Genomic DNA, 230,686 nt, shown 5'->3' with positions numbered 1-230,686 from the left:
ACTGACGATCGCTTCCGCTTGAATGGCTTCAACTTTACGTTGTTCCATGTTGCTATCGACAATCGATTGCAAGTCATCAACAGTATATAAATAGGCATCATCGAGTTCGCCCACTTGGGACTCGATATCACGCGGCACCGCAATATCAACAAACAACATCGGTTGATTACGACGCGCTTTCAAGGCGCTTTCCACCATCCCCTTACCAATAATCGGCAATGGGCTTGCAGTCGAACTAATAACAATATCTGCGCGCGCAAGATGCTCTGGAATCTCAGGTAAACTGATCACTTCCGCGCCAAACTCTTCCGCTAAGGTCAATGCGCGTTCACGGGTACGGTTCGCAACAATAATTTTGGTGCAACCGTTGCCAGCTAGATGCTTCGCTACTAACTCAATCGTTTCACCAGCGCCGACCAAAAGAACGGTCGATTGCTGTAACGATTCAAAAATATGCTTAGCAAGCGTACACGCCGCATACGCAACTGAAACCGCGCTGCCGCCAATATCTGTCTCGGTACGCACGCGTTTTGCAACTGAAAAGGTTTTTTGGAACCATTTTTCCATCGCCGCATTAACCGCTTTATGTTCACGCGAGTCAGAAAAGGCTTGTTTGACTTGACCTAAAATCTGCGGTTCCCCCAGCACGAGAGAGTCTAATCCGCACGCAACACGCATCAAATGACGAATCGCGGCCTGCTCTTCATGAATATAAAGGCTGGGTTTTAGCTCTTCAGGAATCACTTGGTGGAACTGTGAAATCCAGTCAATCACCTTGTTTCTCGCCGAAGGTTTTACATCACAGTAAACCTCAGTACGGTTACAAGTTGATACAATAACGCTACCGTTAACAAGCTGATTTTCAGTCAGTTGCTGTAGTGCTTGCGGTAACTTTTCCGGCCCGAAAGCGACTTTTTCGCGCAGTTCTACAGAAGCCGTATTATGATTTATACCGATAGCAAGCAAAGACATGTACTGTGGGTTCTCTGAATCAAGTTATGATCGAACAAGGACGGAATTTTACTTGATGCCCCCCTTGAATAAAAGGGGATCGCGAATTTGTTTTTCCAGCTTGCTACCTAAAACCTCTCTTTGAGCCCAAAAAAACCGGATTACAGCCTGTTTAAAACAGCCAATTTATTGATCACTGCTGCATTGTCTTTTTTCATTTTGCGCGAACGCAAAGGAAGCAAGAGTTCATCATAAGAACAATGCTATAGTAATCATCCTTATATCGCTCATTTAGGATAAATGTACTGATGTTTCACCGATTATCTTCGCGATTACTTGCTATCATCGCGCTGCTAGCGACTCTTGCTGGCTGTAGTTCCATTCAAGATAGCCACACCAGTGTCGAGTGGCAGGCTCATCAACAAAGACTTGAATTAGTAAGTGATTACCAAGCGGTGGGTAAGCTTGGTTATATTTCACCAGAACAAAGAGAGTCGTTAAATTTTCAATGGCAACACGACGCCAAGAGCAATCAATTACGTTTGAGCACTTTCCTTGGTCAAACAGTATTGAATATGCAAAGTCGTCCAGGCTATGCCACTGTCGAAACCTATGACGACCAAAATTTAACCGATGTCAGCGCCGATCGTTTGATCACACGTCTGACTGGATTGACCATTCCTGTCGAACAACTCAATGATTGGCTATTAGGTAAGCCCACCAATGCCGATCATTACACGGTTAATGACACGCAAACACTGGCGTCATTAACCAAAACGATCCAAGGGCAAACATGGCAGCTCGAATATGTCAGCTATCAAGATGTTTCATTTTTGGGCTCAACGCTGCCTGTTCCGCATAAACTTAAACTCAAGCAAAACGACATCACGATTAATTTAGTGATTTCTAAGTGGACATTGAAGTAATGATTAGTGACACCACTCACTGGCCTTCACCAGCAAAATTAAATCTGTTTCTCTACATCACGGGTCGCCGTGCCAACGGTTACCATGATCTGCAAACCTTGTTTCAGTTTCTCGACCACGGTGATGAGCTCACGATTACCGCCAATAAAAGTGGCGAAATCACTCTGTCACCCGATATTCCAGGTGTCGCACTGCACGACAATTTAATTTGGCGTGCAGCAACCGCTTTGCAGCAATTTACCGGCTGCCAATATGGTGCTGACATTCAGTTACAAAAAATCCTACCGATGGGGGGCGGCATTGGCGGCGGTTCATCCAACGCGGCTACCGTATTGGTTGCGCTTAATCACCTGTGGCAAACCGGCTGTACTGACGAGCAACTGGCAGAGATCGGCCTAAAACTTGGTGCTGATGTGCCGGTGTTTGTTCGCGGGCACGCGGCCTTTGCTGAAGGTGTCGGTGAAGAAATTATTGCTGTCGAACCCGAAGAGAAATACTACTTAGTGGTTAGACCCGATGTGAGTATCGCCACCGTGGATATTTTTACTCACCCCGATCTGACGCGAGACACCGAAAAACGGCCATTATCTGAGCTGCTAGAGAACAATTACGAAAACGATTGCGAAAAAATTGTGAGAATGCTGTACCCAGAGGTTGATAAGCAACTTTCATGGCTGCTACAATACGCGCCGTCAAGATTGACCGGTACGGGATCGTGTGTTTTTGCTGAATTTATTCGTAAAAACGATGCACAACAGGTACTCGAGCAGCTCCCTGACACTGTCTCGGCCTTTGTAGCGAAAGGGAATAACGTTTCGCCACTCTACCAGACACTGGCTAACTACCGTTTAGCCCACAATCTATTTATTTAAATACTGGACGCAACCCCGAGGTTTCCACCGTGCCTGATATGAAGCTATTTGCTGGTAACGCTACACCTGTACTAGCCCAACGCATTGCTGATCGTCTATACATCTCTCTTGGTGACGCTACTGTTTCTCGTTTTTCTGATGGCGAAGTCGCTGTTCAAATCAACGAAAACGTACGTGGTAGTGATGTATTCATCATCCAATCTACCTGTGCACCAACCAACGACAACTTAATGGAACTTGTCGTTATGATTGATGCGATGCGCCGCGCTTCTGCTGGCCGTATTACAGCAGTTATCCCTTACTTTGGTTACGCTCGCCAAGACCGTCGTGTACGTTCTTCACGTGTGCCTATCACTGCAAAAGTTGTGGCTGACTTCCTTTCTAACGTTGGTGTTGACCGCGTTCTTACGATCGACCTACACGCTGAGCAAATCCAAGGCTTCTTCGATGTACCTGTAGATAACATCTTCGGTACACCGGTATTGCTTGAAGATATGCAAACTCGTGGTCTAGATAACCCAGTTGTGGTTTCTCCAGACCTAGGCGGTGTGGTACGTGCTCGCGCAACTGCTAAAGCACTTGGCGATATCGATATTGCTATCGTTGATAAACGTCGTCCACGTGCAAACGTATCAGAAGTAATGAACCTAATCGGTGATGTTGAAGGTCGCGACTGTGTGATCGTTGATGACATGATCGACACTGGTGGTACGCTATGTAAAGCAGCAGAAGCTTTGAAAGAGCGCGGTGCTAAGCGTGTATTCGCTTACGCAACTCACGCTGTTTTCTCTGGCAACGCCGCTGAAAACATCAAGAACTCTGTTCTAGACCAAGTGATCGTAACTGACTCAATCACACTGTCTAAAGAGATGGAAGCAACAGGCAAAGTAACCACTCTAAGCCTATCTCGCATGCTTGCTGAAGCGATTCGTCGTATTAGCAACGAAGAGTCAATCTCTGCAATGTTTAACTAATCTTTTTTAAGATTAATACGAATTTGAAAACACCCCTTTAAGGGGTGTTTTTTTATGGTTATTCCCAAAACAAATAACGTTGATTCACCTGTTGGGATAGTCAGCCACTTTTTGCGCAACGTATTGACACCTCGCCCCAGTTGGGATTTGTGTGCTATCATACTGCGCTTTTTGATATTCCAGAGAGATCCCAACCTTGACTCAACAGATCAAACTTCTTGTCGGACTGGCTAACCCTGGCCCTGAATACGCTAAGACTCGCCATAATGCGGGCGCTTGGGTAGTGGAAGAGTTAGCTCGCGTTCATAACGTCACGCTAAAGAATGAGCCAAAGTTCTTTGGTCTAACTGGACGCATCATGGTAAATGGTGAAGATCTTCGTCTTTTGATCCCCACCACTTTTATGAACTTGTCTGGTAAAGCCATTGCGCCACTAGCGAAGTTCTACCAAATTAAACCAGAAGAGATCATGGTCGCTCACGACGAGCTAGACTTACCTCCTGGTGTGGCTAAATTTAAAAAAGGCGGTGGTCACGGTGGTCATAATGGCCTGCGTGATACCATCAGCAAATTAGCCAACAATAAAGATTTTTATCGTCTACGGATCGGCATTGGCCATCCTGGACACAAAGATAAAGTGGCAGGTTATGTGTTAGGTAAAGCTCCCGCTAAAGAGCAAGAGCTCCTTGATGCAGCAGCAGACGAGTCTGTTCGTTGCCTCGACATCTTATTAAAAGATGGCCTAAGCAAAGCACAAAATCGCTTACACACGTTCAAAGCTGAATAAGGTTACAATCATGGGTTTTAAATGCGGCATCGTTGGTCTACCAAACGTTGGTAAATCAACTCTGTTCAATGCACTAACGAAAGCGGGTATCGAAGCAGCAAACTTCCCGTTCTGTACAATCGAGCCAAACACAGGTGTGGTACCAGTACCAGATCTACGTCTTGATGCGTTATCTAAAATTGTGAACCCACAGCGCGTACTGCCGACGACAATGGAATTCGTAGACATCGCAGGCCTAGTTGCGGGTGCATCAAAAGGTGAAGGCCTAGGAAACAAATTCCTAGCAAACATCCGTGAAACGGATGCGATTGGCCACGTTGTTCGTTGTTTTGAAAACGAAAACATTATCCACGTTGCAGGTAAAGTCTCTCCGATCGAAGATATCGAAGTGATCAACCTTGAGCTTGCTCTAGCTGACCTTGATTCTTGTGAGCGCGCGATTCAGCGTAACGCGAAGAAAGCAAAAGGCGGCGACAAAGACGCTAAGTTCGAAATCACTGTACTAGAAAAACTGCTACCAGTATTAACTGAAGGTGGTATGGCACGTACTGTTGAGCTTTCTAAAGAAGAGTTGTTGGCGGTTGATTACCTAAACTTCCTAACGCTAAAGCCAACCATGTACATTGCTAACGTGAATGAAGATGGTTTCGAAAACAACCCTTACCTAGACGCTGTATGCGAATACGCAGCTAAAGAGAACAACGTTGTTGTTGCTGTTTGTGCGGCGATTGAGTCAGAAATGGCTGAACTAGAAGACGAGGAGCGTGAAGAGTTCCTTGCTGATATGGGTATTGAAGAACCAGGTCTAAACCGCGTTATCCGCGCAGGTTACGAACTGCTTGAACTACACACTTACTTCACAGCTGGCGTAAAAGAAGTTCGTGCATGGACTATCCCTGTTGGCGCAACAGCACCAAAAGCAGCGGGTAAGATCCACACTGACTTCGAAAAAGGCTTTATCCGTGCTGAAGTCGTTGGTTACGACGACTTTATCCAATTCAACGGTGAAAGCGGCGCGAAAGACGCAGGCAAATGGCGTCTTGAAGGTAAAGAATACATCGTAAAAGATGGCGATGTGGTTCACTTCCGTTTTAACGTTTAATCATTTGCGCATTTTTTGCCCAAGTTATTGACTTTAAAAGCCAGCACGATTGCTGGCTTTTTTTATATCCCGATCAAAGCCGCCTTTTAATTTCAATAGCTGCCGTCAATTTTTTACCAGTTTTAGATCATTAACGCGCCTCTTTGTTTAAAAAGGAACCGAACGATTCATTTATCCAAATTTCTTCGAAAAAACTGTTGACGGTTCTCGCTCAGATACGCATAATGCGCCCCGTTCCCAACGAGACAACAACGAATCGAAAGGAGCGGAAAACATGGTAATGGCTACTTAGCTCAGCTGGTTAGAGCACATCACTCATAATGATGGGGTCACAGGTTCAAATCCCGTAGTAGCCACCATTCCTAATTGTTTTCGACTTTAAGTTTAAAGCAATCAGGAATAGATGCGGTCGTGGCGGAATTGGTAGACGCACCAGATTTAGGTTCTGGCGCCGTAAGGTGTGAGAGTTCAAGTCTCTCCGACCGCACCATTGTTTAAATAACTTCGTAGAAGTTATTGCTGTAGGTCTATCGCCAAGCGGTAAGGCACCGGCTTTTGATGCCGGCATTCCCTGGTTCGAATCCAGGTAGACCTGCCACTATTTAAGTGGAAACCTTTTGATAAAAAGGGTTGTCACCGAGAGAGAGAATAGTTTATATTGTTTCGCTCGAAAACAAGGCTACTTAGCTCAGCTGGTTAGAGCACATCACTCATAATGATGGGGTCACAGGTTCAAATCCCGTAGTAGCCACCATATTCAAACTGTTAGTTTAACCAATCAACTATCAGTTATGTAGATTCAAGATGCGGTCGTGGCGGAATTGGTAGACGCACCAGATTTAGGTTCTGGCGCCGCAAGGTGTGAGAGTTCAAGTCTCTCCGACCGCACCATCTTGACATAATCTACAAACGAATCACGCGGTCGTGGCGGAATTGGTAGACGCACCAGATTTAGGTTCTGGCGCCGTAAGGTGTGAGAGTTCAAGTCTCTCCGACCGCACCATGATTTAAATAACTTCACTGAAGTTATGCTGTAGGTCTATCGCCAAGCGGTAAGGCACCGGCTTTTGATGCCGGCATTCCCTGGTTCGAATCCAGGTAGACCTGCCACTATTTAAACATGTTGAGCAATCGACATGACAACGTTACTAAGATAACCAATGTCTTTTTAACTATAAAAGTTTGCTGCGGTCGTGGCGGAATTGGTAGACGCACCAGATTTAGGTTCTGGCGCCGTAAGGTGTGAGAGTTCAAGTCTCTCCGACCGCACCATCATTAATAGAACCCAGCTTTTGCTGGGTTTTGTTTTATCTGCAGCTCTCTATTCTCTACTACCCTGTTCAACGCTCATCAAGTGAATGCTCCTTTCGCACTGATAAAAAAAATCCAGCCCGAAGACTGGATTTAGAATCATTCATGAGAATTTGATCTACGATTAACCAAGCAAACTTAACGCTGAGTTTGGCGCTTGCTTCGCTTGAGCCAATACCGAACTTGATGCTTGACTAAGGATCTGTGATTTAGTCAATGCTGTCGTCTCTTTAGCAAAATCGGTATCTGCAATACGGCTCTTCGACGCATTCACATTTTCATTAATGTTATCAAGGTTACTGATCGCATGGTCGAAGCGGTTTTGGAAAGCACCCAATTCAGCACGATGGCTATCAACAAACTTCAATGCCGCATCGACAACGGCTACCGATTGCTGCGCGCCACCAACACTTGTCACATCGATCGTATCAACCGTTTGAGCTTTGGCTTCACCAATTTGTAGATCACTGGCTAGCGAGCCTGCAAATGACGCTGTGCCACTGACTTTATTGTTATCAGTAAAGAGTTGTAGTTGACCATCTTCATTCACTGATGCTTTGACCATATCGGTTTGGCCATTAATGTAGGTTGCCACTTCTTCGATATCATCACCTTCTTTAGCGACGATATTAATTAGCTTCTCTTCGCCGCTGTAACGGTCTGTCACGGTAATATCTAATGCAGCGCTATCAGCTTGCACAGTCCAATCTGCGCCTTTCTCTGTCGCGGCTACGTAGCTATTGCCACCCATCATGGTGTTATCACTGCGCATGTTCTGTAGCGACAGCATCACCGCTTCACCATTATCCGCACCAATCTGCATTGATTTGGTCGAGAAGGTACCATTAAGAAGCTTGTTACCACCAAATGAGGTCGTTTCGGCAATTCGGTTAATTCATCATTCAATGCAGTTACTTCCTCTTGAATCGCCACACGTTCTGAATCTGAATTTGAGCCGTTAGCAGACTGCAAAGAAAGATCACGCATACGCTGTAGAATGTTGGTGCTTTCATTCATCGCACCTTCTGCAGTTTGCGCAATTGAGATACCATCGTTCGCATTACGAACCGCAACGTCTAAACCACGACTTTGCACATTCAAACGGTTCGAAATCTGCATACCAGCGGCATCATCTTTGGCGCTGTTGATTCTTGAGCCTGAAGATAAACGCTCCATCGACTCTTGTTGAGCACTGGTTGCACTGTTTAAGTAACGCTGCGCTGTCATCGCAGATACGTTTGTATTTACATTCACCGCCATGGTGTCTCTCCTATTGATTTCCGCCGAGCGGATATTCCGTGCGGTTTCCGACGTCTCGGCAAACCAAGTAGTTCTCTCAAAGTAACCTTATTAGCGACGGGGAATTGGTTAACTTTAGAGCAATAGGCGAATTTGTTTTAAAAATAGACATTTATTGATAAATAATTGAGCTAGCTCTAAAAAAACAGGGTCATTATTCATCAAATCAAAATCACGGAGGCGATGTTTAAAACAGAAAAAGGACGATGATGCTAAGGCATGAGCCTGCACTGACAGTCGATAAATATCAGAGAAGAGGATAAGAAAAAAGAAAAGCCCCATCCTTTGAGAGAACCGGGGCTAGTGTGGTAGCCAATATGGAGATCGAGAGAAATGATCATTTATGGCCGCCGTGCATGAATATCATCACTCAGGGGTAGTTGTGAGAGAGAACCCCATCGTGAATCTGCTTCATGCTTGCCGTAAATCCCCTACTGTCCTACGTCTAGGTAATGCCAATAGGGAGACTTACTATTACTGCAATAGCGTGATTGCAGAGTTAGGCAATTGTTTTGCTTGAGCAAGGATTGAAGTCCCTGCTTGTTGCAGAATTTGTGCTTTAGTCATTGCTGTCGTTTCTTTCGCAAAATCAGTATCACGAATACGGCTATTTGACGCAGCAACGTTTTCTTGGATGTTAGCCAAGTTATTAATACTGTGGCTTAAGCGGTTTTGTTTTGCACCGAGATCAGCACGTTGTGAATCAACGTATTGCAGTGCTGAATCGACGATACCAACGGCATTTTGCGCGCCACCAACGGTTGTCACATCAATGCTCTGAACGGTTGCTGCCGTACCTGGACCACCCGCTAGACCTAGTTCACCAGCGAGTCCGCCACCAAACTCAACATTGCCTTCTAGATGACGATTTGGAACGAAAATCTGTAGCTGACCATTTTCATCAACAGAAGCATTTAGCTTTTGTGATTGACCATTAAGGTAAGTAGCAAGCTCTTCGATATCATCACCAGCGCGAGTATTGATGGCCAAGTCGACCAATTCACCCTCTTTGGTGGTGAATTTAATCGTTAGGTCGGCTTTATCTGCCGGGATACCCCACTCGCTATCTTTGCCAATAGTACCTGCAAACGTTTGACCACCCATACGAGCTTCATCAGCGCGAATACTGGTCAAGCCCATGATCATTGCTTCACCAGAGCTTGCGCCAATTTGGAATGCCGCTTCACCAAACTGGCCATTCAACAATTTACGACCACCAAACGACGTTGTCTCTGCGATACGGTTCAATTCATCTTGCAGAGCAACCACTTCTTCATTGATCGCTTCGCGTTCAGCAGATGAGTTAGTGCCGTTTGCAGACTGCAGTGATAAGTCACGAATACGTTGCAAGATACTGGTGGATTCATCCATCGCACCTTCTGCGGTTTGCGCAATCGAGATACCATCATTCGCATTACGCATCGCTACGTCGAGGCCGCGAGATTGCGCAGTCAATCTGTTTGAAATCTGTAGACCAGCTGCATCATCCTTAGCACTGTTGATTTTTTTACCTGATGATAGGCGTTCCATCGAGGTATTCAGATCATCAGTCGATTTTGTAAGATAACGCTGAGCGGTCATCGCCGAGACGTTAGTATTTACGTTAATGGTCATAATTTGCACTCCTAGTGAGTTCGCAATGTCTTGCGAAGCGGCCAGCTTAATCTCATTTGGAAGTACTGACCGTAAATTATTTGTTCAGTAAGGGGGAGCCTTACCTAAAAACCGTTTAGTGAAACTTTGAAATAGTTAATTCAATTAATATGCCAACTTTTGAAACTACAAGAAAAATAAAAATTATCATTTAAATACAATATCTTATGATGCCATTTTATTTTCTAACCATTTCTAATTGCCGTTTTTTTCATCCACGGTGATTACTTTGCCGCCTATTTGCCACCTATTTGCCACGGCGTTTTTTCGCTCGTGTAACACTCGGTGGAACTATATTTTGCTCTTATGGCATCGCACATAAGGCTTAGATATAGTTAAACAAAGTTAAATCTTTTGCTTTACCAAACGCTTGTTGAGACGCCTGAAGCGCTCGGGTATTTTCATTAAATTCGATGACAGCTGCTGCATAATCTAAGTCTTCAAAGTTGCTCTTAGATTTTGCTAACGTCATGCGAAAGTCTTCATGTTGCTCTTCTTGAATGTCGAGGGTGCTTAATCGCGCCCCTAAATCCGAACGAGCTTTATTCAAATGAATAAACGCCGCATGAAATTCCTGAGTCACTTGGTGTAACTCTGCGGTGTTTGAAGCATCCGACACCTCGCCCTCAGAAAAGTCGCGAGCGTTTTTAAACGTTTCAAACATTGAAAACGTCTTTTTCGGTTCAAGCTCAATCTTGTCACCTTTGGTGATTTGGCCTTTTACTTGAATCGATAAATCTTGGTATTGAATTGCCTGCGTTGGGTCAAACTCATCGGCTTTCACCACGCTACCATTTTGCTCTAACTGGTAACCGAACTTGCCATTTGGCATATCAACGAAGGTCACTTTGTAAGTCGCAGTATCTGCATCATTACGATTTATCGCTCGCTCAAGCAGCAACTCCGAACCTTCCGTCAATTGATAGTTAGGATCGTAATCACCGAAAGGATTATCGATCTGCATAAACAGCTTGTTACCTGGATCATTGACTGGCATTTCTTGGCTGTTCGAAATACGCATCTTGCGCTGGTAGTCATCACCGGCATACGTCACATTCCCGGCATTATCGCGGAAAAAAGCTTGTACTTTAGGCTTGGTACCCGAGAAAACGTAGTTACCCGACTCATCTTGGGTATTACCCAAAGTGAGAAGGTTATCAAACAGCTCTTCAATTTCGCGTTGCTTAGCGATGCGATCTTCTGGTGCCAACGCACCATTGATCATTTCCATCACTGTGCGCTTGCCTTCATCAATATATTGTTCAGCATTCGACACAATCACTTCTTGGTGTTCAAGACGGCTGCGGGTTAAAACAATTGAGTTAACGTATTGCTTTAATTCTTCCGATTGTTGGCCAATATTTTGGATATAGTGCGTCGCCAGTGGATCATCACTTGGCTGAATTAGTTTTTTGCCCGAAGCTAATTGCGCTTGATTATGGTGCACTAACCCTTCTTGGCGGCGCATGTCATTTTGCACGGATTGGTAGTTATGAAAGCTGGAAATTCTAGTTAACATTTATCACTCCTACCTAAGTGCCAAAATGGTATCAAACGTTTCATTCGCCGCTTGCATCACTCGTGAAGAGGCCATATAAGCTTGCTGAAACTTCATCATATTGGCAGCTTCTTCATCAAGGTTAACCCCAGAAACCGTGGCAACACGTGCTTGTGCGGACTCTTTCTCAACGCGTGAGATGTCGGTCAGTTTTGAAGCTGTTGATAGTTTTAAGCCCATATTGGTGTTCAGATCGTGATAAATATCGATCACGGTTGATTCACCATTATTCAAATGTTTATCAGTCTGCAAGTGCAACATTTTACGTAAATTGCCGTTGCCGCCTTCTGAAGGGACAAGGTTTGCCGTAAATTTATCATTCGGCAACGCACCATCGGTTAAGGTAAATTTGGTGCCAAGCACCTCAACGGCACCTTTCGGCGGGTATTCTTGAGGTTGCAAGAGCACAGTGCCCTCTTTGTCAGTAACGGCAAATTGCTTGCCGTCTGGCGAGACGATCACTTCAAATTCTTTTAAATCACCCGTTCTTTCGATCTCAAACTTTGCGCGGCCTTGAGCAAAGGTAGTCGATGCCTCGTAGCTTTGCGCTGCGATCTTTGAGACATCTTCAAGCGCGAGTTTAATCTCTCCTGCCCCCGAACGCGTTGGGCGAATCAACACCCGCTCGCCACTGGCAAGTTCTTGGTTGATTTGAATACGCAACCCATCAACATGGATCGAATTACCATCCATTTTGACTTGTTCACGCTGTCCATCAGGGCGAGTAATAAAATGGTCACTGCCATCATATTGCAATGAATACTCACCGGTTTTTAATGGCGTAATATTTTCAATGTGTACTTCAAGATCGGCTTTAGAATTTGACGAAGTGACAACACGAGACTTCACCGCGATAGCGGAGTTCACATCAGTGAACATCTCAGCGCCAATTTGACCTTTCAAATCCAAACCTTGTGTTTGTAAATGATTGACTGCATTAGAAAAACCAACTGCAAGCTTACCAATTTCATCCAGTAGAAACGGGACTTTATTGTCACGCATATCCAACATTGCACCGATTTTGCCATCAATGTCTTTACTGGAGATTGGTTTGATGCCTTTGCCTTCAATCATCGCCAAACGTTGTTGCTGGGCATCAGGAAAGCCATCGACAAGCGCTAGTGTACTTGCTTCTGTACCAGAAACGAGCATGTGTCCATTACCAATATGAACGTTAAAACCTTCACGATTCGCACGCGGGGTCACGGTGACTTTGGTATATTCAGACAACTCACCAATCAGTTTTTCATGTCGATCCATTAGATCGTTGTGCGGCCCTGGGTTGCGCATCATCAATCGGTTGATATCACGAATTTCCAAACCAAGTTGATTAACACGCTCAACCCCGAGTTCCAATTTTTTATTCGCAGTATCTTGCTGGCGGTGAATGTCGCGATCTAAATCATTCAGGTTCTGCGCAATAAACCAAGCTTTCTCTAGCACAACTTTACGTGAACCGACATCGTTTGGGCTGTCAGCGAGAGATTTAACCGCATCAAACCAGCCGTTCATATTCTCTGGTATTTTTTGCGAAGCGACTGATGAGAGTAAACCTGACAGAATTTGCAGATCTTCTTCGTTGTCATAGCGGGAGGCGTAGTTGGTGGTCGAGATATTCAACTCATTAACGGCAAACTGATCAAATGAGCGGCGAACATTTTCCACATGCACACCCATACCGTAAGTTTGGCCCCCAAACTGACGTGGATCATTGGTTCCTTGCAGCACAGACTGACGGCTATAGCCCTCTGTGTTGACATTGGAAATGTTATGCCCTGTGGTGTTGAGTTGTCTCTGAGCGGTGAGTACGCTTTGTGTACCTAAACCCAGTAGATCCGACGCCATATTGCCCCCGAAAACCTTATAAAATCAGCGTTAGCTGAGTAACTGATAAGATAAAAGCAATTAATGTGCCAATGAGAGAGGTGAGAAGAAAGAATCGAGAAACGAGAAACGAGAAACGAGAAACGAGAAACGAGAAACGAGAAACGAGAAAAGAATAAAAGATCATAGAATGCCGCAACAATGGGTAAGCGCCCTCTATTCTCTATTCTAAAAAAGTCACCCGAAGGTGACTGTTTTACATTTGATCGATTTTATCTTTAACCCTTAATACCTTCTCTGCGTATTGAGGATCCGTTGCGTAACCCGCTTGATGGATGCCACGAATAAACTGCTCTGAGTTGCCGCCATGACGAAGTGCGGTGGTATAACGCGGGTTTTCATTAAGGAAACGTACATAGTCATTAAAGCTTTGCTCATAATCAGAGTAAGAGCGGAATGCCGCTTTCTCTTGAACAGGCACACCCTGATGGTATTCGAGCGTTTGAGTCGCCACTTTCGCGCCATCCCAACTTCTATCCGCTTTAATGTTAAACAGGTTATTGCTGCTACCACGAGTGTTGGCAACCATTTTTTGCCCCCATCCCGTTTCTAATGCCGCTTGTGCTAACAGTAGCGACGAATCCACTCCCAACGCACGTGCGGCTTTTTCAGCGTAAGGCTTCATCGAAGCCACGAATGATTCTGGCGAGTCAAAGTTTGCCGCTTTGCCGACCACTTTGCTTGCCGGTTCGGCAGGTTGTGGCTCCCCATCACGTAATGATTGCGACTGGCGCGCACGATCTACTTTTTCCATAATATCGGCAAAGTCATCATGATTAGAGGCACTGTTGTTTTCGATCGAACCAGTACTCAATTGCGCGACAATCATATCCGCCAGGCCTAGCGAGCCTGATGAGCTTAATTCGCTCGCCATCTGCTCATCTTGCATTTGACGGTAAAACTGCTGGTTTTGGCTGTCTAACAAACCCGATTCAAAAGTCGCATTCGCATCACGCATCGATTTAAATAGCATGCTCGTAAAGATCGACTCAAACTGTTTTGCTGCGGCTGTCAGCGCTTCTTTCTCACTCGCTTCATCGCCCTTTACCGCTTGTTGACGTAGTTTATCTAGCCCAGCGATATCATGAATAAAGCCAATATCATTACCGTTATTAATCATAGTTAATCCCTTAAATGATGATCAATTGGCCTTCAATTGCTCCCGCTTGTTTCAGCGCTTGCAAGATAGCCATTAAATCTGAAGGCGCAGCACCAACTTCATTCACTGCTCTCACCAAATCATCTAACGTTAAGCCCGGCTCAAACTTAAACATTTTGCCCTGCTCTTCGCTCACTTCGATATCAGAATCTGGTACAACAACGGTGTCACCACCTCCAAATGGATTCGGCTGGCTAGCATTGAGGTTTTCTTTAATAGCCACTGTCATGCCACCATGAGTAACCGCCGCCGCTTTCAAACGCACATGCTTGCCAACCACGATGGTACCGGTACGTGAGTTTACGATGATTTTAGCGGAACCTTCTGCTGGATCGAATTCTAGGTTTTCAACAGCGGAAAGAAACGCCACTCGTTGACTCGTATCACGCGGTGCACGCACTTTTACTGAGGTTGCATCAACGGCTTGCGCCATTTGTGGGCCGAGGAAGTTATTCACTGCATCTGCCAAGCGCTGCGCAGTGGTAAAATCGGATTCGAGGAGGTTAAAAGTGATGTAATCGCCGCGGCTAAATGGACTTGGAATTTCACGTTCAACCATTGCACCGTTGGAGATCATACCGGCGGTTGGATTGTTACCAACAATTTTTGAACCATCAGCGCCAGAAGCGCTAAAGCCACTCACCACCAAGTTACCTTGGGCAACTGCGTACACTTGACCATCCAAACCTTTTAGCATGGTTTGCATCAGCGTGCCGCCACGCAGACTTTTCGCAGAACCAATTGAAGAGACCGTCACATCAATACTTTGTCCTTGCTTTGAAAAAGCAGGCAATTCAGCGGTAACTAATACAGCCGCGACATTCTTCGTTTTTGGTTTTGTGCCAGGCGGCAATTGAATGCCGAAATTTTGCAGCATCGCATTGAAACTTTGATCGGTAAACGGCGTTGATTCCCCCGTTCCCGGTAGACCGGTCACCAAACCATAACCCACCAATTGGTTACTACGCACACCTGCAACCTGCGCGACGTCTTTAATACGTGCAGCTTGAGCTGATGTAGCCATCAGTAACATTGAGGTGATAAGGAGGATAACTTTGTTCATTGCGATACCTGTAACTTAAGACGATGTCAAAACACCGCCTTCAAATCGAATTACAGGGATACATTGAAGAATCGTGCCAAGAATCCAGGTTCTTGCATATCTTGTTGAGTACCTGTACCAGAATAGCGGATGCGGGCGTTAGAAACGCGGGTTGAAGCAATCGTGTTGTCGTAGCTAATATCATCAGGACGAATCGTGCCACTAAGGCGGATATATTCATCTCCAGTGTTAAGCGTTAGCCATTTTTCACCACGAATCACAAGGTTACCGTTCGCTAGCACTTCAACGACTTCAACGGTGATCGAACCTGAAATGCTGTTGCTTTGGTTGGCAGCAGCACTGCCGGTAAATTTATTGTCGTTTTTCAGATTATACGAAAAGTTATAATCACCAACGTTAAGTTGCTTACCGCCCACTTCCAATGGGTCCATATTTGCCGCATTGTTTTTTGACAGATCCGCATCGGCACTTTTTGCCGCCTTGGTACTTTCATCCATCGTCACCGTAATAATGTCACCAATCCCACGAGGTTTAGAGTCGTTGTAGAGGCTAACACTGCCCGCTTTACTGCCGGTATTAAATAGTGAGCCAGTTTCTGCTGCATAGTGCTCTGGTTCATGTTTTGGGTGAATTGGCGCCCAAGCGGGATCACCGGCAACCGGATCATTGCGGCCACGCAGCGTATCGATGATACCTGAACTGTCGTCACCCGATTTATCACCCTCAACAGCGTCAACCGTGGTGGTTCCTTGCACAACATCAGGTGTTTCCACCGGTGGTTGCAACATAGTACAGCCCGACATCAACGCGATAGCAATCAGGGTTAAGATGCGATTCATACTCGTGACCTCTTAATGCTTTGGAATATTCTACTTACTGTCTATCAGTAGCGCGTTATAGCTGCTGATTCACGAAGCTCATCATCTTATCGACTGCTGAGATCACTTTTGAGTTCATCTCGTAGACACGCTGTGCTTCAATCATGTTGACCAATTCTTCCGTCACATTCACGTTTGACGTTTCCAGCATCGATTGACGCACCTTACCAAAGCCATCAAAGCCTGGAACCCCTTCTTGTGGGTCACCGCTGGCACCGGTTGGTAAGTAAAGGTTTTGTCCCACCGGCTCTAGGCCACCTGGGTTTATAAAATCGACGGTGGTGATCTGGCCAATCACTTGGTTATCTTGTTGCCCACGCAGACGAACGGAAACTTCACCATCGGTACCCACTGTAATACCAATCGCATCTTCTGGAATGGCAATTTCAGGTTCCAGTGCGTAACCGGCACCCGAGGTCACGACCACACCTTCATCGTTCACAGTGAATTGACCATTGCGGCTATAACCAATATTGCCATCAGGCATTAGGACTTGGAAAAAGCCATCGCCTTCAATCATCATGTCTAAGCTGTTAGTGGTGGTTTGCGCGTTACCGTTGGTGTGGACCTTTTGGGTTGCCACAACCTTTGAACCTGCCCCAAGCATTAAACCACTCGGCAGTTCAGTGTTCTGTGAAGACTGCCCGCCCGCTTGGTTGATATTTTGATAAAACAGATCCTCAAATACAGCACGGCTTTTTTTGTAACCGATGGTCGAGGCGTTCGCCAAGTTGTTTGAAATCGTAGAAATATTGGTTTGCTGAGCGTCTAAGCCAGTCTTACTTACCCATAGTGCCGGATGCATAGTAATCTCCTAAAAATTATTAGCTCGAACGAAGTAGCGTGTCAGAGGCTTTATCCATCTCTTCCGCTGTGCTCATCATTTTGACCTGCATTTCAAATTGACGTTGTAGGTCAATTAATGCCGTCATTTCACCCACCGCGTTGACGTTACTTCCTTCGATGGCACCTTTTAACAGTTTTACCCCCGCATCTGTTTCGTATGCGGCATTAGGATTTTTAGAACGGAATAAACCGTTTACATCTTTGAATAGTGATTGATTATCAATGCGAACCAATTTAACGCGGTCGACAACCTCCATCGCATCCGCTGGCGCGCCTTGAGGTAATACTGAGATCGTACCATCGTTACCAATTTCAACCTTGCTCACAGGGACTGGCAATGTGATCGGCGCTCCGCCTTCACCCAGAACCAAGTTACCGTTGCCGCTGATCAGTAGGCCATTGGTGTCGATTTGCAGATTACCGTTACGAGTTAAACCTTCTTTACCGGTTTTATCCATCACTGAAATCCAGCCATCACCTTGCACGGTAACATCGAGATCACGCCCAGTAGTAATAACACTGCCTTGTTGAAAGTTATGGCCCGGACGTTCTGTCATGCTAAATACACGCGTCGGTAACCCATCACCATACGCTTGCATTGAACGCGCTTGTGCTAAGTCCGCACGAAAACCGGTGGTGCCTACGTTGGCTAAGTTGTTCGCTCTGAGCTGCAATGCCTGCATATTTTGCTTGGCACCGCTCATGGCGAGAAACAGAGAACGATCCATAACTTGCTCCAAAAATCACTATTCAGAGCTAAATAAGCAATTGTTATGCCATAAAATATTTATGTTATTAATCAATTAGATGAGTGTGGTTGGTAAAATTTTTGACGTAAGCAAGAAAGGAAAAGAAGATTGAGGTGGCAACAATGGCAACCAGGCGTTGCCGCCAAGTTGCCATCCAGATAGAGTACGCTTGATTCTGCTTAAGAGAATTAACGAATTTGCAGGATGTTTTGTTGCAGCTGATTATGTACCTCTAGAGAACGCGAGTTCGCTTGGAAGTTACGCTGCGCGGAAATCAAATCGACCAATTCTTGCGTCATATCGATATTCGCTTGTTCAAGCGCACCGTTGTTGATGGTACCAAATGAACCTTTGTTCGATTCACCCCAGATTTTATCACCTGAGTATTGCGTTGAATCCCACTGCGTGCCGCCTTTCTTATCAAGACCTTGCTCATTCGCAACGCGAACCAGTGCCACACGACCCAAAGTGATGTTTTCACCATTTGAGTAAGTGCCTAACACACTGCCATTTTCATCAAAGTCAATCTTAGTTAGGAAGCCTGTTGTCGCGCCATCTTCATCAAATTTAGTCAATTCAAATGGAGCAGCAAATTGAGTGGCTGAATCTAAGCCAAACGATAGAGTTTGAGTAACATCCGCACCGTTCATATCAATTGGATTCGCACCAGCACCAATCGGTTCACTAACAATATTTTGGCCGTTGTTCAGGCTCGCTAAAGTACCATCGTTATTGAACTTCATTGTGTGACCAACATGACCTGTTGGTGTAGTTGCATCACCGCCAGTAATGTTGATTGGTTTTTCGCCCGCTTTATCCGTCACGGTGTAGTATGTCTGCCATGTATTTGGCTGAGTTTGATCTTTCAAGTAGTACGTTGTCATCTTGTAAGATTGGCCCATCGAGTCATAAATGGTCGAAGACGTTGAACGGTTATACGTTTCTGGATCGGAGTAATCAAACAAAGCAGGATCTTTTAGGTCACCATTAGCAGGTAAGTTCACACCTACCGCAATGTTGGCCGTTTGCTTTGGCTTACCAAACTCCGCTGGAATGTTAATTGGTGTTGGCTCGTAAGAGAGCACATCTCCAGTATCTTGATTTACTTGATAACCCAAGAGGTACTCTTCATTTGAAGTGACCATGTAGTTATCTTTGTTCAAGTGGAAAGCACCGTTACGAGTCAGCTCATTTTGCTGAGGGATCAAACGCTCTTTAGCCACCGAAAAGAAACCCGTACCAGACACGCGTAAATCCAATGGGTTGTTGGTGTAAACACTTGAACCTTCGTGGAATTGCTGTGCAACCTTATTTGCTTGTACACCTTGGCCTGCAGAGGTCTTAGAGTTAGTAAATAATGAGTTTGAATAAACATCACCGAATTCAGCACGTGATTCTTTAAAACCGAACGTGTTGGCGTTGGCAATGTTATTACTGGTGGTGTTCAGATCGAGCTGAGCGGCTGATAACCCGCTTAATGATACATATGACATTCCAAATTCTCCTATCTAGCTCGCGTTGTTACGCTTTGCCTACTTCAAGTACTTCAGCAAGTCGAACTGGTGACTCAAAGCCAGCCAGATTAAGCAGTACGTTGCCATCACCTTTACCCAGAAGAACGCTGTTGACGTTTGCGTATGTCGATACTTCAAACTCTTTGCTCTCTCCTTCTAACAAGCCCGATGCTTTCACATTGTACTTGCCAGCCGGCAATGGATTACCGTTTTCATCTTTTCCGTCCCACACAACGCGGTTATCGCCGGCCGGTTTCGCCCCCACTTCGAACGTGCGCACCAATTGGCCCATCTCGTTCTCAACGCGGACAAACATGTTGTCTACGCTTTGTGGCAGTTTCACCATTGCCGCCATAGATTTACCGTCTTGCTTTAAGCCTGCAGCACCTGGAACCAATACATCTCGGCCAACCAGAGTCGACGCCTGCAAAGCTTGGTTTGATGTCATTGACGCGTTCAATGTATCGAACTGATTGTTCATCTTGCCAATGCCATCAACGGTGGCAAATGAAGCCATTTGCGCAATCATCTGGTCGTTACCAACCGGCTTAAAAGGATCCTGTTGAGCAAGTTGCTTGGTGAGCAACGATAAGAAATCTTCTTGTTTAAGATCTTGCTTACCCGTTGTTCCTTCAGGCTTTTTTTGCTCTTGAAGCGCTTTAAGCTGGTCTACATAGGACAAGCCGCTTTGACCAACGTTATTAATACCGGCCATACGTTACCTCCTTATCCCTATTGACCCATCTGCAGCGTACGCAGCAGCATTTGTTTACTAGCATCTGCAACTTGAACATTGGTTTGATATGAACGAGAAGCAGAAATCATGTTGGCCATTTCCTCCATGACGTTGACATTAGGTTTGTAGATATAACCTTCGTCATTGGCAAGAGGATGATCTGGGTTGTACTCCGCATTCAGCGGTTTATCGCTTTCAACAATACCTAACACTTTCACTGGCACGTTATGGTCACGACCATATTGTGCTTTACTTAACTCCGCACCAAATACCGCATGACGCGCTTTATAGGTATCTTTTGCCGAGCTTGAGATACTGTCTGCGTTCGCCAAGTTGCTTGAGGTAGTATTTAGACGAACGGATTCAGCACTCATGGCAGAACCAGTCACATTGAATACGTTAAATAAGCTCATCTAATTATTCCCCTTTGATTGCTTTGGTTAAGTTCTTGAATTTGCTTCCTAAGAAGTCGAGTGATGCTTGGTGTCTGATTTGATTTTGCATAAACAAGTTACGCTCTAAATCCACATCCACCGTATTGCCATCACCGGTGTCAGGTTGTGTTGGCAGCCGATACTGCACTTCCCCTGTCACTCTGGTAGAGGCAGGAATATGCCGACCATCAGTGCGGCTAAGACCAATGCTTGCCTCTGATGTTGCCGCCTGCAACGCCTTATTAAAGTCCATGCCTTTTGCTTTGTAACCTGGCGTATTAGATTGTGCAATGTTGCTGGAAATCACTTCCGCATTGCGCTCGCGTACACCGACTGTGTGTTGATGAACGCCTAAAGCCTTGTCAAAAGAAATAGCCATGTTTGCCTCTATATTCAGAACTGACCGTTATTACTAGTAGATAAAGCAATATACGTACCAACTTTCAAAGTTGTCACGCCAACACTTTATCTCCATTTTTAATCAGCAATAACTACGCCAACTTTTTGGTCGTCATTAATTGATTGGTTACCGACTTGGAATGTCATCTTGAGTATAGCGGTACTTTATCGCCATAAAAAAACCCAGCAAATGCTGGGCTCTTTAATACAGACGTAACTTGAGTACGCTTACTTAAGTTTGTAAATAATACCAGGGTTGCAACGCACCATTTCAAAACGGTCAGTCAGGCCAGTTAACGACTCTGACGCCCCAAGTAGCAAGTAACCACCGGGGTTAAGGCTATTGGCCATTTGATTAAGCACTTTTGACTTCATGTCTGGTGAGAAGTAGATCAGCACGTTACGGCAAAAAATAATGTCGAATTTACCGAGCAATGCGTAGCTATCCATCAGATTTTGTGGGCGGAAGTTAACCAGACGTTTGGCGTTATCTTTGATTTTCATACGACCATCACCCACATCTTCAAAGAAGGTGCGGCGACGCTCTGGCGATAAACCTCGACCTAATGCCAAGTTGTCATACACGCCAGCACGACACATATCCAACATATTGGATGAGATGTCAGTGGCGGTAATCGATACATTTGGCAGCATACCCGGCTTACGCACTTGCGTTTCCAAAATGGTCATTGCCATTGAGTACGGCTCTTGGCCTGATGAACTTGCCGCCGACCAGATTTTGATCGGGCGCTTATTCGCCGCTACTTCCGGTAAAATTTTATCGGCGAGTACGGTGAATGGGTAGCTATCACGGAACCATAACGTTTCGTTGGTCGTCATCGCATCCACAGCGGCAATGCGCAGCTCACGATTACGCCCAGTAATTACATCGCGTAATAAATCAGAAAGCGACGCCAACTTAAACTTAGCTACTAGCGGACTCAAACGGCTTCGAACGAGGTATTGCTTACTTTCTCCAAGCACAATACCGCATTGGGATTCTAAAAAACGGCTGAAGTCACGATACTCTTGATCGCTTATTGTTATCGCTGTCATTCACTTCTCTTTAATTTGTAAGTGCAGTCTTCACTGCATTACCAAGCTCATCTGGGTTAAATTTGGCGATAAAGGCATTTGCACCAACTCGCTCAACCATCGCTTGGTTAAATACCCCACTCAATGAAGAGTGCAGTATGACATATAAATCTTTTAATTCTGCATGACGTCGAATTTCTGCGGTCAATGTATAACCATCCATCTCAGGCATTTCAATATCAGAAATCACCAACGATATTTGATCATAGATGCTACCTTGTGACGCCATTTCTAATAATTTTTCGTACGCTTCTTTGCCATCTTTGACTGACACAACTTCAAAACCAATTGAAGTAATGGCACGCTCAACCTGTTTACGAGCAACGGTTGAGTCATCTGCAATCAAGATACGGCGTACAACTTGTCTTTCCGCCTGCGCTTGGGCGATTTCTTGGCCGATATTGGCATCCATGGTTTCATCCACAGGCGCGATCTCTGCCAGAATTTTTTCAACATCGAGGATTTCAACCAGTTCATTATCGATGTTCGTCACCGCAGTTAGATAATGCGCTTTACCTGAACCTTGTGGCGGCGGCAAAATCGCTTCCCAGTGCATATTGATAATGCGCTCAACCGAGGTCACCAAGAATGCTTGAATGGTGCGGTTAAACTCGGCAATCACGACAAATGCTTTATCCACGTCCGTCGTTGGGCGACCACCAATGGCTAAACTTAAATCAATCACAGACACGGTATGACCACGAATATGCGCCACACCTTTAACGAGCGGGTGAAGATTAGGCATGATGGTAAGCTTAGGACATTGGAGAACTTCTTTAACCTTGAATACGTTGATGCCATAACGCTGACGACCCATTAGGCGAAACGTAAGTAGTTCTAATCGGTTTTGACCGACGAGTTGTGTACGCTGATTCACAGAATCAAGAATACCCGTCATAAGCTCATCTCCATCTCTCAAACTTTCATGTATAAAAAGTGGTAATCTAGAACAGGCTATGAAAACCAGAGAAAACGAATGATATATTTAACATCATCCCTTTCAACTATTTCCACACCCTCAATTCATGTTTTTTTAAATCGAATTATTACGTTTATCGGCGTGCTGTCGCTATTCTTTAGCTTTTCGTCGCACTCTGCAACGCCTGAGCAAATAACGCACATTCAAACGACTGCTGAACAATACATTATTGAGAATATAGAACAACCCGCAGGTGGCACTTTAGAAGCCAAAGCGGCGAATATTGATAGCCGAATCTTTGCCAGCGATTGCCCTACGGAACTCATTGCATCCTCACGTTCAACGAACTCAAATGCCAGTAACATTACCGTACTCGTTGAGTGTCTGGAGGATAATTGGAAAACCTATGTCTCTGTTCGAATGATACGCACAGGTCCGCAAGCGACACTTACGACATCACTCAATAAAGGCGAAATTATCTCGGCCCATGATGTTACCATCAACATGGTAGACTTGCAGCGGTTAAGGCGGCAAGGTTTTTCCACAATAAATGCTGTAATTGGAGCAAAAGTGAAGAAAAACTTACGCTCGGGTGAAATTATTGAACAAAATGATATTTGTGTTGTTTGTCGCAATGATATTGTCACTATAAAAGCCGTAAAATCTGGTATGACCATTACAACAAAAGGGGTCGCTTTATCAGATGGATCGCACGGTGAGCAGATAAGAGTGAAAAATAGTAAATCCAATCGTATAATTGATGCAAGAGTAAGCGATATTTCTGAAGTTACCGTGATATTTTAGGGACAATTCATCATGGTCAGCCTAGTTCAAAAAAGGATCATGAAATATTCCTAAAGGTCTGCACATTTCTGCCGATATGTTCAGTACAGGATTTTCTACACGTAAAAAGGCTTTCTAAATGGTAGGTATAGACAATATACGCTCTGGGCAAACACTGACGACATCAACACGCAGTGCCCCCCGTAGTAGCGATACGACTTCTTCATCAACCTCGACGTCAGCAGCAAAAACGTCTTCTACACCGCAGGATGCCGTGTCGTTGAGTTCTGCCGGCAAAGCTGTGGGTGAAATGCATAATCAGATGGTCAGCCAACCTAGCTTCGATCAAGCGAAAGTGGCGGCAATCAAAGAAGCCATTGCTAACGGCTCTTACTCTGTTGATCCGGAAAAGTTAGCGGACAATATGATCAAGTTCGAAAAAGAACTTGGGATGTAATTAGAGAATACTTATGGCTGCGTTGCAGAGCTTAGTTGAATTTCAGCTGAAAAACGCCGATGAACTTTCGGAACTATTGAAGAAAGAGCAAGGCGCGATTGCTCAACGCATCTCCAAAGATATTGAAGCACTCGCTAGACAAAAAAACACACTGATCATCCAGTTACAGCAAACGGATGAACGGATCGGTCGCCATCCAGACGTAGAAAGCCTGAAGACCGAACCTGAGTTGAGTCAGCTCGTCGATCAAATTCGTCAGCTGATCGCAGAATGTCAGCAAGTAAATGCTATAAACGGAGAAGCCTTGCAACGTGCTCAATTGAGTTTCCATAAGCTCAATAACTTAATGAAACAAAGCCAAGGCAAGATGGGCATGACCTATACCGCCGAAGGGCACACTCGTAATATTTCCACGTTAGGCACCAATCTAAAAGCTTAACTCCATCGTGAGTGGATTAACGGCAATAAAAAGCGGCAATTTAATTGCCGCTTTTTTTATTGCCATCAGATCAGAGAATAGAGAACTAAAAGAGAGTTTGTTGGCGTTTTTCCGGCACTTGCTGAACTTCGCCATAATCGCGCAGCTTATTCATTTTACGAATGTCTAGACGCAACTCGGTCACGTAAGTATCTCCTACCTTATAGCTACGCACGACTTCTGCACCACGAATAACCCCATCGACCGCACCCGAGGTAATTTCAGTGCCAAGACGTTGATCTTTAAGATCAGCACGACCACTGACTCGCATGCCATAAACTTGTTCTGCTAATTCACGATACGCATCGATCTTTGAAGCACGCATAGCGCGAACTTGCTTTTCTTCCGCATCACGACCTTTTTGTTCACCAATACTGGCATAACCGACAGCGGTTAGCCAATCATCTGGGCGCATCTGGCTCAAAGGCTGGCAACCCATCATGCTAAACGCAACCAACAGTAATAGTAACTTCTTCATGGGTGCTCCTATGGACGCAAGATAACGGTGTAAGGTTGACGAATGGTTGGGTCAGAACGGATCAATACACCATCTTGAGTACGAATGGTGTTTAAAGTATCCAAATCTCGACCAATTCGATCGGCAGGTAGGAAGCCTTGTGCTGAGGCGACAACCACACGAGACTGCATGCCAACGACGCGAGCATTGACTAATACACCGCCTTCTTGACGCAGCATGGTCCCCGTTAACACATATTCAATGTCTTGCTCTTTTGCCAAGTCTTTCCAGTCACGGCTAAAGGCAAAGTCACCTTGCGATGTCACTTGTATGCTACCCGTGGTCTTATAATCAACAACTTTGAAGCCACGGCGCTGAAATTGATAAATAAACCCTTCTGAAACACTATTGCCTAACCAGTTAGTCGCATCCATATTTTGCAGATCAACAAACGAAGTTATCGCGATAGGTGTGCGAGCAGAAACACTCGTGTTCGATTGCACTAACTCTTCAGTTAAACTCTCAACAAAAAAATCGAGGGTGTGGCGAGGGCTGTCCATCAACATAAACTGACTGCCCTGATAAGGTTCTTTACCATTATAAATAGGGGAGTAAGCGCAAGCAGTCAGAAAGACTACGGGCACTAAAGCTAACCATTTTTTCATTCTCTGATCTCCGATACATTTAGGCATTTATTCATCACTTTTCTCTCTCTATAAAAAAGTGGAACACTCTTTGCTTTTCTCTGCTTGTATACATAAAGAAATGCAATGCCAAAATCTGTTACGATTAACCAAGCAAAAACTGTACCTAATTGGTAAATAAAATATGAAAAAATTTGTTTTCGGCCTATTGGCTACGTTTTCACTGAGCTTAAGTTCAACGCTCGCACATGCCGCATGGTATGAAGTGACGGGGATGGCAACCGTTGTTTCATCAGAGGAAGCTGCGCGTTTACACGCTTTAGAAGACGCACTCTACAAAGCAGTCAGTTTTTCCGGCGCGGACATCGGCAGCATTTCAAACCTAACACCGTTGTTAGAAAGTGACCGAAAAGAATACCAGTTCACTAACCACGAAGTGCGTTATATCTTAGTTGAAGAGCAGAAAGTACGTAAAAATGTCATGCTGGTCAAAGCTCGCATCGATATATACCCATCGGCAACAGGTTGCCACGTAGACCAATACAAGAAGACATTTTTGGTCGGTAATATCGATTTAGCCTCTCCACAACAAGCAGTTATGGGGCAGGTTTATAGCCTCGGCGATGATTTTGCTCAAGTGATCAACCGCCAACTAGATGAAGAATCGAGCAGCTTTGTTTCAGTAGGCACCACCGATTTTGAGATCAACAAACGCAATCCTGAACGCCTAAAAATGATCGCAGAAGATACAGGGGCGCAATACATTATTGGCGGTGCAATAACCGATCTCACGGCAACCATTGACCAAAAATTGTTAAGAGACGATACCATCAATCGTCAATTCGCCATGGAACTGACTATTTTTGACGGAAAGACCGGCAGCGAAGTCTACACCCGAAATTACCGAGAGGTGGCATTGTGGCCATTCCCGAAAACCAGCCAAGTTGATACCCGCAGCGCCCGCTTTTGGGCCTCTACTTATGGCGAGATGATGTTACGAGTCAGCCGCAATGTGATGCTGGATCTGGAATCAGAGGTTTCGTGTAAGATCACTTTGCCTGAAATTGTTGCTAAATGGGGCAATACACTGACGATGGATCTTGGTCGAATTCATGGGGTAAGAGAAGGCGATAAACTGCAACTATGGCATACCGGTTCTTTTATCGATCAACGAGGTTTACCACGTAATAAGGTCACCGCAACTGACATCACACTCACCGTGGGCCGTGTCTACGAACATGAAGCGGAACTCAGTGTCGATCAACCTGAGTTAGCAAGTAGTATTCAAATTGGCGATGTTATGCACAAGCTCATCCCTTAACGACAATTTCTGATGGATCTATTCGTCTAATTGATTATCATCGATGCTCATTAGCTCCCGTGGCACAGCTGGATAGCGCAATCCCCTCCTAAGGGATAGGTCACAGGTTCGAATCCTGTCGGGAGCGCCATCTTAAAAACCCCATGCCTCTACGCGTGGGTTTTTCTTTATCGATTGGTCTAAAGCCCTCTCAAGCGACGACTAAACTGTCAGGTATTAATATCCGATACACCGCATAAATACTTCAGTTCATTCAACCTTCTACCATGTGCGATTTGTTACTTATTTAACCCTATTTTTATGTGAGCAAGACAGGTTCTTGAGCAATAATTTTTAGATGAGCTATCTTTATTGAGTATTCGCACTTTAAAATCTATTAACAATTGCTTACCCTTTCATTAATAACAAATATATCATTTAAAATTATGCCAAAGAGCAATTTAACAACTAATACCGGACATCGGTTTATTTCTAAAGCTAAGACTGCCTACAAAATTCATATTCACACGCCCGAAGACACCGTACTTCATCGCTCGGTCGGTTTTCTAAAAATTGGCGAAAAGAAAGGCCTGCAGAAGGCGATCAAGCTACGAAATGAACTCGGTAGTGAAATGTGGGGAAAATTTTGGCGTCGCTTACTAAAAGACCCTTACCTAATGACACGCTTACCACATTCATTGGAACCGAAAATCATCTTTAAACCTCGACCGACCAAAGAGAGTCCTGATGCGAAAGATGAGTGCTACATTGCCGCATGGCGGAATTATGATGACAATGGCAAGTTAATCTACAAAAGCGTTGTATGCTCGATCAACAAACATGGTCGACTCGGTGCTTACACCAAGACCAAGAAAGCACTATTGGAAGCCAATAAGATGAATTTAGAAATATTGGAGTTTATGGGCCGACTCAGCAGTATAGACCTCAAATGAGGTTGCTTTCTCTTTCCTTCTGTCACTAAAAAGCCTCGATTACTCGAGGCTTTCAATTCACGATCTAAACGTCAAGCGTTGGCGAATTACTGCTGAACTTGATACTCAAATTCAGGAACAGTAATTTCAACACGGCGGTTTTGTGCACGACCTTCACGAGTGCTGTTGTCAGCAATCGGGTTATTTTCACCCTCACCACTAACCGAAATACGGCTTGGTGCTACACCACGTTCGACCAATACATCAGCCACCGCGTGTGCGCGCTTCTCTGACAGCGATTGGTTATATTCTGCTGCGCCAGATGAATCAGTGTAACCAACCACATCTACTTTAGCTTGTGGGTAGGCCGCTAGCATCTTAACTAATTCATCAAGTTTACCTGCACTTTCTGGTTTCAATTCCGAGCTATTCAGTGCAAACGTTTCTGTGTCAAGTAGTGTTGTTTCAAAGGTTTTAGTCATCACAACTACCTCTACAACTTCCTCTTCGACAACCATTTCTTCTTCAACCACAACAGGGGCTGGCTCTTCACTACCACCAAAGCTGTAAGCTACGCCTAAAGTTACTGTATTGGCAAGCATTCGGCGATAATCGTTATTCATGTCCGTGAGAGCTTGATAGTCTAAGCGAATTGCACCATTTTCAAATGCATCAAACTCCAAACCTAAGCCTAGCAAGTAAGACATATCGCTTTTGCCGCCTATATCAACATATGCACCACCAGCTTTGCTGTAGAAATCAATACCATCCGTTAGAGGTGCTGTAAACTTAGGTGCTAATGTAAATGCATCAATACTGCCATCATTTAATCCCGCGGCAGTAAACTTACCTAAGTAATCATAGCCAGCTTCCAGTGAAATAAAGTCCCAAACCTGAAAACCACCAAAAACACCATAACTTATATCGTCAGAGTCACATGATTGACCTGAAAAACATTCATTATCTAGCCATGTTTTACCCGCTTTTAGACCGACATAAGGGTCAGAAAAAGCACTATTCGAGGCCATCAAAAGGGATGCTGATATTACCACTGCTAATTTTTTCATCATGAGAATTCCTTTAATCCATTATTCACTTGAGCAAGTCACGGCGCCTTAAACCAGCAGACACCGACTTGTTATGCCACTTCCGAAATTAAGTTACCTAAAGGTATGATTATTATCGGTAACGCTCGCACTATACCGAATCAACTTGAAGATGCAGGCTTGAGAACCTGAAAATTATCATTAATTCGAGATGCCAAAGAGCCTGCGATCTCTGGAAGTGTCACAGTAAAAAATTGGTCTATTGCCGCCTTGAAGTCCCGTTTACTTTTGAAGTAAACGTTGTTCCTCGACTTCTCATTCATTACTTTCCAAAGCCGCTCTATTGGGTTGAGGTTTGGGCTGTAAGGTGGAAGATAATGCAGCTCAATATTAAGGACAAATGCCGCATCTCTGACCAAGTCACTACGGTGATATCCCGCACCATCTAAGATGATATGAAGCTTATGAGCTAACGGATAACTCTCTCTTAACTTACAGAAAAAACGAACTATCGTTTCACTGTTAATGCTCTCATAATCATCAACAATAGTAGCTCCGATATCTGACAGGTTCAGTGCGCCAAGAATGTTCAATCGACAGCGATTTCCCGTTGTTTCAATCACTTTATCTTGACCAGTTCGTATCCAGCCATGAGATATTTTTGTTGATAGGGTTGGGTGAACAGCATCGATAAAGACTATCGATTCATCCTCGCCACAACTTGCCTTTAGCGCTTCGTAAGCATCAATGAAAGCTTGTTGTTTTGCTTCATCAAACTTATGTGGAACGCCTTTCGGTTGCTTGTAGCTAAAACCGTTATGGTGAAGCCATTTGTTCATACCAGAGACAGTGTAATCAAGTCCAAAAGTCTCTTTAACGTAGGCGACAATTTGATGAGTATGAGGATAGGTTTTCTCAGTCAAATGCTCGATTAGGTGCATGGTTTGAGTTGCAGAAAGCTTGCTTTGACTTCCGCCATTTTCAGGCTTAAGTTTTTCAGAAAGAACGTAGTCGCTAAGGTGACGTGCAACGGTGGATTCATGAATCCGAAGAGCTTGTGAAATCATAGTCTGATTCCAGCCTTCAGAAGCCAGCAAAACAGCCTTAATACGGTCGCAAACTCGACTATCACGTTCAATATCGTGCATTTGTTCGAGTTGCAGTTTCTGTTGAGGAGTCAGTGTAATTTTCATGGTTCGTAGCATGATCCTGATTCTAAAGAAAATCAAGCATCTTCAATGATCACAGGTATATAATGATTTTTTCAATATCTTAAAGGTAAAATAAGATACCGAAAATCAATAAACAATCATCGAATCGAACCTCGCTTTAAGCGATGAACTTAAGCTGAGTAAAGGACCGCACACATTTGCGCATTAAGTGATTCATAAAATAGCATTTTGATTGTTTGTGCAATTTCTCATCGGTGACACAAATAAAAGTAGAACAGGAAAGGTAGAAATTCCAATTAATTACGCGACGAAAAAAAACCGCAGCCCAATGGCTGCGGTCTTTAGCTATTTTTTAGCACTCATAATTATGCGTTTGCTTCACGCTCAGCAATAAACGCTAATGCCATCTTGATACGAGCAACACAACGCTCTTTACCAATCAGCTGCATTACTGCATCTACTGATGGTGATTGACCGCCGCCTGTCACCGCTACGCGTAGTGGCATACCGATTTTACCCATACCAATTTCTAAGTCAGCACATACGTCTGCGATCATTTTGTGTAAGTTTTCAGTTGTCCACTCTTCAATCGCTTCCACTTTCGCTAACGCAACTTCTAGAGGCTCTTTTGCCACACCACGTAGATGTTTCTTCGCCGCGCCCGCTTCAAACTCTGCGAAATCTTCGTAGAAGTAACGGATTTGCTCAGCCAATTCAACCAAGGTATTGCAACGCTCGCCTACTAGCTTAATCACTTCAGTAATCGCTGGGCCATTTTCAATGTTTAGCGCTTGCTGATCGAGATGCCATTGTAGATGCTTAGCTACGTACTCTGGCTCTGACGTTTTAATGTAGTGGTTGTTCAACCAAAGTAGCTTATCTGTATTAAACGCAGAAGCTGATTTAGAGATCGCGTTTAGGCTGAAGAACTCAATCATCTCTTCTTGAGAGAAGATTTCTTGGTCACCGTGAGACCAACCTAGACGCACTAGGTAGTTATTTAGAGCTTCTGGTAGGTAGCCCATATCACGGTATTGCATTACAGATACCGCACCGTGACGCTTAGACAGTTTTGCACCATCATCACCCAGGATCATTGCACAGTGAGCAAATGTTGGGACTGGAGCACCAAGCGCTTCGTAGATGTTGATTTGACGAGGCGTGTTATTGATATGGTCTTCACCACGGATTACATGAGTAATTTCCATATCCCAGTCATCAACCACAACACAGAAGTTGTACGTTGGCGAGCCATCTGTACGACGGATGATTAGGTCATCCATTTGGCTGTTGCTGATTTCGATGCGACCACGAATTTGGTCATCAAAAACAACGCTGCCTTCTTTCGGGTTACGGAAACGGATAACACATGGATCGCCATCTTTTGCCGCGTCGTTTGCTGCTTTAATTTTTGGATGGTTCGCATCGTAACGAGCCATCTCTTTGTTTGCTTCCTGCTCTGCACGAACTTCGTCTAGCAACTCTTTTGATGCGTAACATTTGTATGCTTTGTCTTGTGCAAGTAGCACATCAACCATTTCGTTGTAACGGTCAAAACGTTGAGTTTGGAAGTAAGGACCTTCATTCCACTCAAGACCTAGCCATTCCATACCTTCCATGATCGCATCAACAGCTTCTTGAGAGTTACGCTCAAGGTCCGTGTCTTCGATACGTAGAACGAATTCACCTTTGTTGTGTTTAGCATATAGCCAAGAATAGAGTGCTGTACGAGCACCACCTACGTGAAGGTAGCCTGTTGGGCTAGGAGCAAAACGAGTTTTAACCGTCATGTTAAATACCTTGATTGTCTAATTGACCGCACCGCAACAACCGATGCCAAAATTGGGCGTTATTTTATACTCAACTTCCTTTAGGTGCTAGGGTAAGTCGGTCTTTTTTAGTCGAATCCCTATAGAGGGAAGAATCATCACTCTTCCCACCATAACTAAATCACCCGATTAATCATTGAGGTGTTGAACAGCCCAAGCAAGAAATTGCTGCCTTTGGCTCGGCGTCATTTCAAAGAAAGCTGTTTCCATGACACGATTCAATTCCGTCGAATTGGTGCTGCTTTCTGATTGTTCTACTGTGGTGAATCGGTTGTTTGAGCCAGCACTGACCAACGCCGCTTTACCTTTCGTTTGGTTGTAACGCATCAGCATTGCATTGTAATCCTTTAACAATTCAAATGTTTGATCATGGATAACATCGACAATGTAAGGCCAGTCTTCACCATCACTGGTAACACTCACCAATGGATTTTCAGCAAATTTTTTCACCGCACGCTCGGTACGTATAGCAAATGGGGTGGTGAGATCTAAGGTTTGATCGCTCGCATGGAAGCGAATCACCATCGGTAACGAATTAAACTTGGTTTTGCCGCCATTACCGTCAACCATTGCCGTCACTCGAATGAGTAACTGATTGTCACCATTTGCTATTTTTAGATGACCTTTTCCCTTATTAGGTACTTTATTGATCGTTTGATTAACCGCCAACACTTCAACGCGATTATCAGTTTGGATTGTCACTTGCGCTTGTGTAAATGCGCTCATCATTACTGCGATAGATAGAATTAAGATTTTTTTCATTTTATTGACCAGCTCAAGCAAAAATCCCCCTCCTTGCAGACAAAGAGAGGGAGAAGATTAACGGACTAGATTTGATTTATAGACATGATGATTAGAAGGTCCATTCAGTACCAATGCGAACCATAAGATCATCGTAATCTTGACCAGTGTACGTTCCGCTACCAGTACGATAAGTGCCGCTGTGTTGAGCAATACGCAAGAAGGTATAAACTGAATTAAATGAGTAACCCACCTCACCCGTTAGAGTGGTGAAATCTAACGTATCATCTTTAATATCATTGGTATCACCTTCTTGATCTGCGTAGCCAAGACGGAAGTTCATATCACCCATGTAGTAGTTGGTTTGCAATGAGTAAGCGGTAATATCTCGCTCATGATAAGCGCCCAATTTGTTGTCCGCTTCAAAATCTGCAACTTTGTATGCACCTAAGATGTTCCAATTATCGGTTAAACGGAACTCGACACCCCCGAAGTAAGCTGATGTATCACCAATTAAATCGGTATCAAAATCGGTTTTATCGGCAGTTTCAAATGCCGCATGCAGCGTAATTCTTTCATGAGGTGTTACAGATACAGAACCACCAAAGAAATTAGAGTCTTTGTCTTTAAAGCTGCCATTGCCACCCGCTAAACTAAATTTGACCATATCACCTAACATAGGTGAGTCGTAACGCGCCATTTGGCTCTTACGGTCAAAGTTAAAGCGCTCACCTGCACGCCAACCACGGTCAAACGTTGTTCCCATATTTGAAGCCGAATAAGGCCAATCAACCAATTCGTAGAGCGGTGTTAACATACGGCCAAAGCGCACAGCCCCCCAATCCTCACCACGGAAGCCAACGAAAGTATCGCGATTACCCAATTTTGCGCCATCATCCAGAACCCAACCAGATTCAATTTGCATGAAGGCTTCAACATCATCCGTCATAACTTTTGCGGCACGAAAACCCACTCGCGATTCGTTTTCAAATACCATGCCCTCTTCCGTCACGGAATTTCCAGCATCATCAAATTTCTTTGCCCCATAATCCACTGCTGAGATAGAGACTACACCATACACTTCTACGTTAGCATCGTTTGGATCACCTAACATATACGCACTTGCAGACCCCGCGGCCATGGTGGTTGCTGCAATCGCTGCGCTTAAAAGTGTTGTTTTAAAGTGAGACATAAATAACCCCTATGTATATTTTTAGTCGTTTTCCTTGTTTCTCTCGTTGGTCATATTGACCATTTCGAGAGGCTCCATTTTTTGAACAGGGGCATGTTGGCAAACTTTTTTCTCGACAAAAAATTATCCCAATTGGAATCTGATCAAGTTCAAAATCAGGAAACAACAAAGAAAATAAAATCATTTAAATCAATAATTTAAACTCAAATATAAAAACAAGAAAACGTCATTTTTAGATGCGGAGTTCAAATTTTTTTCAAAAAACAGCCCCACTTGTTAACTCACTCGCAGCCTATTTTGAACAATTCACGTTGATTGATAGTTCCTGAATATGAACCTTGAGGTGACTCGCAAGATAAAACGTCAAAATAGATAGGCAGAAGGGAATCGGAGAGAAAAATGAATCGCAACTAAGCGCTTGACCTTGCCCTTGAGGAAAGGTTTATGCTTCGTCGTATCAACCGTTCGAGGATAAAGTGATGAACAGATTTGAAATCCCACTACAAGGGCTAAATTGTATGGGCTGTGCGCGTAAATTAGAACAACGCCTTAGCGAGCGCTTTGACGTATCGATTCAAACTCTTTCGCCGACCTTGATCGAACTTGAAACGACAGTCTCCTTAACGGACATCGTCGAGCAAATCGAAGATTTAGGTTACCAAGCTGAATTAAACAAACGTTTTTTGCTCAGTGGGTTAAGTTGTGGACGTTGTGTAACAAAGCTCACTCAACAATTACAAAACAACGCTGCGATTGCCCAAGCTTCAGTCAGTAAAGATAACGTATCACTGATGACAACTTTATCAGATCAAGCGATCATCGATATCGTCACCGAAGCAGGTTATCAAGCCCAGCCGATCTCCGAATCAATTACAGATGATGCAGATCAGCCCATTACAGCAGAAGATCAACCTAACCATCAACTCGATACGGAGCAAGCCTCTGCAACCGTGAAAACAACGAATAGCTCAACCGCAAGCGGGCATAAGTTCAATTTACTGATCAGCGGCATGACCTGCGCAAGCTGCGTGGCTTCTGTGGAGAATGCATTAACATCGGTTGAGGGTGTGGCTAAAGCGCAAGTCAACCTAGCAGAACAAAGTGCCTTGGTTTTTAGTGATCGCGCCGATCTCAATAGCGATTTACTGCTCAGTGCCGTTGCAAAGCTCGGTTATCAAGCACAGTTAATTGATGACCCAAAAACCCAGCAAGAAAAGCAAGCAGAACAGTTGCGCCAAGCCCAAGCACACCATAAAAGAAGCGCTTGGATGGGGCTTGCTATTGGTGGGCCATTGATGGCTTGGGGTGTATTTGGCGGCAACATGATGATTCGCAATCTTAACGACCAATTAATTTGGGGCGGCATTGGCCTTGTCTGCTTATGGCTTCTTGCAACCGCTGGACGCAGCTTTTTCAGCAATGCATGGTTAGCATTAACCCATCGTCGCGCCACCATGGATACCTTAGTCGCGTTGGGAACAGGCGCTGCATGGCTGTTTTCAACGGTCATCGTCTTTTTTCCTAACTGGTTCCCTGTCGCTTCTCGTCATGTTTACTTTGAAGCAAGTGCGATGATCATTGGCCTAATTTCACTGGGCCACTATATTGAAGCGAAAGCGAAAGCGCGTACCACTCAATCGTTACAAGCGCTGATCGATCTACAGCCTAAAAATGCCACACTGGTCACCGCGCAAGGAGATCAAGAAATTGCAGTAGAAGCAATCACACAGGGAATGCAACTGCGTATTAGACCGGGTGAAAAGATCCCGGTTGACGGCATCGTGTTAAGTGGCCACTCATATATTGATGAATCTATGCTGACTGGCGAGCCAATGCCCGTTGATAAGCAGGTCGACAGCCACGTCTCAGCGGGCACCTTAAATCAAGATGGAAGCATTGTGATTCAAGCCACCAGCGTGGGCAGTGACACCATGTTGGCACGCATCATTGATTTAGTTCGTCAAGCGCAAAGCAGTAAACCAGCCATCGCAAAATTAGCAGACCAAATCTCAGCGGTGTTTGTTCCCGTGGTGGTCGCGATCGCGATTGCTGCCGCATTAGTATGGTATGCCGTTGGGCCCGATCCAAAAGCCAGTTATATGTTAGTTGTAGCAACGACCGTACTGATTATTGCCTGTCCTTGTGCACTTGGCCTTGCCACACCACTTTCTGTAACTGTAGGGATTGGTAAAGCCGCTGAAATGGGCATCTTGATTCGAGATGCTGACGTACTGCAATCAGCAAGCAAGGTAGACTGCGTCGTGTTTGATAAAACGGGCACCTTAACCCAAGGAACGCCGAGCGTTGAGCAGATTTTCAGCCAACAGAGCCAACAAGCACAATGGCTACAAATAGCGGCAAGTTTAGAGCAATACTCAGAGCATCCATTAGCTAAAGCGATTGTCAATCAAGCAAAGCTTGAAAACATTGAGCTTAAAGAAGTGCATGACTTTCATAACTTACGCGGCAAAGGCGTGACTGGGCAACTCGACAATCAAGCGATTGCCGTTATTTCATTGCCACAAGCTCAGCAAACCGCCGTTGATTTATCGCACTTTGATGCAGCAATATCTGAATGTGAACAACGCGTTTGGACACCGGTGATCCTTACCGTTTCTAATATAGCTCAAGCGGTCATCGCGATTGCCGACCCGATCAAGCCGGAAGCATTCAGTGCCATCTCAGCACTTAAAGCAATGCAAATCGAACCCGTTATGCTAACTGGTGATAATCAAGCGGTCGCCAATGCAATTGCGAAACAACTAGGGATTAAGAGTGTCATTGCACAAGTTCTCCCTGATCAAAAAGCTCAGCAAGTGCAACAGCTCAAAGAGCAAGGGCACAAAGTGGCTATGGTCGGGGATGGAGTGAATGACGCGCCAGCCCTAGCGCTTGCCGATATTGGGATTGCGATGGGCAGCGGCAGTGATGTGGCGATAGAAAGTGCGCAAATGACGCTACTAAACTCCTCGCCGTTAGCGGTGGTCAATGCGATTGAACTATCCAAAGCAACGGTAAAAAATATGAAAGAAAATTTGTTTGGAGCGTTTATCTATAACTCTCTAGGCATTCCAATTGCTGCCGGTGTCTTATACCCAGCATTTGGCTTTTTACTTAGCCCTGTAGTGGCAGGTGCAGCAATGGCACTTTCTTCTATTACGGTGGTAAGTAACGCTAATCGACTACGACTATTTAAAACTACAAATCGTTCTTAGAGGCAACTATGACAATGAAAACACTTTCTTTAGCACTGCTGCTAGCATCTTCAGGTTCAGCATTCGCAGCGGATGTGATTAACCATAAATCACCTTACTGTGGTTGCTGCACAGAATGGACGAAACACATGCAAGATGCGGGTTTCACGGTTGAAGAGAAACTGCATGATGATATGAATGCGGTAAAACAACAACTAGGCTTGGCTCCAAAGTTGGCATCTTGCCATACTGCTGAAATTGGCGGTTACGTTTTTGAAGGCCACATCCCCGCTGACGACATTAAATCATTTCTGGCCAATCCACCAAAGAACGCAAAAGGCTTGGCAGTTCCAGGCATGCCGATGGGATCTCCAGGTATGGAATATGGCGATGAAAAAGATTCATACGCGGTATACGCCTATAACGAACGCGGCCAAGTGTTTGAGTACAACGTTTACCAAGGTAATCGTTAAACACATACCACAATGAAAAAGCCCAGCAATGCTGGGCTTTGTTCTATGATGAGCAGGATTCTATTTTTTTGTACTTAAAAACCGTAAGAGGCACCAAAAACAAAGGCATTATTGGTTGCGTCAGTACCGTTACCTTGATTGCGGTACTCAAAGTAAGGTTGAACACCTTGGCGAGTCCAGGTCGCTCGAAGCTCGTGATCCATCGAATTATCGGCATCACCATCATTACGAACGTAAACGTTATTGTAGCTTAATGTCAGTTCTGGATTCACGCTGTAGCCGATACGGTTATCAAAACGAAGTTGATCTTCGCCATCTTTTACATCGTGGTAGCGTGTGCGGTTACTGATCGCAATACCGTTATCGAAGTTATAACCAATTTTCACCAATGGACGATACTGTACCGTTTCACCGTTATTCAATAGATGGTGGTAACCAACGGCTACCCATAAGTTGTCGTTCACCGAGTAACTTTGCTCGATACCCAAAGTAATATATGGCGAATTGCCTAAGCCGTTATCTTGAAGCGCATCATCATCGTACTTACCCAATGAAATACCATCAAACTCCGTCAAAAGCGTGGTACCAGTATCAAAGGTATGGCCAGCTTCTAATGTTGAAGTCGCATTAGGTTGTGCATCTGAATGGAACTGCACGTTACCCGTTACATAAGAAGAACCTGCAAATGCAGTAGAGGCGAAAGCAAGCGAAAGTGCGCTAAGAGTAAGAATTTTTTTCATGATAATCTGCCTTAATAAATAAAAATTGCCGCGATTCTTTTTGGATGAGTGAACATCGTTATTGATCGCATAAAAGGAGCTTCATCCCTGGCTTGGCTCTATAGTGGCGAATTAATTTGGCAGATAAAAATGCAGAAAAGGTGAGTGAGATCTGACGCAACGTAAAAACATCGCATGATATTTAACACCAATATTTCATGCACTTACAAAACATAAAAACTTCTAAGTGAACGGTGAAACGATCCAAATCACAGTCAATATAGAAAAATAGCTGCTGAGTGCTATTGGTATCACACCGCTTTTAGCTTGATTGAGTTGTTTGTTAATTTTCCATAATAATAATCAGATCTCGATCACAGTTCATTCAGCAAGCAAATGGATATTACTCGCACTAACAACATATCCCTTACCTCTTTGTATCCACCCATCGTGAGAAAAATTTCATGATTCTATCTGAACAACAGGCATAAAAAAGCCACCTTGCGGTGGCTTCAATTTGCATTCACTAGAGCTATAAACACTTACTTTTCCACGAGAGCTCTCATCATCTCAATATGACCATCATCATCATTGAGGCATGGAATAAAGTTAAAATGTTCCCCACCATGCTGTTTAAAGAGTGCTTGGCACTCCTCTGAGATTTCCTCTAGCGTCTCTAAGCAATCCGCCGCAAAGGCTGGCGTCATGACATCAATCGATTTAATGCCCTTACTTGGCAACGTTTCGAGGGTTTTATCGGTGTAGGGTTGTAACCATTCTTCACGACCAAATCTAGATTGGTAAGTCATACCAATTTGCTCATCGCTTAATCCTAGCTCTTGCTGAAGTAGCTGCGTCGTCTGTTGACAATGAATTGGGTAAATATCGCCATTATCAGCAAAACGCTGAGGTATACCGTGGTATGAACAGAGCAAGTAATCGGCCTGTCCGTTCTTTTGCCATGAACGGCGCACACTATCCGCAAGGGCTTTAATGTAGAGTGGATGCTGATGATAATCACGCACTAAACGATAGCTTGGTATTACTGCCATCTGTTTGAAGGCTAATGTTAAGCCATCAGAAACAGCGGCCGTTGTCGTCGCTGAATACTGCGGATAAAGAGGCAATACAATGACCTCCTCCACGCCCTGCGTCATTAATGCTTGCACACCAGACAACAGACTTGGATTGCCGTAAGTCATGGCTAATTCGACCGGAATATCAAGTTGCGCAGCCAACTTTGCTGCTTGGCGCTGAGAATACACCATCAGCGGTGAGCCTTCATCCATCCAAACTGATTGATAGAGCTTAGTCACTTTGGGCGCACGAATAGGTAAAATCACCCCATACAGCAATGGACACCATAACCAGCGAGTCATATCCACAACTCGTTTATCATGCAAAAACTGGCTTAAGAAACGTTTTACCGCTGGCGCGGTCGGCTCGTCTGGCGTACCGAGGTTAACCAGTAACACACCCTGTTTGTTATTGTTATTCATGGCATCCTATCGACGGTAGAAAGAATTTAGATACGCACTCACGCTAAAAAGCGATCAAACTTATCGCGGGTTTAAGCTCTTAAAAAGCAAATAAAAAAGGCGACCACTAGGCCGCCTTTACTATAGCAATTTTTTCTCTTAGTGAGAATTAAGCCAGTGCTTTCTCGATATCTGCACTTACTTCTGCAACTTGCTTAGTACCATCAAATTTAAGGTACTTAGTGTTACCTAGTTCAGCTTCTTTACCGTAGTAAGAGATAAGCGGAGCGGTTTGCTCATGGTAAACACCTAGACGAGCACGTACGGTTTCTTCTTTGTCGTCATCACGAACAACAAGGTCTTCACCAGTCACGTCATCTTTGCCTTCTTCTTTAGGCGGGTTGTACACTACATGGTAAGTACGACCAGAAGGAAGGTGAGCACGACGACCAGCCATACGCTCAACGATCACACTATCAGCAACGTCGAATTCGATAACGTAATCTACCGCTACGCCCATTTCTTTTAGGCCATCAGCTTGAGGGATAGTGCGAGGGAAACCATCTAGAAGGAAACCTTTCTCACAATCGTCTTGAGCAATGCGCTCTTTGATAAGACCAAGGATGATTTCATCAGAAACTAGCTGACCAGCATCGATTACAGCTTTAGCTTGTTTGCCTAGTTCTGTACCTGCTTTGATAGCAGCACGCAGCATGTCACCAGTAGAGATTTGTGGAATACCGTATTTATCCATGATGAAGTTTGCTTGTGTGCCTTTACCTGCACCTGGAGCACCTAGAAGAATGATGCGCATGATTTATCCTCTTTAATATTAGAAATTTATACCGAAGCTCACAATCAGATGCCTCATTCACTCAAGCTTGATTGAGCAAACTAAAACAAGTGCGGACGGTAAGTTTCGGTATATACCCACTAAACGGAGTATTGTGTTTGGGCGAGCAAAATACACGCCTTAAGACTCACATTCAAGTTTCTGAGTCTACCATATTTTACAGGCAGCACGACTCTAATAAGACTAAAGAATGTTAAGCCACTATATCAGCTGACAACGTCAGCCTAATCGCTGCATGTTTTGCTATTTATCTCTGACGTTCAAACAAAAAGCCCGCAAGATGCGAGCTTTTTGTTTTTTAGCTAATATTAGCCCTTAGTCAAAAGGGTATTAATTGCACCTAAGAATTGCGATGGATCTTGCAATGAGCCACGTTCTGCCAGCATTGCTTGACCAAGTAGAACTTCAACCCAACGGCCAAAAGCTTGTTCATCGGCTTCATCCGCCATTTGCTTAACCAATGGATGTTCTGGGTTAATTTCGAAAATATATTTCACTTCTGGCACTGCTTGGCCTGCTGCTTCAAGCAACTTCGCCATTTGGGTACCCATTTCAAAATCATCCGTTACTACAACCGCTGGTGTTGTGGCGAGCTTAAAGGTAGTGCGCACTTCTTTAACGCGATCACCTAGATACTCTTTGGTGCGTTCCACAACCGATTTGAACTCTTCTTCCGCTGCTTTATGCTTCTCTTTTTCAGCTTCATCTTCAAACTTGCTCAGATCAAGCCCCGCTTTGGTGATTGACTGGAACTGCTTACCATCAAATTCAGTCAGGTAGTTCATCAACCACTCATCGATGCGATCGTACATCAAGATGACTTCAATGCCCTTGGCTTTAAACTGCTCTAAGTGCGGGCTATTTTTCGCCGCTGCGTAGCTATCTGCCGTTAGGTAGTAGATCTTATCTTGATCTTCTTTCATGCGCTCAATGTAAGACGCAAGACCAACAGTCTGCTCTTCTGAATCCACTTCAGTTGAGGCAAAACGCAATAGACCTGCCACTTTCTCTTTGTTGGCCATGTCTTCCGCCGGACCTTCTTTTAGCACTAGGCCAAATTCTTTCCAGAAAGAAAGGTACTTATCGTTGTCGTTATTGGCCATGCGCTCAAGCATAGTCAAGACACGTTTAGTACAAGCGTTACGCAATGATTGCGTCACTTTATTATCTTGTAGAATTTCACGCGATACGTTGAGTGGTAAATCATTTGAATCAATCAAACCACGAATGAAACGCAGGTAAGAAGGCATAAACTGCTCAGCATCATCCATAATGAAGACGCGCTGTACGTACAGTTTTAAACCTGATTTATGATCACGGTTGAACATATCCCAAGGGGCTTTCGCGGGGATGTATAACAGACTGGTGTAGTCGTTCTTACCTTCAACACGGTTGTGACTCCACACTAATGGATCAGCAAAATCGTGCGAAACGTGTTTATAAAACTCTTGGTATTCTTCGTCGCTGATGTCCGACTTATTACGAGTCCAAAGGGCTTGAGCTTTGTTAATTTGCTCCCACTTCTTCTCACCAGTTTCCTTACCTTCTTCATCACGTTCTTCAGTGTGGATCAGAACCGGAATACCAATGTGATCAGAATATTTGCCGATGACATCACGTAAACGCCATTCATTTAAAAACTCTTTACCATCTTCACGCATGTGCAGCACGATATCTGTACCGCGTGTTTCTTTATGGATATCTTCGATGGTGTAGTCGCCTTCACCTTCAGAATGCCACTGAACCGCCTGATCCGCGGATAGGCTTGCTGCGCGAGTGCGCACAGTTACGCTATCTGCGACAATAAATGCCGAGTAGAAGCCCACACCAAATTGACCAATCAGTTGAGAGTCTTTGCTCTGATCATCTGACAGTTTTGAGAAGAATTCCGCGGTGCCCGATTTAGCAATCGTGCCTAGATGTTCAATCACATCTTCACGGCTCATGCCGATACCGTTATCAGAAATGGTTAGGGTGTTGTTCTTTTCATCGAAAGAAAGTTTCACGCTAAGGTCCGCATCACCTTGATACAGATCGGCATTAGACAACGCTTGGAAACGAAGCTTATCTGACGCGTCTGACGCGTTAGAAATTAGCTCGCGTAGGAAAATCTCTTTATTTGAGTACAGAGAGTGGATCATTAAGTGAAGCAGCTGTTTTACTTCAGACTGAAAGCCACGAGTCTCTTTATTGTGTGTTGCAGTTTCGCTCATGTTTACTCCGTAACATCTATACTTATCAGGATCCTAGGCTGTTCTTACCAAGGATTATTTGATGATGATTGTTAATTAACATGAGGGTGACAAATGTAAATTCAAGGTCAAGAATTATAAATACGGTGTTTTTTTGATTTTAGTTTGTCTATCCTGCCTAACAAAATATTTGTAAATGGCGATCCATATTTATTAAGATTGTGATCCGTATCATTCATTGACACTAGTGATGTCTGAGACCTATCAAAACTGAAGGCCAACTGCATGAGTAATATAGGTACAAAGTTTAATCTGGCGAACAAGTTCACGTTCGATCCAAACACCAACTCACTGATAGAAAAAGACAATGATGTCGATATTATCCGTCTAGGTAGTAATGAAAGCAGGATCCTTCTTCTACTGGTGGAAAAGCCAAATTTAGTTGTAACCCGCAATGAGTTACACGACTTCGTGTGGCGTGAGCAAGGGTTTGAAGTTGATGACTCAAGCCTAACTCAAGCGATCTCAACACTACGAAAATTTCTAAAAGACTCGACTAAATCGCCTGAATTTGTCAAAACCGTGCCGAAACGCGGTTATCAACTGATCTGCTCTGTAGAACGAATGACACCATTAGTCAGTGGCGACACACCAATCATCGAACCTCAAGACAACGCAACTTATGAGGCCAATGAAGAGCAAGAGCCTGAGATTAATTTGACCGAAGAGATTGAGCGTGAAGTGGAATTACCGCCAACATCCTCACCTCAAATTGAGCCTCAAACAGCGGTAAAAACGACCTCCACTCTATTTAGTAAAGTGTTGATTGCTATTGCATTGTTACTGCCTTTACTTGCGTTAGTTATCGATAAACCAACCGATTCTCAATTTCGTCAAATCAATTCATTTGATGGCGTCGTTGTCAAAACCCCTATTAATCATCCTGACCTTTCTCATTGGTATTCGGCCATTGAGCAGTGTGTGGTTCGCTACAAACAATCCCACTTAAATGAAGCGGCGCCTGTCGAAGTGATCGCCACTGGTGGCCAAAATAATCAGTTGGTACTGAACTATATTCATCGACTTGATCATTCTGGAGAGAACATTACCGTACGTATTTTCTCTGACCAAAATGACCTTGACCATATCTGCCAATAAGGAATATTTATGAATCAGAAACTAGCGTTAGCCTTATTAGCAGTATCGGTACTTTTTAGTGGTTGGTTGTACTTAGATAGTGATTTTCAAGTAGAAAAGACCATTACCTCTAAAGAGTGGCAATCAAAAATGGTCACCGTGATCAGCGATAATCTGCAAGAAGAAACCGTCGGTCCGCTGCGTAAAGTCGACGTGGTCTCGAATGTAAAATACCTGCCAAACGGCACTTACATCCGCGTAGCGACGATTCGTTTGTTTGCCAATAGTGAACAGAGCGATAGCGTGATCAATATTTCTGAAACGGGTGATTGGGAAATCAGTGATAACTATCTACTAATTTCGCCTAAAGAGTTTAAAGATGTCTCTTCCGCGCAAAGTAAAGATTTCACTGATGTACAGCTACAACTGATTAAGCAGTTATTTAAAATGGACTCACAATTGAGCCGTCGCATTGATATCGTCAACGATAAAACCTTGCTTTTAACTAGCTTAAGTCATGGTTCTACGGTACTTTTCTCTAACTAGTTCTCACGACAATGACAAGGGAGCATGACGCTCCCTTTTTTATCATCATGGATTGGATTAATTCCGCTGGCCTGTTACTGGGCTCACTCACAGCCAACATACTCGCCGCCCTTTCCGGTGGGGGCGCAGGCTTGCTGCAATTCCCGTTATTACTGTTTTTTGGCCTACCGTTCTCTGTTGCACTGGCAACACATAAAGTCGCTAGTGTCGCTCTTGGCCTAGGCGCCGCCTTTACGCACCTAAAACAAAAATCGTTTTCTTTTGCTGAAGCTTGTTATCTCACGCTTGTTGGCAGTATTGGGGTGATCATTGGTGCCAATCTTATCCTGACGATTCCCGACTTTTGGGCGGAAAAAGCCCTTGGTGTGATGATCTTAGCTTTAGGCATCTATTCCTATTTCAAAAAGCAGCTAGGCCAAGAATCCCGACCCATTCATCGTCATTTCTTCGGTTGGTCACTCGGTGGGCTGGGCTTAATTTTTATCGGCATTATTAATGGCTCACTTACCGCAGGCTCCGGCCTATTGGTCACCCTATTTTTAGTACGCTGGTTTGGCTATAGCTACAAGCAAGCGGTGGCACTGACCATGATCTGTGTTGGTCTATTTTGGAATGGCATTGGCGGCATCGCGATTGTGCATGCTGGCGCTCAAATCTATTGGCCATGGTTACCGATTTTACTGGTTGGCTCGTTTGTCGGCGGCAGTATCGGTGCGTACCTTTCGACTCGCTTTAGTAATCGAATAATTAAAATCTGCTTTGAGATCCTCACCTTACTGGTGGGCATAAAACTACTTATTTAGGAAATGAAATGGAAAAAGCAAATATTGAGATTTTTTATTGCCGTCAGTGTAATTGGATGCTGCGCTCAACTTGGTTAAGCCAAGAGCTCTTACATACCTTTAGTGAAGAAATTGCTTCGATCTCTCTTCACCCCGATACTGGTGGCCGATTCGAAATCATTTGCAATGGCCAACTGATTTGGGAGCGCAAACGCGATGGTGGCTTTCCTGAAGCAAAAGTCCTAAAACAACGTGTGCGTGATGTGATTGATCCAGAGAGAGACTTAGGTCATTCCGATAGTAAATAGCATTCGTTGTAAATAACATTAGCTGTAAATAACATTACTAAACAATTACGATAATAAAATGGCTGCGATAAAGCTTAACTTTGCCGCCATCTCGCTTCGAAACAACGAAAAGGCACCATACGGTGCCTTTTGTTGTTTTCATCTGTTGATTACCACTCTGTGGTTAAAATCAACGCTTCAAAACTCAGCGCTGAGGGATCCCCTCATAATTTCCCCAAAGCACAACCATGTTTGAATAGATTTTGAGCAAGCAGGGTTGCAGCCGCGAGCAAGTCTTCCCTCGTTATTGTGTAGCCAGAATGCCGCAAAACTTCCATCCCTAAGCGCACTGTTGAGAGTACATTTCGATTTTTGACAGTGTTAGCTTGGAAGTGCTTATCCCAACCTTGTTTCTGACCATGAACTCCAGCAAGCCAAAATGTCAGTTGAAGCATTAGGGCGATTAGCAGCATGATATCAAAGCGCTCTGAGCTGCTAGTTCGGCTATGACGGAGGCCTAAACCGTAGGCTGGGCTTTTCAAGTCTCGGAAGGTTTCTTCAATTTGCATACGCTTCGAGTAGAGCCTAACAAGTTGCTTTGGTGTTCGGATTTCAACGGGCAAGTTAGTCGCTAAAACCCATGGTTCTTTTGTCGAAGCGGAGTAGATTTTAGGTGACGGATGATGACAATTAGTCCGTGTCGAACGCTGATTTTTTCGGCCTTTAGGACGTGATTTATACAGTGCAATTTGACATGAAATTGGGTTGCTCTTAGTCAACCTCTTATAGCCTAAAGTCTTTGAGCGACTTGAGGATATGCTATGTAAGTTGCTGATAGGTTGCCAGTTTTCCGCACCTAAATCTGCATATTGCACTTTCCCTCTGACTCGACTTAACCAGTACCAACCTAGCTTTTCAACGGATTTATACCATGGCACTTTAAAGCCAGCATCACTGACAATGAGCGGTGTAGTGTTACTCGGTAGAATGCTTGCAAGGTCGGCTAGAAATTGGTCATGAGCCTTCTTTGAACATTGCTCTGAAAGCGGAAAGGCTTTCTCATAAAGAGTAATAGAACGACCATGTAGTGCCACCGAAGCCCGCAATACCATAAGCCGTTTTTGCTCACGAATATCAGACCAGTCAACAAGAACAATGGGCATCGAATTACCTGAACAGATAAAGCTGGCATGCCAACGGTATACAGCGAGTCGCTCTTTGTGCAAGTGACGATTACCTAACAATCTGTCGATTCGTTTGATGTTATGTTTTGTTCTGGCTTTCGTTGGCAGGTTACGACCAAGTTCGGTAAGAGTGAGCGTTTTACATTCAAGTAATGCGTGGCAAGCCAGCGTTAAACTGTTGAGTCGTTTTAAGTGCAATTCAGGGCAGAATTGGTAAAGAGAGTCGTGTAAAATATCGAGTTCGCACATCTTGTTGTCTGGTTATTGATTTTTCTCAGAACCATTTGATCACATGACAAGATGTGCATCTACCTTAAATTTATGATTTTTATCAAAATCATTAGGGGATTCCTCAGAACTCAGCGTCTAATTGCGTCTCAACTAAAGTATCCCCGACAAAACTCTTCACCTTGATGGTGTTGTTTTCTAGTAAGCCGTAACTGGCAGCAAAGCCATCGCGTGGAAATGTGACAGAACCTGGATTGAAAATAAATTGCGCCCCTTTACGTTCGGCAACCGGAATATGAGTGTGACCATGTACTATCACATCCCCCTCTCGCAACGCTGGGCGTTTATCGCTGTTGTACAGATGGCCGTGGGTAACAAACAAACGTTTACCGGTTGGCAGCATCACCCAAGCAAAATCACTCATCATCGGGAATGACAGCAGCATTTGGTCAACTTCACTATCACAATTACCGCGTACTGCGATAATGCGGTCCGCATATTGGTTGAGTAATTCAGCCACTGCGGGTGGGTTATAACCTTCAGGAATCGGATTACGAGGGCCATGATTTAACACATCCCCCAGCAACACTAAATGATCGATACCAGAGCGTTCAAACTCTTGTAGTACTTGGGTTGTAGCAGGCAGACTGCCATGCAGATCTGAGGCAAAAAACAATTTCACGACATCAACTCCTCAAAATAATTGAGGCTATTCTACGTAATTGTCGATCAGTCGTCATCTCGTGCCATGCCATTTAGAACAATATTATTGTAGCTGACCATACCGATCACTTGACCATTTTCAATCACCGGTGCTCGGCTAATACCGAAACGTTCAAACAGACGTGCACAATATTTGACGTTCATCGTAGGATCCACTCCCAATGCGGGTTTGGTCATCACTTCATAAATATTAGTCCGTTCGCAGGAGCGATTTTTGGCTAACACTTTTTTAGCAATATCGTTCATCAAGACAATGCCATATTCATCATCTTGATGGCGTTTATTGACCACAAGGGCCTTAACTTGATTTTGCCGTGCTAAACGGATCCCCTCCTGCACTGTCGTTAAACCATCAATAATGACGTAGTTGCCCGTCATTACATCGCGTACACGAATGATTTCTTGGGTTGTCATAATTCATCCTCTACCACTTTGGTTAACTGCTCAACTTGATGGGCGACACCAACAGCATCTTCGATATCTATTTGGACAGCAATGCCCTGCCCCGATGCTTGATCAAACTCACCAACTTCACTGATGGTTTCTAATATTTGCCGAGCTAAATGCTCTTCAACCACAAACAGCAACACGTCTTTTTGCACCTCTAATGTCAGGCCAAAAAAGGTCCGTTTTTGGTTGAGTCCTTCGCCACGAGCGTTATTGATCACCGTCGCCCCTGTCGCGCCCGCTTGACGCGCAGCATCAAGCACTTGTTCGGTTTTACTGTCTTCAACAAAGGCTAAAAGCAACTTAAAGCGCATTTTCTTTATCCTCTTGTTTAGGTTTATTCAACCATTGGGTTATCTGTGCGTACCCCATTACTGAAATGATCGGAAATAAGCTGGCAAATGCAATCAAGCCAAAACCATCAATCATTGGATTGCGTCCCGGAACGGTAGAAGCAAGGCCAAGTCCAAGCGCAGCGACGAGTGGTACAGTCACTGTAGAGGTGGTCACACCGCCTGAGTCATAAGCTAATGGAATGATTAACTTGGGCGCGAAAAAAGTTTGAATGACGACCACGATATAGCCAAAGATGATGTAGTAATGAATCGGATCACCAACAACGATTCGATAGCTACCCAGCGAAATACCAATCGCGACGCCCAGCGCGACAGCAATACGCAAACCATTAACCCGAATGCTGCCACCCGAAACCTGATTGGCTTTGATCGCCACAGCGATCAATGATGGCTCCGCAATGGTGGTACTGAAGCCGATGCAAAACGCAAACAAATAGACCCAGTAATAATCAATCCAACTCAATGTCTCTCGGGCACTAATGCGAACTTGTTGCAGAAAATCAGGCGCGGTCAGTTGCGCTGCCATGGTCTCGCCCAAAGGAAAGAGCGCCAACTCAAGACCAAGCAAGAAAAGGGATAAACCAAAAATGACATAAAAAAAGCCTAATAACACTTTGATGGGGTTAACGATAGGTCGGCGCAACACCGCAAATTGAAAGCCAAATAGAATCGTGGCAATAGGAATAACATCACCAACGGTGTCAATAAAGGTATCCAGTAGCTGCATCATCATGCCACCACCATTCCAAAGACCATTACAAACATCATTGGCAGCAAAGAGGCAAATGCGATCAAGCCAAAGCCATCAATCATCGGATTTCTCCCTTTAATTGAAGAAGCCAAGCCCACGCCTAATGCTGTGACTAATGGTACGGTAATGGTCGAGGTGGTCACCCCTCCGGAGTCGTAAGCCACGCCAATAATACTTTCTGGTGCAAACGCGGTGAGAATCACCACACCGATATAACCACCAATAATCATGGTTTGGATTGGCCAGCCTTTGAGAATGCGTAATACGCCTAACACAATCGCGATCCCAACCGATAATGCGACCGTTAGCCGCAAGCCATTAGCGTAGTCCTCGCGACTCGCCTCATCATTGATGATCATACCGCCCTCTGCGGCCACTGCTGCCGCTTCATCGGCAATGGCGGTTAAGGCAGGCTCCGCAACCGTCGTACCAAAGCCCAAGCAGAAAGCAAAAATCAACAACCAGAATACACTGCCTTTGCGGGCAAAAGCTTGCGCCATGGTCTCGCCAATAGGAAAGAGCCCCATCTCAAGCCCAAAAATAAAAAACGTCAGGCCAAGAACCACCAGCAACAAGCCGAATAAGATCGAGAGAAGATTGGGCAGTGGTTCTTGTAGTACCACTAACTGAAAAAAAGCAATCACGATAATGATTGGCATAAGATCACGAAAGCTGCCCAACATGGCGCGCAGTAAAGCGCCTATTGCTTGCCTCACTTCCAGCATAATCTCACTCCATTGCTAACCCGTAGGCTATCTTGCCCATAACCTATCTTGCCAAAGCGCCTACTGATAGTATGTGACGGTTGCATCACCACTCATATTGGATGTAACAAAATGTGTATTCTGTGACTCCCTACACTTCCTGATTCGCCGTTGAAACGCGACAATTATCACGCACGCTCTGATCCGAGTGACGAGGTTATCGCTATAATTACTCCAAGTGAGGAGAACGTAATGAAGATATTGATCACTGGCGGTACTGGATTCGTCGGCAGAGAATTGTTGAAACACTTAACGACCCATGAGGTGGTTCTGCTATCGCGCAACCTAGATAAAGCGAAGCAAACTCTCAGTCATGCTGATTTAGGCAATATTACCTACCTCTCCCACTTGGATGATCTGCATGATTTAAATGATTTTGATGCCGTGATTAATCTCGCCGGAGAGCCCATCGCCGACAAGCGTTGGAACAAAAAACAGAAACAGGCCATCTGCCAAAGTCGCTGGCAACTCACCGAACAAATTGTCAGTCTTATTCATGCAAGCACCACTCCGCCTAAAGTCTTCATCAGCGGCTCAGCGGTCGGGTACTATGGCGATCAACAACAGCATCCATTCGATGAAAGCTTGCATGTTCAAAGCAAAGGCTTTCCTCATTATGTTTGTGCAAAATGGGAAGAGATAGCCAATCGCGCGCGCTCAGAAGAGACTCGAGTATGCATCTTGAGAACCGGTGTGGTTTTAGGTTGTGACGGCGGCGCCTTAAGCAAAATGTTATTGCCCTATAAGCTCGGCGTTGGTGGCCCAATTGGACGTGGCAAACAATACCTACCTTGGATTCACATGTTAGATATGGTACGCGGCATACTCTATTTACTCGAGACTGAACATGCCCATGGGGAATTTAACTTTTGTGCTCCTCACCCCGTCACCAACCGTCATTTCAGCCGTACTTTAGCTCGAACGCTAAAACGCCCTCACCTGTTGTTTACCCCTAAATGGGCACTGAAAATAATGATGGGAGAGAGCGCGGTGTTGCTCTTCGATAGCGTCCGAGCCAAGCCGAAAAAACTCACCGAATTAGGCTTTCGTTTTAGCTACTCCAGAATTGAACCTGCACTAAAAAATTTATTACAACATCACGACTAATCCTTTACTCTAGAGTGGCATATCGTCGCTTAAAGAGAAGGAATTCATGTCAAAAGCAGTACTGATCACCGGCTGTTCATCTGGAATTGGCTATGCCGCCGCCCATGCACTTCATCAACAGGGCTACCAAGTGATCGCATCTTGCCGCAAAGCTGAAGATGTAGAAAGACTGCAAGCGGAAGGTCTAACTTGCCTTCAATTAGACTTGAGCGATTCAGCCAGTATTGATCATGCAGTAACGCAAACATTGGCACTCACCAACGGTCAGCTTTACGGGTTATTCAATAATGGCGCATATGGGCAACCCGGCGCGCTGGAAGACTTACCGACCGACGCGCTGCGCGCACAATTTGAGAGTAACTTTTTTGGTTGGCATCAACTGGTTCAACACGTACTGCCAGTAATGCGTAAACAGGGCTATGGCCGTATCGTACAAAACAGTTCTGTACTTGGCTTTGCGGCAATGAAATACCGTGGTGCTTACAACGCCTCAAAATTCGCCCTTGAAGGTTGGAGTGACACCTTGCGCTTGGAGCTTGCCGATACCGAGATCAAAATTAGCTTGATTGAACCAGGCCCAATTGAAACCCGCTTTCGAGCCAATGCCTTAAAAGCCTTTCAGCAATGGATTGATATTGATGGCAGCGTTCATCAAACCGCCTATAAACAACAAATTCAACGACTCGAAAAGGAGGGCTCAAACAATGCTTTTGTACTGCCAGCTGAAGCTTGTATCCCCCCATTGATTGATGCCCTTGAAGCGCCACGGCCAAAGATCCGTTATCGAGTCACACGACCAACCAAGGTGTTTGCCATTCTAAAGCGCCTACTACCCAGTCGATGGTTAGATAAAATTTTGCAAAAAGCCGCTTAATGTCATCATTACGTCACAATAGAAGCGCATGATTCACTGGTAACGTAGAAATACCCCATATTAATAAGCGTTTCATTCGGTGCCTGCAGATGTCATTAAATAAATTAAATTGGCTATGTGTGAGTGCTGCGCTAACTCTGTTTATCTTATTTTAAACACCTTCGCTGCACGTGCTGCCAATAAAAATGCCACTGAATTCAGTGGCGTTTTTGTTTTAGAGACTTGATATATACACTTCCTGCCCATACTGTTAGTAGCAATAGGCTCTGCCTAAGTGAATCAATACTAGCGCCCCCAGTACTTATAATTGGCAAGGATAAAGCAAATGCAATCACCTTTTATCGTCGAACTCAATCAGCAGAATTTTATGCCGGTTCTCGAAAGCTCTCGACAAACCCCTCTGCTTATCCACTTTTGGGCCCCTATGAGCCAAGAAAGCAGTGACATCATTCCTCAACTGCAACAGCTCGCTCAAAACTACAATGGTGCGTTTACGCTTGCGCTGCTCAATTGTGAACAAGAACAAGGTATTGCTGCGCAATTTGGTGTTCAAACGTTACCCACTATCGCCTTATTTTCTGAAGGCCAACCCGTGGATGGCATGGGTGGCCCCCAACCGATTAGTGCCATCGAAGAGATGCTTAACCGACACTTACCAAGCCAAGATGCGCTAACAATGAACCGCGCTCTTCAACTGGTCGCTGCAGGCGAGCATACTCAAGCGCTGCCACTACTAAAGTCACTCCCAGAAGAATTATTAGTGAAAGGAGAAGTGAAACTTGCGCTGGCCGCTTGCTACCTTGAAACTCAAGATTTCACTCTTGCTGCAGAACAACTGCAACATATTCCTCTCGAATACCAAGATAACGATTACAAGAGCCTCATTGCTAAATTAGAACTGCATAATCAGGCGGCGAATAGCCCTGAGATCCAATCTCTTGAGAGCGCCTTTGCCCAAGATCAGGACAATGCCAAGTTAGCGCTGGATTTGGCATTGAACTATCACAACGTCAATCGTGATGAAGAAGCACTCGAGTTGATCTGGCGCTTCATCGTGAAAAATCTCAATGCTCTCGACGGCGAAATGAAAAAGACTTTTATGGATATACTCAGTGCATTAGGCCAAGGAAATCCACTGGCTGCACAATACCGCCGTCAGCTTTACTCTATCCTCTACTGATTACAGAGTAAAAATAGATTCATCTCATTGATAAGGCCGGGTATTCCGGCCTTTGTTTTATCAAAATTAGAGGCATAGCTCTCATTTCTAGATTTGTCGGCGCTGTTTTAATAAGCAACAATGGCCACAATCATGAAATAAGGAAAATCATAATGCCTATTGACTACTCTCTCATTACCACCGCTATTTTTGTTCTCGTTGTTATAGCCTTTGTTTACGCAGGTGTTAAAACCGTTCCTCAAGGTAACCACTGGACGGTAGAACGCTTTGGCCGTTATACCCACACACTCAAACCTGGCTTAAACTTCATCATTCCATTTATTGACAGCATCGGTCATAAGATCAATATGATGGAGCGCGTACTTGATATCCCGGCACAAGAAGTGATCTCTCGCGATAACGCCAATGTCACCATTGATGCGGTCTGTTTTGTGCAAGCCATTGATGCAGCAAAAGCCGCTTATGAAGTTAATGATCTCGTGCATGCGATTCGTAACCTGACTCTAACCAATATGCGTACCGTACTCGGCTCAATGGAGCTTGATGAGATGCTTAGCCAACGTGACCAGATTAACGTTAAACTATTGGCTATCGTTGATGAAGCGACTAACCCATGGGGCGTAAAAGTCACTCGTATCGAAATTAAAGATGTACAGCCACCTGCCGATCTAACCGCAGCGATGAATGCACAAATGAAAGCGGAACGTAATAAGCGTGCTGATATTCTTGAAGCTGAAGGGGTTCGCCAAGCGGAAATCCTCAAAGCAGAAGGTCATAAGCAATCTGATATCCTGAAAGCAGAAGGCGCTAAACAAGCGGCTATCCTTCAAGCAGAAGCGCGTGAACGTGCTGCAGAAGCCGAAGCAAGAGCGACCGAGATGGTTTCTAACGCGATTTCACAAGGCGATATGCAAGCAGTGAATTACTTTATAGCTCAGGGCTACACTGAAGCTCTAAAAGCGATTGGCCAAGCAGAGAATGGCAAGATCATCATGCTCCCACTCGAAGCGACGGGGTTGATGGGTTCAGTGGCCGGTATTGCTGAAATGTTTAAACAACAACCTGAAAAATAGCCGCTCATATTGGTATAACGTTATTAGATAGAGAAGTGCCGTGATTGAACTACTAGATACTTTTACCCACTGGCATTGGCTTGCTTTAGGTTTAGCCTTGTTGGCGGCGGAACTGCTCGGTGCAGCGGGTTACTTGTTATGGCTTGGTATATCTGCACTGTTAGTCGGCCTACTGCTTTCGTTATTGCCACTTAGTTGGCAACTGCAATGGGTTTCTTTTGGGGCCTTTGCACTGGTGACCACATGGCTGTGGTGGCGACGTCAGCTAAAACAAGATCAAGAAAGCGATGAATCGAGAACACTCAATCAAAAAGAGAAACAACTGATTGGTCAGGTGATCACGCTAGAAGATGCCATTCCAGCGGGCAAGTCGCGCATTCGCGTTGCTGATACAACTTGGTCTGCATATTGTGAACAATCATTACCAGCGGGAACGGTGGTAAAAGTAATAGAACTTGATGGTATCACGCTGATCATTCAAGCCAATTAATTCGTCATTAACCAATAAAAAGGGGCTCAAAGCCCCTTTTTATTTACAAAAGAACCAATAAAGAACCACTCTACTCATCTTTTAAAGCAAAAAACTAATTTCATAGCTAAATATCTAATCAATCATAAGTTTCAGTTATTTGTTGCAGAAAAATATCATTTTTTTTTGATCTTTATCGATCTTGTTTCATACTAAAACTATCTCAGAAATTTGAGATGACTCGCAAAAATAAAGGGGATTTATTATGAAAATTGTTATTGCTCTATTTTGTACTGCGCTATTTTCTTTAACTGCTTACGCCGGTAATGGCGAAGGGCGAGCTACCGCGATGGGACCTCGCGTGACATGTGAATTGCCAAACGGTAGCGTGGAATATATTCCAAGTGAATACTGTAAAGCTTATAAAGGTAAAATTCTTTACTGGAATTAAGCGCCAGCTATTATTTAGCACAAAGCCAGCGAATGCTGGCTTTGTCATTTAAATTTATTACTCTAGTTTACTATTGCTTATTTGCCCATTGAGCAAATTCTTTTTGCGAAGCTTCATCCAATCTTAAAAAATCGGCTTTCAGCATAATAATCGCTTGTTCCAGTGTCATATTTCCATCATTGGTAGCAATTTTTACCGACTTTCTAACTTGCTCTTCTTGATCGTAAATATAAGTCGATGCTGGGGCTTCACGCTTGTTGTAGTTTGCCAGTTCATTCTCGTAATCACGAACAAAATCAACCAAATTACCAAATAATACGTCTGTTGTTACTTCGACATTTTTACCGTTATTTTTTAGATAAAAAATCGGATTCTTTTTAAAATTATCAGCATCATGACCATCTTTTACATGAATGCTTGGCACTAAGTTCAAAGAAACATCTTGAGCGTCAAATAACATGATTATTGGCTTGGATTTAAATTTTTCTTGCTGGCCATCACGGCGAATCATAGTTGCCGAGCGAACGAGTAGTTGATTACGGCCATTTTCCAAAACCACATGGTCAACATGGCCAAAACCAGAACTGATATCATCAACGCCATTAACTGCTAACACTTCCACATCAGGTGAAAAGGTGACTTTAACGTCTGCCAATGCAGTACCGCCAAATAGAGCCAAAGAAAGAACGATCCACTTTTTCATAATAAATATTACCTGCTTATATAGAAGAAAAGGGTGGCAATCGCCACCCTTGATGTTAATCAACTAATTAATTAAATAATTAGAAGTAGTACTCAACACCGATACCGAACTTAGTAACGTCACCAGCTTGATCATCTCGGTCTGCAGTAACATCGTAAGCATTAACACCCATATCGTATGAACGAATGTCAGCGTAGATAACTGCTGATGGGTCTAGTTTGAATAGAACACGTGCAGTGATTGCAGTATCGCCAGTGTTCTTATCATTTACGTTACCACCAGTTGTGCTTAGGTCGCTCGTTGCTGCGTAGCCCAATTTGTATTGCCACTCAGCTGTATCGTATTGCGCCGTTACAGAGTAAGCACGTTGGTCTTGCTTAGACACACCAGTTAGAGCATTAGTTGCGCCAGCAACTGTGTAATCAGTTTCCATCTCTTTAATTGCTGCCGTTACATGGAAGCCGTTACCGAAGCTGTATTCAGCACCTAAGATGTAGAATGAACGCTGACCTTCTGATGTTGACTCAACAGGCGTAGTTGCAGTGTTCTTTACAGATACCGCTGCGTCACCTTCTGTTTGGTAGCCTGCGTGTAGCGTGAAGCCGTTAGTAGAGTAATGAGCGGCTACAGAATAACCCATGTTATCTACATCTTTATCACCTTTGAATGCAGATGCTGCGTAAGTGAAACCGTTGTAGTTTTTAGAATCCCAACGGAAAGTATCACCAGAACGGTCAACGTGTGCGCCCGCTGCAATATCAGTGTTCCAGTCAAATACGTTACCTAGACCTGGGTTAGTGTATGGCCAGTCAACGATATCGTATGCAGGCTGAGTTAGACGACCAAAACGGAATTTACCCGCGTCAAATTGGAAACCGATGAATGAATCACGGCCACCTAGTGTGCCTGTTGAACCGTCGTCACCAACGTTACCAGTTTCCATTTGCCAAATGATAGCAGGGCCGAAGTTTTTGAATTCTTGAGTACCACGAAGACCGATACGAGATTCGTTTTCAATGTCTAGACCGTGGTCTTTACCTTCTGCTACGTCAGCCATGTACCATACAGATACAGCTGCTTGACCGTAAAGATCAACGTTGTCAGTCAGGCTAGCTGCATTTACAGAACCCGCAGCTGCTACTGCTGCTACTGCTGCGCCTACTAGAGTGCGTTTAAAAAATTTGTCCATGGAAAAAACTCCTAAAAAATGGGATATAGCTGTTTTTTTGTTTCTTCTCCCTTAAGTTTGGCCGCCGAAGGAAGAAGATAATTCTTATAAAACCTAAATTACTGTTTAAAATAATTTTTGATTTTAAAGTTACTGCATACACCGTGTGTATCCATGTCCCCTAGACTAACTTCGCACCAAAAAACATCAATCAGAACTTAATTTCTTTATAAAAAAATATGAGCTAACACATACTTTTTCAAAAGTAGTGATCTCGATCTCACTCATTATTTGAACTTTACACCACCCGGCAAAATAACTTTAAAAACATAGAGTTACACCAAGCTATCACCGTAACAACTTGAAGTGTGTCGCACTACCCAAGGCTCTTTAGGTTGTGTTATTTTTTGTTTGATCATTGTCACGGTTCTTTATTTGAAGATTATTTCTCACAAATAAAGGATTAATTTTTTCCAAAAAAAAACGCTCTACCACTAGTGGTAGAGCGCTTTTTAGATAAATTTAGTTACATTAAGTTGATTAAATCTTGCTCAGTTTGTACCTCTATCCCCAACTCTTGTGCTTTGGCTAATTTAGAACCCGCGTTTTCACCAACAAATAAGATATCGGTTTTTTTCGATACGCTACCGGCCACTTTGGCACCTAAATTCTGCAATGCCGCTTTTGCATCGCTACGCGACAGTTGTGACAGTGATCCGGTTAGCACCACAGTTTTACCGGCTAACGGTTGCGGCACACTTTCATCACGCTCTTCAATAGCTGGCCAATCAATCCCCTGCTGCTGCAATTCAGTGATCACTTGCTGGTTCTTCTCTTGGGCGAAGAAAGCGGTCACATGACTTGCCACAATCACGCCAACATCTTGAACTTCGATCAACTGCTCATGTGTGGCAGCCATTACCGCGTCCAATGATTTAAAGTGCATGGCAAGGTTCGCAGCCGTCGCCTCGCCCACTTCACGAATACCGAGTGAGTATAAAAAGCGAGGTAATGTGGTTTGTTTCGATTTAACTAATGCATCAACGACATTCTGCGCCGATTTAGGCCCCATACGATCTAAAACCGTAATCACGCCTGCACTGAGCTTAAACAGATCAGCCGGAGTGGCAACCATCTCTTTATCGACCAGTTGTTCGATAACCTTTTCACCTAGGCCATCCACATCAAGCGCTTTGCGCGATACAAAGTGCTTAAGCGCCTCTTTACGCTGCGCCTGACAAACTAAACCGCCAGTACAGCGCGCGACTGCTTCACCTTCGACCCGCTCAACCGCTGAGTGACATACTGGGCATTGTGCAGGAAAGACAATTTCACGAGCAGAATCAGGGCGACGATCCAGCACCACTGACACCACCTGCGGGATCACATCGCCAGCACGACGGATAATCACGCTATCACCAATCTTCACCGCTAAACGAGCAATCTCATCGGCGTTATGTAACGTGGCATTACTCACGGTCACACCACCGACGAAAATAGGCTCTAGTTTCGCGACCGGCGTGATCGCGCCGGTGCGACCGACTTGAAACTCTACGTCATTTAGAATGGTGATTTCTTCTTGCGCCGGGAATTTATAAGCAATCGCCCAGCGTGGCGCTCGGGCAACAAAACCAAGACGCTCTTGCAAAGTCACATCATCAACTTTAATCACGACACCATCAATCTCATACGGCAGCGCATCACGGCGAGTCAAGATATCGTGATAATAGGCCTTTACGTCTTCTAAAGAATTAACCAGCTTGGTTTCTGGGCACATTGGCAGACCCCAGTTTTTCAATTGCAAAAAGCGTTGGTAATGACTCAATGACAATGGTTCGCCTTCCACCACACCGACACTGTAGGCATAAAAGCTCAGTGGACGGGTTGCAGTGATGCGTGAATCTAATTGACGTAAGCTGCCTGCCGCGGCGTTACGCGGGTTAACAAAAGGTTTTTCACCTTTTTTTAGAGCGTTTTGGTTTAACTTGTCAAAGCCAGCCTTAGGCATAAACACTTCGCCACGCACTTCAATACGATTAGGCCAACCTTCACCGCGTAGTTTTAATGGTATCGCGCTGATGGTACGAACGTTTTCCGTTACATTCTCTCCCGTCGTACCATCACCACGTGTGGCGGCTTGTACCAAAACACCATCAACGTAGAGCAAGCTTATTGCCAAGCCATCTAATTTAGGCTCGCAGCAAAACAAATCGAAACGCGCTGCGGGTAGGCGGTCAGCCATTCTTTTGTGAAAGCTTTCCAGTTCTGCATCATCAAAAGCGTTATCCAACGACAGCATGGGAATTTCATGCGCGACCGATTCGAATCCATCAAGCGGTTTGCCGCCAACACGCTGACTCGGCGAGTCAATCGTCACTAAATCTGGATGTTGCGCTTCAATATCGAGCAATTCTCGCATCAGACGATCATATTCTGCATCTGGGATCTCTGGGCTGTCTTCTACGTAGTAACGGACGGCATGGTAATGAAGCGTTTCGCGTAGTTGTTCGAGTTTTTGTTGGATTTCTGTCGACATAATTTACTCAATGTTCGAAAGGCAATAAAACGAATGGACGGAGTATGACCGCCCGATTTGAGATTCTCAAGTAATACCCAATAGCGATCATCATTTGGCGCGACAACTCAGAATGAAGATACCGGTAATAAAGAGATTAAAAACAAAAAGGCTCCTATCGAGGAGCCTTAACATTCAATTCAATACTTAGCCTTGCTGCGCGGCCTTAAATTTCTTAATTTGTGCTCGGTAAGCATCTAAACGATTGGGCGTCATTAGATTACGCGCATCATCCAGCACATTCGCGCCAAGGTCATCAGCAATTTGCTGTGCGGTTCTGAGCATCAACTTAAAGTTCTGATCAGCATCGCCAAAACACGGCAAGGTCATAAAGAAAGAGATACCTTTGGTGGTAAAGAGCGCGGGATCATCATGTTTTAACGTTCCCGGTTGCATCATATTCGCGACACTAAATAGCACTTTACCCGTACCCGACAAATCCGCATGGCGATGGAAAATATCCATTTCACCATACAGTAAGCCATTTTGCTGCATGCTATCAAATAGCTTAGTGCCTACAAATGCTTGCTCACCAGTACAGTGAACATTGAGAACAATGACATCCATTTCCGGCTCAGCATCAGGCTCACTAGGGCTGTCATCTTTGTCGCTTGTTTCTAACTGAACATCTTCAGGCTGTTTCGTCTCAGCCACATCTAATACTTTCTCTTCAAACGGAGCTGTTTTGACCTGTTCGCTATCGAGACGAGAAAAGGCAGAAGTTGGCTGGACACTCTCTTGCACCTCGTGCGATTTATCATGCAAAGGTTCAACCACCACTGTTTCAGCAACCGCAGACATAGAAGGCAAATCATCAGCAATAGAATAGGCAGGGGTTTGGTGTTCAGCACTGCTGACATCGATGTGGTCTAACTCAGTCTTCGCGTTGACACGCTGATCATCCGGCTCAAGGTAATCATTAACTAACGGATCAACCAAAGGATCGCTAACCAGCGGATCAATCTCGAGAGGTTCCATCGATAGATCAGGTTCCTTGCGCTCTTTACGAATAATGTCAAAGTCGTCTTCTGGAGCAAAGCCTCGTTCTGCACTGCGATCAGCGATGTCTTCGCTTCCCACTTCGAGCTTCCCTAATGGCTTGTCACCAAATTTAGACTTACCTTCTTTTTTACTCGTCCACAGACCGTGAAACAGCAACGCGGCAATGGCTAGCGCGCCCACCACGATAAGTACGAATCGCAATTCCTGCATTTTTTGCTCTCATTTGCTTAGCCAAAGCGTTATTGTTACCCAAGCTAAGTTTATTAAAACGGTTAACGACCAACTCTACCAAAACTCACTAGGGTTTTAGAACAAATTAATGTGAGAAGTTCCCTCAATGTTGTGATTTTGGACACGCTTCTTTCTTGTTATTATAGAAAGTGCTCATTTTCCACCCAAAACTGTCACTATACAAAAAATAACGATGCAAAAAGTAACTATGAATAACAACACCACACCTCGCTCCGGTTTCGGCTACTTCTTTTACGGCTTCGAGATTGCCCTAAGTGCAGAAATACGTCGCTTTGTCATCTTGCCTCTATTGGCCAATATTGTTTTGGTTGGTGGTGCTCTGTTTTATCTTTTTTCTCATCTTGATGCATGGATATCATCTTGGATGGGACAATTGCCCGAGTTCCTTTCATGGCTAAGCTATCTGCTTTGGCCGCTATTGGTTCTCACTATCTTAGCGACGTTTTCCTATTTTTTTAGCACGCTGGCTAATTTTATTGCCGCACCATTTAACGGTTTACTGGCAGAAAAAGTAGAGGAGCACCTTACTGGGCAAAAAATCAATGACGACGGTTTCCTGAGCGTGATAAAAGACACGCCAAGAGTCCTAGCGCGCGAATGGCGTAAATTGGTTTACGTATTACCAAAGGCGATTGGACTCTTTTTGCTGCTGCTTATCCCAGCATTAGGCCAAACCGTCGGGCCAATTCTTTGGTTTGTATTCACTGCTTGGATTCTGGCGATTCAATATTGTGACTATCCATTTGATAATCATAAAATCTGTTTTAACGACATGCGTTACAATTTGAAACAAAAACAAGGAAAGGCGTACGGTTTCGGCGTGCTAGTCAGCATTTTTACCACCATTCCTATTCTGAATTTGATTGTAATGCCTATTGCCGTCTGTGGCGCAACGGCGATGTGGGTGGCAGAGTTTAAAAAGTAATCGTCAGGGAGCTCACTGCTCCCTGCTATTTTCTTTGCGAGTACCTTCAAGTTAATAAGATATAACTTTTTAATCCTTCTCTAGAATTTTTTACTGTCCTAATCTCTATCACACAAAATAAACAAATAGGGTTGCGCGGTATCCTGACTTTTTCGGTATCCGAGCAAGACGCTAACTAATGAAGGACCATACCATGAGCAAGATTTATGAAGACAACTCACTAACTGTTGGTAACACTCCACTTGTACGTTTAAACAAAGTTAGCAAAGGTAATGTACTTGCTAAAATTGAAGCGCGTAACCCAAGCTTCAGCGTAAAGTGCCGTATCGGCGCCAACATGATTTGGGATGCAGAAAAGAAAGGCACACTTAAACCAGGTGTTGAACTGGTTGAGCCGACTAGTGGTAACACAGGTATCGCACTCGCTTTCGTTGCCGCCGCTCGTGGTTACAAGCTGACGCTCACCATGCCAGAATCAATGAGCCTTGAGCGTCGTAAACTGCTGAAAGCACTAGGGGCAAACCTAGAGCTGACTGAAGCGGCGAAAGGCATGAAAGGTGCGATTGCTAAAGCAGAAGAAATTGTTGCAAGCAACCCTGAAAAATACCTACTGCTACAGCAATTCAACAACCCAGCAAACCCAGAGATCCATGAAAAAACCACAGGACCTGAGATTTGGGATGCAACCGACGGTGAAGTCGATGTCATCGTAGCCGGTGTTGGTACTGGCGGTACGATTACGGGTACTAGCCGTTATATCAAGGGCGAGAAAGGCAAAGCAATCACCTCAGTGGCTGTCGAGCCAGCAGAATCGCCTGTGATTGCCCAAGTGCTTGCCGGTGACGATATTCAACCAGCACCACACAAAATCCAAGGTATCGGTGCAGGATTTATTCCAGGCAACCTTGATTTAGAGCTGCTAGACCGTGTTGAAGCCGTGACTTCAGATGAAGCGATAGAGATGGCTCAACGTCTAATGGAAGAAGAAGGCATCCTTGCTGGTATCTCTTCTGGTGCAGCGGTAGTTGCCGCCAACAGAATTGCGGAACTACCTGAATTTTCAGGAAAAACTATCGTCGTAATATTACCAAGTTCTGGTGAGCGTTACCTAAGTACCGCGCTATTTGCCGGCCTCTTTACTGAAAAAGAGAACCAACAGTAATACGTATCCAAATCAAATTTTCGTTTAAAAAAGCCCCATACAGGGGCTTTTTTGTTGATCCTCGCCACACCTTTGGTAATATCAGCCATGTTTTATTTTTGGCTTCAAAATAATATTGCCAAAACAGTATTTAAGCGGTAATGATCGGTATCCAATGTTTCAATCGTTACTGCAATATTTGTAACCTGTATCAGTTTCAACACAAAATGATGGCTCGTTTCATAGAAGCTGCTTTCATAAAGAGTTAAGCTAGTTCGGGTTAATAAACTATCTATAATATAATTAATTGGGGTATACAAAATGTACGAGAAGCAAGTTGAAATCACTGCAGAAAATGGTCTTCACACTCGTCCTGCTGCACAATTCGTAAAAGAAGCTAAAGCTTTTGATGCGGACATCACTGTGACTTCAAACGGTAAAAGCGCTAGCGCAAAAAGCCTTTTCAAACTACAAACTCTTGGCCTAGTAAAAGGCACTGTAGTTAAAATTTCTGCTGAAGGCCCACAAGCACAACAAGCTGTTGACCATCTAGTTGCCCTAATGGATCAACTACACTAATCCGGTCTCCTATTTTTGAAGCCATTTTGTGAAAACAAAATGGCTTTGTTGGAAATAGGGCAAAAGATAAGCTAAACATAATCGTTAGCGCATCCATATTTCTCCCGTTTAAAGTTGACCAATTTAAGGTAAGGCTATGATTTCAGGCATCCTAGCATCTCCTGGTATTGCTATTGGTAAAGCACTACTACTTCAAGAAGATGAAATTGTACTAAATACAAACTCGATCACAGACGATCAAGTAGAAGCAGAAGTTGCGCGTTTCTTTGACGCTCGCGACAAATCCTCAGCTCAGCTTGAAACCATCAAGCAAAAAGCACTTGAAACCTTTGGTGAAGAAAAAGAAGCGATCTTTGAAGGTCACATCATGCTTCTTGAAGACGAAGAGCTAGAAGAAGAAATCCTAGCACTAATCAAAAAAGACAAAATGTCTGCTGATAACGCGATCTACACCGTTATCGAAGAACAAGCATGTGCACTAGAGTCTCTAGACGACGAATACCTAAAAGAGCGCGCGACTGATATTCGCGATATCGGCTCTCGTTTCGTTAAAAATGCTCTAGGCATCAACATCGTATCGCTAAGCGATATCGATCAAGAAGTTATCCTAGTTGCTTACGACCTAACGCCATCAGAAACAGCACAAATCAACCTAGACTACGTATTAGGTTTCGCATGTGACATCGGCGGTCGTACTTCTCACACTTCAATCATGGCTCGTTCTCTTGAGCTTCCAGCGATCGTTGGTACTAACGACATCACGAAGAAAGTTAAGAATGGTGACATGCTAATTCTTGACGCGATGAACAACAAAATCGTTGTAAATCCTTCTGACGCTCAAATTGAAGAAGCAAAAGCCGTTAAAGCCGCTTTCATTGCTGAAAAAGAAGAACTAGCAAAACTTAAAGATCTACACGCTGAAACGACTGACGGTCACCGCGTTGAAGTTTGCGGTAACATCGGTACAGTTAAAGACTGTGACGGTATCATCCGTAACGGTGGTGAAGGTGTTGGTCTGTACCGTACTGAATTCCTATTTATGGATCGTACTGCACTTCCTACTGAAGAAGAACAGTACCAAGCTTACAAAGAAGTTGCAGAAGCAATGGAAGGTCAAGCGGTTATCATCCGTACTATGGACATCGGCGGCGACAAAGATCTTCCATACATGGATCTACCAAAAGAGATGAACCCGTTCCTAGGCTGGCGTGCAGTACGTATCAGCTTGGATCGTCGTGAAATCCTTCGTGACCAACTACGTGGTATCCTACGTGCATCAGCACACGGCACACTGCGTATCATGTTCCCAATGATCATCTCTGTTGAAGAAATTCGTGAGCTTAAAAAAGCGATCGAAGAGTACAAAGCAGAGCTTCGTGCAGAAGGCCTAGCGTTTGACGAAAACATCGAAATCGGTGTAATGGTTGAAACACCAGCAGCTGCAGCAATCGCACACCACCTAGCGAAGGAAGTGGCTTTCTTCTCTATCGGTACTAACGATTTAACTCAGTACACACTCGCGGTTGACCGTGGTAACGAGATGATTTCTCATCTTTACAACCCACTATCACCAGCAGTACTAACGGTTATCAAGCAAGTTATCGACGCGTCTCACGCGGAAGGTAAATGGACTGGTATGTGTGGTGAACTTGCAGGTGATGAGCGCGCAACACTACTTCTACTAGGTATGGGTCTAGATGAGTTCTCAATGAGCGGCATCTCTATCCCAGCAGTTAAGAAAGTGATCCGTAACTCTAACTTCGCAGAAGTTAAAGCAATGGCAGAAGAAGCGCTTTCTCTACCAACAGCAGCAGAAATTGAAGCTGTTGTAGAAAAATTCATTGCAGAAAAAAGCAAGTAATCTGCATAGCCAATCTAAAACTGAGGGTGAAAGTGGTCATGCCGTTAGCTGAAAAACACAGCTTACGGTGATGAATTCATCAAGTGATTACTTTCATTACCCCTTGCTAGGTTACCGAATAGACGGCTAAAAATGTTCGTCTATTCGATTAGATTGGTATACTATATTTCGAAAGAATAAAACTAAACGTTAGGAGCATGACACAATGGGTCTGTTTGATAAACTTAAGAAGCTAGTATCTGATGACAGCGCTGACGCTGGTGCAATCGAAATCATCGCACCTCTATCAGGCGAAATCGTAAACATCGAAGATGTGCCAGATGTAGTATTCGCAGAGAAAATCGTTGGTGACGGTATTGCTATCAAGCCTACTGGCGACAAGATGGTAGCTCCTGTAAACGGCACTATCGGTAAGATCTTCGAAACTAACCACGCATTCTCTATCGAATCAGACGACGGCGTTGAGCTATTCGTTCACTTCGGTATCGACACTGTTGAGCTTAAAGGCGAAGGCTTCAAGCGTATCGCTGAAGAAGGCCAAACAGTTAAAGCTGGCGACACAGTAATTGAATTCGACCTAGCTCTTCTAGAAGAGAAAGCGAAATCAACGCTAACTCCAGTTGTTATCTCTAACATGGACGAAATCAAAGAGCTGAACAAGCTTTCTGGTTCTGTAACTGTTGGTGAAACACCAGTACTACGTGTAACTAAGTAATTTCTACTTAGCTAAACGAAAAAACGCTGCCCTTGAGCAGCGTTTTTTGTATCTGGCATTTAAAACTATATATTGGATAGCCGCGCCTATTTTAAACCCAGCGCATACTTCAGCACTTGCTGCTTAATCGGCCCTGTCTTATCGGCCAACTTTAAGGCAGCATTACGCAATAACTTTAGTGGCGCAATGTCATTACTAAAAGTTTTGTAGAAAAAATCCATTCCCGACTGCATTAATAAATTATCGCCACGGCGATTGCGCTCGTAAGTCTTGAGTAAGTCAGCCGAAATAGACTGCCCTTCCAGCACTTTCAATAATGCCGCGACATCTTTAAAACCAAGGTTAACCCCTTGCCCTGCTAACGGGTTGATTGTATGGGCAGAATCCCCAACTAAAATACAGCGATTGTTTACGTATTGCTGCGCATGACGACGAGTTAATGGAAATGAACCATACTGCAGCACTTTAATGTGGCCAAGCTCCGCCGGGAAATACGCCATCACCTCTTCAGCAAGATGTTCATTACTCATCGCACCAAGCTGCTTGATACGCTTTGGTGAGTCATACCAAACCAACGACGCTTGCTGGCCGCACAGAGGTAAAAACGATCGTGGGCCCGATGGATTAAATTGCTGCCAAGTAATATCTTGCTGCTCATCTTCCGTTGCGACATTGATCAGCATACAGTGTTGACGATAATCCCATGCCGTCACACCAATACTGGCAAAGTCACGCACTTTTGAATTCGCACCGTCTGCGCCTACAACCCATTCAGCACATAACGTGCTACCTGAAGTTAAGGTGATTTGTACGTCATCCCCAAACTCCAAAGAGGCTAAAGAGTCCGGGCAAATAACCGTGAGGTTCGGATACTGGTCAAATTGATGCCATAAACCGAGTTGAATCACCCGATTTTCAACAATATAGCCCAGTTGTTCTAAACCTAACTCATCACTGTTAAAGCGAGTTCGACACTCGGGGTGTTCCCACGTTTCGAGACGACGATATGGGCAAACGCGCATTTGTTCTATCGTTTGCCATGCGCCCAAGTGTTGCAGAATATCAACCGAGTGATGGGAAATTGCCGACACACGAATGTCCATCGCCTGCTCATCAGTATAAACATCAGGCTGATGCCCTTCGATCAGAACCACTTGTCTGCCTTGCTTAGCAAAACCCAATGCGACAGCCGCACCAACCATGCCGCCACCAATCACTGCAATATCGAACTTGTTCATTTTCTGTGCGTCATCATCTTGATTTGTGAGTGAATTTTTATTGTACGGATTGATTACGAAAATGTAACTAAAAACCTCAACTCGACCAAGGGTAAAGCCCTTGTAAAATCAAGCATTGACTCATTTGGCGACAACACTAGTCAGGTGCTTTTTAAAGCAGTACAATACGCCGCTTACCGCCGTGACGGCGGCTATAATTTGAATGAACAGTGGTCAATAAAGACTGCCAGTTCAACGATTTTTAAGATTTAACACGAGCGAAAGTGAGATGAGTAAGAAACTGCTAATTAAAACTTGGGGTTGCCAGATGAACGAATACGATTCATCAAAAATGGCCGACCTGCTTAACGCTGCAAATGGCTATGAGCTAACAGAAGACCCTGATGAAGCAGATGTACTTCTACTTAACACCTGTTCGATCCGTGAAAAAGCGCAGGAAAAAGTGTTCCACCAGCTTGGTCGTTGGAAAACACTAAAAGATAAAAAAGCTGGTGTTGTGATTGGTGTCGGTGGCTGTGTTGCCACTCAAGAAGGCGACCACATTCGCCAACGTGCACCCTTTGTTGACGTAATTTTTGGTCCACAAACTCTGCACCGCCTGCCACAAATGATCCAGCAGTCGCAAACTAACGAAGCGCCTGTCATGGACATTTCATTCCCTGAGATTGAAAAATTCGACAATCTACCTGAGCCTCGTGCAGAAGGGGCAACAGCATTCGTTTCAATCATGGAAGGCTGTTCTAAATACTGTACTTACTGCGTAGTGCCATACACTCGCGGCGAAGAAGTAAGCCGCCCAATGGATGACGTTCTATACGAAATTGCGCAGCTTGCAGAGCAAGGCGTACGTGAAGTCAACCTTCTAGGCCAAAACGTAAACGCATACCGTGGCCCAATGCATGACGGCGAAATTTGTTCGTTTGCTGAATTGCTGCGTCTTGTTGCCTCAATCGATGGTATCGACCGCGTGCGCTTTACCACCAGCCACCCGCTTGAGTTTACTGATGACATCATTGCAGTCTACGAAGATACACCAGAACTAGTCAGCTTCTTGCACCTACCAGTGCAAAGCGGTAGCGACCGCGTATTGACGATGATGAAACGTCCGCACACGGCTATCGAATACAAATCGATTATTCGTAAACTACGTAAAGCGCGCCCTGACATCCAAATCAGTTCAGACTTTATCGTTGGCTTCCCTGGCGAGTCAGACAAAGACTTCCAAGACACCATGAAGCTAATTAAAGAAGTTGATTTTGATATGAGTTTCAGCTTTATCTTCTCTCCTCGCCCAGGTACACCGGCTGCAGATTACCCATGTGATCTTGCGGAAGAAGTGAAAAAAGAGCGTCTATACGAACTTCAGCAAACCATCAACGCACAAGCGATGCGCTACTCTCGCCTAATGCTAGGTACTGAGCAACGCGTACTGGTTGAAGGCCCATCGAAGAAAAACTTGATGGAACTTCGTGCTCGTACTGAAAATAACCGAGTTGTGAACTTCGAAGGTAATGCGGAGCTGATCGGTCAATTCGTTGATGTTAAAATCGTTGATGTCATGACTAACTCACTACGTGGTGAGCTAGTTCGCACAGAAAAAGACATGGATCTTCGTAATCTAATTTCGCCAACTCAAATGATGGCAAATACACGTCGCGAAGACGAGCTAGGTGTCGCCACCTTTACGCCATAGGTTGCTACATACCGCTCGAATTCGATACTGATTGGGTTCGATAAACCGGTATCAAGACCTAAGAGAGCTGATCGCTATCAGCTCTCTACCTATTGGCCACAATGAGAGGTAACTTTGAGCAATAAAATTGTCACGCTAGAGATCGATCTAGAACCTGCCGATAATCACCGTTTAGCCAGCCTTTGCGGACCATTCGATGACAACATCAAGCACTTAGAACGCCGTTTAGGTGTAGAAATTAGCTACCGAGGCAACTTCTTCACCATCGTGGGTAAACCTCACACCTCTGCTGCTGCGCTTGAAATCATTAAAACGCTTTACGTTAATACCGCCCCTGTTCGTGGCAATATTCCTGATATTGAACCAGAAGAGATCCACCTTGCGATTAAAGAAACCGGCATTCTTGAGCAAGACACTGAGTCCAATATCGACTATGGCAAAGAAGTTTTCATCAAAACCAAAAAAGGTGTGATCAAACCGCGCACCGCCAATCAAGCTCAATACTTGGTTAACATGGTCACCCATGACATTACTTTTGGTATTGGTCCTGCGGGAACAGGAAAAACCTATCTTGCAGTTGCCGCAGCCGTTGATGCGCTAGAGCGCCAAGAAGTGCGCCGTATTCTACTGACTCGCCCGGCGGTTGAAGCTGGTGAAAAACTGGGTTTCTTACCAGGTGATTTGAGCCAAAAAGTCGATCCTTATCTGCGCCCACTTTACGATGCGTTATTTGAAATGCTTGGCTTTGAAAAAGTCGAAAAGCTGATCGAACGTAACGTTATCGAAGTCGCGCCACTCGCTTATATGCGCGGTCGCACCTTAAATGATGCGTTTATCATTCTCGATGAAAGCCAAAACACCACCGTTGAACAAATGAAAATGTTCTTAACGCGTATTGGTTTTAACTCACGCGCAGTGATTACTGGTGACGTCACCCAAATCGACTTACCACGTGGTGCTCGCTCTGGTTTGCGCCATGCCATTGAAGTATTAAACGAAGTAGAAGAAATCAGTTTCAACTTCTTCCAAGCTGATGACGTCGTGCGCCATCCCGTGGTCGCTCGCATCGTTAACGCGTATGAGAAGTGGGAAACCCAAGATCAAAAAGCACGTAAAGAGATTGAACAACGTCGTCGCGAAGAGCGTGAAGAGAAGTTGTTAGAAGCACAAAAAGCGGAGCTATTAGCCCCTGCTACGGAGAATAAACAGTAATGGCGATCGAACTGGATCTGCAACTGGCGGTCGAAGATGAACAGGGCTTACCTTGTTTTGATGACATTCATCTTTGGTTAAGCAAAGCCATTTCATTATTTCAGCCTGATGCTGAAGTCACCGTACGCATTGTTGATGAGCAAGAGAGTCATCAGCTGAACTTAGAGTATCGTGGCAAAGATAAACCAACCAACGTACTCTCGTTCCCATTTGAAGTGCCAGAGGGCATGGAAATGAACTTGCTGGGTGATCTAATCATCTGTCGACAAGTTGTTGAACAAGAAGCAGTTGAACAAGATAAGCCTGCTTTGGCACATTGGGCTCATATGGTTGTACATGGCAGCTTGCATCTGCTAGGTTATGATCATATCGAAGACGATGAAGCTGAAGAGATGGAATCGCTCGAAACTGAGATTATGCAAACGATGGGTTACCAAGACCCGTACATTGCAGAAAAAGAGTAATTTAATTGCTCTAATGATGAAGGTTAAACGCGCTTAATCGCCCAGTTTGACTTTCCTACGTGTGCTATCACACATCTGATAGCGTTATGTAATTGAGACACAATGAACGAAGATAATTCGCCCTCATCTCTAGAAGGTAAGAAAGAAAAATCAGAAGGTCCGAGTAGAAAGTCCTTCTTTGTACGCCTAGGTCAACTATTCCAAGGTGATCTTAAAGATCGCCAAGAGCTTGTGGATGTTATCCGCGACTCAGAAGAAAATGACCTTATTGACCACGATACCCGCGACATGCTCGAAGGTGTTATGGAAATAGCCGAAATGCGAGTGCGTGATATTATGATCCCACGCTCGCAAATGGTCACAGTGGAGCGCACTGACGATCTTGACGCACTGGTTGCGTTGATCACCGATGCTCAACACTCTCGCTACCCTGTTATTAGCGAAGACAAAGACCATGTGGAAGGCATCCTACTCGCGAAGGACTTACTCAAATACCTAGGTTCTGACAGTGCAGAGTTCAACATTGAACAAGTGATTCGCCCTGCAGTTGTTGTTCCTGAAAGCAAACGTGTAGACCGACTGCTCAAAGAATTCCGCGAAGAGCGCTATCATATGGCGATCGTAGTCGATGAATTTGGTGGCGTATCCGGCCTAGTGACTATCGAAGACATCCTAGAAGAAATCGTTGGCGACATCGAAGACGAGTTCGACGATGAGGAAGAATTGGATATTCGTCAGCTAAGCAAACACACGTATGCTGTCAAAGCCCTCACCACTATTGAAGAGTTCAATGAAACCTTCGGCACTTCGTTCAGTGATGAAGAAGTCGATACCGTAGGTGGTTTGGTAATGACGACATTCGGTCATTTACCATCGCGAGGTGAAGTTGTAGAGATTGATCATTACAGCTTTAAAGTCACCGCAGCCGATAACCGTCGTGTTATTCAACTGCAAGTGACTGTGCCAGACGACGAGCCATCACCGCAACCTATTGAAGAGTAATCGACACTTCTTCTAAATAAGATAATAACGATGATTAGTAAGCTAGTTCATCGCCTCAAGCGGCCCGTAGGGGCCGCTTTTGTTGGCGCCTTAACAACATTTGCATTCACCCCCTACCAACTGTGGCCTTTAGCGATTCTGAGTGTCGTGGCACTGCTGTGGCTTCTCGATGGCCAAAGTACCAAAAAAGCCATCGTCATTGGTTTTGCTTGGGGTGTCGGCCAGTTTGCTACCGGCATCAGCTGGGTTCACGTCAGCATCGACAATTTTGGTGGCATGCCAAAAATTGCCAGTCTGTTTTTGATGTTCTTATTAGTCAGCTATCTGGCGATTTACCCTGCGCTCTTTGCGGGCCTGCTTAATCGTTTTGCCGCAAAAAGTGACCGTCTGCGCTTTTTACTTCTTGCTCCAGCACTGTGGCTCATTTGTGACTGGTTACGCGGTTGGGTAATGACTGGCTTTCCATGGTTGTGGCTTGGCTACAGCCAAATAGATTCCCCTCTCGCCAGCTTTGCTCCACTTGGTGGGGTTGAACTGATCACCTTGCTTATCGTCATCAGTGGCAGCGCTATCGCTTATACGCTGATCCATAAACAGTGGTCGATGCTGGTGATACCCGCGATCATCGTGGCGACCGGTTTTGGGTTACGTAATATTAACTGGGTTACACCCAACCCAGAGAGCACAACTAAATTTGCCCTTATTCAAGGTAACATCGAGCAAGCGCTAAAATGGCAACCAAGCCAACGCTGGCCGACCATCATGAAATATGTCGACCTAACCCGACAGAATTGGGATGCCGATATTATCATTTGGCCAGAAGCGGCTATTCCAGCATTCGAATTTGAGATCAGCTCGTTCTTATCCAATTTGGATAGCACCGCCAAAGCGAATCATAGTGCAGTAATCACCGGAGTGGTCAACCAAGACAGCAATCGTCAGTTCTACAACAGTATTCTGTCACTCGGTGAAACCAATTATGGTGACTACAGCTACGACCTAGAAAAGCGTTACCATAAACATCACCTACTGCCATTTGGTGAGTTTGTGCCATTTGAAGCTCTGCTTCGTCCGCTTGCGCCATTCTTTAATTTGCCGATGTCATCGTTTAGCCGCGGTGATTACGTGCAAAATAATATTGATGCCAACGGCAAGCAGTTAGCACCAGCGCTTTGCTACGAGATTATTTTTGGTGAGCAAGTGCGTGCCAATATTACTGATGACACCGACTTTATTCTGACCCTATCCAATGATGCATGGTTTGGTCGTTCCATTGGCCCACTGCAACATATGGAAATTGCCCGTATGCGTGCGCTTGAGTTTGGTAAGCCTGTGATTCGCTCAACCAATAATGGCGTCACAGCCGTCACCGACTACAAAGGGCAAATTACTGCGCAAATTCCACAATTCGAAACTGGCGTATTGCGCGCTAGCGTTGTCTCAACCAGCGGACAAACGCCATACCATGCGGTAGGCTCGTGGCCATTGTATTTATGGGTACTACTGTGTCTCGCGGTTGGTCTCTATCGCCGTCGTAAACACTAAAAAAACAGGGCTCATCAGAGCCCTGTTTTTTATATGAATTTATGGTTTTAGCGGCCGACGGGTGAAGGCTTTATGACCACATTGAATACAGGCAATGATCTCGGTGGGGTGATTATATTGAGTTTGGTGACCACACTTATCGCACACCAACGTCCCTAAACCAATGACGTCACCAGCTTGATATAGGCCTTGATGTTCTAAGTCAGCAAACAACTCGACCCACTCAACTTTGGTTCGGTCGGTAATTTCTAATAGCCCTTGCCAGATTGAATTGGTCACCATTTGGTAAAATGGACCACTTTTCGAGTGCTCATAGTTATCAGCAAACTCTTTTAAATCTGATTTCATATAAGCCGATATCAATGCCAACTCATCTTTGGTCATATCATTGGCCGCCTCGACATATTTACCTGATGTCTCGAGCACATGGTTGACTTCTTCCGGACTATGTTTGAGTGCTTCCACCACATCATCAAACATATCTTCATAACCGGATTTACGTTTAGGCATAGCTACTCCCCCTCAATATCATGTCGCGTTAACAAGGTTAGATTTTGTTTTTTGGCGACAAATGAGCAAATCCCTTACCACAAGTATAGTTTGCGACTTGGGAAGCGAAATCAGCCAACAATGCAGCAACTTCTGTGTAGAAGAGCCTTGGCTATTGTTGAACTCTACTCCTTTATGTATTCTATGACGATCTATTATTGTCTGTTCTAACTGAACTCACACTTTCCAAGATAACCGGATATCATCGATGCAAGAGCAATACAACCCGCAAGACATTGAACAGAAAGTTCAACAGCACTGGGATAACAACAAGACCTTTGTTGTAAGTGAAGACCCAAACAAAGAAAAATTCTACTGTTTGTCTATGTTCCCGTACCCAAGTGGTCGACTGCACATGGGTCACGTGCGTAACTATACGATCGGTGATGTGGTATCTCGTTTCCAACGTCTACAAGGCAAAAACGTCATGCAACCAATCGGTTGGGATGCGTTTGGTCTACCTGCAGAAAACGCAGCAGTAAAAAATAATACTGCACCTGCACCATGGACATACGAAAACATCGAATACATGAAAAACCAGCTTAAACTGCTTGGTTTTGGTTACGATTGGAATCGTGAATTCGCAACTTGTACGCCTGAGTACTACCGTTGGGAACAAGAATTCTTTACTAAGCTGTACGAAAAAGGCTTGGTTTACAAAAAAACCTCTTCAGTAAACTGGTGTCCAAACGACCAAACAGTGCTTGCGAACGAGCAGGTTGAGGACGGTTGCTGCTGGCGTTGTGATACGCCAGTTGAACAAAAGAAAATTCCACAGTGGTTCATTAAAATCACTGAATACGCACAAGAGCTGCTTGACGATCTAGACAACCTAGATGGCTGGCCTGACATGGTGAAAACCATGCAACGTAACTGGATTGGTCGCTCTGAAGGTGTTGAGCTTGCATTTGAAGTGCAAGGTGAAGCATCACCACTAGAAGTGTACACCACACGTCCTGACACGCTTATGGGCGTGACTTACGTCGGTATTGCGGCTGGTCACCCTCTTGCAGAGAAAGCGGCTGAGAACAACGCTGAGCTTGCAGCATTCGTTGACGAATGTAAGAACACCAAAGTAGCTGAAGCGGAACTGGCGACAATGGAGAAGAAAGGTATGGCGACTGGCCTTACTGCTATTCACCCATTGAACGGTCGTGAAGTGCCAATTTACGTAGCAAACTTCGTTCTTATGGATTACGGCACCGGCGCGGTAATGGCGGTTCCTGCTCACGATCAACGTGACTACGAATTTGCAACTAAATACGGCCTAGACATCATTCCAGTGATCAAGCCAGTTGATGGCACTGACGTGGATGTCTCTGAAGCCGCTTACACCGAAAAAGGTGTTTTGTTTGATTCAGGCGAATTCGACGGCCTAGAATTCCAAGCGGCATTCGATGCGATCGCTGCGAAACTAGAAGCAGAAGGTAAAGGCACTAAAACGGTTAACTTCCGTCTACGTGACTGGGGTGTATCTCGTCAACGTTACTGGGGTGCTCCAATCCCAATGGTAACCACTGAAGATGGTGAAGTTCACCCGGTTCCTGCTGACCAACTACCTGTTATCCTACCTGAAGATGTGGTGATGGATGGCGTAACTAGCCCGATCAAAGCAGACAAAGAGTGGGCGAAGACGACATTTAATGGCGAGCCAGCACTGCGTGAAACCGATACCTTCGATACCTTTATGGAATCATCTTGGTACTACGCGCGTTACTGTTCTCCACAAGCAGACGATATCCTAGATCCTGAAAAAGCAAACTACTGGCTACCAGTAGACCAGTACATTGGTGGTATCGAGCACGCTTGTATGCACCTATTGTACTCACGCTTCTTCCATAAATTGCTACGTGACGCAGGCTACGTAACGTCTGACGAACCGTTTAAGCAGCTACTATGTCAAGGCATGGTTCTGGCTGATGCTTTCTTCTACACCACCGAAAAAGGCGGTAAAGAGTGGATCGCACCAACAGATGTCACCATTGAACGTGATGGTAAAGGCCGTATCGAAAAAGCGGTTGATAACCAAGGTCGCAACGTTGAACACTCAGGCATGATCAAAATGTCTAAGTCAAAAAACAACGGTATTGACCCACAAGAAATGGTTGATAAATACGGTGCTGATACTGTACGCCTATTCATGATGTTTGCATCACCTGCAGATATGACACTTGAATGGCAAGAGTCTGGCGTTGAAGGCGCAAACCGTTTCCTAAAACGTGTTTGGAAGCTTGTGGCTAGCCACACAGCAAAAGGTGCCGCTGAAGCCGTTGACGTTGCAGCTCTATCTGGTGATCAGAAAGCACTACGTCGTGACGTGCACAAAACCATCGCGAAAGTATCGGATGATATCGGTCGTCGTCAAACATTCAACACTGCGATCGCAGCGATCATGGAATTGATGAACAAACTGGCGAAAGCACCACAAGAGTCAGTGCAAGATCGTGCGATTCTTGATGAAGCGCTGAAAGCAGTGGTTCGTATGCTTTACCCGATGACACCGCACATCTCTTACGAAATGTGGATTGCATTAGGCGAGTCTGACGTTGATTCAGCAACCTGGCCAACATTCGATGAGAAAGCGCTGGTTGAAGATGAAAAAACCATCGTGGTCATGATCAACGGCAAACTACGTGCAAAATTCAACGTTGCAGCAGATGCAACGGAAGAACAAGTACGTGAGCTTGGCTTAAATGACGAAAACGCAGTGAAGTTCCTTGATGGTTTAACCATTCGTAAAGTGATTTACGTTCCGGGTAAACTACTGAACATCGTTGCGAACTAATCCTCGTTACGAACACCAGCAAAAAATGGCGAACTTAGTCGCCATTTAAAGGTCTTTTAAACAGGGTAGTGCCACTACCCTGTTTATTTATCTCAAGCTACTTCCTGCCGTTTGCAGTGAGTGACTTTAGATAAATAACCAATAACAGAGAGCCGTACGTCAATGCGTCTATTTTCCCTATCCTCTATTAAGTTGACTAGTGTTGTACTAGCAGCCAGCCTTTTGACTGCTTGTGGTTTCCATCTCAGAGGCGATTATTCTATTCCTGAAGAGCTCGACACCATGTCGCTCACCAGTTATGACCAGTACAGTACTTTTACTCGTATGATGCGATCTCAACTACGCATGAGTGAAGTCACCCTAGTACCACCAGCGGCTAATATCCCTAATCTACACCTATTAGGGGAAAGTGTCGGTGAGCGTACGCTGTCGCTGTACCAAAACACCCGCGCGGCAGAAAAAGAACTGACATTCAATGCTTCCTACCGAGTGACCATTCCTGAAATCGGCTCGCGCCAATTTTCAACCAGCGTGACACGTAGTTACCTAGACAACCCTCTCACGGCACTAGCGAAATCGGTTGAGCGCGACATGATTGAAGATGAAATGCGTAAGCTTGCCGCGAGCCAAATCATTCGTCAAATGGCACGTCTAAAAGCCGATATCGAAGCGGGTACTATGATGACCGGCCAAGAAGTTGATGAGCAAAAAGCACAGCAACGCGCAGAGGAACAAGAGCTTTACCGCATTGACACCATTGAAAATGAAACGAACTCAATCGATCTTCAGGAACCTGAAATTCAGCAACCTGATCTTGAGCAATAGAGATTTCAATGCGTATTTTTGCTGACCGTTTAGCTGATCAACTCAGTAAACAGCTCCAACCGATTTATCTATTGTTCGGCAACGAGCCTCTGCTGCTGCAAGAGTCTCGCCAAGCGATTCAAAAAGCAGCGACACAGCAAGGCTTTGAAGAGCGGCATCGATTCACCATTGATGCCAGCTTTGATTGGTATCAAGTCTATGACTGCTGCCAAGCGATGAGCCTCTTCTCCGCCCGTCAACTGATAGAACTGGAACTGCCTGAGTCCGGCGTCAATGTCGCGATCGCCAAAGAGCTGCTTAATGTCGCTGAGATGCTGCACGCCGATGTCATTTTGGTCGTGGTCGGCTCTAAACTCACCAAAGCTCAAGAGAGCGCGAAGTGGTTCAAAACCCTAAGCGCTCAAGCTTGCTGGGTAAATTGCCTCAGCCCTGATCTACAACGCTTACCTCAATTTGTACAAACCCGCTGTCGTGCACTGGGTTTACAGCCAGATGCAGAAGCAGTACAGATGTTGGCGCAGTGGCACGAAGGCAACTTATTCGCACTCAGCCAAAGCTTAGAGAAGCTGCTTTTACTCTATCCTGATGGTCAACTGACCATGGTACGAGTCGAAGAGTCGCTTAGTCGTCACAATCACTTTACCGCTTTCCATTGGACCGATGCTCTACTGGCAGGTAAAGGCAATCGTGCACAACGAATTTTGCGCCAACTCGAAGCTGAAGGGACAGAAGTGGTCATTCTAGTCCGAACCATTCAACGTGAGTTAACACAATTACTGCAGATGCAGTTGCAAGCTCAAACCAGCAGCATCAATCAAGTTTTTGATAGTTACCGGATTTGGCAAACGAAACGCCCACTATACAGCGCCGCATTACAACGACTCAGCACTGCAAAACTACAGCAATTGATGCAACTTTTAGCGCGTATTGAAATACAAAGTAAGACTCAATATGAAGTCTCGAGTTGGCCAACATTGCACCAACTAAGTACCGAGATCTGCTTACCACAAGTGAAGCTATAAAAAGCGTGCTATAATCCGCCGCCTATTTTTGGCCAAACCATACTCATTTCATTGAGGAATTTATTTTGCAAAACGAACAACTGAACGCGTTTATTGCCGACAAAGCAGACGATATGAAAGCCGAAGGCATTTTAACTATTGATGTACAGGGCAAATCAAGCATTACCGATTTTATGATCATTTGCACCGGCACCTCTAAGCGTCATGTTGCCTCAATTGCAGAGCATGTTGCTCGTGAGTCAAAACTGGCTGGTATGGAACCGCTGGCGATCGACGGTGAAGATGAAGGCGAATGGGTTATCGTCGACATGGGCGATACGATTTTACACGTTATGCAACAAGAACAACGCGATATCTACCAACTTGAAAAACTGTGGGGCTAAGTGATGAAAATTCAATTAGTCGCGGTTGGCACCAAAATGCCTAAGTGGGTTGAAGAGGGCTTTCAAGAGTATCGCCGTCGCTTCCCACACGATATGCCACTAGAGTTAATTGAAATTACCGCAGGTAAGCGCGGTAAAAATGCCGATATCGCCCGAATTTTGCAAAAAGAAGGCGAAGCCATGCTGGCCGCAGTGCCAAAAGGCAACCGCATTGTCACGTTAGATATCCCAGGTAAAAAATGGGACACGCCTCAGCTTGCAGAGCAACTGGAAGCTTGGAAACTGGATGCACGCGATGTCTCCATCCTGATCGGTGGACCAGAAGGGCTTGCTCCCGCTTGTAAAGCTGCGGCAGAACAAAGCTGGTCGTTGTCTGCTTTAACATTACCGCACCCACTCGTTCGCATCGTCATGGCAGAAAGCCTTTACCGCGCGTGGAGCATTACCACTAACCACCCATATCACCGAGAATAAGCGTCGATGTTGAGGAAGCGTACCCGTATTCGGGATTACCAAGAAGAGGCACGGCTGTTTGGCAGCCGCGCTATTGTGGCTTTTATTGGTATTTTCGCCATGATGGGCGTCTTGGTTGCCAACCTGTACAACATTCAGGTTAATCAATATCAAGATTACAAAACGCGCTCAAACGACAACCGAATTAAGATCGTACCGATCGCGCCAAATCGCGGTCTTATTTACGATCGTAATGGTGTCTTATTGGCAGAAAACCGCCCTGTCTTTAGCCTGGAAATTACGCCAGAAAAAATCAAAGACATGGACGACACCATTGCACGTCTGCAACAAATCTTGGCCATTACGCCAGAACAAGTTGAGCGTTTTGAAAAAGAGCGCCGCCGTACGCGTCGCTTTAAATCAGTACCGATCCTCAATCAACTTAACGAAGAGCAGGTGGCCAAATTTTCGGTCAACCAACATAACTTCCCCGGTGTTACCGTTAACGCTAACCTTAAGCGTTATTACCCTTATGGTGAAGTACTCACTCACGTCATTGGCTATGTATCCCGTATCAACGATCGCGATATGCAGCGCTTAGTCCGTGAGGAAAAAGACGCTAACTACCAAGCAACTCGAGATATCGGTAAGCTTGGCATCGAGCGTTACTACGAAGATATGTTGCACGGTACCGCCGGTTATCAAGAAGTCGAAGTTAACAGCCGCGGCCGTATCATTCGTGTGCTGAAATATGTACCTCCTGTACCAGGAAAAGACATCGTGCTTAACTTGGACATCGACTTACAATCCTACATTCATGATTTACTGGCCGGTCGCCGCGGCAGTGCGGTCGTCCTCGATCCACACGATAATGGCGTACTGGCGATGGTCTCAAGCCCAAGCTATGATCCAAACTCGTTTGTACATGGTATTTCGGGTAAAGATTACCGTGCATTGTTGGATAACAAAGACCGTCCACTCGTTAACCGAGCGACATTGGGAATTTACCCTCCGGCTTCGACGATCAAACCAATGATGGCCGTCGCAGCGTTAGAGGAAGGTGTGATTACCCCTTACACCGTACGTAACGATCCGGGCTACTGGAAGATTCCAAATTCAAAAACTAAACCCTTCCGTGACTGGTTACGCTGGGGGCATGGCAAGGTCGATGTCGTGAAGTCGATAGAAGAATCAGTGGATACCTTCTACTACCAAGTTGCTTACGATATGGGGATTGACCGTATCTCACAGTGGATGATGATGTTCGGCTTTGGCGACTATACCGGTATAGATATTCACGAAGAGAGCAAAGCCAATATGCCGACTCGCGAATGGAAACTAGCGCGCCACCGTACCCCATGGTATCAAGGGGACACCATCCCCGTCGGCATCGGCCAAGGTTACTGGACTGCAACCCCAATGCAATTGGCGAAAGCGACCTCCGTTCTCGTTAACCGCGGGAAAGTGTTTGCACCACATCTACTGCGCGCTACGATTGAAAACGGGCAACCGTTCAATAATAACACCATGGCCGAAGTACTCACTTACCCGCCAATCAACGGCGTAAAAGAGAGCTACTGGGATATAGCTATTGAAGGCATGCGCCTCGTAAACAATGGCAAAAAAGGCACCGCGCGCCGTGCATTTGCAGGTACGAAATATGTCAGTGCGGGTAAATCAGGCACTGCGCAAGTCTTTGGCCTTGGCGAAGATGAAGAATATAACGCCGATGAACTTGCCGAGCACTTGCGTGACCACGCCCTATTTACCGGTTTTGCTCCGGTTGAAGATCCGAAAGTCGTCGTCTCAATCGTGCTTGAAAACGCAGGCGGAGGCTCGACCAACGGTGCGCCAGTAGCACGAAAAATATTTGATCATGAACTACTGAAAAAGGATGAGGTGGAGAAGTAATGGATTTTGACCCCGCGACAGGCCAAAACCGGTCGCTGTTTGAGCGCTTTCATATAGATTTACCCCTGTTATTGGGCATTTTACTTCTGATGGGCTTTGGCTTAGTCGTAATGTACAGTGCCAGCGGACAAAGCTTTGCGATGATGGATCGCCAAGCGATGCGAATGGGGTTAGCGCTTGGGGTTATGTTCTTTCTCGCTCAATTACCACCACGAACCTACGAAACGCTAGCGCCGTTGATGTTTTTTTGCGGCGTCGCGTTACTGCTCGGAGTGCTTTTTTTTGGTGAGTCATCAAAAGGTGCACAGCGCTGGCTAAATTTAGGCTTTGTTCGCTTTCAACCTTCCGAACTACTTAAACTGGCCGTGCCATTGATGGTGGCTCGCTTCATCGGTCGACGCACGCTACCACCCACGTTCCAAACGCTGGTGATGTCGTTAGTGATGGTATGTGTTCCTACAATACTCATCGCGAAACAACCCGATCTTGGCACCTCAATCCTGATTGCCGCTTCTGGGGTTTTTGTGATTTTTCTTGCAGGGATCAGTTGGAAAATCATTTTTAGCGCCGTGTGCGCCGTCAGTGCTTTCTTGCCTATACTGTGGTTTTTCTTGATGCGCGAGTATCAGAAGGTGCGAGTAAGGACACTGTTCAACCCTGAATCTGACCCTTTAGGCGCTGGCTACCATATTATCCAAAGTAAGATTGCAATTGGCTCTGGTGGTGTAATGGGTAAAGGTTGGTTACAAGGAACTCAGTCACAGCTTGAGTTTTTACCCGAGCGACATACCGACTTCATCTTTGCCGTTATTGCCGAAGAATGGGGGCTCGTCGGTATTCTTACCCTGTTGTTGTTATATCTGTTTATTATTGGGCGAGGTCTCTATCTCGCCAGCAAGGCTCAAACCGCTTTTGGTCGCATGATGGCCGGCAGTATTGTGTTAAGTTTTTTTGTTTACGTGTTTGTAAACATTGGTATGGTAAGTGGCATTTTGCCGGTAGTCGGTGTGCCCTTGCCTTTAATTAGCTATGGCGGTACCTCAATGGTGACGCTAATGGCCGGTTTTGGTATTTTGATGTCTATTCATACTCATAGAAAAGCGTTTTCGAAGGCAACCTAATGAAGTCACTCTATAAATTCGCAGCATTCGCACTTGTTAGTAGTGTTATGGTTGGTTGTTCCTCATCGCCTTCTGAACCGGAGCCTACTGCGACAACGCCACCGCTGTCTGAATCCGATCGCTATCAAGCAGAGCGTTACGATCTTGAACAGGACATCGCACCTGCTCAGCCAATGTCGGTAGAACATATTGAAGAAGTGGTTCCTCAATACGAGCCATACAGCTTAGGGGGTACGAAAGATTACACCGTTCGCGGCCAGCGCTATCACATCATTAAAGATCCCAAAGGCTTTAAAGAGAAAGGCCAGGCATCATGGTATGGCAAAAAATTCCATGGCCATTCAACCTCAATTGGTGAAGTTTATGACATGTACTCTATGAGCGCTGCTCATAAAGAGTTGCCATTGCCGAGCTATGTCAAAGTCACCAACACTGACAATGGCAAAAGCACTATCGTGCGTGTTAACGATCGTGGGCCATTTCATCCGGGTCGCATTATTGACTTGAGCTTTGCTGCCGCGACCAAACTCGATGTTATTCGTACTGGTACCGCCAACGTTGAAATTGAAGTGATTACGGTTGAAAAACCGCAATCAGAGCAACAGAAGTCGTTGCCGAAGTATCAGATTCAGGTCGCATCATCATCACATAAAGATCGTGTTGAAACTTTAGCGAAAGATCTAAGTCAAAAACTATCTGTGGGCAGCTTGGTAAACTCAGATAAAGAGATTCACCGTGTGATACTTGGCCCATTTGATGACTATAACCTGACGCAAAAAACGTTAGAGCAAGTTAAACTGCTGGGTTATTCCAGTGCCTTCGTTAAAAAATACTAGTTTCCTTCTCGTTCAGATCACTTCCTTGACTGGTCTGAACGAGGGTTTCTGTTAAGATATGGACAGTTCGAGATAAATCTGTAGTCAATATGAAAAAAACAACGTTAATTAAAACCGTTTTTGCGTCTTCTATTGCGCTTACGGCAAGCTTCGCCTCTTCTGTAATGGCCTCTCCTATTGTAGTGCCTGATGCACCTCAAATTGCAGCGAAAGGCTATGTGCTGATGGATTACCATTCAGGCAAAGTGCTGGCACAAAAAGAAATGAACACCAAGCTGTCACCAGCAAGCTTGACCAAGATGATGACCAGTTACGTTATCGGCCAAGAGCTCGCACGTGGCAATATTTCTGAAGATGACGATGTCACCATCAGTAAAAATGCTTGGGCAAAAAACTTCCCAGACTCTTCGAAAATGTTTATCGAAGTCGGTACCACGGTAAAAGTAAAAGACCTTAACCAAGGTATCATTGTTCAATCAGGCAACGATGCTTGTGTTGCGATGGCTGAGCACATTGCCGGTTCAGAAGATGCATTTGTTGATTTGATGAATGCCTGGGCAAGCACTCTAGGTATGAGCGATACGCACTTCGCTAACGTTCACGGCCTAGACAATGATGCGCTTTACTCAACGCCTTACGATATGGCGCTGTTAGGCTCAGCACTGATCCGTGATGTGCCTGAAGAGTACCGAATTTATTCACAGCAAAAATATACATACAACGGCATCACTCAGTACAACCGTAACGGTTTGCTGTGGGATAAAAGCATGAATGTGGATGGTATTAAGACCGGTCACACAAGCAACGCAGGTTACAGCCTAGTAAGCTCAGCAACGGAAGGTAAAATGCGCCTTGTTGCGGTTGTAATGGGCACCAAAAACGCTAATGCACGTAAATCAGAAAGCAAAAAACTATTGAGCTACGGTTTCCGCTTCTTTGAAACGGTTGCACCGCATAAAGCAGGTGAAACGTTTGTAGAAGAAAAAGTGTGGATGGGTGATAAAGACATGGTCGCTCTTGGCCTTGATCAAGATACCTATGTCACTCTTCCTCGTGGTCAAGCGAAAAATCTAAAAGCAAGCTTCGTACTTGAAAAAGAGCTAGAAGCCCCAATTAGTAAAGGTGATGTCGTTGGTACGCTATACTACCAACTAGATGGTGAAGATATCGCGCAATACCCTCTACTTGCACTTGAAGATGTGCATGAGGGTAGCCTATTCAGTCGCCTTTGGGATTACATCGTAATGCTGGTTAAAAGCTTATTCTAATCTCGGCCACTAATTAAATAGTTCAAGCCGCCTTTTGGCGGCTTTTGTTTTATTATCGCTGTATCGACAACCTTGAGATTCAAACCGATTGGCAGTAACATTCCGCGCTGCTTAGATCGACATTTCAACTTGGAGTTTCCAAAAATGCTGACTATTAACTCAGATGCAAAACTGAAAGACCTGCTTGAGTTTCCTTGTTCATTCACTTACAAGGTTATGGGCTACGCTAAGCCTGAATTACCAGAAAAAGTGCTCGAGGTTATTCAACGCCATGCTCCGGGTGACTACAGTCCTACCGTGAAACCAAGTTCAAAAGGTAACTATCACGCCGTGTCCGTTACTATCCAAGCGACTTCTATTGAACAAGTAGAGACGCTATACAAAGAACTTGGTGATATCGACATCGTTCGCATGGTTCTATAATTTTATTTTAAAAAATAAAATATTTTTGAAAGCAGCTTCGGCTGCTTTTTTGTTATATATCAGACGGATAAAAATCACCTTTAAATAGAAGGGTTAAAAAACTGTTATCAGCATATAGTCCCATGTCACGAAGCGGTTTATAATCCGGACACTTTATTGATTTATGATGGACTCAGGAATGCAAGAAACTCTGGTTGTGAAGCATCTTGGTAAACAAGATTACGAGCCGATTTGGCACGCAATGCATGCCTTTACCGATCAACGCAACGAGGAAACTCTCGATGAAGTTTGGTTTGTCGAGCACAATCCAGTTTTTACCCAAGGCCAAGCGGGCAAAACCGAGCATCTGCTCAATACAGGAGATATACCTGTGGTGCAAAGTGATCGCGGTGGCCAAGTAACTTACCATGGTCCCGGCCAAATGGTGGTCTACTTCCTGATAAACATACGTCGCAAGAAATTCGGCGTGCGAGATCTCGTTACTCACATTGAGAACCTCGTGATCAATACACTTAAAGCTTACAATATCGATTCAGCGGCTCGACCAGATGCACCTGGTGTGTATGTAGATAATAAAAAAATCTGCTCACTCGGCCTACGTATCCGCAAAGGATGCTCATTTCATGGTTTGGCACTTAACGTTAATATGGACATGTCGCCTTTTCTACGTATCAACCCATGTGGTTATGCGGGAATGGAAATGGTGCAAGTTAGCCAACTTGGTGGTCCTGATGATGTCAATGTCGTTGCCGAACAACTACTAAAAGAACTTGCGACTCTGTTAGATTATCAACAACTACAAGTCAGCACAGCAGTCCCAAACGAGAAGTAATAGAAGCATGAGTAAACCAATCCAAATGGAAAAAGGCGTTAAATACCGTGACGCTGATAAAATGGCATTAATTCCCGTGAAAAACATGCCTACTGAGCAGAGAGAAGTGCTACGCAAGCCTGATTGGATGAAGATCAAGCTACCTGCAGATAGCCAACGCATTCAAGACATCAAATCAGCAATGCGTAAGAACAACCTGCACTCTGTTTGTGAAGAGGCCTCATGCCCCAACCTCGCGGAATGCTTTAACCACGGTACAGCGACCTTTATGATCTTAGGTGCAATCTGTACTCGCCGCTGCCCATTCTGTGATGTTGGCCATGGCCGCCCTGTTGCACCAGAAGCTGACGAACCGAAAAAGCTGGCACAGACTATCGCGGACATGAAGCTAAAATACGTGGTGATCACCTCTGTTGACCGTGATGACCTACGTGATGGTGGCGCACAACACTTTGCCGATTGTAACCGTGAAATCCGCGCACTAAGCCCAAACATTAAAATTGAAACCTTGGTCCCTGACTTCCGTGGCCGTATGGATGTTGCACTCGAGTTGCTCAGTGAAAACACCCCAGATGTGTTTAACCACAACCTAGAAACCGCGCCACGCTTGTACCGCAAAGTTCGCCCTGGCGCCAACTACAAATGGTCACTACAGCTACTACAGAAGTTCAAAGAGCAACACCCGGAGATCCCAACTAAGTCAGGCGTCATGATGGGCCTAGGCGAAACCAAAGAAGAGATCGTCGAAGTATTGAAAGATCTGCGTGCTCATGGGGTAACCATGCTGACACTTGGCCAATACCTTGCGCCCAGCCGTCATCACCTACCCGTTGAGCGCTACGTGCCACCAGCCGAGTTTGATGAGTTGAAAGAAATTGCTTTGGAGCTTGGCTTTACACATGCAGCTTGTGGCCCATTTGTTCGCTCTTCTTACCATGCCGATCTTCAAGCGCAAGGCATCGAAGTGAGCTAATTAGCCCGCATATTGTCTCATTAAAAGCCAGTCTACTTATGACTGGCTTTTTATTTTGTACGTCTGTGTTTCCCATGCCAATCGCGTATATCCACCTGAAAAGCGGCCACTAATTCATTATTATTACGTTACTAGCTTGCACAAAATGATATGCACTTCTAGGCTTATTAAAGCGATACCACTCTGCTGGCCGCCGAGAGCGTCGCACCTAATAAAATGGGATATAGCTATGGAAAAATGCCTTTTGCTGGCCGTCAGTGCTAGCGTGATGCTTGCTGCCTGTTCAACTACCGAGCAGCAAGATAACTTTCAAGAAGCCTCTTTTGAACTGTGTAACACCGAAGTGGATATTTACTCGCTCAGTGATGATGGCCGGGTGAGAATTTTATGTTCTGATGGTTCAAAGTTCGCACTCAACACCGAAAACACACTCGATACCATGCGTGACATTAATATCGATTATTGTGGCGGCGAAGGGCTAGGAAAATTTAACGAAAGCACGCGCTATTACTCATTCAAATGCAAATCCGGCACATTACTGAGTATTGCCAAGTAAGTTCCGCCAAACCATTATCAGTACATCATTTTCCTATTTTCTTTAGACAAAAAAAGGAGCATTAAGCTCCTTTTCAAAATCATCTTGGCGACTTAACCATCTATCCAACAGCGAATTTCATCATTCCAAATACGAAAAAGGCTCCAGAAGGAGCCTTTCAAATCGCATTTTCATAGTAGATGAGCGACACAGTCACTCGTTCACTCTACGAAGAAAAATTAAGCGTAAACCGGTAGACGCTTACAAATTTCCAATACTTTCACTTTGGTGGCTTCAATCACAGACTCATCACCGATGTTGTCTAAGATGTCACACATCCAACCTGCCAATGCTTTTGAATCTTCTTCAGTAAAGCCACGGCGAGTGATTGATGGAGAACCAACACGGATACCAGACGTTACGAATGGGCTACGTGGGTCGTTTGGTACTGAGTTTTTGTTCACGGTGATATTGGCCGCACCTAGTGCTGCATCCGCTTCTTTACCTGTGATGTCTTTGTCGATCAGATCAACTAGGAACAAGTGGTTCTCTGTAGAACCAGACACGATGTTGTAGCCACGAGCAAGGAATTCAGCAACCATTGCTTTTGCGTTTGCAACAACGCGCGCTTGGTATTCTTTGAATTCTGGCTCTAGAGCTTCTTTGAACGCCACTGCTTTACCGGCAATAACGTGCATTAGAGGGCCACCCTGACCACCAGGGAATACCGCTGAGTTCAGCTTCTTATACAGATCTTCACCTTCGTTAGAAAGGATTAGACCGCCGCGTGGACCCGCTAGCGTTTTGTGCGTCGTTGTGGTTACTACGTGCGCATGCGGTACAGGGTTCGGGTAAACACCGGCAGCGATAAGACCCGCTACGTGCGCCATATCAACGAAGAAGTAAGCACCTACTTTGTCCGCGATTTCACGCATACGCGCCCAATCACACACTTGAGAGTAAGCAGAGAAACCACCAATGATCATCTTAGGTTTGTGTTCTACCGCTAATGCTTCCATTTCTTCGTAATCGATTTGACCTTTCTCATCGATGCCGTAAGGAATAATGTTGTAAAGCTTACCAGAGAAGTTTACTGGTGAACCGTGAGTTAGGTGACCGCCGTGCGCTAGGCTCATGCCTAGAACGGTATCGCCAGCGTTAAGCAGCGCCATGTAAACCGCGTTATTAGCTTGAGAACCCGAGTGTGGCTGTACGTTGGCATATTCGGCACCGAATAGTTCACAAGCACGTTCGATCGCAAGTGTTTCCACTTTATCCACATACTCACAACCACCGTAGTAGCGTTTACCTGGGTAACCTTCAGCGTACTTGTTAGTTAGCTGAGAGCCCTGTGCTTCCATTACTCGTGGGCTGGTGTAGTTTTCAGAAGCAATTAGTTCAATGTGCTCTTCCTGACGAAGAGTTTCTTCTTGGATAGCTGCGAACAAATCCGCATCGTAATCTGCGATGTTCATATCACGCTTAAGCATCTGTATCTCCTGACTCAGATTTAGACTGAAAGTTGCAAAAAACTGGCAAACGACCCCGACGCAAACGTTTTCGTCACCCTACTGGCGCGCATTTTACATAATTTGATCTAGGTCATAAAGAGAAAATTGCATTTTTCTCATGCAGTTTTTTCATACTGGTTTACAAGGTTTATCATGTTGAGGCCATCTTTGCCCAATAACTGTCAACACGACGATTTACACCTTGTAAAAAGACAATTACATAGGTTTACCTTAATTTTCGCTCTCAATCTACCGAAAACCTCATCTTTTCCTTACTATGCAGGCCATTCGTTCAAGGTTTAATTTTAAATTGATGGAAAAACATACACGTAAAGAAGATTGGATCGCCATATTGACCGGCACGTTTATCGTCGCACAAGGGGTCTTTTTCCTCCAATCAGCTCACCTTCTTACTGGTGGCACCACTGGCCTTGCATTGCTCGTTAGCCAAGTTGTTCCTTGGTCTTTCGGCACATTATACTTTTTAGCGAACTGCCCATTTTATCTTTTAGCTTGGAAACGTTTTGGCGCACGCTTCGCATTTAACAGCGCAATCTCAGGTGCGTTGGTGTCGATTTTAACCGATCACCTCGATTTGGTGATCAGTCTGGATAAAATCAGCCCTGCTTATTGTGCTTTAGCGGGTGGCGTTTTGATGGGACTGGGAATGCTGATTCTATTTCGTCATCGTTCTAGCCTTGGCGGCTTTAACGTGCTCTGTTTACTCATCCAAGATAAATTCGGTATTTCGGTCGGCAAAACTCAATTGGCGATTGATTGCGTTATTTTAATTACCTCATTTTTCTTTGTACCGCCGCAAACCTTACTCTATTCAGTATTTGGCGCGGTTGTACTTAATCTGGTGTTGGCGATGAACCATAAGCCAACTCGCTACGTAGTGAGCTATCGGTAAACTTCAAGATGATGTGTAATAGAAAGGTTTGGGGCATACCCCAAACCTTTTTGTTTACGACTTATTCGTTCACTTTCCACGGCACTAATTACTTATCGATGAGAAGAATTCGAGTCTCATAAGGGCGCAGCGACACCATTTGGTTTGTCACATTAAACAACGCATTTTGATAATTGGTTAATAAACACTGTGCAGCGGAAAGATCCAAATGCTCTGGTAATTGGCATATCGCCTCTTCAGCGTAAAAGTTACTAATTAAGATAAGCTGCTGCGTCTCACTCTCACGTAAATAGACATAACAGTGTTCATCTTGTGGCAGCAAATCATAGAACAAACCATGTGTGATCACAGGGTGTAGCTTGCGTAGTGCAATCAACTGCTGGTAAAAATAGAACACCGAGTTTTGATCATCTAAGGCGCTTTGCGCATTGATCTGCGTGTAGTTACTCGCCACTTCTAACCACGGTTCACCCTGAGTAAAGCCGGCATGACATGAATTGTCCCATTGCATTGGCGTGCGAGAATTATCACGAGACTTTTGCGCCAAGATGGTCATCATTTCATCATGATCTACCCCTTGCTGGTTGACCATAATATCGTACATATTAGTGCTTTCTACATCTCGATACTGCTCAATAGCAGTATAACCCGGATTGGTCATCCCTAACTCTTCACCTTGATAGATATACGGCGTACCTTGCATCATATGCAGTGTGGCAGCGAGCATCTTAGCTGATTCAACGCGGTACTTTTGGTCATCGCCTAAACGACTAACAATACGCGGCTGATCATGATTACACCAAAACAAAGCCCCCCACCCTTTGCCACTTAACCCGGTTTGCCAATGGTTAAAGATCTGCTTGAGCTGAATAAAATCAAACGAGGCATTAGACCATTTTTCACCGTTGGGATAATCGACTTTAAGATGGTGAAAATTAAACACCATCGACAGTTCTTTGCCATCGAGCGAAGAATATTGCTGACAGTGTTCGAGCGTCGTCGATGACATTTCACCGACGGTGACACAACCATATTTCTGGAATACAGCCTGACTGATCTCTTGCAAATACTCATGCACGCGTGGGCCATCGGTATAAAAACGACGGCCATCACCATGATCATCGTTAGGAAAGTCTTGCTGCTTTGAAATCAGATTAATCACATCTAAGCGAAAACCATCAACGCCTTTTTCCGCCCAAAAACTGATGATCTGTTTTACTTCTTCACGTACAACTTGGTTTTCCCAGTTTAGATCGGCTTGCTCTTTCGCGAATAAGTGTAGGTAGTATTGATCTGTCGCTTCATCGAATGCCCAAGCGCTACCACCAAATTTAGATTGCCAATTATTCGGCACATCGCCATTCACAGGATCTCGCCAGATGTAATAGTCTCTATATGGGCTTTTTTTATCACTTAGTGCCGATTGAAACCATTGGTGTGCGGTTGACGTATGATTAACCACGATATCCATGATGATACGAATACCACGCTGATGTGCTTGTTCCACAAGTACATCAAAATCTGCCATGGTGCCAAACTCTGGGTTAATCGCGTAATAGTCCGAAATATCATAACCATTATCGATCATCGGCGACTGATAAACGGGCGTTAACCAAATCGCATCAATGCCCAGCGTTTTTAGATAATCCAATTTAGAAATAATGCCACGAATATCACCAGTACCTTGCGCCGAAGAGTCACAAAAGCTTTTCGGATAAATTTGGTAAATGGTGGCCGTTTGCCACCAATCTTGCTGCTGTAGGAAGGTTGTCATAACTAATTTCACTTACCAGTTTGAGCCAAACTCCGACTCAAAAAAATCCACGGCATCGCATCCTTTGCCGTGGAGACAAATAAACTATGCGTTCGCCATTTCTAGCTCGCCTTTCGCTTGGGTACGCTTATAAAACAACAGCGTCAACAATGTCGGAACGACAATTGCCACCAGCATCGCAATGGCATAGACACCCCAGAACTGAGGCTGAATAGAAAGAATACCCGGCAAACCACCCACCCCAATGCCATTCGCCATGACACCTGACATACCACAGATTGCAGCGGCAGCGGCAGAGCCAATCATGGCACTGAGCATAGGGAACTTGTACTTGAGGTTGATACCGTACATCGCCGGCTCAGTGACGCCTAAGTAGGCTGAAATCGCTGCCGGTACTGAGATATCACGCTCGCCGTGTTTTTTACTAATGATGATAATACCGACCACCGCTGAAGCTTGTGCAATATTTGACAAAGCAATCAGTGGCCAAATTGGCGTACCACCTAAATCTTGCATCAATTGCAGATCAACTGCGTTGGTGGTGTGATGAATGCCGGTAATCACCAATGGCGCATACAAGAAGCCAAACACAATCGAACCAATCACAGCAAAATCGCCCATCATGGCAGCTTTAGCTGCGAAAGCTACACCATCACCTAACATACGACCAAACGGACCGATAATAGAATGCGCTAACACAACTGACACGATAATCGAAACAAACGGCACCACCACCAAGTACAGATAAGACGGCACTATGCGTTTAAGATTGGTTTCAATAAAGGCCAAAGCGACCCCCGCTAACATGGCCGGAATAACCTGAGCTTGATAACCAACTTTTTCAATCACAAATAAGCCAAAATCCCATACTTCTGGTGCTTGCTTACCGATCAAGTAGGCATTCATAAGTTGAGGTGATACCAAGGTTAAACCAAGCGTAATACCAAGAATTGGCGTACCACCGAGTTTCTTCACCGTAGACCAACACACGCCAACAGGTAGGAAGAAGAAGATCGCTTCACCAATCAGCCAAAGAAAACTATGCACCGTGGCCCAAAACTGGCTTATCTCGGTCAGCGTCTGACCATCAAACATCTTGATGTCGCCAATCACGTTGCGGAAGCCTAAAATCAGACCACCGGTAATAATCGCAGGTAGCAGCGGTACAAAGATTTCAGCTAAATGGGAAATACCGCGTTCAAGAATGTTCATGTTTTGTCGCGCGGCATTCTTCGCCTCATCTTTTGATGCTTCCGATTTACCCGACAACTCAATCAATATTTTATAGACCTCATCAACGTCGGTACCAATCACCACTTGAAATTGCCCTGCATTGGTAAAGCAACCTTTGACTAGGCTCAGGGCTTCTAGCCCCTGTTGGTCCGCTATCTCTGTATCATTGAGCACGAAACGAAGACGGGTTAGACAGTGGCTGACACTGGCGATGTTTTTCGATCCACCGACCAACGCTATCAGCCGTTCGACCTCTTTTTTGGCAATCTTGCTCATATCCTTTTCCACCCTTATTGGAGCCAATTCTTTACGATTGTCTTTATGGGAATGTTCCCATTGGTTGTTAATTATATTGGCAGAAGCGACCCAAAGATAAAATGGGAACAGTCCCATAAATTGAATGCGATCACAGTCTAATTTTAAATCACTTAAAATATAATGAGTTAGATTTGAATGGGTTTTTGAGTCAAGTGGGTCAGTGAACCTTCACCGTTTATATGAGAGATCAATAACTTAGCTGCCTTTATCCCAGCTTGCGCGTAACCGGGGTCGATACTAAAAACATTCGGGAATAAAAACGACAACAGCTCATTGCCACCAACACCAGTGACCACCACCTCCTCGCGGCCTAGCTCTTGTAGGCGTTTGATCACCCCAAGCGCAAGCGTATCACTGGCGCAGACTATCGCCTGAGTGTCCGCTTGTATTACTTTATCCACCAGTTGATAGGCACTCTCGTGATGCAGATCGCCAGTTTGATAGTTAGCACTCAATGCATGGTGTTCGCACCATTCCAAATAAGCATCTAAACGTAGCTTACCCGTAGTTCGGTCACTTGGGTTAACCCCAATGTACGCAATCCTATCAAGCGATTGCTGGCGCAAAAAGGCCAAGGCATGACAAATGACGCCATGGTTATCATAGTTAATCGACGATACCTGTTTGGTATCCATCGCAATCACCACCGCCCGACCTTGCCATTGTTCGAGTTGAGTAAGATCAAAGTCACTAAAGCCAAACACAATCACACCATCAACATTGCGACGTTTAAGTACGCTTAAGTGTTCGGTTGTTTTTTCACTATCAAGCTGGCTCTCCATGATCACCACGTCATAACCCGCTTGATAAAGTACTTGCAACATACTACCCACCGCTTTGTTTTCCGATGGCGAATCTAAACGAGAGATAATGACACCCACCACTCTCTGACTGCCGCCACGCATCGACTGGGCTGATTTAGAAGGGACATAACCAGAATCAGCTATCACCTGCTCCACTTTCACTCGAGTTTCTGGCTTCACTTTAGGATCGTTGGTCAACACGCGTGAAACGGTTGATTTACCAACACCAGACAAGCGGGCAATATCTAAAATAGTCAGTTTTTTGGTCATACAATGAGTTCAATGGCGGGAATAAGAAGATGGTTAGCTGAGGCTCATTCTATCACCTCAGCTAGGTGTTAGTATTAGTTGGTTTTACAATTTTGATAAACCTCTCGGCCATACTCTAAACGCGCATTATCGCCTCTGGTATAAAGCGTGACGGGCATAACTTCAGAGAGGGTATTTTCAGGCAATATATAGCGCGTACCAGAACCAGCCGGGGCTTGCACCAAAGCGTAATCAATATCGAGAACACGGACTAAAGCAGCTTGATCTTCAATTAAGTAGGTCACTGAAAATTGATGCTGGTTATCGCAATCATATTGATACTGATTAGGATCATTGCTTGATGTTTGGCTGTCACTGCCCGCACAGCCTGCTAATACCAGCACTGTCGTGGCAAGAATACCGAGTTTGACCATGTTTACCTCCTGTAAAAATAAAGGCCGCAATTGCAGCCTTTATATAATAGTCTATTTGTTTAGATAGTTAGGGACATTCACAATACTATCCAGTACTGCTGTTGCAAGCTTTTCTCCCTGTTCGGTGATCGGCTTACCAGTACGAACCAATAATTTTGTGCCGACACCAGCGGCTTCTGCTGCCATCATATCTTCTGCTTTATCACCCACCATGATTGAATTCGCCATATCGATCTTTAAAAAATCGCGGGCAGAAATAAACATACCTGGTTTTGGTTTACGGCAATCACAATCTTCTTTGTAGACCCCTACGCCATGCTCTGCATGGTGCGGGCAATAGTAAATGCCATCTAGCTCAACGCCATTATCGACAAAGTTCCAGTCCATCCATTGAGTGAGCGACTCAAAACGTTCTTCGCTGAACTTGCCGCGTGCGATACCGGATTGGTTGGTAACAAGCACAAGTAGGTAACCCATCTCTTTCAATTTTTTGGTTGCCTCAAAGACACCATCAATAAATTCAAAGTCATGTTCGTCATGTACATAGCCATGATCAACGTTAATCACACCGTCACGATCTAAAAAGACTGCTGGTTTAGCCACAATTTGCTTCTCTATCTACTTTATTTATTCAGAATTATTGCACGCTTTATTTCTTTCATCACGATCTAATTCCTGAACGTTTGCATGCAAACGTTCAAATAGACGTCTAGACGTAAAAATACCTATTGACACAAATTCAACAAACCCATAGCATCATCTGATAAATGAGATGTAGCTCAACATTATCTACTGTTCCTATTTCGAGCCAAAGCAGGGTTCTCAATGATTGAAATCAACCAAGTTAATAAGATTTTCTATCAAGGTAAGAAGGAAATTCCTGCCTTAATAGACATCAATCTGAATATCCCTCAGGGGACTATTTTTGGCGTGATTGGCGCGTCTGGTGCCGGTAAAAGTACACTGATCCGCTGCGTCAATATGCTCGAAGTTCCAACCAGCGGCCAAATTATTATTGATGGCGTCGAATTGACGGCATTAACTAAATCGCAGCTTAGCGAAGCGCGCCGTAACATCGGCATGATTTTCCAGCATTTTAATCTACTCTCTTCTCGTACTGTATTTGGCAATGTTGCCTTACCACTCGAGTTAGCAGGTAAAGACAAAAAGCACATTCAAACCAAAGTTTCTGAACTACTAAAATTAGTCGGTCTTGAAGACAAGCACGAAACATATCCTGCCAATCTTAGTGGTGGTCAAAAACAACGTGTAGCGATTGCTCGCGCGCTTGCTTCTGATCCGAAGGTTCTACTGTGTGATGAGGCAACCAGCGCACTTGATCCAGCGACGACACAATCAATATTAGAATTGTTACGCGAGATTAACCGCAAACTCAAAATCACCATTTTATTGATCACTCATGAAATGGATGTGGTGAAAAGTATCTGTCATGAAGTGGCGATCATCGGCGGTGGTGAGTTAGTCGAAAAAGGTACGGTTGGAGAGATCTTTGCTCATCCAAAAACCGAACTCGCGCACCAGTTTATTCGCTCAACGTTAGATCTCTCTATTCCGGAAGACTATCAAGTGCGTTTGCAACCGACTCGTGTAGAAGGCAGCTACCCGTTAGTACGTTTAGAGTTTACTGGCGCAACCGTGGATGCTCCGCTAATGAGCCAGATTGCCCGTAAATATAATATTGATGCCAACATCTTAAGCTCTGATCTGGATTATGCGGGTGGGGTTAAATTCGGCATGATGGTCGCTGAATTGTTTGGTAGTGAAGCAGACGATAATAACGCAATCGAATTCTTACGTGAGCATAATGTAAAAGTTGAGGTGCTTGGCTATGTCCTTTAATTCATTTTCACAATGGCTAAGCCTTAACGCAGATTTGTTATTAGGTGCAACATGGGAAACGCTCTATATGGTCGCGGTTTCTGGTGTGGTTGGCTTTGCAGTCGGTATTCCACTTGGTGTGATTCTGCATACCTCTAAAAAAGGCGGCTTACTGGAAAACACCAAGCTAAACAGCATTCTTGGCGCAGTAGTGAACGTGGGTCGTTCTGTTCCATTTCTGGTTTTAATGGTCGCCATTATTCCAGTGACCAAACTGTTAGTCGGTACGTTTATTGGCACGACCGCCGCGATCGTTCCACTTACTATTGGTGCGATTCCTTTTGTCGCTCGCTTGATTGAAGGTGCGCTTCTAGAAGTGCCAAATGGTCTCGTTGAGGCGGCGCAGTCAATGGGCGCAACACCACTGCAAATCATCAATAAAGTACTGCTACCTGAAGCGATGCCAACCATCGTCAACTCAGTCACGATTACCTTAGTGACCTTAGTCAGCTATTCAGCGATGGCAGGTACCGTGGGTGGTGGCGGCCTTGGTGATGTCGCTATTCGCTACGGTTTCCACCGTTACGATGTGCTGATCATGGCTGTGACTGTGGTAATGCTTATTGTGTTAGTTCAAATCATTCAATCTATCGGTGATGCCGTTGTTCGCCGTGTAGATCATAGATAAGAAGTTTTTATAAGGAGATTATGATGAAATTTAATGTTAAAGGTTTACTGGCCATTGCCGCTGCGGCATCTGCACTGCTTCTTTCTGGTTGTGGTGAAAAGGAAGTCGATACAAGCAAGATTAAAGTCGGCGTAATGGCGGGTGCTGAAGAGCAAGTTGCTGAGATTGCGGCTAAAGTTGCTAAAGAAAAATACGGTCTAGAAGTTGAGCTTGTCACGTTTACGGACTACGTAACACCAAACGCTGCACTAGACGATGGCTCTATCGACATCAACGCATTCCAACACAAACCATACCTAGATCAGCAAGTGGCTGACCGTGGCTACAAAATCGTGATTGCAGGCAATACGTTTGTTTACCCAATCGCTGGCTACTCTAAAGAAATCAAATCTGTTGATGAGATTCAAGATGGCGCTCGTATCGCAGTACCAAATGACCCAACTAACCTAGGTCGTTCACTGCTTCTTCTTGAGCAACAAGGTCTTATCACGCTGCGTGAAGGTGCGGGTCTACAAGCAACTGTACGTGATATCGTAGAAAACCCGAAAAACCTAACGATTGTTGAACTTGATGCTGCGCAACTACCGCGCTCACTTGATGATGTGGTTCTTTCTGTTATCAACAATACTTATGCAAGCTCTGTAAACCTAACTCCACAACGTGATGGCATCTTCGTAGAAGATAAAGAATCTCCATACGTTAACTTAATCGTTGCTCGTGAAGACAACGTTAACGCAGAAAATGTGCAGAACTTTGTTAAAGCTTACCAAACAGAAGAAGTCTACAACGGCGCTTCTGAGATCTTCCAAGGTGGTGTCGTAAAAGGCTGGTAATCCCTTCAGCTGAATGACACACTCATAAAAAAGCGGGCACTGTATGTGTCCGCTTTTTTTGTTTCCTCTCATGCGAAATACCACAGCACAAGCATACCAACAGAATCAATCGACTACTTTTGTACCGCTTTGAAGCGAGGGTTAGCTTTGCAAATTACGTATAAACGACCACGTCGCTTGACGATCTGGCAATCGGGATGACGACTCTTCGCACTTTTTAACGATTTTAAAACTTTCATTTTTGCTCCTTAAAGAGACCGAAACGACGATTGAAATTAGATACTCGTCCCTGTTTCTGTGCCACACGTTGTTTCCCGGTGTAGAACGGATGAGACTCTGATGAAACATCCAAGGTTAGATAGGGATAAGTCTTATCATCTTCCCACTCTATCGTGCGGGTTGTGCTGAGTGTTGACCCAACAATAAAATACTTATCGACACTGGTATCGTGAAACACCACTTTGCGATACTCCGGATGAATTCCCGCTTTCATTCTCTCCTCCCTTTCAATTAAATGATATGTTATAACATATCAAATGATAGTAATTACCAACAAAAGATCAAGCAAATTATTCGCCAATGTTTACCAGCAGTGCGAAGTGCACGATTGTGCTATCTTGTGCAGAAAATTAACGAAGAGATGACGCCGTGTACAACATCGAGCCGATTGGTTATATCCAGAGCCCGTATAAAGAAAAGTTTGCCGTTCCTAGGCAGCCACGCCTAGTGCCTGCTGCAAGCGCTCGAGTGAAACTGCAAGGCGAGGTAAATTGCGCTGAAGCCATCCGCGGCATTGAGCAGTTCAGCCACTTATGGCTACTCTTCTTGTTTGATCAAAACTTAGCGGCAGGTTGGAAACCAACCGTACGACCACCGCGTTTGGGCGGCAACGAGCGTGTTGGTGTATTGGCTTCACGAGCAACATTTCGCCCTAATGGTATTGGCATGTCAGCGGTGGAGTTGAAAGGTATTAGCCAAGAAGGAGATCAATTTTATTTGGATCTTGGTAGCGTTGATCTGGTCGACAACACCCCTATCATCGATATCAAACCTTATATTCCCTACTCCGATGCTATTATTGATGCTAGTGGTGGGTACGCAGAAAAAGAGCCAGAAAAGGCGATTGTGTGCTTTTTACCACAAGCAACCGAGAGTCTCTCCCGCTTGGCGAATGGTCAGCATATCCGCCAAGTCATCGAGCAAGTCTTGGCGCAAGATCCTCGACCTGCCTATAAAAAAGGTAAGCCGGACCATAAAGAGTACGCGGTAAATTTGTTCAATTTGAACGTTAAATTCACCGTAAACGATAACTTAGTGTCGGTTACCGTGATTGAACACTTTTGACAAAGCCGTTTGGCTGATATTATAGGCGGCTAACAAATTCCCTTTGTGGGATCGTCATACTCCAGACCATTCCGGCTGAGTATCTAACTTTACTAAACGGATAAATTGAATGCGTACCAGTAATTATCTTCTTTCTACTCTTAAGGAGACTCCAAACGACGCAGAAGTAGTGAGCCACCAGCTCATGCTACGTGCAGGTATGATCCGTCGTCTAGCTTCAGGTCTTTATACCTGGCTGCCAACTGGTCTACGTGTATTGCGTAAAGTCGAAAACATCGTTCGTCAAGAGATCGACAATGCAGGTGCAATCGAAACCTTGATGCCCGTTGTTCAGCCGTTTGAACTTTGGGAAGAGACAGGCCGCTCAGAAAAAATGGGCCCTGAACTACTTCGCTTTACTGACCGCCACGTTCGTCCGTTTGTTCTTAGCCCGACAGCTGAAGAAGTGATCACTAGCCTTGTGCGAAATGAAGTGAGCTCTTACAAACAGCTTCCGCTAAACCTGTACCAAATCCAAACCAAATTCCGTGACGAACGTCGTCCACGTTTCGGCGTAATGCGTGCTCGTGAATTCTGCATGATGGATGCGTACAGCTTCGACATCGATAAAGCGGGTCTAGAGAAATCTTACCAAGCGATGCACGACGCTTACTGTAAAGCATTCGATCGTATGGGTCTTGAGTACCGTCCAGTATTGGCAGACTCAGGTGCTATCGGTGGTAACGGTTCACAAGAATTCCACGTTCTAGCAGAAAGCGGGGAAGATTTGATCGCATTCTCAACGGAGTCTGATTACGCAGCAAACATCGAAAAAGCGGAAGCACTGGCACCGACTGGTGAATGTGCAGCGCCAACTCAAGAGATGACTCTGGTTGATACTCCAAACGCGAAAACCATTGCGGAATTGGTTGAGCAACACGGTCTAGCGATTGAGAAAACCGTTAAGACGCTTTTCGTTAAAGCTTCAGATGAAATCGATGCTCCAATCGTTGCGCTTATCATCCGTGGTGATCACGAACTAAACGAAATCAAAGCTGAAAACCTAACGGAAGTTGCCGCTCCTCTTGAAATGGCATCTGAAGAAGAGATGCGTGAACTTATCGGCGCTGGTGCTGGTTCACTTGGTCCTGTTGGTCTAGAGCTACCGTTTATCGTTGACCGCTCTGTTGCGGTAATGAGCGATTTCGGTGCTGGCGCAAACATCGACGGCAAACACTACTTCGGTATTAACTGGGGTCGTGACGTAGAACTAGGTCAAATTGCTGATCTACGTAACGTGGTTGAAGGCGACCTAAGCCCATGTGGTCAAGGTACACTAATGCTTAAGCGTGGTATCGAAGTAGGTCACATCTTCCAACTTGGTAATGTTTACTCTGAAGCAATGAACTGTAGTGTTCTTGATTCAAACGGTAAAAACTCAATCCTAGAGATGGGTTGTTACGGTATTGGTGTTTCACGTGTTGTTGCTTCTGCTATCGAACAGAACAACGATAAATACGGCATCATCTGGCCAGACGCTCTAGCACCGTTCCAAGTAGCTATCGTACCAATGAACATGCACAAATCTGAGCGTGTTAAAGAAGCGGCAGAGAAACTATACGCAGAGTTCACTGCAATGGGTGTCGAAGTTCTATTTGATGACCGTAAAGAGCGCCCAGGCGTGATGTTCTCAGATATGGAGCTGATCGGCATCCCTCACACTATCGTGATTGGCGATCGCAGCATGGATGAAGGTAACTTTGAATACAAGAACCGTCGTTCAGGTGAGAAAACCGCAGTAGCAATGGCTGACATTGTTGAGCACGTTAAAGCGCAATTTGCGTAATTTAACCCTAAGAACTGCAAAAGGCCGATGGAAACATCGGCCTTTTTTTTTACTGTAGAATAGAGAACGAGCTTCGCTCTATGGAACGCTTCGCTCCTAGATTCGAGAGGCGGCAGTGGTTCGTTCTGTGAAAGATTCCCGACTGCGCTCCTTCGTCGCTATCGGGAATGACGTTATCGAAGTTACGAGCTTGTGCTGTCATCCTCAAGAGCGAGGTACGAGCGAGTTGGGGATCTATTCTCGATTCTCGAGCAAAGCGTTCTCAAAAGCGAAGTCTACTCTCGTCAAACTAGTTTCCCGACTACGCTCCTTCGTCGCTATCGAGAATGACGTTATCGAAGTTCCGAGCTTGTGCTGTCATCCTCAAGAGCGAGGTACGAGCTTGTGCTGTCACCCTCAAGAGCGAGGTACGAGCGAGTTGGGGATCTATTCTCGATTCTCGAGCAAAGCGTTCTCAAAAGCGACGTCTACTCTCGTCAAACTAGATTCCCGACTACGCTCCTTCGTCGCTATCGAGAATGACGTTATCGAAGTTCCGAGCTTGTGCTGTCATCCTCAAGAGCGAGGTACGAGCGAGTTGGGGACCTATTCTCGATTCTCAAGCGAAGCGTTCTCAAAGCGAAGTCTACTCTCGTCAAACTAGATTCCCGACTGCGCTCCTTCGTCGCTATCGAGAATGACGTTATCGAAGTTCCGAGCTTGTGCTGTCATCCTCAAGAGCGAGGTACGAGCGAGTTGGGGATCTATTCTCTACTCTCGAAGCGAAGCGCTCTCAAGGACGAAGTCCGCTCTCTACTCTCGACGCGCAGCGTTCTCAATTCTTAAAAGAATCCAAAGGCTCTGTCGGCGCTTGACTAGCGACTTTCTTGGCCGCAAACGGCACATCCACCAGCGAACTTGCGTTGCCATCAATCAACTCACCAAAGTGAAATAAACCGAATTCACCCGGCTTCATACGGTGCCAAGCTTCGTTATCGGTCAATGGCTGCGTAGCGATTACCGAGACGACATCGTTAGGCGTCGTTTCTTCTTGGAAGTTGATGGTGACATCTTCATCAATCAAGGTCGCTTTACCAAATGGCGCTCGGCGCGTAATCCAATAGAGGTGATTGGTGCAGTAAGTCATGACGTATTCACCATCAGAAAGCAGCATATTAAACACGCCTTTTTCTTTTAGTGTGTCGCAGCACTGGGCAACAAAGCGAAACATGCCCATCATATCTTGTGGTGGCTCAGGGTAACGCAGTTCAAGCTGAGTCACTAGCCAGCAAAAGGCGAGTTCGCTGTCAGTTTGCCCTACCGGACGAAAGCGACCCAATGATAAATCTTGGTAATCGGTTAACTGGCCATTGTGAGCAAATGTCCAATAACGGCCCCAGAGTTCACGGGTAAATGGGTGGGTATTTTCCAGATTGACGCCACCACGATTCGCTTGACGAATATGGCTGATCACCGCACGACTTTTTATCGGATAGTTTTGCACTAACTCGGCAATCTTTGACTGGCAACTAGGGTTAGGATCTTTGAAAGTACGAAAGCCTTTGCCTTCATAAAAGGTGATCCCCCAGCCGTCGCGATGTGGGCCAGTATTACCACCACGCTGCATCAGACCGGTAAAACTAAAGCAAATGTCAGTGGGTACATTTGCGCTCATTCCGAGCAATTCACACATGGTTTAACTCACTCCCTAATTAAACACCCAATACCAAACTAACATATTGTTGGTATTGGGATAAACCGTGCATCGGAATGGGAATTACTTTTCCATTTCCTTTTCGATCAACTGAATCACAATATGAATGATCTTGATATGAATTTCTTGAATACGATCAGCATAACCAAAATGCGGCACGCGAATTTCAATATCAGCACAACCGGCCATTTTACCGCCATCTTTACCTGTCAAAGCGATGGTTTTCATGCCTTTATTTTTCGCCGCTTCAATCGCATTCAAAATGTTGACTGAATTGCCTGATGTGGACAGACCAAACAATACATCGCCTTTTGAACCGACTGCTTCAAGATAACGAGAGAAAACAAAATCGTAACCAAAATCGTTACTCACGCAAGACAGATGGCTAGGATCAGAAATCGCAATACCTGGATAACCTGGGCGATTTTCACGGTAACGACCCGTCAACTCTTCAGCAAAGTGCATCGCATCACAGTGAGAGCCACCGTTACCACAAGATAGCACTTTGCCACCTTGTTTAAATGAATCCGCAATCAGTTTTGCTGCTGCTTCAATTTGAGCAATATTATGATCATCACTTAGAAACTTGTTCAGCACTGCAGCTGCTTCAGTCAGCTCACTTTTAATCAAATCCTGGTACATAAGCATTCTCTTTTAATCAGTATTAGAGCGCTGTTATCACAGCCTCAGACTCTTCTGAGTTTACTTGAACCATTCGCACTGTCGAGAGTCAGCCACAAAGATTTCATCGAATCTTGACCTTTCGTGCTCACAAAACCGACATCAGCGCACATTTATAGAATCTTTACTCTACACGGATCACTTTTTGAACAATCTTGTGTTTTACATTTTATTAATATCTCTATTACAATTTAACTGGTTAGACCACTAAATCAATCCAGACAATTATCGCTATTCGCTGCCATCTCACGCTGGATAGGGATAAACATAAAGCGTCTGAAAAGGAACACATAATATGGATATCTTGCTCTCCACCCTTAGCTTTGCTGTTGTACTTGGTGCTTGCCTTTACCATCGTGCATCGCTGTTACTCTCACTAACCGTGTTGACTGCAACGATGCTGTTACTCTCAATCTCAGGTTATATTGGCTCAATCAGTTGGATGCTCTATTTCACTGCGGTGGTCATTCTGACCGTACCTAGAATGCGCCAAAAACTTATCAGCCAAAAAGCGTTGAGACTATTTCGCCAAGTGCTACCTGCGATGTCACAAACCGAAAAAGAAGCATTAGATGCGGGGACAGTATGGTGGGAAGCGGAACTATTTAAAGGCAAACCTGACTGGCAGAAACTGCATAATATTGCGCCGCCAAAACTCAGTGCAGAAGAGCAAGCATTCTTGGATGGTCCCGTAGAAGAAGTATGTGCCATGGTGAGTGATTATCACGTCACTCATGAACTAGCAGATCTGCCTCCACAGGTATGGCAATACCTCAAAGAACATAAATTCTTCGCCATGATCATCAAAAAAGAATATGGCGGGTTAGAGTTTTCAGCCTACGCTCAATCACTTGTGCTACAGAAACTGACCGGGGTTTCCAGTGTGCTCTCTTCTACCGTAGGGGTGCCTAATTCACTTGGCCCTGGTGAATTACTGCAACACTATGGCACTCTTGAGCAAAAAGAATACTACCTGCCTCGTCTTGCACAAGGCAAAGAGATCCCTTGTTTTGCTCTAACCAGTCCTGAAGCAGGCTCGGATGCTGGTGCAATCCCCGATTACGGTGTGGTTTGCTATGGTCAGTGGCAAGGTGAAAAAGTGCTCGGTATGCGCTTAACATGGAACAAACGCTATATTACGCTCGCACCGGTAGCGACCGTTCTCGGTCTCGCGTTTAAATTGCGCGATCCTGATGGACTCCTAGGAGAAAGCCAAGATCTTGGCATTACCTGCGCTCTGATCCCAACCCATTTAGCCGGAGTAGAGATTGGCAACCGTCACTCTCCACTCAATGTCCCATTCCAAAATGGCCCTACTCGTGCGAATGAACTATTTGTACCAATTGATTACATCATTGGTGGACAAAAAATGGCTGGTCAAGGCTGGCGCATGTTGGTTGAATGCCTATCGGTTGGCCGTGGTATTACGCTGCCTTCTAACTCAACTGGTGGCATTAAGACTGCCGCATTAGCAACAGGGGCTTATGCGCGTATTCGCCGCCAATTTAAACAACCGATTGGTCATATGGAAGGCGTCGAAGAACCTCTTGCACGCCTTGCCGGTAATGCTTATGTGATGGACGCGGCCAGCGCCCTCACCGTAGCCGGTATCGACTTAGGTGAAAAACCATCGGTGATCTCGGCGATTGTTAAATACCATTGTACCCATCGAGGCCAGCGCAGCATCATCGACGCGATGGATATCGTCGGCGGTAAAGGGATCTGTTTAGGCCCTTCCAACTTCCTTGCTCGTAGCTATCAAGGTGCGCCTATCGCCATCACCGTTGAAGGGGCGAACATTCTCACCCGCTCAATGATCATCTTTGGCCAAGGAGCCATTCGCTGTCACCCTTATGTACTCACAGAGATGGAGGCCGCTTACTCAGACCATCATGATGCGCTCAATCAGTTTGATGCTGCGCTGGCTGGGCATGTTAGCTTTAGCGCCAGTAATTTTGTCCGCAGCTTATGGTTAGGTATAACGGATGGTCATTTTTCTTCTGCTCCATACAAAGATGAAACTCAGCGCTATTATCAACAGCTCAATCGTTACAGTGCCAATATGGCGCTATTATCGGATATCTCAATGGCGGTACTTGGTGGCTCATTAAAACGTAAAGAACGCCTTTCAGCTCGCCTTGGCGATGTACTAAGTCAACTTTACTTAGCATCAGCGACATTAAAACGTTACGACTTGGAAGGACGAAACAAAGAAGATTTACCCCTGCTGTATTGGGGTATGCAAGATAGCTTGTATCAAGCCGAACAAGCCATCGATGGCCTACTGGCTAATTTTCCTAATCGAGTAATCGCTAAGCTCTTGAAATGGGTTGTAATGCCACTCGGTAAAGTTCGCTGTATGCCTAGTGACAAATTGGATAGCCAAGTCGCGCAGATTATTCAAACACCAAGTGCCACTCGCTCACGTTTAGGTCGCAATCAGTATTTAACGGCCAGTGAATTTAACCCTGCAGGCCGCATTGAGCAGGCGTTACATATCATCTTAGAAGCTGAGCCAATCTTTGATAAGGTATGCCAAGCGATCGGTAAACGTCGAGCGTTCTTAAAGCTGGATATGATTGCTGAGCAAGGCTTAGAATTGAAAGCGATAACAGAAGAAGAAGCTCAGTTACTGATCAAAGCTGAAGAGCAACGTCTCTACGTCATTAACGTCGATGATTTTGCTCCACAAGAATTGGCCACTAAGCCACAAAGCCCTGCGGCAATGGATGAAGTAGCGTAGAGCATTTTCCTATTCATCTTGTAGAGAACGATACAATAAAAAAGGGTTGCTTGGCAGCCCTTTCCTTTTGTTCTCTAAAAAGAGATTATTCAGATGCAATCTCGAATGCATTAGCCTTTCGTCGGTATTTCCAACTGCATTTCAGGAATCGCCGCTTTTTTCGCTTTCACTTTGCGCATAACTAACCAAACAATTAAGCCCAAAGTAATCATCACAATATTCCCTAACGCGATAATCATCAAACTTCGATTACGCTGTGATTCACGCTCTTGTTTAATACGGATTTCTTCTAAACGCTGAGCTTGTTTGATGCGCTCTTCTTCTTGCAAGCGACGAGTTTCTGCTAAATCAATGTCTTTCACTACACTGTAAGTTTGCTCAGATAGAGGGAACATCAACTCGCGATGTGAGCCAAGCTCAGTGGCAAACACTTTGCCATTCCAAGAATACTCACCAATCACGCCACTGTATGGGATATCAAGTTCAACCTTCATTGCCTCTTTATCTGCCGCAGAGTTTTCAACCGCGATTTCCTCACCCCGCGCATCCCTATGTTCAATATGAGCGGCCAGTGACCCCGGTTGAATCATGCCTTGTTCACCAGAAAAGATCACTTGGTGAGCTTGATTTTCCGTCCGAGACTGAATAAAGGAAAGTTCGATTGGGCTTGGGTAAACCAATACCTCTTGCTCTTGAGCCCGCAAGAAAACCCCATTGCCTGAGGTAATGCGCACCCGATATTTACCCGGAGCGGACGTAATCGGCAATGAAACCGTAAACACCCCATCACCCGGTTTTTCATCCAAACCTTGGCCGTCATCAGCAAAAACGCCGACCTCAATCGGCACAGGGCGCGCTTCCTTGATCAAGCTAGCTTCATTTTCAATGTACTTAGTAAAGGTGACTTTTAGCTCCACGCGATCCAAAAAGTCGCGCAGCACTAAGGGTTTATCATTGGATGTTAAGCGAGCCGTAAACTTCATCTCTTCGCCTTGAAATAGGCGCTCAGGTAATGCTTGCGCTGACAGTTTAAGATGGGAAATCAGTTTAATTTTATTTTTTGGCGTTACTTTACCAATCGCCTGCCAAGGACCTGGCATTGGGTTTTCGATCGACACGATATCCATCGCCGACTCTTGATACCAACTGACGTTATCGGGGCTACGATGAGAGTAGTATTTACGACCGTCAGGGCGCACCAGCACCACAGGTTGTGAGGATTCTGCGCGATAAATAACAAAAGTAATGTGTTCAATACTAGGATCAACCCGAAAACGGTTATCTAACAGCGTCATCGAACTTTCAGATGTTGCCGTTGCGGACGTTGAGGCGCTCTGAGCGGCAAAGCTCAATGAACAAATGCATAACCCTAACAAGGCAAACCAAATCCTCAACATCTTCTCTCCTATTGACGCCAGAGGCAGCTTCCGCTTTTCTCTACGATATCTAAACGACTATTATGGGCTTCTATCTCATCGGCAGTAGCGCGTAAAACCTTTAGTGCTTTTCGCTGACTAGAAGCTCGTTTTATTGACTCACCTCCCACTCCTTCACCATCTCCGCTGCCGGGATTGAATTGTAAAGTGGTTTGTCCGCCCGTCATTAATAAGTAAACGTCGGCTAGGATTTCCGCATCGAGCAATGCGCCGTGGAGGGTACGGTGCGAGTTATCGATGCCGTAGCGATCACACAAGATATCAAGGTTATTACGTTTACCAGGGAAGATTCTCTTCGCCATGGCAAGTGTATCGGTCACCTTACAATATTGCTCAGTATTGCCTATCGAGGCATCCAACTTCTCGAATTCATAATCCATAAAGCCGACGTCGAAGGGCGCATTATGCGCGACCAATTCTGCGCCTTGGATAAATTCTAAAAACTCGCGGTGCACATCACGGTATTCTGGTTTATCACGCAAAAATTCATCGGTGATACCGTGGATAGCCACCGCTTCGGCTTGAATTTCACGATCGGGCTTTATGTAGACGTGGAAATGACGACCCGTCAATTTGCGGTCAATGATTTCCACCGCACCGATTTCAACAATACGGTGGCCAAGGTAATGTGGGCCGCCATCTTGATTCATACCGGTGGTTTCGGTATCGAGAACCACGATGCGATGCTGATTTGAATTGTTACTGGTATTCATTGCAGGCTATATGTCAGACTATATGGATTATGTGCTAACACCTATAGTATCAAATCATGACGAAACAAGTGGAAATTTTCACTGATGGTTCTTGTTTAGGTAACCCAGGCCCAGGTGGCTATGGCGTTGTTCTCCGTTATAAGCAAGTGGAAAAAACACTCGCTGAAGGCTTCACCCTCACCACCAACAATCGCATGGAAATGCTGGCAACCATTGTGGCTCTAAAAGCCTTAAAGGAACCATGCCAAGTGATTCTGACTACGGATAGCCAATATGTACGCCAAGGCATCACGCAATGGATCCACAATTGGAAAAAACGCGACTGGAAAACCGCCGATAAAAAACCGGTGAAAAATGCTGATTTATGGAAGGCACTGGAGTTAGAAACCCAACGTCATGATGTCGACTGGCGCTGGGTAAAAGGCCACGCCGGTCATCGAGAAAACGAAATGTGTGACGAACTGGCCCGTACAGCCGCTGAAAATCCAACAAAAGTGGATCACGGCTATATCCCAAGCAACTAAATTACTTAGAACTGTTTAAGTAAGGACTGGGCAATTAGGCCTATACGCTTAGCCCCCATAAGCTTACGACTTAGTACAATTCGATTTAGACGAAACTTTGTAGTTGACGCCCACTGGCGTCAATTTTCGTTTCAGCTTCCAATGCGGTTTGATCGGCTTTAATGGATAAGTTCTTTTACGCGCGACAATAAAATACAAACTCCCCATAGGCGTAGCCCAGTCGCCAATACTGTTTTCCAGCCATGTCCAACAAGTGCGATGAGTCTGCATTGGAAATAAACCATACTGATCACAAGCCACCACTTGATAATTTAAGATCCCCAACCAGTCCTTAATTCGACTGGTGGTAAACATGCGCCCACTCCACGGTAAATTGTTTTTGCGCCAAGGCATGAAACTGGCAAGCCCAGTAAAACTGAGTGGGTTAAAGCCGGTTAAAATCAAATAACCATCATCAATCATCACTCGATCGACTTCTCGCAACATGCGATGAGGATCATTACAATAGTCGAGTTGATGGGCAAGAATCACCGTATCAAAGCTTTTTTCCAAAAAAGGCAAATCGTAACCATCTGCAATCACGTTATGCAAAGGATTGTGGATGTCGAGATTAACTTGATGTTGTATATTGCAGTTGCAGCTCGTAAGCTCGCAGCTTAAACCACCTAACTTGAGCATGTGGTAGCCAAAAAGCTTAGGGCACCACTCATCAAGCCGAGTTTGGATCGATTCGTTAACCCATTGGCCATTTTTTAATTGTGCCCAAGAATGGGGCTGTACAAGCTTTTTTTCACTGCGTGCTGGTTTCATAACGAGCTCACTTTGATAAATGGAGATAAAACCATGTTAGATATCAAAAGCATACCTGCCTTTAACGACAATTACATCTGGCTCATCCAAAATAGCGATCGTCGTTGCGCGGTTGTCGACCCAGGCGATGCGGCGCCCGTATTAGCCTACTTACAACAACATGAGTTAACTCTAGAAGCAATCTTAATTACCCACCACCACCATGATCACATTGGCGGCATTCCCGAGTTAGTTCGTCAATTCCCAACCATTGACGTGGTCGGCCCAGCCAATGAGCCAGTTCCAACCTTAACCCACCCTGTTGAAGCCGGCGATCAAATTCATCTTTTTGATGAAGTCTTTTTTGTACTCGGTCTGGAAGGTCACACTTTGGGCCATGTCGGTTATGTGGGCGATGGCAAACTTTTCTGTGGTGATACGCTATTCTCTGCCGGATGCGGGCGCGTTTTCGAAGGCACCATGGAGCAGATGCATCAATCACTGAGCAAACTGGCAGCACTGCCGGAAGAAACCGAAGTTTACTGCGCTCATGAATATACTTCGAGCAATCTTGCTTTCGCCATGGCGGTCGAACCCGACAACGCCCAATTGCAAAAATATCGTGAAGAAGTCAATCGTCTTAGAGCGCAAAATAAACCAACACTGCCAACCACCATCCGTCGTGAAAAATGGATTAATCCTTTTTTACGTGTTGATGAAGCCAGTGTCATAAAATCTGTGAGCAACCGAACGACACAAATGGATCCTGTGTCAATTTTTACGGCATTGCGTGAGTGGAAAAACGAATTTTAACGTTTTCCTGCTTGTCACTCTACTAATGAGACAAGTATTATCAGCAGCCGTTGAAAAGAAGGGCTGTAACATGCGATTTAAACACAGCTGGGTTCTGGCACTGGTATTAACCGGTTGTCAAATGACCCAGCCTACTACTCAAGATTCTGATGTAGAAACCACCTCAGATAAGACCTCTACTGCAACAGTAGTTCCTGCAACACCGGCCACTACGCCTGTAGAATCTCAAGTAGTTGCAACGCCGGTTGTGACACCACAGTCACAACAAGATGTGTGGAAACGTATCGCGATGCAGCTTGAGATGCCGATTCCCGATCATAAAACGGTCGATTATTATCGTACTTGGTATCTCAAACACCCAGGGCATCTAAAAACCGTTTCTCAACGCGCCCAGCCATTTCTTTATCTAATTACAGAAAAAATTGAGCAACGTGGTTTACCGTTAGAGCTCGCGCTATTACCTGTTGTAGAAAGCTCGTTTGATGCTTTTGCGTATTCACACGGCAGTGCGGCGGGTCTTTGGCAGTTTGTCCCTTCAACAGGCAAAATGTACGGCCTTGAACAAGACTTTTGGTATGACGGTCGCCGTGACGTCGATGCAGCAACGGATGCAGCCTTAGACTTTCTAACTGACCTAAACAAACGCTTTGACGGCAACTGGTCACATGCGATTGCTGCCTACAACAGTGGCGGTGGTCGTGTATCGAGCGCCATTCGTAAAAACACCAAAGCAGGTAAACCGATCGACTTCTTCTCTCTTTCTTTACCAAAAGAGACCAGCGCGTATGTACCTAAGCTGCTTGCCCTTGCGGACGTGATCGCCAATCAAGAGAAATACGGAATTGAAATCCCGCCGATTGCTAACAAACCTGTGGTCGAATTGGTGAAACCGAATGAACAGCTTGATCTCGCGATTGCTGCTAACTACGCCGACATTTCGGTCCGTGAGCTACAAAGCTTAAACCCAGCTTACAACCAATGGGCAACATCACCAGATGGCAATACGCAACTGTTGCTGCCTATCGCTTCAGTTGATAAATTTAACGCGCAATTGGCACAAAATCGCGGCAAAGGCATGAAGGTCGCTCGCTATAAAGTGCAATCAGGCGACACCATCAGCGTGCTAGCAACCAAGTACAACACCACCAGCCAAGTGATTCGTACTGCGAATAACATGACCAACAACAACATCCGTATTGGCCAACATCTGCTGATCCCAATTTCAACCAAAGATGACAAGGCTTACGCACTCAGTGCCAGCAATCGTCTAGCGAAAACCCAAGCGAAAGCTCGTGGTAAGTACAAATTGACTCATACTGTCGCCAAAGGCGATAGTTTGTGGAGTATCGCCAAAGCCAATAAGGTGTCACACACTTCACTGGCGAAATGGAATGGTATGGGCCCACGTGACACACTACGTATTGGCCAAGATTTGGTGATCTGGAAAAACAGCGCTGATGGTGCAGTGATCCGCACGGTCTTTTATCAAGTGCGTAGCGGTGATACGGTGAGTGGCATTGCAAATAAATTCAAAGTAAAAACGACCGATGTCGTGAAGTGGAATAGCCTTGAGAAGAAAAAGTACTTAAAGCCAGGTCAAAAACTGAAGCTGTATGTCGACGTGACTAAGGTGAGTGTATGACGCCATCAAGCAACCCTTTAAGCATGCTAGTTGATATTTTTCGTTCGCCTAGCGCCACTTTTATCGCCCTACATCAAAATGGTATATGGGGTTGGCAGCCTTTCATTGTTTTGCTGCTGACACCATTTTTATTCTGGGGCGCCTACTTTGACATCGTCAATTTTGCATGGCTTAAGCAAGCTTTGCTACCCCAATTAGAGCAAGTGAATCCAAGCCAAGTAGCTTTGCTAGATGCTAATACCTTGATGGCGAGTGAAATCATTGCCGAGGTTTTAGGTCGTATTACCAGTGTGACACTATTGGCCTTTTGGTTTCATTTTGCGACGAAGCCAAGCCAGCACCAACAGGGATACTGGAAATGGTTTGCAGCCAGCTGCGCGATTTTATTCCCGGCCGTACTGGGCGATTTGGCGAGCTATGTCAGCGCCTTACTCAAGCATGGCCAAGTGCTAAGTTATGCTGCCAATCTTAATAGCCTTAATGGTTTATTAAAACTGCCAATGACCAATGATTGGTTTTCATTTGCCAGTTCATTACCGCTGTTAATGCCATGGTATATCGCCCTCGGTTATGCCGCGGTCGGTACATGGACAGAATTCGAACGTGGCCAAGCCTTAGCGATTTCTGCCCTTCCTTGGGTGGTTGTTTACACTATTTGGGCGCTATTTCTACTAATTTTCTAATACGCTTTGCACTGACGGCAATAGACGAAAATAGACTTCAATCGGATTATGATCAGAGGCGTCAGAAATGGGCGCCTCTGCTTTTTCTAGCGTTAAGCCACGATAAAATAGATGATCAAGCGGTAAACCATTAATAAATTGCTTACGATGATCCAATTGATAATCCACTTCTTGCACTCCAACCTGTGCTAATACCTCTTTCATCACCGCTAAACGTTGTTCACTCCAGCTATTAAAGTCACCTGCCACAATAACAGGCCCTGTATGCGCCTTGAGAACGTTAGCCAACTTTTCAAGTTGATGATGATACTCTTGCGTACCATAAGTAAAGTTCACCGCATGGATATTAACCACCGCCAGCGTCTGCCCATTCGATAGTGCATAAGTGGCAAATAGCGCTGATTTCGGCAAGCGCAACCAAGGCTCCATCTCAGTATACCCACAAGCGCGTTTAGGCAATTGATGCGCCAAATTGAGCACACCTGCCGAAGTATCAAATGCTTTAAAGGCATCAACCAAATTTCCACTCCACTGCCCAGCATCGATCCAAGCGCGTAACTGTTCTGTCATGCTCGCTTCTTGCAACAGTAGCAATTGCTTATCTTGAGCAAGTCCCTCTAAAGCCTGTTGCCAGTTGGAACGATTTTGCTTATAGATGTTCCATACCAATAGGTTTAATTGACCATGGTGATCAAGTATTTGAGGGGCTGGGTTTTGATAACAAGCCAATTCGAGCTGCATGTCATTGGCCGAGACTGCCGGCGGCGTAATCGTCGTGACCTGTGCGGTGTCAGGTAAGGTAAAAACACTTCGATAGCCTGCGTAACCTGCAGCAGTGAGCACCAATGTAAATATGAGGAGAATTCTTTTTTTCATAATGCGGGATAATGCTCATCCAGCCAAAAGCTGATTGAATATCCTTATTGATTTAAAGCGTCGCCATCCAATATGGCCGGCTCAAAAAATAAAAGAGCCGTACGGCTCTTTTATTTGAATTAGATTGCGTCTTCGTCTTCTTCACCAGTACGAATACGAACAACACGTTCAACGCTAGTGATAAAGATTTTACCATCACCAATTTTTCCGGTTTGCGCCGTTTCAATAATGGTATCGACACACTGGTCCGCGACATCATCAGTCACGACGATTTCAAGCTTCACTTTAGGTAAAAAGTCGACCATATACTCTGCACCACGGTACAGCTCTGTATGACCTTTTTGACGGCCAAAGCCTTTTACTTCCGATACTGTCATGCCGGTAATACCAACTTCTGCGAGTGCTTCGCGCACATCATCCAGCTTAAAAGGCTTAATGATCGCCTCAATCTTTTTCATGTTCATCCCTTAAACTTACGTTATTTCAATCATTATCCCAAAAAGAGTCACGAATAAAAAGCCCAAGCCTTTAGCCTAACGTGCTTTCGCTCGCCAATCCAATTTATAACCTTTACCAGCAAAAGGTTTGCAATTAAATAGCCCTAGCACCGCAACCACCTCATCACCACATAATAGGATCGGTGTTCGACGTCTTAACCAGCTCGGCACGCCATACTCCTGAAATAATTTTTTCAGTTTACGGCTATGGCCACGACCAACCGGATGAGCAGTTAAACCTTCCGGATTGAAACTTATCGACAGTTGACTCACTTGCTGCTCGGTTAGTGCCAACTCTCCCATTGGAGAGGCTGATAACCGCAATTCTCCAACGCCATCAGGAAGTATCAGGCATTGATCAACATACAGTGGCGCCTGCCAATGGCTGATTTCTTCGGCAGGCAATACTTGATATAAACATTGCGCAAAACGACGTATCTGTATCTGACCTAAATTGAGAATAGGGTTGGCATCATCGGTCGCCAAAGCCACTTGCTGCCAAATTAAAGCCAGATGATCACGGCTTGGCATGCGCAATTGAGCCTCGGCAAACCACATGCGCAGTAACTGCATGCGTACCCGCTCACTTTTGCTTTCTAGAGTAGCAATAGAAAGGCTGCCATCACTAGCCAACGCGCTTTCAAATTGCTCTGTCAATAATTCGACTAGTAACGCTTCTTGTTCAGCACATAGCTCTGCACTGCGCTGCACCGCACTATGGATATGAGGCCAACGCTGCTTGAGTACGGGAGTAATTTGATGGCGAATAAAGTTACGGTCAAAACGCGTATCTTGATTGCTTTCATCTTCCACCCATTGCAACTGTAACTGCTGTGCAACTCGCTCTATCTCTGTACGTGGCACAGTAAGTAAAGGCCGTACGATTAAGCCATTTCGCCACGGCATCACTTGCGCCATCGCCGAGAGTCCTTTTGGACCACTCCCCCGCTTTAAGGCCAGTAAAAATGTTTCTAATTGATCATCGCTATGTTGACCGGTAATCAATATATCGCCTTGTTCAACATGCTGACTTAATGCTTGATAACGCACCTCGCGGGCACATTCCTCAAGGCTTTTCCCACTATGATCAAGCTGAACCTGCTCAACCACACATTTTATCCCTGCTTGCTGTGACCATTGCTGGCATTGCAGAGCCCATTGATCGGCATTTTCACTTAATCCATGGTGCACGTGCACCGCTATGCAGACAACACCATGCGTTTGTTGATAGCGGCTCAATAAAGCCAATAGTAAGCGGGAATCAACCCCACCGCTCAATGCTAAAACGATTTTGTTGGGCTGTTGCTGTTGCAGTGATTGAGAAAAAATGGCGTAAAGAGAGTCCATGGCCGCTCACAAGAGTGTCTTAAGTCATCGCTATTCTAGCGCAAAACAAAAAGGGTTGAGACCATGCCCAACCCTTTTCTTTGTTATTCAATGAATCAACAGTAACCGTAGTTCATTAAACGCTGGTAACGGCGAGCCATCAAAGATTCTTCGTCAAACTGTTCCAACTCAGCAAGTTGGCGCAATAGCGTTTCTTTTACATTTTCTGCCGTTTGTTTATGGTCGCTGTGCGCACCACCTAACGGCTCACTGATAATCTCATCGATTAGCTCTAGCTCTTTCAAACGTGGAGCGATAAGACCCATCGCTTCCGCCGCCTGAGGCGCTTTATCTGAATCGCGCCATAAGATAGAAGCACAGCCTTCTGGCGAAATCACTGAGTAGGTTGAGTACTGTAGCATATTGACATAGTCACCGACACCAATCGCCAATGCACCACCTGAACCGCCTTCACCGACTACGTTACAGATAACGGGAACGGTTAGACCAGCCATGACTTTTAGGTTGGTTGCGATCGCTTCTGATTGGCCACGCTCTTCAGCACCAAGACCTGGGTATGCGCCCGCGGTGTCGATAAAGGTGATGATCGGCATGTTAAAACGTTCTGCGGTTTGCATTAAGCGCAGTGCTTTGCGGTAGCCTTCCGGTTTTGGCATACCAAAATTACGTTTTACTTTCTCTTTGGTTTCACGACCTTTTTGATGACCAATGATCATCACTGGGCGGCCTTCTAAACGAGCAATACCACCAACAATCGCTTTATCATCAGCGTAAGCACGATCGCCTGCCAGTTCATCAAATTCAGTAAAGATATGCTCGATGTAGTCCAAGGTATACGGACGACGAGGGTGACGAGCAAGTTGAGCCGTTTCCCACGCACCTAAATCGCTGAAGATTTTCTTTTTAAGCTCTAAGCTCTTCTTCTCTAACTGCTCAATCTCTTTATTAAGATCTACACCAGCATCACCACCATGGCGAGAAACGTCACGCAGCGCTTCGATTTTAGCTTCAAGTTCTGCGATAGGCTTTTCAAATTCTAGAAAGTTTAGGCTCATCTATCGATCCTTTTATATTCGGCAATCAGTGCCGAATTTAGTTAAATTCGAGTTCTACTTGGTCAGGTCCAAGCAGCTGTTTTAAATCATCAAGTAGCGTGTCGCTTGGCGTTACGCGCCACTCAGTACCCAACGTTAAGCGCGCTCTAGCATCTGAACGTTGGTAGTATACATGGACAGGAATCGTTCCTGCACGATAAGGCTCTAAGATGGTATTAAAGCGCTCAAAAAATTGGTTATCGATTTGCGCTTCGCTAATCGAAACAGAAAGGCCACGTGCATATTTTTCACGGGCACTGCCAAGATCCATGACCTCGCGCGCGGTCATTTTAAGACCCCCGTTGAAATCATCAAAGCTGACCTGTCCGGAAACGACTAAAATTTTATCGCTTTCAAGTAATTCTGCATATCGTTCTAGCGCATCTGAGAACAACATCACTTCCATCCGGCCACTGCGATCATCGAGTGTCATCAAACCAATACGGTTTCCTCGCTTGGTGGTCATCACTCGCGCGGCAATCACCAAGCCCGCAATCGTAACCGATTGATCGCGTCTAGTCGGCGTTGCATCATTAAGTCGACAGCTAGTGTACTTGCCCAGTTCCTTGATGTAGGCATTAATTGGGTGACCGGTCAAATAAAGACCGAGTGTATCACGCTCACCTTCCAGCCATACTTTTTCAGGCCACGGCGGCACTTTAGTATATTTATGCTCAACTTCTTCAGGGGCTTCGGTGAGAACGCCAAACAGATCCGTCTGACCAAAAGACTCTGCTTGATGATGTTGACTCGCGGCCTTCACCGCATCATTCAATGAGGCCATCAAAGCGGCACGGTGTGGGCCTAATCGGTCCAATGCACCAGCATAGATCAATTTTTCTATCACGCGTTTATTGACCTTTTTCAAATCAATACGAGCGCAAAAATCAAACAAATCCTTAAAGTGACCATCTTGGTTACGCGACGCTAATATCGCTTCAATTGGACCTTCACCAACCCCTTTGATTGCACCGATACCGTAAACAATCGCGCCGTCTTCATCAACATTAAAGCGGTACAAACCGGAGTTAATGTCTGGCGGTAACACTTTCAGCTTCATGCGCAAGCATTCATCGACCAAGCCAACCACTTTTTCGGTGTTGTCCATATCGGCCGTCATTACAGCCGCCATAAATTCAGCTGGGTAATGGGTTTTTAACCATAATGTTTGGTAAGAAACCAGTGCGTAAGCGGCTGAGTGCGATTTGTTAAAACCGTAACCTGCGAACTTTTCTACTAAGTCGAAGATTTTCATCGCCAATTCGCCATCAACGCCGTTGGCTACCGCGCCTTCTTCGAAGGTAGCACGCTGCTTGGCCATCTCTTCCGGTTTTTTCTTACCCATCGCACGACGAAGCATGTCCGCGCCACCAAGGGTATAACCAGATAAGACCTGTGCGATCTGCATGACCTGTTCTTGATAAAGAATGATGCCGTACGTCGGCTCTAGGATCTCTTTTAGTGACTCATGTTGCCACTTTTCATCCGGGTAAGAGACCGCTTCTCGGCCATGCTTACGGTCGATAAAGTTATCTACCATGCCCGACTGTAGTGGGCCCGGACGGAATAGAGCCACCAATGCGATGATATCTTCAAAACAGTCTGGTTGCAGCCGCTTGATCAGCTCTTTCATACCACGAGATTCAAGCTGGAATACCGCCGTGGTTTCTGAGTTTTGCAGCAACCGGAACGAGGCTTCATCAACCAATGGGATAGACTCGATACGTACCGGGGCTTTCCCTTCACGTTCTAGCCTTGGATTAATCAGACGCAGTGCCCAGTCAATGATGGTCAGCGTACGCAGGCCCAAGAAGTCGAATTTTACCAGGCCTGCGGTTTCAACATCATTCTTATCAAATTGAGTAACAGGGAAGTGTCCTTCCGCATCGGCATAGATAGGCGCAAAATCGGTAATCGTGGTTGGCGAGATAACCACACCACCCGCATGTTTACCTGCGTTTCGTGTACAACCTTCCAGAATACGGCACTTATCAATCAGCTCTTTGACTTCTTCATCCGCAGCGTACAGCTCTGGTAATGCAGGCTCTGCGGCAAAGGCTTTTTCGAGTGTCATACCCGGATCTGGCGGCACAAGCTTAGAGATGCGGTCAACAAAACCAAATGGATGGCCTAAAACACGGCCAACATCGCGAATAACCGCTTTCGCCGCCATGGTACCAAAGGTGATGATCTGTGATACCGCATCACGTCCATACATTTCGGCTACGTGGTCAATCACTTGGTCACGCTTATCCATACAGAAATCGACGTCGAAATCGGGCATCGATACACGTTCTGGGTTTAGAAAACGTTCGAACAGCAGATCGTATTCAAGTGGATCCAAATCCGTGATCTTCAGCGCGTATGCCACCAACGAGCCAGCACCTGAACCACGACCCGGACCAACAGGAATCTCATTGTCTTTTGACCACTGGATAAACTCCATTACGATCAAGAAGTAACCAGGGAATCCCATCTGGTTGATTACGTCGAGTTCAATCTGCAGACGCTCATCATATTCTGGGCGACGAGCCAAACGGACTGCTTCATCAGGAAAGAGGAATTCTAAACGCTCTTCTAAGCCTTCACGAGACTTCATCACAAGAAAGTCTGTTTCTTCCATCCCTTCTGTTGGGAAAGCGGGTAGGAAGTACTCCCACAGCCTTACTGTCACATTACAACGCTTAGCAATCTCAACACTGTTCTCGAGTGCTTCAGGGATGTCCGCGAATAGCTCGCACATCTCTTCTTCACTACGTAGGTATTGCTGAGAGCTGTAATTCTTAGGACGACGAGGGTCCTCAAGGGTATAACCATCGTGGATAGCCACGCGGATTTCGTGCGCATCAAACAAATCTTCACGCAAGAACACCACTTCATTGGTGGCGACAACAGGTAAGTCAGCGCGCTCGGCCAACTCTAACGCAAAGTGAAGGTAGCTCTCTTCATCGGCACGACCCGTACGTGTCAATTCAAGGTAAAAGCGATCGGCAAAGTATTGCTGATAAAAACCCACGCACTGATTCACCAATGCTTGGTTGCCTTTTAATAGCGCTTTACCAATCTCGCCACTTTTACCGCCAGAGAGAATGATCAGCCCTTCAGCTAATTCCACTAACCACTCTCTATCGATAACGGGCTGGTGTTGAACGTGCCCACGCAAGTACGCTTTCGAGATCAACAGAGTTAAGTTTTTATAACCAGTATTATCGCTCGCAATAACGGTTAATTTAGTCAGTTCATCACCAAATTCCGGTGACTGCATGACAAAATCAGCACCAATGATGGGTTTGATACCACAGCCGTGCGCCGCACCATAAAACTTCACCAAACCACATAAGTTGGTAAAATCGGTTAATGCCATTGCAGGCATACCCATCTCGGCGACTTTCTTCACCAGCGGAGGCACTTTTGATAGGCCATCGATCATGGAGTAGTCACTGTGGACTCGAAGATGGATAAACTTTGGTTCTGACATTAATACTTTCCGGTGTTGACGCTTTATTCTTGGCTGTGGTTATTCTACGTGATTGTTACTCTATTCCGAGCGCTTTTTTCACTGGTTTGAAGCTTTTACGGTGTTGTTCAATCACGCCATGTTGCTCAATGGCATCAAAATGCGCTTTGGTTGGGTAGCCTTTATGCTTGGCAAAACCAAACTGTGGGTATTGTTTATCCAACTCTTCCATTTCTTGGTCACGTACCACTTTAGCCAAAATTGATGCTGCACTGATCTCTGCTACACGCAAATCACTGAGGGATCCCCTCATAATTTCCCCAAAGCACAACCATGTTTGAATAGATTTTGAGCAAGCAGGGTTGCAGCCGCGAGCAAGTCTTCCCTCGTTATTGTGTAGCCAGAATGCCGCAAAACTTCCATCCCTAAGCGCACTGTTGAGAGTACATTTCGATTTTTGACAGTGTTAGCTTGGAAGTGCTTATCCCAACCTTGTTTCTGACCATGAACTCCAGCAAGCCAAAATGTCAGTTGAAGCATTAGGGCGATTAGCAGCATGATATCAAAGCGCTCTGAGCTGCTAGTTCGGCTATGACGGAGGCCTAAACCGTAGGCTGGGCTTTTCAAGTCTCGGAAGGTTTCTTCAATTTGCATACGCTTCGAGTAGAGCCTAACAAGTTGCTTTGGTGTTCGGATTTCAACGGGCAAGTTAGTCGCTAAAACCCATGGTTCTTTTGTCGAAGCGGAGTAGATTTTAGGTGACGGATGATGACAATTAGTCCGTGTCGAACGCTGATTTTTTCGGCCTTTAGGACGTGATTTATACAGTGCAATTTGACATGAAATTGGGTTGCTCTTAGTCAACCTCTTATAGCCTAAAGTCTTTGAGCGACTTGAGGATATGCTATGTAAGTTGCTGATAGGTTGCCAGTTTTCCGCACCTAAATCTGCATATTGCACTTTCCCTCTGACTCGACTTAACCAGTACCAACCTAGCTTTTCAACGGATTTATACCATGGCACTTTAAAGCCAGCATCACTGACAATGAGCGGTGTAGTGTTACTCGGTAGAATGCTTGCAAGGTCGGCTAGAAATTGGTCATGAGCCTTCTTTGAACATTGCTCTGAAAGCGGAAAGGCTTTCTCATAAAGAGTAATAGAACGACCATGTAGTGCCACCGAAGCCCGCAATACCATAAGCCGTTTTTGCTCACGAATATCAGACCAGTCAACAAGAACAATGGGCATCGAATTACCTGAACAGATAAAGCTGGCATGCCAACGGTATACAGCGAGTCGCTCTTTGTGCAAGTGACGATTACCTAACAATCTGTCGATTCGTTTGATGTTATGTTTTGTTCTGGCTTTCGTTGGCAGGTTACGACCAAGTTCGGTAAGAGTGAGCGTTTTACATTCAAGTAATGCGTGGCAAGCCAGCGTTAAACTGTTGAGTCGTTTTAAGTGCAATTCAGGGCAGAATTGGTAAAGAGAGTCGTGTAAAATATCGAGTTCGCACATCTTGTTGTCTGGTTATTGATTTTTCTCAGAACCATTTGATCACATGACAAGATGTGCATCTACCTTAAATTTATGATTTTTATCAAAATCATTAGGGGATTCCTCAGCGCAAATCACCTTTAACCACCGCAATCGCATCCATTGACAACGCCGGGCAGCGGTTACCATCAATCAGCGCTAGATCTGGTTGCACCGATAAACCCGCTATGGCGCGCTGCATAGCCACTATGGTTGCTTGCAAAATATTCAGTTGGTCAATCTCTTCAGGAGAGCATCGACCAATTGCCCATGCTAATGCTTTTTCTTTGATTTCAGGAAGTAGCGCTAAGCGTTTTTTCTCACTCAATTTCTTTGAATCGTTGAGGCCTTCAATCGGATTGTTAGGATCAAGAATAACAGCGGCGGTCACGACATCCCCCACCAAAGGGCCACGCCCCACCTCATCCACACCAGCGATAAGCTGGTAGCCTTGTGGGTATTCAAATGGAGGCAATTCTTTTTTTTCTTTGCTTTTTACTGTTGTCATGCTTGTTTGCTCTTTCCAATTAAACTTAGTACCGCGTTGGCCGCTTGCGTATCGGCGTCCTTACGAATCCAATGGTGCATCTCGGTAAACTTTTCTACCATATCGTCACCGTGTTGCCCTAACAATTGCAGCACTTCTTGGCTCAAATTCTCCGGGGTACAATCTTGCTGAAGAAACTCTTTGACTAACGCTTGATCGGCCAAAATATTCGGTAAAGAAACATATTTCGTTTTCAACATACGACGCGCCAAAAAGGCGGTAAACGCATTCACTTTATAGCCTACAACCATTGGTCGCTTGATCAGCATACATTCTAGAGCAACGGTGCCTGAAGCCAACATCACCGCATCAGCTGCTGTGATCACATTCTTAGCGGTATCATCAACCAAGACAAACTCAAGCTCTGGGGCATATTCTCGCCAAGCCGCTTCAAACTGTTCACGACGCTTCTGATTAACCAATGCAACGACAAAGCCTAAATCTGGCTGCTGAGCATGTAAGCGTTTACAAGCTTGAATAAAAGGCTCAGCCAACATATTCAATTCGCTACCACGACTGCCCGGCAATACCGCCAGCCACGATTTATCTTGCGCAAGACCAAGGAGTTCTCGGGCGGGGGCTTTATCCGACTTGAGAGGAATCGCATCAGCTAAAGTATGACCAATAAACTCACAAGGCACATTAAACTTATCGTAAAACGCTTTTTCAAATGGGAGGAAAGCCAAAACCAAATTCGTAGCTTTTGCGATACCGAAAATACGCTTTTGACGCCAAGCCCAAACAGAAGGGCTGACATAGTGAACTGTTTTGATACCTGCATTTTTCAGATCAAGTTCAAGGCGAAGGTTAAAATCAGGCGCATCAATGCCAATAAACACATCGGGTGGATTTTGAGTGAAGTACTTTACCAGTTCTGCTTTAACTTTCAGCAAACGCGGCAAACGGCCTAAAACTTCGACTAGACCCATCACGGAAAGCTCTTCCATATCAAACAATGATTGGCAGCCCTGCTGCATCATCTTAGGTCCGCCAATGCCAACAAACTCAGCATCTGGGTAACGCAACTTAATCGCTTTAATAAAGCCTTCTCCCAGCGTATCCCCTGAGAGTTCTCCCGCAACGATACCGATTCGTAGTGGCCTTTCCATCTTTTTATCCCCTTACCTTAAAACGCAAAAAGATCGCAGTTTGGTGCTGCGATCTTTTTTCACTCAACCACTCTGAGACTTAGCGGATAATACCACGTTCTGTTGATTCGATTATCTTCAGCATTGGTTCCACCGCAGGCCACTCTTGGGCCATTTCAGCTAAAATTGGTTTTACTTCTTCCATTGTTTTACCGGAGCGGTAAATCTCTTTGTACGCTTTCTGCAGTGCGCGAATTTCCGGCTTTTCAAAACCGTTGCGCTTCAAACCGACTAGGTTTAGACCAAATGGAGATGCATGGTTACCTTGCGCCAATACGTACGGCAATACATCTTGTACCACCGCAGAACAACCACCAATATAAGCGTATGCGCCAATGGTGCAGAATGGGTGAATAGCTGATAGAGCCATAACGCCAGCATAATCGCCTACCGTTACATGACCACCTAAAATCGCATTGTTACCAATGTGAGTATGATTGCCAACAATGACATCGTGCGCTACGTGAGCGTTAACACACAGTAAGTTATCGTCGCCAATAACCGTGGTGGCTTTATCTTGCGTTGTACCACGGTGGATCTGTACCGCTTCACGAATCACGTTCCGGTCACCGATCACTACAGTGGTATCTTCGCCACCATATTTCTTGTCTTGGTTCTCTTCACCAATCACTGCGTGAGGAAAAATACGGTTCTCTTTACCAATTTTGGTGTGGCCTTTGATCACCACATGAGACATTACTTCAGTACCTTCACCAATTTCTACGTTAGCCGTAATGTAAGTGAAAGGTCCAACGGTAACGTTAGCACCGATTTTTGCACCTTCTTCAACAACCGCTGATGGGTGAATTTGAGCGCTTTCATGAATCATATTAAAACTCTCGACGTGCACATTTTAGGTCTGCAGAACACACGACGTCACCGTCTACTTTCGCAGCACATTTGAACGCAGCAATACCACGACGCTCTTTAACAAATTCCACTTCAATCACAAGTTGATCACCAGGCGTTACTGGCTTGCGGAATTTCGCGTTATCAACGCTGGCAAAATAGTAAAGCTCATTACCCGATGGCGCACCAAACGATTTAAACGCAAGTAGACCTGTTGCTTGAGCCATTGCTTCAAGAATTAATACACCTGGAAATACTGGGAGCTGAGGGAAATGACCGGTAAATTGCGGTTCGTTTACAGAGACGTTTTTGATCGCGGTCAGATACTTTTCTTCTTGGAAGTCGATAACACGATCAATCAATAAAAATGGGTAGCGATGCGGCAACAGTTGCTGAATCTCAGTGATGTCCATCGTTTTCTTCTCGGTAGTCAAAGTCATATTCCTAAATATTTTGCATGCTAAATGTGGTTTCTGCTTAACATTATACCCAACTAAAGCTGCGATGCTAAGCCACATCCTATGTTGTTAAGTATATAGCGAAAAAAGACCCGCAGTTGCGAGCCTTCTAATTACCCAAAACGAGTTAAGAATCCGCGTTTTCTTCTAGCTGTTTTTCAACCGCTTTCAGGCGCTTATTCATCTCATCAATTCGATGGACTCGAGTGGCTGTTCTGCGCCACTCTTTATTGGTTTGTAGTGGGATACCTGAAGAGTACATACCTTTCTCTTCAATACTGCGCATCACCATACCCATACCGGTAATCGTAACACCATCAGCAATTTCAATATGGCCATTAATGACACTGGCCCCGCCTATGATGCAGTATTTACCAATTTTTGTGCTTCCCGCGACAACCGTAGCTCCAGCCATCGCTGTGCCATAGCCAATTTCAACGTTGTGCGCGATTTGCATCTGGTTATCAATGATCACGTTATCCGCAATGATGGTATCGTCCAGTGCGCCACGGTCGATCGTGGTACAAGCACCAATCTCAACTCGGTTACCAATTCGCACGGTGCCAAGCTGAGGAATTTTAATCCACTCCCCTTTTTCATTGGCATAACCAAAACCATCACTACCGATGACCGTATTCGCTTGCACTAGGCAATCTGAACCGATCTCAACGTTATGATAGACACTTACATTAGACCATAGCTGAGTGCTATTGCCGATTTTTGCATTCTTACCGACAAAACACCCTGCACCGATAATAACGTTATCGCCCAGCGTAACGCCTTCTTCAATCACTGCATTAGCACCGATTGCAACATTCTCGCCAAGAGAAGCGGTAGGATCGATAACCGCCGACGGTGCAATGGCTGACGCCGCTTTTGGTGTTACATCGAGAGCTTGCGCCACTTTAGCAAAAGCGACGTAAGGGTCTGCCACGATAAGCGCATTACCTGAACAAAGCTCGCGCTGGGCTTCTTTCACCATAACAACCGTCGCTTGACACTCTGCTAAGTGTTTTGCGTACTTAGGATTAGACAGAAACGTCACATGACCTTGCTGCGCTTTATCCATTGGTGCAACCATGGTCACTGTCGCAGCAGCGTCACCATGGAGCTCTCCCCCTGTAATGGTTGCCAATTCGGCTAATGTTAATGTCTTCATAAAATCTTATTTTAGTGCTTTAATTACTTTTTCAGAGATGTTGTACTCTGGCTTAGCGAAACGTACCGCTTGCGCATCCAGTATTAAATCGTAGCCTTCTTTTGCGGCAACTTTATCAACGGCGTTTTGAATCAACTGAAACAGTTTTTGAGTTTCTTGCGCTTCACGTTGCTTTGATGATTGCTCAAGCGCTTGGCCTTTGATCTTGTATTTACTATCCAGCTGGCCGATTTCGATACGTAACTTTTCAATCTCTTCTTGTCCAAGTAACTCACCGTCACGCTTTAATTTTTCAATTTTAGTCTTCGCTTCTGCTTGAATTGCTTTTAACTCATCGGTCTTATCTTTAAATTCTTCCTGCATTTTCTGCAAAACAACTTCGCGCTGTGGCAGTGATTGAAAAACTTGTGCCGTATTGATGTAACCAATTTTTTGTGCGGCTTCTGCTGCAGTAGCAAAAAGAGAAGAGGTCATTACTACAAAGCCAAGACCAGCCGCTTTAATCATTTTATTCACTAGATTTTCCTTAATTAGAAAGTTCTGCCGATTGTGAAAGTGAAGAACTCTTCATCATCACCTTCATAAATTTCAATAGGTTTCGCTACCGAGAAGACCAACGGTCCCATCGGTGACATCCATTGTAACGCAACACCATAAGAAGCGCGGTAATTACCAGGATCAGAATAGTCGAAATATTTCTCATCGCCTATATCACCTCGGTAAACAAATTCAGTATCCCATACACTCGCCGCATCAACGAAAGCACTGGTGCGCACTTGACTACGTGCTTCATCTGATGCGAACGGGGTTGGGAAGATCAATTCAAGACTGGCCAAAGCTACCGCATTCCCCCCCACAGAATCATCTGTGGCAGTGACACAACCTTTGTTACCACAGCTGCCCGATAGATCGGTATAAACAGCTTTTGGGCCAGCACTGTTAGAGCCAAAACCACGTAGCGTGGTAAAACCACCCGCGTAGTAGTTTTCATAGAACGGGAATAGGTTGTCGTTACCATCCGTTTCTCCATAACCATTACCGTAGCCTAAACGACCACGCATTAGTAAGGTAAACTCATGCTTTTTAGTCAATGGGACGTATTGGCGCACGTCATACTGCACCTTAAAATACTGAGCATCCGAACCGGGTACAGTCATTTTACCAAACGCACTTTGATAATTACCCGCTGTCGGGAAGTAGCCACGGTTTAGGTTATTACGCGTCCAAGATAGGTTAATATCAAAATCATTGGTCAGAATATCACCATCTGCTTGGCCAATACTCTGTGCAAATAATTTTGCTTGATCATAACTCGGCACATTACCAATCTTGTTGTGCGTATAACCAATACCAAAGTCAATTCGATTGAGTTCGTCAACTGGGAAACCCCAAGTTAAACTGGTACCGTAACTTTCATTGGTATAGTCGACAATACCTGCCTCTTTAGCTTCAAAAGTGTTGTAGAACACTTTGCCGCCAAGACTAACACCGTCAAGGTTCCAATATGGGTCGCGATATTCTAAGGTTAAGTTTTTCTGATAATCATTCATCATGGCATTAATGCCGACACGATTACCGCTACCGGCAAAGTTATCTTGCTGTAAGCCCACTTGAAAACTCACACCAGACTCCGTACCGTAACCAACACCAAAGTTAATGCTACCTGAGTTGGCTTCTTTTACGCTATAAACTAGATCAACCTGATCTTCACTACCAGGCACTCGAACGGTTTGTACATCGACGGTTTCGAAGAAACCAAGGCGATTTAAGCGCGCTTTACTGGTTTCTAAAGCCTTGCCATTGAGCCAACTGCCTTCCATTTGACGCATTTCACGACGTAATACTTCATCTTTTGTCGAGTTGTTACCCACAAAACGAATATCACGCACATAAATACGCTGACCAGGTTCAACATTAACAATTAAAGAAACTTGTTTGGTCTCTTCATTGAATTCAGGAATAGTGCGCACTTGTGGGTAAGCGTAACCTGCTTCACCCAATGCCTTTTTTACACCATCTTCTAAGCCCGTGACCTGAGAGGCATTATAAACTTCACCAGCTTCAAACGGCACAAGGCTTTCAAATTCGGCTTCTTTACCGATCAGCTCACCACGAAATTTGACATCTTCAACACTGTATTGGTCACCTTCCTCGATATTGAGGGTGATATAAACCCCTTTCTTATCTGGTGAAATGGCAACTTGTGTCGACGTCACTTGAAACTTTAAGTAACCGCGATCGAGGTAGTACGAGCGTAGTGCCTCGATATCACCCGCCAAAACTTGCTTCTGATATTTATCATCGGAAAGGAAGTTCCACCATGAGACATTTTCATTGAGGTTAAAGCGACCACGCAAATCTTCATCGCTAAACACTTGGTTACCGATAAAGTTAATTTGTTTAATTTTTGCCGAAACACCTTCCGTGAAGACAAACTTCAAATCGGTTCGATTACGCGGCAAAGGCGTCACAACCGCTTTCACACTGGCATTATATTTACCAACGCTGTAATAAAAGTCTTCAAGACTCTTTTCTACATTCGATAACGTAGTACGATCTAACGCCTCACCAACACGAATACCGGATGCATCAAGGTTTTGCTGTAACTGCTCATCTTTAATCGCGCTGTTGCCAGAAAAAGAAACCGTTGAGATAGTCGGGCGCTCGATCACTTGCACGACCAGAACATCACCATCACGTGAAACTTTGACATCTTCAAAGTTGCCGGTTGAATAAAGTGCGCGAATAATACCAGCAACATCTTGATTACTGACTGTATCACCAATACGAATCGGCATTTTTAGCAGTGCTGCACCCAATGCAACACGCTGCAAGCCATCAACTTGGATATCTTGCACAACAAAATTTTCAGCGCCGTTCGCAGATACGCTCGTTGCTAGCAAAGTCGCCAACAGAATTTTTTTCATCGCCATACTTGTTTTAGTTATTCCTTACTACAACCTGCATCTACTTTATAAACGCGCAAAGTCGTTAAAAATTGCGACCGCCATAAGTGTAAATATGATCGCGCCTCCCAGACGATAGCCCATTTCCTGTACCTTTTCTGGTACTGGGCGTCGAATTACCGCCTCGATTGCGAAAAACAATAAATGTCCACCATCGAGCATCGGCAGTGGAACTAAATTTATAATGCCTAGATTGACACTGATTAACGCTAAGAAACCTAAAAAGTACACCAAGCCATAATCAGCAGTGGCTCCGGCTCCTTTTGCTATCGAAATCGGCCCACTGAGGTTATTTAACCCCACGTCACCAACAATCAGCTTCTTGAGCATACTAATGGTCAAGTCAATCACTTGATCGGTTTTATCAATCGCCTTACCGATAGATTCAAATACACCAAATTGCAGATCGAATCGATAGTTTTGCGGCCATTCTGCGACTTCAGGTGCGATTCCGGCAAAACCAATCCGCTCACCGTCTTTTAACTCTCGACTATCAGGGACAATCGTCAATGCAATTAACTCTCCCTGGCGCAGCACAGTAAGCTCAAGTGCCTGATTGGCATTCGAGCGAATCGCGTCAACCACCTGCTGCCAATTGGCAATCTGTTCACCATTTAGCGCGGTTAAGGTATCACCAACCTGCAGTCCTGCAACCGCTCCAGCTCCATCAGGAGAGATCGTTTGCAATTTCAGTGATATCTCTGGCGTATAAGGTTTAAAGCCTAGGGATGACATTGCCGATTCTTTTTCTGGATCAAACTGCCATTGCGAAATATCTAACGTCAATTGCTGCTCTAATCCGAGGTCATTGGCTGGCGCAACCGTCAAGGTTAGGCGTTCATCACCAATATGAGAAACCAACCCCATATTAACTGATTCCCAATCCGCGGTTTTGACGCCTGAAATCGTCTTTAGTTCCATTCCTGATTCTAAACCGCCTTGTGCAGCGATTGAATAAGGGGTCACTTGACCGATCACAGGCTTAACAGCTGGTACGCCAATAAGAAAAACCAGCCAATAGGCAAAAATAGCAAAGAGGAAATTAAACACCGGTCCTGCGGCAACAATCGCGGTGCGCTTCCATAGTGGTTTTAAATCAAAAGCAAATGACTTGGTGTCTTCAGTAAGTTCATCAACACGGCCATCGAGCATTTTTACGTAACCACCCAAAGGAATCATCGCGATGGTATATTCCGTGCCATCTTTACCGATTTTATTCCAAATCGATTTACCAAAACCGATCGAAAACCGTTCAACCTTTACGCCGCAACGACGAGCAACCCAAAAGTGACCAAACTCGTGCACTGTGACCAAAATGCCTAAGGCGACAATGAACGAGGCAAAGTTCCATAATATTCCGCTCATGCTTGATGCCTACCAATAAATTCCATCGCGAGTGCTCGCGCCATTCTATCGACCTCAAGAATGCTTTCCAAGCTATCGCAACTCAGTTGTGCATTCATCGCACATATTTTTGAGGTTACCCAGCTATTGACTGCTGCAATCTCAGTGAAGGGTAATTTTCGATTTAAAAACGCTTCAACTGCAATTTCATTCGCAGCATTTAGAGCGGTTGTCGCGTGTTGACCTTCGTAGCAAGCATCGATCGCGAGTTTTAAACATGGATAACGATTGTAGTCAGGCGCTAGAAAAGTGAGCTCACCGATTTGAGTGAAATCCAAGGGCTTAACACCCGCTTGAATACGCTCAGGATAAGATAAGGTTAAAGCAATCGGTGTGGCCATATCCGGTTCGCCCAATTGGGCAAGCGTTGAACCGTCACGATATTGCACCATCGAGTGAATCACTGATTGTGGATGGATAACGACTTTAAGTTGTTCACGACTGGCATTAAACAACCACTTAGCTTCTATGTACTCTAAGCCCTTGTTCATCATGGTTGCTGAATCGACTGATATTTTTGGCCCCATCGACCAGTTTGGATGAGCAATAGCTTGCTCTGGGGTAACATTTTTCAGTTCTGCTAGGTCGCTGTAACGAAATGGACCACCAGAGCCAGTCAGCAAGATGTTATGAATCCCATAATGATCCAAATCGCAATGACCTAGATTCGTTTGCACTTCATGAGGTAAGCATTGGAATATAGCATTGTGTTCACTATCAACGGGCAATAGCTCGGCGCCACTCTCTTTAACTGCATCAACAAAAAGCTGGCCAGACATAACCAAGGCTTCTTTGTTGGCTAGCAGCACTCGCTTACCCGCTTTGACTGCCGCCATCGTCGGCATCAAGCCCGCAGCGCCAACAATCGCAGCCATCACTGTGTCGATCTCGTCAAAAGAAGAGACCAAACACATCGCCTCCACTCCGGATAACACTTCCGTCTTAACATTGGTGGTTTGCAGCGTATTTCTCAACTCATTCGCCGCTCGCTCAGTTGCCATGACAGCATAACGAGGTTGCCACTTAAGACAAAGTTGAGCCATTTTCTCAACATTTTGTCCTGCAGCTAGCGCGACAATACGAAATTGATCAGGGTTGTTTTCGATAACTTTCAAAGTGCTAGCGCCAATAGAGCCAGTAGCACCTAGGATTGTTAATTTACGCATTACGAGAACCAGTCATTGATAGTGCGACCATGGGCCGCACCATACTTAAAATGAGAAATACAGAAGAGCAAAAACAGGAAATGCAGCCGTCAAGCTATCGATACGATCTAACACACCACCGTGGCCAGGAATAATATTACTGCTGTCTTTAATGCCTGACACACGTTTGAACATGCTTTCAACCAGATCGCCTAGCACGGAAATAACCACCGTGACTAACGTGATCAGTACAAACGCAGTGGTACTGCTAAATTCGATATCAAACCATTGCGCAGTGCCCCAACCGACCAACAAAGCCGTTAAGATACCGCCAACTAAGCCCTCAATGGTTTTATTTGGGCTGACATGAGGTGCCATCTTGCGTTTCCCCATGCTCTTACCAGCAAAATACGCACCACTATCTGCCGCCCACACAATGAAACAAACATACAGTACCAGTTTAGCACCATGGTATGGATCAACCGTGACTCCCTGCGCACGCAGCATAACTATGCTCCACAGAAAAGGCAGTAAGGTTAAAAGGCCAAACAGATGACGCAATAACTTGGAGTTTTGCCAGCAGGCAGCAGAACGAGGGTAAGTAATCGCTAAAACACTAGAAATAATCCACCAGGCACTGCCAATCGCTAGCAATGTATAGTGAGCACTAGTGAGAGAATTAAGAGAGAAGGCATCGGAAGGGATAAATACAAAGCTAGCAATCGTCACCGCAATACTTGGTATTAAAGCAAGTACGCGAGATTTTGCATCAACAAATTGTGTCCATTCCCAAAAACCGATCAAGGTCACCATAGCGATCAGTGCGATAAAAAGGGGCAAAGAAAGCTTAAAAATCGCAAGGATAACTAATGGAGCAAGAATAAGCGCGGTTATAATTCTTTGTTTCAAACTCTAGTCCTTAGTTGCATTCCATTAATGCTTTAACTTGTTCGCCAGTACAACCAAAACGACGTTCACGGTCAACAAACCAAGACACCGCCTCAATCAAACTGTCTTCATTAAATTCAGGCCAATAAATCGGAGTAAAGTACATCTCCGCATAAGCCAATTGCCAAAGCATGAAATTACTAATTCGACACTCACCACTGGTGCGAATTAAGAGATCCACTTCGGGTAAATCTGACATAGTAAGATGCGCAGTCATGACATCATCGTCAATCGCATCAATACTCATTTCCCCTGCCTGCACTTTCGCCGCGATTGATTTCGTCGCTTCCAGAATATCCCATTTACCACCATAGTTGGCTGCGATATTAATCACCATGCCATCATTACTCGCAGTAAGCGCTTCCGCCTGAGCGATTTTTTTCTGTAAGCGCTCGCTAAAGCGCGCAGTATCACCAATAACACGTAAGCGTAGATTATTTTTGTGCAGTTTTTTCACCTCTGTGGACAGCACAGTGATAAACAACTCCATTAACACACCGACTTCTTCTTCTGGACGACGCCAGTTTTCACTACTAAAAGCAAATAAAGTCACCGCTTTAATACCGAGGCGCGCGGCAGTAGAGATCGTTTTACGAACTGCTGTTACACCATTTTTATGGCCAAAAATACGCGGTTTTCCTTGAGCTTTCGCCCAGCGACCATTGCCATCCATAATGACAGCGATATGTTTAGGAAGTAAATCAGGTGAGAGTTGTGTGTTATGCATAGAGCTTATTGGATTGCGGGCAGGTGACAGAGGGTAGCATAAAAGAGCGCTATGCGGCGAGCATAGCGCTTTTTTTTGATGAATGTTTGAGAATTAAACTTCCATCAACTCTTTTTCTTTAGCAGCAAGTACTTCATCAACGTTTTTAACCGCGATGTCAGTTAACTTCTGGATCTCATCTTGACCTTTGTGGTCTTCATCTTCTGAGATTTCTTTCTCTTTAAGTAGCGCTTTAAGATCGCCATTTGCGTCACGACGAATGTTACGAACAGCAACACGTGCGCCTTCTGCTTCACCACGTACGATCTTAACAAGATCCTTACGACGCTCTTCTGTTAGCGCTGGAAGTGGAACACGGATAATCGTGCCCGCAGACATTGGGTTTAGACCAAGATCCGACATCATGATTGCTTTCTCAACTTTTTGAGTAAGCTCACGGTCAAATACGGTAATAGCGAGAGTACGTGCATCTTCTGCAACAACGTTTGCTACTTGGTTTAGAGGTGTTGGTGCGCCGTAGTACTCAACAGAGATACCAGATAGCAAGCTTGGATGAGCGCGGCCAGTACGGATTTTAGAAAGGTTGTTCTTTAGTGCTTCAACACTTTTTTCCATGCGCTCTTGCGCGTCTTTTTTGATTTCGTTAATCACGGTTTCACCTTAATGATTCTTCTTTCTCAAAGAGAGTCTAACGGGCTGAGTAAAGTTTAGTGCTAGTTGCTTTGCAAATAGCACTTTAAACTCTTCAAGTGAACTAAATTAAGCGTTTTCGCTAATTAGCGTACCTTCAGCTTCACCCATAACCACGCGACGTAGTGCGCCTGGCTTGTTCATGTTGAATACGCGGATTGGCATTTTGTGGTCGCGAGCAAGAGTAAATGCTGCTAAATCCATCACTTTAAGTTCTTTGTCAAGAATCTCTGCGTAAGACAATTTATCATACAGCTCTGCGTCTGGGTTTGCTACTGGGTCAGAAGTAAATACGCCATCAACCTTAGTTGCTTTTAGAACCACGTCAGCTTCGATTTCGATACCACGTAGACATGCAGCTGAGTCTGTCGTGAAGAACGGGTTACCAGTACCTGCAGAGAAGATCACTACGCGGCCTTGACGCAATTCACGAATCGCATCCGCCCAGTTGTAATCGTCACAAACGCCTTTAAGTGGGATTGCTGACATAACGCGAGCATTTACGTATGCACGATGCAGTGCATCACGTAGCGCCAAACCATTCATTACCGTTGCTAGCATGCCCATATGGTCACCAACAACACGGTTCATACCTGCTTCAGCAAGGCCCGCACCACGGAATAAGTTGCCACCGCCGATAACGACACCCACTTGAACACCCAGTTCAACTAACTCTTTTACTTCTTGAGCCATGCGGTCAAGAATCGTAGGATCAATACCAAAACCTTCGTTGCCTTGAAGTGCTTCGCCACTTAGTTTTAACAGAATACGTTGATATGCTGGTTTAGGGTTCGTTGTCATGGAGTTTACCTTCCAAAGGGAGTTATCAATTAACAGTCATGATTTAAAACTCAGAATCAAAAATTCCAAATCATCACGGTTCGTTGTTATCTCTTATTCGTAAAAAGACCGCAGCCATGGCTACGGTCTCAGAATTTTCGGGTAACTAAGGATTAACCTTTTTGTACCGCTGCTACTTCATCAGCAAAGCTCATTTCTGCAGCTTTCTCAATGCCTTCACCAACTTCTAGACGTACGAAGTTAGTTACAGAAGCGCCTTTTTCTTTCAGCATTTCGCCTACAGTTTTCTTAGGCTCCATGATGAATGCTTGACCAGTTAGAGAGATTTCGCCAGTGAATTTCTTCATACGGCCAACAACCATCTTCTCAGCGATCTCTTGAGGCTTGCCTTCGTTCATAGCGATTTCAACTTGAACTTCTTGCTCTTTAGCCACTACGTCTGCTGGTACGTCTTCTGGGTTTACGAACTCAGGACGAGAAGCAGCTACGTGCATTGCAACGTGCTTAAGAGTTTCAGCTTCGCCTTCACCAGCTACAACTACACCGATTTTCTCACCGTGACGGTAAGAAGCGATAGATGCGCCTTCAACGTATGCTACGCGACGGATGTTGATGTTTTCGCCGATTTTAGCAACTAGTGCTACACGTGCGTCTTCAAACTTAGCTTGTAGCTCTTCAACAGTAGCTTTAGAAGCTAGAGCTTCTGCTGCTACTTCTTGAGCGAATGCGTTGAAGCTAGCGTCTTTCGCAACGAAGTCAGTTTGGCAGTTAACTTCAAGAAGAGCAGCTACGCCGTTTGCTTCTTGAATGATGATTGCGCCTTCAGCAGCAACGTTACCAGCTTTTTTAGCTGCTTTCGCTGCGCCAGATTTACGCATGTTTTCAATTGCTAGTTCGATGTCAGCGTTTGCTTCTACAAGCGCTTTTTTACATTCCATCATGCCAGCGCCAGTGCGCTCGCGAAGTTCTTTAACTAGAGCAGCAGTTACAGTTGCCATTCTCTATTCCTCGTTGATTCGAAATAAGGTAAAAAACAGGGGCCTACATTGTCGGCCCCTGCTGATAACTATAACTTAGTCTGCGCAAGAAATGCACAAACCAAGTATGGCTCGGAGCCGATATTATTCAGCTTCTACGAAACCGTCTTTTTCAGCAACAACTGCAACGTCTTTGTTACGGCCTTCGTTTACAGAAGTCGCAACAGCGTCTAGGTACAGTTTAACAGCGCGGATTGCGTCGTCGTTACCTGGGATGATGTAGTCAACGCCGTCTGGGTTAGAGTTAGTATCTACCACAGCGTAAACTGGAATACCTAGGTTGTTAGCTTCTTTAATCGCAATGTGTTCGTGATCAGCATCGATAACGAAAAGCGCGTCAGGTAGACCGCCCATGTTTTTGATACCACCAAGAGATTTCTCTAGCTTCTCCATTTCGCGAGTACGCATTAGAGCTTCTTTCTTAGTTAGTTTATCAAAAGTACCGTCTTGAGCTTGAGCTTCTAGCTCTTTAAGACGTTTGATAGACTGACGAACAGTTTTGTAGTTTGTTAGCATACCGCCTAACCAGCGGTTGTTAACGTAGTACTGGTTGCTTGCGATTGCAGCTTCTTTAACAGCTTCAGATGCAGCGCGTTTAGTACCTACGAATAGAACTTTACCTTTCTTCTCGCCAACTTTAGCTAGTTCAGCTAGAGCTTCGTTGAACATTGGTACAGTTTTTTCTAGGTTGATGATGTGAACGCGGTTACGAGCACCAAAGATGAATGGCTTCATTTTTGGGTTCCAGTAACGAGTTTGGTGACCGAAGTGAACACCAGCTTTCAGCATATCGCGCATTGATACAGTTGCCATTTTAAAATCCTCTAATGGGGTTAGGCCTCCACATCCCCCATGAATCCGACCTCCAACATCTATTTGTTAAAGCACAAATAGTTTTACAGCTGAGGCACCCCGGAACATGTGTCGGAATGTGTGTGATTTAAAGATATAAGTTTATGGAACTCGTCAGCTTCGCTGCTAAAGTCACCCTCAACAAAGAGAACGGACGATGTTTCCGGCGCGCTTTATACCATATTTCACTACGTTTTGGCTAGTAAAAATTCCTTTTACTGCAATTGCAGCCCTTCTCTTTAACAGCGGATTTGGGTTTCGCTAAATAACACAAATACACATTCTCAGTTGTTCCTGTTAAAATAGCGTAATCCGCACATTTTTGTGCCGTTGAGTAAGTAGAGAAAAGCCAATGTCAATCAAGATCAAAACGGCTGAAGAAGTCGAACGTATGCGCATCGCAGGTAGCCTAGCTGCCGATATTCTAGAAATGATCGAACCTCATATTAAAGCTGGGGTAAACACCGACACGTTGAACCAAATCTGTCACGATTATGCTCTAGAAAAAGGCGCATATTCTGCCCCACTTGACTACCATGGTTTCCCGAAATCAATCTGTACTTCTATTAACCACATCGTGTGTCACGGCATTCCTGCGACGCAAGATGAAATGGGTAGCAATGGCCAAATGAAGCCAGCTGTACTTAAAAATGGCGACATCATTAACGTCGACATCACTGTGATCATTCCTGACGATGAAAACGCCGATCTCAGCGTGCGTCCGGAAGGTTACCACGGCGATACGTCTAAAATGTTCTTCGTTGGTGATGCGTCACCTGAAGACAAGCGTCTATGTATGGTCACTCAAGAAGCACTGTATGTCGGCATGAAGCAAGTAAAACCAGGTGCAACGGTGGGTGACATCGGTACTGCGATTGAAAAGCACATCAAAACCAACAACAAAAATAACCCACGTAATAAGTTCTCTATCGTGAAAGATTTTTGTGGCCACGGCATCGGTAATGAATTCCATGAAGAACCACAAGTGGTCCATTACAAAAACAACGATCGCCGCGTACTAAAAGAAGGCATGTGCTTCACCATTGAACCGATGATCAATGCGGGTAAATTTGGCTGTACCGTCGACGCGCAAGACGATTGGACTGTATACACCGGTGACGGCAAAAAATCAGCTCAATACGAGCACACCATAATGGTGACCAAAGATGGCTGTGAAGTCTTCACTCTACGCAGTGATGAAAGCATCCCTCGTTTGATGAAAAACGCATAATATCTTCCCTATCCCCGCTTTTGCGGGGATATTTTTTTGTCTTACCGAATTTGATAAAGTGCAATCAACAACTCAGCACGGAAGCCACTATGCCTTTTCAATCCCCGCTCACATTCAGTGACGAGCAAATTAATATTAGCGAGCTGAAAGCTCAATTAGAGCAGTTTGCTGACTATCAACGAAAAGAGTTCCTTAACCACCATCCAGTCAATGATCTAGTACTCGGTCGCGCCGAATATACCGATTTACTGCTCAACCGTTTGTGGCAACATTTTGGTTTTGCTCGCTTACCCAATATCAGTTTGGTGGCCGTGGGCGGTTATGGCCGAGGAGAACTTCACCCTCTTTCCGATATCGACATGCTGATCGTGTCGAAAAAAAACTTACCTGAGCATTTAGCCAGCAAGGTAAGTGAATTTATTACTTTGCTGTGGGACTTACGCCTAGAGATCGGTCACGCTGTCCGTACCATTGAGCAATGCGCTGAAATCGGTCGCGCCGATCTTACCGTCGCGACCAATCTACAAGAATCCCGCTTACTGTGTGGTTGTGAAGAGACTTTCCACCAGCTGAAAATGGTGATTCACTCAGAATCATTCTGGCCAAGCGAAACCTTCTACAAAGCCAAAGTTCAAGAACAAAAAAACCGTCATGCACGCTATCACGACACCACCTACAACCTTGAACCTGATATCAAGTCAACGCCTGGTGGTCTGCGAGATATCCATACTCTAAGCTGGGTTGCTAGACGCCACTTTGGCGCAACCTCCCTGCTCGAGATGAGCCGTTACGGCTTTCTAACCGATGCGGAATATCGTGAACTGGTCGAGTGTCAGGATTTTTTATGGCGAGTGCGCTTTGCGCTGCATATCGAACTACGTCGTTACGATAATCGCCTCACCTTTGCTCATCAGGCCCAAGTTGCCGAAAACCTCGGCTTTGTTGGCGAAGGCAATCGCGGCGTGGAAATGATGATGAAAGAGTTTTACCGCACACTACGCCGTGTGGCTGAACTTAATAAAATGCTGCTCAAACTGTTTGATCAAGCGATCCTAAATAACGGCACAGAAAGTCCACCGCAAATCATCACCGACGATTTCCAACGGCGCGGTAACTTAATCGAAGCTCGTAAACCTGCGCTGTTTCAAGCTCGCCCAGAAACCATCTTGGACATGTTTTTGCTCATCGCCAATGACTCAACTATTGAAGGCGTTGCACCGCCAACACTGCGCCAGCTACGAACGGCTCGTCGTCGCCTCAACAAATTTCTCCATACCATACCTGCGGCTCGAGAAAAGTTTTTGGAACTATGTCGCCACCCCAACGCGCTGCATAAAGCATTTAGCTTGATGCACAAATTAGGTGTATTAGCCGCCTATTTACCGCAGTGGAGCCAAATTGTTGGTCAAATGCAGTTTGACCTATTCCACGTATACACCGTGGATGAACACAGCATGCGCTTGCTCAAACATATCAATACTTTTAGTTATGCAAAAAACCACGGCAAACACCCTATTTGCTGCGAGGTATATCCGCGCATCCAAAAGAAAGAACTGCTGATCATTGCCGCTATTTTCCACGATATCGGTAAAGGACGTGGCGGAGACCACTCAGTGATTGGCGCCAAAGAAGCGTATGATTTCTGTATGGAACATGGCCTCTCAACGCCAGAAGCCAACTTAGTCTCTTGGCTAGTACGTCATCACTTACTGATGTCAGTTACCGCTCAACGTCGTGATATTTACGATCCAGAAGTGATCACCGAATTTGCCAAGCTAGTACGAGATGAAGAGTATCTCGAATACCTAGTCTGCCTAACCGTTGCCGACATCTGTGCGACTAACCCCGAGTTGTGGAACAGCTGGAAGCGCACCTTACTGGCGGAGCTCTTCTATTCCTCTCAACGAGCCCTAAGACGCGGCTTAGAAAACCCCGTTGATGTGCGCGAGCGTATCCGCCACAACCAACAGATGGCCTCAGCAGTGCTGCGCAAAGAGGGTTTTACTGCCAGAGAAATTGAAGTGTTATGGCAACGCTTTAAAGCTGATTACTTCCTGCGTCACACGCATAAACAAATTGCGTGGCATTGTAGCCACCTACTGCGTCACGATGATCCAAGCAAACCATTGGTGTTGATCAGCGAAAAGGCCACTCGCGGTGGCACCGAGGTCTTTGTTTACCATAAAGACCAGCACGCGCTGTTTGCCACCGTGGTTGCAGAACTGGACAGGCGTAACTTCAACGTCCATGACGCACAGGTCATGACCAGCAAAGACGGTTATGTACTCGATACTTTTATGGTTTTAGACCAGCATGGTGATGCGATTGAAGTTGGCCGCCATAAGGCCGTCATTAAACATTTAACTCACGTACTACAAGATGGCCGACCAACTAAGATCCGCACCCGACGCACGCCACGTAACTTGCAGCACTTTAAGGTAAAAACCAAAGTGGATTTTTTACCAAGTAAAAGTAAAAAACGCACCACGTTGGAGTTTGTCGCATTAGACACCCCTGGTTTATTGGCCACTGTTGGGGCAACATTTGCCGACCTCAATATTAATCTCCACGCTGCAAAAATCACCACGATTGGGGAGCGAGCCGAAGATTTGTTTATCATTACTGGCACTGAAGGCGGCAAGCTTAGTGAACAAGAAAAGAGCCTATTGCGCGAGGCTTTATGCGCTAACGTTGAGGAACTCGCACCAAACTGATCTTGACCACAAGTTGATAAAATAGCCACTAAGGCGGCTACCTCCAATCAGTATAGGCTGCTACATTAAATGGGTGAATACTCGACATCATTCTCGAAGTCATTGAAGAGTAAGCCACTTTCACCCTATTTTATGAGGTAGCCTATGTTTGCAAATCTTATCGGTTTAGGCATTCAAGATCCGCAGCAGATTGAGCGTTATTCTTTGCGTCAAGAAGCCCATAAAGACGTGTTAAAAATCTATTTCCGTAAACAAAAGGGAGAATTGTTCGCCAAAAGCGTTAAGTTCAAATACCCACGCCAGATCAAAAACGTTTTAGTTGATAGTGGTAGCCATAAATACAGAGAAGTCACCGAAATCAACCGCAACCTCACCTTGGTCATTGATGAGCTCAACAAGATCACCAAGCCGGTAAAATTGGCAGAGGTGGATGTAAAACAGAAAATCTTATCTGATTTACGCCATTTGGAAAAAGTCGTGTCGAGTAAGATCGCAGAGATAGAAGCGGATCTAGAAAAGTTGAAGTAGAGCGAGAATATTGACCTTTCAATAGCACGTTTACTTTGTCATTCCCTAGAGGCGGAGCCGAGTCGGGAATCTTGGCATTGTAATCTACCTACCAAAACAATTCGCAGGTAAAAACCAGATTCCCTATCACGTGCTAGCGCACGGTAGGGAATGACAAGATTGTAGTTTCACTGGCTTATTATTCTCGTCTCGAAGCACGGCACTTTAAGCCGTGCGTTCAATCAGAACTGTGATCAACAAGAACTACAGCCAACCCGCGTATTTACCGACTAAATACAACGCGACACCCGCCATTACGCCAGCAACGATATCATCAATCATAATACCCAAACCGCCGTGCACGCGCTTATCGAGCCAGCCGATTGGCCACGGTTTTACCATGTCAAAAAAGCGGAAGAGAATAAATCCAGTTAATAACCACTTCCAATCGGTTGGTGATAGTTGGAATAACGGCACAATCGCCATGGTGATCCAAAAACCAGCAAACTCATCCCACACTATCGAACCATGATCGTGGACGCCCATGTCATCAGAGGTCACTTGGCAAATTTTCACCCCAATCACACACGCCAACAGCACCGCAATGATATAAGCCGGTAACGGTAATTGAACCAACAACAAATAAAGTGGTATCGATGCCAATGTCCCCATAGTGCCCGGCACAATAGGAGATAAACCACTACCAAACCCAGTCGCTAAAAAATGCCATGGGTTTTTTAAAGAAATCAATGAAAGAGGATTGGCCATAATTACATCTTAATTATTATTGAAATGATCATACCCACTCAATTGCCATTCGAGTGGCTTGCCTTGTAAAGTCAATGACAGCCCTGCCTGTGCGACAATTTGGCCGATACAAGTGACTTTGGTATTGCTCTCTAACAGCATACTCTCTAATGCGTCGCGATGCTGCGGTGAAATAGTAAAACAAAGTTCGTATTCTTCGCCACTGGTGAGTGCGTATTGCAATGCTTGTTCACGATCACGTGTGAATGCCAATAACTCGGCAGAAATCGGCAGCTCATCAACCTGCAATTGCGCCCCAACACCCGAACGTTTAAGAATATGCGGCAGATCAGAAATCACCCCATCTGAGATATCAATCGCGGCACTCGCAACGCCTTGTAGCCTCTGCCCAAGCAAAACCCGCGGCGTAGATAAATAGTGGCGCTTTTCCAGCTCGGCAGCATAGGGAGCGTTGAGCGCGGTATTACCTAACAGTACATCGAGACCTGCTTTAGCATCTCCAAGGTTGCCTGAAACGTACACCCAATCACCCACTTTGGCGCCATCACGTCTGAGCGCTTTATCGGCCGCGACGAAACCTTGCACTGTCAACGTTAAGCTCAGTGGGCCTTTAGTAGTATCACCACCAATCAACTGAATACCGTATTCATTCGCGAGTGCAAAAAAACTGTCACAGAATGGCTTTAGCCACGCTTCATCGACCTCTGGCATAGTTAAAGCAAAAGAGACCCAAGCAGGACTTGCCCCCATTGCTGCGAGATCACTAATGTTCGACGCTAGGGCTTTATGCGCCACCCATGCAGGATTAGCAGAGGCGAGGAAATGAGTGCCAGCCACTAAGGTATCAGTGCTAATTGCAATCGCTTGATTGACAGGAGCTTGCACTAAAGCGCAATCATCTCCTGCCGCCAAAAGAACGTCTTCACGCTGAGCTTGGCGACCAACAAAATATTTGTCGATCAGATTAAATTCACCGGGCATAGAGAGGTGTCGTTTCTAACAGGCTATTTTTGAGGAATTCAGTATATAAAAAAAGGCCAGCAATTTGCTGACCTTTTTACTAATCTGGCGATTATTTCTTACGTACGTGCGGCGCGGCTTTATCAAGCACACCGTTAACGAATTTGTGGCTATCTTCTGCTGCGAATACTTTTGCAAGTTCAATCGCTTCATTGATAACAACTTTGTAAGGAACGTCTTCGCGACGAGTCATCTCGTACATAGCAAGACGAAGTAGCGCTAACTCCATCAAATCCAAATCTTGCATTGGACGAGATGTGTATGGGCGAATCTTACAATCTAGCTCTGTGTGACTTAGCACAACACCTGCTAACAGGTCACGGAAGTAGGCAACGTCTGTGTCTGGTGCAGTTAGCGCTGGTTCTGCGGCATGATGTTCTTCTTCATCATACTTACCACCAGATAAAAACTGCTCTTCAATTGTGGCAACATTTTCTTTAGTAATTTGCCAAGAGTAGATCGCTTGTAGAGCGAATCGACGTGCATTACGACGTGCGGCTGGTTTCACACTGGCCCCCATTAGGAATCGATTTCAGAAAGAACGTTAATCATCTCAAGTGCGCTCAGTGCAGCCTCTGCACCTTTATTACCAGCCTTGGTTCCTGCGCGCTCAATTGCTTGATCAATAGTATCAACAGTTAGAACACCGAATGCGACTGGAAGTGAAAACTCCAGAGACACTTGTGCCAAACCTTTGTTGCATTCACTACAAACATAGTCAAAGTGTGGCGTTCCGCCACGAATAACGGTACCTAAAGATACGATGGCATCGTACTTACCCGTTTTCGCTACACGTTGAGCAACTAACGGTAATTCCACTGCACCAGGGCAACGAACTACAGTAATGTTGTCTTCGCTAACTTGTCCATGACGCTTTAAAGTATCGATGGCACCAGACAATAGACTTTCGTTAATAAAACTGTTGAAACGAGAAATAACGATAGCAATTTTTGCGTTTGGCGCTGGGAAGCCACCCTCGATCACTTTCATAAGCTTTCCTTTAACTATGTTCATCAAGTGAGAATCGCCGGATTCTAGCACAAAACTGTGAGCAATATCTAATAGGTTTTTACATTCCTAAAACGAAAAAGCGAGACATACAATACATCTCGCTTAATCCGTTGGTTTACTGTTGTGAGTTACTCACAAATATACTCAACAACATTCAATCCAAAACCGCCAAGGGCATGGTAGCGCTTATTGCTTGAAGAAAGTAAACGCATGTCATGTATACCAAGGTCAGCAAGGATTTGTGAACCCACCCCCACACGGCGTGAAGTGCCTTGTTTCTTGGCTAACGTCGGTGCGCTACCATTGTCTTGCGCTTGAAACATTTTGACACGATGAATCAATAAATCACTTGGCTCTTCGTTACCCAAAATCACCAACACCCCACCTTCTTCGCCAATACGCTTCATCGCTTTATCAAGCGTCCAGCTGCGTTCGGCATTGCGGTCGCTGCGTAGCAAGTCGGTAAAAGTATCTTGCAGGTGAACACGAACCAGTGGTGAAGTATCCGCCGCACCTTGTTTGCACATTGCATAGTGTACTTGGTTGTCAATCGTGTCACGGTAAGTGACCAGGTTGAACTCGCCGAACTCGGTCGGGAGCTTACATTCTGCCACGCGTTCGATGGTCGTTTCGGTGTTGTTACGGTACTCAATCAAATCGGCAATAGTGCCTAGTTTGATGTCGTGTTTTTCCGCAAAGATTTCCAAATCAGGGCGACGCGCCATGGTGCCATCGTCATTTAAGATCTCAACGATAACCGAAGCCGGTTCTAGCCCTGCTAAACGCGCCAAATCACAACCCGCTTCCGTGTGACCTGCACGTGTTAATACACCACCTTCTTGCGCAGCTAGAGGGAAGATATGGCCAGGTTGTACCAAGTCTGCCGCTTTAGCATCTGTCGCGACTGCCGCTTGCACGGTGCGTGAGCGATCCGCTGCTGAAATCCCTGTGGTTACGCCTTCCGCCGCTTCAATTGAAACGGTGAAGTTAGTGGTGTATTGCGCGTTGTTGTCTTGCACCATTGGTGGTAAGCCAAGACGCTCACAACGGGATTTGGTCATGGTTAAACAAATCAAACCACGGCCGTAAGTTGCCATAAAGTTGATCGCCTCCGGAGTCACATGTTCCGCGGCCATGATCAAATCGCCTTCGTTTTCACGGTCTTCGTCATCCATTAAAATGACCATTTTGCCTAAACGAATGTCTTCAATAATTTCTTGTGGCGTACTAATTGGCATCTTTAGTTCCTATTTTGACTGCGCGTTATATTACCGCTTTGTGTTCGTTACAAGAGTGCTTCTCGCTCACGATTTAAGCAAATCCATTTTGCTGAAGAAATTCCATCGTGATACGTGATTCTGGTTGTGCTGCTTGCTGACTGGTCAGTAATCGTTCCATATAACGAGCCAACACGTCAACTTCAAGGTTAACCTTACGACCAACATGAAAATCAGCGATAGTCGTTTCTTCTCCAGTATGCGGAACGATCGTCAACTTAAAAGCATTCTTACGCAATGCATTAACGGTCAGGCTAATGCCATCAACGGTGATTGAGCCTTTTTCTGCGACGTACTTGTTGAGCTCTTCCGGCATGGCGACCCAAAACTCAATCGAACGACCAACTTGGTTACGCTCAACAATTTCACCGACACCATCCACATGACCAGAGACAATATGACCGCCAAAACGCGTGGTCGGTAACATCGCTTTTTCTAGGTTTACTTTGTCGCCGGCTTGGTAATGGGTAAAACCGGTTTTATTCAATGTTTCGAGCGACAAGTCAGCGGTGTAACTGTGGTCATTAAACGCCACAACGGTTAAGCAAACGCCATTCGTGGCAATGCTATCACCTAGTTTAACATCCGACATATCAAGCTTGTTACTGCTCACGGTAACACTGATATCTTCGCCTTTTGGCGTAATGGCAGTCAGAGTACCAACTGCTTCTACAATACCTGTAAACATAATTACTGTTCTTTATAGATTGGCTTAGCAAGGATGCGAATATCGCGTCCTACTTGCTTCAGCTCGGTAATATCAAGTTCGATCACTTGCGACATTTCTTGGAAACCCAATGCGCCGAATAAACCGCGACCATCGCTGCCCATGAGTTTAGGAGCCTGGTAAAGTACGACTTCGTCCACCAGCTGCTGCTGCATCAGTGAACGAGCAAGCGTCGCCCCCGCTTCAACCCAGATATGATTAATATTGTGCTGTTTAGCTAACATTTCAAATGTTGCGCGTAAATCTATTTGCTGATCGTCATTCAGCAAGCACTCAACATCGCCACCCGGTGCCACAATTAATCGATCTCCTGCGGTTTGAAATAACTTCAAATCCGCTGACAATTGATTTTGACGGTCAAGAATTACACGTACTGGTTGGCGCAACTCTTCTGCTGGGTAATGGGCTTGAATCGATAGGGGAAGATCATCCCAACGAACATTGAGCGAAGCGTTATCTTCAATCACGGTTTGGCTGGTTGAGAGAATTGCGCCAGATTGAGCTCGAAAGGCTTGTACATCTTGCCTCGCTTGCGCCGATGTAATCCATTGGCTCTGACCATTAGCCAATGCGGTTTGGCCATCGAGGCTGGCGGCCATTTTTAATTGAACAAACGGCATACCTGTTTGCATGCGTTTAATAAAGGCCGGGTTAAGCGCTTGAGCATCAGCTTCAAGTAAACCGACTTGCACCTCAATTCCCGCTTCGCGCAGCATGTTAATGCCACGGCCTGACACTTGCGGATTCGGATCTTGCATCGCGCAGATCACTTTAGCGACTTTGGCTTTAATCAAGCCTTCAGCGCACGGAGGCGTTCGTCCATAATGAGAACAAGGCTCTAATGTCACATAAGCGGTTGCACCTTCAGCCAATTTACCAGCCATGCGCAAAGCATGTACCTCGGCATGGGGTTCACCAGCACGATAGTGAAAACCTTCACCAACGATTTGATCATCACGAGTGATCACACAACCGACATTCGGGTTGGGCGCCGTCGTATAGATGCCACCTTGCGCCAATTTAATCGCTCGTGACATCATAAGGTAATCTTGCGGAGTAAATGTCGCCATCAGCCGATCCGTTTAATCTTCTAGCTTGGCAATTTCTTCGCCAAATTCACGAATATCTTCAAAACTACGGTAAACCGAAGCAAAACGAATATACGCTACTTTATCGAGTTCTTTGAGTTGTTCCATCACTAGGTTCCCAACCATATCGCTAGGGACTTCTCGCTCGCCAGTCGCGCGCAATTTGGATTTAATCATGCTGATAGCCAGCTCAACCGCGTCAGCACTCACCGGACGTTTTTCTAACGCACGCTGCAAACCACCGATCATTTTATCTTCATTAAACGGCTCACGGTTACCATTCGACTTGATCACTCGTGGCATAACTAACTCAGCGGTTTCAAACGTGGTAAAGCGTTCGCTACAAGCTAAGCATTGTCGACGACGACGTACTTGATGGCCATCAGCCACTAACCGAGAATCGATGACTTTTGTATCAGTCTCAGTGCAAAAAGGACAATGCATATCACCTCCATATCAATGCTCGTAGTGTAACGGAATTGATAACTTGAAGAAAAGAAAAAGGGGCGACAACGCCCCTTTTCACTATCTATATCGCATCGTACTCAAAATAATGACAGCGAGAGCTGCAATTTAGTGAGTACTCATTTATGACGCTAGCTTAGCTACGTACCAAGTAGTTGGCTTTACCCACCCACTTATAGCTAGTCAACTCTTCTAAGCCCATTGGACCACGCGCATGCAACTTCTGTGTCGATACCGCAACTTCAGCACCCAAGCCAAATTGCGCACCATCAGTAAAGCGTGTTGATGCGTTGACATAGACGGCGGCAGAACCAACAGAGTTGATGAAGCGCTCTGCGTTTTCCAGACTATTGGTCATAATTGCGTCTGAGTGACTCGCATTATGGACGCGCATGTGATCAACCGCTTCAGCAACATCAGCAACCACTTTTACGCCAAGCGTGTAGCTTAGCCATTCAGTATCAAAGTCTCCGTCAACCGCATCACGCATCTCTTGCGCATTGCCAAGCAGTGCTTTCGCTTTTGGTTCAACGACCAAGGTCACCTTGCCATTTAAACGCTCAGCCAACATTGGTAAAAACTCTCCCGCTACGTTCTTATGAACCAACAAGGTATCAAGCGAATTACAAGCAGAAGGACGTTGTACTTTTGAGTTTTCAACCACATTAAGTGATTTAGCCAGGTCAGCACTGTCATCAACAAAGATATGGCTGATGCCAAAGCCACCGATGATCACTGGAATGGTGCTGTTCTCTTTACACATTTTGTGTAAACCCGCGCCACCACGAGGAATAATCATATCCACGTAGTCATCCAACTTAAGCAGTTGTGACACCAACTCACGATCGGGTTTTTCAATGTACTGTACTGACGCTGCTGGTAGGCCAACTTTGTCCAATGCAGATTGAATCACCTTCACTAACTCCATATTAGAGAAGAAGGTTTCTTTGCCGCCGCGTAAAATACTGGCGTTACCGGTTTTCAAGCACAATGCTGCAATATCGATCGTGACATTAGGGCGCGCTTCGTAAATCACACCGACCACACCGAGTGGTACACGACGACGTGCCAATGACATGCCGTTTTCCAACACTTTGCTATCGATTTCGCTACCAACAGGGTCATTTAGGCTAATGACATTACGTACGTCATTAGCAATGCCCGTCAAACGCTCAGCATTGAGCAACAGGCGGTCAAGCAGAGCTTCAGTCAGGCCTGCTTGGCGGCCTAATTCGATATCTTTTTCATTTGCCGCAAGAATGTCAGCGGCACTCGCTTCAAGTTCATCAGCAATCAGAGCCAATGCTTGGTTTTTTTGCGCAGTCGATGCTGTCGCGAGTACAAAAGCCGCCTCCTTGGCCGCTTTACCCATATTGGTTAAATCCACGTTCGTTCCTTTCTAATGCTTTATTCTTGAATGACGACCATGTCGTCACGGTGTACGACTTCTGAACCATAGTCGTAACCCAATACTGAATGAATGTCTTTACTGTGCGTGCCGCGAATCTTCGCCATGTCTGCACTTGAGTAAGCTGAAATACCGCGAGCAATCAGTTTACCGGCTTGGTCGGTCACACGAACAACATCACCACGAGCAAATTCACCGCTCAACGACACGACACCTTTCGCCAATAAGCTACTGCCTTTGGCTAAAACGGCATTAACAGCGCCATCGTCAATCACCAGATCACCAGCTGCTGCTGGGCCAGCCAAAATCCAACGCTTACGGTTTTCCAACGCTTCTTCACATGGAAGGAATCGCGTACCTTGCGGATCGTCACCCAAAGAATCAAAAATGACATCTGGCGCACTGCCAGCAGCGATGATCACTTCAATGCCTGCTCGACGAGCGATATCGGCAGCTTGTAGCTTGGTCGCCATACCACCAGTACCAAGATTTGTACCACTACCTCCGGCAATTTTACGCAGGGTATCATCGATGGTTTTAACTTCTTTGATCAACTCAGCGTTCGGATCTTTGCGCGGATCAGCAGTAAAAAGACCTTTTTGGTCGGTGAGTAGCAATAACTTATCTGCACCACATAAAATACCGACGAGAGCCGAAAGGTTGTCGTTGTCGCCCACTTTTATTTCCGTGGTCGCTACAGCATCATTTTCATTAACGACAGGAATGATGTCATGCTCAACCAAGGCATTAATCGTATTACGCGCATTAAGAAAACGCTCACGGTCATCAAGGTCAGCGCGAGTTAACAGCATTTGACCGATTTTCATGCCATAAATGGCAAATAGCGCTTCCCAAGTTTGAATCAACTGGCTTTGACCAACAGCAGCAAGCAACTGTTTGCTTGCCATCGAGTTGGGCAGTGCGGGGTAACCAAGGTGCTCACGGCCAGCGGCAATTGCGCCAGACGATACAATAACCACTGAGTGGCCAATTTTTTTGAGCTCTGCACATTGACGTACCAACTCCACCATATGAGCACGGTTAAGTTGTAGCGTTCCGCCAGTCAATACACTGGTACCAAGTTTAACAACCACAGTTTGTGGTTGAGTCACTGTTCCGCATTGTTGATTCGTTGTCATGATCGATTGAATTATTAAAAAACAAGAGCTGTTGTTTTATCAATCAACGCCGCATTTAACAAGCAGAAAAGGCGCTAAAAGCGCCTTTTTATTGGTTACGTTTTGTTAAGCGCCCTTTTTAGACAAATTCCACTGATTTGTCGTGCAGGGAGATTGACATGCCAAACTCTTTTTCTAACAGTTCAGTCAGTTTTTGATGAAAGCTATTTTGAATGCGATTTACTTCCGCAATCGCATCTTTAGGGATTTTATGATCAATCCACTCGCCTTTTTTATCGTATTTCCCCACACGATAACGCGCAGCAAACTCTTGACCTTGCATCTCAAGCTCAAGCCACCATCCCCAAAATTCGCGCTCTTCCGGAGACTTCTTGTCATCTACGCAAACCGCTAAGCAATCAAATAAATAAAACCCTTCCCTACTTTGCGATTCCCTGAGGTAAGGCCCAATGGCTCTTAGACTCGTTAGCAAGCGAAAATGAGTCGGGATTTTTGTCACTTTTGACATATAGACTCTCCATTTTTCTATTTTAATTATCAGCAGGTTATTAACTTAACCTAACATTACTGTTAACTAAATTAGTAAAAAAGTCATCTCAACAACTCATCTTCTAACCATTTGATCGCTAAATCGAGGGATTGCTCATATCCTTGTGTAATAGTTTTGGAACTGATTTTCTTTGCTCTACCATAATCACTAAAAAGAGCAACTAACTGATTATCACTAAAAGGTGACACCGGATCCCCTTCCAGACTCATGGCTAAAATAGGCACTTTGGTTTTACGACTTGATAAGAAACCTTGCGTTTTTAATGACCACGCCATCATTTGCCCGGCAAGACTATGAATATCGACCACTTCTTTACCTAAACGAGTGGCGAGGAGATCCAAATACATTTTTGGCATTTTTTTCAACTTAGCAGGGGAAGAAAAGACATCGTGGATTGGAGCTCCTAGAGAGACACAAGCCTTGATTTTAAACTGCTCCATAAATGACAGCCTAATCAGTGCATTGCCCCCAAAGCGGAAACCAATCAGACCAACACGGAAATGATCAACCCATGGAATATTTGGCAATTCGTTGAGTACCGCTTGATGTAAGCAAGAAGAGTCTTCTGATAGCGACCAATGGCTAGAGTGACCAAGTGAAGGCATATCCACGGTCAGCATCGCAATATCTTTTGGTGCTAGATGATCACGGAATAAACGCCACATATCAGTTTGCAAACTATCCAATCCCGCACTCACAATCACCACAGGTTTAGGTTTATCTGTCGAGGCAAGGTGCAAGTGCGCTATGATTTTTTTACCCTTATACGGCACTTCAATACGCTTAATGATGTACTTGGTTTTTTCTGCCGCATCTTGATACGCTTTTGCCGATAAGGCCTGCGCTTGAATCGCGAGATTATCATTTTTTAAATGAGGGTAGCCGGCAATGCTGTAGCAAAGAGAAGCGTTAAACAACTCATCAGCGGCTTCTTCGCCTTGTTTTTCCCCGGCACGCTTTTGATGCAACATGCCCAGTTTCGTCCACTCAAAGGTCCAGTTACCCCCGTGATAGCCCATCACGGTATCGAGCCATTCTTCATGAGTACGCGAATGAGATGAGCCTGCTATTTTTGCCAGCACACTTTCCATTTCAATCGGGTCAACACCTTGCCATACCCACTGCAGACGACGAAGATTGCGATACCAACGCTGACCTGAATTTTCACGCATTTCATCGAGCAACGCACGATTGGTTGGCATATAACGAGTGAGCTCTGATGTCTCTTTCGCTTGCTTGTGATTAACAAATAACGTTTCGGAAAGATTTTGATTATCCAATTCAGACATGACGATACCTAACTAATGACTACCCCAACATACTATACTCAAGTTAACTCAAGATGCCATGTTGAATAGCACAACTGACATTTAACGACACCATAAACAAAAAATGACCCTAGACGGGTCATTTTAAAATAATTTTAAACGCTTACTTTTGCTTGCGATTAATTGGTTCCACAAATTGCACTGTGGTATCCCATGGCTGCTCAATCCATGTATCTTGAGCAATATCAACCACGTAATCATCAAGAAGAGTTGCACCTGATGGCTTAGCGCAAACAGCAATCAGTTTCGCTTTCGGGTACATTTCACGTAGTTTACGCGCTGTATCACCGCTATCCACTAGGTCTTCGACGATTAGGTAACCTTCGCCATCACCTTCTGGCGCTTTTAGCACGGTCATATCACGCTGGTGATCATGATCGTAGCTAGAGATACAAATGGTATCAACGTGACGAATACCAAGTTCACGCGCAAGAATAGCACCCGGTACTAGACCGCCACGGCTCACCGCCCAAATACCTTTCCACTGTTCAGCTGGCATCTGTTTTTCAGCAAGCTGACGACAGTAATTTTGCATGGCGTCCCAAGTGATAATGAATTTTTTGCTCATTGTAATAACCTAATAATTTTGAAGTTTGCATCCCCGTATTAGGCAAAATTAAACCGATGATGGTTTACAGTGCAAGTAGCAACAGGCAAATAGGGGAAAAGCGACGCAAACGATTATTCTACCGAAAGCGCTGGGCAATACCAATGGAGAATTCACCATTTCAAAAAAATAAACGCCATAGCAGCGCAAACCACTATGGCGATGTGAATTCCGTCACTGTTAGGCGGGTTTCTTAGCCCTATTCCCCTTCGCCACTGACAATTTAAATCAACGACGAATTAGGCAACAAGATACTTAATCGCAAATAATGCAGCCAATGCCCAAACACTGACAGAAACTTCACGGCCTTTACCACTCAGTAGCTTAATTGCCGCGTAAGAGATAAAGCCCAATGCGATACCTTCTGCAATAGAGTAAGTCAAAGGCATCAGTAAACACGTCACAACCACAGGTGCAGCTTCGGTTAGATCACGCCAATCAACGCTCACTAAGCCAGACATCATCAGAATCGCAACATAGAACAATGCGCCCGTTGTTGCGTAAGCTGGGATCATGCCCGCTAAAGGCGAGAAGAAAATCGCCAGTAGGAATAGCACACCAACCACAACCGCCGTTAATCCCGTACGGCCACCAGCAGCAACACCAGCGGTTGATTCAACAAATGACGTCGTACTTGAAGTACCCAATACCGCACCTACAGAGGTCGCAGTAGAGTCAGCCAATAATGCTTTATCTAAACGAGGTAGCTTGCCATCTTCTTTAATTAGGTTCGCTTTCGTTGCCACACCGACTAACGTACCCGCGGTATCGAATAGGTCTACGAATAGGAAAGCGAACACAACCGAAATCATACCCACTTCGAATACACCGGCGATATCCATTTGCATGAACGTTGGCGCAATACTTGGCGGGGTAGACATCACACCGCCCCATTGCACATCACCAAGCACAATACCGATTGCCGTGGTAATCAGAATCGCAATCATCACACCACCACGCACACCACGGTAAACCAAACCGATCGTTAAGAAGAAACCGAGTGCTGCTAGAGCCGGTTTCAAGCTTGCTAGATTGCCACCACTGACTAATGTTGCTGGGTTATCAACCACGATACCGGCATTTTGCAAACCGATGAAAGCCAGGAAAAGACCGATACCGGCTGAAATGCCCGTGCGAAGAGAAAGTGGGATTGAGTTGATGATCCATTCACGAACTTTAAAAATACTTAAAGCCATAAACAGCAAGCCAGACACAAATACCGCACCTAAAGCCACTTGCCATGTATGGCCCATACCTAGGACAACACCGTAGGTGAAGAAGGCGTTCAACCCCATACCCGGAGCAAGTGCGATTGGGTAGTTCGCCACAAAGCCCATAATAAAACAACCAATTGCCGCAGCCAGACAAGTCGCGACAAATACAGCGCCTTTATCCATTCCAGCATCAGCAAGCATCGCAGGGTTTACAAAAATGATGTAAGCCATAGTTAAAAAGGTAGTAATACCTGCAATGATTTCAGTTTTGACGCTCGTGTTATTTTCACTGAGCTTAAAAAGTTTCTCGAACATGGTTAAATCCCATCAAGATAAAAGGTAAACGTTTGCGTAATCGATTGGCTATGATTATAAAGTTATCAAATAGCAAATTCCAGATAGATTTAATGCTCTAATCAATATTTTTATTCTGCCGATCCCCAACACAACAGTTAAACCTACTAACAATAAAGATAAAATCCTTATTATTCATAAATTAAGCTACCATTTCATCATATTAATCAATCGGCTAAATTTCGAGCCATGTTGTAAACTTTCAACTGGTTTATTGTGTCATTCTGCATTTTAGAGCGGGTTTATATGCCAGTCATTGCGCTTTAATTGGCCAGCTTAGGAAAAGAGTGAGATGGTGTTTAAGAAATGTACGTATCGAGCAGATAAAAAAACGCCACTCAAATTGAGTGGCGGTTGAATCATGTCAGCTAAAAAAGAAAGCTGTAAATAAATTCCAATAATAGGGGTGAACAAAACTGTTCGATAACAAGCTAAAAACTAATAGCCAAAGCTTGTTGGGTATACAAAGTTACTCGTATAAACAGAGCTGTTTATCCAGAACATTGCACTTGGTAAACCTTTCATACTATCACCTTTTAAATCAATTAATTAAACAACAAATATTGATTTCTCGGTTCCTTGGAGGCGATAAATCGGACTCATCCTTTGAGCATTTTCTCTTCGCTTTCGAAGTTGGTTATAAATATACCCCAAAGAAAATAAATTACAAGCAAACTGGTGATAAAAGTCACAAAAACTTCATTTATTGATCTATATCACGATAATTCTGTAAGTTAATTACAGAAATAGCGATAAAAAGCGCTCAAATATCAAGCAACAATGAAAACGATTGCTCATCATGGACGCCCTGTGTTTGCTGCGATCTTGTACAGCAAGAAAATCACTTTTTTACCCCTACTCTCTACTTGAGGAGAGTGCTATGCTAGCTCGCACTAGTTAATGGGCAATTTGTAGTTTTTCATTCTACATTAGTCTACTTATTAACCAATTTGATATTGCCCTGTACCAAATAAGGAGTCATCCGTGTCTGAATTCCATTCTGAGATTAGCCACTTATCCCCTGCGCCACTTTGGCAGTTCTTCGATAAGATCTGTTCTATTGCGCATCCATCAAAACATGAAGAAGCTCTCGCTCAGTACATTGTGACTTGGGCACAGGAGCAAGGCTTCGATGTTCGCCGCGATCCAACTGGTAACGTTTTCATCAAAAAACCAGCAACTGCGGGGATGGAAAATAAGAAAGGCGTCGTTCTACAAGCGCATATCGATATGGTACCGCAGAAGAATGAAGACACTCAGCATGACTTCACTACTGATGCTATTCAGCCATACATCGATGGCGAGTGGGTCACGGCGAAAGGCACGACCCTAGGCGCTGATAATGGTATTGGTATGGCATCTTGTCTCGCTGTCTTAGCGTCAACAGATATCAAACATGGTCCGATCGAAGTTCTATTAACCATTGATGAAGAAGCGGGCATGACGGGCGCATTCGGCCTAGAAGCCGGTTGGTTAGAAGGCGATATTCTACTCAATACCGACTCAGAGCAAGAAGGCGAAGTTTACATGGGCTGTGCTGGTGGTATTGATGGCGAGGTCACTTTGCCACTTACTCGTGAAGCTATTCCAGCAGGTTACATTACTCGTCAACTGGTCTTGAAAGGCTTAAAAGGCGGTCACTCAGGTTGTGATATCCACACTGGTCGTGGCAACGCGAACAAACTGCTTGGTCGCTTCCTTGCTGGCCACGCTCAAGAACTTGACTTACGTCTGATCGAATTCCGTGGTGGCAGCCTACGTAATGCCATCCCTCGCGAAGCATTTGTGACAGTCGCCCTACCAGCAGAGAACGAAGCAAAACTAGCGGAAACATTTGAGTTTTACACCAACCTACTTCGTACTGAACTGGGCCGTGTAGAAACAGATATCGCAAGTTTTAACCAAGCAGTGAACAGCGAAGCACAAGCATTTACACTAAGCGATCAACAACGCTTTATTGCTACTCTGAACGCACTACCAAATGGTGTTATTCGTATGAGTGACGACATTGCAGGTGTGGTAGAAACGTCACTTAACGTAGGTGTTATCGTGACAGAAGAGGACAAAATCACCGTACTTTGTCTTATCCGTTCTTTGATCGACTCAGGTCGCCAACAAGTAGAGAGCACGCTAAAATCAGTCGCCGAGCTAGCTGGTGCGAACGTGGCATTCAGCGGCGCATACCCTGGTTGGAAACCGGATTCAGACTCAGAGATCATGGCGGTATTCCGTGATCTTTATGACAGTATCTATGGCCATAAGCCAAATATTATGGTGATTCACGCCGGACTTGAATGTGGTCTATTTAAAGAACCATACCCAGAAATGGATATGCTTTCTTTCGGTCCAACCATCAAGTTCCCGCACTCTCCAGATGAAAAAGTGGAGATCAGCACAGTGGCGCTGTTCTGGGAACAAATGGTCGCTCTACTCGAAAATATTCCTGACAAAGCATAAGCAACTCGGTGAAGCATTAGTAGAAGTTATCCGAAAAGCCAGCTTGGATTAGCTGGCTTTTTTAGTGATGACGATAAAAAAGATTTATCGTCATCACTAATTATTTTCGTTAGTCACGGATATATCAGGTTGTTACAGTCCCCGTCCTTGAAGCGTCTTTGGGCAAACCATCTTGCCTTCTTCAAGCACCATAACACCGTGTTGTTATGTTGGGAGCGCTCCTTCCTGGGGTGTCTTATTTCTCTCATATACTAATCTGTATTAGGTAGTCGTGTATTTCGTTGTGCACTGAAATATTCATTTGCAGTCATAACCTTTTACTGCCTATTTTTATTGGCACTGCTAATAGGAATTTCCCCCTATTGGTTGATGATGAACCAACACATTTTTGTATATCAACGAACTGAATAATTGTGATGAAGAAAGAAAAACTGCTCGTAGGCTGGTGTGAAACACTATCCCTACCATGTCTTGGTATTGATAAAATTAACGCTAAAATTGATACCGGCGCCAGAACCTCTTGCTTACACGCGTTCAAAGTAGAGAGCTTTTACAAGGAAGAGACACAATGGGTACGCTTTTGGCTGCACCCTATTCAACACAACACGGAAGTAGAAGTCGTTTGCGAAGCGAAAGTTATCGATGAACGCGTTGTTCGTGACTCTGGTGGTCATGAAGAAAAACGCTATGTGATTCAAGTCGAAATGAGCCTCGGCGGTCAAACTTGGCCAATTGAAATCACATTAAACAACCGCGAAAACATGGCTTTTCGTATGTTATTAGGTCGTACTGCAATGCATCACCGCATTCAAGTTGACCCAGTAGAGTCATTTTTAATCCCGTTTGAGGAAAACAAATAATGAAAATTGGTATTCTGTCACGCAACGCGAATCTTTACTCGACTCGTCGCCTAATCGAAGCGTGTGAAGTTCGAGGCCATGAAGTGAAAGTAGTTGATGCTCTTCGCTGTTACATGAATATCAATTCAGATAAACCAGAAATTCACTTTAAAGGTGAAGAGCTTTCTGGTGTCGATGCTATTATTCCTCGCATCGGTGCATCTGTGACTTTTTACGGTACTGCAGTGCTACGCCAATTTGAAATGATGGGTGTTTACCCAATCAACGAATCGGTAGCGATTACGCGTTCTCGTGACAAATTGCGTTCAATGCAACTGCTGTCTCGTAAAGGTATCGGTATGCCTATCACTGGTTTTGCAAGCAAGCCAGATGATGTAAAAGATTTGCTGGAAATGGTTGGCGGTGCGCCAGTTGTTATCAAGCTTCTTGAGGGCACTCAAGGTATTGGTGTTGTGCTAGCAGAAACGCGTAAAGCGGCAGAAAGCGTTGTTGAAGCTTTCATGGGCTTAAAAGCCAACATCATGGTACAAGAATTCATTAAAGAAGCTGGCGGTGCTGACATCCGCTGTTTCGTTCTGGGTGATAAAGTGATTGCCGCGATGAAACGTCAAGGTGCAGAAGGTGAGTTCCGCTCTAACCTACACCGTGGTGGCAGCGCTTCGCTTATCAAAATCACACCAGAAGAGCGCCGCACTGCGGTTGCTGCTGCGAAAATAATGGGTCTAAATGTGGCTGGGGTTGATCTACTTCGTTCTGACCGCGGTCCATTAGTCATGGAAGTAAACTCATCTCCAGGTCTTGAGGGTATTGAGGCCGCTACCGGTAAGGACATCGCTGGAATGATTGTCGAATTTATTGAGAAAAACGCGGCAAGCAAAAGGACTAAAACTCGTGGCAAAGGCTAAAAAGAATCGTGCTTTTGAATTTCTCGGTGAAACAGTTGCACCGGGAGAACGTAAGGTAATCGAGTTAGAAGCTGCCAAGCTTTACACTCACTCACCTTTATCGATTCCAGTCGAAATTATCAATGGTAAATTGGCAGGTCCAACATTGATGGTTAACGCTGCTATCCATGGCGATGAACTGAATGGCGTAGAAATCGTTCGTCAGTTAATCAACACCATTGATGTGAACAAACTGAAAGGTACCCTCATTGCGGTGCCTATCGTGAACGTATTTGGTTTTATCCATAAGTCTCGCTACTTGCCTGACCGTCGTGATTTAAACCGATGCTTCCCGGGTAGTGAAAAAGGCTCGCTTGCTTCACGCATGGCGCATACCTTTTTCTCACAAGTGGCAAAACGCTGTGACTACATCTTAGATTTGCATACTGGTGCGATTCATCGTACAAACTTGCCTCAAATCCGTGCGGATTTGAGCAACCCAGAAACACTAAGAATTGCTCAAGCGTTTGCAACACCTGTAACGGTGGATGCCCCTCTGCGTGATGGTTCACTTCGCAGTGAAGCAGAGCGTCTGGGTATTCCTGTACTGACTTACGAAGCGGGTGAAGCATTGCGCTTTGAACCTATTTGTATCAGTGCTGGTTTTATTGGCGTACAGCGTGTGATGCAAGCTATTGGTATGCTGCGTGCAAGCCGTAAAAAGCTGCCAAATACCGTGATTGCAAAATCAACCAGTTGGTTGCGCGCAGAAAGCGATGGCATTCTACGTACCCTAGTAACACTAGGCGAAAAAGTAGATAAAGGTCAGGTTTTGGCGTACATCAGCGCACCGCTTGGACACAGTGAAATTGAGCTAACGGCGCGCAAAGGCGGTATCGTTATTGGCCAACAAACACTGCCACTCGTGAATGAAGGCGACGCTATTTTCCACCTAGCTTACTTCGAAGAAGATGACGATGAAGTGGAGCAAGTGGTTGAAGACTTTATTGAAGAGATCATCGATGCGGATCTAGAACCGCTCACGACTGGTCAAATCAATACACATAATTAATGTGATATCGCCAAATAAAAAAGCCCGCAATGCGGGTAATGCCGATCAGTTAAGAAATTTGTGAGATCATTTGACCGATCCTCAAAAGGCTTCAAAATCCGATATTAGGAAACTAATATCGGATTTTTTATGTCTTTAGAAAGCCAACTTGCCAATACTTTTCGGTCGTGTAATACCTTCCACCACTTTGATAAATACTCTGACATTCTTAGTCCAGAGCTTATCCAGCAAGGTTTTGAGCAAGCTGGTGTCGCAACCGTTAGAAGAAGACGGTTACCTTTAGAAGCCGTACTTTGGTCCGTTGTTGGAATGAGTCTCTTTCGTCAACAATCTGTTTGGGATATTGCTAACCAACTCGATATTGTCCTGCCAGACAAACGACGTTTTGTTGCACCAAGTGCTGTTGTTCAAGCGAGACAGAGATTAGGCGAAGAAGGTGTAAAGCAAGTCTTTAAGAAGATGGCTGCGCACAGCTATCAGTCGTCTAACTTCGAAACTTGGTGTGGACTAAACCTTCTATCCGTCGATGGTGTCGTTTGGAGAACGACAGATACACCCGAAAATCATCAAGAGTTTAAAGCGCAGTGCAATCAATCATCTGAGAATATTTACCCTAAGATCCGTATGGTTTGCTTGATGGAGCTTACAAGTCATCAGCTAATCGATAGTGCATTCTCTGACTATCGCACCAGCGAAATGCGTCTCGCAGAAGAGCTTATTGAACAAACGCCAGATCAATCACTGACTATTTTTGACAAAGGATATTACTCTTTAGGACTGCTTAATCGCTGGAACAAAGTCGGTCAAGAAAGGCATTGGATGCTCCCTGTGAGAAAAGACTTTCAGTATGACGTTGTCCATAAATACAGCCAGAGTGATGCTATCGTTGCTATAAAAACATCACCTCAGGCAAGGAAGAAATTCAGTGACCTGCCTGAAATAATAGAAGCAAGGTTGGTATCGAAAGTCATCAAAGGTAAGGAGTATCAGGTTCTTACCTCAATGCGTGATGGGTTGCGCTTTCCTGGAGAAGACATTGTAGAGCTCTATCGCTATCGCTGGGAAATCGAATTAGGCTATAGAGAAATGAAGCAAACCTTGCTTGATAGTGAATATACATTGCGAAGTAAGCGCCCAGATATGGTTAGACAGGAGCTCTGGGGGATTTTGTTAGCCTATAACCTTATAAGGCAGGTTATGACAAAGGCAGCGAGTAATTTAGATAGCGTTTGGCCGAACCAATTAAGCTTTACGAGTAGTGCCATGGCTGTGACTCAATACTTTGCAGCTTTACCTTTAACGAGTCCAGGGAAACTCCCTAAACACTATGAAGTGCTACTACAGCAAATATCCATGTTTATCCTACCACCCCGAAGAGACGATAGAAATTATCCTCGTTGGGTGAAACTGAAACCCAAGAAATATGCGACAAATAGAAAAAATGCCAGTCAGCTTAACTGACTGGCATTACCCGCAATGCGGGCTTTTTTGTATCGTTTATTTATGGCTAATTAGCCGAATGAAGCCCAAATAACCGTAGCCACTAACAGCGGGCAAACAAACTTCACGTACGCAGGCCATAACTTACCAAATAGCCCTTGGCTGAACTCAGGACAACCTTGTTCTAGTTCTTTGATCTTAGCGTTGCGATTCCAAACCCAACCACCAAATACACAGAATAGTAGTGCAGCCGTTGGTTGTAAGTACTGAGTCGCCACCGTAGCGACTAAGCCAAACATCGCACCAAAGTTATAGACGATCACCACGCTAAATAGTGCAATGATGCCACCAAGAACCCAACTGGTTGGCCCACGTTTGGTGTTAAAACGCTCTCCCACCAACGAAACCGGACACTCCAGCATCGAGATTGATGAGGTCAATGCTGCAATCGTCAGTAGTAAAAAGAACGCAATCGAGAAGATTTGTCCTAGTAACCCAAGGCTATCGAACATCAAAGGTAAGACAGTAAAGACCAAGGTATCCGAACTCAGCAGAGAACCATCCTCAGCATAGATTTGAACACCTTTTTGCATCGCAACAAACATCGCCGGCATCACGACTAGGCCAGCAATAAAGGCCACGGCAGTATCGACTAAGGTCACGTTCATTGCCATCTTAGGCAAGTTCTCTTTCTTACTTAAATAAGAACCGTAGATCAACATTGAACAGCCACCGATAGTCAGCGAGAAGAAGCCTTGTCCCATCGCCGCTAGAATCAATTTTCGGTCAAATACTTTCTCAAAATCAGGGACTAAATAGTGCTTCAAACCTTCCATTGCGCCGTTTTGCGTCATGATGTAGACAAACAGAAGACCAAATAGGACAAACAGTGCCGGCATCAGGCGTGTTGACCACTTCTCAATACCTTGTTTTACGCCACCTTGCACAATCAGGATTGTCAGAACATAAAAAACGAGAGTACCAAAAAGGTTACGTTCTACACTGAATCCTTTAAACCAAGCCGTTGCCGCTTGCAGGCCTAAAATGTCGGTAATCGCCCCCAACATGAAACAGATCAACCAACCACCAACAATGCTATAAAAGGCTAAAACAGCACTTGGCACGCTCAAACCTATCCAACCGACTAAACCACCGAAAGTCTTACCTAGCGGCTTATCGGTTAGTGAACGCATGCTATCTACAGGGTTCGCTTGCCCATAGCGACCAATCGCCATTTCAACCACCAGCATAGGGAAAGCAACCACAAGGATCATTACCAGGTAAACCAGCAGAAATGCGCCACCGCCATTACTGGCAGCCTGTGTCGGGAAGCCCCAAATATTACCAAGCCCCACAGCTGCGCCAGCGGCAGCAAGGACAAAGCCAAGACGAGAGCCAAAATGCTCACGATCAGAAGAATGTTGTTGTGTCATACCACCCACACAATATCAATGAACTAGTAAGCTAGTACATTATAGTTAAAACCAACAATGCACAAGCGCTATTAGGTAATTATTTCGATATACCCGACAGTTTTCCGATGATCTCACTACCTCATTTTTACTCGAAGTAATAAAAAAGGAGCCGTATTGGCTCCTTCAATAAAATAGAGGTTATTGTTAAATACTAAAGACTTGGTAGTCTTTAAGCTGTGGAATCTTCTTCAGAACGTCTTGTTCTTGCTCTGCCATTTGGTCAAGAGACTCACAGAACTCTTGTGCTTTCTGTTGTGATTCTTCAGCATGTTCTGCCATACGCTTTTCAACTTTTGCTTTCAGCGCATACATACTTTCCGACAATTCAGTTAAGTTTAAACCGCCATCTTGCTGCATCTTCTCTGATAACACTCCCATCGCATCAGACAAAAATTCACTGGTGAAGATCTCTTTTGCTTTAGCAAAGTCATCCGCCCAAGATTGCGTCATCTCATCAAAGCTTTGCGCAGGGAGAATTAAATCACCATCCTTGTAATAACGCGCTTCGACGTCGGCATAAAATTCTTTGACTGCCGTTTTTACATCATCAAAAGCACCCGGAGCTTCAAGGCTAGTTGCAACATCATCAATTAAATCATTCGCCAAGGCGATACCATCATCAGCCAACTGTTTTGCGCGTGGCAGATAATCATTCATTTGTTGGCGGTACTTATCGATCGCCGCTTGCTGCTCAGCATCAAGTTGGATCTTCTTACCATGAATAAAGAGGTTGTTGTCACCATCGACGACTGCTTTTTCACCATCACTATGGGCAATTTCGAGTTTTTCGCCATCCAATGTCACCTGATTTTGTATATCAATGCGGCACTGCGCAGCTTGGCTGCTCGCACTAAAGCTAGCAACGCTAAGAAATATAAGTGAAAGGCTGATGATGTGTGTTTTCATGATGTCGCTCAATCGTTATCCAAATCTATTATTACTATAACATTAATGCACGGAAGGCATGTTAGCTGACTGTCACGACTTGATAGGTCTTCGCTTTGTCGCCAATCTTAACCACCACCTCATCGCCTTCAAACTTGCCTTTCAGCGCTTTACCAAGTGGTGATAGCACCGTGAGCAAATACACAGACTGTTGCTGGGATTCAACCTCTAATCCACCAGCACAGGGAGCGATAAAGAAGTGCTTACTCACTTCCTGTTCATCTTCAACTTCTACATACGCGCCAACAGCAATGGCGCTATCGACGAAACTGCGCAGCGTAAGATTGCGCATTAAACTCAGCTCACGTTCACACTCTTGAACTCGCATTGCTTGCCCATGGGCAAGATAAGCGGCCTCAAGCGCTAAAGTATCATATTTATGTTCTGATACCGTTTGGTCATCTGTCGCAGCATCAATCGCGGTTTGAGTTGATGAGTGAGCGATAACTAACTTTTCTTGGAGCGCGGCGACGATATCGGCGACTAATTGCTGTTTATGCATGATGGTGTAAGTGGAAACGACAAGGAGATGATAACAAGGCAATAGAGTAGCACACTCGATGCCATTCCAAGAGTGCATAGGTAGACAAACACGGAAAGTACGCCGACTAAAAGAAGCTTAATTGTTTGCTTTGATCTTCCGGTTTAAGCATCACGCTTAACCCCAGTAAACGTATTTCCCGACCATTTTGCCGCTTCAACACGTCGGTTAATAATTGACGAAAATCGTCTAATTCTAATTGTGGATGAATGTGCTCGATGGTAGTTTGCTGAAAATCGGCAAACTTAACCTTAATTCCTTGTTTGATAATCGATTTATCTGGACTGGCTTTAAGCAGACGAACTTCCAGTTCAGGATACAGCTTCTGCTCGATCACTTGCCAGCACTGTTCATAACTCACAATGTTGTGAGTAAATGTACGCTCAACACCGACCGACTTTCGCTCACGCTCAGTCACCACTTCCCGTTCATCAATGCCGTGGCTACGTTTCCACAAAGATTCACCTTGTCGGCCAAAGCGGCGCAATAACTCACGATAATCGCTATTTTTAATATCCTCGCACAGAAAAAAACCTGCTTGATGTAACTTCTCGAGGCTCACTTTCCCCACTCCGGGAATTTTCTCCAATGGCAATTTATCAACCACAGCTTGCACTTGCTCCGGTGGAATAACACATTGTCCATTGGGTTTATTAATATCAGACGCCACTTTAGCGAGAAACTTGATCGGTGCGATACCGGCTGAGGCGGTGAGATGTAATTCGTTTTCTATATCACGACGAATCGCTTGCGCAATCAAGGTCGCAGAGCCTCGACATAACGTCGAATCTGTCACATCGAGATAGGCTTCATCGAGGGAAAGAGGCTCAATTAAGGCGGTGTAGCGTTCGAATATAGCGCGTATTTGGGTCGAGACCTGCTTATAAACGTCCATACGACCACGAACCACTAGCAGATCGGGACAAAGCTGCAACGCTCTTGCCGTTGGCATTGCGCTACGAACACCAAACTTACGAGCTTGGTAATTACAGGTGCTGATCACACCACGTTGCTTTTCACTACCCCCAACAGCTAGGGGACGATCACGATAACTCGGATTATCACGCATTTCGACAGCGGCAAAAAAACAATCCATATCCACATGAATGATTTTTCTTACTCGTTCCGCAGCCATACCCATCACACCACACTGTTTAAAGATACAGTATAAATAATAAATAGACGGAAGAAAAATCTAATTGGCAGCGCATTCTGTGCACTTACTTATAGAGCTATGCTTGCTAACACTTTATGATATCTATTAACAAATTAGATAGTATGGATACTGTGTGAACAACCAAGTCTTAGTCGTTGAAGACAGCCTCACCTTTCGCAATTACCTGGAACAACTCCTCAGCCAGGCTGGTTATCGAGTTTTGACAGCAGAAAACATTAGCCAAGCGCGGGCGATCCTTGATACCAACCCCGATCTTCTTTGTGCAGTGCTCGATTATTGCCTACCGGATGGGGAAGATGGTGAAGTTATCGAGTTAGCACTCACTCACCAACATAAGGTTATTGTGCTAACTGCGCTATTTAACCCTGAGCTTCGCGAGCACATGTTGGCAAAAGGGGTGGTCGATTATCTGCTTAAAGACAGTACCGCTTCAGTCTCATATATTTTGCCCTTGATCCAACGTTTAGAGCGTAATCAACAGCATAAGTGTTTGGTTGTTGACGATTCGGCCACCGTGCGTAATCACGTGGTACAGTTGCTTGAGCATCAATATATTACCACCCGCCAAGCAGAAAATGGCGTTGAAGCAATCAAAGCACTGCAAAATGATGCCGAGATTACGTTTGTCATTAGCGATCATGATATGCCGGAAAAAGATGGCATCACCATGATCCGTGAGATTCGCCAACAGAGTGACCGTACCCGACTACCGATTCTCGGCTTATCAGGCAGCGAAGATCCCACCTTAACGGCCCAATTTCTAAAAGCGGGCGCCAACGACTTCCTCAACAAACCTTTTAACCCCGAAGAGTTTTATTGCCGCGTGCATCAAATACTCAATATGCAAGAGGCCACCCAAGAGCTCTATCGCATGGCGAATCAAGATGCTTTGACTGGGCTTTGGAATCGTCGCTATCTATTTAACCAAGCGTGCAATGGTTGCGAGGCTCGTAATATCGCGATGCTTGATATCGATTTCTTTAAAGCAGTCAATGATACCTACGGACACGATGGTGGCGACGCCGTATTGGTGACCGTAGCTAAAATTTTGCAGCTCTACTTCCCCGACGATGTCATCGCTCGATTTGGTGGTGAAGAGTTTTGTATTCAAGCTTGTGGCTCTTTCGACCACTTTACTTCGCGATTGGAAAAACTGCGCCAGCGAATTGCCAACACCAGCATTCCCTATCAAGACACCTCGATAACTGTCACCATCAGCATTGGCGTTGCGACCATGCAAGAGAGCCTCGATGCGCAAATTAAATTGGCCGACGATCGCCTCTATGCTGCCAAAGATCAGGGCCGTAACCTAGTCATTGCGCAGTAAGGTTGTTGCGCAGTGAAATTTACCCTAGAGAACAAAAAAACCGGCTGAATGCCGGTTTTTTTATTTAAAGCCATATTAGGCAATGCGATCTTTTTCCCATGCAGCGAGCTTTTCAGCACGAGCAGCAGCGCGAGCCTCACGCTTCTTACGCGCATCACAAGGCTCTGGGCAATTACACACTTTCTCAATGCCGACGGCACCAAGGCCACCACAACTGCCTTTTACCACTTTCTTTTGGAAGATATAGCCCACTGCCATCGCAGCGATGACCGCCATAAACACACCAAAAGTAATTAGAAATGTACTCATAATCAGATGCTCACTTAGCTAATTATTGATTAATGAATGGCTTATACGCTTCTGAAGCCAATTCTTTGAAACCATCATCGGTCTTCACAATCATGAACACCGGAATATTATTTTCGTTAGCGATTTGCATACCACGCTCTTCACCGAGCACCATTAGACCGGTTGCAAGGCCATCTGCCGTCATTGATGACGCATCAAGCACGGTCACTGATACCACTTTATGGCGGATTGGGTAGCCCGTTTTTGGATCGATAATATGAGAATATCGAATGCCATTACTCTCGAAATAATTACGGTAGTCACCACTGGTCGCTATCGCCATATCGCCCGGCTCAATAATCTCTTGGATTGAGCGCTCACCCACACTTGGTTTTTCAATTGCGATACGCCAGCCAATGCCTTCACGGTTGACACCTTTTAAACGCATCTCACCGCCAACTTCCACCATGTAGTTAGCGATGCCTTGTGACTGTAAGTAATTCGCTACCACATCGACACCCCATCCTTTAGCGATGGTTGAAAGGTCGACATACAGGTTAGGGATATCCTTCGATAACTTATTGCCGTCCATCGATAGATGTTCAATTCCAGTATAGGCTTTGCGAGCAGCCAATTCTTCATCGCTTGGAACAACATCAGGACGCGCTTCAGGACCAAAACCCCATAGATTCACTAGTGGCCCAACCGTGACATCCAATGCCCCTAACGTTAGACCGTTCAAGCGCATCGCTTCTTTCACAACTGTCGCGGTTTGCGGCGAGACTTCGAAAGGTTGATTAGTTTGATGCTGATTAAAGCGACTTAGTTCAGAGTCTTTACGGTAAGTCGACATCTGGTCATTGACTTCTTCAAGTAAGCGATCAATTTCAGTCTGTAGAACGTCTGGTGTCGGTAAACCTTCTTGTTCAATGTACTTAATATTATAAGTTGTCCCCATAGTAGGACCGCTTAAATGAACTTGTTCTACCGATTTTTCACAGCCAGCTAGAACCAATAGAGAAGCAAAGACAACAAGCCACTTTTTCACTCGTTTACTCCTGGTGTTGTTTAGAAAACATAGGGTAGCTGTTGATATTCATCAGCTATCTTATATTCACTAATTTTGAAAAAAGAATGGCTAGCTCAAGAGCCAGCCATGTATCTATTTGTCGTGAAACTAAAATCAAGCAATTGATTTGATAGCAAAAAAGCTAATCATCCTTCCCTAGTTACCTAGTTCTCTATGTGACTAGGGCGGATTTATCAAGCTGATGGTGCTAGCGCTTCAATTACGTAGAAATTAGCCACCGAAGTCATCTAGAAGGATGTTTTCATCTTCTACACCTAGATCTTTCAGCATGCCGATAACAGCCGCGTTCATCATAGGTGGACCACACATGTAGTATTCACAATCTTCTGGCGCTTCGTGATCACGTAGGTAGTTCTCGTAAAGAACGTTGTGAATGAAGCCTGTGTAACCATCCCAGTTATCTTCTGGCATAGGATCAGACAGTGCACAGTGCCATACGAAGTTTTCATTCTCTGCCGCTAGGCCATCGAAATCTTCCACGTAGAACATTTCACGCTTAGAACGTGCACCATACCAGTAAGACATCTTACGCTTCGATTTAAGGCGAAGAAGTTGGTCAAAGATATGAGAACGCATTGGCGCCATACCTGCACCACCACCGATGAAGACCATTTCATTATCGGTATCTTTAGCGAAGAACTCACCAAATGGACCTGAAATAGTACACTTATCACCCGCCTTTAGAGACCAAATGTAAGACGACATCACACCTGGTGGCACGTCTGGGTTATTTGGCGGCGGAGTTGCGATACGCACGTTAAGCTTAATGATGCCTTTCTCTTCTGGGTATGAAGCCATAGAGTAAGCACGGATTGAATGCTCTTTAACGATTGATTCGTAACGGAACAAGTTAAACTTATCCCAGTCACCACGATACTCTTCTGGAATATCGTAATCTGCGTATTTCACGTGGTGTGGTTCAGCTTCGATCTGAATGTAGCCACCTGCTCGGAATGGAACTTCTTCCCCTTCAGGGATTGCCAGTGCCAATTCTTTGATGAAAGTCGCTTCGTTGTTATTCGAGATAACAGTACATTCCCACTTCTTAACACCAAAAATTTCTTCTGGAAGTTCAATTTCCATATCAGATTTAACCGCTACCTGACAAGCTAGACGCTCACCTTCACGTGCTTCACCTTTAGAAATATGATCCAGTTCAGTTGGTAGAATATCACCACCACCTGCTTTCACTTTTACGCGACACTGACCACAAGAGCCACCGCCACCACACGCTGAAGATACGAAGATGCCTTTAGCAGCCATCGCACCAAGCAACTTGTCACCTGGAGAAGTCACAAAACTCTTCTCTGGGTCACCATTAACTGAAATAGTAACGTCACCTGTAGGCACTAGCTTAGATTTAGCGAATAGGATCACTAAAACCAAAGCAAGTAGAATAATGGTAAACATCGCTACGCCAAGAATAATGCTTTGCATTTTTTATTCCTTACTTATGGGTGCTTACCCTACAGTTGAACACCGGAGAAAGACATAAAGCCTAACGCCATCAAACCAACAGTGATAAAGGTAATACCAAGACCACGTAAACCTGGAGGCACGTCTGAGTATTTCATCTTCTCACGGATACCAGCAAGAGCAACAATCGCTAACATCCAACCCACACCTGAGCCGAAACCGTATACTACTGATTCCGCAAAGTTATAGTCACGTTGCACCATGAACGATACACCACCGAAGATCGCACAGTTAACTGTGATCAACGGAAGGAAGATACCAAGTGCGTTGTACAAAGGTGGGAAGAATCGATCGAGGATCATTTCTAGAATTTGTACTAGTGCCGCAATAACACCGATAAAGGTAATGAAGTTAAGGAAGCTTAAGTCCACACCTGAAACCAGCGCGTTCTCTTTCAATACATAGGTGTATACCAAGTTATTCATTGGTACCGCGATGGTCAAAACGACCACAACAGCAACACCTAGGCCAAAAGAGGTCTTAACCTTCTTCGATACGGCAAGGAAAGTACACATACCCAAGAAGAAAGACAAAGCCATGTTTTCGAGGAAAATCGATTTAACTAACAGGCTAATGTAATGTTCGATCATGCCCTTACTCCTTCGCTTCTACTTGTGCTGGTTTCAGAATACGGATAGCCCAAATCATGAAACCAATTAGGAAGAATGCAGATGGTGCTAGTAGCATTAGACCGTTAGGCTGATACCAACCACCATTACTCACTAGTGGTAGCACTTCCAAACCAAATAGCTTGCCTGAACCTAGTAGCTCACGGAAAAACGCAACCGTGATAAGCACGAAACCGTAACCAAGACCATTACCGATACCATCAATGAAAGATGGTAGTGGCGCTGATTTCATTGCAAACGCTTCAGCACGACCCATAACGATACAGTTAGTGATGATTAAGCTTACAAATACTGATAGCTGTTTAGAAATATCGTAAAGGTACGCTTTCAAAACTTGGTCTACCACGATTACCAAAGATGCGATGATCGCCATCTGTACGATGATACGAACACTGTTTGGCATGTGGTTACGAATAAGCGAAACGAATAAGTTTGAGAAAGCAGTTACAAAAATAACCGCTACTGTCATTACAAATGCCGTTTCTAATTTGGTGGTTACTGCAAGAGCCGAACAAACACCAAGAACTTGTAACGCGATTGGGTTGTTGTCCAATACTGGCGCTAAAAGGCTCTTTTTCATTTCTTTTGCATTAGCCATTAGTTCAGACCTCCATTAGCAACTTTGGTAAGGAACGGACCGAAGCCATCTTGACCCAACCAGAAGTCGAACGTATGTTGAACACCATTTGCTGTTAGCGTCGCACCAGAAAGACCGTCAATCGCATGCTCTGAACCTTCAGGAGCTTGGCCTTTAACAATCTTAATTGCTGGGTTGTGGTCTGCATCAAACAGTTTCTTACCAACAAACAGTGCACGCCATGCTGGGTTTTCAACTTCACCACCAAGTCCCGGAGTTTCCGCTTGGTCGTAGTAAGTAACACCTGCAATCGTGTTGCCATCAGTTTCAACGGCGACAAACGCGTACATCATTGACCATAGACCGGTACCATGAACTGGAATGATAACTTTAGAGATACCATTCTCGCCTTTCACTAGATAAACAATACCTACGTCAGCACGACGAAGGATCTTTGCTTTATCTTGCTCAGCCGTTAGCTTCACAGATTCCGCTGGGTTTTTAGCCGCTTTACGTTGATCGTAATTCGCTGCTGTAGAGCCATCTTTTGCTGTCTCTACGAAATCACCCGTTTTAAAATCTACAAGGCGTGGTTCGATATTATTTTGGAATTCAGTTTTAATATCTGCGTTTGCAGTATTAATACCCGCTACTTCCAAAATTTTTGTCTGCTTATCAAGAACCGCATTTTCTTGCTGTTTTGAACGCAGGCCAACCGCCGCTGTTGATACGATGATTGAGCACACTAAGCTCAATGCGATAACAACAAACAGCGTCTTTTTAATGCTATCGTTATTACTTGCCATAGCGTGCTAGTCTCCGCTTAATGTTCTTCTCAATAACCATGTGGTCGAATAGAGGTGCAAACAAGTTCGCGAATAGAATCGCCAGCATCATACCTTCTGGATACGCTGGGTTTGCTACACGAATCATTACACACATCGCACCGATCAAGATGCCGTACCACCATTTACCACGGTTGGTAAATGAAGCCGATACAGGATCGGTTGCCATGAAGAACATACCAAACGCAAAACCACCTAGAACTAGGTGCCAATGTGCTGGCATTGCAAACATAGGGTTAGTGTCAGAACCGATGATGTTAAATAGCGTCGCTACAACGATCATACCCACCATCGTACCTGCGATAATGCGCCAAGAGGCGATTCGCATGTAAACGATCATGGCCGCACCGATCATAAGCGCTAGCGTTGATACTTCACCAATTGAACCAGGGATATTACCGATGAACGCGTCCATCCAAGTAATCGGGTTACCCGTTACTGTATTGATTAGAGCGCCAGAGCCACCGTGAGCCCATTGGCTCAGAGCCGTTGCACCAGAGAAACCGTCAGCCGCGGTCCAAACTGCATCACCAGAAATTTGTGCTGGGTATGCAAAGAACAAGAATGCACGGCCTGCTAATGCAGGGTTCAAGAAGTTACGACCTGTACCACCAAAGATTTCTTTCGCAACCACAACACCGAAGGTAATACCTAGTGCTGCTTGCCATAGAGGTAGAGTTGGTGGAACGATAAGTGCAAACAAGATAGAAGTAACAAAGAAACCTTCGTTAACTTCGTGCTTACGCACCATACAGAAAAGCACTTCCCAGAAACCACCGACAAGGAACACTGTCGCGTAGATTGGTAGGAAGTAGGTCGCGCCAAGTAGCATCTTACTGCCAACACCCGCTTCTGCACTCATGGTGCCGCCAAGCATTTCGGTTAGCCAGTAGTGCCAGTTACCTGCGATGATGTCAGCAAGTTCTTGGCCAGCATATTGGAAGTTAAGTGCTGCGATAGCTTGGCCACCCGCGTTGTACATACCCCAGAACATTGCTGGGAATACCGCGAACCAAACCATGATCATAATACGTTTTAAATCAACGCTATCACGAACGTGCGAGCTTTTTTGAGTCACTAGACCCGGAGTGTAGAAAAGGGTCGCTGCAGCTTCGTAAAGCGCAAACCACTTCTCATGTTTGCCACCCGGCTCAAAATGATGCTCGATATCCTCAAGGAATTTTTTAAGCATGGATTACCCTTCCTTTACAATGGTATCTAGGCATTCACGAAGCAGTTGACCGTATTCGTATTTACCTGGACATACAAAGGTACACAATGCTAAATCTTCTTCGTCCAGCTCAAGTGCACCCAACGCTTGCGCGCTGTCCGTATCACCTGCACATAGATCGCGAAGTAGCAATGTTGGTTCCATATCAAGCGGCATTACGCGTTCGTAGTTGCCAATTGGAACCATTGCACGGTCACTACCGTTCGTCGTCGTTGTCATGTTAAACAACTGACCTTTGAAGATATGACCAAGGAAAGATTTGGTTACTGAGAATTTGTTTTTGCCTGGGACAGCCCAACCAAACAACTCTTTCTCACGACCTTCACGCAAAACAGACACTTGCTGATGGTAACGACCAAGGTAAGCATGAGGACCAGCCGCTTGAGTACCGTTAAGTACTGAACCAGAAATCACGCGAACTTCGCCAGGCATTAGCTCGTTGTCAGTTAACTCGTCAAGGCTTGCACCTACAACGGTACGAATAAGACGTGGTTTGTTCACGACAGGGCCTGCCAATGAAACAACACGTTCTACATTCAATTCACCGGTTAGGAACAATTGACCGAAAGCAATAACGTCTTGATAGTTGATGCTCCACGCCACGTTCTCTGCATTTACCGGATATAGGAAATGCATGTGAGTGCCGGCAAGACCAGCAGGGTGAGGGCCATCAAAAACGTGCTCTTCGACATTTGACTGTGAACAACGAGGTAAACTTGAGCCAGATTTACAAACGTAAACCTTACCTTCAGTTAGGGCTGAGAGAATTTCAAGACCAGCGATAAATGCTTCTTGTTGTTCATTAATGATCAACTCAGGCTGTGCTGCGAGTGGATTAGTATCCATTGCAGTAACAAAGATAGCCTTAGTAGAAGATTCGATTGCTGGGACCTTGCTAAACGGACGAGTACGTAAAGCTGTCCAAAGACCTGATTCAACTAGTTGAGATTTGATCACTTGACGATCCAAACCTTTTAGTTGAGCAGCTTCAAACTTATCGAAAGTAACTTGCTCTTCACCTGCCACTTCAATCACTACAGATTGAAGGACACGTTTAGCGCCACGGTTAACTTCGATCACTTTACCGCTTGCTGGTGAAGTAAACTTCACGCCTGGGTTCTTCTTGTCTTCAAAAAGAACTTGCGCTTTTTTCACTTCATCGCCTACGCGGACATGCATGGTAGGACGCATGCCAACGTACTCTTCGCCAAGCAAGGCGACTTTTTTGATGGCTTTGCCATCACTAATCACCTGGGCAGGAGTTCCCGCGATAGGAAGATCCAGACCCTTCTTTATTGTAATCATACGCACTTGCACTACTTTTATCGGGAAAAAGATTCTTTAAATTGCGTAACTTTTAGACACGACATCAGTGTCCGGTTTCGGCGTTTATTTTCGCCAAAATCGCAACATCCTAGTAATAATTTCTTCACATATAATACGTGAGATTTATCAGGTGCGATAGTCTATCATCATTTCCGAATCTGATGCCATGACCAATCAGAGGTATAGCAGTAATAAATGCTAGGAATTGAGTTTAAAAGGCCAAAGAATAATCATAATTTTGACCCATCGCACATCGATATATTGTTGTCAGCATAAATATTATTATTGATAGTTAACATAATGAAACGATTATTTTTATTTTGTTTCATTCTGACTTATGTTTCCACAATGTTAATAAGGATAATGATTAATCTAAAAAAGCAGCCCACGGCTGCCTCATAAATTACTTGTCGCCACCTAAGCACATTGGGCTATCTGGTGCACGCTGCAAATCAAGCCATTCGCTCGGCGTATAAGTATGAATCGCTAAGGCATGAATATGATTCGCCAGCTCATCGGCTAAGGTTTGATTAATGATACGGTGCCTTGCGATCAAGCGCAGCCCTTCAAATTGTTCACTGACGACGATCACCTTAAAGTGGCTTTCAGAGCCGGGCGCAACATTATGCATGTAGCTTTCATTAATGACATCAAGGTGTTTCGGTGAGAGTTGTTGGTGGAGTTTGGTTTGGATGACTTCTTCTAACATAGTGCTTCACCACTTCCTATTAACAGTATGACTAATTATTATCACTGCATCATAGTCATATGATACGTAAATCAAAAGGTTTTAGTTTTCACTTTGCTCGTCATCTGCGACAATTTCTTTTAATCAAAAAACACAAAGCGTTCCATTTATGAAAACTGATCTTTCTCTTTATGATCGTACATTAACTCTCTTTCGTTATCCAAAACGTAATAACGAAACATTACAGGCATGGGACGCTGGTGATGAATACCTAATTCAACATATCGAAGAGATGGCGCTCTCTGCCGGGCAAAAAATTGTCGTGCTCAATGACAGTTTTGGCGCGCTCAGTTGTTGGTTAGCAGATAAACATCATGTCACCATGCTAAGTGACTCTTTTATCGCACAGCAAGCCACACGTAATAATCTGGCCGACAATCACTGTAATCCAGTCGTGCTAGCGTCCAGCCTTGAAAGCATCCCTACGGATGTTGATTTGGTGATCATGCAAATCCCACGCAACAATCGCTACTTAACTTGGCAACTCGCACAATTGCGTAAAACCTTATCAAGTCATATCCCCGTGATTGCCGTCAATAAAGCCAAAGAGATCCACTCTTCGACCTTAAAATTGTTTGAGAAATACCTTGGTGAGACAAAAACGTCACTCGCGTGGAAAAAACACCGCTTAGTGTTCAGTTTTGCTAATAGTCCCCAACCTATCGACGTTGAGCCGTTTACGACTTGGGCGGTTGATGAACACAATATTACGCTGAAAAATCTCGCCAATGTGTATTCCGGCGAGAGCTTGGATCAAGGCGCGCGTTTCATGCTGCAAAATTTACCCGCAGATGACACCTATAAGCATGCGATTGATTTAGGCTGTGGCAACGGTATTTTGTCGATTAAATTGGCACAACTGAACCCAAGCCTTGAGATTACCTGTATCGATGAGAGCTTTATGGCGGTCGCATCTGCTGAGCAAAATCTACTCGATAACGTTGGCCAATCTGAGCGTTTCCACTGCATGGCGAACAACTGCTTAGATGGTATCAAAGCCGCTGGTTATGACCTTGTAGTCTGTAACCCACCGTTCCACCAGCAACAAGCCGTGACCGACCATATCGCTTGGCAGATGTTCTGTGATGCACAGCATGTTCTCAGCACTGGTGGGCAATTATTAGTTATCGGTAACCGTCACCTCGGATACGATGTGAAGTTAAAACGACTGTTTGGTAAGTCCAACGTCTCTGTCGTTGCAGTAAATAAGAAATTTGTGATTTTACAAGCGACTAAGTAGTCCACTATTATCGCTCAAGATTTTAGCTTCTGTGCAAAAAAATAGAAAAGGAAATGACAATGAGAAAACTGGTTCTCGCCGCGTCTATGGCATTACTACTCACCGCTTGTTCTGCCCCTCAACAAGAGCAACTTAACTTTGCCCCTCGTGCAGAATTGAGTAATAGCAACATTGTTAATGGCAGTACATTCTCACTAACCAGTAAAGATGTACGCTCAGCACAGTATGTCGCGCTTGTTGACAGTGGCCGTTCAAATATTGAACCACTTCATTCAAAACAGAATGTACGTATCACCTTAGAAAATGCCCTATTAGAACAGTTTCAATCTCAAGGTTTCCGCACTTCAGTCAACAGTGACAACTCTATCGTACTGCAAGTACAAGAGATGCTGGTGTCTGTGAAGCATTCTGTGATGGAAAATGAGATGGACGCGAAACTCGTTATCGAACTGACCGCTGAAACACCAAAAGGAAAACTGGTTAAACTCTACACCGCAACGGCAAACCGTAATGGTGCATTGAGCGCTTCTAACGAAGAAATTGAACTGGTATTAAACGATGTTGCTAACCTAGCACTACGTGAAATTGCCAATGACCGTGAACTGCAAAGCTACATGCAGGAGCGTTTCTAATGTGGAAATACGCCCTGGCGTGTTTTGCGCTGGTTTCAAACCTTGCTTTTGCAGGGCCTAAAGTTGAAATGGAAACCAATCTAGGTTCAATCGTCATCGAGCTGAATAGCCAGCAGGCACCAGTTTCTGTTGCGAATTTCCTTAAGTATGTAAAAGATGGCAGCTATGTTGGTACACAATTTCACCGTGTCATTCCAGGCTTTATGGCTCAGGGCGGTGGCTTTGATACTGATATGAATCGTGCTGACACTTATGCACCAATTAAGAATGAAGCAAACAATGGTTTACCAAACAATGTAGCAACGATTGCCATGGCTCGTACTAACGATCCTAATTCTGCTACTCGTCAATTCTTCATTAACTTAGCGGATAATGATTTCCTTAATGCCAGCTCTCGCCCACCCGGCTACGCTGTTTTTGGTGAAGTCGTCCAAGGCTTTGATGTTGTACAAGAAATGGCAAGAAAACCAACACACTCTGTTGGTCGTTACCGCGATGTTCCTGTAGAAGCGATCGTGATAAAAAAAGTCACGGTTCTCGACTAATACAGTTAGGCTCTCACTCTCAATGAGAGCCTTTTCTTTTCTCTCTTCGTTTCTAATATGAATCACGCTTTTTCAAGGATTCGTTATGGCTAACGCTTCAATGTCATGGTCAGACACCGTTCGTAGTTACCTAGATAAACGCCTACTTTGGGTATTTATGCTCGGCTGTTCGAGCGGTTTTCCATGGGTACTGATCGGCTCTAATATGTCGGGCTGGTTAAAAGATTCGGGCCTAACGCGTACCGCTATCGGCTATTTTGGTAGTGTATTTGCGGTTTATGCAATTAACTTCCTTTGGGCTCCCTTAGTGGATCGCGTCAAACTGCCATTGCTGCGCTCTCTAGGACAACGACGCAGTTGGATATTCTTATGCCAAAGTGTCGTGCTCATCTGTACGCTGATGATTGCTGGTGTTGACCCTGCAAAAAACTTAATGCTGACCTCAATGTTGGCACTCTGCATTGCTATCGCATCCTCAACCCAAGATATCGCCATTGATGCTTATCGCATTGATACCTTTCCTAAATCCCAGTCAGAGAAGTTACCTCAAGCCTCCGCGATGGCGGTTATTGGTTGGTGGACAGGTTATTCACTACCGGGTTACTTAGCTTTTATCAACGCAGATAGCATCGGCTGGAATGGTGTTTTCTACGGTATGGCGGTGATTGTCGGCTTATTGATGCTATTTACCTTGTTGGTTGGAGAGCCTGTGACCAAACGCGATGCGCTGCAAGCCAAGGCCGAAGCTCGTCATAACAAGGTCGTTGGCAATCCAGTAGTAGCTTGGCTTACAGTGACAGTTCTTGAGCCGTTTATCGATTTCTTTAAACGTAATGGCTTTCGTGTTGCTCTGACACTGCTATTATTTGTCTTTCTATTTAAGATTGGCGAGGCGTTTCTTGGTCGCATGTCGATTGCCTTTTACAAGGACATCGGTTTCAGCAATGAGCAAATTGGCTACTATTCCAAACTGATTGGTTGGGGCTTAACCATGCTATTCACCTTGATTGGCAGTATGGTCAACGTGAAGTTTGGTATTGTACGAGGCTTAATGATTGGTGGTATTGCAATGGCAGCCAGTAATCTAATGTTTGCATGGATAGCAAAAGTAGGACCAAGTGAGTCACTCTTTCTTGCCACCTTGGTAGTCGATAACTTTACCTCGGCGTTCTCGACCGTTGCCTTTGTCTCCTTCTTAACCGTGGTGACAGGACAAGCCTTTTCAGCAACTCAATATGCGCTATTAGCCTCGTTAGGCAACTTTGGCCGCACCACTTTAGCCTCTTTTAGTGGTGAACTGGTCGATTATCTCAATGATTGGTCGATGTTCTTTATCATTACCGCGTTAATGGTGATCCCTAGCCTTATCATGCTGTATACCATGCGTGACTACTTTAACGACATGTTAGATAAAGCGCGCTTACGTGACCAAGAAGATATTGATTCAACACAGCAGAAATAGAAAAAGGGTCGCATCAGCGACCCTTTTATTTCACAGACAACATCGAGATTCGCTTATTCTCTATGGATACAAACCTTTGCCAAAGCGATTAAAAATACGCGCAACACCTTGAGTAAACAGCATCGGTTCCGTTAAGAAGGTTAAACACAGACAGTCTTCACCTTCCTTGGTAAAAGGACTGTGTTTGATACTTGAATCTTTAAGTAAGTAGTCACCCGCGTAATACTCGCCTTCTTCATCGCTGAAAGAGCCATGCAGTACCAGCGTTGATTCAAAACCTTTGTGCGTGTGTTGCGGTATATTCACGCCAGCGGTGATGTAGAGTAAATTAACTCTAGCGCCTTCCATTAAATTGATTGGCGCGCTAAACACTTTGCCACCGTAACTCTTCCACTCACCAATATCATCACTAAAACGACTGAGCGTAAGTGGCAGGGAGAATTGGCGTCCATTAACCTCAACAATTCTTGGTTTACGAGCGATGCGTATTGGTTCATCACAAGGCTCAAGGGCGACAATGCGGTCAAATATCACGCTCATATCAAAGGATTCCTCAACCTGCATCGTCTCGAGTTCAAGGCCCGCTTGTTCTTCAATCTTTGCAACATGTTGCTGACACTGTGGGCAAGATTCAATATGGGTGGCTAAAGCGAAGCCATCGACCGATGTTAACTCGCCATGCACATAAGCTTGTAACATCTCATATTTGGGGTGATAACTCATAACTGCTCCGCCTCTATGGTGTTTCTTAATTTCTCAACTGCTAATCTCAAGCGGGATTTCACCGTCCCCAAAGGTATATCAAACATGTCTGCCACTTGCTGGTGAGGTCGATCTTCGAGATACACGGCTTGCACGACTTTTCTTTGTGCTTCGGGCAATAAATCTAAGAATTTGAGAACCTGTTTTTTCAACATCTCATGTTCCGGAGAATAATGTTCTATCAGATCTGGCGGGATAAAATCGGTTGGCCAAATGTCATCAGCGAGAACGTGAGCATCACGGCCTTTTTGCTTGCGTAATAAATCGAAGCATAAATTCCTTGCGATGGTATAGACCCATGTCGACAAAGAGCTTTTACTACCATCGAACAATGCCGCTTTCTGCCATACCGTTGCGAGCGCCTCCTGCACTAACTCGATGGCCACTTGTTCGTTTCCCATGTGTTTAAAGGCGAACTGCTTGAGGCGAGGTGAAAAGTGATAAAACACCAAAGCATAGGCGTGCTTGTCCCGTTGCTTTATCTTGTCCATGCACGCGGTCCAATCAGCCCGCGTGTAGGTGTTGGTGTCAGGTAAACTCATTCCAACTTCCTTGAGGTGTTTAATTTAAACTGTATACGTCGCCATTTAAAAAGCGATCACTCTTTATCAATCGTCACCGATAAATAATCCATCGCCTGCTGACAATCATTTTGATCGGTTAAAAAATCAAAATGGTGCAGTTCAACCGGTATTAACTCGAGCCAACGCTGAGTCACCCAAGATGCGTCGTCAAAGTAACACTGCGGATACAAAGCGCTTATTTGAGGAAAGCGTGTGTAAACTCGCTTCAGTTGTTGAGCAAGATACTGCTTATCATCACTGAGATGTTGAATTTCCCAGCTGGGTAACCACTCCACCTGAGCAAACCGCAAGCCATCAAAATCGACACGAATCCGCCCTAATGCGAATCGCTTCAGACCAACTACTGTAATTCCGAGCAACCCGTCATCAAGCGTTTCAAAATCCACTATCTTTACTAGGCAGCCCGTGTGGGAGAGCGTACCACGAGGGTTTTCTTCACTGCGTTCGAACAGACAAATCCCAAAGGTACCATCATGCTTACTGGCTTCAGCGACCAATCGCTTGTACCTCGGTTCAAATATTCTTAAACGCATTTTACCTTCGGGTAGAACCACAGTTCCGAGAGGAAAAAGCATAACTTCGGTCATCAATAAATCCTAAAAGAACCCTTTGAATGAGTTATACGCAAAGGAAACTCAATTCGATCATTTACCTTTACTGTTGGTTAATCGATGCACAACAAATTTTACGCAAGCGCTTGCGTAAACGATACCTCATACAATTTAGTTGCAACTTAATGAAACTAAGTTTGTTTGTAATTACTTTGTCAATAAACGTGATCAAGATCGCCTGTTTTATAAATTTTTACATCAAATAGCACTTTTTTTTAAGATGTAGATCGCTATTATTCCCACCAACAAGTGAAAGCAGATTAGATTGTGCAACCACTTCCACATAAAGAATTAACAATACATTTTTCCTAAGAGACTTCTTTTATGCATAAAAAACTATTAACTCTTGGCGTTGTGGCTGCAGTTTCTAGCCAAGCCTTTGCTGCTGATTACTCTGATGACATTCATAAAAATGATGGCAAGTTCATTAATTTCAACTTAATGCACACCATAAATGAAAAACCAGGGAATACGGATCACACCTATTTAGAGATGGAATTTGGTGGACGTTCAGGCATGTTCGATCTGTATGGTTATGTAGATGTATTTAATCTAAATGACGATGACAGCAGTGATAAAGCTGGTAACGACCGTTTATTCGCTAAATTTGCCCCACGCCTTTCTTTGGACGCTCTGACAGGTAGTGACCTATCTTTTGGTCCAGTCCAAGAGCTTTACATTGCCAATTACACCGTTATTGATGGCGGAGCAAAGTATTCAATTAAAACCGATAAGCTAGATAACAATGGTCAGCCTATTTACGCTGAAAAAAATCCAGGCTACCAATCAATGATCGGTTTAGGTTCTGACGTAATGGTGCCATGGTTTGGCAAAATGCAATTCAACCTTTACGCAAACTATGACATCAAGCAAAAAGACTGGAACGGCTATCAATTTTCAACCAACTGGTTCAAACCTTTCTTCTTCTTCGAAAATGGTTCATTTATTACTTACCAAGGCTACCTAGATTACCAATTTGGTATGAAAGACGAGTACAGCACTTCAAGTACTGGTGGCTCTATGTTCAATGGTATCTACTGGCACAACAACCAATTCGCAGTTGGCTATGGCCTAAAACTCTACGACAATGTTTATGGCATTAAAGATAGCGATGCATTTGAGTCATCAGGTGTTGGCCACTATTTTGCTGTTACTTACAAATTCTAATTCTGCTCAAACAGACACGAAAGGCACCCTCGGGTGCCTTTTTTATTTGCTTTCCTTGAGGAGGCCATTATCCTTTTGCCATTAATCTAAATCGGTCCTTCTCATGAATTTTGCCATTGTTGGCCCTGGGGCAATTGGCTCTCTTTGGGCGAGCTACCTAACCCAAGCAGGGCATCACGTTTGCCTGTGGAGTCGCAGTGACTCTTCGCATATTTCAATCCAACGTGATGAATATGAAGCCATTCAATTGATCAATAACGATCCCGCGCAGCTTGCGCAGGCCGATGTCGTTCTTATCACGCTAAAAGCGCCACAAGTTAACAATGTACTAGCGTCTATTGCCGCTCACATTCATCCCGATGCAATCCTATTATTAATGCACAATGGCATGGGTACAGCGCAAGTAACTCAGCAGCGTTTTCCACATAACCCTCTATTGCTTGCCACTACAACACATGGTGCGTACCGCCCTTCCAACCATCAAGTGCACCATACTGGCCAAGGTCAAACCTTGCTGGGTGCTGCCAATGCACGTGGGACGCAATGTGAGTTTTTGGTTGAAGTACTTAATCACGCCCTTCCACAAGTGCTGTGGCATCGTAAGATTGAACAAGCACTATGGAATAAGTTAGCGATTAATTGCGCCATAAACCCATTAACCGCTTTACATCAAGTTCGTAATGGCGAATTGGCACAAGCTAAATACCGTCAGCAATTGGATCAAATTTCCACTGAAGTCGCTCAAGTGATGTTGGCTGAAGGTTTAGACGTCGATAGTGACGCATTACGCCAAAGCATCAATCATGTCATCAATGCAACGGCGAATAACTACTCCTCAATGCAGCAAGACATTGCTCATCGGAGACAAAGCGAGATAGACTTTATCACCGGTCACCTGATTCAAACCGCGCAAATACATGCGATTGATGTTTCTCTCAATGAACAGTTGTACCATGCCATCAAACAGATAGAGCAGAATTGGTAATCCTATGAGTAAAAAAGTACTAGTCCCAATCGCCACTGGCAGTGAAGAAATGGAAGCCATCACCATTATCGATATTATGGTGCGCGCAGGTTACGAAGTCGTGGTGGCAAGTGCAGATTTTTGTGGTCAATTGACGATGAAAGCCTCGCGCGGCGTCACGCTAACCGCTGATTGTCGCTTGGTTGATATTGCGGATGACGAATTTGACGCGGTGATCCTGCCTGGTGGCGTGGGCGGTAGCGAAGTGTTTCGTGATAGTACCGTACTGGTTGAAATCATCCGTCAGCAAATGTACGAAGGTAAGTTGGTCGCAGCCATCTGTGCCGCTCCAGCCTTAGTATTGGCTCATCACCAGCTCTATCCGCAAGCCTTAATGACTTGTCATCCAAGTTTTCAAAGCCATATCGCTGCAAAAAATTGGCGCGTAAAACGTGTCACCTATGACGTCACACATAATCTGTTAACCAGCCAAGGCCCTGGTAGTGCTTTGGAATTTGCGATGGAAATCGTCATTCAACTTTCCGGTAAAGCGCACGCCTGGTCAATCGCCGAACCGATGGTGACCATGCCTGTACTGCATTACCATGAACTGGGTGAAAACTAATGTTGGATATCAAGGCAATTAGAGCGCAGTTTCCCGCGCTCGCTCAGAAGGTGAACCAACAACCATTGGTTTATCTAGACAGTGCTGCAACGACACAAAAACCACAAGTGGTGATCGATGCAATCAGTCGCTACTACAGTCATCAAAATGCCAATGTTCATCGTGGTAGCCACAGTTTAACCGCTCAAGCCACCAGCCAATTTGAAGCGGCCCGCCATTGTGTCGCCAACTTCATTCATGCGGCAAGCGAAAAAGAGATCATCTGGACTCGCGGAGCCACGGAAGCACTCAATCTAATCGCTCAAACTTACGCGCGTAATACTCTCCAAGCGGGAGATGAAATTCTAATTGGTGAAATGGAGCATCACGCCAATATCGTGCCATGGCAGATTGTGGCTGAGCAAACCGGCGCAACCGTAGTGAAATTAGCGATGAACGAACGGTGTCAACTGGATATTGATACTTTTGAGCGCGCATTGAGCAGTAAAACAAAGATTGTGGCACTCGCGCATACCACGAATGTTACCGGTACTCGCCAACCTATCGAGTCGATGATTGAGCTTGCTCATCAACATGGTGCCGTTGTGGTTATTGATGCCGCTCAGGGCATTGTCCATGAAGAGATCAATGTACAATCTTTAGATGCTGACTTCGTGGTCTTCTCCGGTCACAAAATTTTTGCTCCTGCTGGCATTGGCGTGTTGTATGGTAAATTAGCACTGCTCGAAGCGATGCCTCCTTGGCATGGCGGCGGTAAGATGGTTGAGAAGGTCTCATTTTCCGGCACGACCTACAGTCAACTTCCAGGTAAATTTGAAGCCGGCACCCCAAACGTTGCAGGAGCCATCGCGCTTGCAACCGCGATAGAATGGTACGGCCAATTTAGTCGAGAAGAGGTGGAGCAGCACATTCATGCATTAGTCGATAAGGTCTACCAGCGACTTTGCCAACATGCCGATGTTCGCGTGATTGGTTACCAAAGCAATGCGTCGGTGTTGTCTTTTGTTGTTGATGGCGTGCATCATCAAGACGTTGCGACACTGCTCGATCAACAAGGCATTGCAGTTCGTGCAGGCCATCACTGTGCGCATCCATTAATGGATGCTCTGGGCATTGCGGGGACGGTGCGAATCTCTTTTGCCATCTACAATGACCAAGATGATGCAGAGCGAGTTATCACCGCGATAGAGAAAGCACTCGATATGCTCTAGCACTCATTTTTAAATGATTCTGACTAATTTTCAGATAAAAAAAGAGCCTCTGTTGAGGCTCTTGTTCTTTTAACTCTTGCTGATTGAGATTAGCGTGGGCAAATCTCTGACTCAGGAAAGAAGAACGCAATTTCACGCGCAGCAGATTCAGGGCTATCTGAACCATGTACTGAGTTATGACGCATGCTCAATGCGTAATCAGCACGAATAGTGCCACATGCCGCTTCTTCAGGGTTGGTTTTACCCATCAACTCGCGGTAACGAGTGATCGCTTCTTCACCTTCCAGCACTTGAACCATTACCGGGCCCGAGGTCATGAATGCTTTCAAATCATTGAAAAATTCTTTGCCTTCATGCTCTGCATAAAAGCCACTCGCTTGTTCGTCATTAAGATGAACCATCTTTGCTGCAACAATGCTTAAACCTGCTTTTTCAAAGCGATTGTAAATTTCACCAATCAAGTTACGCTTTACCGCGTCAGGCTTTACTATGGAAAACGTTCTTTCTAGAGCCATATGATTTCCTTCTACTTCTCTTCTAATTTTCATTACGCAGTCTAAACGCTGCTCATATTGATCGTGTGTTTATTGAACCAAAATGCGAGCCAAAGAGCGCACACCCACACCGGTTGCACCCGCGCCCCATTTGTCTGACGGAGCTTTACGGTAAGTCGCCGCACAATCAAAATGCAACCAACCTTTTTTGTAATCCTCAACAAAGTAAGAGAGGAATGCTGCTGCCGTACTCGCACCTGGAGAGTAATCACCACTACAGATGTTGGATAGGTCGGCAAAGTTTGAAGGCAACATTGAACGGTGGAACTCTGCAAGAGGTAAAGGCCACAATCCTTCTTGCTCTTCGCGTGCACAAGTCAGCGCTTGATGAGAAAGTGCTTCATCAAAACTCATTAGCGCATGATAGTCGTTACCTAGTGCATTTTTCGCTGCGCCAGTTAAGGTTGCACAGTCGATAATCAGCTCAGGGTTTTGCTCACTGGCATAAATCAAACCATCAGCCAGCACCAAACGGCCTTCGGCATCAGTATTCATGATTTCAACGGTCTTACCATTCTTATAAGTGATGATATCGCCGAGTTTAAGTGCGCGACCTGAAATCATATTTTCCGCGCAGCATAGGATCAGTTTTACACGCTTGTTAAGACCACGCATGATCGCAAGACCTAGACCACCCGTAATCGTACCTGCACCACCCATGTCCGATTTCATTGCCGTCATAAAGTTTGACGGCTTTAGGCTGTAACCACCAGAGTCAAAAGTGATGCCTTTACCGACGAGACACGCATAAACGGGCGCGTTTTCATCTCCAGTCGGGTTGTAATCAAGTTGCAGCATTGCAGATGTGCGCTCAGAACCGCGTCCAACCGCATAAATGCCTTCCCATCCTTCAGTAAGTAAATCCTTATCTTTAACGATACGAACCGTTACTGTGCCTTCTGGCGCAACAGATTTAATAAACTCAGCAGCCATGGTAGCGAGTTGACGAGGCGCGACTTCTTCAGCGGATTTATTGATGATATCGCAAGTAAAAGCGGTCGCTTGAATGCGAGCTTCTAACTCTGCTTGGTGCGCCTCTTCCAGAGGCTGCCAAGTGACATTGGTGTTTTTCTTTGGTTCACGAAAACCTTGGAAAAAGGCCCAAATGGTTTCTACATCCCAACCTTGACCATCGAGCGCAGTATCAGTGATACCTTGTGAGACAATTTTACGTGCCGCTCTTTGAATTGCATCAAGATCATAGCCTTCAGCAAGATGAACCGTTGCGCCTTGCTCAGTGAAAGAAACAAGTGCTTTGTTACCCCAATGTGCCGCAGCTTCAGTTTGGCTTAAATATACCGACATCTGTGTAGACATGGTTTCTCCTTGTCTTAATTATGGCGTTGACTACGCCTTTTGCTCTATACCGAAATCCCCTCGCCTTTGCATAATAAGGCAGACTTTGGTATCGAGTTCGATGTTAGCATTATGTCACGCAAAAATGTCATTTGGATAAAAAAACGGGCCATAAGGCCCGTTTTTTTTTATACTTTTTGACGGTGCGTAACATCACGCTTTAATCCGCTTCATCCATCCAGCATAAAATGACCGCTTCAAGAATTTTTTCATTCGAATGATTTGGCTCATCATCAAAATCATCCAACTCTAAAATCCACTGATGCAAGTCGGTAAAACGCACTGTTTTAGGATCAGTCTCTGGAAACTTATCACAAAGCTCAATCGCGATATCACGTGAATCGGTCCATTTCATTCGTCATCTTCCTTAAAGTCAGTATAGTTAACACTCACCTGAGCCTTGTTTATCACAATGTTGTTCAACAACATCGATACATGGGCTCAGCGAATTGATTAATGATCTTCTGATGCGTGGTTCAAAGTATAACGTGGAATTTCTACCACAAGATCTTCTTGTGCAACACGCGCTTGGCAACCAAGACGAGATTCAGGCTCTAAACCCCATGCTTTATCCAGCATGTCATCTTCGAGCTCATCACTTTCTTCTAGTGAATCAAAACCTTCGCGAACAATAACGTGGCAAGTAGTACACGCACATGATTTTTCACACGCGTGCTCGATACCAATACCATTTTTCAGTGCCACATCCAAAACTGTCTCGCCCGCTTGAGCTTCTAATACAGCGCCTTCAGGACACAAGTCTTCATGAGGTAATACGATAATTTTAGGCATAACTTCTACTCTTAAATATCATCGACAGACTGACCAGATAACGCAGCTCGAATCGATTTATCCATACGACGAGATGCAAACTCTTGGCTTGCTTTATCTGTCGCCTTAATTCCTAACTCAATCGCATCGGCATCATCGCCGTTGCGCAGTTCAATAAGGGTTTCAATCACTTTTAGCAGCGCTTGTTCTTCTTCACTTGAAAGTAACTCAGCACCGTCCGCTTGCATCGCTGCAATCAAACCTTCAATAACACGATCCGCTTCAACACGTTGCTCAGCAAGCGCGCGAGCTTGCATGTCTTCTTTGGCATAGGTCATTGAATCACGAAGCATATCAGCAACTTCATTATCACTTAGGCCGTAAGAAGGCTTCACTTGAATCTCAGATTGTACGCCGGTGCTCTTTTCCATCGCGGTAACAGACAATAAACCATCCGCATCGACTTGGTAAGTGACACGAATATGCGCAGCACCCGCCGCCATTGGTGGAATGCCTTTTAACGAGAAACGCGCTAATGAACGACAGTCATCGACCATTTCACGCTCACCCTGCACGGTATGTACCGTCATCGCAGTTTGACCATCTTTGAAGGTGGTGAATTCTTGTGCACGAGCAACTGGAATGGTGGTGTTACGCGGAATGATTTTTTCCACTAGTCCGCCCATGGTTTCGATACCGAGCGAAAGTGGAATAACATCAAGTAACAACATTTCAGAGTCAGGTTTATTACCAACTAGGATATCCGCTTGAATGCCCGCACCGATCGCAACCACTTCGTCTGGGTTGATACTGGTTAACGGGGTACGGCCAAAGAACTCACCGACCATTTCACGAACTAACAAAGTGCGTGTAGAACCGCCAACCATAACCACTTGGTTCACGTCTTCTAGATCCACTTCTGCATCTTTCAATGCACGTCGGCACGACATTAAGGTCTTTTTCACTAAAGGACGAATAAGATCTTCAAACTCTTCACGAGTCACGGTGCCTTGCCAGCCGAGAACATCTACATCAGCGACATCTTGGGTAGAAAACGACTGTTTCACTTTCTGCGCAGCGTTAAGCAATGTGCGGTTTTGTTCAGCAGATAACGAAATTTCTAAACCCATCTTGGCCAATAAACACTCAGCCAAAAGATGGTCAAAGTCATCACCGCCCAGAGCAGAGTCACCGCCCGTCGCTAATACTTCAAATACACCTTTCGATAAACGTAAAATCGAGATATCGAAAGTACCACCACCAAGGTCATAAACTGCAATCACACCTTCTTGGCCAGAATCGAGACCGTATGCAATTGCGGCAGCCGTTGGCTCATTAAGCAGACGCAGTACATGTAAACCGGCCAATTTAGCCGCATCTTTGGTACCTGCGCGCTGTGCATCATCGAAATAGGCTGGAACGGTAATCACGACACCCGCTAACTCTCCACCCAATGTGGTTTCCGCTCGCACTTTCAAAGCGCTTAAAATATCCGCTGAAACCTCAATCGGGTTCTTGTTACCACCCGCGGTTTGTAAAATAGGCAAGCCATTATCACTGGCAGTCAGCTGATAAGGTAAAGAAGGGTAACGCTGATTGATATCTGTCAGTGAACGACCAATCAGGCGTTTGACTGAAATAACAGTGTTGGCAGCATCTTGTTCAGAATGTGCAAGCGCCTCGTGGCCAACCAAAACCGCATCATTAGTGTAATGAACGACAGAAGGCAGAATACGACGACCTTGATCATCTTCTAATGTCGCAGCATCACCGCTACGAACCGTCGAAACCAATGAATTGGTAGTGCCAAGATCAATACCGGCCGCCAATTTATGTTCATGGGGTGCCGAGCTCTGACCCGGTTCTGCAATTTGAAGTAACGCCATTGTTAGTCCTTGCTCTGAGATTAACCGAGTAGTCTTTCTTCCACTAACTCGATTTCATGTTTTAATTTGGCAATAAATTTAAGCTTACGTACGCGATCAGCAGCGAGAGTCCATTGAGCCTCGTTGAGCTCTTTTTCTATCTCGATCAGCTGCTGTTTATACGTTTTAGTCACCTTTTCATCAAACTCAAACAATGCAGCTTCAGGATCCGCTCCACTTGGGATCTCTTCCAACTCTTCACGCAATTCCATTTGTTCCATTAAAAACATTGGATCTTGTAAAGTTTGTTGTTCTCCCTGAAGTTCAATACCGTTTTGGGCAATGAGATATTCAGCACGCGAGAGCGGCTTTTTCAGGATTTGATAAGCATCGTTGATTTGTGCTGCTTTCTGTACCGCCATTAAGCGATCGCGTTCAGAAGCAGTTGCAAAATTGTCAGGATGAAAACGTTTTTGCAGTTCACGGAACTGAGAAGAAAGAAGGCCACCATCCAGACTGAACTGAGTTGGTAGCCCAAATAATTCGAAGTGATTCATTTAAATCTAGCCCTTGGCAATCTCTCCTACTTTCACAAGTAGGAGATCAATCATTAAACGTTGAAGCTTTCACCGCAGCCACATTCACTTTTCGCATTCGGGTTATTGAACTCGAAACCTTCGTTCAATCCCTGCTTTACGTAATCAAGCTCTGTGCCATCAAGATAAGCAAGGCTCTTTTGATCAATGATTACCTTAACGCCTTTGTGCTCAAAGACTTCATCTTCTTCATTTAACTCGTCGACAAACTCAAGTACATAAGCCATACCCGAACAACCTGTCGTTTTTACACCGAGACGCAAACCCACGCCTTTCCCACGATTTTCTAGGAAAGCGCCTACACGGCTAGCGGCTGCATCTGTTAATGTAATGGCCATACTGCACCTTGATTGTTTCTATTACCAATAAAATGGGAGGCTTGCTCCCATCATGACAAAGTCGAGTTTACTGATGTTTTTTCTTATAGTCAGCAACTGCTGCTTTAATTGCGTCTTCCGCTAGGATTGAACAGTGAACTTTCACTGGTGGAAGTTCTAGCTCTTCTGCAATTTCAGAGTTTTTGATTGCTGCCGCTTCGTCGATTGATTTGCCTTTAACCCACTCAGTCACCAGTGAGCTTGACGCAATCGCGCTACCACAACCATAAGTTTTGAACTTCGCGTCTTCAATAATACCTTCCGGCGTTACTTTGATTTGAAGCTTCATAACATCACCACACGCAGGAGCACCAACCATGCCGCTACCTACCGATGGATCTTCTTTATCAAAAGAACCAACGTTACGTGGGTTCTCATAATGATCAATTACTTTTTCGCTGTACGCCATAATATCTACCTCGAATCCTCTACATCTATATCAATTGGGATGCTAACTGATTAGTGGTGCGCCCACTCAACCGTGTTTAAGTCGATCCCTTCCTTGTACATATCCCATAGAGGAGACATGTCGCGTAGCTTATTCACCGCTACACGGATTTGTTCAATTGCATAGTCCACTTCTTCTTCCGTCGTAAAACGACCAAATGAGAATCGAACTGAACTGTGTGCCAACTCATCGTTTAAACCTAGAGCACGCAGAACATATGATGGTTCAAGACTGGCTGATGTACATGCACTGCCTGAAGAAACGGCTAGATCTTTCAGTGACATCAGTAGCGACTCACCTTCAACAAAAGCAAAGCTGATGTTTAAGTTGTGCGGTACACGTTGATCAAAGTCACCATTAACCGTTACGGCTTCAAGATCCTTCACACCATTAAATAAACGATTACGAAGGGCCAATGCATGATCGTAATCTTTTTGTAGCTCTTCTTTCGCAATACGGAAAGCTTCACCCATGCCAACGATTTGGTGTGTTGCTAGCGTGCCTGAACGGAATCCACGTTCATGGCCACCACCGTGCATTTGAGCTTCAAGGCGAATACGTGGCTTACGACGTACATACAGTGCGCCGATGCCTTTCGGGCCATAAACTTTGTGTGCAGATAAGGAGATAAGATCTACTTTCATCTCTTGCACATCAATCGCAACTTTACCTGCAGACTGTGCAGCATCAACATGGAAGATAATTTTACGTTCACGACATAGTTCGCCAATCGCTGCAATATCTTGGATTACGCCGATTTCGTTGTTTACATGCATGATAGAAACCAAGACGGTATCTTCGCGCATCGCCGCTTGAAGTTTGTTTAGGTCGACAAGACCATTAGCTTCCGGCGCCAGGTATGTCACTTCAAAGCCTTCACGCTCAAGTTGGCGACAAGGATCCAGTACCGCTTTGTGTTCGGTTTTGCAGGTAATGACGTGCTTACCTTTCTTCTCGTAAAAATGCGCAGCGCCTTTGATAGCTAAGTTATCAGACTCAGTTGCGCCAGAAGTAAATACGATTTCACGAGGGTCTGCGTTTAGCAGCTCAGCGATTTGTTCGCGAGCGTTATCGACTGCCTCTTCGGCTTGCCAACCGTAACGGTGTGAACGTGACGCAGGATTACCAAACGTACCATCCATCGTCATGCACTGAACCATCTTTTCAGCAACTCGTGGGTCAACTGGACAAGTTGCTGAATAATCGAGATAAATCGGCAGTTTCATTCTTTACTCCAATGTAAACTTACTGACCGCCTATGAGCGGACATTGATTCCCATAGCCGCACTCAAAGAGTCGCGATTGGTTAAGCTATGGTTTACCGCAAGATCTAAGTCTTGTCGGTCAGAAATTTCGAGGACTTCGTTGTCTCTCATCAACTCACCTAGGGTGATGTTGTTAAGAAAGTCACTAATGCGGGAACTCAGGTCGCGCCACAATGTGTGTGTAAGGCAACGAGTACCACCTTGGCAGTCGCCTTTGCCGTTGCACTTAGTTGCGTCTACTGACTCATCTACTGCCGCAATTACCGTACCAATTGCAATATTCTGTGCATCTTCACCAAGGCGGTAACCACCACCAGGGCCGCGTACACTAGCAACCAAACCTGCTTTACGTAGCTTAGAAAACAATTGCTCTAAGTAAGATAGAGAAATGCCTTGTCGTTCGGAAATATCAGCAAGCGGTACAGGGTTTTGCTGAGAGTGTAGTGCCACATCTAGCATAGCCGTAACTGCGTATCTTCCTTTAGATGTAAGTCTCATATAACACCATATCCACATTGTTCATGTGGTAACAATTTTTCCATACCTGACTAAAATGGTCAAGTATTTATTTGACCATTTTAGTCAGGTATTACCGAAAGATAGGTGTTAGGCCGAGATCAACGTTGGGTTGATTTTTCAACCGCCGTTAATATTCCGCGTAAGATATTAATCTCTTGCTGCTCTGGACGAGCTCGACTAAACAAACGACGCAGTTTATTCATCACTTTGTTCGGCTGGTCTTCAGATATAAATTGGGTATCAATCATCACTTTTTCAAGATGCTGATAAAGCATTTCTAGTTCTTTATGACGAGGATAATCTGGAACCTCGGCTTCAGGGTAGCCAAGCTTCTCTTGTTCTAGATGCGCAACACGAATTTCATAGCTAATGGTTTGAACCGCCATCGCCAAGTTTAATGAACTGTATTCAGGGTTGGCAGGGATGCAGACGTGATAATGACAGGTCTGTAGTTCATCGTTAGTTAAACCGGTACGCTCACGGCCAAAAACAATTGCAACATTTGCCTCACGGCCTTCTTGGACGCATTTTTCACCGCACTCACGCGGCTCAAGCATTGGCCAATCAAGCGTACGTGAACGAGCACTCGATCCTACCACCAAGGCACAATCAGAGACAGCCTCTTCCAATGTTGCAAAAACTTGAGCATTAAGAGCAATATCACTTGCGCCAGCAGCCAGTGCTACAGCTTGATCATCGACCTCACATTGTGGATCAACCAAAACCATATTCGTTAAGCCCATCACTTTCATTGCTCGCGCTGCAGAGCCAATGTTTCCGGAGTGAGAAGTGCCAACTAAGACCACTTTGACGTTGTTAAGCATGACCGATTACCTATCGCATTATAAAGCTGCGAGATATTATCACATTGAAGAGGAAAAGGGGTGTCGTGATTCAATTGGGCCGATCAATAGTGCGAAAATTAACCACTTCCCTTTCCGGTTTATTCTGTTATACTTCCGGCCGTTTTTCTGTTCTTTAACATCCGTTGGGAAATTTAGTATGCATCCAATGCTTAATATCGCTATTCGTGCTGCACGAAAAGCTGGCAACCACATTGCCAAATCACTTGAAAATGCTGAGAAGATTGAATCTACTCTAAAAGGCACGAACGACTTTGTTACTAACGTAGACAAAGAAGCAGAAGCACTGATCATCGATACCATTAAAGCGTCTTACCCAGACCACTGTATCGTTGCTGAAGAAAATGGCCTGATTGACGGTCGCGATAAAGAAGTACAATGGATCATCGACCCACTGGATGGCACGTCTAACTTCGTTAAAGGTCTACCACACTTCTCTGTTTCTATCGCTGTACGCATTAAAGGCCGTACAGAAGTAGCTTGTGTGTACGATCCAATGCTTAACGAACTATTTACTGCTCAACGTGGTTCTGGCGCTCAGCTAAACAATGCACGTATCCGCGTTAAACAAGTAAAAGATCTACAAGGTACTATCCTTGCTACTGGTTTCCCATTCAAACAAAAACAGCACTCTGAGTCTTACTTTAAGATCATGTCTGCTCTATTTGTTGATTGTGCAGATTTCCGTCGCACTGGTTCTGCAGCTCTAGACCTATGTTACCTAGCGGCAAACCGCGTTGATGGTTACTTTGAACTAGGCCTAAAACCTTGGGATATGGCAGCGGGTGAGCTTATCGCTCGTGAAGCTGGCGCAATCGTAACTGACTTTGCTGGCGGTACTGACTACATGACATCTGGCAACATCGTTGCTTCAAGTGCTCGTGGCGTTAAAGGCATTCTTAAGCACATCCGTGAAAACGGTAATGCTGCAATGCTAAAATAATCGCTATCATCACAGCTGATTATAAAAAGGCCCCGCTCTCTGAGCGGGGCCTTTTTTGTTTGCTTGTCCCGTCCTGAAATGAGTTTACACATTAAGGACGAATTATGATAGCCAAGCGGTGATGATGGCTAGCTAGAGCATGCGAATAGGTATGTTGATTGTGATTAACTGATTCGAGTAAAACGAAATGTCTGCAGCTTTTGTTCACTGCCTTCAATATAAGCATAGCTATCAATTAACCACACCTGATTACCGACAAAACTCAATTCAAGACGCACATCCGAACTAGGAATATCATTGTAAATTACATCATCTATATTGGTTGGATAAAAAGAAATTCGATTACTATTCGAGATCGCTTCACCAACAAAATTGACCGAGACGTTTTTTACTCTGTTATCAATCTGCAGTTGATGGCCGGTCGTTGGTTGATAGCTAAACGAAGCGTTAAGATTAAGCCCTTCTTCATTGATGATACTTACATTCGCATTTGACAGTGATGCCAATTTCCCTTCAGCACTAATTTTTTGGTGTTCAATCGTCACAATATGATTTTGAATATTGACGTTCCACTCACCGACAAAGTTTTCTAATTGCTGCCAATTTTTCGGACTAGCGGCAGTTTTATCCCCCCCTAACGCAGTGATGGCATCATTACGACTATCATGACGAATATTATCTCGATTACTCTGCAAATCTTGGCTTGAACCTGCCACACCGCCAGCAACCCCTCCAGCAATCGCACCTTTAACCGCAAGATCGGGTTCGCCAGTTAATGCTCCCATAGTTAAGCCTAATAATGCCCCACCAACAGCTCCTTGCTTAGTTGCTGCATTGGCATCATCTTCGCCGGGTGTGACACAGCCAGCTAGTAAAGGGACTGAGATAAGGGATGTTAAAACTAGCTTAGTGTTGAATTTCATAAGACACCTCATTTCTTAAACTAGCTGTATGGTAAACAACCAATGTCAGTAGAGCTTCAGTGAATGTCAGGGCAATTTTAGACTGGAAAGGAGAAATGTTACGGATTGTTGCGGGTGAAGAGCAAGAGTGTGTAGAGTTGAGAGTCGAGAAGCGCTCGTTTGGAATATAGAATTAAAAGTACAGGTTTGAGATCGCTTCTTCAAAGTGAAGCATCGGAGAGGCTGAGCGTCATCGTATATCGAAACGAGATACTCCCAAGCACACTACAAAATACAGACGTAAAAAAAACCAGCATTTCTGCTGAGGCTTAGTATATGGCAGGAGTGGAGAGATTCGAAAGATTCGCCCCAACACGCGCTATTTCGTATTAGGGGAATCCGCTGCTCTACCAAGTAGCGACAAACTCCAAAATCCAGATGTAAAAAAGCCCCAGCATTTCTGCTGAGGCTTAGTATATGGCAGGGGTGGAGAGATTCGAAAGCTTCGCCCCAACACGCGCTATTTCGTATTAGGGGAATCCGCTGCTCAGCCAAGTAGCGACAAACTCCAAAATCCAGATGTAAAAAAGCCCCAGCATTTCTGCTGAGGCTTTGTATATGGCAGGGATGGATAGATTCAAAAGCTTCGCCCCAACACGCGCTATTTCGTATTAGGGGAATCCGCTGCTCTGCCAAGTAGCGACAAACTCCAAAATCCAGATGTAAAAAAGCCCCAGCATTTCTGCTGAGGCTTAGTATATGGCAGGGGTGGAGAGATTCGAACTCCCAACACGCGGATTTGGAATCCGCTGCTCTGCCAATTGGAGCTACACCCCTGTTGTTCGTGTTTAAAGAGACGACTCTCAAATAAGTGGCGGAGTGGACGGGACTCGAACCCGCGACCCCCGGCGTGACAGGCCGGTATTCTAACCAACTGAACTACCACTCCGCAGTGGCAAACTTACCGTAGTAAGCGTCCATTTTGTTTCTAGATGGTCTATCTAAAAACGAAATTTAAAGCCTGGCGATGTCCTACTCTCACATGGGGAGACCCCACACTACCATCGGCGCTATTGCGTTTCACTTCTGAGTTCGGCATGGAGTCAGGTGGGTCCGCAACGCTATGGTCGCCAAGCAAATTCTTTCTCTCTATTTCTAGAGAATAATCTGGAAAGCTGTCTTTGAAGTTCTATTACACATTCAATCGTTCTTGCATTGAGTCCTACAAAACCCCTTGGGTGTTGTATGGTTAAGCCTCACGGGCAATTAGTACAGGTTAGCTCAACGCCTCACAGCGCTTACACACCCTGCCTATCAACGTTCTAGTCTCGAACAACCCTTTAGGGCACTTAAAGTGCCAGGGAAAACTCATCTCAAGGCTCGCTTCCCGCTTAGATGCTTTCAGCGGTTATCGATTCCGAACTTAGCTACCGGGCAATGCCATTGGCATGACAACCCGAACACCAGAGGTTCGTCCACTCCGGTCCTCTCGTACTAGGAGCAGCCCCTTTCAATTTTCCAACGCCCACGGCAGATAGGGACCGAACTGTCTCACGACGTTCTAAACCCAGCTCGCGTACCACTTTAAATGGCGAACAGCCATACCCTTGGGACCGACTTCAGCCCCAGGATGTGATGAGCCGACATCGAGGTGCCAAACACCGCCGTCGATATGAACTCTTGGGCGGTATCAGCCTGTTATCCCCGGAGTACCTTTTATCCGTTGAGCGATGGCCCTTCCATACAGAACCACCGGATCACTATGACCTACTTTCGTACCTGCTCGAACCGTCATTCTCGCAGTTAAGCGGGCTTATGCCATTGCACTAACCACACGATGTCCAACCGTGTTTAGCCCACCTTCGTGCTCCTCCGTTACTCTTTGGGAGGAGACCGCCCCAGTCAAACTACCCACCAGGCACTGTCCGTAATCCCGATAAGGGACCAACGTTAGAACATCAAGCATACAAGGGTGGTATTTCAAGATTGCCTCCACACATACTGGCGTACGTGCTTCAAAGGCTCCCACCTATCCTACACATGTAGGGTCAATGTTCAGTGCCAAGCTGTAGTAAAGGTTCACGGGGTCTTTCCGTCTAGCCGCGGGTACACTGCATCTTCACAGCGATTTCAATTTCACTGAGTCTCGGGTGGAGACAGCGTGGCCATCATTACGCCATTCGTGCAGGTCGGAACTTACCCGACAAGGAATTTCGCTACCTTAGGACCGTTATAGTTACGGCCGCCGTTTACCGGGGCTTCGATCAAGAGCTTCGACCGAAGTCTAACCCCATCAATTAACCTTCCGGCACCGGGCAGGCGTCACACCGTATACGTCATCTTACGATTTTGCACAGTGCTGTGTTTTTAATAAACAGTTGCAGCCACCTGGTATCTGCGACTCCCAATAGCTCCATCCGCAAGGGACTTCACCGTCGAGAGCGTACCTTCTCCCGAAGTTACGGTACCATTTTGCCTAGTTCCTTCACCCGAGTTCTCTCAAGCGCCTTGGTATTCTCTACCCGACCACCTGTGTCGGTTTGGGGTACGATTTCTTATAATCTGAAGCTTAGAGGCTTTTCCTGGAAGCATGGCATCAATGACTTCACTACCGTAGTAGCTCGACATCGTATCTCAGCGTTAATAGCGGTCCGGATTTACCTAAACCACCCGCCTACGTACTTGAACCTGGACAACCGTCGCCAGGCCCACCTAGCCTTCTCCGTCCCCCCATCGCAATTATAAGAAGTACGGGAATATTAACCCGTTTCCCATCGACTACGCCTTTCGGCCTCGCCTTAGGGGTCGACTTACCCTGCCCCGATTAACGTTGGACAGGAACCCTTGGTCTTCCGGCGAGGAGGTTTTTCACCCCCTTTATCGTTACTCATGTCAGCATTCGCACTTCTGATACGTCCAGCATGCCTTACAGCACACCTTCAACCGCTTACAGAACGCTCCCCTACCCAATGAAGTAAACTTCATTGCCGCAGCTTCGGTTTATTACTTAGCCCCGTTACATCTTCCGCGCAGGCCGACTCGACTAGTGAGCTATTACGCTTTCTTTAAATGATGGCTGCTTCTAAGCCAACATCCTAGCTGTCTAAGCCTTCCCACATCGTTTCCCACTTAGTAATAATTTGGGACCTTAGCTGGCGGTCTGGGTTGTTTCCCTCTCCACGACGGACGTTAGCACCCGCCGTGTGTCTCCCGGATAGTACTTACTGGTATTCGGAGTTTGCAAAGGGTTGGTAAGTCGGGATGACCCCCTAGCCTTAACAGTGCTCTACCCCCAGTAGTATTCGTCCGAGGCGCTACCTAAATAGCTTTCGGGGAGAACCAGCTATCTCCAGGTTTGATTGGCCTTTCACCCCTAGCCACAAGTCATCCGCTAATTTTTCAACATTAGTCGGTTCGGTCCTCCAATTGATGTTACTCAATCTTCAACCTGCCCATGGCTAGATCACCTGGTTTCGGGTCTAATTCTAGCAACTATACGCCCAGTTAAGACTCGGTTTCCCTACGGCTCCCCTAGATGGTTAACCTTGCTACTAAAATTAAGTCGCTGACCCATTATACAAAAGGTACGCAGTCACGGGACGCAATGCCCGCTCCTACTGCTTGTACGTACACGGTTTCAGGTTCTATTTCACTCCCCTCACAGGGGTTCTTTTCGCCTTTCCCTCACGGTACTGGTTCACTATCGGTCAGTCAGTAGTATTTAGCCTTGGAGGATGGTCCCCCCATATTCAGACAGGATAACACGTGTCCCGCCCTACTCGTTTTCACTTAATATGCGTTGCCGGTTACGGGGCTATCACCCTGTATCGCACAACTTTCCAGAAGTTTCACCTGACGCATAAAACGCTTAAGGGCTAATCCAATTTCGCTCGCCGCTACTTTCGGAATCTCGGTTGATTTCTTTTCCTCGGGGTACTTAGATGTTTCAGTTCCCCCGGTTCGCCTCATTAACCTATGTATTCAGTTAATGATACGTGCTTATGCACGTGGGTTTCCCCATTCAGAAATCCCAGACTCAAATGGTTGTTACTACCTAATCTGGGCTTATCGCAAGTTACTACGTCTTTCATCGCCTCTGACTGCCAAGGCATCCACCGTGTACGCTTAGTCACTTAACCATACAACCCGAAGGAGTTTCGTTAAACAACCAAGTTGTCTCTCTATTTTATGAGTGAGAGACGTTCGATTTTGCCGAACTCAATTTCGAATAATCATCATAAATGATGATATTGCCAAGAACACTTGAATGTGCTCGTTTACTTTCATTTTTAAAAAATGAAAACAAACAGTTGGTGTTTACCATAAAGGTAAACATTGAGAACTTTTTTTGATAACAACAATGTTGTTATCAGTCAGCTTTCCAAATTGTTAAAGAGCTAGATTTATCTTTCTACTTAAAGGAAGAAAACCATTTTTAAAAACACTCAACTTTCTGTTTGAAAGTAAATGCACTTAAAAATGGTGGAGCTATGCGGGATCGAACCGCAGACCTCTTCGCTGCCAGCGAAGCGCTCTCCCAGCTGAGCTATAGCCCCATATCCTTATGAGGAGATGGTATCCCGTAGGGGAGTCGAACCCCTGTTACCGCCGTGAAAGGGCGGTGTCCTAGGCCTCTAGACGAACGGGACACTAGTTAAACACCTCAAAAGTGTTTCTATCTCTTAAACTTTATAAACCATCAATCTGTGTGGACACTCATCGTGAGTAATCATCGTATAAGGAGGTGATCCAGCGCCAGGTTCCCCTAGCGCTACCTTGTTACGACTTCACCCCAGTCATGAACCACAAAGTGGTGAGCGTCCTCCCCGAAAGGTTAAACTACCCACTTCTTTTGCAGCCCACTCCCATGGTGTGACGGGCGGTGTGTACAAGGCCCGGGAACGTATTCACCGTGGCATTCTGATCCACGATTACTAGCGATTCCGACTTCATGGAGTCGAGTTGCAGACTCCAATCCGGACTACGACGCACTTTTTGGGATTCGCTCACCATCGCTGGTTGGCAGCCCTCTGTATGCGCCATTGTAGCACGTGTGTAGCCCTACTCGTAAGGGCCATGATGACTTGACGTCGTCCCCACCTTCCTCCGGTTTATCACCGGCAGTCTCCCTGGAGTTCCCGACATTACTCGCTGGCAAACAAGGATAAGGGTTGCGCTCGTTGCGGGACTTAACCCAACATTTCACAACACGAGCTGACGACAGCCATGCAGCACCTGTCTCAGAGTTCCCGAAGGCACACCTGCGTCTCCGCTGGCTTCTCTGGATGTCAAGAGTAGGTAAGGTTCTTCGCGTTGCATCGAATTAAACCACATGCTCCACCGCTTGTGCGGGCCCCCGTCAATTCATTTGAGTTTTAATCTTGCGACCGTACTCCCCAGGCGGTCTACTTAACGCGTTAGCTCCGAAAGCCACGGCTCAAGGCCACAACCTCCAAGTAGACATCGTTTACGGCGTGGACTACCAGGGTATCTAATCCTGTTTGCTCCCCACGCTTTCGCATCTGAGTGTCAGTATCTGTCCAGGGGGCCGCCTTCGCCACCGGTATTCCTTCAGATCTCTACGCATTTCACCGCTACACCTGAAATTCTACCCCCCTCTACAGTACTCTAGTCTGCCAGTTTCAAATGCAATTCCGAGGTTGAGCCCCGGGCTTTCACATCTGACTTAACAAACCACCTGCATGCGCTTTACGCCCAGTAATTCCGATTAACGCTCGCACCCTCCGTATTACCGCGGCTGCTGGCACGGAGTTAGCCGGTGCTTCTTCTGTCGCTAACGTCAAATCCATACGCTATTAACGTATGAACCTTCCTCACGACTGAAAGTGCTTTACAACCCGAAGGCCTTCTTCACACACGCGGCATGGCTGCATCAGGCTTGCGCCCATTGTGCAATATTCCCCACTGCTGCCTCCCGTAGGAGTCTGGACCGTGTCTCAGTTCCAGTGTGGCTGATCATCCTCTCAGACCAGCTAGGGATCGTCGCCTTGGTGAGCCATTACCTCACCAACTAGCTAATCCCACCTGGGCTAATCTTGACGCGAGAGGTCCGAAGATCCCCCTCTTTGGCCCGTAGGCATTATGCGGTATTAGCCATCGTTTCCAATGGTTATCCCCCACATCAAGGCATATTCCCAGGCATTACTCACCCGTCCGCCGCTCGTCAGCAAAGAAAGCAAGCTTTCTTTCTGTTACCGCTCGACTTGCATGTGTTAGGCCTGCCGCCAGCGTTCAATCTGAGCCATGATCAAACTCTTCAATTTAAGATTTTGTCGACTCAATGAATACTGACTTCAAAACTACTAAAAGTAATTTTAAAGCTATTATCGTTCCAACAGAACGATAATGAATTGACTGTGCCAAGACTAAGTAAAACTTAATCTCGATTGGTCACTCAGTTCATTGAACCCAATTTGTTTCCGAAGAAACTGTTTTCACCGAAGCGAAAACTTATTGGATTATCATCAACGAGTGCCCACACAGATTGATAGGTTTATATTGTTAAAGAGCTTTACTTCAAGTCTTTCTCTCGAAGTGGACGGTCATTTTAGCGAGATAACCTTTGGTGTCAAACACTTTTTGGTTATTTCTCTGAAAGTTATCTGAGTAACTTTCTCCGCCTTTGTCGCCCGCTATACAGCGTGGTTTCCCGTGGCAACGGAGGCGAATTATAGGTAGTTCTAACTCGAACACAACCCTTTTTTTTACCCAGCCAAACCGTTTGCACACTTTTCACACAAAGCACTCAAATAAGCGGCAAAAAGGGGCATTTCGCCCCTTTCTTTATTCACATTTCGTAGTGTCTTTATTGATGAGCAATAATTTGATCATTATTAACCAGCAATTTGACGGTTTTTTCTGGAATAATTCTTCCCGATAAAATTGCTTTTGCTAATGGGTTTTCAACACTCTGTTGAATTGCTCGTTTCAAAGGGCGAGCCCCATAAACAGGGTCAAAGCCAACTTGAGCTATCAAATCGAGCGCTTTTTCAGAAACTTCCATATGATAGCCACGCTCTTCCATACGCTTTGCCAGACGTAATAGCTGGATTGCGGCAATCGACTTAATATGCTCTTGGCCAAGAGGGTGGAAAACGACACTTTCATCTACACGGTTTAAAAATTCCGGCCTGAAATGTTTATTCACCACTTCCATCACTTCATTCTTAATACCTTGGTAGTCGAGCGTATTGAAGTTTTCTTGAATACGCGCTGATCCCAAGTTAGACGTCATGATGACGACGGTATTTCGGAAATCCACCGTACGACCTTGCCCATCGGTGAGTCGTCCATCATCAAGCACTTGCAGTAAGATGTTAAAAACATCAGGGTGCGCCTTTTCTACTTCATCCAACAAAATAACTGAATAGGGCTTACGACGTACCGCTTCGGTTAAATAGCCACCTTCTTCATATCCAACATAACCCGGAGGGGCTCCCACTAAGCGAGCAACCGAATGTTTCTCCATAAACTCTGACATGTCGATACGTACCATGGCATCTTCACTGTCAAACATGAACGTTGCTAAGGTCTTACATAATTCTGTCTTACCGACCCCTGTTGGGCCCAAGAATAAGAAAGAGCCAATAGGTTTGTTAGGATCAGATAGCCCCGCTCGGCTGCGACGAATCGCGTTAGAAACAACTTCCACCGCTTCTTTTTGTCCTATCACGCGTTTGTGCAGTACTTGCTCCATGCGTAATAGCTTTTCTTTTTCGGCCTCCAGCATTTTAGCCACTGGAATGCCAGTTTGCTTTGATAGTACATCTGCAATTTCAACATCAGTAACCTTATTACGCAATAAGGTCATCTCTTGCATTTCGGCTTGTGTGGCGAGATCCAGTTGTTTCTCTAGCTCAGGGATACGACCATATTGCAGTTCAGACATACGGCTCAAGTCACCTGCTCGTCGAGCAAACTCCATATCCATACGAGCTTGCTCAAGTTCAGATTTGATATGCTGGGTGCCTGATAGCGCAGCCTTTTCTGCATTCCAAACTTCATCAAGTTCAGCAAAGTCGCGTTCTTTTTCCAACAATTCATTATTGAGCATTTCTAAGCGCTTTTCGCTCGCTTCATCATGCTCATTAATAAGTGCTTGTTGCTCAATTTTAAGTTGAATGATTTTTCGCTCTAGCTTGTCGAGGGATTCAGGCTTGGAATCTATCTGCATGCGAATACTCGACGCCGCCTCATCTATCAAATCAATGGCTTTATCTGGCAACTGGCGATCGGAAACATAACGATGAGATAGGCTGGCTGCCGCGACAATCGCAGGATCGGTAATTTCAACGTGATGATGCAGTTCGTAACGTTCTTTCAAACCACGCAAAATCGCGACGGTATCTTCGACACTCGGTTCATCGACAATCACTTTTTGAAAACGACGCTCAAGTGCCGGATCTTTTTCCATATATTTGCGGTATTCATCTAGCGTAGTGGCGCCCACGCAATGCAACTCACCTCGCGCTAAGGCAGGTTTTAGCATATTACCGGCATCCATCGAACCTTCACCTTTACCCGCACCGACCATGGTATGAATTTCATCAATAAAAAGAATGATGTTACCCTCTTCTTTAGACAACTCATTCAATACCGATTTTAAACGTTCTTCAAATTCACCACGATATTTCGCTCCCGCAACCAAAGCCCCCATGTCGAGAGACAGTACTCGGCGACCTCTTAGGCCCTCTGGCACTTCATTATTGATAATGCGTTGAGCCAAACCTTCAACAATCGCCGTTTTGCCTACTCCCGGTTCACCAATGATCACTGGGTTATTTTTGGTGCGACGTTGCAAGACTTGGATGGTGCGGCGGATCTCGTCATCACGACCAATAACAGGATCAAGTTTGCCCTGCTCTGCTCGCTCGGTTAAATCAACGGTGAACTTTTCCAATGCTTGGCGTAGTTCTTCGGCATTTGGGTCATTGACCTTTTGGCCACCTCTGACCTTATCGATCGCTTCACCCAAATTCTGCTCGGTTAAACCGCTTTCTTTTAATAAAGCGCCAAGAGGGCCACGATCTTCTAAAGCGGCCAATAAGAATATTTCTGATGAGATATAGGTGTCTTGGCGCTTTTGCGCCACTTTGTCACACAGGTTAAACAGCGTCCCCATACCACCCGACAGTTGTACGTCACCACCTATGCCGCTCACTTTTGGTAGACGGTCGAGCATTTCACTCAGTTTCGAACGCAGTTGAGTGACATCGATATTTAACATCGTCAACAATGGACGAATTGGACTGCCATTTTGGTCCATCAGTGCCACCATTAGGTGCACTGGCTCTATATACTGGTGGTCGCGGCCTAACGCCAAAGACTGCGCATCAGAAATAGCGATTTGAAACTTGCTAGTAAATCTGTCGAGACGCATATCAACCTTCCTAAACTCTATCGAAATAATCTAATAATCAATATGAAAGATGGCTACGCTCGCGGAGATTTTCAAGGGGATAAAAACGAAAAAGGCTGACACGAGGTCAGCCTTTGAAATAAACATCAGATCTAGTCGCTACTCAATCCAGATGAAACTGGCTAAACGCCCAGTCACACCATCGCGGCGATATGAGTAAAAATGCTCAGGATCAGAGTAAGTACAGAGTCCACAGGCAAACACTTGCGTTACGCCTAAGGCGTTTAAACGTTGAGTGGCAAGGCGTTCCATATTGGCCCACCATTTGCCAACCTGCCCAGTTGGAATGAAAGCATCGATCGCTTGGGGATTCACATCACAAAATGCTTGTAATACGTCTTCGCCAACTTCAAATGCACTCGCCCCAATCGCAGGACCAAGCCAAGCGATCATATTACCGTCTATGGCATCACGCCCAAACGTAGCCACTGCATTTTCAACAATGCCATCAGCGAGACCACGCCAACCAGCATGCACTGCCGCCACTTGAGAACCTTGAGTATTCGTCAACAGTACAGGTAAGCAATCGGCTGTCATAGCAGAAAGAACGATACCTGGTTGTGATGTTACAAGTCCATCAGCCTCGAGTGTATTCTCGGTTGGTTGGTTAACCTGTATCACTGCTGTTGAGTGGGTCTGGTTCAACCAAACTGGCGCAGAAGGCATTTTTGCCATCTGAGCCAATTGTTGGCGGTTGCGGAATACCGTATCGAGATCATCCCCAACGTGGCTACCAAGGTTTAACCCTTGATATACCCCAGTTGAAAAGCCCTCTAATCGTGTTGAAGCTATTGCCTTAACATTTTTAGGTGCGTTCCAGTTAGGAATAATCAGCGACATATTAGTACTCTTCTTCTAAACCGTGCTCTTGTGCATCTTGACGTAGAGCTTCAGTCAGAATCACCATGTCTTCTGGCACTGGCGCATGGAACTCAAGTTCTTCACCCGTTACTGGGTGTTCAAACTTCAGCATCACAGCATGCAATGCTTGACGATCAAACTGGCGGATCATCTCCGTCAATTCTTGGCTCGCTCCCGATGGAATGCGAGCGCGACCGCCGTAAGCGGTATCACCAAGTAGCGGATACTGTAGGTATGACATGTGGACACGAATTTGGTGAGTACGACCCGTTTCTAGACGCAGACGAATACGCGTATGTTCGCGGAAGTGCTCCGCAACACGGTAGTGAGTTGCTGCCGGCTTACCCATTGGGCTTACCGCCATCAACGTACGTTTGGTTGAGTGACGGCCAATTGGCTGTTCAATCTTACCGCCCGCCGTCATACGGCCAATCGCAATGGCTTCATACTCACGCGTAATGTTACGTTTTTGCAGCGCACGCACTAAACGAGTTTGTGCTGGCACTGTTTTCGCCACAACCATAAGGCCAGTGGTGTCTTTGTCCAAACGGTGAACAATCCCCGCACGTGGTACTTCCGCGATATCAGGATAATGATGAAGCAGTGCATTTAACACTGTACCATCAGGGGTTCCTGCACCTGGGTGTACTACAAAACCGCGAGGTTTGTTCATTACGATAATGTCGTCATCTTCGTAGACGATATCCAAAGGAATATCTTGCGCTTCCCAGCGCTCTTCATCTTCAAGTTCCGCTTGCAGGATGATGACTTCACCGCCCATCACTCGAGTACGTGGTTTAGTAATTACTTGACCATCCACTTGTACTTTACCCGCTAAAAGCCATTCTTTTAGACGAGAACGAGAGAAGTCGGCAAAAATTTCGGCGATAGCTTGATCAAGTCGTTGACCTAATTGGCTATCTTTTACTGTATTAGTTAATTCAATCTGCTGAGCCATATCGAACTTTTTCAAAAACTGTGAGACTAATTGTCTACAGTGTGGAAGAATATTGATCCATTGTATCTGCTACCGGCATAAAAGTAACGGAAGCGACAAAATTATTTACTTCAAGGAATAGAATCCTGACATGAAACAGCATACTTTATCTGGATTATTGGCATTAACATTACTCGTAGGCTGTACGAGCAGCGAAGAGATTGTTCCAGATGTTCCGCCATCAGAGCTCTACTCTGAAGCGCAGGTATTATTGCAAGATGGTAGCTGGATGACTGCCATCGAGAAACTCGAAGCTTTGGACTCTCGCTACCCTTTTGGTGCTTATTCAGAGCAGGTACAGCTTGACCTTATCTATGCCTACTATAAAAACGACGATCTAGCTTTAGGCCTAGCAACAATCGAGCGTTTTATTCGTTTGAATCCAACACACGAAAAGCTCGATTGGGTATTGTACATGCGTGGTCTTACACACATGGCGCAAGACCGCAACTTCATGCATGACATGTTCAATATCGATCGTAGTGACCGAGATCCTGAACCAGTAAAAGCGGCATTTGCCGATTTCAAAAAGTTATTAGACCGCTACCCAGCAAGCCCATACGCTGAAGATGCACAAAAACGTATGTTCTCATTGAAAAATCGCCTTGCTGAGTATGATTTAGCCACTGCCGATTTCTATCTACGTCGTGAAGCTTGGATTGCTGCAATTAATCGCTGCAAAGAGCTACAAAAAACGTATCCAAATACTGAAGCTGCGCGAAAATCATTAGACATTCAACTCGCCGCTTATGAAGAGCTAGGTCTTGAAGAAGCCGCCAGCCGCACGCGTGAGTTAATCAGTCTTAATCCTTTATAAAGAATTAGAAGTAAAAAGCCGCTTAGTAACCCTAAGCGGCTTTTTTGTATCTGTGAATCGGTTTGATACCCTCTAAATACTTGTTTAGATGGCATTCGCGTCTACCTTTAAGAGAACGATGTTTAAAGGTGAACGAATGATCCGAGCTCTAATAATGGTACTCTTGTTAGCTGTGCTTCCCTTACAAGTACAGGCCTTATCTCTTGAGCCGCTGACCAAAGATCCACACACCGGAGATCTAGCGGCATTGGAAAAAAAAGGCGTCATTCGCGTATTAGTCTCAGCGGATCTTGGTTTCTATTATATAGAAGCAGGACAACCCAAAGGGATCTTAGCCGAATTGCTTTATCATTTTGAAAAACAGCTCAAACAGCGTTCTTCCTATTTAAATCTACAGGTCATTCCTGTGAACCGTGACGAACTGATTCCTTCACTAGAAAAAGGTTACGGTGATCTCGTGGTGGCCAACCTAACCATCACAGATAAACGTAAACAGGAAATCGAGTTTAGTCGTCCAGTATTGAACGATGTGCAGGAATGGCTAATTACTTCAAAACAAACACCGCAGTATTACCAACTCTCGCAATTAAGCGGCAAGGATATCTGGGTCAGGCCTAGTTCCAGCTACTATGAGAGCTTACAAACGCTGAATCAGCGTTTACATCAACTCGGTAAGCCTCTAGTGGAGATTCATTTCCTCGATGAAACGCTACAAGATATTGAAATTATAGAGTTGGTTAATCAAGGCCATATCAGAGCAACGGTATTAGACAGCCATAAAAGTGAACTTTGGCTCAAAGTGATGGATAACATTCACGCGCACAAAAAAGTGCCTTTGCGTCGCAGTGGTAAAATTGCGTGGGCACTGCGTAAAAATAGCCCACAACTCAAAAAACTGGTCGACAACTATTTAGATGAATATCGCTCTGGTACCTTACTTGGCAATGTAATTTACGGAAAGTACCTCGATAACACTCGTTGGCTAAAAAAGATCCTCGACCCTAAACACATTAGCCACCTCGAGTCACTTTCCAAACTGTTTGATCACTACTCCAACCAATATGATTTTGATCCGCTGATGATTTCAGCCCAAAGCTATCAAGAATCCGGACTCGATCAGAGTAAGGTTTCTCATCAAGGCGCGGTTGGCATAATGCAAGTGTTGCCCAGCACCGCCAGCGATCCCAACGTCAATATCCCCAATATTTATAAACTCGAAAATAACATTCACGCCGGTGTGAAATATATGCGCTTTCTGAAAGATCGTTACTTTAACGATGAGGCCATTACTCCAGATAACCAGGTCTATTTCTCTCTTGCTGCCTACAATGCAGGCCCAGGAAACATTCGTAAAATGCGTCGTCTCGCCAAACAACATGGCTATGATCCGAATGTGTGGTTTAAAAACGTAGAGATAATCGCGCGTAGAAATATCGGACGAGAGCCGGTGCATTATGTTTCTAACATTAATCGCTATTTCATCATCTATAAACAATTAGCATCATTGAAGAAAAATCGCGATGAGGGGAATAGTGAGCAACTTAACCCACTCTTATTTCCTATCGAGATGGGTTCGCCATAATCACATTTGATGACAAGTGAAGGATGAGACTAATTGATAGGCTGAACGTCGTCGACATGGAAAATTTCGTGTTGAAGATCACAAATAATTGCTGAACAAGGAATGAGCAGAAGGTTTGTTTAGGCCGTACTTGTTCACTAAAAAGCGAATGATTTTTAGCAAGGTACTTCTACCAATCTATAGCGTTTTTTGACTTTCTCAAGCACTTTCGTTCAAACGACTAAGGACAATTTGAGTTAGATCACAATTGACTTTAACTGGAAAAAACCCTCCCCGAAAGGTGATGTAGATCACGTTCTTTTAAACCTAAATCGTTAATCTGGAGTTAACCCATGAGGGATGACACAGAGGAAAACATTTATGAAAGTAAACATCACTGGTAAAAATATCGACATCACCTCTGCTATCCGCGATCACATTGAGAGCAAATTTAAAAAGCTAGAGAAATGGCAAGTAGACATCATCGGTTGCCAAGCTAGCTTCAGTGAAGAACCAAATAAACAGAAAAAGTTTGAAGCTGTTATTACCGTACCAAAAGGTAAGTTGGTTGCTTCAGCGATTCATGAAGATTTATACGCTGCCGTGAATGAGGTAGAACAAAAACTAGAACGCCAGCTGAATAAACTGCGCCACAAGCCAGAAGCACGTCGAACTGACAAGCCAGAGCTTGAAGAAGAAGTAGAATAAGTTAACGAATCGAGAGAGATAGCGCCGAAAGGCGCTATTTTTTTGCTTGACGCTGAAAACTCGGTTGCTTATTGTGGAGTGGACTCCATAAAGAGACTCATTTATGCCGCTGACTGATCTGTTCTTTTTTGACTTGTTTTTTCTCCATTAACCTTGGAGGCAGACTCGTTTTCGAAAGATAAGTCAAAAACGAATAGAAAGCCTCCCAAGTGGGAGGCTTTTTTATGTAAGGAAATTAGGATGACTGAACAACAATACTCGCTCGATGAAATTCGAACTCGACTCAATGAGCTAGACGACAACCTACTGAAATTATTGTCTGAACGCCGCCAAATGAGTATTGAAGTGGCGAAAAGTAAAGTTCAGACGTCAAAACCAGTGCGTGACGCTGAACGTGAACAGCAGTTATTGGTTAAGCTGATCAATAATGGCCAAGACAAATACAACCTTGATGCGCAGTATATTACTAAGCTCTTCCACACTATTATCGAAGATTCGGTGTTACTGCAGCAATCTTATCTACAGAACCTAGCCAATCCAGAGATCAGCCGTAAACCGCTTGCCCGCGTCGCTTTCTTGGGTGCAAAAGGCTCTTATTCACACTTGGCAAGTCGTGAATTTTTCAGCCGTAAAAATACCGAACTGATTGAGCTTAATTGTGAAGGTTTCAAAGAAGTGGCGAATACGGTCGAGTCTGGTCATGCCGATTACGGGGTACTACCAATTGAAAATACCAGCTCAGGTTCAATCAACGAAGTCTACGACCTACTACAACATACGACACTTTATATTGTTGGTGAGCTGACCTTACCTATTGAACATTGCTTAGTCGCCACCAGCGATATTCGCTTAGAAAACCTCACCACCTTGTATTCACATCCGCAGCCGCACCAACAATGTAGTGAGTTTCTCAGCCACCTCAAAGGGATTGAGTTAAAAACCTGTGCCAGTACCGCTGATGCAATGCAGAAAGTCCGTCAGCTCAACCGTGACGATGTTGCAGCGATTGGCAATGCATCATCAGGTAAAATTTACGGTTTACAGCCAATCAAAGGCAATATCGCCAACCAAACCGAAAACCATACTCGTTTTATCGTTGTCGCGCGCAAACCGGTTGAAGTGTCACCGCAGATTCCGGCGAAGACCACATTGATCATGTCCACGTCACAAGAGGCAGGTTCACTGGTTGCGACGCTACTGGTATTGCAACGCTATGGCATCAACATGACCAAGTTAGAATCTCGTCCTATCATGGGTAACCCTTGGGAAGAGATGTTTTATGTCGATGTTGAAGCTCATTTAGACTCAGAATGCGTGCAAGATGCCATAGTTGAACTGACCAAAATTACCAAACACTTAAAAGTGCTTGGTTGTTACCCAAGTGAGAATATTAAGCCAACTCAGGTAAAATTAAGTTAAATAAAGTCTTACAGTTCAAAAAAAAACCAATAAGTGGCTGACACACCTTGTAAATATTACTAGCATCCTTGACCTGTTTTGAGCTTGCTGCTGTGTGTCGGTCACTGACTCTTATCAAAGCTCGGCGTTATCCAAACTACAAGGATCAGGTAACCCGCAATGCGTTTGACAAGAATACTACTACTCACTATTTCCTCTATTAGTGCTCATCCCGCGATATCTGCGCAGAATCAGTTAAATCTTTTCATGTGGGAAGATACCCTCTCTCCTGCCGTTATTGAGCAATGGCAAAAAGATACCGAAACCACTCTCCAATTGACCCATTTCGATAGTGATGACGAACGTAACGTCTTAATGAGTCGCAGTGAACAACTTCCTTTTGACATTGTCGTTCTTGATAACGTCTCGGCACAAGTTTATGGCCAATTAGGCCGACTAGAGAACCTCTCTGAACTTGATAATCGAAAGCATCAAAGTACTCAATGGCAACAAGCGTGTGGCGATTATGCGATACCCTACTTTTGGGGCTCAGTAGGCATTGTTTACCGCAAAGATAAAGTCCCGAAACCGCCTAAAACATGGCAAGAGTTTGTTCACCCACCACCGGAATTAGCCGGGCATATTGGGATGATCAACGATACGATTGATACTTTTCTGCCCGTTTTGAATAGTCTTGGCATTGCCCCTGATACTGAAGATGTTCAGCTGTTACAGCAAAGCTTTGCCGACATCATGGTCTTTAGCGCCAAAGTGCTAACCTACGAATATGTTCTCAGCTATGTACGCAGTAATCCCAATGCCGATAAGCTCCATATGGCACTCGCGTACAGTGGGGACGAACATTCGCTTAATCGATATCAAGATGAAATAGAATGGGGCTTTATTGTGCCTCAGGGCCCCCCTTATATTTGGGTGGATTGCTTAGCGATTAATCAAGCATCTAAAAATAAACAACTCGCCATCTCATTTTTAGAGTACCTTTCAGATCCCACTATTGCTGCAAAAAATGCAATCGACGTCAAAGCTGCAACCACCAATCGAAGTGCGCTGAAACTACTGCCGCAATGGTATTTAAATGATGCATCATTGGCAGTCCAAGGAACATTACCTCAGCAAGGACAAATTGATAGCCCACTCTCTGCCGCCAATATTAGTCTTAGAGCGAAGGTTATTAATCGCATATTGAAACATCATGAAACTCAACACTAGAGTCTTATTGTTGGTTGCCCCGGTAGTGTTGCTTAGCGCTGCCATTTCAAGCTATGGCATTTATCACAATCAAAAAGACGCATTGATCAAACGAGAAACCAGCTATTTGCAACTCACTATGGAGAAGCTGGCTGGTCACTTTAGGCAATCTTTCGCTCTCATCAATAGCTATTCACAAACGATAACCAAAAGTGAAATGGTCCGTCGCTACTTGCATCAGCAAGATAACCCTTTCAAAGAGATGGAGTTATTGACCAATATGCAGCGTATCATCTCTACCTTGCATTCCATTTCACAAGATACGATCGGGGTGGCCATTCTTGATAGTCAACGCAACACACAATTTTTTGTCGACAATCAAACCGATCCATTTAAGCAAATAGACGACAAAGCTCTACAATATGTCAAAGACACATATCGCTTGTCCGGCGCTCAGACCCACGTAGGATTTAGCAAGAACGACCAAGGGCAAAGTCTTCTTATCAGCTACAACGTACTTGATCCTCGCACCATGGAAGTCCCTCTTAGCTACAACAAAGAAGAAGTGTACTTTTTGGTGGTCTACTTAACTTTAAGTCAGTTTGATCAACTCAAACACATCATCGAATTCGACAACGATAGCTCACTGTTTTTTTCCGACCTGCCGGTCAATAAAAGTGGTTTAACCCAGTCAGTTGAATTGAAATCGACGTTATTCGCGACCCTCGACCCGGCGCAATATTTACTGGGTGATAAACTCAAAGCGATTGAAAATAAATTGCTGATTTCCTATGTCGCATCCTCAATTGCCACCGTACTGATCCTATTGCTATTACTCTATCGTCATGTCACTCGTCCAATTGCTGAGTTAGAAAAGCAATTGCTGGATGTTGAGTTACGTAAACGACATAACATTGAAAAACGCGATCATCATAATGATGAGCTCGGTCGGTTATCCAAGCGCTTCTACAACATGTATCAAGAGCTGCACAGCAGCTATCAAAAAACCAAAGCATTAGCCGAAAACGACCATCTAACCGGACTGGCCAACCGCTATCAATTTCAAACCTTTATTGAAACAAAGCTGAGCGACAATATTCGCCACCACTACGCGTGGATTTTGTATATTGACCTCGATAACTTCAAATACGTTAACGATAAATACGGCCATAACATCGGCGATAATCTCTTAATAAATTTCGCCCAACACGTTAAAAAAGTCTGCCGAGATTGGCAAAATAAACACGCGATTGATTGCTTAGCCTCACGCTTGTCAGGGGATGAGTTTGCTATTTTTATTGCTTCATCTCAGCAAGATGTCTACGCAGAATCACTTGCTGAAGCCATTCTAGAACCATTGTTAGTCAGTGGACGTTCGCCGCTAGGTAACTTCCCGATCACTGCCAGCATTGGTATTGCCGCCTACCCTAGCGATGGAGACAACTTTGCCAGCCTGCTTTCTAATGCCGATACGGCAATGTATCAAGCCAAACGAGCCGGCAAAAACCAACTGTCGTATTATTCCAAAGCGCTCGATAAGTCCGTTCGCCGCCGAACACAAATAGAAAGAGCACTGCGCAGCGGTGAATTTAACAAAGAATTCTCACTGCAATATCAGCCCTACTACAATCGAACGGGTGATAGGATCATGGGGGTTGAAGCGCTGCTGCGCTGGCACTCGCCAAAACTTGGTAAGGTCAATCCGGCAGAATTTATCCCAATATCGGAGCAAACGGGGATCTTTGGCCTTATCGACCGCTGGGTGATTGAGCAAGCATTCGCGGACTTTGTTGAAATTCAATCAATGTTTGAGCATGACATTCAACTCTCGATAAACCTATCATCGGCAGAACTCGACTCTCATCAATTGGCTCGTTATATCGAAGCGATGGCGCGTCACTATGATGTGCATCCGCCACTGGTTGATTTTGAAATAACCGAAACCTTTGCTACGGACTCACAAAGCTACTCTTTGTTACATGAGCTTTCGACCATGGGCTTTAAATTAGCGATCGATGACTTCGGTTCTGGCTATACATCTATCACCCAACTTGTAGAATACCCAGTACAAAAAATTAAACTGGATCGCGAATTCTTAGCAACCTTGATCAAAACCGATAATAAGAAAGTGGTGAAGCCATTAGTTGAACTGTGTCATTCTCAGTCGATGATCGTGACTGCCGAAGGCATTGAGTCGCAAGATATGCATCAATGGTTGGCAGATAATAACTGTGACTACATGCAAGGCTACTACCTTTCCTCCCCTGTCGACCTAGATCAGTTAAAAGAGCTCGTCGCCACACAAAAGGCTAAGGTACATGACCACCCAGACCGTTATCGTCGCTTCGCTTAATCCGGCAAAAATTAACGCAGTCGAAAGCGCTTTTACAGCCGTATTCCCACAGCAATCTTTCCAATTTATTGGGGTTAGCGTTCCCAGTGATGTCGCCGAACAGCCGATCAGTAACCAAGAAACGTATCAAGGGGCGCGAAATCGTGTCACCAATGCCAAACGGGCACAATGCCATGGTGATTTTTACGTCGGCCTAGAGGCCGGAATTGAAGGCGCGGTCACCTTTGCTTGGATGGTGATTGAATCCGATACACGACGCGGCGAATCTCGCTCAGCCAGCATGATGCTGCCTCCTGCAGTCGCGACACGTCTTTCTCCTGAGGTTGAACTCGGCAGTGTGATGGATGAGGTCTTTGGCACCACCAATATCAAACAAAAAGGTGGCGCGATTGGTGTGCTTACCCAGCATCAACTAACACGCAGTTCAGTTTATCATCAAGCATTGATCATGGCTTTGATCCCTTTTACCAATCCTCAGCACTATCCTACTAACGTATAATCTGGTTATAAGCGAAGTAATAAAAAAGGTGCCCTAGGCACCTTTTCGTTAATCAATCTCAATTTAAAGCGACGAGCCTTTCAGCAAATCGGCGATAGCCTGCTTTTCTTCACTACTTTTCGATTTAAGTTCATTAGAACCACGAGTAATGGTCGCCACACCAACACCAAGTAATTGGCTGATTTGACGTTGGGAAAGATCACCTTTAAGCAGTTCGCGGAAAATGTTCACTCTCGCCACTAGAGCTTCTCTTTCATCTGGGGTCAACAACATGGTCAATAACATTTCATGTTGACCGGTATCGCTACTGTGCTTCACCAAATCTAAGATTTGTTGCCACTCTTTATACTCGGGTTGTAATGACATGATTTGCCGCTCGCTTAATACTTAGTATTCAATTCATTCTCATGGAGGAAGACGCCATCTTGCTTTAGCAGGCCTCGGTAGTATGTTTCAAACATCAAGATGTTTTGTACATAACCTCGAGTCTCATTGAACGGGATCGCTTCTATAAATGCATAAGCATCTAATTTTTCTTGTGTTCGTCCGCGCCACGTTTTCACTCTTCCAGGCCCTGCATTATACGCAGCAAAAGCGAAAATTCGATTGTTATCGTACTTCTCAAGCAGGCTCTGCAGGTAGCGACTGCCAATTTCAATATTTTTGCCAACCTTGTATAAATCATCCACGCCGGCATAGCCTAAATCATATTTCCGCGCGGTGTATTTCGCTGTCGCAGGCATAATTTGCATCACCCCGCGAGCACCCACGGGTGATTTCGCTTCAATGTCCATGGCACTTTCTTGACGAGCAAGTGACATCAACGTCACCGGATCAACGCTGTGTTTTTCACCATAAAAATCAAACCACCAGCGATGTGCCAATGGGAAGCGTAAGGCTAAATTACCCCACATTTTGGCTTGAATCGTCGCGGTAACCGTCAAATGATGCCAACGCTTTTGTGCCGCATAAGCGGCAAGCATCTGCTTTTGCTCTGGCGTCGCGCGGTTGAGTAAATGGCGCCACTCACTTTTCGCAGCTGCTATTTTATCGCGCGCAATCAACTCTCCAATTCGTTCTAAACTGGCATTAAAAGGCTTAACCAGCGAGCGCTGTAAAGCCAGACTCGTCTGTGGGTACACCACTGCGCGGTTAAGTTGCTCTGCCGCCGCAACACTATAGAAGTTACGTTCACCCAATATCGCCTCTAAACGGCGCTCACCTTGCGCCTTGGCGCCTGTCGCCATTTCAGATCGGCCCAACCAGTATTGCCAGCGTAAATTATTCGCTTGCTCCTCAGGCAGTGTGGCAATCCAATCCGCAATGCCAGACCAATCGGCCTCTTGAATCGCTAAGCGAATACGACGCTCTTTAAGTTTGATACTACTTGAGCTCGCAATCTGTTGATCACGCCACGAAATAAGCTCCGCAGAATCGGTGCTATTCACTAAGCGCAGAGCGATATAATCTGCCAATTTCTGCGCTTGCGGCGGCGTCAATTTTTGCCCATCAACCACTGTCGCCCAGGCTTGCTGCGCTTGCTCTACATTTTTACGAGCGAGTTTTTGTAGCGCCATTTCACTTTGCTTGCGATAAAAAGTATTGGCGGGCTGTTTTTTGGCAAATGCGGCAACATTTTCAGGTTGATTAAACAAAGCAATCATTTGCTGCGCTTGTTGTTGTGACTGTTTTGATTGCACTTCTTTCGCCAGGTATTTTAATAACCCACCATTGCGCGCATCAAAGGCCAACAACATGCGATTCAATATTTGCTCATCACTACGCAGGCCTGCTTTTTGCCAAGCTTTAAACAACGGATCACACGCATCAGAAATACTGCGTCCATGTAACCATAGATCTTCCGCACCTTTAAAGGCTAAAGCCTGATTACCCGTTTGATATTGGGCATTATAGTAATGACATTGATATTGCTCACCGCGTGGCAGATCAGCTTGAAACTCAAGTAATGTCTGCCACTGCTGTTTACGTGCAAGCATATCAATATAAGGCGCTCGAATGCGGCTCGAAAATGGAAAGCTCTTATGTTGCTCAATAAACCGTTCAACCTGTTGTGGTGACTGCTCATCCAACGTGGCTAACAAGGTGCGATAATCCACATAAGGAGTTAGTGGGTACTGAGCGATCTTTGACCGCATTGCTTGGTATTGGTCGACCTGCTTATTATCGAGCAACTGCTGTGCTTGATCGTAAAGTGCGCGCTGTTCTTCTAAATAAGAAGGGCTAGCGGCGAGCCCATTTACGCTGTATAGCATCGTTGATACGGCGATCAACGATGAAGGAAGGCGATACAACGTTTTAATAAATTTGGTTGTCATGTCTTCTCGTCCTGATGAGAAACGATATATTGAAATGCTATTAGGACTATTCTACTAAGTTCTGTAAAGCATATAGGTGTAAACAAAAATTATTTCACCTAAGTGTGACACATTTAATGAATCGTACATCAATATTAGGTAAATCCTACTGACACTTCATTTCCTGAAGCCAATGAAGATCATAGGTAACAAACCTAGATTGGTTGGTGTAAAATAGCCGTTTATGTGTAAAGCAATTTAGGAACGATCGGCAATGGCTGAATACGTATATACCATGTCGCGGGTGAGCAAGATTGTGCCACCGAAGCGTCAAATTCTAAAAGACATTTCTCTAAGCTTCTTCCCTGGTGCAAAAATTGGTGTTCTTGGCCTAAACGGTGCAGGTAAATCAACCTTGCTACGCATCATGGCCGGTATCGATACCGATATCGATGGTGAAGCTCGCCCTCAACCAGGTCTCAACGTAGGCTACTTGCCGCAAGAACCCGTTCTTGATGAATCAAAAACGGTACGCGAAATCGTTGAAGAAGCGGTTGGTGATGTTGCTGGTGCACTGACTCGTCTTGATGCGGTATACGCGGCTTACGCTGAACCAGATGCTGACTTCGATGCACTTGCAAAAGAGCAAGGTGAGCTAGAAGCACTGATTCAAGCAAAAGATGGTCACAATCTAGAGAACGCTCTTGAGCGTGCAGCGAACGCACTACGCCTGCCTGAATGGGATGCAAAAATTGCGAACCTCTCTGGTGGTGAGCGTCGCCGTGTTGCAATTTGTCGCCTGCTACTAGAAAAGCCAGACATGTTGCTGCTTGACGAACCAACCAACCACTTGGATGCGGAATCAGTTGCTTGGCTTGAACGCTTCCTTGTTGATTACACCGGTACTGTTGTGGCAATCACGCACGACCGTTACTTCCTAGATAACGCAGCTGGCTGGATTCTAGAACTTGACCGTGGTGAAGGTATTCCATGGCAAGGTAACTACACCTCATGGCTAGAGCAGAAAGATGCACGTCTACAACAAGAGTCATCTCAAGAAAGCGCTCGTCAAAAAACCATCGAGAAAGAACTGGAATGGGTACGTAAGAACCCTAAAGGTCGCCAAGCGAAGTCTAAAGCGCGTATGGCTCGCTTTGAAGAGCTACAAAACAGCGATCACCAGAAACGTAATGAAACCAACGAATTGTTCATCCCGCCAGGTGAACGTTTAGGTGATAAGGTTCTTGAAGTAAACAACCTGACTAAGTCATTTGATGGCCGTGTACTGATTGACGACCTATCATTCAGCATGCCGAAAGGAGCTATCGTTGGTATCGTCGGTGCCAACGGTGCGGGTAAATCCACCCTATTCAAGATGCTAAGTGGCACAGAGCAACCAGATTCAGGTTCAATTGAACTGGGTGAGACGGTAAAACTGGCCTCTGTTGATCAGTTCCGTGACAGCATGGACGACAAGAAGACCGTTTTCCAAGAAATCTCAGAAGGCGCTGATATTCTTAAGATCAACAACTTCGAAATTCCTGCGCGAGCTTACTGTTCTCGCTTTAACTTCAAAGGTTCAGACCAACAGAAGATCATCGGCGAATTGTCTGGTGGTGAGCGTAACCGTGTCCACCTAGCAAAACTGCTTAAAGCGGGTGGTAACGTATTACTACTCGATGAACCAACCAACGATCTAGACGTTGAGACACTGCGTGCACTTGAAGAAGCACTGCTTGAGTTCCCAGGTTGTGCCATGGTTATCTCGCACGACCGTTGGTTCCTTGACCGTATTGCGACCCATATTCTTGACTACCGTGATGAAGGCCAAGTTAACTTCTATGAAGGTAACTACTCTGAGTACATGGATTGGTTGAAGAAAACCTTGGGCCCTGAAGCCGCTGAACCTCATCGCATCAAATACAAGCGTATCTCTAAGTAATCACTTTTTGAGCGCGTTCATGACGTTAGCTGATTAAGTATGACCTATTGGTCCGGCAGAGAAGCCGCTTGAATTTTGTTCAAAGGCCGCTATCATAGCGGCCTTTATTGTATACGGTTAAAATGCCGTTTCATCAAAATCGAGCCTGATCACTAAGTTTGGATATTTCCACCGAGCTAGAATATTTAATCTGTTAAGCTATAAAAAACAGATCAAGAGAGCTCAGCATGATAGAACGTCGTCGATTTTCACGCATCGTATACCAAGCCCTAGCGGTTGTGACTCAAGGCCACACTCGAGTAGAGTCGAATGTAAAAGACCTATCACTCCATGGATTGTTACTGGCTTGTCCAGATCACACATCGTTAGATCCATTAACCCCGATCTCTATACAGTTTCAGTTGACCGATAGTGATATCACTATCCAACTACAAGGAAAGATTGTTGGCGTTGTTCAAGATCTCATTCGTGTCACGATTGAGCATATTGATATTGAAAGCATTGGCCATATTAAACGCATGGTTGAACTGAATGTGGGAGATGATGAATTACTTCATCGTGAAATAGAGCACTTATCCGATTTAGGTGAGTACTCCTAACAAAGTTGTATGTCGAATAAAATAATTATTAGCATCCCTACAAGTAAAGAGGTACAACACTTCTCTATCGGTAGAAAATCTCTAATCGCTTCCTTAGTGGCTATATTTGCCGTAATGGGGGGCGTCACAGGTTACATCTCTCACAAACAAGAACATATCGAGGCATTGTCGCTACAGTTGCAGCAAAGCCAAGCTGAAAACGCAACATTAGATCAGCTCTATGCGGAACAAGTTGATGCCTCTCACTCCCTCTCCCAAGAGTTAGAAGAGAAACGTAGCCAGCTGCATATGCTAGGCAAACGCGTCTACGATGTAGAGTCGGTACTGGGTTTAGCACGAGAAGAAGAACTCGATGAAGCCAATATCGAAGATCGCTTAGATGCTGCTGCGGTTGATTCCGCCGTACGCGCGACCATGTTTCGTATGATCCCTAATGAGTCACCTCTCGATTACCAACGCATTTCGTCATCCTATGGTCGCCGTACCAACCCTATTTCAGGTAAACGCCATACCCATACCGGTATCGATTTAACTTGTAAGATGGGCACGCCAATCATCGCCCCTGCCGATGGCGTCATCGAGACAGTAAGACCAAGCAACAAAGGTTATGGCAACTACCTTACCTTGCGTCACTCATTTGGTTTTATGACCTCTTATGCCCACCTAAAAAACTTCAACGTCAAAAGTGGTCAGTTTGTCTCGAAAGGGGATGTGATTGCCAACTGCGGCAACTCCGGCAACTCAACCGGCCCACACTTGCATTATGAAACCCGCTTTTTAGGCCGCTCAATCAACCCGAAGAACACCATGGATTGGACACCGGATAACTTTAACTCCCTGTTTGAAAAAGAGAAAAGCATTAAATGGGCACCATTGGTTAAATTAATTGATGATAATGTGCGCTTGCAAGTTAACCTGACCAACAATCCACCAAATGATCTTGCCGTTGAAACCGTCAGTAATTTAACTGGCGATGTAGCAAGCAGCAAATAATTAAAAAAAGCAGCCATCGGCTGCTTTTTTTAATTGGGTTTAACCACGATGAATTGAGTCATTGGCTTGCTTAAGCAAGTTCTGACTTTCATGCATAAACTGCTGTGAATAATCACCAAACCAATCGCTGACCTTATCAAAACTTTCAATAAAGGCTTGTTTATCGCCCCCTTCTAAAATCTCGACGGCTTCACCAAAGCTGCGGTGAAAACGTTTGATCATCTCGATATTCTGCTCAGAAGAAAAAATAATGTCACCGTAGAGGTTTGGATCTTGAGCAAAGAGACGCCCAACCATCGCCAACTCTAAACGATAAATCGGTGAGCTAAGTTGTAACAGCTTATCAATATTAGGGTTTTCACGACTTAAATGTCGGCCATAAGCAAACGAAGTGAAATGGCGCAGCGCTTGAATCAGCGTCATACCGTGGTCATGTTCACTCGCCTCTATTTGACACAAGCTTGCCCCCCAAATAGAGAACTGCTTGAGTAGCCATTGGTAGTGCTCTTCTCCTCGACCATCACAATAAACGATGACCTGCTTCGCTAGGCTTGGAACATCAGGGCCAAACATTGGGTGCAAGCCAACCACTGGACCTCGATGAACATTAAGCATTGCTTGCAGTGGCTTGGTTTTAATGGAGGTGAGATCGCACAAAATGCAATCTTCTGGCAATGTCGATAATTTCTCAATCACACCTTCAGTAAGGTGAATAGGGACCGTGACCACCACCAAACCGGCACCATCAAGGATCTCCTCAGCGCGATGCCAATCTTGACTACCAAGGACTTTGACTTGGTAACCAGAAAGCGTAAACATACGGCCAAACAGACCACCTAATTGACCTTTACCACCGACAATCACCACCGAACGTAACTCTGGGTTTAAACATTTAAAACCTGAGTCCTTTTCACTCGCGTAAGATTCACGCATGGTGCGGCGCAAAATATCTTCGATCAGTTGCGGTGGTACACCGATCTTATCCGCTTCTGCACGTCGAGAAGCTAACATCGCCGCTTCGCGATCCGGCGCGTAAATCGGTAAACCATGCTCGCTTTTTACTTCACCGACTTTTTCTACCAGCGCCAAGCGCTCTGCCAGTAAGTTTAATATTTGCTTGTCGACTGCATCTATCTGATCGCGCAGTGCATTTAACTGTTCAGCCATGAATGTCCCTATCTAGCTCAATTAACCTTTTAAGCGGTCTTGTAAAAATGGCACCAACTCACTGTGGGCATGTTTTAATAGTGCCTCAGTTGCTGACCAATTGATACATGCATCGGTAATTGAAACGCCATACTCCATCTCATTCAATGGCAAATCTGAAGACTGACTGCCCTCATTGATGTGGCTTTCAATCATCACACCAATAATCGATTGATTACCTTCGCGAATTTGGTGAATCACATCCTCAGCGACTAACGGCTGACGGCGGTAATCTTTACGTGAATTTGCATGGCTACAATCGACCATCAATGACGCATCCAAACCCATTTTTGCCATATCTTGCTCACACTCTGTGACAGAGACTGAGTCGTAATTGGTTTGTTTACCACCACGTAAAATAACATGGCCGTTTGGGTTACCTTGCGTGGTCAAAAGTGCGACTTGCCCTTCACGGTTAATCCCCATAAAACGGTGACTTGAAGAAGCGGCTTGCATGGCATTAATTGCAGTAGAAAGGCTACCATCTGTACCATTTTTAAAACCAATCGGCATCGAAAGACCACTGGCCATTTCACGGTGCGTTTGCGACTCGGTAGTGCGAGCACCAATCGCCGCCCAACTAAAGGTATCGGATAAGTATTGCGGGCTAATAGGATCAAGCGCTTCGGTCGCTAGCGGGATTTCCATTTCAGCGAGTTCGACCAATAGTTCACGGCCAATATGCAGTCCATGTTCAATATCAAAACTGCCGTCCAAATGAGGATCATTGATTAACCCCTTCCAACCAACGGTTGTACGTGGTTTTTCAAAGTAAACGCGCATAACAATATACAGTTGATCACTCAACTCTTCAGAGAGTGCTTTGAGGCGACGAGCATAATCCTTTGCTGCTTCAATATCGTGAATAGAACACGGGCCGCATACCACCAATAAACGGTGATCTTTTTTATGAATAATGTCGGCAACCGTTTGACGTGATTGTTGAATAAAACGACGGGCATTATCACTTAAAGGTAACTTTGCTTTCAGCGCCTCTGGGGTAATCAGCACTTGCTCGTCACTAATATTAACGTTACTCAATTCACTTTTTTGCATAACCACTACCTGTATATTAAAATTTACACTCTTGCAATCCATTTGCTCAAGATTTAACTCTACATCTAAACTAACAGGATAAGACTAAATTTCAACCGTAAACAATAAAAAACACCATTGTAAAACCAAGTTTACAGTCATTCTTTTCGCTATCCAAGAGGTCTTTTATCGCTTGGCCTGTATTCTCTATTGCCGTTCTTGATTAAAATATTGAACTATTGGAATGGAATACAGGCTTGACGATATGGATCTCATCCTATCATTATTACAACAGATGTGTGTCTACTTAGTGCTGGCTTATATGCTCAGTAAAACCCCCATCTTTTTGCCACTACTGAATATATCTCACCGTTTTAGCCACAAGCTCACTATCTACATTGTTTTTTCGTTGTTCTGTATCCTCGGTACCTATTTCGGTTTACAAATCAATGATGCTATCGCCAATACTCGCGCGATTGGTGCCGTAATGGGCGGATTGTTTGGTGGGCCAGTAGTGGGCTTTTTTGTCGGTCTAACCGGTGGATTACATCGTTACTCTCTCGGTGGTTTTACCGATCTTGCCTGCGCGATTTCCACCACCGCCGAAGGTTTGATTGGCGGCTTACTGCATACTTATTTATTACGGCGCGGCAAAAGTACCTTGCTGTTTAGCCCCAGCATTGTATTTGCGATTACTCTTTTTGCTGAACTGGTACAGATGGCGATTTTGCTTCTGGTCGCAAAACCGTTTGATCAGGCTTACGTCTTGGTTTCTGCCATTGCAGCACCGATGATCATCGCCAATTCAATCGGTGCTGCGCTGTTCATGAGTATTCTACAAGATAGAAAAACCATCTTTGAAGAGTATTCCGCCAGCTTCTCTCGTCGTGCGTTGAATATTGCCGAACGTTCTGTCGGTATTCTTGCCTCTGGCTTTAATAGCGCCAATGCGGAAAAGATTGCACGCGTAGTTTACGAAGAAACCAAGGTTGGTGCTGTCTCTATCACCGACACCAGCAAAATTCTCGCCTTTGTTGGTATTGGTGACGATCATCATCGACCTGAAACCCCTATCTCCTCACAAAGCACTTTGGATGCCATTGAACAAAACGACATTATTTATCTCGATGGCAAAGAAAGGCATTATCAATGCTCGCTCTCAGCGGAGTGTAAATTAGGCTCCGCATTAATCATCCCGCTACGAGCGGGAGATAAAGTGATTGGCACCATCAAACTCTACGAACCAAAGCGTAAGCTGTTTTCCACTATCAACATGGCGATGGCTGAAGGAATCGCGCAATTACTCTCTAGCCAAATTCTCTATGGTGATTATCAGCAAAAGCAATCCCTGCTCGCCCAAGCCGAAATCAAATTATTGCACGCGCAAGTGAATCCACATTTTTTGTTTAATGCTCTTAATACCATCAGTGCCGTGGTGCGTAGAGATCCCTCCAAAGCGCGTGAACTGATTCAGCACCTGTCGCAATTTTTTCGTAGTAACTTAAAGCAGAATATTGAGGTGGTAACACTGAAAGATGAGTTGGCCCATGTGAATGCTTATTTAACGATTGAAAAAGCGCGCTTTACCGACCGTTTAGAAGTGGACATTGATATCGACTCAAGCTTGCTACAACGTAAATTACCGACCTTTACTCTGCAGCCATTAGTAGAAAACGCCATCAAACACGGTATTTCCAATTTGCTTGAAGGTGGAGTAATTCGAATTTACAGCCAACCAGAAGCACAAGGTCAACGCATTATCGTCGAAGACAATGCGGGTAGTTACCTCACGCCACAAAGTGAACATGCAGGTTTAGGTATGCAAATTGTCGCCAAACGACTGACCAATAAATTTGGCCAGATCAGCGACCTAAAAATTGATGTGAAAGCGAACCAATACACGCGAATGAGCTTTCTCATTCCTAATGATGATTGTTAAGGATTAACCATGCTATCTGCACTTGTGATAGATGATGAATTATTTGCTCGCGAAGAGCTTACGGAACTGTTAGAAGAAACGGGACAAATCGAGGTTATCGGCCAAGCTAGCAATGCCATTGAAGGACTAAAAAAAATCAATCAGCTCAAACCCGACGTGGTGTTTCTCGACATTCAAATGCCACAAATTACCGGCATTGAGTTGTTAGGCATGCTTGACCCTGACACCATGCCATATGTGGTCTTCGTGACGGCTTATGATGAATTTGCTGTACAAGCGTTTGAAGACAATGCTTTCGACTACCTGCTCAAACCCGTTGATACGCAAAGATTGGCGAAAACCGTACAACGACTCATCAAGTCCGGACAGTTCATGTCTGGCCCACAAAATCTACAACCAGTCAGTGCCATTGCGCCACAAAGCCTTGATCAAGTCCCTTGTATTGGCCTGAACCGCATCATGATTATCCCCACCCATGAGATTGAGTTTGCCTACAGTGATATCAGTGGCGTGCACGTACAAACTCCACAGCAGTCAGCCACTAGCCAGTTAACGCTTAAAATACTGGAAGAAAAAACGCCTTTAGTGCGCTGCCACCGCCAGTATTTAGTGAACGTTAAAGCAATCAAAGAAATCAAACTGCTGGAAAATGGCTTAGCCGAAATCTTAACTCATAGCCAGCAGCCCATTCCTGTTAGCCGCCGTTACTTAAAGCCACTCAAAGAGCGTTTGGGCTTTCAGTAAACAGCATTTGGATCATGATGAGTAAAAAGATCATCATGATCCAAATGCTCTAATGCTTCTCCATCTATCGCGTCTGTTGCGATCAAAAAGAGCCACATAATGTGGCTCTTTCACTCTGGGTTTATCCCTTATTCACCCTCAAGCATGCGCTTCATCGCTTCTGAGGCTTGACGCCACTTCTCACTACTTTGCAGTTCACTCAAAGAAAAGTTCTTTTTCTTCATTAGACCCAATGCTTGTGGGGTTTCCATGATCGGTAAGTTATCGAGTACTTCAATCTGTTGGTCGCGATTGTTACATAGCAGTAGCATGTCACAACCCGCCACCAGCGCTTGATGGGAGCGTTCCGCCGGGCCACCCATGATAGCAGCGCCTTCCATATTGAGGTCGTCAGAGAAGATAATGCCTTTAAAACCCAGCTGCTCGCGCAGTACTTGTTTAAGCCAAAATGACGAACCGCTGGCAGGCTGATCATCATAATGCGAGTAAATAACATGGGCCGGCATCATCGCATCGAGCGTGCCCGCTTCAATTTGGGCTTTAAAGATCGCCATATCCTTTGCAAGAATGGTATCACGCTCATCATAAGGCGTTTCCAAATGCGAGTCGGCCAACACGCCGCCATGACCAGGGAAATGCTTACCGGTCGTAGCCATACCAACCGCCTTCATACCGCGCATAAACGCACTGCTGTAGCGTAAGATGCTATCAACATCATCGCCAAAAGCGCGGTCGCCAATCGCTCGGCAATCGTGGCCTTTGTCCAGTACTGGCGCAAAACTCAAATCGATATCATGCGCTATCAGTTCCGCCGCCATTAACCAGCCACCTAACTCAGCTAATTGCTCGCCTTGAGCTTGCTCACCAAACAATTTTGCCGCCGGGATGCGGGAAAAACCTTCACGGAATCGTTGAACGCGCCCGCCTTCTTGATCAACACCAATCAGAATTGGGCGTTTTGCCGCTTTACGGATGGCGGTATTGAGTGCCAACAACTGTTGATTATCGTGATAATTACGCGAAAACAGAATCACGCCCCCAACGGTTGGGTGCTGTAAAATCTCTTTATCTTCGGCAGTTAACTCATACCCTGCTACATCCAGCCATAACGGACCCATAATTTCTCCTGATTGCGGTCGATTTTCGCTATGGTTTCGAGGTTATTCTGATTGTTCTCGGTTTACAATGGATATGTCACCCTATTGGTAAAAATTGGATATGAATACAAAACAACGCTTTATTGGTGTGATGTCAGGCACCAGCATGGACGGTATCGACACCGCACTGGTCGAAATCGAAGGCAACCAAATTCAGCTATTGGCGGCGCATGATTTTCCGATGCCCGAGTCGCTCAAGCAGCGTCTGTTGAATATTTGTATCGGCCAACCGACCAGCTTGGCAGAAATTGGCGAACTGGATCATTTACTCGGCCATCTCTTCGCTGACGCCGTCAATGCGCTATTAGCAAGTGCAAACTGCAGTGCCGAAAGTATTACTGCTATCGGTAATCATGGCCAAACGGTCTACCATAGGCCAGAAGGTGATGCGCCTTTTACTATGCAGCTTGGTGATGCCAATATCATTGCCGCTAAAACAGGTATTGATACTGTCGCCGATTTCCGCCGTAAAGATATGGCGCTCGGCGGCCAAGGTGCTCCGCTGGTGCCAGCCTTTCATCAGTGCTTATTTGAATCCACGAATTCGAGTGTGGTTGTGTTAAACATTGGTGGGATTGCCAATATCTCGGTACTGCGCCCTAATCAAAAAGTGATTGGCTACGATACGGGCCCAGGCAACATGCTAATGGACGCGTGGATACAAAAACATCGCGGGGATAAATACGATAATGATGCTTTATTTGCCCTGCAAGGTGTCATCAATCAGCCATTACTAGATGATCTACTCAATGAAGATTATTTTGCGCGCCAAGCGCCAAAAAGTACCGGCCGTGAACTGTTTAATCTACCGTGGTTAGAGAAAAAACTCACTACACACACCTTATCGACACAAGATGTACAGCGCACCTTATGTGAGTACACCGCGGTGACGATTGCTAACGATGTGTCGCGCTATACGCACGGTGAACAGCCTGAGTTATTAGTCTGTGGCGGCGGTGTACGCAATCCTCTACTGATGCAGCGCTTAATTGAATTGTTGCCTAACTGGCGCGTCGCTTCCACCGAAGATAAAGGGGTCGATAGTGACAATATGGAAGCGATGGCTTTTGCATGGTTAGCACAACGACGTATGTATAACTTACCAAGTAATTTGCCTGAAGTGACTGGAGCAAGCCAGTTAGCTTCATTAGGTGTGCTTTACTATGCCGATAAGTAAAGCGGCTAGATTACCTAGGCAAAAAAACTAAACCGCTAAAATAATAAAGGCTTGGATAACCAAGCCTTTTCATTGCTGTCATGGCGTGATAGCAACGCATATGTCATTGGCTTAATAGCTATTTTGCTGATCGTTCCAGCCTCGTTGCCATTCCATACGAAATTTCTGAGCATCTTCAGTGCCTTCACAAACACCTTCATAATATTGGCCAGACAGACCAATTTGGTAAGCAAAATTGGGATTACAATACTCTTCTACACCCGTTAAATAACCTTGGTTATAATCCGCTTGGTTTGCTTCGCCCAATTTGGCTAAATCTGAGAATGAACGCTCGGTGTTACCGCTCACACCATCTTGATAACCCACTTGATACCAATCACCTGCTTTAGCCAACTGCTCCACTGAACTGGCACAGCCAGCCAGAATGGTAAGTAGTGCCACTGCCATTAGCTTTCTCATTGTTTTTCCTTATTGTTCTTTCCTTGCTCTAGTGTAACCACTAATCACTATCGATGACCACTGATGGTGATTAATGAGCAATAATAAAACCACTTAATACCAACCAGAACCACTTAAATCCCCATATGACCACTCAAGGTAAAAGCGGATGTTTCTCGCCTAAGCCTTGTTTATTATCGACCATGAATCCAATACCCAAGGGACAGAATTTATGTTGTGGTTTTTATCCTGTGTCGCTGCATTGATCGGCGGCTACTTTATTTATGGCGCTTTCGTTGAGAAAGTATTTGGTATCAATGAACAGCGCAAAACCCCAGCGCATACCAAAACCGACGGCGTAGACTATGTACCAATGTCGACTCCTAAGGTCTATCTGGTTCAGTTACTTAACATCGCAGGCGTAGGTCCAATCTTTGGTCCAATCATGGGCGCACTCTACGGCCCAGCTGCAATGCTATGGATTGTGATCGGTTGTATTTTCGCAGGTGCCGTACACGACTATTTCTCTGGCATGCTTTCTATTCGCAACGGTGGTGCTTCTGTTCCAACCATCACAGGTCGTTACCTAGGCAATGGCGCCAAACATTTTATGAACATTTTTGCCATTGTTTTGCTGCTTCTTGTCGGTGTGGTTTTTGTATCAGCGCCTGCTGGCATGATCACCAACCTTATCAATGAACAGACCAGCTTGAATGTCAGCATGACCACCATGGTTGTGATCATTTTTGCCTACTACATTCTGGCAACGATTGTTCCGGTTGATAAAATTATTGGTCGTTTTTACCCGCTCTTTGGCGCCCTGCTGATCTTTATGTCGATTGGCTTAATCAGCGCTGTAGCATTCTCAAGTGAACATCATATTTTGGGTGGCTTTGAAGTGACGGACATGTTCACTAACCTCAACCCAAATGACATGCCAATTTGGCCAGCCTTGTTCATCACCATTGCTTGTGGTGCAATTTCTGGCTTCCACGCCACTCAGTCACCACTGATGGCGCGTTGTATGGAAAATGAAAAAAATGGTCGCTTTGTTTTCTACGGAGCGATGATTGGCGAAGGTATCATCGCTCTAATCTGGTGTGCGGTTGCGCTTTCTTTCTTCGGCTCTCTAGAGTCTCTGCAAGAAGCCGTCGCAAATGGTGGCCCGGGCAATGTCGTTTACAGCGCTTCATTTGGCTTACTGGGTGTGTTTGGCGGTATCATTGCCTTCCTAGGCGTGGTCATTTTACCTATCACATCTGGCGACACGGCATTTCGTTCAAGCCGTTTGATCCTAGCTGAATACTTCAACATGGAACAAAAAACACTGCGTAACCGCCTATTGATGGCTGTGCCTCTGTTTGTTGTCGGTGGCGTGTTGACTCAAGTCGACTTCGGCATCATCTGGCGCTACTTCGGTTTTGCTAACCAAACCACAGCCGTCATGATGCTATGGACAGCGTCAGCTTACCTACTGCGTTACAACAAGCTACATTGGATCACCACCATTCCAGCCGTATTTATGACTGCGGTGTGTGCCACCTTTATCTTGAACAACAGCACGCTAGGCTTTGGCCTACCAATGCAAATCTCTACTATCTCTGGTGTGATATTTGCCCTAGCAGCAATGGTTTATGTGATTAAGATTTCGAAAGGAAAAGGCGATAAAGACCTAGCTGACGAAGACTCAACGACCACTGCAGAAACAAAAACGGCGTAAGTTACCGATCTAGAAAATTAACAACGTTTGGCTTATCAATACAAAAGGCTCCCTCGGGAGCCTTTTGTTTATATCTATTTCACTGAGCGACTAATCAACTAATTTGATTTGCAGCTCTTTAGGCACTTCAAAGAACATGTTCTCTTCGCGGCCAGACACTTCTTCAACCGAGCGCGTGCCAACCAATTCTTTGATACGTTCCAGAATTTTGTTCACTAGCTCTTCTGGCGCTGAAGCGCCTGCGGTAACTCCGACTTTGTGTTTACCATCAAACCAAGCACTATCGATATCTTCAGGACAATCGGTTAAGTAACCCGGTGTGCCGAGTTTTTCCGCCAGCTCTTTTAATCGCGTTGAGTTTGATGAGTTTTTCGAACCAACTACAATCACTACATCAACATCACCGGCCATTTCACGCACTGCGTCTTGACGGTTTTGCGTCGCATAGCAAATGTCATCTTTGCGCGGGCCTTGAATCTCAGGAAATACTCGGCGTAGTTCCGTAATGACATCGGCCGTTTCATCCACTGATAAGGTGGTTTGACTGACATAGTGCAGCTCAGTTGGGTCTTTAACTAAGCTTAATAATCTTTCGACATCTTGCGGTTTTTCAACCAAGTACATGCCACCTTCAAAGCTAGAGTACTGTCCCATCGTACCTTCAACTTCAGGGTGACCGGCATGACCAATCAGTACCACTTCCATATGTTTACGGCTAGCACGTGCAACTTCCATATGGACTTTTGTCACCAATGGGCAAGTCGCATCAAAGACGGTTAATGCGCGCTCTTTTGCTTCCTGACGAACGGCTTGTGATACGCCATGAGCTGAAAAAATGACGATGTTGTCATCTGGCACTTCGCTAAGTTCTTCAACAAAGATCGCGCCACGCTGTTTTAAGCCTTCCACCACAAAGCGATTATGTACCACTTCATGACGTACATAAATTGGCGGCTGGTAAAGTTCTAAAGCGCGTTCAACGATACTAATCGCGCGATCAACACCCGCACAAAAACCACGTGGGTTGGCTAATAGGATTTTCATTTCATTGCTCATGGAATTGTTATCTTCTTGGGGCGTTATTCTACTGACAAAATTTCGAC

At 45.1% G+C, this 230,686-nt stretch carries 211 protein-coding genes, 13 tRNA genes, 3 rRNA genes, 4 pseudogenes and 1 other annotated feature (2 of these 232 cut by a window edge); of the genes and pseudogenes, 97 read left to right on the top strand and 134 right to left on the bottom strand.

Annotated elements, in window-relative coordinates; translation table 11 throughout:
• On the bottom strand, positions 1 to 972 hold the 5' portion of the coding sequence (hemA, locus tag RJD38_RS10615) for a glutamyl-tRNA reductase (RefSeq protein WP_009388275.1). Its footprint begins 288 nt before the window's first position; the window shows 972 of its 1,260 coding nt (coding positions 1-972); its start codon is at positions 970 to 972; its stop codon lies off the left edge, out of view.
• A gap of 287 nt (positions 973 to 1,259) precedes the next feature.
• On the opposite strand from hemA, the gene lolB reads away from it, so the two are divergent.
• The 13 genes from lolB (at position 1,260) to RJD38_RS10550 (ending at position 6,884) form a co-directional block, all read left to right on the top strand.
• The gene (gene lolB, locus RJD38_RS10610; protein WP_005595054.1) at positions 1,260 to 1,877 is read left to right on the top strand and encodes a lipoprotein insertase outer membrane protein LolB; all 618 of its coding nucleotides are present in this window, start codon (positions 1,260 to 1,262) and stop codon (positions 1,875 to 1,877) included.
• Positions 1,877 to 2,749: a 4-(cytidine 5'-diphospho)-2-C-methyl-D-erythritol kinase gene (gene ispE, locus RJD38_RS10605; protein WP_065545590.1), complete on the top strand. Its 873-nt coding sequence runs from the start codon at positions 1,877 to 1,879 to the stop codon at positions 2,747 to 2,749. The genes lolB and ispE overlap by 1 nt, the downstream gene beginning before the upstream one ends.
• A 29-nt stretch (positions 2,750 to 2,778) precedes the next feature.
• Positions 2,779 to 3,723 carry a ribose-phosphate pyrophosphokinase gene (locus RJD38_RS10600; RefSeq protein ID WP_005595057.1) on the top strand — a complete coding sequence of 315 codons (945 nt, stop codon included), beginning with the start codon at positions 2,779 to 2,781 and terminating at the stop codon, positions 3,721 to 3,723.
• 196 nt (positions 3,724 to 3,919) lie between these two features.
• Positions 3,920 to 4,510, top strand: a complete 591-nt coding sequence (gene pth / locus RJD38_RS10595) for an aminoacyl-tRNA hydrolase (RefSeq protein ID WP_005595060.1) — start codon at positions 3,920 to 3,922, stop codon at positions 4,508 to 4,510.
• 10 nt (positions 4,511 to 4,520) lie between these two features.
• On the top strand, positions 4,521 to 5,612 hold the full coding sequence (ychF, locus tag RJD38_RS10590) for a redox-regulated ATPase YchF (protein ID WP_005595062.1): 1,092 nt from the start codon (positions 4,521 to 4,523) through the stop codon (positions 5,610 to 5,612).
• Positions 5,613 to 5,894: 282 nt separating this feature from the next.
• A tRNA-Met gene (locus tag RJD38_RS10585) sits at positions 5,895 to 5,971 on the top strand.
• Between the two features lie 46 nt (positions 5,972 to 6,017).
• Positions 6,018 to 6,102 (top strand) — tRNA-Leu (locus RJD38_RS10580).
• Between the two features lie 33 nt (positions 6,103 to 6,135).
• A tRNA-Gln gene (locus tag RJD38_RS10575) sits at positions 6,136 to 6,210 on the top strand.
• A 79-nt stretch (positions 6,211 to 6,289) separates the two neighbouring features.
• Positions 6,290 to 6,366, top strand: a tRNA-Met gene (locus RJD38_RS10570).
• Between the two features lie 52 nt (positions 6,367 to 6,418).
• Positions 6,419 to 6,503: transfer RNA gene (locus RJD38_RS10565), tRNA-Leu, on the top strand.
• Positions 6,504 to 6,530: 27 nt separating this feature from the next.
• Positions 6,531 to 6,615: transfer RNA gene (locus RJD38_RS10560), tRNA-Leu, on the top strand.
• Between the two features lie 32 nt (positions 6,616 to 6,647).
• A tRNA-Gln gene (locus RJD38_RS10555) sits at positions 6,648 to 6,722 on the top strand.
• A gap of 77 nt (positions 6,723 to 6,799) precedes the next feature.
• Positions 6,800 to 6,884 (top strand) — tRNA-Leu (locus tag RJD38_RS10550).
• A gap of 163 nt (positions 6,885 to 7,047) precedes the next feature.
• Here RJD38_RS10550 and RJD38_RS10545 read toward each other — a convergent pair.
• The 15 genes and pseudogenes from RJD38_RS10545 to RJD38_RS10475 form a co-directional block, all read right to left on the bottom strand.
• Positions 7,048 to 8,183 (bottom strand): annotated as a pseudogene (locus RJD38_RS10545) (flagellin).
• Positions 8,184 to 8,696: 513 nt separating this feature from the next.
• A complete protein-coding gene (locus RJD38_RS10540) occupies positions 8,697 to 9,836 on the bottom strand; it encodes a flagellin (RefSeq protein ID WP_005592570.1) in 1,140 nt (379 codons plus the stop codon).
• A 364-nt stretch (positions 9,837 to 10,200) separates the two neighbouring features.
• Complete coding sequence (gene flgL, locus RJD38_RS10535; protein WP_065545591.1) at positions 10,201 to 11,394, bottom strand: flagellar hook-associated protein FlgL; 1,194 nt, start codon at positions 11,392 to 11,394, stop codon at positions 10,201 to 10,203.
• 9 nt (positions 11,395 to 11,403) lie between these two features.
• Complete coding sequence (gene flgK / locus RJD38_RS10530) at positions 11,404 to 13,278, bottom strand: flagellar hook-associated protein FlgK (RefSeq protein WP_065545592.1); 1,875 nt, start codon at positions 13,276 to 13,278, stop codon at positions 11,404 to 11,406.
• Between the two features lie 235 nt (positions 13,279 to 13,513).
• The gene (gene flgJ / locus RJD38_RS10525) at positions 13,514 to 14,437 is read right to left on the bottom strand and encodes a flagellar assembly peptidoglycan hydrolase FlgJ (RefSeq protein ID WP_065545593.1); all 924 of its coding nucleotides are present in this window, start codon (positions 14,435 to 14,437) and stop codon (positions 13,514 to 13,516) included.
• 10 nt (positions 14,438 to 14,447) lie between these two features.
• A complete protein-coding gene (locus RJD38_RS10520; RefSeq protein ID WP_005592579.1) occupies positions 14,448 to 15,539 on the bottom strand; it encodes a flagellar basal body P-ring protein FlgI in 1,092 nt (363 codons plus the stop codon).
• Between the two features lie 50 nt (positions 15,540 to 15,589).
• A complete protein-coding gene (flgH, locus tag RJD38_RS10515; RefSeq protein ID WP_065545594.1) occupies positions 15,590 to 16,378 on the bottom strand; it encodes a flagellar basal body L-ring protein FlgH in 789 nt (262 codons plus the stop codon).
• A 55-nt stretch (positions 16,379 to 16,433) separates the two neighbouring features.
• Positions 16,434 to 17,222: a flagellar basal-body rod protein FlgG gene (gene flgG, locus RJD38_RS10510; protein ID WP_005592583.1), complete on the bottom strand. Its 789-nt coding sequence runs from the start codon at positions 17,220 to 17,222 to the stop codon at positions 16,434 to 16,436.
• 19 nt (positions 17,223 to 17,241) lie between these two features.
• The gene (flgF, locus tag RJD38_RS10505) at positions 17,242 to 17,991 is read right to left on the bottom strand and encodes a flagellar basal-body rod protein FlgF (protein WP_065545595.1); all 750 of its coding nucleotides are present in this window, start codon (positions 17,989 to 17,991) and stop codon (positions 17,242 to 17,244) included.
• Positions 17,992 to 18,200: 209 nt separating this feature from the next.
• The gene (flgE, locus tag RJD38_RS10500) at positions 18,201 to 19,505 is read right to left on the bottom strand and encodes a flagellar hook protein FlgE (RefSeq protein WP_065545596.1); all 1,305 of its coding nucleotides are present in this window, start codon (positions 19,503 to 19,505) and stop codon (positions 18,201 to 18,203) included.
• 28 nt (positions 19,506 to 19,533) lie between these two features.
• Positions 19,534 to 20,241, bottom strand: coding sequence for a flagellar hook assembly protein FlgD (gene flgD / locus RJD38_RS10495; RefSeq protein ID WP_005592588.1), 708 nt, complete (start codon positions 20,239 to 20,241; stop codon positions 19,534 to 19,536).
• A gap of 17 nt (positions 20,242 to 20,258) precedes the next feature.
• Entirely contained in the window at positions 20,259 to 20,675 is a 417-nt protein-coding gene (gene flgC / locus RJD38_RS10490) for a flagellar basal body rod protein FlgC (protein WP_005592590.1), read from the bottom strand.
• 4 nt (positions 20,676 to 20,679) lie between these two features.
• Positions 20,680 to 21,075, bottom strand: a complete 396-nt coding sequence (flgB, locus tag RJD38_RS10485; protein WP_005592593.1) for a flagellar basal body rod protein FlgB — start codon at positions 21,073 to 21,075, stop codon at positions 20,680 to 20,682.
• 248 nt (positions 21,076 to 21,323) lie between these two features.
• The gene (locus RJD38_RS10480) at positions 21,324 to 22,151 is read right to left on the bottom strand and encodes a protein-glutamate O-methyltransferase (protein WP_005592594.1); all 828 of its coding nucleotides are present in this window, start codon (positions 22,149 to 22,151) and stop codon (positions 21,324 to 21,326) included.
• A gap of 10 nt (positions 22,152 to 22,161) precedes the next feature.
• Positions 22,162 to 23,088 (bottom strand): chemotaxis protein CheV, encoded by a 927-nt coding sequence (locus RJD38_RS10475; RefSeq protein WP_005592595.1) that lies wholly within the window; start codon positions 23,086 to 23,088, stop codon positions 22,162 to 22,164.
• A 78-nt stretch (positions 23,089 to 23,166) separates the two neighbouring features.
• On the opposite strand from RJD38_RS10475, the gene flgA reads away from it, so the two are divergent.
• From flgA to RJD38_RS10460, 3 genes are all read left to right on the top strand, one after another.
• Positions 23,167 to 23,913, top strand: a complete 747-nt coding sequence (gene flgA, locus RJD38_RS10470; protein WP_065545597.1) for a flagellar basal body P-ring formation chaperone FlgA — start codon at positions 23,167 to 23,169, stop codon at positions 23,911 to 23,913.
• A 118-nt stretch (positions 23,914 to 24,031) separates the two neighbouring features.
• Positions 24,032 to 24,349 (top strand): flagellar biosynthesis anti-sigma factor FlgM, encoded by a 318-nt coding sequence (flgM, locus tag RJD38_RS10465; RefSeq protein WP_367971261.1) that lies wholly within the window; start codon positions 24,032 to 24,034, stop codon positions 24,347 to 24,349.
• Positions 24,350 to 24,362: 13 nt separating this feature from the next.
• Positions 24,363 to 24,788 (top strand): flagella synthesis protein FlgN, encoded by a 426-nt coding sequence (locus tag RJD38_RS10460; RefSeq protein WP_005592598.1) that lies wholly within the window; start codon positions 24,363 to 24,365, stop codon positions 24,786 to 24,788.
• An 85-nt stretch (positions 24,789 to 24,873) separates the two neighbouring features.
• Here RJD38_RS10460 and flgP read toward each other — a convergent pair whose 3' ends face one another.
• Both flgP and RJD38_RS10450 read right to left on the bottom strand, forming a co-directional pair.
• Positions 24,874 to 25,305: a flagellar assembly lipoprotein FlgP gene (flgP, locus tag RJD38_RS10455; RefSeq protein ID WP_065429956.1), complete on the bottom strand. Its 432-nt coding sequence runs from the start codon at positions 25,303 to 25,305 to the stop codon at positions 24,874 to 24,876.
• An 8-nt stretch (positions 25,306 to 25,313) separates the two neighbouring features.
• Positions 25,314 to 25,949 (bottom strand): FlgO family outer membrane protein, encoded by a 636-nt coding sequence (locus tag RJD38_RS10450; protein ID WP_065545598.1) that lies wholly within the window; start codon positions 25,947 to 25,949, stop codon positions 25,314 to 25,316.
• Between the two features lie 163 nt (positions 25,950 to 26,112).
• Here RJD38_RS10450 and RJD38_RS10445 point away from each other — a divergent pair, with 163 nt between their 5' ends.
• The 3 genes from RJD38_RS10445 (at position 26,113) to RJD38_RS10435 (ending at position 28,181) form a co-directional block, all read left to right on the top strand.
• Complete coding sequence (locus RJD38_RS10445) at positions 26,113 to 27,249, top strand: flagellar assembly protein FlgT (RefSeq protein WP_065545599.1); 1,137 nt, start codon at positions 26,113 to 26,115, stop codon at positions 27,247 to 27,249.
• Positions 27,250 to 27,302: 53 nt separating this feature from the next.
• Positions 27,303 to 27,379: transfer RNA gene (locus RJD38_RS10440), tRNA-Arg, on the top strand.
• A gap of 295 nt (positions 27,380 to 27,674) precedes the next feature.
• On the top strand, positions 27,675 to 28,181 hold the full coding sequence (locus RJD38_RS10435; protein WP_005593538.1) for a hypothetical protein: 507 nt from the start codon (positions 27,675 to 27,677) through the stop codon (positions 28,179 to 28,181).
• Between the two features lie 86 nt (positions 28,182 to 28,267).
• Here RJD38_RS10435 and RJD38_RS10430 read toward each other — a convergent pair whose 3' ends face one another.
• The 5 genes from RJD38_RS10430 to RJD38_RS10410 all read right to left on the bottom strand — a co-directional run bounded on the left by RJD38_RS10430 (position 28,268) and on the right by RJD38_RS10410 (position 34,140).
• The gene (locus RJD38_RS10430; protein ID WP_065545986.1) at positions 28,268 to 29,227 is read right to left on the bottom strand and encodes an OmpA family protein; all 960 of its coding nucleotides are present in this window, start codon (positions 29,225 to 29,227) and stop codon (positions 28,268 to 28,270) included.
• A gap of 140 nt (positions 29,228 to 29,367) precedes the next feature.
• Positions 29,368 to 30,399: an IS630 family transposase gene (locus RJD38_RS10425; protein WP_175422461.1), complete on the bottom strand. Its 1,032-nt coding sequence runs from the start codon at positions 30,397 to 30,399 to the stop codon at positions 29,368 to 29,370.
• A 344-nt stretch (positions 30,400 to 30,743) separates the two neighbouring features.
• On the bottom strand, positions 30,744 to 32,168 hold the full coding sequence (gene gltX / locus RJD38_RS10420) for a glutamate--tRNA ligase (RefSeq protein WP_065545600.1): 1,425 nt from the start codon (positions 32,166 to 32,168) through the stop codon (positions 30,744 to 30,746).
• A 168-nt stretch (positions 32,169 to 32,336) separates the two neighbouring features.
• Complete coding sequence (locus tag RJD38_RS10415; RefSeq protein ID WP_065545987.1) at positions 32,337 to 32,969, bottom strand: DUF2057 family protein; 633 nt, start codon at positions 32,967 to 32,969, stop codon at positions 32,337 to 32,339.
• 91 nt (positions 32,970 to 33,060) lie between these two features.
• Complete coding sequence (locus RJD38_RS10410; RefSeq protein ID WP_065545601.1) at positions 33,061 to 34,140, bottom strand: porin; 1,080 nt, start codon at positions 34,138 to 34,140, stop codon at positions 33,061 to 33,063.
• 479 nt (positions 34,141 to 34,619) lie between these two features.
• Between RJD38_RS10410 and RJD38_RS10405 the strand changes: the two genes are divergently transcribed.
• Together RJD38_RS10405 and RJD38_RS10400 are read left to right on the top strand one after the other, a co-directional pair.
• The gene (locus RJD38_RS10405) at positions 34,620 to 37,355 is read left to right on the top strand and encodes a heavy metal translocating P-type ATPase (RefSeq protein ID WP_065545602.1); all 2,736 of its coding nucleotides are present in this window, start codon (positions 34,620 to 34,622) and stop codon (positions 37,353 to 37,355) included.
• Positions 37,356 to 37,369: 14 nt separating this feature from the next.
• On the top strand, positions 37,370 to 37,807 hold the full coding sequence (locus tag RJD38_RS10400) for a DUF411 domain-containing protein (protein ID WP_009387385.1): 438 nt from the start codon (positions 37,370 to 37,372) through the stop codon (positions 37,805 to 37,807).
• 74 nt (positions 37,808 to 37,881) lie between these two features.
• Here RJD38_RS10400 and RJD38_RS10395 read toward each other — a convergent pair whose 3' ends face one another.
• The 4 genes from RJD38_RS10395 to htpG form a co-directional block, all read right to left on the bottom strand.
• Positions 37,882 to 38,547, bottom strand: coding sequence for an oligogalacturonate-specific porin KdgM family protein (locus tag RJD38_RS10395; protein ID WP_009387384.1), 666 nt, complete (start codon positions 38,545 to 38,547; stop codon positions 37,882 to 37,884).
• A gap of 521 nt (positions 38,548 to 39,068) precedes the next feature.
• Positions 39,069 to 40,025 (bottom strand): ferrochelatase, encoded by a 957-nt coding sequence (gene hemH / locus RJD38_RS10390; RefSeq protein ID WP_065545603.1) that lies wholly within the window; start codon positions 40,023 to 40,025, stop codon positions 39,069 to 39,071.
• A 148-nt stretch (positions 40,026 to 40,173) separates the two neighbouring features.
• Positions 40,174 to 40,818 (bottom strand): adenylate kinase, encoded by a 645-nt coding sequence (gene adk / locus RJD38_RS10385; RefSeq protein ID WP_065545604.1) that lies wholly within the window; start codon positions 40,816 to 40,818, stop codon positions 40,174 to 40,176.
• A gap of 347 nt (positions 40,819 to 41,165) precedes the next feature.
• Positions 41,166 to 43,070: a molecular chaperone HtpG gene (gene htpG / locus RJD38_RS10380; protein WP_009387382.1), complete on the bottom strand. Its 1,905-nt coding sequence runs from the start codon at positions 43,068 to 43,070 to the stop codon at positions 41,166 to 41,168.
• Between the two features lie 264 nt (positions 43,071 to 43,334).
• Here htpG and RJD38_RS10375 point away from each other — a divergent pair, with 264 nt between their 5' ends.
• Genes RJD38_RS10375 through RJD38_RS10360 form a run of 4 tightly spaced genes read left to right on the top strand, consistent with a single transcriptional unit; the run spans position 43,335 to position 45,822 of the window.
• Positions 43,335 to 44,207, top strand: a complete 873-nt coding sequence (locus RJD38_RS10375) for a winged helix-turn-helix domain-containing protein (RefSeq protein ID WP_065545605.1) — start codon at positions 43,335 to 43,337, stop codon at positions 44,205 to 44,207.
• A 9-nt stretch (positions 44,208 to 44,216) separates the two neighbouring features.
• A complete protein-coding gene (locus tag RJD38_RS10370) occupies positions 44,217 to 44,732 on the top strand; it encodes a regulatory protein ToxS (protein ID WP_005593548.1) in 516 nt (171 codons plus the stop codon).
• 47 nt (positions 44,733 to 44,779) lie between these two features.
• On the top strand, positions 44,780 to 45,535 hold the full coding sequence (locus RJD38_RS10365) for a sulfite exporter TauE/SafE family protein (protein WP_065545606.1): 756 nt from the start codon (positions 44,780 to 44,782) through the stop codon (positions 45,533 to 45,535).
• 8 nt (positions 45,536 to 45,543) lie between these two features.
• Entirely contained in the window at positions 45,544 to 45,822 is a 279-nt protein-coding gene (locus tag RJD38_RS10360; protein ID WP_005593550.1) for a SelT/SelW/SelH family protein, read from the top strand.
• Between the two features lie 203 nt (positions 45,823 to 46,025).
• On the opposite strand, the gene RJD38_RS10355 is transcribed toward RJD38_RS10360, so the two are convergent.
• The 6 genes from RJD38_RS10355 to RJD38_RS10330 all read right to left on the bottom strand — a co-directional run bounded on the left by RJD38_RS10355 (position 46,026) and on the right by RJD38_RS10330 (position 50,215).
• Positions 46,026 to 47,234 carry an IS4 family transposase gene (locus RJD38_RS10355; protein ID WP_032073033.1) on the bottom strand — a complete coding sequence of 403 codons (1,209 nt, stop codon included), beginning with the start codon at positions 47,232 to 47,234 and terminating at the stop codon, positions 46,026 to 46,028.
• Positions 47,235 to 47,337: 103 nt separating this feature from the next.
• Positions 47,338 to 47,895 carry a phosphodiesterase gene (gene yfcE / locus RJD38_RS10350; protein ID WP_065545607.1) on the bottom strand — a complete coding sequence of 186 codons (558 nt, stop codon included), beginning with the start codon at positions 47,893 to 47,895 and terminating at the stop codon, positions 47,338 to 47,340.
• A gap of 47 nt (positions 47,896 to 47,942) precedes the next feature.
• Positions 47,943 to 48,350, bottom strand: a complete 408-nt coding sequence (locus tag RJD38_RS10345) for a CBS domain-containing protein (protein ID WP_005593552.1) — start codon at positions 48,348 to 48,350, stop codon at positions 47,943 to 47,945.
• A complete protein-coding gene (locus tag RJD38_RS10340; RefSeq protein WP_009387377.1) occupies positions 48,347 to 48,697 on the bottom strand; it encodes a P-II family nitrogen regulator in 351 nt (116 codons plus the stop codon). Before RJD38_RS10340 ends, RJD38_RS10345 begins: the two co-directional genes overlap by 4 nt.
• Positions 48,687 to 49,472: a DUF1538 domain-containing protein gene (locus RJD38_RS10335; RefSeq protein WP_197497774.1), complete on the bottom strand. Its 786-nt coding sequence runs from the start codon at positions 49,470 to 49,472 to the stop codon at positions 48,687 to 48,689. The genes RJD38_RS10340 and RJD38_RS10335 overlap by 11 nt, the downstream gene beginning before the upstream one ends.
• Complete coding sequence (locus RJD38_RS10330; protein WP_065545608.1) at positions 49,469 to 50,215, bottom strand: DUF1538 domain-containing protein; 747 nt, start codon at positions 50,213 to 50,215, stop codon at positions 49,469 to 49,471. Before RJD38_RS10330 ends, RJD38_RS10335 begins: the two co-directional genes overlap by 4 nt.
• 231 nt (positions 50,216 to 50,446) lie before the next feature.
• Between RJD38_RS10330 and RJD38_RS10325 the strand changes: the two genes are divergently transcribed.
• The 6 genes from RJD38_RS10325 (at position 50,447) to RJD38_RS10300 (ending at position 55,408) form a co-directional block, all read left to right on the top strand.
• Positions 50,447 to 51,361, top strand: a complete 915-nt coding sequence (locus RJD38_RS10325; protein WP_065545609.1) for a TIGR01777 family oxidoreductase — start codon at positions 50,447 to 50,449, stop codon at positions 51,359 to 51,361.
• A gap of 46 nt (positions 51,362 to 51,407) precedes the next feature.
• A complete protein-coding gene (locus tag RJD38_RS10320; RefSeq protein ID WP_065545610.1) occupies positions 51,408 to 52,235 on the top strand; it encodes an SDR family oxidoreductase in 828 nt (275 codons plus the stop codon).
• Between the two features lie 325 nt (positions 52,236 to 52,560).
• Entirely contained in the window at positions 52,561 to 53,415 is an 855-nt protein-coding gene (locus RJD38_RS10315) for a co-chaperone YbbN (protein WP_065545611.1), read from the top strand.
• 152 nt (positions 53,416 to 53,567) lie between these two features.
• Complete coding sequence (locus tag RJD38_RS10310; protein WP_005593559.1) at positions 53,568 to 54,488, top strand: SPFH domain-containing protein; 921 nt, start codon at positions 53,568 to 53,570, stop codon at positions 54,486 to 54,488.
• Positions 54,489 to 54,528: 40 nt separating this feature from the next.
• Positions 54,529 to 54,978, top strand: a complete 450-nt coding sequence (locus RJD38_RS10305) for an NfeD family protein (RefSeq protein ID WP_065545612.1) — start codon at positions 54,529 to 54,531, stop codon at positions 54,976 to 54,978.
• A gap of 244 nt (positions 54,979 to 55,222) precedes the next feature.
• On the top strand, positions 55,223 to 55,408 hold the full coding sequence (locus tag RJD38_RS10300; RefSeq protein ID WP_065545613.1) for a hypothetical protein: 186 nt from the start codon (positions 55,223 to 55,225) through the stop codon (positions 55,406 to 55,408).
• Between the two features lie 70 nt (positions 55,409 to 55,478).
• Here RJD38_RS10300 and RJD38_RS10295 read toward each other — a convergent pair whose 3' ends face one another.
• From RJD38_RS10295 to zipA, 4 genes are all read right to left on the bottom strand, one after another.
• Complete coding sequence (locus tag RJD38_RS10295; protein ID WP_065429941.1) at positions 55,479 to 56,111, bottom strand: DUF2057 domain-containing protein; 633 nt, start codon at positions 56,109 to 56,111, stop codon at positions 55,479 to 55,481.
• A gap of 79 nt (positions 56,112 to 56,190) precedes the next feature.
• Complete coding sequence (locus RJD38_RS10290; protein ID WP_065545614.1) at positions 56,191 to 57,300, bottom strand: porin; 1,110 nt, start codon at positions 57,298 to 57,300, stop codon at positions 56,191 to 56,193.
• Between the two features lie 505 nt (positions 57,301 to 57,805).
• The gene (gene ligA, locus RJD38_RS10285; RefSeq protein ID WP_065545615.1) at positions 57,806 to 59,815 is read right to left on the bottom strand and encodes an NAD-dependent DNA ligase LigA; all 2,010 of its coding nucleotides are present in this window, start codon (positions 59,813 to 59,815) and stop codon (positions 57,806 to 57,808) included.
• 186 nt (positions 59,816 to 60,001) lie between these two features.
• Positions 60,002 to 61,066 (bottom strand): cell division protein ZipA, encoded by a 1,065-nt coding sequence (zipA, locus tag RJD38_RS10280; RefSeq protein WP_065545616.1) that lies wholly within the window; start codon positions 61,064 to 61,066, stop codon positions 60,002 to 60,004.
• A gap of 229 nt (positions 61,067 to 61,295) precedes the next feature.
• Between zipA and cysZ the strand changes: the two genes are divergently transcribed.
• The 5 genes from cysZ to crr all read left to right on the top strand — a co-directional run bounded on the left by cysZ (position 61,296) and on the right by crr (position 66,329).
• Positions 61,296 to 62,033 carry a sulfate transporter CysZ gene (gene cysZ, locus RJD38_RS10275; RefSeq protein WP_406853124.1) on the top strand — a complete coding sequence of 246 codons (738 nt, stop codon included), beginning with the start codon at positions 61,296 to 61,298 and terminating at the stop codon, positions 62,031 to 62,033.
• 193 nt (positions 62,034 to 62,226) lie between these two features.
• Entirely contained in the window at positions 62,227 to 63,195 is a 969-nt protein-coding gene (gene cysK / locus RJD38_RS10270) for a cysteine synthase A (RefSeq protein ID WP_065545617.1), read from the top strand.
• A gap of 300 nt (positions 63,196 to 63,495) precedes the next feature.
• Positions 63,496 to 63,753 (top strand): HPr family phosphocarrier protein, encoded by a 258-nt coding sequence (locus RJD38_RS10265; protein ID WP_005593570.1) that lies wholly within the window; start codon positions 63,496 to 63,498, stop codon positions 63,751 to 63,753.
• A 136-nt stretch (positions 63,754 to 63,889) separates the two neighbouring features.
• Positions 63,890 to 65,614, top strand: a complete 1,725-nt coding sequence (gene ptsI, locus RJD38_RS10260; RefSeq protein ID WP_005593571.1) for a phosphoenolpyruvate-protein phosphotransferase PtsI — start codon at positions 63,890 to 63,892, stop codon at positions 65,612 to 65,614.
• A 205-nt stretch (positions 65,615 to 65,819) separates the two neighbouring features.
• A complete protein-coding gene (gene crr, locus RJD38_RS10255) occupies positions 65,820 to 66,329 on the top strand; it encodes a PTS glucose transporter subunit IIA (RefSeq protein ID WP_005593572.1) in 510 nt (169 codons plus the stop codon).
• A gap of 86 nt (positions 66,330 to 66,415) precedes the next feature.
• On the opposite strand, the gene RJD38_RS10250 is transcribed toward crr, so the two are convergent.
• Positions 66,416 to 67,567 carry a 2-octaprenyl-3-methyl-6-methoxy-1,4-benzoquinol hydroxylase gene (locus RJD38_RS10250; protein WP_065545618.1) on the bottom strand — a complete coding sequence of 384 codons (1,152 nt, stop codon included), beginning with the start codon at positions 67,565 to 67,567 and terminating at the stop codon, positions 66,416 to 66,418.
• A 268-nt stretch (positions 67,568 to 67,835) separates the two neighbouring features.
• Between RJD38_RS10250 and miaB the strand changes: the two genes are divergently transcribed.
• The 5 genes from miaB to lnt all read left to right on the top strand — a co-directional run bounded on the left by miaB (position 67,836) and on the right by lnt (position 73,483).
• On the top strand, positions 67,836 to 69,260 hold the full coding sequence (gene miaB, locus RJD38_RS10245; RefSeq protein ID WP_005593575.1) for a tRNA (N6-isopentenyl adenosine(37)-C2)-methylthiotransferase MiaB: 1,425 nt from the start codon (positions 67,836 to 67,838) through the stop codon (positions 69,258 to 69,260).
• Positions 69,261 to 69,374: 114 nt separating this feature from the next.
• Entirely contained in the window at positions 69,375 to 70,472 is a 1,098-nt protein-coding gene (locus tag RJD38_RS10240; RefSeq protein WP_065429933.1) for a PhoH family protein, read from the top strand.
• Entirely contained in the window at positions 70,472 to 70,936 is a 465-nt protein-coding gene (gene ybeY / locus RJD38_RS10235; RefSeq protein WP_005593578.1) for an rRNA maturation RNase YbeY, read from the top strand. Before RJD38_RS10240 ends, ybeY begins: the two co-directional genes overlap by 1 nt.
• Positions 70,937 to 71,038: 102 nt before the next feature.
• Positions 71,039 to 71,938, top strand: coding sequence for a CNNM family magnesium/cobalt transport protein CorC (gene corC / locus RJD38_RS10230; protein ID WP_005593579.1), 900 nt, complete (start codon positions 71,039 to 71,041; stop codon positions 71,936 to 71,938).
• Positions 71,939 to 71,968: 30 nt separating this feature from the next.
• Positions 71,969 to 73,483: an apolipoprotein N-acyltransferase gene (lnt, locus tag RJD38_RS10225; RefSeq protein WP_065545619.1), complete on the top strand. Its 1,515-nt coding sequence runs from the start codon at positions 71,969 to 71,971 to the stop codon at positions 73,481 to 73,483.
• Between the two features lie 39 nt (positions 73,484 to 73,522).
• Here the strand turns inward: lnt and RJD38_RS10220 are convergent, their stop codons facing one another.
• Positions 73,523 to 73,993, bottom strand: coding sequence for a zinc ribbon-containing protein (locus RJD38_RS10220; RefSeq protein ID WP_065545620.1), 471 nt, complete (start codon positions 73,991 to 73,993; stop codon positions 73,523 to 73,525).
• Between the two features lie 247 nt (positions 73,994 to 74,240).
• Here RJD38_RS10220 and leuS point away from each other — a divergent pair, with 247 nt between their 5' ends.
• The 13 genes from leuS to RJD38_RS10155 all read left to right on the top strand — a co-directional run bounded on the left by leuS (position 74,241) and on the right by RJD38_RS10155 (position 87,420).
• Positions 74,241 to 76,817, top strand: a complete 2,577-nt coding sequence (leuS, locus tag RJD38_RS10215; protein ID WP_065545621.1) for a leucine--tRNA ligase — start codon at positions 74,241 to 74,243, stop codon at positions 76,815 to 76,817.
• Positions 76,818 to 76,979: 162 nt separating this feature from the next.
• A complete protein-coding gene (gene lptE, locus RJD38_RS10210) occupies positions 76,980 to 77,642 on the top strand; it encodes an LPS assembly lipoprotein LptE (RefSeq protein ID WP_040757831.1) in 663 nt (220 codons plus the stop codon).
• 8 nt (positions 77,643 to 77,650) lie between these two features.
• Positions 77,651 to 78,664, top strand: a complete 1,014-nt coding sequence (holA, locus tag RJD38_RS10205; protein WP_065429929.1) for a DNA polymerase III subunit delta — start codon at positions 77,651 to 77,653, stop codon at positions 78,662 to 78,664.
• Positions 78,665 to 78,729: 65 nt separating this feature from the next.
• Complete coding sequence (gene rsfS, locus RJD38_RS10200; protein WP_005593585.1) at positions 78,730 to 79,047, top strand: ribosome silencing factor; 318 nt, start codon at positions 78,730 to 78,732, stop codon at positions 79,045 to 79,047.
• Between the two features lie 3 nt (positions 79,048 to 79,050).
• Positions 79,051 to 79,521, top strand: a complete 471-nt coding sequence (rlmH, locus tag RJD38_RS10195; protein ID WP_005593586.1) for a 23S rRNA (pseudouridine(1915)-N(3))-methyltransferase RlmH — start codon at positions 79,051 to 79,053, stop codon at positions 79,519 to 79,521.
• A 6-nt stretch (positions 79,522 to 79,527) separates the two neighbouring features.
• Positions 79,528 to 81,411, top strand: coding sequence for a penicillin-binding protein 2 (gene mrdA, locus RJD38_RS10190; protein ID WP_005593587.1), 1,884 nt, complete (start codon positions 79,528 to 79,530; stop codon positions 81,409 to 81,411).
• Positions 81,411 to 82,532, top strand: a complete 1,122-nt coding sequence (gene rodA / locus RJD38_RS10185; protein ID WP_065545622.1) for a rod shape-determining protein RodA — start codon at positions 81,411 to 81,413, stop codon at positions 82,530 to 82,532. Before mrdA ends, rodA begins: the two co-directional genes overlap by 1 nt.
• Complete coding sequence (locus tag RJD38_RS10180; protein WP_065545623.1) at positions 82,532 to 83,368, top strand: septal ring lytic transglycosylase RlpA family protein; 837 nt, start codon at positions 82,532 to 82,534, stop codon at positions 83,366 to 83,368. Before rodA ends, RJD38_RS10180 begins: the two co-directional genes overlap by 1 nt.
• A gap of 89 nt (positions 83,369 to 83,457) precedes the next feature.
• Positions 83,458 to 84,636 carry a serine hydrolase gene (locus tag RJD38_RS10175; RefSeq protein WP_005593592.1) on the top strand — a complete coding sequence of 393 codons (1,179 nt, stop codon included), beginning with the start codon at positions 83,458 to 83,460 and terminating at the stop codon, positions 84,634 to 84,636.
• 144 nt (positions 84,637 to 84,780) lie between these two features.
• A complete protein-coding gene (gene ybeD, locus RJD38_RS10170) occupies positions 84,781 to 85,059 on the top strand; it encodes a DUF493 family protein YbeD (protein WP_005593593.1) in 279 nt (92 codons plus the stop codon).
• Between the two features lie 178 nt (positions 85,060 to 85,237).
• Positions 85,238 to 85,891, top strand: coding sequence for a lipoyl(octanoyl) transferase LipB (gene lipB, locus RJD38_RS10165; RefSeq protein WP_065545624.1), 654 nt, complete (start codon positions 85,238 to 85,240; stop codon positions 85,889 to 85,891).
• Positions 85,892 to 85,898: 7 nt separating this feature from the next.
• On the top strand, positions 85,899 to 86,864 hold the full coding sequence (gene lipA / locus RJD38_RS10160; RefSeq protein WP_065545625.1) for a lipoyl synthase: 966 nt from the start codon (positions 85,899 to 85,901) through the stop codon (positions 86,862 to 86,864).
• 229 nt (positions 86,865 to 87,093) lie between these two features.
• A complete protein-coding gene (locus RJD38_RS10155) occupies positions 87,094 to 87,420 on the top strand; it encodes a hypothetical protein (RefSeq protein ID WP_005593596.1) in 327 nt (108 codons plus the stop codon).
• Between the two features lie 218 nt (positions 87,421 to 87,638).
• On the opposite strand, the gene glyA is transcribed toward RJD38_RS10155, so the two are convergent.
• Positions 87,639 to 88,889: a serine hydroxymethyltransferase gene (glyA, locus tag RJD38_RS10150; protein WP_005593597.1), complete on the bottom strand. Its 1,251-nt coding sequence runs from the start codon at positions 88,887 to 88,889 to the stop codon at positions 87,639 to 87,641.
• Between the two features lie 334 nt (positions 88,890 to 89,223).
• Between glyA and RJD38_RS10145 the strand changes: the two genes are divergently transcribed.
• Positions 89,224 to 89,823, top strand: coding sequence for a YitT family protein (locus RJD38_RS10145; protein WP_065545626.1), 600 nt, complete (start codon positions 89,224 to 89,226; stop codon positions 89,821 to 89,823).
• A gap of 88 nt (positions 89,824 to 89,911) precedes the next feature.
• Here the strand turns inward: RJD38_RS10145 and treC are convergent, their stop codons facing one another.
• From treC to gmhB, 5 genes are all read right to left on the bottom strand, one after another.
• Positions 89,912 to 91,597 carry an alpha,alpha-phosphotrehalase gene (gene treC, locus RJD38_RS10140; protein ID WP_065545627.1) on the bottom strand — a complete coding sequence of 562 codons (1,686 nt, stop codon included), beginning with the start codon at positions 91,595 to 91,597 and terminating at the stop codon, positions 89,912 to 89,914.
• An 84-nt stretch (positions 91,598 to 91,681) separates the two neighbouring features.
• Positions 91,682 to 93,106 (bottom strand): PTS trehalose transporter subunit IIBC, encoded by a 1,425-nt coding sequence (gene treB / locus RJD38_RS10135; protein WP_065545628.1) that lies wholly within the window; start codon positions 93,104 to 93,106, stop codon positions 91,682 to 91,684.
• 167 nt (positions 93,107 to 93,273) lie between these two features.
• The gene (gene treR / locus RJD38_RS10130) at positions 93,274 to 94,221 is read right to left on the bottom strand and encodes a trehalose operon repressor TreR (RefSeq protein WP_065545629.1); all 948 of its coding nucleotides are present in this window, start codon (positions 94,219 to 94,221) and stop codon (positions 93,274 to 93,276) included.
• Between the two features lie 74 nt (positions 94,222 to 94,295).
• Positions 94,296 to 94,634, bottom strand: a complete 339-nt coding sequence (locus tag RJD38_RS10125; protein ID WP_009387644.1) for an MliC family protein — start codon at positions 94,632 to 94,634, stop codon at positions 94,296 to 94,298.
• Positions 94,635 to 94,685: 51 nt separating this feature from the next.
• Positions 94,686 to 95,237 (bottom strand): D-glycero-beta-D-manno-heptose 1,7-bisphosphate 7-phosphatase, encoded by a 552-nt coding sequence (gene gmhB, locus RJD38_RS10120; RefSeq protein WP_065545630.1) that lies wholly within the window; start codon positions 95,235 to 95,237, stop codon positions 94,686 to 94,688.
• Positions 95,238 to 95,459: 222 nt separating this feature from the next.
• Here gmhB and metN point away from each other — a divergent pair, with 222 nt between their 5' ends.
• From metN to RJD38_RS10105, 3 genes are read left to right on the top strand one after another with little or no spacing between them, the layout of a single operon-like run.
• The gene (metN, locus tag RJD38_RS10115) at positions 95,460 to 96,494 is read left to right on the top strand and encodes a methionine ABC transporter ATP-binding protein MetN (protein ID WP_065545631.1); all 1,035 of its coding nucleotides are present in this window, start codon (positions 95,460 to 95,462) and stop codon (positions 96,492 to 96,494) included.
• Positions 96,484 to 97,161: a methionine ABC transporter permease gene (locus RJD38_RS10110; protein WP_005593335.1), complete on the top strand. Its 678-nt coding sequence runs from the start codon at positions 96,484 to 96,486 to the stop codon at positions 97,159 to 97,161. The genes metN and RJD38_RS10110 overlap by 11 nt, the downstream gene beginning before the upstream one ends.
• 23 nt (positions 97,162 to 97,184) lie before the next feature.
• Positions 97,185 to 97,994, top strand: coding sequence for a MetQ/NlpA family lipoprotein (locus RJD38_RS10105; RefSeq protein WP_065545632.1), 810 nt, complete (start codon positions 97,185 to 97,187; stop codon positions 97,992 to 97,994).
• A 113-nt stretch (positions 97,995 to 98,107) separates the two neighbouring features.
• On the opposite strand, the gene ykgO is transcribed toward RJD38_RS10105, so the two are convergent.
• Both ykgO and RJD38_RS10095 read right to left on the bottom strand, forming a co-directional pair.
• Positions 98,108 to 98,233, bottom strand: coding sequence for a type B 50S ribosomal protein L36 (gene ykgO / locus RJD38_RS10100; protein WP_005593337.1), 126 nt, complete (start codon positions 98,231 to 98,233; stop codon positions 98,108 to 98,110).
• Positions 98,230 to 98,487 carry a type B 50S ribosomal protein L31 gene (locus RJD38_RS10095; RefSeq protein ID WP_065545633.1) on the bottom strand — a complete coding sequence of 86 codons (258 nt, stop codon included), beginning with the start codon at positions 98,485 to 98,487 and terminating at the stop codon, positions 98,230 to 98,232. The genes ykgO and RJD38_RS10095 overlap by 4 nt, the downstream gene beginning before the upstream one ends.
• A gap of 155 nt (positions 98,488 to 98,642) precedes the next feature.
• Between RJD38_RS10095 and tsaA the strand changes: the two genes are divergently transcribed.
• Positions 98,643 to 99,338: a tRNA (N6-threonylcarbamoyladenosine(37)-N6)-methyltransferase TrmO gene (gene tsaA / locus RJD38_RS10090; protein WP_009387655.1), complete on the top strand. Its 696-nt coding sequence runs from the start codon at positions 98,643 to 98,645 to the stop codon at positions 99,336 to 99,338.
• A 109-nt stretch (positions 99,339 to 99,447) separates the two neighbouring features.
• Positions 99,448 to 101,163 carry a proline--tRNA ligase gene (locus RJD38_RS10085; RefSeq protein ID WP_065545634.1) on the top strand — a complete coding sequence of 572 codons (1,716 nt, stop codon included), beginning with the start codon at positions 99,448 to 99,450 and terminating at the stop codon, positions 101,161 to 101,163.
• Positions 101,164 to 101,977: 814 nt separating this feature from the next.
• On the opposite strand, the gene RJD38_RS10080 is transcribed toward RJD38_RS10085, so the two are convergent.
• Positions 101,978 to 102,835, bottom strand: a complete 858-nt coding sequence (locus RJD38_RS10080; RefSeq protein WP_065545635.1) for a class II glutamine amidotransferase — start codon at positions 102,833 to 102,835, stop codon at positions 101,978 to 101,980.
• 84 nt (positions 102,836 to 102,919) lie between these two features.
• Complete coding sequence (gene lpcA, locus RJD38_RS10075) at positions 102,920 to 103,498, bottom strand: D-sedoheptulose 7-phosphate isomerase (RefSeq protein ID WP_065429918.1); 579 nt, start codon at positions 103,496 to 103,498, stop codon at positions 102,920 to 102,922.
• Positions 103,499 to 103,832: 334 nt separating this feature from the next.
• Here lpcA and fadE point away from each other — a divergent pair, with 334 nt between their 5' ends.
• Positions 103,833 to 106,280 carry an acyl-CoA dehydrogenase FadE gene (gene fadE, locus RJD38_RS10070; RefSeq protein ID WP_065545636.1) on the top strand — a complete coding sequence of 816 codons (2,448 nt, stop codon included), beginning with the start codon at positions 103,833 to 103,835 and terminating at the stop codon, positions 106,278 to 106,280.
• Between the two features lie 110 nt (positions 106,281 to 106,390).
• Here the strand turns inward: fadE and RJD38_RS10065 are convergent, their stop codons facing one another.
• Positions 106,391 to 107,677, bottom strand: a complete 1,287-nt coding sequence (locus tag RJD38_RS10065; protein WP_065545637.1) for a TIGR03503 family protein — start codon at positions 107,675 to 107,677, stop codon at positions 106,391 to 106,393.
• An 8-nt stretch (positions 107,678 to 107,685) separates the two neighbouring features.
• The gene (dnaQ, locus tag RJD38_RS10060) at positions 107,686 to 108,429 is read right to left on the bottom strand and encodes a DNA polymerase III subunit epsilon (RefSeq protein WP_005593348.1); all 744 of its coding nucleotides are present in this window, start codon (positions 108,427 to 108,429) and stop codon (positions 107,686 to 107,688) included.
• Positions 108,430 to 108,485: 56 nt separating this feature from the next.
• Here dnaQ and rnhA point away from each other — a divergent pair, with 56 nt between their 5' ends.
• On the top strand, positions 108,486 to 108,953 hold the full coding sequence (rnhA, locus tag RJD38_RS10055) for a ribonuclease HI (RefSeq protein ID WP_005593349.1): 468 nt from the start codon (positions 108,486 to 108,488) through the stop codon (positions 108,951 to 108,953).
• Between the two features lie 63 nt (positions 108,954 to 109,016).
• Here rnhA and RJD38_RS10050 read toward each other — a convergent pair whose 3' ends face one another.
• Positions 109,017 to 109,763, bottom strand: coding sequence for a class I SAM-dependent methyltransferase (locus RJD38_RS10050; protein WP_065545638.1), 747 nt, complete (start codon positions 109,761 to 109,763; stop codon positions 109,017 to 109,019).
• A gap of 33 nt (positions 109,764 to 109,796) precedes the next feature.
• Between RJD38_RS10050 and gloB the strand changes: the two genes are divergently transcribed.
• The 3 genes and pseudogenes from gloB (at position 109,797) to RJD38_RS10035 (ending at position 112,880) form a co-directional block, all read left to right on the top strand.
• Positions 109,797 to 110,555, top strand: coding sequence for a hydroxyacylglutathione hydrolase (gene gloB, locus RJD38_RS10045; RefSeq protein ID WP_005593352.1), 759 nt, complete (start codon positions 109,797 to 109,799; stop codon positions 110,553 to 110,555).
• Positions 110,556 to 110,784: 229 nt separating this feature from the next.
• Positions 110,785 to 112,197 (top strand): annotated as a pseudogene (locus RJD38_RS10040) (LysM peptidoglycan-binding domain-containing protein); the annotation flags it as partial.
• Positions 112,194 to 112,880: a YIP1 family protein gene (locus RJD38_RS10035; RefSeq protein WP_065545640.1), complete on the top strand. Its 687-nt coding sequence runs from the start codon at positions 112,194 to 112,196 to the stop codon at positions 112,878 to 112,880. The pseudogene RJD38_RS10040 and the gene RJD38_RS10035, both read left to right, overlap by 4 nt.
• On the opposite strand, the gene RJD38_RS10030 is transcribed toward RJD38_RS10035, so the two are convergent.
• The 22 genes and pseudogenes from RJD38_RS10030 to rpsB all read right to left on the bottom strand — a co-directional run bounded on the left by RJD38_RS10030 (position 112,869) and on the right by rpsB (position 136,379).
• Positions 112,869 to 113,756 (bottom strand): endonuclease/exonuclease/phosphatase family protein, encoded by an 888-nt coding sequence (locus RJD38_RS10030; RefSeq protein WP_065545641.1) that lies wholly within the window; start codon positions 113,754 to 113,756, stop codon positions 112,869 to 112,871. The genes RJD38_RS10035 and RJD38_RS10030 overlap by 12 nt on opposite strands.
• Positions 113,757 to 113,875: 119 nt before the next feature.
• On the bottom strand, positions 113,876 to 114,214 hold the full coding sequence (gene glnB, locus RJD38_RS10025; RefSeq protein WP_005593356.1) for a nitrogen regulatory protein P-II: 339 nt from the start codon (positions 114,212 to 114,214) through the stop codon (positions 113,876 to 113,878).
• A 75-nt stretch (positions 114,215 to 114,289) separates the two neighbouring features.
• Positions 114,290 to 115,600, bottom strand: coding sequence for a tRNA lysidine(34) synthetase TilS (gene tilS, locus RJD38_RS10020; RefSeq protein WP_065545642.1), 1,311 nt, complete (start codon positions 115,598 to 115,600; stop codon positions 114,290 to 114,292).
• A gap of 95 nt (positions 115,601 to 115,695) precedes the next feature.
• Positions 115,696 to 116,655, bottom strand: coding sequence for an acetyl-CoA carboxylase carboxyl transferase subunit alpha (accA, locus tag RJD38_RS10015; protein WP_005593359.1), 960 nt, complete (start codon positions 116,653 to 116,655; stop codon positions 115,696 to 115,698).
• A gap of 37 nt (positions 116,656 to 116,692) precedes the next feature.
• A complete protein-coding gene (dnaE, locus tag RJD38_RS10010) occupies positions 116,693 to 120,172 on the bottom strand; it encodes a DNA polymerase III subunit alpha (RefSeq protein ID WP_005593360.1) in 3,480 nt (1,159 codons plus the stop codon).
• Positions 120,173 to 120,227: 55 nt separating this feature from the next.
• Positions 120,228 to 120,446: pseudogene (locus RJD38_RS10005) on the bottom strand (ribonuclease HII); the annotation flags it as partial.
• A 14-nt stretch (positions 120,447 to 120,460) separates the two neighbouring features.
• Positions 120,461 to 121,669, bottom strand: a complete 1,209-nt coding sequence (locus tag RJD38_RS10000) for an IS4 family transposase (RefSeq protein WP_032073033.1) — start codon at positions 121,667 to 121,669, stop codon at positions 120,461 to 120,463.
• 106 nt (positions 121,670 to 121,775) lie between these two features.
• Positions 121,776 to 122,195, bottom strand: a pseudogene (locus RJD38_RS09995) (ribonuclease HII); the annotation flags it as partial.
• Positions 122,192 to 123,343: a lipid-A-disaccharide synthase gene (lpxB, locus tag RJD38_RS09990; protein WP_005593362.1), complete on the bottom strand. Its 1,152-nt coding sequence runs from the start codon at positions 123,341 to 123,343 to the stop codon at positions 122,192 to 122,194. The pseudogene RJD38_RS09995 and the gene lpxB, both read right to left, overlap by 4 nt.
• A gap of 79 nt (positions 123,344 to 123,422) precedes the next feature.
• Positions 123,423 to 124,211 carry an acyl-ACP--UDP-N-acetylglucosamine O-acyltransferase gene (lpxA, locus tag RJD38_RS09985; protein WP_005593363.1) on the bottom strand — a complete coding sequence of 263 codons (789 nt, stop codon included), beginning with the start codon at positions 124,209 to 124,211 and terminating at the stop codon, positions 123,423 to 123,425.
• 1 nt (position 124,212) lies between these two features.
• The gene (gene fabZ, locus RJD38_RS09980; protein WP_065545989.1) at positions 124,213 to 124,665 is read right to left on the bottom strand and encodes a 3-hydroxyacyl-ACP dehydratase FabZ; all 453 of its coding nucleotides are present in this window, start codon (positions 124,663 to 124,665) and stop codon (positions 124,213 to 124,215) included.
• A gap of 151 nt (positions 124,666 to 124,816) precedes the next feature.
• Positions 124,817 to 125,848, bottom strand: a complete 1,032-nt coding sequence (lpxD, locus tag RJD38_RS09975) for a UDP-3-O-(3-hydroxymyristoyl)glucosamine N-acyltransferase (RefSeq protein ID WP_065545644.1) — start codon at positions 125,846 to 125,848, stop codon at positions 124,817 to 124,819.
• Positions 125,849 to 125,854: 6 nt separating this feature from the next.
• Positions 125,855 to 126,364, bottom strand: a complete 510-nt coding sequence (locus RJD38_RS09970; protein ID WP_065429903.1) for an OmpH family outer membrane protein — start codon at positions 126,362 to 126,364, stop codon at positions 125,855 to 125,857.
• Between the two features lie 14 nt (positions 126,365 to 126,378).
• On the bottom strand, positions 126,379 to 128,781 hold the full coding sequence (bamA, locus tag RJD38_RS09965) for an outer membrane protein assembly factor BamA (RefSeq protein WP_065545645.1): 2,403 nt from the start codon (positions 128,779 to 128,781) through the stop codon (positions 126,379 to 126,381).
• 39 nt (positions 128,782 to 128,820) lie between these two features.
• The gene (gene rseP / locus RJD38_RS09960; protein ID WP_065545646.1) at positions 128,821 to 130,179 is read right to left on the bottom strand and encodes a sigma E protease regulator RseP; all 1,359 of its coding nucleotides are present in this window, start codon (positions 130,177 to 130,179) and stop codon (positions 128,821 to 128,823) included.
• Positions 130,176 to 131,384: a 1-deoxy-D-xylulose-5-phosphate reductoisomerase gene (ispC, locus tag RJD38_RS09955; protein WP_065545647.1), complete on the bottom strand. Its 1,209-nt coding sequence runs from the start codon at positions 131,382 to 131,384 to the stop codon at positions 130,176 to 130,178. The genes rseP and ispC overlap by 4 nt, the downstream gene beginning before the upstream one ends.
• 45 nt (positions 131,385 to 131,429) lie before the next feature.
• The gene (locus RJD38_RS09950) at positions 131,430 to 132,272 is read right to left on the bottom strand and encodes a phosphatidate cytidylyltransferase (protein ID WP_065545648.1); all 843 of its coding nucleotides are present in this window, start codon (positions 132,270 to 132,272) and stop codon (positions 131,430 to 131,432) included.
• Positions 132,273 to 132,282: 10 nt separating this feature from the next.
• Complete coding sequence (gene uppS, locus RJD38_RS09945) at positions 132,283 to 133,038, bottom strand: polyprenyl diphosphate synthase (RefSeq protein WP_005593371.1); 756 nt, start codon at positions 133,036 to 133,038, stop codon at positions 132,283 to 132,285.
• A 93-nt stretch (positions 133,039 to 133,131) separates the two neighbouring features.
• The gene (frr, locus tag RJD38_RS09940; protein WP_005593372.1) at positions 133,132 to 133,689 is read right to left on the bottom strand and encodes a ribosome recycling factor; all 558 of its coding nucleotides are present in this window, start codon (positions 133,687 to 133,689) and stop codon (positions 133,132 to 133,134) included.
• 108 nt (positions 133,690 to 133,797) lie between these two features.
• The gene (gene pyrH, locus RJD38_RS09935; protein ID WP_005593373.1) at positions 133,798 to 134,529 is read right to left on the bottom strand and encodes a UMP kinase; all 732 of its coding nucleotides are present in this window, start codon (positions 134,527 to 134,529) and stop codon (positions 133,798 to 133,800) included.
• Between the two features lie 152 nt (positions 134,530 to 134,681).
• Entirely contained in the window at positions 134,682 to 135,527 is an 846-nt protein-coding gene (tsf, locus tag RJD38_RS09930; protein WP_005593374.1) for a translation elongation factor Ts, read from the bottom strand.
• A 123-nt stretch (positions 135,528 to 135,650) separates the two neighbouring features.
• Positions 135,651 to 136,379 carry a 30S ribosomal protein S2 gene (gene rpsB, locus RJD38_RS09925; protein WP_005593375.1) on the bottom strand — a complete coding sequence of 243 codons (729 nt, stop codon included), beginning with the start codon at positions 136,377 to 136,379 and terminating at the stop codon, positions 135,651 to 135,653.
• A gap of 391 nt (positions 136,380 to 136,770) precedes the next feature.
• Between rpsB and map the strand changes: the two genes are divergently transcribed.
• From map to RJD38_RS09910, 3 genes are all read left to right on the top strand, one after another.
• Positions 136,771 to 137,649, top strand: coding sequence for a type I methionyl aminopeptidase (gene map, locus RJD38_RS09920; RefSeq protein ID WP_065545649.1), 879 nt, complete (start codon positions 136,771 to 136,773; stop codon positions 137,647 to 137,649).
• A gap of 53 nt (positions 137,650 to 137,702) precedes the next feature.
• Positions 137,703 to 140,363, top strand: a complete 2,661-nt coding sequence (gene glnD / locus RJD38_RS09915) for a bifunctional uridylyltransferase/uridylyl-removing protein GlnD (protein WP_257784176.1) — start codon at positions 137,703 to 137,705, stop codon at positions 140,361 to 140,363.
• A gap of 144 nt (positions 140,364 to 140,507) precedes the next feature.
• Positions 140,508 to 140,891, top strand: coding sequence for a DUF3461 family protein (locus RJD38_RS09910; RefSeq protein ID WP_065545651.1), 384 nt, complete (start codon positions 140,508 to 140,510; stop codon positions 140,889 to 140,891).
• A gap of 243 nt (positions 140,892 to 141,134) precedes the next feature.
• On the opposite strand, the gene pgpA is transcribed toward RJD38_RS09910, so the two are convergent.
• The 14 genes from pgpA to RJD38_RS09840 form a co-directional block, all read right to left on the bottom strand.
• Complete coding sequence (gene pgpA / locus RJD38_RS09905) at positions 141,135 to 141,638, bottom strand: phosphatidylglycerophosphatase A (RefSeq protein ID WP_065545652.1); 504 nt, start codon at positions 141,636 to 141,638, stop codon at positions 141,135 to 141,137.
• 9 nt (positions 141,639 to 141,647) lie between these two features.
• Positions 141,648 to 142,619, bottom strand: coding sequence for a thiamine-phosphate kinase (thiL, locus tag RJD38_RS09900; protein WP_065545653.1), 972 nt, complete (start codon positions 142,617 to 142,619; stop codon positions 141,648 to 141,650).
• Positions 142,620 to 142,710: 91 nt separating this feature from the next.
• A complete protein-coding gene (gene nusB, locus RJD38_RS09895) occupies positions 142,711 to 143,178 on the bottom strand; it encodes a transcription antitermination factor NusB (protein WP_005592767.1) in 468 nt (155 codons plus the stop codon).
• Complete coding sequence (gene ribE, locus RJD38_RS09890) at positions 143,178 to 143,648, bottom strand: 6,7-dimethyl-8-ribityllumazine synthase (RefSeq protein ID WP_005592769.1); 471 nt, start codon at positions 143,646 to 143,648, stop codon at positions 143,178 to 143,180. Before ribE ends, nusB begins: the two co-directional genes overlap by 1 nt.
• A gap of 149 nt (positions 143,649 to 143,797) precedes the next feature.
• Complete coding sequence (ribBA, locus tag RJD38_RS09885; RefSeq protein ID WP_005592770.1) at positions 143,798 to 144,907, bottom strand: bifunctional 3,4-dihydroxy-2-butanone-4-phosphate synthase/GTP cyclohydrolase II; 1,110 nt, start codon at positions 144,905 to 144,907, stop codon at positions 143,798 to 143,800.
• Between the two features lie 73 nt (positions 144,908 to 144,980).
• Positions 144,981 to 145,634 carry a riboflavin synthase gene (locus RJD38_RS09880; protein WP_005592771.1) on the bottom strand — a complete coding sequence of 218 codons (654 nt, stop codon included), beginning with the start codon at positions 145,632 to 145,634 and terminating at the stop codon, positions 144,981 to 144,983.
• 2 nt (positions 145,635 to 145,636) lie between these two features.
• Positions 145,637 to 146,743, bottom strand: coding sequence for a bifunctional diaminohydroxyphosphoribosylaminopyrimidine deaminase/5-amino-6-(5-phosphoribosylamino)uracil reductase RibD (gene ribD, locus RJD38_RS09875; protein WP_065545654.1), 1,107 nt, complete (start codon positions 146,741 to 146,743; stop codon positions 145,637 to 145,639).
• Positions 146,744 to 146,755: 12 nt separating this feature from the next.
• A complete protein-coding gene (gene nrdR / locus RJD38_RS09870) occupies positions 146,756 to 147,205 on the bottom strand; it encodes a transcriptional regulator NrdR (RefSeq protein ID WP_005592773.1) in 450 nt (149 codons plus the stop codon).
• 157 nt (positions 147,206 to 147,362) lie between these two features.
• The gene (locus tag RJD38_RS09865) at positions 147,363 to 148,613 is read right to left on the bottom strand and encodes a glutamate-5-semialdehyde dehydrogenase (RefSeq protein ID WP_367971247.1); all 1,251 of its coding nucleotides are present in this window, start codon (positions 148,611 to 148,613) and stop codon (positions 147,363 to 147,365) included.
• Positions 148,614 to 148,633: 20 nt separating this feature from the next.
• Entirely contained in the window at positions 148,634 to 149,773 is a 1,140-nt protein-coding gene (gene proB / locus RJD38_RS09860; protein WP_065429892.1) for a glutamate 5-kinase, read from the bottom strand.
• 118 nt (positions 149,774 to 149,891) lie between these two features.
• A complete protein-coding gene (gene crl / locus RJD38_RS09855; RefSeq protein ID WP_005592779.1) occupies positions 149,892 to 150,281 on the bottom strand; it encodes a sigma factor-binding protein Crl in 390 nt (129 codons plus the stop codon).
• 83 nt (positions 150,282 to 150,364) lie between these two features.
• Entirely contained in the window at positions 150,365 to 151,612 is a 1,248-nt protein-coding gene (frsA, locus tag RJD38_RS09850) for an esterase FrsA (RefSeq protein WP_065545655.1), read from the bottom strand.
• Positions 151,613 to 151,754: 142 nt separating this feature from the next.
• Positions 151,755 to 152,219, bottom strand: a complete 465-nt coding sequence (tet(34), locus tag RJD38_RS09845; protein WP_005592781.1) for an oxytetracycline resistance phosphoribosyltransferase domain-containing protein Tet(34) — start codon at positions 152,217 to 152,219, stop codon at positions 151,755 to 151,757.
• A 278-nt stretch (positions 152,220 to 152,497) separates the two neighbouring features.
• On the bottom strand, positions 152,498 to 153,787 hold the full coding sequence (locus tag RJD38_RS09840; RefSeq protein ID WP_005592782.1) for an NCS2 family permease: 1,290 nt from the start codon (positions 153,785 to 153,787) through the stop codon (positions 152,498 to 152,500).
• A gap of 1,023 nt (positions 153,788 to 154,810) precedes the next feature.
• Here RJD38_RS09840 and RJD38_RS09835 point away from each other — a divergent pair.
• The 5 genes from RJD38_RS09835 to RJD38_RS09815 all read left to right on the top strand — a co-directional run bounded on the left by RJD38_RS09835 (position 154,811) and on the right by RJD38_RS09815 (position 160,560).
• The gene (locus RJD38_RS09835) at positions 154,811 to 156,283 is read left to right on the top strand and encodes an aminoacyl-histidine dipeptidase (RefSeq protein WP_005592783.1); all 1,473 of its coding nucleotides are present in this window, start codon (positions 154,811 to 154,813) and stop codon (positions 156,281 to 156,283) included.
• Positions 156,284 to 156,699: 416 nt separating this feature from the next.
• Entirely contained in the window at positions 156,700 to 157,143 is a 444-nt protein-coding gene (locus RJD38_RS09830; protein WP_005592784.1) for an ATP-dependent zinc protease, read from the top strand.
• Positions 157,143 to 158,048 (top strand): 30S ribosomal protein S6--L-glutamate ligase, encoded by a 906-nt coding sequence (gene rimK / locus RJD38_RS09825; RefSeq protein WP_005592785.1) that lies wholly within the window; start codon positions 157,143 to 157,145, stop codon positions 158,046 to 158,048. Before RJD38_RS09830 ends, rimK begins: the two co-directional genes overlap by 1 nt.
• Complete coding sequence (locus RJD38_RS09820; protein ID WP_005592786.1) at positions 158,035 to 159,099, top strand: succinylglutamate desuccinylase/aspartoacylase family protein; 1,065 nt, start codon at positions 158,035 to 158,037, stop codon at positions 159,097 to 159,099. Before rimK ends, RJD38_RS09820 begins: the two co-directional genes overlap by 14 nt.
• A 129-nt stretch (positions 159,100 to 159,228) precedes the next feature.
• Positions 159,229 to 160,560 carry an IS4 family transposase gene (locus RJD38_RS09815; RefSeq protein WP_065430246.1) on the top strand — a complete coding sequence of 444 codons (1,332 nt, stop codon included), beginning with the start codon at positions 159,229 to 159,231 and terminating at the stop codon, positions 160,558 to 160,560.
• A 50-nt stretch (positions 160,561 to 160,610) separates the two neighbouring features.
• Here RJD38_RS09815 and RJD38_RS09810 read toward each other — a convergent pair whose 3' ends face one another.
• From RJD38_RS09810 to dinB, 4 genes are all read right to left on the bottom strand, one after another.
• Entirely contained in the window at positions 160,611 to 161,972 is a 1,362-nt protein-coding gene (locus RJD38_RS09810; protein ID WP_065545990.1) for a sodium-dependent transporter, read from the bottom strand.
• A gap of 186 nt (positions 161,973 to 162,158) precedes the next feature.
• Positions 162,159 to 162,920 (bottom strand): YggN family protein, encoded by a 762-nt coding sequence (locus RJD38_RS09805; RefSeq protein ID WP_065545656.1) that lies wholly within the window; start codon positions 162,918 to 162,920, stop codon positions 162,159 to 162,161.
• Positions 162,921 to 162,981: 61 nt separating this feature from the next.
• Positions 162,982 to 163,461, bottom strand: a complete 480-nt coding sequence (locus RJD38_RS09800) for a GreA/GreB family elongation factor (RefSeq protein WP_065545991.1) — start codon at positions 163,459 to 163,461, stop codon at positions 162,982 to 162,984.
• Positions 163,462 to 163,567: 106 nt separating this feature from the next.
• Complete coding sequence (gene dinB, locus RJD38_RS09795; RefSeq protein ID WP_065545992.1) at positions 163,568 to 164,635, bottom strand: DNA polymerase IV; 1,068 nt, start codon at positions 164,633 to 164,635, stop codon at positions 163,568 to 163,570.
• A gap of 154 nt (positions 164,636 to 164,789) precedes the next feature.
• On the opposite strand from dinB, the gene RJD38_RS09790 reads away from it, so the two are divergent.
• Positions 164,790 to 166,004 carry a response regulator gene (locus RJD38_RS09790; protein WP_065545657.1) on the top strand — a complete coding sequence of 405 codons (1,215 nt, stop codon included), beginning with the start codon at positions 164,790 to 164,792 and terminating at the stop codon, positions 166,002 to 166,004.
• A 75-nt stretch (positions 166,005 to 166,079) separates the two neighbouring features.
• Here RJD38_RS09790 and nqrM read toward each other — a convergent pair whose 3' ends face one another.
• From nqrM to RJD38_RS09745, 9 genes are all read right to left on the bottom strand, one after another.
• Positions 166,080 to 166,313, bottom strand: coding sequence for a (Na+)-NQR maturation NqrM (gene nqrM / locus RJD38_RS09785; protein ID WP_005592795.1), 234 nt, complete (start codon positions 166,311 to 166,313; stop codon positions 166,080 to 166,082).
• Positions 166,314 to 166,335: 22 nt separating this feature from the next.
• Positions 166,336 to 167,340, bottom strand: a complete 1,005-nt coding sequence (locus tag RJD38_RS09780) for an FAD:protein FMN transferase (protein WP_005592796.1) — start codon at positions 167,338 to 167,340, stop codon at positions 166,336 to 166,338.
• 252 nt (positions 167,341 to 167,592) lie between these two features.
• Positions 167,593 to 168,819 (bottom strand): NADH:ubiquinone reductase (Na(+)-transporting) subunit F, encoded by a 1,227-nt coding sequence (gene nqrF, locus RJD38_RS09775; protein WP_005592797.1) that lies wholly within the window; start codon positions 168,817 to 168,819, stop codon positions 167,593 to 167,595.
• Positions 168,820 to 168,848: 29 nt separating this feature from the next.
• Positions 168,849 to 169,445, bottom strand: coding sequence for an NADH:ubiquinone reductase (Na(+)-transporting) subunit E (gene nqrE / locus RJD38_RS09770; RefSeq protein ID WP_038219715.1), 597 nt, complete (start codon positions 169,443 to 169,445; stop codon positions 168,849 to 168,851).
• 7 nt (positions 169,446 to 169,452) lie between these two features.
• A complete protein-coding gene (locus RJD38_RS09765; protein WP_005592801.1) occupies positions 169,453 to 170,085 on the bottom strand; it encodes an NADH:ubiquinone reductase (Na(+)-transporting) subunit D in 633 nt (210 codons plus the stop codon).
• Positions 170,085 to 170,870 (bottom strand): Na(+)-translocating NADH-quinone reductase subunit C, encoded by a 786-nt coding sequence (locus RJD38_RS09760; protein WP_065545658.1) that lies wholly within the window; start codon positions 170,868 to 170,870, stop codon positions 170,085 to 170,087. The genes RJD38_RS09765 and RJD38_RS09760 overlap by 1 nt, the downstream gene beginning before the upstream one ends.
• Positions 170,860 to 172,101: an NADH:ubiquinone reductase (Na(+)-transporting) subunit B gene (locus tag RJD38_RS09755; protein ID WP_065429885.1), complete on the bottom strand. Its 1,242-nt coding sequence runs from the start codon at positions 172,099 to 172,101 to the stop codon at positions 170,860 to 170,862. Before RJD38_RS09755 ends, RJD38_RS09760 begins: the two co-directional genes overlap by 11 nt.
• 3 nt (positions 172,102 to 172,104) lie before the next feature.
• A complete protein-coding gene (locus tag RJD38_RS09750) occupies positions 172,105 to 173,445 on the bottom strand; it encodes a Na(+)-translocating NADH-quinone reductase subunit A (RefSeq protein ID WP_005592807.1) in 1,341 nt (446 codons plus the stop codon).
• 424 nt (positions 173,446 to 173,869) lie between these two features.
• Positions 173,870 to 174,175 carry a BolA family protein gene (locus RJD38_RS09745; RefSeq protein ID WP_005592808.1) on the bottom strand — a complete coding sequence of 102 codons (306 nt, stop codon included), beginning with the start codon at positions 174,173 to 174,175 and terminating at the stop codon, positions 173,870 to 173,872.
• A gap of 148 nt (positions 174,176 to 174,323) precedes the next feature.
• Here RJD38_RS09745 and RJD38_RS09740 point away from each other — a divergent pair, with 148 nt between their 5' ends.
• The 4 genes from RJD38_RS09740 (at position 174,324) to RJD38_RS09725 (ending at position 178,093) form a co-directional block, all read left to right on the top strand.
• Positions 174,324 to 175,454 (top strand): methyltransferase, encoded by a 1,131-nt coding sequence (locus RJD38_RS09740; protein ID WP_065545659.1) that lies wholly within the window; start codon positions 174,324 to 174,326, stop codon positions 175,452 to 175,454.
• A 59-nt stretch (positions 175,455 to 175,513) separates the two neighbouring features.
• Positions 175,514 to 176,086, top strand: coding sequence for a YajG family lipoprotein (locus RJD38_RS09735; RefSeq protein WP_005592811.1), 573 nt, complete (start codon positions 175,514 to 175,516; stop codon positions 176,084 to 176,086).
• Positions 176,086 to 176,631, top strand: coding sequence for a peptidylprolyl isomerase (locus RJD38_RS09730; RefSeq protein ID WP_009386723.1), 546 nt, complete (start codon positions 176,086 to 176,088; stop codon positions 176,629 to 176,631). Before RJD38_RS09735 ends, RJD38_RS09730 begins: the two co-directional genes overlap by 1 nt.
• Positions 176,632 to 176,716: 85 nt before the next feature.
• On the top strand, positions 176,717 to 178,093 hold the full coding sequence (locus tag RJD38_RS09725; protein WP_065545660.1) for an AmpG family muropeptide MFS transporter: 1,377 nt from the start codon (positions 176,717 to 176,719) through the stop codon (positions 178,091 to 178,093).
• Between the two features lie 60 nt (positions 178,094 to 178,153).
• Here the strand turns inward: RJD38_RS09725 and RJD38_RS09720 are convergent, their stop codons facing one another.
• From RJD38_RS09720 to RJD38_RS09710, 3 genes are read right to left on the bottom strand one after another with little or no spacing between them, the layout of a single operon-like run.
• A complete protein-coding gene (locus RJD38_RS09720; RefSeq protein ID WP_065545661.1) occupies positions 178,154 to 178,816 on the bottom strand; it encodes a ChrR family anti-sigma-E factor in 663 nt (220 codons plus the stop codon).
• Entirely contained in the window at positions 178,813 to 179,397 is a 585-nt protein-coding gene (locus RJD38_RS09715) for a sigma-70 family RNA polymerase sigma factor (RefSeq protein WP_009386726.1), read from the bottom strand. Before RJD38_RS09715 ends, RJD38_RS09720 begins: the two co-directional genes overlap by 4 nt.
• 56 nt (positions 179,398 to 179,453) lie before the next feature.
• A complete protein-coding gene (locus RJD38_RS09710; protein WP_005592816.1) occupies positions 179,454 to 180,026 on the bottom strand; it encodes an LON peptidase substrate-binding domain-containing protein in 573 nt (190 codons plus the stop codon).
• 348 nt (positions 180,027 to 180,374) lie between these two features.
• Between RJD38_RS09710 and RJD38_RS09705 the strand changes: the two genes are divergently transcribed.
• The 4 genes from RJD38_RS09705 (at position 180,375) to csdA (ending at position 184,017) form a co-directional block, all read left to right on the top strand.
• Positions 180,375 to 181,217 carry an outer membrane protein OmpK gene (locus RJD38_RS09705; protein ID WP_065429876.1) on the top strand — a complete coding sequence of 281 codons (843 nt, stop codon included), beginning with the start codon at positions 180,375 to 180,377 and terminating at the stop codon, positions 181,215 to 181,217.
• A gap of 103 nt (positions 181,218 to 181,320) precedes the next feature.
• Positions 181,321 to 182,202 carry a 2-dehydropantoate 2-reductase gene (gene panE, locus RJD38_RS09700; RefSeq protein WP_065545662.1) on the top strand — a complete coding sequence of 294 codons (882 nt, stop codon included), beginning with the start codon at positions 181,321 to 181,323 and terminating at the stop codon, positions 182,200 to 182,202.
• A 4-nt stretch (positions 182,203 to 182,206) separates the two neighbouring features.
• On the top strand, positions 182,207 to 182,806 hold the full coding sequence (locus tag RJD38_RS09695; RefSeq protein ID WP_005592820.1) for a DJ-1 family glyoxalase III: 600 nt from the start codon (positions 182,207 to 182,209) through the stop codon (positions 182,804 to 182,806).
• Complete coding sequence (gene csdA / locus RJD38_RS09690) at positions 182,806 to 184,017, top strand: cysteine desulfurase CsdA (RefSeq protein ID WP_065545663.1); 1,212 nt, start codon at positions 182,806 to 182,808, stop codon at positions 184,015 to 184,017. Before RJD38_RS09695 ends, csdA begins: the two co-directional genes overlap by 1 nt.
• 89 nt (positions 184,018 to 184,106) lie before the next feature.
• Here csdA and ndk read toward each other — a convergent pair whose 3' ends face one another.
• From ndk to trmJ, 11 genes are all read right to left on the bottom strand, one after another.
• Positions 184,107 to 184,532: a nucleoside-diphosphate kinase gene (gene ndk, locus RJD38_RS09685; protein WP_065545664.1), complete on the bottom strand. Its 426-nt coding sequence runs from the start codon at positions 184,530 to 184,532 to the stop codon at positions 184,107 to 184,109.
• A gap of 69 nt (positions 184,533 to 184,601) precedes the next feature.
• Positions 184,602 to 185,888, bottom strand: a complete 1,287-nt coding sequence (gene pepB, locus RJD38_RS09680) for an aminopeptidase PepB (RefSeq protein ID WP_065429872.1) — start codon at positions 185,886 to 185,888, stop codon at positions 184,602 to 184,604.
• A gap of 199 nt (positions 185,889 to 186,087) precedes the next feature.
• Positions 186,088 to 186,282 carry a Fe-S cluster assembly protein IscX gene (gene iscX / locus RJD38_RS09675; RefSeq protein ID WP_005592824.1) on the bottom strand — a complete coding sequence of 65 codons (195 nt, stop codon included), beginning with the start codon at positions 186,280 to 186,282 and terminating at the stop codon, positions 186,088 to 186,090.
• A gap of 98 nt (positions 186,283 to 186,380) precedes the next feature.
• The gene (gene fdx, locus RJD38_RS09670; RefSeq protein WP_005592825.1) at positions 186,381 to 186,719 is read right to left on the bottom strand and encodes an ISC system 2Fe-2S type ferredoxin; all 339 of its coding nucleotides are present in this window, start codon (positions 186,717 to 186,719) and stop codon (positions 186,381 to 186,383) included.
• A gap of 11 nt (positions 186,720 to 186,730) precedes the next feature.
• Positions 186,731 to 188,584, bottom strand: a complete 1,854-nt coding sequence (hscA, locus tag RJD38_RS09665) for a Fe-S protein assembly chaperone HscA (RefSeq protein WP_005592826.1) — start codon at positions 188,582 to 188,584, stop codon at positions 186,731 to 186,733.
• A 20-nt stretch (positions 188,585 to 188,604) separates the two neighbouring features.
• The gene (gene hscB / locus RJD38_RS09660) at positions 188,605 to 189,120 is read right to left on the bottom strand and encodes a co-chaperone HscB (protein ID WP_005592827.1); all 516 of its coding nucleotides are present in this window, start codon (positions 189,118 to 189,120) and stop codon (positions 188,605 to 188,607) included.
• Positions 189,121 to 189,173: 53 nt separating this feature from the next.
• A complete protein-coding gene (iscA, locus tag RJD38_RS09655) occupies positions 189,174 to 189,497 on the bottom strand; it encodes an iron-sulfur cluster assembly protein IscA (RefSeq protein WP_005592828.1) in 324 nt (107 codons plus the stop codon).
• 67 nt (positions 189,498 to 189,564) lie between these two features.
• Positions 189,565 to 189,945, bottom strand: a complete 381-nt coding sequence (gene iscU / locus RJD38_RS09650; protein ID WP_005592829.1) for a Fe-S cluster assembly scaffold IscU — start codon at positions 189,943 to 189,945, stop codon at positions 189,565 to 189,567.
• Between the two features lie 50 nt (positions 189,946 to 189,995).
• Positions 189,996 to 191,210: an IscS subfamily cysteine desulfurase gene (locus RJD38_RS09645; protein WP_005592830.1), complete on the bottom strand. Its 1,215-nt coding sequence runs from the start codon at positions 191,208 to 191,210 to the stop codon at positions 189,996 to 189,998.
• Positions 191,211 to 191,240: 30 nt separating this feature from the next.
• Entirely contained in the window at positions 191,241 to 191,747 is a 507-nt protein-coding gene (gene iscR, locus RJD38_RS09640; protein ID WP_040757785.1) for a Fe-S cluster assembly transcriptional regulator IscR, read from the bottom strand.
• A 119-nt stretch (positions 191,748 to 191,866) separates the two neighbouring features.
• A complete protein-coding gene (trmJ, locus tag RJD38_RS09635) occupies positions 191,867 to 192,592 on the bottom strand; it encodes a tRNA (cytosine(32)/uridine(32)-2'-O)-methyltransferase TrmJ (RefSeq protein WP_065545665.1) in 726 nt (241 codons plus the stop codon).
• A 178-nt stretch (positions 192,593 to 192,770) separates the two neighbouring features.
• Here trmJ and suhB point away from each other — a divergent pair, with 178 nt between their 5' ends.
• The gene (gene suhB / locus RJD38_RS09630) at positions 192,771 to 193,574 is read left to right on the top strand and encodes an inositol-1-monophosphatase (RefSeq protein ID WP_005592835.1); all 804 of its coding nucleotides are present in this window, start codon (positions 192,771 to 192,773) and stop codon (positions 193,572 to 193,574) included.
• A 164-nt stretch (positions 193,575 to 193,738) separates the two neighbouring features.
• Here the strand turns inward: suhB and RJD38_RS09625 are convergent, their stop codons facing one another.
• From RJD38_RS09625 to rluD, 11 genes are all read right to left on the bottom strand, one after another.
• Complete coding sequence (locus tag RJD38_RS09625) at positions 193,739 to 194,497, bottom strand: hypothetical protein (protein ID WP_065545666.1); 759 nt, start codon at positions 194,495 to 194,497, stop codon at positions 193,739 to 193,741.
• A gap of 739 nt (positions 194,498 to 195,236) precedes the next feature.
• Positions 195,237 to 195,313, bottom strand: a tRNA-Trp gene (locus RJD38_RS09620).
• A 35-nt stretch (positions 195,314 to 195,348) separates the two neighbouring features.
• Positions 195,349 to 195,425, bottom strand: a tRNA-Asp gene (locus tag RJD38_RS09615).
• Positions 195,426 to 195,495: 70 nt separating this feature from the next.
• Positions 195,496 to 195,611 (bottom strand): 5S ribosomal RNA (rrf, locus tag RJD38_RS09610).
• A gap of 110 nt (positions 195,612 to 195,721) precedes the next feature.
• A 23S ribosomal RNA gene (locus RJD38_RS09605) occupies positions 195,722 to 198,615 on the bottom strand.
• 341 nt (positions 198,616 to 198,956) lie between these two features.
• Positions 198,957 to 199,032: transfer RNA gene (locus tag RJD38_RS09600), tRNA-Ala, on the bottom strand.
• Positions 199,033 to 199,049: 17 nt separating this feature from the next.
• A tRNA-Glu gene (locus RJD38_RS09595) sits at positions 199,050 to 199,125 on the bottom strand.
• A gap of 88 nt (positions 199,126 to 199,213) precedes the next feature.
• A 16S ribosomal RNA gene (locus RJD38_RS09590) occupies positions 199,214 to 200,760 on the bottom strand.
• Together the 16S, 23S and 5S rRNA genes with 4 tRNA genes alongside form the textbook arrangement of a ribosomal RNA operon.
• A 542-nt stretch (positions 200,761 to 201,302) precedes the next feature.
• Entirely contained in the window at positions 201,303 to 203,876 is a 2,574-nt protein-coding gene (clpB, locus tag RJD38_RS09585; protein ID WP_065545667.1) for an ATP-dependent chaperone ClpB, read from the bottom strand.
• A gap of 138 nt (positions 203,877 to 204,014) precedes the next feature.
• Entirely contained in the window at positions 204,015 to 204,755 is a 741-nt protein-coding gene (pgeF, locus tag RJD38_RS09580) for a peptidoglycan editing factor PgeF (protein ID WP_065545668.1), read from the bottom strand.
• 1 nt (position 204,756) lies between these two features.
• The gene (gene rluD / locus RJD38_RS09575; protein WP_005596192.1) at positions 204,757 to 205,734 is read right to left on the bottom strand and encodes a 23S rRNA pseudouridine(1911/1915/1917) synthase RluD; all 978 of its coding nucleotides are present in this window, start codon (positions 205,732 to 205,734) and stop codon (positions 204,757 to 204,759) included.
• A 130-nt stretch (positions 205,735 to 205,864) separates the two neighbouring features.
• On the opposite strand from rluD, the gene RJD38_RS09570 reads away from it, so the two are divergent.
• The 7 genes from RJD38_RS09570 (at position 205,865) to yjjX (ending at position 214,318) form a co-directional block, all read left to right on the top strand.
• Entirely contained in the window at positions 205,865 to 206,590 is a 726-nt protein-coding gene (locus tag RJD38_RS09570) for an outer membrane protein assembly factor BamD (protein WP_367971238.1), read from the top strand.
• A gap of 136 nt (positions 206,591 to 206,726) precedes the next feature.
• Positions 206,727 to 208,172 carry a lytic transglycosylase F gene (locus RJD38_RS09565; protein WP_065545993.1) on the top strand — a complete coding sequence of 482 codons (1,446 nt, stop codon included), beginning with the start codon at positions 206,727 to 206,729 and terminating at the stop codon, positions 208,170 to 208,172.
• Positions 208,173 to 208,532: 360 nt separating this feature from the next.
• Positions 208,533 to 208,859: a ribosome hibernation-promoting factor, HPF/YfiA family gene (hpf, locus tag RJD38_RS09560; protein WP_005596183.1), complete on the top strand. Its 327-nt coding sequence runs from the start codon at positions 208,533 to 208,535 to the stop codon at positions 208,857 to 208,859.
• A gap of 105 nt (positions 208,860 to 208,964) precedes the next feature.
• Positions 208,965 to 209,086 (top strand) — a sequence feature (Phe leader region).
• Positions 209,087 to 209,099: 13 nt separating this feature from the next.
• Complete coding sequence (gene pheA, locus RJD38_RS09555; protein ID WP_065545670.1) at positions 209,100 to 210,278, top strand: prephenate dehydratase; 1,179 nt, start codon at positions 209,100 to 209,102, stop codon at positions 210,276 to 210,278.
• A gap of 246 nt (positions 210,279 to 210,524) precedes the next feature.
• Complete coding sequence (locus RJD38_RS09550) at positions 210,525 to 211,487, top strand: polyamine ABC transporter substrate-binding protein (RefSeq protein ID WP_065545671.1); 963 nt, start codon at positions 210,525 to 210,527, stop codon at positions 211,485 to 211,487.
• The gene (locus RJD38_RS09545) at positions 211,471 to 213,819 is read left to right on the top strand and encodes a putative bifunctional diguanylate cyclase/phosphodiesterase (protein WP_367971237.1); all 2,349 of its coding nucleotides are present in this window, start codon (positions 211,471 to 211,473) and stop codon (positions 213,817 to 213,819) included. The genes RJD38_RS09550 and RJD38_RS09545 overlap by 17 nt, the downstream gene beginning before the upstream one ends.
• On the top strand, positions 213,785 to 214,318 hold the full coding sequence (gene yjjX / locus RJD38_RS09540; RefSeq protein ID WP_005596176.1) for an inosine/xanthosine triphosphatase: 534 nt from the start codon (positions 213,785 to 213,787) through the stop codon (positions 214,316 to 214,318). The genes RJD38_RS09545 and yjjX overlap by 35 nt, the downstream gene beginning before the upstream one ends.
• 63 nt (positions 214,319 to 214,381) lie before the next feature.
• Here the strand turns inward: yjjX and trpR are convergent, their stop codons facing one another.
• Both trpR and sltY read right to left on the bottom strand, forming a co-directional pair.
• Positions 214,382 to 214,684 carry a trp operon repressor gene (trpR, locus tag RJD38_RS09535; RefSeq protein ID WP_005596173.1) on the bottom strand — a complete coding sequence of 101 codons (303 nt, stop codon included), beginning with the start codon at positions 214,682 to 214,684 and terminating at the stop codon, positions 214,382 to 214,384.
• A gap of 14 nt (positions 214,685 to 214,698) precedes the next feature.
• Positions 214,699 to 216,654 (bottom strand): murein transglycosylase, encoded by a 1,956-nt coding sequence (gene sltY / locus RJD38_RS09530; RefSeq protein WP_065545672.1) that lies wholly within the window; start codon positions 216,652 to 216,654, stop codon positions 214,699 to 214,701.
• Between the two features lie 253 nt (positions 216,655 to 216,907).
• Here sltY and ettA point away from each other — a divergent pair, with 253 nt between their 5' ends.
• The 3 genes from ettA to RJD38_RS09515 all read left to right on the top strand — a co-directional run bounded on the left by ettA (position 216,908) and on the right by RJD38_RS09515 (position 220,167).
• Complete coding sequence (gene ettA / locus RJD38_RS09525; RefSeq protein ID WP_005596169.1) at positions 216,908 to 218,575, top strand: energy-dependent translational throttle protein EttA; 1,668 nt, start codon at positions 216,908 to 216,910, stop codon at positions 218,573 to 218,575.
• Between the two features lie 227 nt (positions 218,576 to 218,802).
• Positions 218,803 to 219,174, top strand: coding sequence for a PilZ domain-containing protein (locus RJD38_RS09520; RefSeq protein WP_005596168.1), 372 nt, complete (start codon positions 218,803 to 218,805; stop codon positions 219,172 to 219,174).
• 9 nt (positions 219,175 to 219,183) lie between these two features.
• Positions 219,184 to 220,167, top strand: a complete 984-nt coding sequence (locus tag RJD38_RS09515; RefSeq protein ID WP_065429858.1) for a M23 family metallopeptidase — start codon at positions 219,184 to 219,186, stop codon at positions 220,165 to 220,167.
• Positions 220,168 to 220,206: 39 nt separating this feature from the next.
• Here the strand turns inward: RJD38_RS09515 and tyrA are convergent, their stop codons facing one another.
• Together tyrA and RJD38_RS09505 are read right to left on the bottom strand one after the other, a co-directional pair.
• A complete protein-coding gene (tyrA, locus tag RJD38_RS09510; RefSeq protein WP_005596164.1) occupies positions 220,207 to 221,334 on the bottom strand; it encodes a bifunctional chorismate mutase/prephenate dehydrogenase in 1,128 nt (375 codons plus the stop codon).
• Between the two features lie 21 nt (positions 221,335 to 221,355).
• The gene (locus RJD38_RS09505; protein WP_005596162.1) at positions 221,356 to 222,429 is read right to left on the bottom strand and encodes a 3-deoxy-7-phosphoheptulonate synthase; all 1,074 of its coding nucleotides are present in this window, start codon (positions 222,427 to 222,429) and stop codon (positions 221,356 to 221,358) included.
• Positions 222,430 to 222,673: 244 nt separating this feature from the next.
• On the opposite strand from RJD38_RS09505, the gene RJD38_RS09500 reads away from it, so the two are divergent.
• Positions 222,674 to 224,347 carry a sensor histidine kinase gene (locus RJD38_RS09500; protein WP_065545673.1) on the top strand — a complete coding sequence of 558 codons (1,674 nt, stop codon included), beginning with the start codon at positions 222,674 to 222,676 and terminating at the stop codon, positions 224,345 to 224,347.
• Between the two features lie 9 nt (positions 224,348 to 224,356).
• Complete coding sequence (gene btsR / locus RJD38_RS09495; protein WP_005596158.1) at positions 224,357 to 225,091, top strand: two-component system response regulator BtsR; 735 nt, start codon at positions 224,357 to 224,359, stop codon at positions 225,089 to 225,091.
• Positions 225,092 to 225,219: 128 nt separating this feature from the next.
• On the opposite strand, the gene nagZ is transcribed toward btsR, so the two are convergent.
• Positions 225,220 to 226,209 carry a beta-N-acetylhexosaminidase gene (gene nagZ / locus RJD38_RS09490; RefSeq protein ID WP_005596154.1) on the bottom strand — a complete coding sequence of 330 codons (990 nt, stop codon included), beginning with the start codon at positions 226,207 to 226,209 and terminating at the stop codon, positions 225,220 to 225,222.
• 100 nt (positions 226,210 to 226,309) lie between these two features.
• On the opposite strand from nagZ, the gene RJD38_RS09485 reads away from it, so the two are divergent.
• Positions 226,310 to 227,425, top strand: a complete 1,116-nt coding sequence (locus tag RJD38_RS09485; protein WP_065545674.1) for an anhydro-N-acetylmuramic acid kinase — start codon at positions 226,310 to 226,312, stop codon at positions 227,423 to 227,425.
• Positions 227,426 to 227,536: 111 nt separating this feature from the next.
• Here RJD38_RS09485 and RJD38_RS09480 read toward each other — a convergent pair whose 3' ends face one another.
• Positions 227,537 to 227,884 carry a DUF2799 domain-containing protein gene (locus RJD38_RS09480; protein WP_065429852.1) on the bottom strand — a complete coding sequence of 116 codons (348 nt, stop codon included), beginning with the start codon at positions 227,882 to 227,884 and terminating at the stop codon, positions 227,537 to 227,539.
• A gap of 211 nt (positions 227,885 to 228,095) precedes the next feature.
• On the opposite strand from RJD38_RS09480, the gene RJD38_RS09475 reads away from it, so the two are divergent.
• On the top strand, positions 228,096 to 229,583 hold the full coding sequence (locus RJD38_RS09475; RefSeq protein WP_005596148.1) for a carbon starvation protein A: 1,488 nt from the start codon (positions 228,096 to 228,098) through the stop codon (positions 229,581 to 229,583).
• Between the two features lie 90 nt (positions 229,584 to 229,673).
• Here RJD38_RS09475 and ispH read toward each other — a convergent pair whose 3' ends face one another.
• Positions 229,674 to 230,639 (bottom strand): 4-hydroxy-3-methylbut-2-enyl diphosphate reductase, encoded by a 966-nt coding sequence (gene ispH, locus RJD38_RS09470; RefSeq protein WP_065545675.1) that lies wholly within the window; start codon positions 230,637 to 230,639, stop codon positions 229,674 to 229,676.
• Between the two features lie 23 nt (positions 230,640 to 230,662).
• On the bottom strand, positions 230,663 to 230,686 hold the final stretch of the coding sequence (gene fkpB, locus RJD38_RS09465; protein WP_005596145.1) for an FKBP-type peptidyl-prolyl cis-trans isomerase. It continues 408 nt past the right edge of the window; the window shows 24 of its 432 coding nt (coding positions 409-432); its start codon lies beyond the right edge, outside the window; it ends in the stop codon at positions 230,663 to 230,665.

The sequence above is a fragment of the Vibrio scophthalmi genome (assembly GCF_040869025.1).
Taxonomy (GTDB): Bacteria; Pseudomonadota; Gammaproteobacteria; order Enterobacterales; family Vibrionaceae; genus Vibrio; species Vibrio scophthalmi.
This window is presented reverse-complemented; position numbering and strand designations above follow the sequence as displayed.

Excerpts from the sequence above, each read along its gene's own strand:
- RJD38_RS10400 (WP_009387385.1), top strand. The coding sequence starts at position 37,370 with ATGAAAACACTTTCTTTAGCACTGCTGCTAGCATCTTCAGGTTCAGCA.
- RJD38_RS09805 (WP_065545656.1), bottom strand. The coding sequence starts at position 162,920 with ATGAAAACACACATCATCAGCCTTTCACTTATATTTCTTAGCGTTGCT.
- treR (WP_065545629.1), bottom strand. The coding sequence starts at position 94,221 with ATGACCAAAAAACTGACTATTTTAGATATTGCCCGCTTGTCTGGTGTT.
- rluD (WP_005596192.1), bottom strand. The coding sequence starts at position 205,734 with ATGGCTCAGCAGATTGAATTAACTAATACAGTAAAAGATAGCCAATTA.
- RJD38_RS09570 (WP_367971238.1), top strand. The coding sequence starts at position 205,865 with ATGAAACAGCATACTTTATCTGGATTATTGGCATTAACATTACTCGTA.
- frsA (WP_065545655.1), bottom strand. The coding sequence starts at position 151,612 with ATGTCTGAATTGGATAATCAAAATCTTTCCGAAACGTTATTTGTTAAT.
- RJD38_RS09550 (WP_065545671.1), top strand. The coding sequence starts at position 210,525 with ATGTGGGAAGATACCCTCTCTCCTGCCGTTATTGAGCAATGGCAAAAA.
- gloB (WP_005593352.1), top strand. The coding sequence starts at position 109,797 with ATGTTAGATATCAAAAGCATACCTGCCTTTAACGACAATTACATCTGG.
- trmJ (WP_065545665.1), bottom strand. The coding sequence starts at position 192,592 with ATGCTTAACAACGTCAAAGTGGTCTTAGTTGGCACTTCTCACTCCGGA.
- RJD38_RS09735 (WP_005592811.1), top strand. The coding sequence starts at position 175,514 with ATGAGAAAACTGGTTCTCGCCGCGTCTATGGCATTACTACTCACCGCT.
- lpxB (WP_005593362.1), bottom strand. The coding sequence starts at position 123,343 with ATGGAAAGGCCACTACGAATCGGTATCGTTGCGGGAGAACTCTCAGGG.
- RJD38_RS10340 (WP_009387377.1), bottom strand. The coding sequence starts at position 48,697 with ATGCGCTTTAAGTTGCTTTTAGCCTTTGTTGAAGACAGTAAAACCGAA.
- lpxA (WP_005593363.1), bottom strand. The coding sequence starts at position 124,211 with ATGATTCATGAAAGCGCTCAAATTCACCCATCAGCGGTTGTTGAAGAA.
- dnaE (WP_005593360.1), bottom strand. The coding sequence starts at position 120,172 with ATGTCAGAACCAAAGTTTATCCATCTTCGAGTCCACAGTGACTACTCC.
- dinB (WP_065545992.1), bottom strand. The coding sequence starts at position 164,635 with ATGGCTGCGGAACGAGTAAGAAAAATCATTCATGTGGATATGGATTGT.
- mrdA (WP_005593587.1), top strand. The coding sequence starts at position 79,528 with ATGTTGAGGAAGCGTACCCGTATTCGGGATTACCAAGAAGAGGCACGG.
- RJD38_RS10325 (WP_065545609.1), top strand. The coding sequence starts at position 50,447 with ATGAAGATATTGATCACTGGCGGTACTGGATTCGTCGGCAGAGAATTG.
- RJD38_RS09840 (WP_005592782.1), bottom strand. The coding sequence starts at position 153,787 with ATGTTCGAGAAACTTTTTAAGCTCAGTGAAAATAACACGAGCGTCAAA.
- iscR (WP_040757785.1), bottom strand. The coding sequence starts at position 191,747 with ATGAGACTTACATCTAAAGGAAGATACGCAGTTACGGCTATGCTAGAT.
- flgF (WP_065545595.1), bottom strand. The coding sequence starts at position 17,991 with ATGGATCGTTCTCTGTTTCTCGCCATGAGCGGTGCCAAGCAAAATATG.
- tilS (WP_065545642.1), bottom strand. The coding sequence starts at position 115,600 with ATGGACTCTCTTTACGCCATTTTTTCTCAATCACTGCAACAGCAACAG.
- flgJ (WP_065545593.1), bottom strand. The coding sequence starts at position 14,437 with ATGATTAATAACGGTAATGATATTGGCTTTATTCATGATATCGCTGGG.
- flgK (WP_065545592.1), bottom strand. The coding sequence starts at position 13,278 with ATGGCGTCGGATCTACTGGGTTTAGGTACACAAAGCGTACTCACCGCT.
- lipA (WP_065545625.1), top strand. The coding sequence starts at position 85,899 with ATGAGTAAACCAATCCAAATGGAAAAAGGCGTTAAATACCGTGACGCT.
- rimK (WP_005592785.1), top strand. The coding sequence starts at position 157,143 with ATGAAAATTGGTATTCTGTCACGCAACGCGAATCTTTACTCGACTCGT.
- proB (WP_065429892.1), bottom strand. The coding sequence starts at position 149,773 with ATGACAACGAATCAACAATGCGGAACAGTGACTCAACCACAAACTGTG.
- iscU (WP_005592829.1), bottom strand. The coding sequence starts at position 189,945 with ATGGCGTACAGCGAAAAAGTAATTGATCATTATGAGAACCCACGTAAC.
- nqrF (WP_005592797.1), bottom strand. The coding sequence starts at position 168,819 with ATGCAAAGCATTATTCTTGGCGTAGCGATGTTTACCATTATTCTACTT.
- RJD38_RS09765 (WP_005592801.1), bottom strand. The coding sequence starts at position 170,085 with ATGGCTAATGCAAAAGAAATGAAAAAGAGCCTTTTAGCGCCAGTATTG.
- panE (WP_065545662.1), top strand. The coding sequence starts at position 181,321 with ATGAATTTTGCCATTGTTGGCCCTGGGGCAATTGGCTCTCTTTGGGCG.
- RJD38_RS10445 (WP_065545599.1), top strand. The coding sequence starts at position 26,113 with ATGAAAAAATTTGTTTTCGGCCTATTGGCTACGTTTTCACTGAGCTTA.
- RJD38_RS09515 (WP_065429858.1), top strand. The coding sequence starts at position 219,184 with ATGTCGAATAAAATAATTATTAGCATCCCTACAAGTAAAGAGGTACAA.
- ispE (WP_065545590.1), top strand. The coding sequence starts at position 1,877 with ATGATTAGTGACACCACTCACTGGCCTTCACCAGCAAAATTAAATCTG.
- RJD38_RS10125 (WP_009387644.1), bottom strand. The coding sequence starts at position 94,634 with ATGGTCAAACTCGGTATTCTTGCCACGACAGTGCTGGTATTAGCAGGC.
- RJD38_RS10300 (WP_065545613.1), top strand. The coding sequence starts at position 55,223 with ATGAAAATTGTTATTGCTCTATTTTGTACTGCGCTATTTTCTTTAACT.
- RJD38_RS10145 (WP_065545626.1), top strand. The coding sequence starts at position 89,224 with ATGGAAAAACATACACGTAAAGAAGATTGGATCGCCATATTGACCGGC.
- tsf (WP_005593374.1), bottom strand. The coding sequence starts at position 135,527 with ATGGCAACTGTAACTGCTGCTCTAGTTAAAGAACTTCGCGAGCGCACT.
- RJD38_RS10105 (WP_065545632.1), top strand. The coding sequence starts at position 97,185 with ATGAAATTTAATGTTAAAGGTTTACTGGCCATTGCCGCTGCGGCATCT.
- corC (WP_005593579.1), top strand. The coding sequence starts at position 71,039 with ATGAACGAAGATAATTCGCCCTCATCTCTAGAAGGTAAGAAAGAAAAA.
- rseP (WP_065545646.1), bottom strand. The coding sequence starts at position 130,179 with ATGAGCGGAATATTATGGAACTTTGCCTCGTTCATTGTCGCCTTAGGC.
- dnaQ (WP_005593348.1), bottom strand. The coding sequence starts at position 108,429 with ATGAATACCAGTAACAATTCAAATCAGCATCGCATCGTGGTTCTCGAT.
- iscA (WP_005592828.1), bottom strand. The coding sequence starts at position 189,497 with ATGGCCATTACATTAACAGATGCAGCCGCTAGCCGTGTAGGCGCTTTC.
- RJD38_RS09475 (WP_005596148.1), top strand. The coding sequence starts at position 228,096 with ATGTTGTGGTTTTTATCCTGTGTCGCTGCATTGATCGGCGGCTACTTT.
- ptsI (WP_005593571.1), top strand. The coding sequence starts at position 63,890 with ATGATTTCAGGCATCCTAGCATCTCCTGGTATTGCTATTGGTAAAGCA.
- RJD38_RS10175 (WP_005593592.1), top strand. The coding sequence starts at position 83,458 with ATGAAAAAAACAACGTTAATTAAAACCGTTTTTGCGTCTTCTATTGCG.
- RJD38_RS10540 (WP_005592570.1), bottom strand. The coding sequence starts at position 9,836 with ATGACCATTAACGTAAATACTAACGTCTCGGCGATGACCGCTCAGCGT.
- map (WP_065545649.1), top strand. The coding sequence starts at position 136,771 with ATGTCAATCAAGATCAAAACGGCTGAAGAAGTCGAACGTATGCGCATC.
- RJD38_RS09695 (WP_005592820.1), top strand. The coding sequence starts at position 182,207 with ATGAGTAAAAAAGTACTAGTCCCAATCGCCACTGGCAGTGAAGAAATG.
- RJD38_RS10085 (WP_065545634.1), top strand. The coding sequence starts at position 99,448 with ATGCGTACCAGTAATTATCTTCTTTCTACTCTTAAGGAGACTCCAAAC.
- treC (WP_065545627.1), bottom strand. The coding sequence starts at position 91,597 with ATGACAACCTTCCTACAGCAGCAAGATTGGTGGCAAACGGCCACCATT.
- gltX (WP_065545600.1), bottom strand. The coding sequence starts at position 32,168 with ATGACGGTTAAAACTCGTTTTGCTCCTAGCCCAACAGGCTACCTTCAC.
- lnt (WP_065545619.1), top strand. The coding sequence starts at position 71,969 with ATGATTAGTAAGCTAGTTCATCGCCTCAAGCGGCCCGTAGGGGCCGCT.
- ykgO (WP_005593337.1), bottom strand. The coding sequence starts at position 98,233 with ATGAAAGTTTTAAAATCGTTAAAAAGTGCGAAGAGTCGTCATCCCGAT.
- RJD38_RS09520 (WP_005596168.1), top strand. The coding sequence starts at position 218,803 with ATGATAGAACGTCGTCGATTTTCACGCATCGTATACCAAGCCCTAGCG.
- RJD38_RS09725 (WP_065545660.1), top strand. The coding sequence starts at position 176,717 with ATGGCTAACGCTTCAATGTCATGGTCAGACACCGTTCGTAGTTACCTA.
- ndk (WP_065545664.1), bottom strand. The coding sequence starts at position 184,532 with ATGGCTCTAGAAAGAACGTTTTCCATAGTAAAGCCTGACGCGGTAAAG.
- RJD38_RS10335 (WP_197497774.1), bottom strand. The coding sequence starts at position 49,472 with ATGATGATGCAGCTACTGGATACCTTTATTGACACCGTTGGTGATGTT.
- hemH (WP_065545603.1), bottom strand. The coding sequence starts at position 40,025 with ATGAATAACAATAACAAACAGGGTGTGTTACTGGTTAACCTCGGTACG.
- RJD38_RS10315 (WP_065545611.1), top strand. The coding sequence starts at position 52,561 with ATGCAATCACCTTTTATCGTCGAACTCAATCAGCAGAATTTTATGCCG.
- iscX (WP_005592824.1), bottom strand. The coding sequence starts at position 186,282 with ATGAAATGGACCGATTCACGTGATATCGCGATTGAGCTTTGTGATAAG.
- RJD38_RS10250 (WP_065545618.1), bottom strand. The coding sequence starts at position 67,567 with ATGAACAAGTTCGATATTGCAGTGATTGGTGGCGGCATGGTTGGTGCG.
- rnhA (WP_005593349.1), top strand. The coding sequence starts at position 108,486 with ATGACGAAACAAGTGGAAATTTTCACTGATGGTTCTTGTTTAGGTAAC.
- tyrA (WP_005596164.1), bottom strand. The coding sequence starts at position 221,334 with ATGGCTGAACAGTTAAATGCACTGCGCGATCAGATAGATGCAGTCGAC.
- pepB (WP_065429872.1), bottom strand. The coding sequence starts at position 185,888 with ATGTCTACACAGATGTCGGTATATTTAAGCCAAACTGAAGCTGCGGCA.
- hscB (WP_005592827.1), bottom strand. The coding sequence starts at position 189,120 with ATGAATCACTTCGAATTATTTGGGCTACCAACTCAGTTCAGTCTGGAT.
- RJD38_RS10220 (WP_065545620.1), bottom strand. The coding sequence starts at position 73,993 with ATGCCTAAACGTAAATCCGGTTATGAAGATATGTTTGATGATGTGGTG.
- RJD38_RS10460 (WP_005592598.1), top strand. The coding sequence starts at position 24,363 with ATGGCTGCGTTGCAGAGCTTAGTTGAATTTCAGCTGAAAAACGCCGAT.
- csdA (WP_065545663.1), top strand. The coding sequence starts at position 182,806 with ATGTTGGATATCAAGGCAATTAGAGCGCAGTTTCCCGCGCTCGCTCAG.
- hpf (WP_005596183.1), top strand. The coding sequence starts at position 208,533 with ATGAAAGTAAACATCACTGGTAAAAATATCGACATCACCTCTGCTATC.
- RJD38_RS10520 (WP_005592579.1), bottom strand. The coding sequence starts at position 15,539 with ATGAACAAAGTTATCCTCCTTATCACCTCAATGTTACTGATGGCTACA.
- flgL (WP_065545591.1), bottom strand. The coding sequence starts at position 11,394 with ATGTTAACTAGAATTTCCAGCTTTCATAACTACCAATCCGTGCAAAAT.
- RJD38_RS10450 (WP_065545598.1), bottom strand. The coding sequence starts at position 25,949 with ATGAAAAAATGGTTAGCTTTAGTGCCCGTAGTCTTTCTGACTGCTTGC.
- rodA (WP_065545622.1), top strand. The coding sequence starts at position 81,411 with ATGGATTTTGACCCCGCGACAGGCCAAAACCGGTCGCTGTTTGAGCGC.
- RJD38_RS10265 (WP_005593570.1), top strand. The coding sequence starts at position 63,496 with ATGTACGAGAAGCAAGTTGAAATCACTGCAGAAAATGGTCTTCACACT.
- yjjX (WP_005596176.1), top strand. The coding sequence starts at position 213,785 with ATGACCACCCAGACCGTTATCGTCGCTTCGCTTAATCCGGCAAAAATT.
- miaB (WP_005593575.1), top strand. The coding sequence starts at position 67,836 with ATGAGTAAGAAACTGCTAATTAAAACTTGGGGTTGCCAGATGAACGAA.
- ligA (WP_065545615.1), bottom strand. The coding sequence starts at position 59,815 with ATGTCGACAGAAATCCAACAAAAACTCGAACAACTACGCGAAACGCTT.
- RJD38_RS09645 (WP_005592830.1), bottom strand. The coding sequence starts at position 191,210 with ATGAAACTGCCGATTTATCTCGATTATTCAGCAACTTGTCCAGTTGAC.
- glyA (WP_005593597.1), bottom strand. The coding sequence starts at position 88,889 with ATGCTTAAGCGTGATATGAACATCGCAGATTACGATGCGGATTTGTTC.
- RJD38_RS09750 (WP_005592807.1), bottom strand. The coding sequence starts at position 173,445 with ATGATTACAATAAAGAAGGGTCTGGATCTTCCTATCGCGGGAACTCCT.
- RJD38_RS10345 (WP_005593552.1), bottom strand. The coding sequence starts at position 48,350 with ATGACAACCCAAGAAATCATTCGTGTACGCGATGTAATGACGGGCAAC.
- metN (WP_065545631.1), top strand. The coding sequence starts at position 95,460 with ATGATTGAAATCAACCAAGTTAATAAGATTTTCTATCAAGGTAAGAAG.
- RJD38_RS10295 (WP_065429941.1), bottom strand. The coding sequence starts at position 56,111 with ATGAAAAAGTGGATCGTTCTTTCTTTGGCTCTATTTGGCGGTACTGCA.
- RJD38_RS09710 (WP_005592816.1), bottom strand. The coding sequence starts at position 180,026 with ATGACCGAAGTTATGCTTTTTCCTCTCGGAACTGTGGTTCTACCCGAA.
- RJD38_RS10080 (WP_065545635.1), bottom strand. The coding sequence starts at position 102,835 with ATGTGTGAATTGCTCGGAATGAGCGCAAATGTACCCACTGACATTTGC.
- RJD38_RS09755 (WP_065429885.1), bottom strand. The coding sequence starts at position 172,101 with ATGCTTAAAAAATTCCTTGAGGATATCGAGCATCATTTTGAGCCGGGT.
- crr (WP_005593572.1), top strand. The coding sequence starts at position 65,820 with ATGGGTCTGTTTGATAAACTTAAGAAGCTAGTATCTGATGACAGCGCT.
- flgE (WP_065545596.1), bottom strand. The coding sequence starts at position 19,505 with ATGTCATATGTATCATTAAGCGGGTTATCAGCCGCTCAGCTCGATCTG.
- RJD38_RS10425 (WP_175422461.1), bottom strand. The coding sequence starts at position 30,399 with ATGAAAATTACACTGACTCCTCAACAGAAACTGCAACTCGAACAAATG.
- RJD38_RS10290 (WP_065545614.1), bottom strand. The coding sequence starts at position 57,300 with ATGGACAAATTTTTTAAACGCACTCTAGTAGGCGCAGCAGTAGCAGCA.
- RJD38_RS10035 (WP_065545640.1), top strand. The coding sequence starts at position 112,194 with ATGACGCCATCAAGCAACCCTTTAAGCATGCTAGTTGATATTTTTCGT.
- lipB (WP_065545624.1), top strand. The coding sequence starts at position 85,238 with ATGCAAGAAACTCTGGTTGTGAAGCATCTTGGTAAACAAGATTACGAG.
- RJD38_RS09800 (WP_065545991.1), bottom strand. The coding sequence starts at position 163,461 with ATGCATAAACAGCAATTAGTCGCCGATATCGTCGCCGCGCTCCAAGAA.
- bamA (WP_065545645.1), bottom strand. The coding sequence starts at position 128,781 with ATGGCGATGAAAAAAATTCTGTTGGCGACTTTGCTAGCAACGAGCGTA.
- RJD38_RS09505 (WP_005596162.1), bottom strand. The coding sequence starts at position 222,429 with ATGCAAAAAAGTGAATTGAGTAACGTTAATATTAGTGACGAGCAAGTG.
- RJD38_RS09545 (WP_367971237.1), top strand. The coding sequence starts at position 211,471 with ATGAAACTCAACACTAGAGTCTTATTGTTGGTTGCCCCGGTAGTGTTG.
- uppS (WP_005593371.1), bottom strand. The coding sequence starts at position 133,038 with ATGCATAACACACAACTCTCACCTGATTTACTTCCTAAACATATCGCT.
- holA (WP_065429929.1), top strand. The coding sequence starts at position 77,651 with ATGCGTATTTTTGCTGACCGTTTAGCTGATCAACTCAGTAAACAGCTC.
- leuS (WP_065545621.1), top strand. The coding sequence starts at position 74,241 with ATGCAAGAGCAATACAACCCGCAAGACATTGAACAGAAAGTTCAACAG.
- RJD38_RS10320 (WP_065545610.1), top strand. The coding sequence starts at position 51,408 with ATGTCAAAAGCAGTACTGATCACCGGCTGTTCATCTGGAATTGGCTAT.
- nusB (WP_005592767.1), bottom strand. The coding sequence starts at position 143,178 with ATGGGGGCCAGTGTGAAACCAGCCGCACGTCGTAATGCACGTCGATTC.
- RJD38_RS09480 (WP_065429852.1), bottom strand. The coding sequence starts at position 227,884 with ATGAGAAAGCTAATGGCAGTGGCACTACTTACCATTCTGGCTGGCTGT.
- RJD38_RS10435 (WP_005593538.1), top strand. The coding sequence starts at position 27,675 with ATGCCAAAGAGCAATTTAACAACTAATACCGGACATCGGTTTATTTCT.
- adk (WP_065545604.1), bottom strand. The coding sequence starts at position 40,818 with ATGCGCATCATTCTTCTAGGTGCTCCAGGTGCAGGTAAAGGCACACAA.
- RJD38_RS10360 (WP_005593550.1), top strand. The coding sequence starts at position 45,544 with ATGGAAAAAGCAAATATTGAGATTTTTTATTGCCGTCAGTGTAATTGG.
- flgH (WP_065545594.1), bottom strand. The coding sequence starts at position 16,378 with ATGAATCGCATCTTAACCCTGATTGCTATCGCGTTGATGTCGGGCTGT.
- RJD38_RS09565 (WP_065545993.1), top strand. The coding sequence starts at position 206,727 with ATGATCCGAGCTCTAATAATGGTACTCTTGTTAGCTGTGCTTCCCTTA.
- nqrM (WP_005592795.1), bottom strand. The coding sequence starts at position 166,313 with ATGAGTACATTTCTAATTACTTTTGGTGTGTTTATGGCGGTCATCGCT.
- flgM (WP_367971261.1), top strand. The coding sequence starts at position 24,032 with ATGGTAGGTATAGACAATATACGCTCTGGGCAAACACTGACGACATCA.
- RJD38_RS10110 (WP_005593335.1), top strand. The coding sequence starts at position 96,484 with ATGTCCTTTAATTCATTTTCACAATGGCTAAGCCTTAACGCAGATTTG.
- RJD38_RS10365 (WP_065545606.1), top strand. The coding sequence starts at position 44,780 with ATGGATTGGATTAATTCCGCTGGCCTGTTACTGGGCTCACTCACAGCC.
- RJD38_RS09485 (WP_065545674.1), top strand. The coding sequence starts at position 226,310 with ATGAATACAAAACAACGCTTTATTGGTGTGATGTCAGGCACCAGCATG.
- ispC (WP_065545647.1), bottom strand. The coding sequence starts at position 131,384 with ATGCGTAAATTAACAATCCTAGGTGCTACTGGCTCTATTGGCGCTAGC.
- RJD38_RS09880 (WP_005592771.1), bottom strand. The coding sequence starts at position 145,634 with ATGTTTACAGGTATTGTAGAAGCAGTTGGTACTCTGACTGCCATTACG.
- pgpA (WP_065545652.1), bottom strand. The coding sequence starts at position 141,638 with ATGGCCAATCCTCTTTCATTGATTTCTTTAAAAAACCCATGGCATTTT.
- flgD (WP_005592588.1), bottom strand. The coding sequence starts at position 20,241 with ATGGCCGGTATTAATAACGTTGGTCAAAGCGGCTTGTCCTATGTAGAC.
- RJD38_RS09910 (WP_065545651.1), top strand. The coding sequence starts at position 140,508 with ATGTTTGCAAATCTTATCGGTTTAGGCATTCAAGATCCGCAGCAGATT.
- ribBA (WP_005592770.1), bottom strand. The coding sequence starts at position 144,907 with ATGCCAATTAGTACGCCACAAGAAATTATTGAAGACATTCGTTTAGGC.
- crl (WP_005592779.1), bottom strand. The coding sequence starts at position 150,281 with ATGTCAAAAGTGACAAAAATCCCGACTCATTTTCGCTTGCTAACGAGT.
- suhB (WP_005592835.1), top strand. The coding sequence starts at position 192,771 with ATGCATCCAATGCTTAATATCGCTATTCGTGCTGCACGAAAAGCTGGC.
- cysK (WP_065545617.1), top strand. The coding sequence starts at position 62,227 with ATGAGCAAGATTTATGAAGACAACTCACTAACTGTTGGTAACACTCCA.
- RJD38_RS10475 (WP_005592595.1), bottom strand. The coding sequence starts at position 23,088 with ATGACGGGTATTCTTGATTCTGTGAATCAGCGTACACAACTCGTCGGT.
- sltY (WP_065545672.1), bottom strand. The coding sequence starts at position 216,654 with ATGACAACCAAATTTATTAAAACGTTGTATCGCCTTCCTTCATCGTTG.
- clpB (WP_065545667.1), bottom strand. The coding sequence starts at position 203,876 with ATGCGTCTCGACAGATTTACTAGCAAGTTTCAAATCGCTATTTCTGAT.
- flgP (WP_065429956.1), bottom strand. The coding sequence starts at position 25,305 with ATGAAGAAGTTACTATTACTGTTGGTTGCGTTTAGCATGATGGGTTGC.
- RJD38_RS10480 (WP_005592594.1), bottom strand. The coding sequence starts at position 22,151 with ATGACAGCGATAACAATAAGCGATCAAGAGTATCGTGACTTCAGCCGT.
- ybeY (WP_005593578.1), top strand. The coding sequence starts at position 70,472 with ATGGCGATCGAACTGGATCTGCAACTGGCGGTCGAAGATGAACAGGGC.
- lptE (WP_040757831.1), top strand. The coding sequence starts at position 76,980 with ATGCGTCTATTTTCCCTATCCTCTATTAAGTTGACTAGTGTTGTACTA.
- RJD38_RS10095 (WP_065545633.1), bottom strand. The coding sequence starts at position 98,487 with ATGAAAGCGGGAATTCATCCGGAGTATCGCAAAGTGGTGTTTCACGAT.
- RJD38_RS09815 (WP_065430246.1), top strand. The coding sequence starts at position 159,229 with ATGTCTTTAGAAAGCCAACTTGCCAATACTTTTCGGTCGTGTAATACC.
- RJD38_RS10370 (WP_005593548.1), top strand. The coding sequence starts at position 44,217 with ATGAATCAGAAACTAGCGTTAGCCTTATTAGCAGTATCGGTACTTTTT.
- RJD38_RS10000 (WP_032073033.1), bottom strand. The coding sequence starts at position 121,669 with ATGTGCGAACTCGATATTTTACACGACTCTCTTTACCAATTCTGCCCT.
- ribD (WP_065545654.1), bottom strand. The coding sequence starts at position 146,743 with ATGGCGACATTTACTCCGCAAGATTACCTTATGATGTCACGAGCGATT.
- RJD38_RS09720 (WP_065545661.1), bottom strand. The coding sequence starts at position 178,816 with ATGAGTTATCACCCCAAATATGAGATGTTACAAGCTTATGTGCATGGC.
- ychF (WP_005595062.1), top strand. The coding sequence starts at position 4,521 with ATGGGTTTTAAATGCGGCATCGTTGGTCTACCAAACGTTGGTAAATCA.
- RJD38_RS10050 (WP_065545638.1), bottom strand. The coding sequence starts at position 109,763 with ATGAAACCAGCACGCAGTGAAAAAAAGCTTGTACAGCCCCATTCTTGG.
- RJD38_RS10415 (WP_065545987.1), bottom strand. The coding sequence starts at position 32,969 with ATGAAAAAAATCTTAATTCTATCTATCGCAGTAATGATGAGCGCATTT.
- RJD38_RS10310 (WP_005593559.1), top strand. The coding sequence starts at position 53,568 with ATGCCTATTGACTACTCTCTCATTACCACCGCTATTTTTGTTCTCGTT.
- RJD38_RS10375 (WP_065545605.1), top strand. The coding sequence starts at position 43,335 with ATGAGTAATATAGGTACAAAGTTTAATCTGGCGAACAAGTTCACGTTC.
- treB (WP_065545628.1), bottom strand. The coding sequence starts at position 93,106 with ATGAGCAAGATTGCCAAAAAAGAGGTCGAACGGCTGATAGCGTTGGTC.
- RJD38_RS10395 (WP_009387384.1), bottom strand. The coding sequence starts at position 38,547 with ATGAAAAAAATTCTTACTCTTAGCGCACTTTCGCTTGCTTTCGCCTCT.
- cysZ (WP_406853124.1), top strand. The coding sequence starts at position 61,296 with ATGAATAACAACACCACACCTCGCTCCGGTTTCGGCTACTTCTTTTAC.
- RJD38_RS09625 (WP_065545666.1), bottom strand. The coding sequence starts at position 194,497 with ATGAAATTCAACACTAAGCTAGTTTTAACATCCCTTATCTCAGTCCCT.
- zipA (WP_065545616.1), bottom strand. The coding sequence starts at position 61,066 with ATGCAGGAATTGCGATTCGTACTTATCGTGGTGGGCGCGCTAGCCATT.
- nagZ (WP_005596154.1), bottom strand. The coding sequence starts at position 226,209 with ATGGGTCCGTTATGGCTGGATGTAGCAGGGTATGAGTTAACTGCCGAA.
- RJD38_RS10405 (WP_065545602.1), top strand. The coding sequence starts at position 34,620 with ATGAACAGATTTGAAATCCCACTACAAGGGCTAAATTGTATGGGCTGT.
- accA (WP_005593359.1), bottom strand. The coding sequence starts at position 116,655 with ATGAGCCTAAACTTTCTAGAATTTGAAAAGCCTATCGCAGAACTTGAA.
- hscA (WP_005592826.1), bottom strand. The coding sequence starts at position 188,584 with ATGGCGTTACTTCAAATTGCAGAACCGGGTCAGAGCTCGGCACCCCAT.
- rlmH (WP_005593586.1), top strand. The coding sequence starts at position 79,051 with ATGAAAATTCAATTAGTCGCGGTTGGCACCAAAATGCCTAAGTGGGTT.
- htpG (WP_009387382.1), bottom strand. The coding sequence starts at position 43,070 with ATGAGCGAAACTGCAACACACAATAAAGAGACTCGTGGCTTTCAGTCT.
- RJD38_RS10355 (WP_032073033.1), bottom strand. The coding sequence starts at position 47,234 with ATGTGCGAACTCGATATTTTACACGACTCTCTTTACCAATTCTGCCCT.
- pyrH (WP_005593373.1), bottom strand. The coding sequence starts at position 134,529 with ATGACAACGAACCCTAAACCAGCATATCAACGTATTCTGTTAAAACTA.
- RJD38_RS09810 (WP_065545990.1), bottom strand. The coding sequence starts at position 161,972 with ATGACACAACAACATTCTTCTGATCGTGAGCATTTTGGCTCTCGTCTT.
- rpsB (WP_005593375.1), bottom strand. The coding sequence starts at position 136,379 with ATGGCAACTGTATCAATGCGCGATATGCTGAAAGCTGGTGTTCACTTC.
- RJD38_RS10030 (WP_065545641.1), bottom strand. The coding sequence starts at position 113,756 with ATGAAAAAAAGAATTCTCCTCATATTTACATTGGTGCTCACTGCTGCA.
- RJD38_RS09730 (WP_009386723.1), top strand. The coding sequence starts at position 176,086 with ATGTGGAAATACGCCCTGGCGTGTTTTGCGCTGGTTTCAAACCTTGCT.
- RJD38_RS10180 (WP_065545623.1), top strand. The coding sequence starts at position 82,532 with ATGAAGTCACTCTATAAATTCGCAGCATTCGCACTTGTTAGTAGTGTT.
- RJD38_RS09760 (WP_065545658.1), bottom strand. The coding sequence starts at position 170,870 with ATGGCAAGTAATAACGATAGCATTAAAAAGACGCTGTTTGTTGTTATC.
- flgA (WP_065545597.1), top strand. The coding sequence starts at position 23,167 with ATGATATATTTAACATCATCCCTTTCAACTATTTCCACACCCTCAATT.
- lolB (WP_005595054.1), top strand. The coding sequence starts at position 1,260 with ATGTTTCACCGATTATCTTCGCGATTACTTGCTATCATCGCGCTGCTA.
- RJD38_RS10155 (WP_005593596.1), top strand. The coding sequence starts at position 87,094 with ATGGAAAAATGCCTTTTGCTGGCCGTCAGTGCTAGCGTGATGCTTGCT.
- glnB (WP_005593356.1), bottom strand. The coding sequence starts at position 114,214 with ATGAAAAAGATTGAGGCGATCATTAAGCCTTTTAAGCTGGATGATGTG.
- ettA (WP_005596169.1), top strand. The coding sequence starts at position 216,908 with ATGGCTGAATACGTATATACCATGTCGCGGGTGAGCAAGATTGTGCCA.
- ispH (WP_065545675.1), bottom strand. The coding sequence starts at position 230,639 with ATGAGCAATGAAATGAAAATCCTATTAGCCAACCCACGTGGTTTTTGT.
- btsR (WP_005596158.1), top strand. The coding sequence starts at position 224,357 with ATGCTATCTGCACTTGTGATAGATGATGAATTATTTGCTCGCGAAGAG.
- flgC (WP_005592590.1), bottom strand. The coding sequence starts at position 20,675 with ATGAGCTTATTTAACGTATTCAATGTGACTGGTTCTGCCATGAGTGCT.
- trpR (WP_005596173.1), bottom strand. The coding sequence starts at position 214,684 with ATGTCATTACAACCCGAGTATAAAGAGTGGCAACAAATCTTAGATTTG.
- flgG (WP_005592583.1), bottom strand. The coding sequence starts at position 17,222 with ATGCATCCGGCACTATGGGTAAGTAAGACTGGCTTAGACGCTCAGCAA.
- lpxD (WP_065545644.1), bottom strand. The coding sequence starts at position 125,848 with ATGAAGACATTAACATTAGCCGAATTGGCAACCATTACAGGGGGAGAG.
- fdx (WP_005592825.1), bottom strand. The coding sequence starts at position 186,719 with ATGCCTAAAATTATCGTATTACCTCATGAAGACTTGTGTCCTGAAGGC.
- RJD38_RS10430 (WP_065545986.1), bottom strand. The coding sequence starts at position 29,227 with ATGAAAAAATTAGCAGTGGTAATATCAGCATCCCTTTTGATGGCCTCG.
- RJD38_RS09705 (WP_065429876.1), top strand. The coding sequence starts at position 180,375 with ATGCATAAAAAACTATTAACTCTTGGCGTTGTGGCTGCAGTTTCTAGC.
- RJD38_RS09740 (WP_065545659.1), top strand. The coding sequence starts at position 174,324 with ATGAAAACTGATCTTTCTCTTTATGATCGTACATTAACTCTCTTTCGT.
- pheA (WP_065545670.1), top strand. The coding sequence starts at position 209,100 with ATGACTGAACAACAATACTCGCTCGATGAAATTCGAACTCGACTCAAT.
- thiL (WP_065545653.1), bottom strand. The coding sequence starts at position 142,619 with ATGCCCGGTGAATTTAATCTGATCGACAAATATTTTGTTGGTCGCCAA.
- fadE (WP_065545636.1), top strand. The coding sequence starts at position 103,833 with ATGGATATCTTGCTCTCCACCCTTAGCTTTGCTGTTGTACTTGGTGCT.
- RJD38_RS09830 (WP_005592784.1), top strand. The coding sequence starts at position 156,700 with ATGAAGAAAGAAAAACTGCTCGTAGGCTGGTGTGAAACACTATCCCTA.
- nrdR (WP_005592773.1), bottom strand. The coding sequence starts at position 147,205 with ATGCATTGTCCTTTTTGCACTGAGACTGATACAAAAGTCATCGATTCT.
- pgeF (WP_065545668.1), bottom strand. The coding sequence starts at position 204,755 with ATGTCGCTGATTATTCCTAACTGGAACGCACCTAAAAATGTTAAGGCA.
- ybeD (WP_005593593.1), top strand. The coding sequence starts at position 84,781 with ATGCTGACTATTAACTCAGATGCAAAACTGAAAGACCTGCTTGAGTTT.
- RJD38_RS10065 (WP_065545637.1), bottom strand. The coding sequence starts at position 107,677 with ATGTTGAGGATTTGGTTTGCCTTGTTAGGGTTATGCATTTGTTCATTG.
- RJD38_RS09745 (WP_005592808.1), bottom strand. The coding sequence starts at position 174,175 with ATGTTAGAAGAAGTCATCCAAACCAAACTCCACCAACAACTCTCACCG.
- RJD38_RS10330 (WP_065545608.1), bottom strand. The coding sequence starts at position 50,215 with ATGCTGGAAGTGAGGCAAGCAATAGGCGCTTTACTGCGCGCCATGTTG.
- RJD38_RS10410 (WP_065545601.1), bottom strand. The coding sequence starts at position 34,140 with ATGTCTCACTTTAAAACAACACTTTTAAGCGCAGCGATTGCAGCAACC.
- ribE (WP_005592769.1), bottom strand. The coding sequence starts at position 143,648 with ATGAAAGTGATCGAGGGTGGCTTCCCAGCGCCAAACGCAAAAATTGCT.
- RJD38_RS09500 (WP_065545673.1), top strand. The coding sequence starts at position 222,674 with ATGGATCTCATCCTATCATTATTACAACAGATGTGTGTCTACTTAGTG.
- lpcA (WP_065429918.1), bottom strand. The coding sequence starts at position 103,498 with ATGTACCAGGATTTGATTAAAAGTGAGCTGACTGAAGCAGCTGCAGTG.
- RJD38_RS09715 (WP_009386726.1), bottom strand. The coding sequence starts at position 179,397 with ATGAGTTTACCTGACACCAACACCTACACGCGGGCTGATTGGACCGCG.
- flgB (WP_005592593.1), bottom strand. The coding sequence starts at position 21,075 with ATGGCTATTTCTTTTGACAAGGCTTTAGGCGTTCATCAACACACAGTC.